203 protein-coding genes, 1 tRNA gene, 1 pseudogene and 1 riboswitch (2 of these 206 only partly in view) are annotated in these 230686 nt (G+C 72.7%); of the genes and pseudogenes, 86 read left to right on the plus strand and 119 right to left on the minus strand.

The genetic code is table 11. The features are described from left to right. Positions 1-503, plus strand: the 3' portion of a protein-coding gene (locus IE217_RS16750) for a lysozyme (protein WP_190178673.1). It extends 337 nt beyond the left edge of the window; the window shows 503 of its 840 coding nt (coding positions 338-840); its start codon lies beyond the left edge, outside the window; its stop codon occupies positions 501-503. A 111-nt stretch (positions 504-614) separates the two neighbouring features. Here the strand turns inward: IE217_RS16750 and lon are convergent, their stop codons facing one another. Then, entirely contained in the window at positions 615-3038 is a 2424-nt protein-coding gene (lon, locus tag IE217_RS16755) for an endopeptidase La (RefSeq protein WP_190178674.1), read from the minus strand. Positions 3039-3233: 195 nt separating this feature from the next. After that, positions 3234-4094 (minus strand): rhomboid-like protein, encoded by an 861-nt coding sequence (locus IE217_RS16760; protein ID WP_190178675.1) that lies wholly within the window; start codon positions 4092-4094, stop codon positions 3234-3236. A 204-nt stretch (positions 4095-4298) separates the two neighbouring features. Here IE217_RS16760 and IE217_RS16765 point away from each other — a divergent pair, with 204 nt between their 5' ends. From IE217_RS16765 to IE217_RS16795, 7 genes are all read left to right on the plus strand, one after another. Further along, positions 4299-4976, plus strand: a complete 678-nt coding sequence (locus IE217_RS16765; protein ID WP_190178676.1) for a spermidine synthase family protein — start codon at positions 4299-4301, stop codon at positions 4974-4976. A gap of 120 nt (positions 4977-5096) precedes the next feature. Further along, positions 5097-5834, plus strand: coding sequence for a response regulator transcription factor (locus tag IE217_RS16770; protein WP_189705355.1), 738 nt, complete (start codon positions 5097-5099; stop codon positions 5832-5834). After that, positions 5831-6937, plus strand: coding sequence for a HAMP domain-containing sensor histidine kinase (locus IE217_RS16775; protein WP_190178677.1), 1107 nt, complete (start codon positions 5831-5833; stop codon positions 6935-6937). Before IE217_RS16770 ends, IE217_RS16775 begins: the two co-directional genes overlap by 4 nt. 281 nt (positions 6938-7218) lie before the next feature. Continuing rightward, positions 7219-11031: a multifunctional oxoglutarate decarboxylase/oxoglutarate dehydrogenase thiamine pyrophosphate-binding subunit/dihydrolipoyllysine-residue succinyltransferase subunit gene (locus IE217_RS16780; protein ID WP_190178678.1), complete on the plus strand. Its 3813-nt coding sequence runs from the start codon at positions 7219-7221 to the stop codon at positions 11029-11031. Positions 11032-11112: 81 nt separating this feature from the next. Beyond that, a complete protein-coding gene (locus IE217_RS16785; protein ID WP_003992906.1) occupies positions 11113-11292 on the plus strand; it encodes a DUF6104 family protein in 180 nt (59 codons plus the stop codon). Positions 11293-11694: 402 nt separating this feature from the next. After that, entirely contained in the window at positions 11695-12591 is an 897-nt protein-coding gene (locus IE217_RS16790) for a DUF4097 family beta strand repeat-containing protein (RefSeq protein ID WP_190178679.1), read from the plus strand. Between the two features lies 1 nt (position 12592). Further along, a complete protein-coding gene (locus IE217_RS16795; protein WP_190178680.1) occupies positions 12593-13648 on the plus strand; it encodes a PadR family transcriptional regulator in 1056 nt (351 codons plus the stop codon). A 29-nt stretch (positions 13649-13677) separates the two neighbouring features. Here the strand turns inward: IE217_RS16795 and IE217_RS16800 are convergent, their stop codons facing one another. The 4 genes from IE217_RS16800 to IE217_RS16815 form a co-directional block, all read right to left on the minus strand. After that, complete coding sequence (locus IE217_RS16800; protein ID WP_190178681.1) at positions 13678-14250, minus strand: Clp protease N-terminal domain-containing protein; 573 nt, start codon at positions 14248-14250, stop codon at positions 13678-13680. Then, on the minus strand, positions 14250-14459 hold the full coding sequence (locus IE217_RS16805; RefSeq protein ID WP_018571396.1) for a helix-turn-helix domain-containing protein: 210 nt from the start codon (positions 14457-14459) through the stop codon (positions 14250-14252). Before IE217_RS16805 ends, IE217_RS16800 begins: the two co-directional genes overlap by 1 nt. Positions 14460-14520: 61 nt before the next feature. Beyond that, positions 14521-15486: a zinc-binding dehydrogenase gene (locus IE217_RS16810; RefSeq protein ID WP_190178682.1), complete on the minus strand. Its 966-nt coding sequence runs from the start codon at positions 15484-15486 to the stop codon at positions 14521-14523. Positions 15487-15648: 162 nt separating this feature from the next. Continuing rightward, positions 15649-16872, minus strand: coding sequence for an NAD(P)-dependent malic enzyme (locus tag IE217_RS16815; RefSeq protein WP_190178683.1), 1224 nt, complete (start codon positions 16870-16872; stop codon positions 15649-15651). A 546-nt stretch (positions 16873-17418) separates the two neighbouring features. Between IE217_RS16815 and IE217_RS16820 the strand changes: the two genes are divergently transcribed. The 3 genes from IE217_RS16820 to IE217_RS16830 are packed head-to-tail and all read left to right on the plus strand — an operon-like array spanning position 17419 to position 20152. After that, positions 17419-18378, plus strand: coding sequence for an ABC transporter substrate-binding protein (locus tag IE217_RS16820; RefSeq protein WP_190178684.1), 960 nt, complete (start codon positions 17419-17421; stop codon positions 18376-18378). Positions 18379-18410: 32 nt separating this feature from the next. Then, positions 18411-19346, plus strand: coding sequence for an amino acid ABC transporter permease (locus tag IE217_RS16825; RefSeq protein WP_190178685.1), 936 nt, complete (start codon positions 18411-18413; stop codon positions 19344-19346). A 53-nt stretch (positions 19347-19399) separates the two neighbouring features. Next, entirely contained in the window at positions 19400-20152 is a 753-nt protein-coding gene (locus IE217_RS16830) for an amino acid ABC transporter ATP-binding protein (protein WP_190178848.1), read from the plus strand. A gap of 107 nt (positions 20153-20259) precedes the next feature. On the opposite strand, the gene IE217_RS16835 is transcribed toward IE217_RS16830, so the two are convergent. Then, positions 20260-21036, minus strand: a complete 777-nt coding sequence (locus tag IE217_RS16835) for a class I SAM-dependent methyltransferase (RefSeq protein ID WP_190178686.1) — start codon at positions 21034-21036, stop codon at positions 20260-20262. A 114-nt stretch (positions 21037-21150) separates the two neighbouring features. Between IE217_RS16835 and IE217_RS16840 the strand changes: the two genes are divergently transcribed. Then, positions 21151-21780, plus strand: coding sequence for a CGNR zinc finger domain-containing protein (locus tag IE217_RS16840; protein ID WP_189705344.1), 630 nt, complete (start codon positions 21151-21153; stop codon positions 21778-21780). Here the strand turns inward: IE217_RS16840 and sodX are convergent. Beyond that, positions 21684-22118 (minus strand): nickel-type superoxide dismutase maturation protease, encoded by a 435-nt coding sequence (gene sodX, locus IE217_RS16845; protein WP_190178849.1) that lies wholly within the window; start codon positions 22116-22118, stop codon positions 21684-21686. The two genes, IE217_RS16840 and sodX, sit on opposite strands and share 97 nt — an antisense overlap. A gap of 145 nt (positions 22119-22263) precedes the next feature. Here sodX and sodN point away from each other — a divergent pair, with 145 nt between their 5' ends. The 4 genes from sodN (at position 22264) to IE217_RS16865 (ending at position 24509) form a co-directional block, all read left to right on the plus strand. Next, positions 22264-22659, plus strand: coding sequence for a superoxide dismutase, Ni (gene sodN, locus IE217_RS16850; protein WP_189705342.1), 396 nt, complete (start codon positions 22264-22266; stop codon positions 22657-22659). Positions 22660-22859: 200 nt separating this feature from the next. After that, positions 22860-23270 carry a helix-turn-helix transcriptional regulator gene (locus tag IE217_RS16855; RefSeq protein ID WP_190178687.1) on the plus strand — a complete coding sequence of 137 codons (411 nt, stop codon included), beginning with the start codon at positions 22860-22862 and terminating at the stop codon, positions 23268-23270. Positions 23271-23279: 9 nt separating this feature from the next. Then, positions 23280-23696: a VOC family protein gene (locus tag IE217_RS16860; protein ID WP_190178688.1), complete on the plus strand. Its 417-nt coding sequence runs from the start codon at positions 23280-23282 to the stop codon at positions 23694-23696. A 42-nt stretch (positions 23697-23738) separates the two neighbouring features. Further along, complete coding sequence (locus IE217_RS16865; RefSeq protein WP_190178689.1) at positions 23739-24509, plus strand: VOC family protein; 771 nt, start codon at positions 23739-23741, stop codon at positions 24507-24509. 353 nt (positions 24510-24862) lie between these two features. Here the strand turns inward: IE217_RS16865 and IE217_RS16870 are convergent, their stop codons facing one another. From IE217_RS16870 to IE217_RS16880, 3 genes are all read right to left on the minus strand, one after another. Beyond that, positions 24863-25522, minus strand: a complete 660-nt coding sequence (locus IE217_RS16870; protein WP_190178690.1) for a GNAT family N-acetyltransferase — start codon at positions 25520-25522, stop codon at positions 24863-24865. A gap of 225 nt (positions 25523-25747) precedes the next feature. Further along, a complete protein-coding gene (locus tag IE217_RS16875; RefSeq protein ID WP_229865348.1) occupies positions 25748-27007 on the minus strand; it encodes a family 2 encapsulin nanocompartment cargo protein polyprenyl transferase in 1260 nt (419 codons plus the stop codon). Positions 27008-27122: 115 nt separating this feature from the next. Continuing rightward, positions 27123-28529, minus strand: a complete 1407-nt coding sequence (locus IE217_RS16880) for a family 2B encapsulin nanocompartment shell protein (RefSeq protein WP_190178691.1) — start codon at positions 28527-28529, stop codon at positions 27123-27125. 408 nt (positions 28530-28937) lie between these two features. Between IE217_RS16880 and IE217_RS16885 the strand changes: the two genes are divergently transcribed. Then, positions 28938-29810: a 1-aminocyclopropane-1-carboxylate deaminase/D-cysteine desulfhydrase gene (locus tag IE217_RS16885; RefSeq protein WP_229865359.1), complete on the plus strand. Its 873-nt coding sequence runs from the start codon at positions 28938-28940 to the stop codon at positions 29808-29810. Here IE217_RS16885 and IE217_RS16890 read toward each other — a convergent pair whose 3' ends face one another. After that, complete coding sequence (locus IE217_RS16890) at positions 29811-31406, minus strand: Na+/H+ antiporter (protein ID WP_190178692.1); 1596 nt, start codon at positions 31404-31406, stop codon at positions 29811-29813. Between the two features lie 97 nt (positions 31407-31503). Here IE217_RS16890 and IE217_RS16895 point away from each other — a divergent pair, with 97 nt between their 5' ends. From IE217_RS16895 to IE217_RS16905, 3 genes are all read left to right on the plus strand, one after another. Next, entirely contained in the window at positions 31504-31764 is a 261-nt protein-coding gene (locus IE217_RS16895) for a UBP-type zinc finger domain-containing protein (protein ID WP_190178693.1), read from the plus strand. Positions 31765-32014: 250 nt separating this feature from the next. Beyond that, entirely contained in the window at positions 32015-32431 is a 417-nt protein-coding gene (locus tag IE217_RS16900) for an ATP-binding protein (protein ID WP_009190566.1), read from the plus strand. A gap of 17 nt (positions 32432-32448) precedes the next feature. Then, positions 32449-33642, plus strand: a complete 1194-nt coding sequence (locus IE217_RS16905; protein WP_190178694.1) for an RNA polymerase sigma factor SigF — start codon at positions 32449-32451, stop codon at positions 33640-33642. Between the two features lie 29 nt (positions 33643-33671). Here IE217_RS16905 and IE217_RS16910 read toward each other — a convergent pair whose 3' ends face one another. Further along, the gene (locus tag IE217_RS16910) at positions 33672-34163 is read right to left on the minus strand and encodes a hypothetical protein (protein ID WP_190178695.1); all 492 of its coding nucleotides are present in this window, start codon (positions 34161-34163) and stop codon (positions 33672-33674) included. Positions 34164-34279: 116 nt separating this feature from the next. On the opposite strand from IE217_RS16910, the gene IE217_RS16915 reads away from it, so the two are divergent. Together IE217_RS16915 and IE217_RS16920 are read left to right on the plus strand one after the other, a co-directional pair. After that, complete coding sequence (locus IE217_RS16915) at positions 34280-35248, plus strand: diacylglycerol/lipid kinase family protein (RefSeq protein WP_190178696.1); 969 nt, start codon at positions 34280-34282, stop codon at positions 35246-35248. Positions 35249-35566: 318 nt separating this feature from the next. After that, a complete protein-coding gene (locus IE217_RS16920) occupies positions 35567-35824 on the plus strand; it encodes a WhiB family transcriptional regulator (RefSeq protein ID WP_040248489.1) in 258 nt (85 codons plus the stop codon). A 141-nt stretch (positions 35825-35965) separates the two neighbouring features. On the opposite strand, the gene IE217_RS16925 is transcribed toward IE217_RS16920, so the two are convergent. Both IE217_RS16925 and IE217_RS16930 read right to left on the minus strand, forming a co-directional pair. Further along, entirely contained in the window at positions 35966-37432 is a 1467-nt protein-coding gene (locus IE217_RS16925; RefSeq protein WP_190178852.1) for a PAS domain-containing sensor histidine kinase, read from the minus strand. A gap of 459 nt (positions 37433-37891) precedes the next feature. Further along, a complete protein-coding gene (locus IE217_RS16930; protein WP_190178697.1) occupies positions 37892-38569 on the minus strand; it encodes a TetR/AcrR family transcriptional regulator in 678 nt (225 codons plus the stop codon). A 215-nt stretch (positions 38570-38784) separates the two neighbouring features. On the opposite strand from IE217_RS16930, the gene nagB reads away from it, so the two are divergent. Beyond that, the gene (gene nagB / locus IE217_RS16935; RefSeq protein WP_190178698.1) at positions 38785-39570 is read left to right on the plus strand and encodes a glucosamine-6-phosphate deaminase; all 786 of its coding nucleotides are present in this window, start codon (positions 38785-38787) and stop codon (positions 39568-39570) included. A 75-nt stretch (positions 39571-39645) separates the two neighbouring features. Here nagB and IE217_RS16940 read toward each other — a convergent pair whose 3' ends face one another. The 4 genes from IE217_RS16940 to IE217_RS16955 form a co-directional block, all read right to left on the minus strand. After that, positions 39646-41175 carry a glycoside hydrolase family 3 protein gene (locus IE217_RS16940; protein WP_190178699.1) on the minus strand — a complete coding sequence of 510 codons (1530 nt, stop codon included), beginning with the start codon at positions 41173-41175 and terminating at the stop codon, positions 39646-39648. Positions 41176-41184: 9 nt separating this feature from the next. Next, positions 41185-42027, minus strand: coding sequence for a carbohydrate ABC transporter permease (locus tag IE217_RS16945; protein WP_190178700.1), 843 nt, complete (start codon positions 42025-42027; stop codon positions 41185-41187). Further along, positions 42024-43013 carry a carbohydrate ABC transporter permease gene (locus IE217_RS16950; RefSeq protein WP_190178701.1) on the minus strand — a complete coding sequence of 330 codons (990 nt, stop codon included), beginning with the start codon at positions 43011-43013 and terminating at the stop codon, positions 42024-42026. The genes IE217_RS16945 and IE217_RS16950 overlap by 4 nt, the downstream gene beginning before the upstream one ends. A 131-nt stretch (positions 43014-43144) precedes the next feature. Continuing rightward, complete coding sequence (locus IE217_RS16955) at positions 43145-44425, minus strand: extracellular solute-binding protein (protein WP_190178702.1); 1281 nt, start codon at positions 44423-44425, stop codon at positions 43145-43147. 467 nt (positions 44426-44892) lie between these two features. Here IE217_RS16955 and IE217_RS16960 point away from each other — a divergent pair, with 467 nt between their 5' ends. The 6 genes from IE217_RS16960 to IE217_RS16985 all read left to right on the plus strand — a co-directional run bounded on the left by IE217_RS16960 (position 44893) and on the right by IE217_RS16985 (position 51986). Then, positions 44893-45657: a GntR family transcriptional regulator gene (locus IE217_RS16960; RefSeq protein ID WP_190178703.1), complete on the plus strand. Its 765-nt coding sequence runs from the start codon at positions 44893-44895 to the stop codon at positions 45655-45657. Between the two features lie 118 nt (positions 45658-45775). Continuing rightward, the gene (locus IE217_RS16965) at positions 45776-46051 is read left to right on the plus strand and encodes a DUF3311 domain-containing protein (RefSeq protein ID WP_190178704.1); all 276 of its coding nucleotides are present in this window, start codon (positions 45776-45778) and stop codon (positions 46049-46051) included. Continuing rightward, the gene (gene mctP / locus IE217_RS16970; RefSeq protein ID WP_190178705.1) at positions 46048-47676 is read left to right on the plus strand and encodes a monocarboxylate uptake permease MctP; all 1629 of its coding nucleotides are present in this window, start codon (positions 46048-46050) and stop codon (positions 47674-47676) included. The genes IE217_RS16965 and mctP overlap by 4 nt, the downstream gene beginning before the upstream one ends. A gap of 73 nt (positions 47677-47749) precedes the next feature. After that, a complete protein-coding gene (locus IE217_RS16975) occupies positions 47750-48256 on the plus strand; it encodes a GNAT family N-acetyltransferase (protein ID WP_190178706.1) in 507 nt (168 codons plus the stop codon). Between the two features lie 76 nt (positions 48257-48332). After that, positions 48333-48500, plus strand: a riboswitch (cobalamin riboswitch). A 124-nt stretch (positions 48501-48624) separates the two neighbouring features. Then, entirely contained in the window at positions 48625-50973 is a 2349-nt protein-coding gene (locus IE217_RS16980; protein WP_190178707.1) for a ribonucleoside-diphosphate reductase subunit alpha, read from the plus strand. A 56-nt stretch (positions 50974-51029) separates the two neighbouring features. Continuing rightward, positions 51030-51986 carry a ribonucleotide-diphosphate reductase subunit beta gene (locus IE217_RS16985; protein ID WP_229865360.1) on the plus strand — a complete coding sequence of 319 codons (957 nt, stop codon included), beginning with the start codon at positions 51030-51032 and terminating at the stop codon, positions 51984-51986. On the opposite strand, the gene IE217_RS16990 is transcribed toward IE217_RS16985, so the two are convergent. After that, positions 51899-52114 carry a hypothetical protein gene (locus tag IE217_RS16990; RefSeq protein ID WP_190178708.1) on the minus strand — a complete coding sequence of 72 codons (216 nt, stop codon included), beginning with the start codon at positions 52112-52114 and terminating at the stop codon, positions 51899-51901. The genes IE217_RS16985 and IE217_RS16990 overlap by 88 nt on opposite strands. 93 nt (positions 52115-52207) lie before the next feature. On the opposite strand from IE217_RS16990, the gene IE217_RS16995 reads away from it, so the two are divergent. Beyond that, entirely contained in the window at positions 52208-53173 is a 966-nt protein-coding gene (locus IE217_RS16995) for a GlxA family transcriptional regulator (RefSeq protein ID WP_190178709.1), read from the plus strand. 100 nt (positions 53174-53273) lie between these two features. On the opposite strand, the gene IE217_RS17000 is transcribed toward IE217_RS16995, so the two are convergent. From IE217_RS17000 to IE217_RS17045, 10 genes are all read right to left on the minus strand, one after another. Then, positions 53274-54674 carry a bifunctional albaflavenone monooxygenase/terpene synthase gene (locus IE217_RS17000; RefSeq protein WP_190178710.1) on the minus strand — a complete coding sequence of 467 codons (1401 nt, stop codon included), beginning with the start codon at positions 54672-54674 and terminating at the stop codon, positions 53274-53276. After that, on the minus strand, positions 54671-55750 hold the full coding sequence (cyc1, locus tag IE217_RS17005; protein ID WP_190178711.1) for an epi-isozizaene synthase: 1080 nt from the start codon (positions 55748-55750) through the stop codon (positions 54671-54673). Before cyc1 ends, IE217_RS17000 begins: the two co-directional genes overlap by 4 nt. Positions 55751-56019: 269 nt before the next feature. Further along, positions 56020-56670, minus strand: a complete 651-nt coding sequence (gene def, locus IE217_RS17010; protein WP_190178712.1) for a peptide deformylase — start codon at positions 56668-56670, stop codon at positions 56020-56022. A 59-nt stretch (positions 56671-56729) separates the two neighbouring features. After that, positions 56730-57710: a tetratricopeptide repeat protein gene (locus IE217_RS17015; protein WP_190178713.1), complete on the minus strand. Its 981-nt coding sequence runs from the start codon at positions 57708-57710 to the stop codon at positions 56730-56732. A 105-nt stretch (positions 57711-57815) separates the two neighbouring features. Next, a complete protein-coding gene (locus IE217_RS17020; protein WP_190178854.1) occupies positions 57816-59027 on the minus strand; it encodes an HD-GYP domain-containing protein in 1212 nt (403 codons plus the stop codon). 41 nt (positions 59028-59068) lie between these two features. Then, positions 59069-60559, minus strand: a complete 1491-nt coding sequence (locus IE217_RS17025; protein ID WP_229865350.1) for an HD-GYP domain-containing protein — start codon at positions 60557-60559, stop codon at positions 59069-59071. Between the two features lie 115 nt (positions 60560-60674). Beyond that, the gene (gene rsrA / locus IE217_RS17030; RefSeq protein ID WP_190178714.1) at positions 60675-60986 is read right to left on the minus strand and encodes a mycothiol system anti-sigma-R factor; all 312 of its coding nucleotides are present in this window, start codon (positions 60984-60986) and stop codon (positions 60675-60677) included. After that, positions 60983-61672 carry an RNA polymerase sigma factor SigR gene (sigR, locus tag IE217_RS17035; RefSeq protein WP_190178715.1) on the minus strand — a complete coding sequence of 230 codons (690 nt, stop codon included), beginning with the start codon at positions 61670-61672 and terminating at the stop codon, positions 60983-60985. Before sigR ends, rsrA begins: the two co-directional genes overlap by 4 nt. 264 nt (positions 61673-61936) lie before the next feature. Further along, positions 61937-62608 carry an alpha/beta hydrolase family protein gene (locus IE217_RS17040; protein WP_190178855.1) on the minus strand — a complete coding sequence of 224 codons (672 nt, stop codon included), beginning with the start codon at positions 62606-62608 and terminating at the stop codon, positions 61937-61939. A gap of 64 nt (positions 62609-62672) precedes the next feature. After that, entirely contained in the window at positions 62673-63488 is an 816-nt protein-coding gene (locus IE217_RS17045; protein WP_190178716.1) for an SOS response-associated peptidase, read from the minus strand. A gap of 50 nt (positions 63489-63538) precedes the next feature. On the opposite strand from IE217_RS17045, the gene IE217_RS17050 reads away from it, so the two are divergent. The 4 genes from IE217_RS17050 (at position 63539) to IE217_RS17065 (ending at position 67129) form a co-directional block, all read left to right on the plus strand. Next, positions 63539-64261, plus strand: a complete 723-nt coding sequence (locus tag IE217_RS17050) for a M50 family metallopeptidase (protein ID WP_190178717.1) — start codon at positions 63539-63541, stop codon at positions 64259-64261. A 54-nt stretch (positions 64262-64315) separates the two neighbouring features. Then, positions 64316-65647, plus strand: coding sequence for a 3-phosphoshikimate 1-carboxyvinyltransferase (gene aroA, locus IE217_RS17055; RefSeq protein WP_190178718.1), 1332 nt, complete (start codon positions 64316-64318; stop codon positions 65645-65647). A gap of 18 nt (positions 65648-65665) precedes the next feature. Next, a complete protein-coding gene (gene rsgA, locus IE217_RS17060) occupies positions 65666-66676 on the plus strand; it encodes a ribosome small subunit-dependent GTPase A (RefSeq protein ID WP_190178719.1) in 1011 nt (336 codons plus the stop codon). Between the two features lie 129 nt (positions 66677-66805). Next, positions 66806-67129, plus strand: a complete 324-nt coding sequence (locus IE217_RS17065) for a DMT family transporter (RefSeq protein ID WP_190178720.1) — start codon at positions 66806-66808, stop codon at positions 67127-67129. Between the two features lie 52 nt (positions 67130-67181). On the opposite strand, the gene IE217_RS17070 is transcribed toward IE217_RS17065, so the two are convergent. Beyond that, entirely contained in the window at positions 67182-67907 is a 726-nt protein-coding gene (locus IE217_RS17070) for a TetR/AcrR family transcriptional regulator (RefSeq protein ID WP_373298048.1), read from the minus strand. Between the two features lie 192 nt (positions 67908-68099). Here IE217_RS17070 and hisN point away from each other — a divergent pair, with 192 nt between their 5' ends. Together hisN and IE217_RS17080 are read left to right on the plus strand one after the other, a co-directional pair. Next, the gene (gene hisN / locus IE217_RS17075) at positions 68100-68900 is read left to right on the plus strand and encodes a histidinol-phosphatase (protein ID WP_190178722.1); all 801 of its coding nucleotides are present in this window, start codon (positions 68100-68102) and stop codon (positions 68898-68900) included. A gap of 148 nt (positions 68901-69048) precedes the next feature. Beyond that, the gene (locus IE217_RS17080) at positions 69049-69450 is read left to right on the plus strand and encodes a CBS domain-containing protein (protein ID WP_189705303.1); all 402 of its coding nucleotides are present in this window, start codon (positions 69049-69051) and stop codon (positions 69448-69450) included. A gap of 74 nt (positions 69451-69524) precedes the next feature. Here the strand turns inward: IE217_RS17080 and IE217_RS17085 are convergent, their stop codons facing one another. Next, positions 69525-70976 (minus strand): catalase, encoded by a 1452-nt coding sequence (locus tag IE217_RS17085; RefSeq protein WP_190178723.1) that lies wholly within the window; start codon positions 70974-70976, stop codon positions 69525-69527. A gap of 143 nt (positions 70977-71119) precedes the next feature. Between IE217_RS17085 and IE217_RS17090 the strand changes: the two genes are divergently transcribed. Then, complete coding sequence (locus IE217_RS17090; RefSeq protein WP_190178724.1) at positions 71120-71539, plus strand: Fur family transcriptional regulator; 420 nt, start codon at positions 71120-71122, stop codon at positions 71537-71539. Between the two features lie 131 nt (positions 71540-71670). On the opposite strand, the gene IE217_RS17095 is transcribed toward IE217_RS17090, so the two are convergent. From IE217_RS17095 to IE217_RS17105, 3 genes are all read right to left on the minus strand, one after another. Then, a tRNA-Met gene (locus IE217_RS17095) sits at positions 71671-71744 on the minus strand. A 318-nt stretch (positions 71745-72062) separates the two neighbouring features. After that, on the minus strand, positions 72063-73913 hold the full coding sequence (locus IE217_RS17100) for a tetratricopeptide repeat protein (protein WP_190178725.1): 1851 nt from the start codon (positions 73911-73913) through the stop codon (positions 72063-72065). A gap of 246 nt (positions 73914-74159) precedes the next feature. Then, complete coding sequence (locus tag IE217_RS17105) at positions 74160-77057, minus strand: UPF0182 family membrane protein (protein WP_190178856.1); 2898 nt, start codon at positions 77055-77057, stop codon at positions 74160-74162. A gap of 175 nt (positions 77058-77232) precedes the next feature. Here IE217_RS17105 and IE217_RS17110 point away from each other — a divergent pair, with 175 nt between their 5' ends. Then, positions 77233-77775 (plus strand): PPA1309 family protein, encoded by a 543-nt coding sequence (locus IE217_RS17110; protein WP_190178726.1) that lies wholly within the window; start codon positions 77233-77235, stop codon positions 77773-77775. A gap of 169 nt (positions 77776-77944) precedes the next feature. On the opposite strand, the gene IE217_RS17115 is transcribed toward IE217_RS17110, so the two are convergent. The 4 genes from IE217_RS17115 to IE217_RS17125 all read right to left on the minus strand — a co-directional run bounded on the left by IE217_RS17115 (position 77945) and on the right by IE217_RS17125 (position 81147). Then, on the minus strand, positions 77945-79042 hold the full coding sequence (locus IE217_RS17115) for a YlbL family protein (RefSeq protein WP_190178727.1): 1098 nt from the start codon (positions 79040-79042) through the stop codon (positions 77945-77947). A 72-nt stretch (positions 79043-79114) separates the two neighbouring features. Further along, positions 79115-79246, minus strand: a complete 132-nt coding sequence (locus tag IE217_RS35110) for a hypothetical protein (RefSeq protein ID WP_268249151.1) — start codon at positions 79244-79246, stop codon at positions 79115-79117. A gap of 156 nt (positions 79247-79402) precedes the next feature. Next, entirely contained in the window at positions 79403-79864 is a 462-nt protein-coding gene (locus tag IE217_RS17120) for a molybdenum cofactor biosynthesis protein MoaE (protein ID WP_190178728.1), read from the minus strand. A 170-nt stretch (positions 79865-80034) separates the two neighbouring features. After that, positions 80035-81147 carry an SDR family oxidoreductase gene (locus tag IE217_RS17125; RefSeq protein ID WP_190178729.1) on the minus strand — a complete coding sequence of 371 codons (1113 nt, stop codon included), beginning with the start codon at positions 81145-81147 and terminating at the stop codon, positions 80035-80037. Between the two features lie 191 nt (positions 81148-81338). Between IE217_RS17125 and IE217_RS17130 the strand changes: the two genes are divergently transcribed. Continuing rightward, complete coding sequence (locus tag IE217_RS17130) at positions 81339-82796, plus strand: zinc-dependent metalloprotease (protein ID WP_190178730.1); 1458 nt, start codon at positions 81339-81341, stop codon at positions 82794-82796. After that, positions 82793-83314 carry an NUDIX hydrolase gene (locus IE217_RS17135; RefSeq protein ID WP_190178731.1) on the plus strand — a complete coding sequence of 174 codons (522 nt, stop codon included), beginning with the start codon at positions 82793-82795 and terminating at the stop codon, positions 83312-83314. Before IE217_RS17130 ends, IE217_RS17135 begins: the two co-directional genes overlap by 4 nt. 83 nt (positions 83315-83397) lie before the next feature. Here IE217_RS17135 and IE217_RS17140 read toward each other — a convergent pair whose 3' ends face one another. The 4 genes from IE217_RS17140 to IE217_RS17155 all read right to left on the minus strand — a co-directional run bounded on the left by IE217_RS17140 (position 83398) and on the right by IE217_RS17155 (position 87287). Then, the gene (locus IE217_RS17140) at positions 83398-84153 is read right to left on the minus strand and encodes an AIM24 family protein (protein ID WP_190178732.1); all 756 of its coding nucleotides are present in this window, start codon (positions 84151-84153) and stop codon (positions 83398-83400) included. Positions 84154-84170: 17 nt separating this feature from the next. Next, entirely contained in the window at positions 84171-84851 is a 681-nt protein-coding gene (locus IE217_RS17145) for an AIM24 family protein (RefSeq protein ID WP_190178733.1), read from the minus strand. A 12-nt stretch (positions 84852-84863) separates the two neighbouring features. After that, positions 84864-86549: a TerD family protein gene (locus IE217_RS17150; protein ID WP_190178734.1), complete on the minus strand. Its 1686-nt coding sequence runs from the start codon at positions 86547-86549 to the stop codon at positions 84864-84866. Positions 86550-86690: 141 nt separating this feature from the next. Next, positions 86691-87287: a M48 metallopeptidase family protein gene (locus IE217_RS17155; RefSeq protein ID WP_190178735.1), complete on the minus strand. Its 597-nt coding sequence runs from the start codon at positions 87285-87287 to the stop codon at positions 86691-86693. 255 nt (positions 87288-87542) lie between these two features. On the opposite strand from IE217_RS17155, the gene IE217_RS17160 reads away from it, so the two are divergent. Then, positions 87543-88772, plus strand: coding sequence for a TOMM precursor leader peptide-binding protein (locus IE217_RS17160; RefSeq protein WP_190178736.1), 1230 nt, complete (start codon positions 87543-87545; stop codon positions 88770-88772). Beyond that, on the plus strand, positions 88765-90147 hold the full coding sequence (locus IE217_RS17165) for an ABC1 kinase family protein (RefSeq protein WP_190178737.1): 1383 nt from the start codon (positions 88765-88767) through the stop codon (positions 90145-90147). The genes IE217_RS17160 and IE217_RS17165 overlap by 8 nt, the downstream gene beginning before the upstream one ends. Positions 90148-90181: 34 nt before the next feature. On the opposite strand, the gene IE217_RS17170 is transcribed toward IE217_RS17165, so the two are convergent. The 5 genes from IE217_RS17170 to IE217_RS17190 all read right to left on the minus strand — a co-directional run bounded on the left by IE217_RS17170 (position 90182) and on the right by IE217_RS17190 (position 94096). Next, positions 90182-90391 (minus strand): hypothetical protein, encoded by a 210-nt coding sequence (locus IE217_RS17170; protein ID WP_190178869.1) that lies wholly within the window; start codon positions 90389-90391, stop codon positions 90182-90184. Between the two features lie 148 nt (positions 90392-90539). Further along, positions 90540-90863 carry a putative WhiB-interacting protein gene (locus IE217_RS17175; RefSeq protein ID WP_190178738.1) on the minus strand — a complete coding sequence of 108 codons (324 nt, stop codon included), beginning with the start codon at positions 90861-90863 and terminating at the stop codon, positions 90540-90542. After that, positions 90860-91228, minus strand: coding sequence for a WhiB family transcriptional regulator (locus tag IE217_RS17180; protein ID WP_189705287.1), 369 nt, complete (start codon positions 91226-91228; stop codon positions 90860-90862). Before IE217_RS17180 ends, IE217_RS17175 begins: the two co-directional genes overlap by 4 nt. Before the next feature lie 173 nt (positions 91229-91401). Next, the gene (locus IE217_RS17185) at positions 91402-91725 is read right to left on the minus strand and encodes a hypothetical protein (RefSeq protein WP_190178739.1); all 324 of its coding nucleotides are present in this window, start codon (positions 91723-91725) and stop codon (positions 91402-91404) included. Positions 91726-91891: 166 nt separating this feature from the next. Next, positions 91892-94096: an ATP-dependent DNA helicase UvrD2 gene (locus IE217_RS17190; protein WP_190178740.1), complete on the minus strand. Its 2205-nt coding sequence runs from the start codon at positions 94094-94096 to the stop codon at positions 91892-91894. 184 nt (positions 94097-94280) lie between these two features. Between IE217_RS17190 and IE217_RS17195 the strand changes: the two genes are divergently transcribed. Then, positions 94281-94523, plus strand: a complete 243-nt coding sequence (locus IE217_RS17195; RefSeq protein WP_190178741.1) for a mycoredoxin — start codon at positions 94281-94283, stop codon at positions 94521-94523. 113 nt (positions 94524-94636) lie between these two features. Here IE217_RS17195 and nudC read toward each other — a convergent pair whose 3' ends face one another. From nudC to IE217_RS17220, 5 genes are all read right to left on the minus strand, one after another. After that, entirely contained in the window at positions 94637-95581 is a 945-nt protein-coding gene (gene nudC / locus IE217_RS17200) for an NAD(+) diphosphatase (RefSeq protein ID WP_190178742.1), read from the minus strand. 154 nt (positions 95582-95735) lie between these two features. After that, complete coding sequence (locus IE217_RS17205; RefSeq protein WP_190178743.1) at positions 95736-97139, minus strand: dipeptidase; 1404 nt, start codon at positions 97137-97139, stop codon at positions 95736-95738. A 10-nt stretch (positions 97140-97149) separates the two neighbouring features. Next, on the minus strand, positions 97150-100698 hold the full coding sequence (locus IE217_RS17210) for an ATP-dependent DNA helicase (RefSeq protein ID WP_190178744.1): 3549 nt from the start codon (positions 100696-100698) through the stop codon (positions 97150-97152). A 240-nt stretch (positions 100699-100938) separates the two neighbouring features. Beyond that, entirely contained in the window at positions 100939-104415 is a 3477-nt protein-coding gene (locus IE217_RS17215; protein WP_190178745.1) for an ATP-dependent helicase, read from the minus strand. Between the two features lie 344 nt (positions 104416-104759). Beyond that, positions 104760-105146 carry an MGMT family protein gene (locus IE217_RS17220; protein WP_190178746.1) on the minus strand — a complete coding sequence of 129 codons (387 nt, stop codon included), beginning with the start codon at positions 105144-105146 and terminating at the stop codon, positions 104760-104762. 185 nt (positions 105147-105331) lie between these two features. Between IE217_RS17220 and IE217_RS17225 the strand changes: the two genes are divergently transcribed. From IE217_RS17225 to IE217_RS17235, 3 genes are all read left to right on the plus strand, one after another. Further along, positions 105332-108100, plus strand: coding sequence for a lysylphosphatidylglycerol synthase domain-containing protein (locus IE217_RS17225; protein WP_190178747.1), 2769 nt, complete (start codon positions 105332-105334; stop codon positions 108098-108100). A 90-nt stretch (positions 108101-108190) separates the two neighbouring features. Continuing rightward, a complete protein-coding gene (locus IE217_RS17230; RefSeq protein WP_190178748.1) occupies positions 108191-109744 on the plus strand; it encodes an alpha/beta hydrolase in 1554 nt (517 codons plus the stop codon). 167 nt (positions 109745-109911) lie between these two features. Then, positions 109912-111465: an alpha/beta fold hydrolase gene (locus tag IE217_RS17235; protein WP_190178749.1), complete on the plus strand. Its 1554-nt coding sequence runs from the start codon at positions 109912-109914 to the stop codon at positions 111463-111465. A gap of 71 nt (positions 111466-111536) precedes the next feature. Here the strand turns inward: IE217_RS17235 and moeZ are convergent, their stop codons facing one another. The 7 genes from moeZ to IE217_RS17270 form a co-directional block, all read right to left on the minus strand. Continuing rightward, complete coding sequence (gene moeZ / locus IE217_RS17240) at positions 111537-112715, minus strand: adenylyltransferase/sulfurtransferase MoeZ (RefSeq protein WP_190178750.1); 1179 nt, start codon at positions 112713-112715, stop codon at positions 111537-111539. A 63-nt stretch (positions 112716-112778) separates the two neighbouring features. Further along, positions 112779-113528 carry a spherulation-specific family 4 protein gene (locus tag IE217_RS17245; protein WP_190178751.1) on the minus strand — a complete coding sequence of 250 codons (750 nt, stop codon included), beginning with the start codon at positions 113526-113528 and terminating at the stop codon, positions 112779-112781. Continuing rightward, positions 113516-114478, minus strand: a complete 963-nt coding sequence (locus IE217_RS17250) for an NAD-dependent epimerase/dehydratase family protein (protein ID WP_190178752.1) — start codon at positions 114476-114478, stop codon at positions 113516-113518. Before IE217_RS17250 ends, IE217_RS17245 begins: the two co-directional genes overlap by 13 nt. 306 nt (positions 114479-114784) lie before the next feature. Then, complete coding sequence (locus IE217_RS17255; protein ID WP_229865352.1) at positions 114785-115927, minus strand: hypothetical protein; 1143 nt, start codon at positions 115925-115927, stop codon at positions 114785-114787. Then, entirely contained in the window at positions 115924-117711 is a 1788-nt protein-coding gene (locus IE217_RS17260; RefSeq protein ID WP_190178753.1) for a DUF3492 domain-containing protein, read from the minus strand. Before IE217_RS17260 ends, IE217_RS17255 begins: the two co-directional genes overlap by 4 nt. Positions 117712-118011: 300 nt before the next feature. After that, complete coding sequence (locus IE217_RS17265) at positions 118012-119646, minus strand: DUF3152 domain-containing protein (protein WP_190178754.1); 1635 nt, start codon at positions 119644-119646, stop codon at positions 118012-118014. Between the two features lie 8 nt (positions 119647-119654). Beyond that, positions 119655-120689 carry an alpha/beta fold hydrolase gene (locus IE217_RS17270; RefSeq protein WP_190178755.1) on the minus strand — a complete coding sequence of 345 codons (1035 nt, stop codon included), beginning with the start codon at positions 120687-120689 and terminating at the stop codon, positions 119655-119657. A gap of 165 nt (positions 120690-120854) precedes the next feature. On the opposite strand from IE217_RS17270, the gene IE217_RS17275 reads away from it, so the two are divergent. The 4 genes from IE217_RS17275 to IE217_RS17290 all read left to right on the plus strand — a co-directional run bounded on the left by IE217_RS17275 (position 120855) and on the right by IE217_RS17290 (position 122751). Then, positions 120855-121073, plus strand: coding sequence for an Rv3202a family protein (locus IE217_RS17275; RefSeq protein WP_190178756.1), 219 nt, complete (start codon positions 120855-120857; stop codon positions 121071-121073). Positions 121074-121279: 206 nt separating this feature from the next. After that, positions 121280-121924 carry a TetR/AcrR family transcriptional regulator gene (locus tag IE217_RS17280; protein WP_190178757.1) on the plus strand — a complete coding sequence of 215 codons (645 nt, stop codon included), beginning with the start codon at positions 121280-121282 and terminating at the stop codon, positions 121922-121924. A gap of 152 nt (positions 121925-122076) precedes the next feature. Beyond that, entirely contained in the window at positions 122077-122304 is a 228-nt protein-coding gene (locus IE217_RS17285; RefSeq protein WP_189705270.1) for a DUF3107 domain-containing protein, read from the plus strand. Between the two features lie 177 nt (positions 122305-122481). Then, a complete protein-coding gene (locus IE217_RS17290; RefSeq protein WP_190178758.1) occupies positions 122482-122751 on the plus strand; it encodes a hypothetical protein in 270 nt (89 codons plus the stop codon). Positions 122752-123302: 551 nt separating this feature from the next. On the opposite strand, the gene IE217_RS17295 is transcribed toward IE217_RS17290, so the two are convergent. After that, positions 123303-124049: a ferritin-like fold-containing protein gene (locus IE217_RS17295; protein ID WP_190178759.1), complete on the minus strand. Its 747-nt coding sequence runs from the start codon at positions 124047-124049 to the stop codon at positions 123303-123305. 527 nt (positions 124050-124576) lie between these two features. Between IE217_RS17295 and IE217_RS17300 the strand changes: the two genes are divergently transcribed. Both IE217_RS17300 and IE217_RS17305 read left to right on the plus strand, forming a co-directional pair. Continuing rightward, positions 124577-127087, plus strand: a complete 2511-nt coding sequence (locus tag IE217_RS17300) for a DEAD/DEAH box helicase (protein WP_190178760.1) — start codon at positions 124577-124579, stop codon at positions 127085-127087. 166 nt (positions 127088-127253) lie between these two features. Continuing rightward, a complete protein-coding gene (locus IE217_RS17305; protein WP_190178761.1) occupies positions 127254-128144 on the plus strand; it encodes an alpha/beta fold hydrolase in 891 nt (296 codons plus the stop codon). 39 nt (positions 128145-128183) lie between these two features. Here IE217_RS17305 and IE217_RS17310 read toward each other — a convergent pair whose 3' ends face one another. Further along, on the minus strand, positions 128184-129089 hold the full coding sequence (locus IE217_RS17310) for an NYN domain-containing protein (protein ID WP_190178858.1): 906 nt from the start codon (positions 129087-129089) through the stop codon (positions 128184-128186). Positions 129090-129312: 223 nt separating this feature from the next. Between IE217_RS17310 and IE217_RS17315 the strand changes: the two genes are divergently transcribed. Beyond that, positions 129313-129465: a DUF8834 family protein gene (locus IE217_RS17315; RefSeq protein WP_018571269.1), complete on the plus strand. Its 153-nt coding sequence runs from the start codon at positions 129313-129315 to the stop codon at positions 129463-129465. 98 nt (positions 129466-129563) lie between these two features. Here the strand turns inward: IE217_RS17315 and IE217_RS17320 are convergent, their stop codons facing one another. From IE217_RS17320 to IE217_RS17330, 3 genes are all read right to left on the minus strand, one after another. Next, positions 129564-130169, minus strand: a complete 606-nt coding sequence (locus IE217_RS17320) for a MarC family protein (RefSeq protein WP_190178762.1) — start codon at positions 130167-130169, stop codon at positions 129564-129566. 56 nt (positions 130170-130225) lie between these two features. Next, positions 130226-131083, minus strand: a complete 858-nt coding sequence (locus IE217_RS17325) for a PHP domain-containing protein (protein ID WP_190178763.1) — start codon at positions 131081-131083, stop codon at positions 130226-130228. Positions 131084-131325: 242 nt separating this feature from the next. Then, the gene (locus IE217_RS17330; protein WP_190178764.1) at positions 131326-131967 is read right to left on the minus strand and encodes a DUF6758 family protein; all 642 of its coding nucleotides are present in this window, start codon (positions 131965-131967) and stop codon (positions 131326-131328) included. 154 nt (positions 131968-132121) lie between these two features. Between IE217_RS17330 and IE217_RS17335 the strand changes: the two genes are divergently transcribed. Then, positions 132122-133351 carry an MFS transporter gene (locus IE217_RS17335; RefSeq protein ID WP_190178765.1) on the plus strand — a complete coding sequence of 410 codons (1230 nt, stop codon included), beginning with the start codon at positions 132122-132124 and terminating at the stop codon, positions 133349-133351. Positions 133352-133381: 30 nt separating this feature from the next. On the opposite strand, the gene IE217_RS17340 is transcribed toward IE217_RS17335, so the two are convergent. Beyond that, entirely contained in the window at positions 133382-133966 is a 585-nt protein-coding gene (locus tag IE217_RS17340; RefSeq protein ID WP_190178766.1) for a suppressor of fused domain protein, read from the minus strand. 570 nt (positions 133967-134536) lie between these two features. Between IE217_RS17340 and IE217_RS17345 the strand changes: the two genes are divergently transcribed. Next, positions 134537-135652 (plus strand): magnesium and cobalt transport protein CorA, encoded by a 1116-nt coding sequence (locus IE217_RS17345; RefSeq protein ID WP_190178767.1) that lies wholly within the window; start codon positions 134537-134539, stop codon positions 135650-135652. Between the two features lie 43 nt (positions 135653-135695). Further along, positions 135696-136208, plus strand: coding sequence for a hypothetical protein (locus IE217_RS17350; RefSeq protein ID WP_190178768.1), 513 nt, complete (start codon positions 135696-135698; stop codon positions 136206-136208). Between the two features lie 460 nt (positions 136209-136668). On the opposite strand, the gene IE217_RS17355 is transcribed toward IE217_RS17350, so the two are convergent. Further along, positions 136669-137415: a hypothetical protein gene (locus tag IE217_RS17355; protein WP_190178769.1), complete on the minus strand. Its 747-nt coding sequence runs from the start codon at positions 137413-137415 to the stop codon at positions 136669-136671. Positions 137416-137674: 259 nt separating this feature from the next. Here IE217_RS17355 and IE217_RS17360 point away from each other — a divergent pair, with 259 nt between their 5' ends. The 3 genes from IE217_RS17360 to IE217_RS17370 are packed head-to-tail and all read left to right on the plus strand — an operon-like array spanning position 137675 to position 140841. Next, positions 137675-139081, plus strand: a complete 1407-nt coding sequence (locus tag IE217_RS17360) for a magnesium transporter MgtE N-terminal domain-containing protein (protein WP_190178770.1) — start codon at positions 137675-137677, stop codon at positions 139079-139081. Then, positions 139071-139664 (plus strand): DUF1003 domain-containing protein, encoded by a 594-nt coding sequence (locus IE217_RS17365; protein WP_190178771.1) that lies wholly within the window; start codon positions 139071-139073, stop codon positions 139662-139664. The genes IE217_RS17360 and IE217_RS17365 overlap by 11 nt, the downstream gene beginning before the upstream one ends. Before the next feature lie 43 nt (positions 139665-139707). Next, positions 139708-140841: an Mrp/NBP35 family ATP-binding protein gene (locus tag IE217_RS17370; protein ID WP_190178772.1), complete on the plus strand. Its 1134-nt coding sequence runs from the start codon at positions 139708-139710 to the stop codon at positions 140839-140841. Positions 140842-140936: 95 nt separating this feature from the next. On the opposite strand, the gene IE217_RS17375 is transcribed toward IE217_RS17370, so the two are convergent. The 5 genes from IE217_RS17375 to sigE all read right to left on the minus strand — a co-directional run bounded on the left by IE217_RS17375 (position 140937) and on the right by sigE (position 146940). Then, positions 140937-141611 carry a hypothetical protein gene (locus IE217_RS17375; protein WP_190178773.1) on the minus strand — a complete coding sequence of 225 codons (675 nt, stop codon included), beginning with the start codon at positions 141609-141611 and terminating at the stop codon, positions 140937-140939. Between the two features lie 294 nt (positions 141612-141905). Beyond that, the gene (locus IE217_RS17380; RefSeq protein ID WP_190178774.1) at positions 141906-142340 is read right to left on the minus strand and encodes a sec-independent translocase; all 435 of its coding nucleotides are present in this window, start codon (positions 142338-142340) and stop codon (positions 141906-141908) included. Between the two features lie 241 nt (positions 142341-142581). After that, positions 142582-144240: a trypsin-like peptidase domain-containing protein gene (locus tag IE217_RS17385; protein ID WP_229865353.1), complete on the minus strand. Its 1659-nt coding sequence runs from the start codon at positions 144238-144240 to the stop codon at positions 142582-142584. Positions 144241-145252: 1012 nt separating this feature from the next. Beyond that, positions 145253-146242: an anti-sigma factor family protein gene (locus IE217_RS17390; RefSeq protein ID WP_190178775.1), complete on the minus strand. Its 990-nt coding sequence runs from the start codon at positions 146240-146242 to the stop codon at positions 145253-145255. Next, positions 146239-146940 carry an RNA polymerase sigma factor SigE gene (gene sigE / locus IE217_RS17395; RefSeq protein WP_190178860.1) on the minus strand — a complete coding sequence of 234 codons (702 nt, stop codon included), beginning with the start codon at positions 146938-146940 and terminating at the stop codon, positions 146239-146241. The genes IE217_RS17390 and sigE overlap by 4 nt, the downstream gene beginning before the upstream one ends. A 192-nt stretch (positions 146941-147132) precedes the next feature. On the opposite strand from sigE, the gene IE217_RS17400 reads away from it, so the two are divergent. Then, on the plus strand, positions 147133-147873 hold the full coding sequence (locus IE217_RS17400; RefSeq protein ID WP_308432731.1) for an O-methyltransferase: 741 nt from the start codon (positions 147133-147135) through the stop codon (positions 147871-147873). A gap of 78 nt (positions 147874-147951) precedes the next feature. On the opposite strand, the gene IE217_RS17405 is transcribed toward IE217_RS17400, so the two are convergent. Beyond that, positions 147952-148119 (minus strand): DUF3117 domain-containing protein, encoded by a 168-nt coding sequence (locus IE217_RS17405; RefSeq protein WP_003966491.1) that lies wholly within the window; start codon positions 148117-148119, stop codon positions 147952-147954. Between the two features lie 390 nt (positions 148120-148509). Here IE217_RS17405 and chcB point away from each other — a divergent pair, with 390 nt between their 5' ends. Then, a complete protein-coding gene (gene chcB, locus IE217_RS17410) occupies positions 148510-149313 on the plus strand; it encodes a 2-cyclohexenylcarbonyl CoA isomerase (protein ID WP_190178776.1) in 804 nt (267 codons plus the stop codon). Between the two features lie 18 nt (positions 149314-149331). On the opposite strand, the gene IE217_RS17415 is transcribed toward chcB, so the two are convergent. Further along, a complete protein-coding gene (locus tag IE217_RS17415; protein WP_190178862.1) occupies positions 149332-149940 on the minus strand; it encodes a DNA-3-methyladenine glycosylase I in 609 nt (202 codons plus the stop codon). 83 nt (positions 149941-150023) lie between these two features. Next, positions 150024-150380, minus strand: a complete 357-nt coding sequence (locus tag IE217_RS17420) for a DivIVA domain-containing protein (protein WP_190178777.1) — start codon at positions 150378-150380, stop codon at positions 150024-150026. 126 nt (positions 150381-150506) lie between these two features. Between IE217_RS17420 and folP the strand changes: the two genes are divergently transcribed. Next, entirely contained in the window at positions 150507-151367 is an 861-nt protein-coding gene (gene folP, locus IE217_RS17425; RefSeq protein ID WP_190178778.1) for a dihydropteroate synthase, read from the plus strand. An 18-nt stretch (positions 151368-151385) separates the two neighbouring features. On the opposite strand, the gene IE217_RS17430 is transcribed toward folP, so the two are convergent. Together IE217_RS17430 and dapE are read right to left on the minus strand one after the other, a co-directional pair. After that, positions 151386-152144 (minus strand): LOG family protein, encoded by a 759-nt coding sequence (locus IE217_RS17430; protein ID WP_190178779.1) that lies wholly within the window; start codon positions 152142-152144, stop codon positions 151386-151388. A gap of 117 nt (positions 152145-152261) precedes the next feature. Further along, complete coding sequence (gene dapE / locus IE217_RS17435) at positions 152262-153341, minus strand: succinyl-diaminopimelate desuccinylase (RefSeq protein ID WP_190178780.1); 1080 nt, start codon at positions 153339-153341, stop codon at positions 152262-152264. Positions 153342-153435: 94 nt separating this feature from the next. Here dapE and IE217_RS17440 point away from each other — a divergent pair, with 94 nt between their 5' ends. Further along, positions 153436-154452: a VldE C-terminal domain-containing protein gene (locus IE217_RS17440; RefSeq protein WP_190178781.1), complete on the plus strand. Its 1017-nt coding sequence runs from the start codon at positions 153436-153438 to the stop codon at positions 154450-154452. Between the two features lie 316 nt (positions 154453-154768). Further along, the gene (locus tag IE217_RS17445; RefSeq protein WP_190178782.1) at positions 154769-155206 is read left to right on the plus strand and encodes an ATP-binding protein; all 438 of its coding nucleotides are present in this window, start codon (positions 154769-154771) and stop codon (positions 155204-155206) included. Positions 155207-155291: 85 nt separating this feature from the next. Here IE217_RS17445 and IE217_RS17450 read toward each other — a convergent pair whose 3' ends face one another. Continuing rightward, positions 155292-156383 carry a bifunctional succinyldiaminopimelate transaminase/glutamate-prephenate aminotransferase gene (locus tag IE217_RS17450; protein WP_190178783.1) on the minus strand — a complete coding sequence of 364 codons (1092 nt, stop codon included), beginning with the start codon at positions 156381-156383 and terminating at the stop codon, positions 155292-155294. A 125-nt stretch (positions 156384-156508) separates the two neighbouring features. After that, positions 156509-156829, minus strand: a complete 321-nt coding sequence (fdxA, locus tag IE217_RS17455) for a ferredoxin (RefSeq protein WP_189705242.1) — start codon at positions 156827-156829, stop codon at positions 156509-156511. Between the two features lie 141 nt (positions 156830-156970). On the opposite strand from fdxA, the gene IE217_RS17460 reads away from it, so the two are divergent. Together IE217_RS17460 and IE217_RS17465 are read left to right on the plus strand one after the other, a co-directional pair. Next, positions 156971-158092, plus strand: a complete 1122-nt coding sequence (locus IE217_RS17460) for a GNAT family N-acetyltransferase (protein ID WP_190178863.1) — start codon at positions 156971-156973, stop codon at positions 158090-158092. A gap of 30 nt (positions 158093-158122) precedes the next feature. Further along, positions 158123-158974, plus strand: coding sequence for a transglutaminase family protein (locus tag IE217_RS17465; RefSeq protein ID WP_190178784.1), 852 nt, complete (start codon positions 158123-158125; stop codon positions 158972-158974). A 34-nt stretch (positions 158975-159008) separates the two neighbouring features. On the opposite strand, the gene IE217_RS17470 is transcribed toward IE217_RS17465, so the two are convergent. The 9 genes and pseudogenes from IE217_RS17470 to IE217_RS17510 form a co-directional block, all read right to left on the minus strand. Further along, positions 159009-159623 carry a response regulator transcription factor gene (locus IE217_RS17470; RefSeq protein WP_190178785.1) on the minus strand — a complete coding sequence of 205 codons (615 nt, stop codon included), beginning with the start codon at positions 159621-159623 and terminating at the stop codon, positions 159009-159011. Between the two features lie 257 nt (positions 159624-159880). Next, a complete protein-coding gene (locus IE217_RS17475; RefSeq protein WP_190178864.1) occupies positions 159881-161170 on the minus strand; it encodes a sensor histidine kinase in 1290 nt (429 codons plus the stop codon). Between the two features lie 5 nt (positions 161171-161175). Continuing rightward, positions 161176-161916: an ABC transporter permease gene (locus IE217_RS17480; RefSeq protein WP_190178786.1), complete on the minus strand. Its 741-nt coding sequence runs from the start codon at positions 161914-161916 to the stop codon at positions 161176-161178. After that, entirely contained in the window at positions 161913-162842 is a 930-nt protein-coding gene (locus IE217_RS17485; protein ID WP_190178787.1) for an ABC transporter ATP-binding protein, read from the minus strand. The genes IE217_RS17480 and IE217_RS17485 overlap by 4 nt, the downstream gene beginning before the upstream one ends. A gap of 166 nt (positions 162843-163008) precedes the next feature. Beyond that, positions 163009-165258 (minus strand): hypothetical protein, encoded by a 2250-nt coding sequence (locus tag IE217_RS17490; protein ID WP_190178788.1) that lies wholly within the window; start codon positions 165256-165258, stop codon positions 163009-163011. Between the two features lie 159 nt (positions 165259-165417). Beyond that, positions 165418-165810, minus strand: coding sequence for a DUF6113 family protein (locus IE217_RS17495; protein ID WP_190178865.1), 393 nt, complete (start codon positions 165808-165810; stop codon positions 165418-165420). A gap of 26 nt (positions 165811-165836) precedes the next feature. Further along, positions 165837-166739, minus strand: coding sequence for an N-acetyl-1-D-myo-inositol-2-amino-2-deoxy-alpha-D-glucopyranoside deacetylase (mshB, locus tag IE217_RS17500; RefSeq protein WP_190178789.1), 903 nt, complete (start codon positions 166737-166739; stop codon positions 165837-165839). Between the two features lie 9 nt (positions 166740-166748). Then, positions 166749-167332, minus strand: a pseudogene (locus IE217_RS17505) (hypothetical protein). A 70-nt stretch (positions 167333-167402) separates the two neighbouring features. Then, positions 167403-167765: an ATP-binding protein gene (locus IE217_RS17510; RefSeq protein WP_190178866.1), complete on the minus strand. Its 363-nt coding sequence runs from the start codon at positions 167763-167765 to the stop codon at positions 167403-167405. Positions 167766-167949: 184 nt separating this feature from the next. On the opposite strand from IE217_RS17510, the gene IE217_RS17515 reads away from it, so the two are divergent. Both IE217_RS17515 and IE217_RS17520 read left to right on the plus strand, forming a co-directional pair. Beyond that, positions 167950-168825: a helix-turn-helix domain-containing protein gene (locus IE217_RS17515; RefSeq protein WP_190178790.1), complete on the plus strand. Its 876-nt coding sequence runs from the start codon at positions 167950-167952 to the stop codon at positions 168823-168825. Continuing rightward, positions 168822-169076 carry a DUF397 domain-containing protein gene (locus IE217_RS17520; protein WP_190178791.1) on the plus strand — a complete coding sequence of 85 codons (255 nt, stop codon included), beginning with the start codon at positions 168822-168824 and terminating at the stop codon, positions 169074-169076. The genes IE217_RS17515 and IE217_RS17520 overlap by 4 nt, the downstream gene beginning before the upstream one ends. Positions 169077-169091: 15 nt before the next feature. On the opposite strand, the gene IE217_RS17525 is transcribed toward IE217_RS17520, so the two are convergent. Beyond that, positions 169092-169286 (minus strand): hypothetical protein, encoded by a 195-nt coding sequence (locus IE217_RS17525; protein ID WP_190178792.1) that lies wholly within the window; start codon positions 169284-169286, stop codon positions 169092-169094. A gap of 184 nt (positions 169287-169470) precedes the next feature. Here IE217_RS17525 and IE217_RS17530 point away from each other — a divergent pair, with 184 nt between their 5' ends. Beyond that, positions 169471-171582 (plus strand): S9 family peptidase, encoded by a 2112-nt coding sequence (locus IE217_RS17530; RefSeq protein WP_190178793.1) that lies wholly within the window; start codon positions 169471-169473, stop codon positions 171580-171582. 122 nt (positions 171583-171704) lie between these two features. On the opposite strand, the gene IE217_RS17535 is transcribed toward IE217_RS17530, so the two are convergent. From IE217_RS17535 to IE217_RS17590, 12 genes are all read right to left on the minus strand, one after another. Next, entirely contained in the window at positions 171705-172754 is a 1050-nt protein-coding gene (locus IE217_RS17535) for an ABC transporter ATP-binding protein (RefSeq protein WP_190178794.1), read from the minus strand. Beyond that, entirely contained in the window at positions 172747-173721 is a 975-nt protein-coding gene (locus tag IE217_RS17540; protein WP_190178795.1) for an ABC transporter ATP-binding protein, read from the minus strand. Before IE217_RS17540 ends, IE217_RS17535 begins: the two co-directional genes overlap by 8 nt. 8 nt (positions 173722-173729) lie before the next feature. Continuing rightward, a complete protein-coding gene (locus IE217_RS17545; RefSeq protein ID WP_190178796.1) occupies positions 173730-174761 on the minus strand; it encodes an ABC transporter permease in 1032 nt (343 codons plus the stop codon). Next, entirely contained in the window at positions 174754-175677 is a 924-nt protein-coding gene (locus tag IE217_RS17550) for an ABC transporter permease (RefSeq protein ID WP_190178797.1), read from the minus strand. Before IE217_RS17550 ends, IE217_RS17545 begins: the two co-directional genes overlap by 8 nt. A 6-nt stretch (positions 175678-175683) precedes the next feature. Continuing rightward, positions 175684-177315, minus strand: a complete 1632-nt coding sequence (locus tag IE217_RS17555) for a peptide ABC transporter substrate-binding protein (RefSeq protein ID WP_190178798.1) — start codon at positions 177313-177315, stop codon at positions 175684-175686. A gap of 219 nt (positions 177316-177534) precedes the next feature. Beyond that, positions 177535-178683 (minus strand): ABC transporter ATP-binding protein, encoded by a 1149-nt coding sequence (locus tag IE217_RS17560; protein ID WP_190178799.1) that lies wholly within the window; start codon positions 178681-178683, stop codon positions 177535-177537. Further along, complete coding sequence (locus IE217_RS17565; RefSeq protein WP_190178800.1) at positions 178676-179737, minus strand: ABC transporter ATP-binding protein; 1062 nt, start codon at positions 179735-179737, stop codon at positions 178676-178678. The genes IE217_RS17560 and IE217_RS17565 overlap by 8 nt, the downstream gene beginning before the upstream one ends. Positions 179738-179748: 11 nt before the next feature. After that, the gene (locus IE217_RS17570; protein ID WP_190178801.1) at positions 179749-180687 is read right to left on the minus strand and encodes an ABC transporter permease; all 939 of its coding nucleotides are present in this window, start codon (positions 180685-180687) and stop codon (positions 179749-179751) included. Beyond that, positions 180680-181606: an ABC transporter permease gene (locus IE217_RS17575; protein ID WP_190178802.1), complete on the minus strand. Its 927-nt coding sequence runs from the start codon at positions 181604-181606 to the stop codon at positions 180680-180682. Before IE217_RS17575 ends, IE217_RS17570 begins: the two co-directional genes overlap by 8 nt. Positions 181607-181758: 152 nt before the next feature. Further along, a complete protein-coding gene (locus IE217_RS17580) occupies positions 181759-183381 on the minus strand; it encodes a peptide ABC transporter substrate-binding protein (protein ID WP_190178803.1) in 1623 nt (540 codons plus the stop codon). A gap of 603 nt (positions 183382-183984) precedes the next feature. Beyond that, entirely contained in the window at positions 183985-185892 is a 1908-nt protein-coding gene (gene typA, locus IE217_RS17585; protein ID WP_190178804.1) for a translational GTPase TypA, read from the minus strand. Between the two features lie 179 nt (positions 185893-186071). Beyond that, positions 186072-188318: an ABC transporter family substrate-binding protein gene (locus IE217_RS17590; RefSeq protein WP_190178805.1), complete on the minus strand. Its 2247-nt coding sequence runs from the start codon at positions 188316-188318 to the stop codon at positions 186072-186074. 405 nt (positions 188319-188723) lie between these two features. Between IE217_RS17590 and IE217_RS17595 the strand changes: the two genes are divergently transcribed. Genes IE217_RS17595 through IE217_RS17610 form a run of 4 tightly spaced genes read left to right on the plus strand, consistent with a single transcriptional unit; the run spans position 188724 to position 192607 of the window. Continuing rightward, a complete protein-coding gene (locus tag IE217_RS17595; protein ID WP_190178806.1) occupies positions 188724-189011 on the plus strand; it encodes an Rv0250c family protein in 288 nt (95 codons plus the stop codon). Positions 189012-189035: 24 nt separating this feature from the next. After that, positions 189036-189872, plus strand: a complete 837-nt coding sequence (gene sdhC, locus IE217_RS17600) for a succinate dehydrogenase subunit SdhC (protein ID WP_190178807.1) — start codon at positions 189036-189038, stop codon at positions 189870-189872. 24 nt (positions 189873-189896) lie between these two features. Then, a complete protein-coding gene (locus tag IE217_RS17605) occupies positions 189897-191840 on the plus strand; it encodes a fumarate reductase/succinate dehydrogenase flavoprotein subunit (protein ID WP_190178808.1) in 1944 nt (647 codons plus the stop codon). Beyond that, positions 191837-192607 carry a succinate dehydrogenase/fumarate reductase iron-sulfur subunit gene (locus IE217_RS17610; protein WP_190178809.1) on the plus strand — a complete coding sequence of 257 codons (771 nt, stop codon included), beginning with the start codon at positions 191837-191839 and terminating at the stop codon, positions 192605-192607. Before IE217_RS17605 ends, IE217_RS17610 begins: the two co-directional genes overlap by 4 nt. A gap of 26 nt (positions 192608-192633) precedes the next feature. Here IE217_RS17610 and IE217_RS17615 read toward each other — a convergent pair whose 3' ends face one another. The 6 genes from IE217_RS17615 to IE217_RS17640 form a co-directional block, all read right to left on the minus strand. Continuing rightward, positions 192634-193749: a glycoside hydrolase family 18 protein gene (locus IE217_RS17615; protein WP_229865355.1), complete on the minus strand. Its 1116-nt coding sequence runs from the start codon at positions 193747-193749 to the stop codon at positions 192634-192636. 65 nt (positions 193750-193814) lie between these two features. Continuing rightward, on the minus strand, positions 193815-196427 hold the full coding sequence (locus IE217_RS17620; protein WP_190178810.1) for a SpoIIE family protein phosphatase: 2613 nt from the start codon (positions 196425-196427) through the stop codon (positions 193815-193817). A gap of 291 nt (positions 196428-196718) precedes the next feature. Further along, positions 196719-197147 (minus strand): ATP-binding protein, encoded by a 429-nt coding sequence (locus IE217_RS17625; RefSeq protein WP_190178811.1) that lies wholly within the window; start codon positions 197145-197147, stop codon positions 196719-196721. 252 nt (positions 197148-197399) lie between these two features. Beyond that, complete coding sequence (locus tag IE217_RS17630; RefSeq protein ID WP_190178812.1) at positions 197400-197828, minus strand: (deoxy)nucleoside triphosphate pyrophosphohydrolase; 429 nt, start codon at positions 197826-197828, stop codon at positions 197400-197402. 10 nt (positions 197829-197838) lie between these two features. Further along, positions 197839-198045, minus strand: coding sequence for an SPOR domain-containing protein (locus tag IE217_RS17635; protein ID WP_190178813.1), 207 nt, complete (start codon positions 198043-198045; stop codon positions 197839-197841). Between the two features lie 339 nt (positions 198046-198384). After that, entirely contained in the window at positions 198385-199137 is a 753-nt protein-coding gene (locus IE217_RS17640) for a GntR family transcriptional regulator (protein WP_190178814.1), read from the minus strand. A gap of 207 nt (positions 199138-199344) precedes the next feature. Between IE217_RS17640 and IE217_RS17645 the strand changes: the two genes are divergently transcribed. After that, positions 199345-200451 carry a pyridoxal-phosphate dependent enzyme gene (locus IE217_RS17645; RefSeq protein ID WP_190178815.1) on the plus strand — a complete coding sequence of 369 codons (1107 nt, stop codon included), beginning with the start codon at positions 199345-199347 and terminating at the stop codon, positions 200449-200451. 35 nt (positions 200452-200486) lie between these two features. Here the strand turns inward: IE217_RS17645 and IE217_RS17650 are convergent, their stop codons facing one another. From IE217_RS17650 to IE217_RS17665, 4 genes are all read right to left on the minus strand, one after another. Further along, positions 200487-201995 carry a peptide MFS transporter gene (locus IE217_RS17650; RefSeq protein ID WP_190178816.1) on the minus strand — a complete coding sequence of 503 codons (1509 nt, stop codon included), beginning with the start codon at positions 201993-201995 and terminating at the stop codon, positions 200487-200489. A 441-nt stretch (positions 201996-202436) separates the two neighbouring features. Further along, on the minus strand, positions 202437-204617 hold the full coding sequence (locus tag IE217_RS17655) for an MMPL family transporter (RefSeq protein ID WP_190178817.1): 2181 nt from the start codon (positions 204615-204617) through the stop codon (positions 202437-202439). 214 nt (positions 204618-204831) lie between these two features. Then, positions 204832-205317 carry a MarR family winged helix-turn-helix transcriptional regulator gene (locus tag IE217_RS17660; protein WP_190178818.1) on the minus strand — a complete coding sequence of 162 codons (486 nt, stop codon included), beginning with the start codon at positions 205315-205317 and terminating at the stop codon, positions 204832-204834. Positions 205318-205397: 80 nt separating this feature from the next. Next, a complete protein-coding gene (locus IE217_RS17665; RefSeq protein ID WP_190178819.1) occupies positions 205398-205895 on the minus strand; it encodes an SgcJ/EcaC family oxidoreductase in 498 nt (165 codons plus the stop codon). Positions 205896-206178: 283 nt separating this feature from the next. Here IE217_RS17665 and IE217_RS17670 point away from each other — a divergent pair, with 283 nt between their 5' ends. Continuing rightward, positions 206179-207147, plus strand: coding sequence for a methyltransferase (locus IE217_RS17670; protein WP_229865356.1), 969 nt, complete (start codon positions 206179-206181; stop codon positions 207145-207147). Beyond that, positions 207144-208733, plus strand: a complete 1590-nt coding sequence (locus IE217_RS17675) for an FAD-dependent oxidoreductase (RefSeq protein ID WP_190178821.1) — start codon at positions 207144-207146, stop codon at positions 208731-208733. The genes IE217_RS17670 and IE217_RS17675 overlap by 4 nt, the downstream gene beginning before the upstream one ends. Positions 208734-208798: 65 nt before the next feature. On the opposite strand, the gene IE217_RS17680 is transcribed toward IE217_RS17675, so the two are convergent. From IE217_RS17680 to IE217_RS17695, 4 genes are all read right to left on the minus strand, one after another. Beyond that, complete coding sequence (locus IE217_RS17680) at positions 208799-210397, minus strand: hypothetical protein (RefSeq protein WP_190178822.1); 1599 nt, start codon at positions 210395-210397, stop codon at positions 208799-208801. 155 nt (positions 210398-210552) lie between these two features. Then, the gene (locus IE217_RS17685) at positions 210553-211362 is read right to left on the minus strand and encodes a hypothetical protein (protein WP_190178823.1); all 810 of its coding nucleotides are present in this window, start codon (positions 211360-211362) and stop codon (positions 210553-210555) included. A gap of 29 nt (positions 211363-211391) precedes the next feature. Beyond that, entirely contained in the window at positions 211392-212819 is a 1428-nt protein-coding gene (locus tag IE217_RS17690; RefSeq protein WP_190178824.1) for a TolB-like translocation protein, read from the minus strand. 206 nt (positions 212820-213025) lie between these two features. Continuing rightward, positions 213026-213514 carry a hypothetical protein gene (locus IE217_RS17695; RefSeq protein WP_190178825.1) on the minus strand — a complete coding sequence of 163 codons (489 nt, stop codon included), beginning with the start codon at positions 213512-213514 and terminating at the stop codon, positions 213026-213028. Positions 213515-213610: 96 nt separating this feature from the next. Between IE217_RS17695 and IE217_RS17700 the strand changes: the two genes are divergently transcribed. After that, the gene (locus tag IE217_RS17700) at positions 213611-214135 is read left to right on the plus strand and encodes a MarR family winged helix-turn-helix transcriptional regulator (RefSeq protein WP_190178826.1); all 525 of its coding nucleotides are present in this window, start codon (positions 213611-213613) and stop codon (positions 214133-214135) included. Here the strand turns inward: IE217_RS17700 and IE217_RS17705 are convergent. Both IE217_RS17705 and IE217_RS17710 read right to left on the minus strand, forming a co-directional pair. Next, positions 214110-215333, minus strand: a complete 1224-nt coding sequence (locus IE217_RS17705; RefSeq protein WP_229865357.1) for a cytochrome P450 — start codon at positions 215331-215333, stop codon at positions 214110-214112. The two genes, IE217_RS17700 and IE217_RS17705, sit on opposite strands and share 26 nt — an antisense overlap. 23 nt (positions 215334-215356) lie before the next feature. After that, a complete protein-coding gene (locus tag IE217_RS17710) occupies positions 215357-216826 on the minus strand; it encodes a multicopper oxidase family protein (RefSeq protein WP_190178827.1) in 1470 nt (489 codons plus the stop codon). Positions 216827-217793: 967 nt separating this feature from the next. Here IE217_RS17710 and IE217_RS17715 point away from each other — a divergent pair. The 5 genes from IE217_RS17715 to IE217_RS17735 all read left to right on the plus strand — a co-directional run bounded on the left by IE217_RS17715 (position 217794) and on the right by IE217_RS17735 (position 225291). Then, positions 217794-218732: a hypothetical protein gene (locus tag IE217_RS17715; protein WP_190178828.1), complete on the plus strand. Its 939-nt coding sequence runs from the start codon at positions 217794-217796 to the stop codon at positions 218730-218732. Positions 218733-218878: 146 nt separating this feature from the next. Then, a complete protein-coding gene (locus IE217_RS17720) occupies positions 218879-219337 on the plus strand; it encodes a cobalamin B12-binding domain-containing protein (protein WP_190178829.1) in 459 nt (152 codons plus the stop codon). Further along, positions 219334-222708, plus strand: a complete 3375-nt coding sequence (locus tag IE217_RS17725) for an FAD/NAD(P)-binding protein (protein ID WP_190178830.1) — start codon at positions 219334-219336, stop codon at positions 222706-222708. The genes IE217_RS17720 and IE217_RS17725 overlap by 4 nt, the downstream gene beginning before the upstream one ends. Continuing rightward, positions 222708-224858 carry an acetate--CoA ligase gene (locus IE217_RS17730; protein WP_190178831.1) on the plus strand — a complete coding sequence of 717 codons (2151 nt, stop codon included), beginning with the start codon at positions 222708-222710 and terminating at the stop codon, positions 224856-224858. The genes IE217_RS17725 and IE217_RS17730 overlap by 1 nt, the downstream gene beginning before the upstream one ends. 4 nt (positions 224859-224862) lie before the next feature. Then, a complete protein-coding gene (locus IE217_RS17735) occupies positions 224863-225291 on the plus strand; it encodes a cupin domain-containing protein (protein WP_190178832.1) in 429 nt (142 codons plus the stop codon). 73 nt (positions 225292-225364) lie between these two features. Here IE217_RS17735 and IE217_RS17740 read toward each other — a convergent pair whose 3' ends face one another. Then, positions 225365-225694, minus strand: coding sequence for an antibiotic biosynthesis monooxygenase family protein (locus IE217_RS17740; RefSeq protein WP_190178833.1), 330 nt, complete (start codon positions 225692-225694; stop codon positions 225365-225367). A gap of 55 nt (positions 225695-225749) precedes the next feature. Then, the gene (locus IE217_RS17745) at positions 225750-226436 is read right to left on the minus strand and encodes an N-acyl homoserine lactonase family protein (protein WP_190178834.1); all 687 of its coding nucleotides are present in this window, start codon (positions 226434-226436) and stop codon (positions 225750-225752) included. Positions 226437-226567: 131 nt separating this feature from the next. Here IE217_RS17745 and IE217_RS17750 point away from each other — a divergent pair, with 131 nt between their 5' ends. From IE217_RS17750 to IE217_RS17765, 4 genes are all read left to right on the plus strand, one after another. Continuing rightward, on the plus strand, positions 226568-228361 hold the full coding sequence (locus tag IE217_RS17750) for an MFS transporter (protein ID WP_190178835.1): 1794 nt from the start codon (positions 226568-226570) through the stop codon (positions 228359-228361). Positions 228362-228469: 108 nt separating this feature from the next. Continuing rightward, the gene (metK, locus tag IE217_RS17755; protein ID WP_190178836.1) at positions 228470-229687 is read left to right on the plus strand and encodes a methionine adenosyltransferase; all 1218 of its coding nucleotides are present in this window, start codon (positions 228470-228472) and stop codon (positions 229685-229687) included. A gap of 1 nt (position 229688) precedes the next feature. After that, positions 229689-230675: a carbohydrate kinase family protein gene (locus IE217_RS17760; protein WP_190178837.1), complete on the plus strand. Its 987-nt coding sequence runs from the start codon at positions 229689-229691 to the stop codon at positions 230673-230675. Then, positions 230672-230686 carry part of the coding region annotated (locus IE217_RS17765) for a homocysteine S-methyltransferase family protein (protein ID WP_190178838.1) on the plus strand (this coding region is incomplete at its 3' end). 1098 nt of the annotated region lie beyond the right edge of the window, so 15 of the 1113 annotated nt are shown. The genes IE217_RS17760 and IE217_RS17765, both read left to right, overlap by 4 nt.

The following is a 230686-nucleotide window of genomic DNA, read 5'->3' on the forward strand; positions in this document are numbered from 1 at the left end:
ACTTCGCGCAGCAGTACAACGGCTCCTACAACGTCGGCGTGATCCGCGGCGCCTACCACTTCGCGACCCCGGACACCACCAGCGGAGCCACCCAGGCGAACTACTTCGTCGACCACGGCGGCGGCTGGTCCCGCGACGGCAAGACCCTCCCGGGCGCCCTCGACATCGAGTGGAACCCCTACGGCGCCGCCTGCTACGGCAAGTCCGCGAGCGGCATGGTCAGCTGGATCGCGGACTTCCTGAACACCTACAAGGCCCGCACCGGCCGTGACGCCGTCATCTACACCGCCACCAGCTGGTGGACCCAGTGCACGGGCAACTACGGCGGCTTCGCGGCCAACAACCCGCTGTGGATAGCCCGCTACGCCTCCGACCCGGGCACGCTGCCGGCCGGCTGGGGCTACTACACGATGTGGCAGTACACCTCGTCCGGCCCGACGGTCGGGGACCACGACAAGTTCAACGGCGCCCTCGACCGCGTCCAGGCGCTGGCCAACGGCTGAGCCCCGCACTCCCCGGCGCACACGGTGAAGGCCCGGGCCTCCCTCACGGGACCCGGGCCTTCCCTCTCCGGCCACGTCCTCCCCCAGTGCTCAACGCCTGGGAGGTGCCCCCTACGCCGCGACCGGAACCTCCGGCTCCACGCCCTCCGCCACGGGCGCCAGGGCCAGCTCCAGGACCTCGCGGACGTCGGTGACGGCGTGGACGTCCAGCTTGTCCAGCACCTCGGCCGGGACGTCGTCCAGGTCGGGCTCGTTGCGCTTGGGGATGATCACGGTGGTCACCCCGGCGCGCTGGGCGGCGAGCAGCTTCTGCTTCACGCCGCCGATCGGCAGCACGCGGCCGGTCAGCGAGACCTCGCCGGTCATCGCCACGTCCGTGCGCACCAGGCGGCCCGAGAGCAGCGAGGCGAGCGCCGTGGTCATCGTGATGCCCGCGCTCGGGCCGTCCTTCGGCACCGCGCCCGCCGGGAAGTGGATGTGCACGCCCCGGTCCTTCAGGTCGCCCACGGGCAGTCCCAGTTCGGCGCCGTGGCCGCGCAGGAAGCTCAGCGCGATCTGCGCCGACTCCTTCATCACGTCACCCAGCTGACCGGTCAGGGTCAGCCCCGCCCCGCCCGTCTCCGGGTCGGCCAGGGACGCCTCGACGAAGAGGACGTCGCCGCCGGCGCCGGTGACCGCGAGCCCGGTCGCCACACCGGGCACGGCCGTGCGGCGCTCCGCCGGGTCCTGGGCGGACTCGGGCACGTGGTGCGGCCGGCCGATCAGGGCGCGCAGGCCGTCCGCGGTGACGGTGAACGGCAGCTCCCGCTCGCCCAGTTCGTGCTGGGCCGCCACCTTGCGCAGCAGCCGCGCGACGGACCGCTCCAGGGTGCGCACGCCCGCCTCGCGCGTGTACTCGCCCGCGAGCCTGCGCAGCGCTCCCTCCTCGATCGTCACCTCGTCCTTGCTCAGACCGGCCCGCTCCAGCTGGCGCGGGAGCAGGTGGTCGCGGGCGATGACGACCTTCTCGTCCTCGGTGTAACCGTCGAGCCGCACGATCTCCATACGGTCGGCGAGGGCCTCAGGGATTGCCTCCAGCACGTTGGCGGTGGCCAGGAAGACCACGTCCGACAGGTCGAGCTCGACCTCCAGGTAGTGGTCCCGGAAGGTGTGGTTCTGCGCCGGGTCCAGGACCTCGAGCAGGGCCGCGGCCGGGTCGCCGCGGAAGTCGGAGCCCACCTTGTCGATCTCGTCCAGCAGGACCACCGGGTTCATGGACCCGGCCTCCTTGATGGCGCGCACGATCCGTCCGGGCAGCGCGCCGACGTACGTGCGCCGGTGGCCGCGCACCTCGGCCTCGTCGCGGACGCCGCCGAGGGCGACGCGGACGAACTTGCGGCCCATCGCGTGGGCGACGGACTCCCCGAGGCTGGTCTTTCCGACGCCGGGGGGTCCCACGAGGGCCAGCACGGCGCCGCCGCGACGGCCGCCGATGACGCCGAGGCCGCGGTCGACGCGCCGCTTGCGCACGGCCAGGTACTCGGTGATGCGCTCCTTCACGTCCTGCAGGCCCGCGTGCTCGGCGTCCAGGACCGCCTTGGCGCCCTGGATGTCGTAGGCGTCCTCGGTCCGCTCGTTCCACGGCATCTCCAGGACCGTGTCGAGCCAGGTGCGGATCCAGGAGCCCTCGGGCGAGGCGTCGGAGGCGCGCTCCAGCTTGTCGACCTCCTTGAGCGCGGCCTCGCGGACCTTCTCGGGCAGGCCGGCGGCCTCGACGCGGGCGCGGTAGTCGTCGGACTCCTCGCCCTCGCTCTCGCCGTTCAGCTCGCGCAGCTCCTTGCGCACCGCTTCGAGCTGGCGGCGCAGCAGGAACTCCCGCTGCTGCTTGTCGACGCCCTCCTGGACGTCCTTGGCGATGGTCTCGGCCACGTCCTGCTCGGCGAGGTGGTCGCGCAGCTGCTGGGTGGCGAGCTTCAGGCGGGCCACCGGGTCGGCGCTCTCCAGCAGCTCGACCTTCTGCTCGGTGGTCAGGAAGGGCGAGTAGCCGGAGTTGTCGGCGAGCGCGGAGACGTCGTCGATGGCCTGCACGCGGTCCACGACCTGCCAGGCGCCGCGCTTGCGCAGCCAGGCGGTGGCGAGGGCCTTGTACTCCTTGACCAGTTCGGCCACCTGGCCGGGCAGCGGGTCGGGGACGCTCTCGTCGATCCGCGTGCCCTCGACCCACAGCGCGGCGCCGGGGCCGGTGGTGCCCGCGCCGATCCGTACCCGGCCGCGGCCGCGGATCAGGGCGCCGGGGTCGCCGTCGGCCAGCCGGCCGACCTGTTCGACGGTGCCCAGCACGCCCGTCCTGGCGTACGTCCCCTCGATGCGCGGTACCAGCAGCACCCTGGGCTTGCCCGGCTCCGACCGTGCGGCGGCCTGGGCGGCCTCGACCGCGGCGCGCACCTCGGAGTCGCTCAGGTCCAGCGGTACCACCATCCCGGGCAGCACGACCTCGTCGTCGAGCGGCAGCACGGGCAGGACGAGCGGTGTGAACGCCGTGGACTCAGCAGCCATGATCTCCCCTTCGGCAGTCAAGTTGAGCTATGCCGACTCAATGCCCGGGGCGGCCTGGAATGTTCCCGGCGCGGCGTTCGCCCACAGCGATCAGCGGACCGGCGGCCGGGGACCTGCGGATCGAGGGAGGTCGGCGACCCGAAGTCATCGACCCGCGAGGCAGCCCCCGAGGGAGTCAGCGCCCCGCGAGGGAGGTCAGCGACCCGCCAGGGAGGCCCGCAGTCGTGGTGAGCGCCGCAGCCACGGCCAGGCCGCCATGCCCAGCCCCACGGAGATGAGGTGGCCGCAACTCGTCATGGGGTCGACGAAGGTGAGCAGGTCCTCGAGGATCGTGGCCACGAACAGCGTCAGCATCGGCCAGCGCACCCACGGGCCGAGCAGCCCGGCCAGGGCGCCGACGCTCGCGGCGACGCCGAAGCTGATGCCGTAGTCGAGGCGGTGCAGCGAACTGTCCGGCAGGCCCCCGGCCAGCACCCCGAGGGCGACCGGGATCTCGGTGGCCAGCGTGGCCAGCACGTGCCCGGCCAGGAACACCCCGGCCGTCCGCGACGCGCCCGTGCGCCGCTCCAGCGCGGTGAGCACCAGCAGGAAGCACAGCGCGTACGGCGACATGACCCCGCCCGCGATCCACAGCGCGCTCGCCGGCAGCACCAGCGCCGGCACCCGCACCAGGTGGGCCACGTCCGTGCTGGAGTGGCGGTACAGGGCGTCCATGAGGTGCGGATCGGCGTACCGCGCGATCAGCGAGGTGACGGCGAGCAGGGCCGCGTACCAGAAGGTGAACGGCGTACTGGCGGGGCCGGGCAGCAGTCGCCAGGGGTGCAGCGCCCACGGCCACTGAGCGGCGCGGACCGGGCCGGCGGCACGCACCGGCGCGAGAGGCACCCGCCCCGCCGCCTCCACGCAGAGGCCGCGCGGGGCCGCGGCGGACTCGCCGCGCGGGCGCTGCTGCGGCATCCCGTCCAGCAGGCGTCCCACGTCCCCGGGCGGCGGCGGAAGGGGCGCGTCCGGGGGCGCCGGCAACGCCCCGGCCTCGGCCGTCGCAGTCCGTTCCACCGTGGGGAGCTCCTTCCGTCGCAACCCACCCTTCGGGTCACGGACGCCTCGTGTCTATGACCGACGCCACCGCGCGGCCGATTCTCAGGAAGCTATTAAGTTCCTCATGCAAGATCCTCATCGATGATCCTCGCAGATTGTCGTACCGCCGCTGTCACCCGTAATTCACGTGGCCTTGCAGGCGCGTTGGGGCAGGATGACCCCATGACCACGTCGTACGGCACCCCGGTCGTGCTGGACCGCCGCGAGGGTCCGCACGGCGAGGTCGTGCTGCGCCGGCACGGCCCGCTGCTGCAGATCATCGCCAACGGCTGCTTCCTGATGGACACCTCCGACGGGCGTTCCGAGCGCCTCCTCGTCGACGCCGCGCTCGCCGCACTGGACGGCAGGCCCCGCCCGGACGTGCTGATCGGCGGCCTCGGCGTCGGCTTCTCGCTCGCGCACGCCGCGGCCGACCCGCGCTGGGGGCGGATCACGGTCGTCGAGCGGGAGCGCGCGATCGTCGGCTGGCACCGCGACGGCCCGCTCGCCCACCTGACCGCGTCCGCGCTCGCCGACCCGCGCACCGAGATCGTCGAGAGTGACCTGGTCGACTACGTCAATGAGACATCCGCCACGTTCGACGCGCTCTGCCTCGACATCGACAACGGCCCAGGCTGGACGGTCACCGAGGGCAACGCGGGACTGTACGCTCCGGCCGGACTGGCAAGCTGCGCAAGGGTGTTGAGGCCCAAAGGAGTGCTCGCCGTGTGGTCGGCCGAGCCGTCTCCGGAATTCGAGGGAACCTTGCGGAATGTCGGGTTCCAGCAGGTGCGCACCGAAGAGATCCCCGTTGCCCGGGGCGTTCCGGACGTCGTGCACATCGGCGTCCGACCTGGATAGCAAAGCCGCGGTGACTCCCCGTACGCTGCATCCCTGACGCCGATCATTCAAGCGTCAATCGCAACCAGCGCAGTCAAGGGATCACCCCACGGATTCCGGAAAGCAACTCAGGGGCGGGCGATGGAGCAGACACACACCGCGCACAACGGCACGACGGCCACCCCGGGCGCCCAGCGCCGGGTCCTGGTGGTCGAGGACGACCAGACCATCATGGACGCCATCGCCACCCGCCTGCGGGCGGAGGGATTCCTCGTGCAGACCGCGGGCGACGGGCCGGCCGCCGTGGACACCGCCGAGGCCTGGCAGCCCGATCTGCTGATCCTCGACATCATGCTGCCCGGCTTCGACGGGCTGGAGGTCTGCCGCCGCGTGCAGGCCGCCCGGCCGGTGCCGGTGCTGATGCTCACCGCGCGCGACGACGAGACCGACATGCTGGTCGGGCTGGGCGTCGGCGCCGACGACTACATGACCAAGCCCTTCTCGATGCGGGAGCTGGCGGCGCGGGTGCACGTGCTGCTGCGCCGCGTGGAGCGGGCGGCGATCGCCGCGGCCACCCCGCGCAGCGGCATCCTGCGCCTGGGCGAGCTGGAGATCGACCACGCGCAGCGCAGGGTGCGGGTGCGCAGCGAGGACGTCCACCTCACGCCGACGGAGTTCGACCTGCTGGTGTGCCTGGCGAACACCCCGCGCGCGGTGCTCTCGCGCGAGCAGCTGCTGGCCGAGGTCTGGGACTGGGCGGACGCCTCCGGCACCCGGACCGTGGACAGCCACATCAAGGCGCTGCGCCGGAAGATCGGCGCCGAGCGGATCCGCACGGTGCACGGCGTGGGTTACGCGCTGGAGACGCCCACCCCATGAGCGGCGGGCCGGCCGCGCGGAGGGACCCCGGCGAACGCCTGGGCGGCGTACGCCCGTTCTCGATCAAGACCAAGCTGGGCGCGCTGGTCGTCATCTCGGTGCTGATCACCACGGGCCTGTCGATGATCGCGGTGCACACCAAGACCGAGCTCCGCTTCATCATGGTCTTCTCGATGATCGCCACGCTTCTCATTACGCAGTTCGTGGCGCATTCGCTCACCTCGCCGCTGGACGAGATGAACGCCGTGGCCCGGTCCATCTCGCACGGCGACTACACGCGCCGGGTGCGGGAGAACCGCCGGGACGAACTGGGCGCGCTGGCCCAGACGATCAACCGCATGGCCGACGAGCTCGCCGCGCAGGACCGCCAGCGCAAGGAGCTGGTGGCGAACGTCTCGCACGAGCTGCGCACGCCCATCGCGGGCCTGCGCGCGGTGCTGGAGAACATCGTGGACGGGGTCACCGAGGCCGACCCCGAGACCATGCGCACGGCCCTGAAGCAGACCGAGCGCCTTGGCCGGCTGGTCGAGACGCTGCTGGACCTCTCCCGCCTGGACAACGGCGTCGTACCGCTCAAGACGCGGCGCTTCGAGGTGTGGCCGTATCTGTCGGGCGTGCTGAAGGAGGCGAACATGGTCGCCTCGGTGCGCGCCGGCATCGCCTCCGGGTCGGGCAGCCACACCCGTACCGACGTCCACCTCCACCTCGACGTCTCACCGCCGGAGCTGACCGCGCACGCGGACCCCGAGCGCATCCACCAGGTCGTCGCCAACCTGATCGACAACGCCGTCAAGCACAGCCCGCCACACGGGCGCGTGACGGTGAAGGCGCGGCGCGGGCCGCAGCCGGACTCGCTTGAGCTGGAGGTCCTCGACGAGGGGCCCGGCATCCCGCGCTCGGAGTGGCACCGCGTCTTCGAGCGCTTCAACCGGGGCGCGGTGAGCCGCCCGCACGGTCCGGGCAGCGACGGCGGCACGGGACTGGGGCTGGCGATCGCGCGCTGGGCGGTGGACCTGCACGGCGGCCGGATCGGCGTGGCCGAATCCGAGCGTGGCTGCCGGATCCTCGTCACCCTTCCAGGGCCTCGCTCCGCACCAAGTTGACGTAAAGTTCGATCCGGAACCACAAGATCCACGATCACCGGCGCCGCCGGGCCCGTGTGATCAGGCAGGGGCCTGCACCTCCGGGGGGTCAGGCCCGGGCCCAGCATTCCCATCAACCGGTGAACCACGGTTGTTTCCCGCCATTTCAAGCCCCGAAACACAGCTTTTCATGTGACTTACGCGACGAAGGACGGGCCCGACCTGACCTTCACGGTCTTGGAGGCGTAGCCTTTATTCCCGCTGTCCATCACCTTGTGAAGCGGAAGAGGGCGGTTGCCGCCGTGTCGCCACAGTCCCCCAGTAACGCATCGAGCATCTCGACCGACGCAGACCAAGCCGGGAAGAACCCCGCGGCCGCGTTCGGACCCAACGAGTGGCTCGTCGACGAGATCTATCAGCAGTACCTCCAGGACCCGAACTCGGTAGACCGCGCCTGGTGGGACTTCTTCGCCGACTACAAGCCGGGGGCCGCCGCCACCACGGCTGCGGCGGGCACTGCGGCCGCGGGGGCCGCAGGGACCACCACGGCCCCGTCGGCGCCCGCCCAGGCCACGCCCGCGGCCCCGGCCGCGCAGGCCCAGGCCGCGCCCGCTCCGGCGAAGCCCGCCGCGGCTGCTCCGGCGCCCGCCAAGCCGGCCCCGCAGGCCGCTGCTCCTGCCGCGCCCGCCGCCGCGAAGCCGGCCGCCGCCGCGAAGGCGAAGGCCGCGCCCGCCGCCGAGGCGCCCGAGGGCCCCGAGTTCGTGACGCTGCGCGGCCCGTCCGCCGCGGTCGCCAAGAACATGAACGCCTCCCTGGAGCTGCCCACGGCCACGTCCGTGCGCGCGGTCCCGGTGAAGCTGCTGTTCGACAACCGCATCGTCATCAACAACCACCTCAAGCGGGCCCGGGGCGGGAAGATCTCCTTCACGCACCTGATCGGCTTCGCGATGGTGCAGGCCATCAAGGCCATGCCGTCGATGAACTGGTCGTTCGGCGAGAAGGACGGCAAGCCGACGCTGGTCAAGCCGGCCCACGTCAACCTCGGCCTGGCCATCGACCTGGTGAAGCCCAACGGCGACCGCCAGCTGGTCGTCGCGGCCATCAAGAAGGCCGAGACGCTGAACTTCTTCGAGTTCTGGCAGGCCTACGAGGACATCGTCCGCCGCGCCCGCGACGGCAAGCTGACGATGGACGACTTCACCGGCGTCACCGTCTCCCTCACCAACCCCGGCGGCCTCGGCACCGTCCACTCCGTGCCGCGCCTGATGCCCGGCCAGTCGGTGATCATGGGCGTCGGCTCCATGGACTACCCGGCGGAGTTCCAGGGCACCTCCCAGGACACCCTGAACAAGCTCGGCATCTCCAAGGTCATGACGCTCACGTCGACCTACGACCACCGGGTGATCCAGGGCGCCGCCTCCGGCGAGTTCCTGCGCCAGGTGGCCAGCCTCCTGCTCGGCGAGAACGGCTTCTACGACGAGATCTTCGAGGCCCTGCGCATCCCCTACGAGCCGGTCCGCTGGCTCAAGGACATCGACGCCTCCCACGACGACGACGTCACCAAGGCCGCGCGCGTCTTCGAGCTGATCCACTCCTACCGGGTGCGCGGCCACGTCATGGCCGACACCGACCCGCTGGAGTACCGCCAGCGCAAGCACCCCGACCTGGACATCGTCGAGCACGGCCTCACCCTGTGGGACCTGGAGCGCGAGTTCGCCGTCGGCGGCTTCGCCGGCAAGTCGATGATGAAGCTGCGCGACATCCTCGGCGTGCTGCGCGACTCCTACTGCCGCACCACCGGCATCGAGTACATGCACATCCAGGACCCCAAGCAGCGCAAGTGGATCCAGGACCGCGTGGAGCGCCCGCACTCCAAGCCGGAGCGCGAGGAGCAGCTGCGCATCCTGCGCCGGCTGAACGCGGCGGAGGCCTTCGAGACCTTCCTGCAGACCAAGTACGTCGGCCAGAAGCGCTTCTCCCTGGAGGGCGGCGAGTCCGTCATCCCGCTGCTCGACGCGGTGCTGGACTCGGCCGCCGAGTCCCGCCTGGACGAGGTCGTCATCGGCATGGCCCACCGCGGCCGCCTCAACGTGCTCGCCAACATCGTCGGCAAGTCCTACGCGCAGATCTTCCGCGAGTTCGAGGGCAACCTCGACCCGAAGTCGATGCACGGCTCCGGCGACGTGAAGTACCACCTGGGCGCCGAGGGCACCTTCACCGGCCTGGACGGCGAGCAGATCAAGGTCTCGCTGGCCGCGAACCCCTCCCACCTGGAGACGGTCGACCCGGTCATCGAGGGCATCGCCCGCGCCAAGCAGGACATCATCAACAAGGGCGGCACGGACTTCACCGTCCTGCCGGTGGCGATCCACGGCGACGCGGCCTTCGCGGGCCAGGGCGTGGTGGCCGAGACCCTGAACATGTCGCAGCTGCGCGGCTACCGCACCGGCGGCACGGTCCACATCGTCATCAACAACCAGGTCGGCTTCACCGCCGCCCCGGAGTCCTCGCGCTCGTCGATGTACGCCACCGACGTGGCGCGGATGATCGAGGCCCCGATCTTCCACGTGAACGGCGACGACCCGGAGGCCGTGGTCCGCGTCGCGCGGCTGGCCTTCGAGTTCCGCCAGGCGTTCAACAAGGACGTGGTGATCGACCTCATCTGCTACCGCCGCCGCGGTCACAACGAGTCGGACAACCCGGCCTTCACCCAGCCGCTGATGTACGACCTGATCGACAAGAAGCGCTCGGTGCGCAAGCTCTACACCGAGTCCCTGATCGGTCGCGGCGACATCACCCTGGAAGAGGCCGAGCAGGCGCTGCAGGACTACCAGGGCCAGCTGGAGAAGGTCTTCACCGAGGTCCGCGAGGCCACCTCGCAGCCGGCCACCCCGCAGTCCCCGGACCCGCAGGCGGGCTTCCCGGTCGAGGTCAGCACCGCGATCTCCGCCGAGGTCGTCAAGCGCATCGCCGAGTCGCAGGTCAACATCCCCGAGCACTTCACCGTCCACCCGCGTCTGCTGCCGCAGCTGCAGCGCCGGGCGGCGATGGTCGAGGACGGCACCATCGACTGGGGCATGGGCGAGACCCTCGCGATCGGCTCGCTGCTGCTCGAGGGCGTCCCGGTCCGGCTCTCCGGCCAGGACTCCCGCCGCGGCACCTTCGGCCAGCGCCACGCGGTGCTGATCGACCGCGAGACCGGCGAGGACTACACCCCGCTGCTGTACCTGTCCGACGACCAGGCCCGCTACAACGTCTACGACTCGCTGCTCTCCGAGTACGCGGTGATGGGATTCGAGTACGGCTACTCGCTCACCCGCCCCGACGCGCTGGTGATGTGGGAGGCGCAGTTCGGCGACTTCGCCAACGGCGCCCAGTCGGTCATCGACGAGTACATCTCGGCCGCCGAGCAGAAGTGGGGCCAGACCTCCGGCGTCACGCTGCTGCTGCCGCACGGCTACGAGGGCCAGGGCCCGGACCACTCCTCGGCCCGCATCGAGCGCTACCTCCAGCTGTGCGCGCAGAACAACATGACGGTCGCGATGCCGACCCTGCCGTCGAACTACTTCCACCTCCTGCGGTGGCAGGTGCACAACCCGCACCACAAGCCGCTGGTCGTCTTCACCCCGAAGTCGATGCTGCGCCTGAAGGCCGCGGCCTCGAAGACGGAGGAGTTCACCACCGGCAAGTTCCGGCCGGTCATCGGCGACGCGTCGGTCGACCCGAGCGCGGTGCGCAAGGTCGTCTTCTGCTCCGGCAAGGTCTACTACGACCTCGAGGCCGAGCGCCGCAAGCGCGGCGTGACGGACACGGCGATCATCCGCATCGAGCGCCTGTACCCGCTGCCGGGCGCCGAGCTCCAGGCGGAGATCAAGAAGTACCCGAACGCCGAGAAGTACCTGTGGACGCAGGAGGAGCCGGCGAACCAGGGTGCCTGGCCGTTCATCGCGCTCAACCTGATCGACCACCTGGACCTGGCGGTCGGCGCGGACGTGCCGGCGGGCGAGCGCCTGCGCCGCATCTCGCGTCCGCACAGCTCCTCCCCGGCCGTCGGCTCCGCCAAGCGCCACCAGGCGGAGCAGGAACAGCTCGTGCGCGAGGTGTTCGAGGCGTAGGGGCGCCAGTGCCTCGCGGCCGGGCCGCACCTCCTTCCAGGGGGTGCGGCCCGGCCGTTTTCACGCGCCTATCCTTGAGCCATGTACTTCACCGACCGAGGCATCGAAGAACTGGAGAAGCGGCGCGGCGAGGAGGAGGTCACCTTCGAGTGGCTGGCCGAGCAGCTGCGCACGTTCGTCGACCTGAACCCGGACTTCGAGGTCCCGGTCGAGCGGCTGGCGACCTGGCTGGCACGGCTGGACGACGAGGACGACGAGTAGCAGGGCCGGTCGCGACCGGCAGCCGGGCCGGTGGCAGCCGGGCCGGTGCCGGGCATCGCACCACGGGCGCCCTCGAGCGCCACTGCGGGCGCCCCTTGGGGGCGCCCTCCGTGTTTCCGGGCGCGGGCGCTTTTCGGGTTCGCGGGCGCGGGGTGCCGGGTGCCTTTCGGGGGCGCGGGGGCCGGGCGCTCTCCGTGTTGCCGGGCGCCGGGCGCCTGCGGACTCGCGGGCGCCGGATGCCGCGCCTGTTCACCCTGACGGGTGCCTTGACTTTCGATGGCCGCGATATATCGTGTTTCACGTAAGACGCGATATGGCGCGTCGACGTGTCGCGTCGTGCCGTTCCGTTCCGTCTCCGGTGCCGCCCCGCGCGCGGTCCGGTCGCCTCAGGAGGTCAGCACCATGTCCGAGTGGTCCGTGGGCGAGCCCGGCAAGCTCACCTTCGACGAGCCCGTGACCGAGCTCAACGTCCGCATCGTCAACGGAACGGTGAACGTGGTGGGCACCGACGAGAGTTCCGCCCGTCTGGAGGTCACCGAGATCGAGGGGCCGCCCCTGGTGGTCACCCAGCAGGGCGGCACCCTGACGGTGGCCTACGAGGACCTGCCCTGGAAGGGGTTCCTCAAGTGGCTGGACCGCAAGGGCTGGCGGCGCAGTGCCGTGGTGTCCCTGGCCGTGCCGGCCGCCACCCGCGTCGAGGTCGGCGTGGTCGGCGCCACCGCCGTGGTCTCGGGGATCGACGGACGTACCGAGGTCAAGGGGGTCACCGGCGACACCACGCTGGTGGGCCTGACCGGCCCGGTCCGCGCGGACACCGTGTCGGGCAACGTGGAGGCGCAGGCGCTCTCCGGTGACCTGCGGTTCAACTCCGTCTCCGGGGACCTGACGGTGGTCGAGGGCGCCGGTTCCTCGGTCAAGGCGGACTCGGTGAGCGGCTCGATGATCGTCGACCTCGACCCGGCGGGGCGCCCCACCGACGTCAGCCTGACCAACGTCTCCGGGGAGATCGCCATCCGGCTGCCCCACCCGGCGGACGCGCAGGTGGAGGCCAACACCGCCAGCGGCTCGGTGTCCAACGCCTTCGAGGACCTCCGGGTCACCGGCCAGTGGGGCGCCAAGCGCATCACCGGCCGGCTCGGCGCGGGCAACGGCAAGCTGAAGGCGACCACCGTCTCCGGCTCGATCGCCCTGCTGCGCCGTCCCCCGGTGGAGGACGGCCCGTGGGAGGAGCGGCCACGCCCCGCGGGCGGAACCAGCGACGACCCGACCGACGGCACGACCGACAAGAAGGTGCTCTGACATGCCCCCCGTCTTCGCCCACGGACGCCTCCGCCTCTACCTGCTCAAGCTGCTCGACGAGGCCCCGCGCCACGGCTACGAGGTGATCCGCCTCCTGGAGGAGCGCTTCCAGGGGCTGTACGCGCCGTCGGCGGGCACCGTCTACCCCCGGCTGGCCAAGCTGGAGGCCGAGGGCCTGGTCACGCACACCACCGAGGGCGGCCGGAAGGTGTACGCCATCACGGACGCCGGCCGCGCCGAGCTCGCCGACCGCAGCGGCGAACTGGCCGACCTGGAGCTGGAGATCCGCGAGTCGGTCGCCGAGCTCGCCGCCGAGATCCGGGCCGACGTGCGCGGGGCGGCGGGCGACCTGCGCCGCGAGATGCGCGCGGCCGCCACCGAGGCCCGCAACGGCCCGGGCGCCGGCCGCACGGCCCGAGGCGCCGGGGAGTACGCCGACTTCACCGACAAGGAGGCCTGGCAGGCCGCCAAGGAGGAGATGCGGCGCGCCAAGCAGGAGTGGAAGGAGCAGGCGAGGCGGGCCAAGGACGAGAGCCGCCGCGCCCGCGAGGAGGCCCAGCGGGCCCGGCGCCAGGCCAAGGAGGCGCAGGATCGGGCCCGGGAGCAGGCGCAGGAGGAGTTGCAGCGCATCGCCAGGCGGGTGCAGGAGCAGGTGCAGGACCACTTCGCGCGGGGCGACTGGCCCACGGGGATGCGCGAGGGCCTGACCGAACTGGCCAAGGAGATGGGCGACTTCGGCAAGGACTTCGGGAAGGAGTTCGGCCGGGACCTCGGCTTCGGGCGCCCGGCGGCCGGCACCGCCGCGGGCAAGAGCCGGCCCGAGTACTCCACGACCCCGGAGGACTTCCCCGCCGCCTACGAACCCGCCTGGGCGCACGAGGACCCGACCGGCGATCCGGCCCGTGACCTGGACCGGCTGCTGGACCGCTTCCGGGACGACATCCGCGACGCGGCCCGCGACCACGGCGTCACCGCGGAACAGCTGCGGGAGACCCGCCGCCATCTGTCGACGGCGGCGGCCCACATCGCGGTGGTGCTGCGGCGGCCCAAGGTCTGAGGGCCGGCCCGGCCGTCGTGCGCCTCACCTCACCCGGCCGCGCGCGCCTCTCCCCCGCCGTACAGGACGCGGTTCAGCGTCTCGTACGTCACCCCGTGATCGGCGAGGACCTCGGCCGGCACGCCGGGGCGGGAGGCGAGGGCGAGCAGGAGGTGCTCGTCGCCGATGTGCCGGTCCCGGTGGCCGAGGGCCACGCGCAACGACTGGGTGAGCAGGTCCTTGGCGCCGCGGCTGAACGGCCGCCTGCCGGACCAGTGCCGGCCGGGGGCGGGCCGCCTTGCCGCCAACGCGCCCTCGCCGTGCGTCTCTTCGACGCGTGAGACCACCGCCGACAGGTCGATGCCGAGTCCGGAGAGCGCCTCGGCGTCGGCCCGGGAGAGCCCGCCCTGTCGGCGCGCCCGCTCCAGGTCCCGTACGACGGCCTGCCGCCGGGCCGGGGTGAGGCCGAGCGCCGCCAGGGCGAACGAACCCCGGCTGCCCTCGCGGTCGAACAGGGCGAGCAGGACGTGGGACTCCTCGACCCGTTCCGCACCCGCCCGTTCGGCGTGCCCCACCGCGCCCTCGACCACGGCGCGGGCGTCCTTGGTGAACCGTTCGAACATCACTGCCTCCCGTACTTCTTGTGCACGGCCTGCCTGCTGACGCCGAGTTCGGCGGCGATCTCCTGCCACGACCAGCCCTGGTTGCGCGCGCTGCGCACCTGCACCGCCTCCAGCTGCTCCAGCAGCCGGCGCAGCGCGGCGACGGCCCGCAGGCCGACCCGGGGGTCCCGGTCGCCCGCGCGCTCGGCGAGATCCGTTGCTTCGGTCATGGTGTCAACGTACGTTGACATACAGGCAGGCGTCAACCTTGGTTGACGTAAGGCGTGGTGGTCAGTCGTTGGTCAGTACGATCTTGCCGAACTGGTCGCCCGCCTCGAGCCGTTCGAAGCCCTCGCGGGCCCGGTCGAGCGGAAGCACCTCGTCGATCACGGGACGCACACCGGTGGCCGCGCAGAAGGACAGCAGGTCCTCCAGTTCGTCCTTGGTGCCCATGGTGGAGCCGACGACCTTCAGCTCCAGGAAGAAGATCCGGGTCAGCTCGGCGTGCGAGGGACGGTCGCCGCTCGTGGCGCCGGAGATGACGATCGTGCCGCCCGGCCGCAGCGACTTCACCGAGTGCGACCAGGTGGCCGCGCCCACGGTCTCGATCACGGCGTCCACCCGCTGCGGCAGCCGGGCCCCCGACTCCAGCGCCTCCACCGCGCCGAGCTCCAGCGCCCGCTTGCGCTTGGCCTCGTCCCTGCTGGTGGCGAAGACCTTCAGCCCGGCCGCCTTGCCGAGCACGATGGCCGCCGTGGCGACACCGCCGCCGGCGCCCTGCACGAGGACGGAGTCGCCGGGCCGCACCCCGGCGTTGGTGAAGAGCATCCGGTAGGCCGTGAGCCAGGCCGTGGGCAGGCAGGCGGCCTCGGTGAAGGAGAGCTCCTTCGGCTTGGGCAGGATGTTCCAGGTGGGCACGGAGACCTGCTCGGCGAAGGTGCCCTGGTAGTGCTCGGTGAGGATGGAGCGGGGCTCACGGGGGCCGACCCCGTGTCCGCTCTGGCCGATCACGGAGTGCAGGACGACCTCGTTGCCGTCCTCGTCGACGCCCGCGGCGTCGCAGCCGAGGATCATCGGCAGCTTGTCCTCGGACAGGCCGACACCCTTGAGCGACCACAGGTCGTGGTGGTTGAGTGAGGCGGCCCTGACGTTGACGGTGCTCCAGCCGGGGCGGGCCTCGGGGGCCGGGCGCTCCCCCGACTCCAGACCGTTCAACGGCCGGTCGCGGTCGATTCGGGCGGCGTAGACAGCGAACATGACCTTGACGATAGGCGCGCGTCCCCGCGGAGGGAACCAGCCCCCTCTGTGACACACACCCTCTTGCCAATCCCCCGCGCCATGGGCCGGTCCCACGGCCCACCCGCCCCCGGGCACGCGTACGGCCCCGCCCGTGAGCCGGGCGGGGCCGTACGCGGTGGGTCAGCGGCGGGCGACGCCCTCCGCCCGGGCGGCCGCCGCCACCGCGGCGGTCACCGCCGGGGCGACCCGCTCGTCGAACGGCGAGGGGATCACGTAGTCCGGGGCGAGGTCGTCACCGACCACGCCCGCCAGCGCCTCGGCGGCCGCGATCTTCATGCCCTCGGTGATCCGGGAGGCCCGCACCTGGAGCGCGCCCGCGAAGATGCCGGGGAACGCCAGGACGTTGTTGATCTGGTTCGGGAAGTCCGACCGGCCGGTGGCGACGACCGACGCGTACTTGCGCGCGACGTCGGGGTGCACCTCCGGGTCGGGGTTGGCCATGGCGAACACGAAGGCCCCCTCGGCCATCGACGCCACGGCGGACTCCGCGACCGTACCGCCGGAGACGCCGATGAAGACGTCGGCGCCGGCCAGCGCGTCCTCCAGCGAGCCGGTGACGCCCGCCTTGTTGGTGAACTGCGCCAGCTCCCGCTTGACCGGCGTGAGGTCCTCGCGGTCGGCGGACACCACGCCCTTGCGGTCGGCGACCGCCACATCGCCGATGCCGGCCTCGACCAGCATCTTGGCGATGGCGACACCGGCCGCGCCGGCGCCCGAGATCACGGCCCGCAGCTCACCGAGCGCGCGCCCGCTCAGCCGCGCCGCGTTGCGCAGCGCCGCCAGCGTCACGACCGCCGTGCCGTGCTGGTCGTCGTGGAAGACCGGGATGTCCAGCCGCTCCTGCAGCCGGCGCTCGATCTCGAAGCACCGGGGCGCCGAGATGTCCTCCAGGTTCACTCCGCCGAAGGACGGCGCGAGCCGCACCACGGTCTCGACGATCTCGTCGACGCCGGTGCAGTCCAGCGCGATCGGCACCGCGTCCACGCCGCCGAACTGCTTGAAGAGGATGGCCTTGCCTTCCATCACCGGAAGGGAGGCCTCGGGGCCGATGTCCCCGAGCCCGAGCACGGCCGTGCCGTCGGTCACGACGGCGACCACGGACGACTTCCACGTGTAGTCGTGGACCAGTTCCGGCTGCTCGGCGATGGCGGTGCACACCCGCGCGACGCCGGGCGTGTACGCCAGGGACAGGTCGTCCTTGTCGCGGACGGGCACGGTGGCCTGCACGGCCATCTTGCCGCCGCGGTGCAGCGCGAAAGCCGGATCGAAGGAATCGAGCGGCTCTGCCCCGCCGTCCCGTTCCGTACTGCCGTCGCTGCGAGGATTGACGATCTCCGCTGCCACTTGGTTTTACCCCTTAATTGTTCATGGATTGAGGGTGGCCACTCCTGGTGAGGGGTGGGCGGGACCGCGCACGCCCCAGTAGGTGATGCTTCGGGCGCATACGCGACGGGCGCGCCGCACACGCGCCCTGAGCCCCGGATGAGGGGTGTAAAGAACCTTCTTACCGGACGGACGGCGTCGGGGACGAGTCCATAACGCCAAGGTCACATGACGGCGAGCCGACACTTGGCCCAATATGGGGACAAGCTCTCGCCGAATGCTCGACACGGCCTGGAGCCGCCCAAACACCCTGTTCCACCGTCCGCATCCCGAGATGGGCCGAAGATCTTCCGGCCGGGAGGAGGCTTTCCCGTAGATGGTCCGGCCCTCGTGGGCCGGTTCCGAGCGGCTGGGGGATCACCCGTTATCCGATTTTGACATGGCGATTCCCCTGAATGGCGCAACCCGAATGGCAAGATGCGTCAATCACACGAGGTCGCGACACCCGAAGGTGTGTGTTCTCGTCGACCCATCGGCATCTCCACCCATCCGCCGGAGGAACCCACCATGACCGCAGGCTCCACCCGTCGTACGACCGCCGCGCACTCCCGTCTTGCCGCGGTCGGTGCGATCGCGGTCGCAGGCGCCCTGATTCTCACCGGCTGCGGTGACCAGACCAAGAACAAGAACAACTCGTCCGGCAGCTCGTCCGCCGCCTCCGCGCCGCTCGCCGGCAAGCTCCCGGCCTCGATCCGCGACAAGGGCGTCATCCGGGTCGGCTCGGACATCTCCTACGCGCCGGTCGAGTTCAAGGACAACTCGGGCAACGTCGTCGGCCTCGACCCCGACCTGGCGGCCGCCATGGGCAAGCAGCTCGGCGTGAAGTTCGACTTCCAGAACGGAACGTTCGACGCCCTGCTCACCGGCCTCCGCTCCAACCGCTACGACATCGCCATGTCCGCGATGACGGACAACAAGAACCGCCAGGAGGGCGTCGACCCGACCACGGGCAAGAAGGTCGGCGAGGGCGTCGACTTCGTCGACTACCTCACCGCCGGTGTCTCCATCTACACCCGCAAGGGTGACACCAAGGGCATCACCTCCTGGTCCGACCTGTGCGGCAAGAAGGTCGCCGTGGAGCGCGGAACCGTCTCCGAGGACCTCGCCAAGGCCGAGGCGAAGAAGTGCCCGAGCGGCAAGACGCTCTCCATCCAGGCCTTCGACGACAACCAGCAGGCCGAGACCCGCCTGCGCTCGGGCGGCGCGGACGCGGTGTCCGCCGACTTCCCGGTCGCCGCGTACGCGGTCAAGACCTCCGGCGGCGGCAAGGACTTCCAGATCGTCGGCGGCCAGGTCGAGGCGGCCCCGTACGGCATCGCGGTCGCCAAGTCGAACACGCAGCTGCGCGACGCCCTCCAGGCCGCGCTCAACGCGGTCATCAAGAGCGGCGAGTACGAGAAGATCCTCCAGAAGTGGGGCGCCCAGGACGGCGCCGTCAAGGAGTCGGTCATCAACGGCGGCAAGTGACCGCGCCGAGCGGCCACTGAAAGGCAACACCCGTGACTGCTGACATCGACAAGACGGCGGGGCCGACGAGCACGCCCCCGTCCGGCCCGGATGCCATCAAGGCCATCCCGGTCCGGCACTACGGACGCTACGTCTCCGCCGTCATCGCCATCGCGATCCTGGTGGCGATCATCTACGCGTTCGGCCAGGGCAAGATCAACTGGCATGCGGTGCCGAGCTACTTCTTCGACGACCGCATCATCAGGGGCGTCGGCAAGACCCTCCTGCTGACGGTCCTGTCGATGCTGATCGGCATCGTCGGCGGCATCGTCCTGGCGGTGATGCGCCTGTCGAAGAACCCGGTGACCTCGTCCATCTCGTGGTTCTACATCTGGTTCTTCCGCGGCACCCCGGTCCTGGTCCAGCTGTTCCTGTGGTTCAACCTCGGCCTGGTGTTCGAGTACATCGACCTCGGTCCGATCTACAAGGACTACTGGTCGGACTTCATGACCCCGCTGCTGACGGCGCTGCTCGGCCTCGGCCTGAACGAGGCCGCGTACATGGCGGAGATCTGCCGCGCCGGCCTCCTCGCGGTCGACGAGGGCCAGACCGAGGCGGCCCACGCGCTGGGCATGAGCCACGGCCGGACCCTGCGGCGGATCATCATCCCGCAGGCCATGCGGGTGATCGTGCCGCCGACCGGCAACGAGGTCATCAACATGCTGAAGACGACCTCGCTCGTGGCGGCCGTCCAGTATCCGGAGCTGTTCCGCTACGCCCAGGACATCGGCCAGGTCTCCGGCGCCCCGGTGGAGATGTACTTCCTCGCCGCCGCCTGGTACCTGATCATGACCTCCGTGCTGAGCGTGGGCCAGTACTACATCGAGCGGTACTACGCCCGCGGCTCCAGCCGCAGCCTGCCGCCGACGCCGTGGCAGAAGGTCAGGGCACATCTGACGACCTTCTCCAGCAGGAAGGTGACGGCATGACCGACAAGCTCGAGAAGAACGACGCCACCACCCCGCGCGACGCCTCCGCCGCGATGGTCAAGGCCGAGGGCGTGCACAAGTCCTTCGGCCAGGTGGAGGTCCTCAAGGGCATCGACCTGGAGGTCAGGCCCGGCGAGGTGTTCTGCCTCATCGGCCCCTCCGGCTCCGGCAAGTCGACCTTCCTCAGGTGCATCAACCACCTGGAGAAGATCAACGCCGGCCGGCTGTACGTCGACGGCGAACTCGTCGGCTACCGGCAGCAGGGCGACAAGCTCTACGAGCTGCGCGACCGCGAGGTCGCGATGAAGCGCCGGGACATCGGCATGGTCTTCCAGCGCTTCAACCTGTTCCCGCACATGACCGCGCTGGAGAACGTCGTCGAGGCGCCGGTGCAGGTCAAGGGCCTGAACAAGGGCCAGGCCAAGGAGCGGGCGATGCAGCTCCTGGAGCGCGTGGGCCTCGCCGACCGCGCCGGGCACTACCCCTCGCAGCTCTCCGGCGGCCAGCAGCAGCGCGTGGCGATCGCCCGCGCGCTGGCGATGGACCCCAAGCTGATGCTGTTCGACGAGCCGACGTCGGCGCTGGACCCGGAGCTGGTCGGTGACGTCCTCGACGTCATGCGCGACCTCGCCGAGTCCGGCATGACGATGGTCGTCGTGACCCACGAGATGGGCTTCGCCCGCGAGGTGGGCGACAGCCTGGTCTTCATGGACGAGGGCGTGGTGGTCGAGTCGGGCCACCCGCGCGAGGTGCTGACCAACCCGCAGCACGAGCGCACCCAGTCCTTCCTGTCCAAGGTGCTCTAGGGCGAAGGCGCCGCGGGCGGTACGCCCGAAGGGGGCGGTACGGATCGATCCGTACCGCCCCTTCGCCGTACGGTGTGCCGATGCCGTACCGCCCCCTGGCCGTGCCGTCACTTCACCGCGAGCAGCAGTGTGTCCGAGGGCGAGCACCAGACGGGGCGGGCCTCGGCGAACCCCTTCTCGCGCAGCACGCGCGCGTGCCACGCGGCGGAGGGCATGTCGCCGTCGGCGTGCTCGCCGTAGATCTCGAAGCGGCGGGCGGTCGGGCCGGCGAGCACCGGGTCCCCGGCGGCCAGCTGCCACCACTGGCTCCAGTCCAGGGCGCCCCCGCGCGTGGCCTCGTCCATGCGCGCGTGCCGCTGGGCGCGCTCGGCCGCGTTGATCCGGGGCGTGCTCTCGTCGATCATGTGGTCCGCGTTCATGAAGACACCGCCGTCGCGGACGAGTTCCGCGACCGATCCGTAGAGGACCGCGAGGGGTTCGCTGTGCAGCCAGTGCAGGGCCGTGGCGGTCAGGACGGCGTCGTAGGAGTCGTAGGGCAGTTCCGCCCGCCAGCCGGGGTCCTTCAGGTCGGCCGTCACGAAGGAGACCCGCTCGTCGCCCTCGAAGGTGCCGCGCGCGATGGCGAGCAGCGCGGGGTCGAGGTCGACGCCGGTGCTGGTGGCCTCGGGGAAGCGGGCGAGCAGCCGGGCGGTGATGGAGCCGGTGCCGCAGGCGAGGTCGAGGACGCGCGGCGCGGTGCCGACCAGTGCCTCCACCATGTCCAGCATGATGCGGAAGCGGTCCTCGCGGTCGGGCATGTACCACTCCTGCTGCCGGTCCCAGCTCTCCTGCCAGGCCCGCCAGTCGGCCCCCGTCGCGGTGATGTCCATGCTCGTGTCCGTCATCGCTGCCCTCCCTGAACGCCGGTCACGCGACCACCGTCGCGTAATACCCTGTAAGCACGACCGGCTGTTACCGACCGCCTCCATGACCATAGAGCGCCGCCGTAAGGACTACAAGTGGAACTGGCCTATTACTCGGATTACGCCGTACGTCTCGTCAACAGCGAGGAGCCGGCCCGGGGCAAGGACGCGCTGACCTCGGTCGAGGCGGTGCGCGACCTGTTCGGCGCCAACGCCTCGGCGGCCCGCCGCGCCACCGACGCCGACGTGACCCGCTTCCGTTCGGTACGCGCCCGGCTGCGCTCGGTCTTCGAGGCGGCCGACGCCGGCGACGAGACGCTGGCGGTGGACCTGCTGAACTCCCTGCTGCTGGAGTTCCCGGTGAGCCCGCAGATCTCCGGGCACGACCACCGCGACGAGGACGGCCGCCCGCTGTGGCACATGCACCTGGCCGACCACCCGTCCAACGCCACCGCGGGCTACGCGGCGATCGCCGCCATGGGCCTGGCCTTCCACCTGACGGAGTACGGCGTCGACCGGCTCGGCCTGTGCGAGGCGGCCCCCTGCCGCAACGCCTACCTCGACACCTCGACCAACCGCTCGCGCCGCTACTGCTCGGACCGCTGCGCGACCCGCGCCAACGTGGCCGCCTACCGGGCCCGCAAGCGCCTGGAGGCCGACCGGTCGGTGAACACGGGCCTGGCCGCGGACAGCGCCCAGCGCAGCAGCGCCAGCGGCGAGCGCTGAGCGGGCTTGCGCGGCCGGTAGCGGAACCACACCTTGCCCAGGACCAGGTCCTCGGGCACGGTCCCGTAGTCGGTGCTGTCGCCGCCCGCGTAGGCGTTGTCCCCGAGCACCCACCAGCCGCCCTCGCGCAGCTCCGCCGCGCGCTTGACGACCAGCAGGTCCTGCTGGAAGGGGTGCCGCAGGACCATCACGTCACCGGGCCGGATCCGGGCGCCGTACTGCACCAGGAGCCGGTCCCCGTGGTACAGCGTGGGCACCATGGACGGCCCGGTCACCTCGGCCAGCCCGAAGGGCAGCACCGCGCCCCTGCGCTCGGTCTCCTGCGACAGCTCCGGCATCCCCGGCACCTCCCCGGTCCGTTCCTCCACCAGTCTCAGTCTGACCCCGGACTTTTGTCCTAAGCCCTAGGGGGCACTCGCGAAAACACGCCTTGCAGGGAGTAATGTCCCACCTGAGAAGACGATCACGAGGAAGGAATGCTCCATGCTTTCCCGCCTGTTTGCCCCCAAGGTCAAGGTCAGCGCGCACTGCGACCTTCCCTGCGGTGTGTACGACCCGGCCCAGGCCCGCATCGAGGCGGAGTCGGTGAAGGCCATCCAGGAGAAGATGGCCGGAAACGACGACCCGCACTTCCAGGCGCGGGCCACCGTCATCAAGGAGCAGCGTGCCGAGCTGGCGAAGCACCACGTCTCCGTGCTGTGGAGCGACTACTTCAAGCCCCCGCACTTCGAGAAGTACCCGGAGCTGCACCAGCTGGTCAACGACACGCTGAAGGCCCTCTCCGCCGCCAAGGCCTCCACCGACCCGGCGACGGGCCAGAAGGCGCTGGACCACATCGCCCAGATCGACAAGATCTTCTGGGAGACCAAGAAGGCCTGACACCGGCTTTCCCCGGCGCACCCGGCACGCAGGCCCCCGAGCACGGCGGCCCTCGCGTGCCGGGTGCGTGCTTTCCGGTTCTGGTCAGCCCTCCTTCAACGTTGCTGGCCCAACCGGCCGTTCCCGTCCGGGAGTCCTACCGGCCACCGTGCCGGTGACGGCGCCGTCCACCGGACCGGTGTCCGTGTCATGCTGTGCGGATGACCCCCGAAGACCTGGTGCGGCTGCGGCGGGCCCGTGACCGGATGAACCGCGAGTACGCCGAGCCGCTCGACATGGCCTCACTCGCACGGGACGCGCTGATGTCGCCGGGGCACTTCCAGCGCAGCTTCCGGGCCGCCTTCGGCGAGACGCCCTACAGCTACCTCATGACGCGTCGTATCGAGCGCGCGAAGGCCCTGCTCAGGCGGGGCGACCTCAGCGTCACGGAGGTGTGCGTGGCGGTGGGCTGCACCTCGCTCGGCTCGTTCAGCTCGCGCTTCACCGAGCTGGTCGGGCAGACGCCGAGCGCCTACCGGGCGCGGTCTCACGAGGACGGCGCGGTGATCCCGGCGTGCGTGGCGCGGACCTTCACGCGCCCGAGGCGCGCGGGGCGGCCGCTCGCGCCCTAACGTGTGGGCATGGACCTCAAACTCCACCAGTGCTTCATCGCCGTCGACGACCACGACAAGGCGCTCACCTTCTACCGGGACGTCCTCGGGCTGGAAGTCCGCAACGACGTCGGGTTCGAGGGCATGCGGTGGGTGACCGTGGGGTCACCGCTCCAGCCGGACGTGGAGATCGTGCTGGAGCCGCCCGCCGCCAACCCCGACGCCTCCCCCGCCGACAAGGAGGCCATGGCCCAGCTGCTGGCCAAGGGCATGCTGCGCGGTGTCATCTTCTCCACCCCCGACTGCGACGCCCTCTTCTCCCGGGTCGAGGAGTACGGCGCCGATGTCGTCCAGGAGCCGATGGACCAGCCGTACGGAGTGCGCGACTGCGCCTTCCGCGACCCGGCCGGGAACCTGCTGCGCTTCATGGAGCGCCCCCGGGACTGAAAGCCGCCCGGGCGGGGGACTTCAGCGCCCTACGATCACGCCATGAGCATCCGCTGGACGTACGTCTTCGCCGACCGGCCCGCCGCGCGGTTCGCCCGCGCCCGGGAGTTCTGGACCGCCGTCACGGGCACCCGGGCGTCCGAACCACGCGGCGAGCACGGCGAGTTCGTCACCCTGCTGCCGTCCGGGGACGCGGCGGGCGCCGGCCCCGACCCGTGCGTGAAGCTCCAGGCCGTCGCCTCCGAGAAGGCGGGCGCCCACCTGGACCTCGCCGTCGACGACGTGGACGGGTTCGTGGCGTCGGCGGTGCGGACGGGTGCCGAGGTGCACGCCGGGCACGACGGCTGGGCCGTACTCCGTTCGCCCGCCGGGCAGTTGTTCTGCGCGGTGCCCTGGCACGGTGAGTCCGCGCGCCCGCCCGTCGTCCGGGGCAGCCGCCTGGACCAGGTATGCCTCGACGTCCCGCCCTCGGCCCACGACGCCGAGGTCGCCTTCTGGACACGGCTGCTGGACGGCTGGGAGTCACGCCCCGGCTCCCTCCCGGAGTTCCACGTCATCACGCCGCCGCCCGGACTGCCCGTCCGCGTCCTGGTCCAGCGCCTGAACGAGGAACGGCCCGCCTCCGCCCACCTGGACCTGGCCTGCGCGGACATCCCCGCGACGCGCGCCCGCCACGAGGAACTCGGCGCCGTCCATGTCGCCGACCACCCCCACTGGACGGTGCTGCGCGACCCGGCGGGCGCCCTGTACTGCCTGACGGCACGCGACCCGCAGACGGGCGGCCTGCCCCCGAAGACCGGGAACGCGGGCTAACCGTCCCCGAGCGTCCGCGCGGACGAGGCCCCCGCGTCCGGACCCCGCACCGGTGGTCCGCCGGGACCCGGCGCCGGTGCCTGGCTTGGCGCCGGTCTCGGCGTCGGTGTCGGGTCCGGACTCGGTGTCGCGCTTGGGTCCGTGTCCGGGTTCGGCGTCGCGTCCGGAGTCCGTCTCGGCTCCTCGGGCCGGTCGGCCGCCGCGGCGGTGTCCGGCCCGCAGCGCGGGTTCCGGCACGGTCCGGGCTCCCATACGGGGACCCAGGCGCCCAGCGTCTTGCGCCGCCGGACCACTGTCTCCACCGGCTGCCCGCAGACGGGGCACCGGTGTTCCTGGCCCTCCATGCCTCCAGGCTAGGCCGAGCGCGGCTGCGCCGCTTCCCGCGAGCGGGGCTCCCGCCACATCGGCCACATCCGGGGGCCGCCGTCCGGGAGGTCGAGCGTGGCTCCCGTGAAGGCGAAGCCGAGGCGCTCGTACAGCTTGGTGCTGCGGGCGCTGCTGGCCTCCAGATACGCGGGCAGGCCCGCACGGTCGCACCGCCGCAGGGCGTGCTCGATGAGCGCGCTGCCCAGACCGTCGCCCTGCCGGTCCGGCGTCACGCCGATCATCCACAGGTACTCGTGGGCACGGCCGGCGGGGTGCGCCTCGGCCATCAGCCGGGCTATCTCCTCCACCCGCTCGTTCGCGGGATCCACGGCCTCGCGCAGTCGCACGGCCTCGTCGGTCCCGTCGTCCTCCTTCCCGTCGTCGCCTTCGTCGCCTTCTTGTTCCTGGTCACCGGCGGGCACCGGCAGCCACAGCGCGCACGCCGCGCCGTCCACCGTGACGTCGATCCGTCCGTCGGCCAGCACGATGTCGGTGAACGCGGCCATCAGCCGATGGTGGGTCGCACGGCGGTACTCCTCACCCGGGAAGACCCAGCCGCTCACCGGGTCGTCCTGGAATGCCTCGTCCAGCAGCCGCACGACCAGCTCCCGGTCGCCCGGTCCTGCGGCCCGGATTCCCACGCCCATCAATGCCCCTCCGCCTCAACCGACCGCCCCCGTACGGGTGTTGAGCCTACTGGGTGGCCGCGCGGACCGGGTGGGGTGGCAGGCCCCGCACACCGTGGGGCAGTGCGGGACCCGCCGAACCGGTGCCCCGGCGGCCGTACGGGGTCAGGAGCCGTACGGGCCCGGTGACTCCGGGGTCCAGAGTCCTCAAGAGCCGGTCACGCTCGGCGGTGCCGGGCCGTGGTCTCAGGCCGTGCGCCGGGTGACGAACTCCGCCAGCGCCAGCAGTCCGTCCGCGGCCCGGGGGTCCGGGATGGCCCGGGACAGGTCGTGCAGGGCCCGGGACATGCGGTCGGCCGCCTGGGTCTGCGCCCAGTCGCGTCCCCCGGCCCGCTCCACGGCCAGCGCGGCGCGGTCCTCGTCTCCTTCCTGGTGGGGCCGGGCGTACAGCTCGGCGAGTTCCGTCGCGGCCGGTGTGCCGGAGGTCAGCGCGGCGACCACCGGCAGGGACTTCTTGCGGGCGGCGAGGTCGGCGCCGGCCGGCTTGCCGGTACGGCCGGGGTCGCCCCATATGCCGATCACGTCGTCGATGAGCTGGAAGGCCAGCCCGGCCTGCCGGCCGAACGCGTCCAGCGCCTCGACCTCCTCCTCCCCCGCCCCCGCGTACAGCGCGCCGATGGCGCAGGCGCAGCCGAGCAGCGCCCCGGTCTTGGCCTCGGCCATGGCGAGCACCTCGGCGAGGGTGACCTCGTCGGGGGCGCGGGCCTCCAGGGCGGTGTCCGCCTGCTGTCCCGCGCACAGCTCCACGACGCAGGCGGCGAGCCGGGCGGCGGCCGCCCGGGACGCCGGGTGCGGGTCCCCGGCCAGCAGCCCGAGGGCGAGTGCCTGGAGGGCGTCCCCGGCGAGGATGGCCTCGGCGTCCCCGAACACCGTCCACGCGGTGGGCCGGTGCCGGCGGGTGGCGTCCCGGTCCATCACGTCGTCGTGCAGCAGCGTGAAGTTGTGGACCAGTTCCACCGCCGCGGCCGCCCGGGCCGCCGCCGCCCTGGCCTCCGGCCCGCCGAGTGCGGCGGCCGCGGTCAGGACCAGCGCCGGGCGGATCGCCTTGCCCGCGTTCCCCGCGGCGGGGGTGCCGTCCGGGTGTTCCCAGCCGAAGTGGTAGCGGGCGATCCGCCGCATGGACGCGGGCAGTGAGGTGACCGCCGCCCGCAGTTCGGGCTCGACGGCGGCCCTGGACCGCCCGAGGATCACCGCGGCGTCCTGCCCTTCGGCCACCCCCTCGCCCGCTCTCTCGGCCGTCCCTCCGGCCGCTCCTGCGGCTGCCCGCCCGGCCGTGCCTTCGACCGTGCGCCCGGCGGTCCCCTCCGCCGTCCCCCCGGCGCCACCGCCGTCGTCCCCGAGCGGGCGCCGGGGCAGCGGCGCGACGGGCACTGGTCCCCGCCCCGTACCGGCCTGCCGCTGCACATCGGGCGGGTGTTGCGTCGTCTCCGTCATGATCTCGGCCATCCGATCCCCCTCGGGCAGTCCCCGGGCGCCGGCGGCGACGCCACCGCGTCCGGGCGCGTACCCCCCGGGTGTACCCGGCCGGGCCGGCCGGGACACCGTGCTGCAGCGAGCGACGTCAGCGCCACCGGCCGACCTCGATGTTCTCCAGGACACCGAGCGCGTCGGGCACCAGCACCGCCGCGGAGAAGTAGGCGGTGACGAGGTACTTGATGATCGCCTGCTCGTTGATGCCCATGAAGCGCACGGACAGGCTCGGCTCGATCTCGTCCGGGATGCCCTTCGCGCGCAGTCCGATGACTCCCTGGTCCTCCTCTCCGGTACGCAACGCGATGATCGAGCTGGTCCGGGCCTCCGTCACCGGGATCTTGTTGCACGGGAAGAGCGGCACTCCCCGCCAGGTGGGGATGCGGTTGCCGCCCATGTCGATGGTCTCCGGGACCAGTCCCCGCTTGTTGAGCTCACGGCCGAACGCGGCGATCGCGCGCGGATGGGCGAGGAACAGCCTGGTGCCGCGGCGCCGGCTGAGCAGCTCGTCCATGTCGTCGGGGCTCGGCACTCCGTCGTGCGGCTGGATCCGCTGGTCGTACTCGCAGTTGTGCAGCAGTCCGAAGTCCCGGTTGTTGATCAGCTCGTGCTCCTGGCGCTCCTTCAGCGCCTCGACGGTGAGCCGCAGCTGCTGCTCGGTCTGGTTCATCGGCTGGTTGTAGAGGTCCGCCACGCGCGAGTGGATGCGCAGGACGGTCTGGGCGATGCTCAGCTCGTACTCACGGGGCCTCGCCTCGTAGTCGACGAAGGTGTGCGGGATGTCCGGCTCGCCGCTGTGGCCCGCGGCGAGGTCCACCGCCTTCTCGCCGAACTTGTTGGTGCGCTGCTCGGGGATGGAGCGCTGCCGCTGGAGGTGGGCGCGCAGGGACTCGGCGCGCTCAGCGACCTGCTCGAAGTCGTGACGGGACAGGATGAGCACGGTGCACGCGGTGTCCGCGCGGGCCGTGTACTCCCAGATGGCGTCCGGGTCGAGGAGCGCGTGCTCGCCGAAGTACGCCCCGTCGGCGAGGAAGCCGAGCACCTGGTCGTCGCCGTAGGGACCGGTGCCGACCTTCTCGACCCGGCCGTGGGCGAGCAGGTACACCTCCTCCGCCTGGTTGCCGAAGGCGGCGATCACCTGGCCGGCGCCGATCTCGCGCTGCCGGCAGCGCTGGGCGATCTCGGAGAGCACTCCGTCGTCCTCGTAGCCCCGCAGGGCGGGCAGTTCGCCGAGTTCCGCGGGGATGACCTCGACGCGGTCGCCGGTCTTCACGAACGTGATGCGGCCGTCGCCGACCGCGTAGGTCAGCCGCCGGTTCACCCGGTACGTGCCGCCCTGCACGTCGACCCAGGGCAGCATGCGCAGCAGCCAGCGCGAGCTGATCTCCTGCATCTGGGGAACGGACTTGGTCGTGGTGGCCAGGTTCCGCGCGGCCGCGGTGCCGAGGCTCTGCTGCGGCCGGCCCTGCTCCGTGCGGACCTCTTCGCCTACCGACATAGAGATTTGCCCTCCCGTTTCATGCCCGGCCGGATCGGCGCCGGGCATCGATTGCACGCACCAGCGTTCCATCACGCACCGTGCTCGTACCATTACACGAAAGAGCGGGAATGGATCATCGTGGCCCCGGGCACACATGGGGACCACGATCGCGACCGGCGGGACAATGGCCCGGTGACCAGCTCCGCAGCCCCCGGCCCGGCCGGCTCCGCTCCGACGGCGACCGGGCACCCCGTCCCCGGCCTCACGTCCGGTTCCGACCCCGGCTCCGGCATCACATCCGGTGCCGGCTCCGGCATCACGTCCGGTTCCAGTCCCGGCTCCGCGGACCATTTCCCCGCCCCCGGCTCCGCGCCCGATCCCTCCACCCCCGGCTCCGCGTCCGCTCCCGCCGCCCTCTCCCCCCTTCTGCCGTCCCCCGTCCAGGAGCTGGACGACGAGCGGTTCGCCCGGCGCGGGCTGCGGCTGCTGCTCAAGCGGGACGACCTGATCCACCCGGAGCTGATCGGCAACAAGTGGCGCAAACTCGCACCGAACCTCGAGGCCGCGGCCGGACGGACGGTGCTCACCTTCGGCGGCGCCTACTCCAACCACCTGCGCGCCACGGCCGCCGCGGGCCGCCTGCTCGGCCTGCCCACCATCGGCGTGGTCCGCGGCCACGAGCTCGCCGGCCGGCCGCTCAACCCCTCCCTGGCCCGGTGCGAGGCGGACGGGATGCGGCTGTGCTTCGTGGACCGCGCGACATATCGCCGCAAGGGCGAGCCGGAGACGCTCGCGGCACTGCTGCGCGCGGCCGGGGCCGAGGACGCGTACGTCGTGCCCGAGGGCGGCAGCAACACCCTCGCGGTGCGCGGCTGCACCGCCCTCGGCGAGGAGACCGGCGAGCAGGCGGACGTCGTCGCCCTGGCCTGCGGCACCGGCGGCACCCTCGCCGGGCTGGCCGCCGGTCTGGCCCCGGGCAGGCGCGCCCTCGGCATACCGGTCCTCAAGGGCGGGTTCCTGACCGCCGGCATAGAGCGGCTGCAGGAAGAGGCCTTCGGCGCCCGCCGCGGCACCTGGTGGCTCGACGACCGCTTCCACTTCGGCGGCTACGCCCGCACCAGCCCGGAACTGCACGCCTTCGCCGAGGACTTCACCGACCGCCACGGCGTTCCCGTCGAGCGCCTGTACGTCGCCAAGCTGCTGTACGCGCTCGTCGCCCTGGCCGGCGAGCGCGCCTTCCCGCGCGGGACGACGATCGCCGCGGTGATCACGGGCCGCCCCTTCCCCGAGCCCGTCTGATCAGGCGGCCTCGCGGTAGGCGGCCGCCTCCTCCAGGTCCAGCCTGCGCAGCAGGGTGCGGAGCATCTCGTCGTCGATGTAGCGGCCGTCCCTCAGCCGTACGAAGACCGAGCGCTCGACGCCGATCATCTCCCGGGACAGCCGGCGGTAGGTGTCGTCGACCGACTCGCCGGTGACGGGGTTGGTCTGGCCCAGGCGTTCCCAGACGGCGTTGCGGCGGCGTTCCAGCACCGCGCGGAGCCGCTCGGCGAGCGGTTCGGGCAGTGTGTTGCGCTCGTCGGTGAGCAGTTCCTCCAGGCGCCGCTCGGCGGCCCGTGACGCCTGTGCCTGGGCGTTCGCCTCGGCGAGCGTGACGGCCTGGGCGTCCCGGCCCGGGAACTTCAGCACACGGATCAGCGGGGGCAGGGTGAGTCCCTGGACGACCAGCGTCCCGATGACGGTCGTGAAGGTCAGGAAGAGCAGCAGGTTGCGCTGCGGGAAGGGGGCGCCGTCGTGCGTGGTGACCGGGATGGAGAAGGCGATGGCCAGTGACACCACGCCCCGCATCCCGGCCCACGCGGTGACCATCGCACCCCTCCAGGTGGGGCTCTCCTCGCGCTCCCGGACGCCCCGGAACAGCAGCCGCGGCAGGAAGGCGGACGGGTACACCCACACGAACCGGACGGCGACGACCGCCAGGAAGACGGCGATCGCGTACCAGGCGGCCGCGGCGCCCTGGTTCCGCCCGAGCCCCTTGAGCACGAACTGCAGCTGCAGCCCGATGAGGGCGAACACCGAGGACTCCAGCACGAACGCCACCATCTTCCACACGGCCTCCTCCTGCAGCCGGGTGGCGAAGTCGACCTCCCACGCGCGGTGTCCGAGGTAGAGGGCGACCGTGACGACCGCGAGGACACCGGAGGCGTGCAGCTGCTCGGCGACGCCGTAGGCGACGAAGGGGATCAGCAGGGAGAGCGTGTTCTGCAGCAGCGCCTCGTGCAGGTGGGTGCGCAGCCAGTGGATCGGCGCCATGAGCACCAGCCCGATCCCGACGCCGCCGACCGCCGCGACCAGGAACTCGCGCACCCCTCCCGCCCAGGTCGCCCCCTCGCCGACCGCCGCGGCCAGGGCCACCTTGAAGGCGGTGATCGCGGTGGCGTCGTTGAGCAGGGACTCCCCCTGGAGGATGGTGGTGATGCGCGAGGGCAGACCGACCCGGCGGGCGACCGCCGTGGCCGCGACCGCGTCCGGCGGCGCCACCACCGCGCCCAGCACCAGGGCCGCCGTGAGCGGCAGCCCTGGGACGATCAGATAGGCGACCCAGCCGACCGCGACGGTCGCGAAGAGCACGTAGCCGACCGAGAGCAGCGCCACCGGCCGCAGCTGCGCGCGCAGGTCCAGGTAGGAGCTGTCGACGGCCGAGGTGTAGAGCAGCGGGGGCAGCAGCAGGGGCAGGACCACTCCGGGGTCGAGGGTGTAGTCGGGCACGCCGGGGAGGTAGGAGACGGCCAGCCCGGCGGCGACCAGCAGGAGAGGCGCCGGCACCGGGGTGCGCCGGGCGGCCCCCGCCACCGCCGCACTGCCCGCCACCAGCAACAGCAGCGGCATCACGTCCATGGTCCTCGCCCACCCATCGTCTCTCGACCGGCCATCGTTTCCCGCCCGCCCGCTTTTTCCACGCGGCCACCCGCGAGCCCGTCGTAACCTGGCAATCATGAAACAGTGCATGCACGCAGGCGCGCTGCCGCGTCCGGAGCCCGGACCCCAGAGCGAGACGTGCCTGGAGTGCCTGGCGGAGGGCACGAACCCGGTGCAGCTCCGCCTGTGTCTCACCTGTGGCCACGTCGCATGCTGCGACTCCTCCCCGAGTCAGCACGCGACCAAGCACCACAAGGACACCGGCCACCCGGTGATGCAGACCTTCGAGCCCGGTGAGGACTGGCGTTGGTGCTTCGTGGATCACGTACTCGTGTGACCGGCGCCGGGGACGGTTCGACCGTCTGACGTCTGGGTACGTCAACCCGGCGCGCGCTGTTCCCATTTGGGCCCGCAGAACCTCTAGCCACGGAGCGTATCCGCAGCTTTACTATGAGTGACGGCAAGGGTCGGGGTCCCGGGACAGGAATGCCGAGAGCGCGGTAGCGTCACCGCTGAACCACGTAGGGCGTTACCCCCGAGGGGCGACCCTCGGCCCTGAGAATGCTTGTACCACCTTGGAGGTGAGGGTGTCCCAGATCGCAGGCGAGCCCGCGGCGAACCAGGACTTCGTGGAGGTCCGGCTGCCGGCTGCGGGTGCCTACCTGTCGGTGCTGCGGACGGCCACGGCCGGCCTCGCGGCCCGTTTGGACTTCACCCTCGACGAGATCGAGGACCTGCGCATCGCGGTCGACGAGGCCTGCGCGATCCTGCTCCAGCAGGCCGTGCCGGGCTCGGTGCTCAGCTGCGTCTTCCGGCTCGTCGACGACTCGCTCGAGGTCACCGTGTCGGCCCCGACCACCGACGGTCACGCGCCTTCCCGCGACACGTTCGCCTGGACCGTGCTGTCGGCCCTCGCGGGCAAGGTCTCCTCCGCCGTGGACGAGGACAAGACCGTTTCGATCAGTCTCTACAAACAGCGCGGCGCGGGACCCGGGCCGGCGTGAGGAACGGGGACGGGCCGGTGCGGGACGAAGAGCGCGGCACACGGGAGCTGCCGGCCGAGCGCGGGACGGCGTCCCGCGCGGACGGGGCCGCGAGCCCGGGCGAGGGCGGCCCGGGAGGCCCGGCCGCGTCCGGGCGCGCGGCGGGCGGCATCGACGGGATCCCCGAGCAGGCGAGGCCCCATCCGGAGGACGGGCCGCTCAGCCACGTCCCGCCGGACCAGGGGCCGCCGGAGCAGGACGACGCCGTGCAGGTCACGCCTCCACCGGCGCGGAGCGAGGGCTCCGCCGGCCAGGGGGGCCCTCCCACTCGCGGGCCGAGGGTGGGGGAGGAGGCGAGGACTCGGGGAAGGGCAACGGGCGGGACGATGAGCGAGCACGAGCGGAACTCCGAGGACGACGCGCACTCCGTGCCGAACACGCACAGCGCGCCGAACGCGCACGGTGCGCACGGCGCGCCGCACGACCGCAGCGGCGCACGCGCGATGTTCGTCGAACTGCGCGCGCTGAAGGAGGGCAGCCCGCAGTACGCGGAGCTGCGCAACCAGCTGGTCCGCATGCACCTGCCGCTCGTCGAGCACCTCGCGCGCCGCTTCCGCAACCGCGGCGAGCCGCTGGACGACCTGACCCAGGTCGCCACCATCGGCCTGATCAAGTCGGTGGACCGGTTCGACCCGGACCGCGGGGTCGAGTTCTCGACGTACGCGACCCCGACGGTCGTCGGTGAGATCAAGCGGCACTTCCGGGACAAGGGCTGGGCGGTGCGCGTGCCGCGCCGGCTGCAGGAGCTGCGGCTCGCGCTCACCACGGCGACCGCCGAGCTGTCCCAGCTGCACGGCCGCTCCCCCACGGTGCACGAGCTCGCCGAGAAGCTCGCCATCTCCGAGGAGGAGGTCCTGGAGGGCCTGGAGTCGGCCAACGCCTACTCCACGCTGTCCCTGGACGTCCCCGACACCGACGACGAGTCCCCGGCGGTCGCCGACACCCTGGGCGCCGAGGACGAGGCGCTGGAGGGCGTGGAGTACCGCGAGTCGCTCAAGCCGCTGCTGGAGGACCTCCCGCCGCGCGAGAAGCGCATCCTGCTGCTGCGTTTCTTCGGCAACATGACCCAGTCGCAGATCGCGCAGGAGGTCGGCATCTCCCAGATGCACGTCTCCCGGCTGCTGGCCCGCACCCTGGCCCAGCTGCGGGAGAAGCTCCTGGTGGAGGAGTAGCCGGAAACGGGCGGGCAGGGGTCGTACGGCTACTGCCGCTCGGTCTCCCGGGCGCGGCCCGGTCCCTTGATGCCGAGGGCCCGGGTCGTCGCCGGGTTCACCAGCAGGACCAGCCCCGCCACGGCCACCACCGCGAGCGCGACGCCGGCCCAGACGGCCACGCTGTCGGCCTGGAGCAGGCTGTAGGCGACGGGAAGCGCCATGATCTGCGTGATGACCGCGGGGCCGCGGCTCCAGCCGCGCCGCAGCAGCAGCCCGCGCGCGGCCAGCAGCGGCAGCAGCGCGAGCACCAGGACGGTGATCCCTCCGGTGACGGCCTGCTGCCGGTCACCGCCGTCACGCGTCACGCCGAGGACGAGCATCCAGACCCCGCCGGCGACCAGGGCGAGCCCCTCCAGCGCGGACAGCACGGCCGCGTACGTCAGGCGGCGCGGGCGCGGTCCGGCGGGGCCCGTGTCCGTGTCGGCGTCCGCGGCGGTGGCGGCCGTGGTCTCGGGGGTGGGGTTCTGCTTGCTGCTCACCCCAGAAGGGTAGCCCTCGGGGAGCCCGGGGCCGTGTCCAGGCTCACGCCCGTGGCTCTTACCGGATCCCTACCTCGCTATGGGCCGAGTACCGCCCAGTAGGTACGCTGCACCCCATGCGTGCACTTCTCGTGGTCAATCCGGCGGCTACCACCACAAGCGCACGTACGCGTGACGTCCTGATCCACGCGCTCGCCAGCGAGATGAAGCTGGAGGCGATCACCACCGAGTACCGCGGCCACGCCCGCGACCTGGGCAGGCAGGCCGCGGACAGCGACGACGTCGGCCTGGTGGTGGCCCTGGGCGGCGACGGCACCGTCAACGAGGTCGTCAACGGCCTGCTGCACCGCGGCCCGGACCCCGAGCGGCTGCCCCGCCTCGCCGTGGTCCCCGGCGGCTCCACCAATGTCTTCGCCCGCGCCCTGGGTCTGCCCAACGACGCCGTCGAGGCCACCGGCGCGATCCTCGACGCGCTGCGCGACGGCAGCGAGCGCACGGTCGGCCTGGGCCTCGCCTGCGGCACCCCGGGCTCCGAGGACGCGGCGGTCCCCGAGCGCTGGTTCACCTTCAATGCCGGGCTCGGTTTCGACGCGGGCGTGGTCGGCCGGGTGGAGCAGCAGCGCGAGCGCGGCAAGAAGTCCACGCACGCCCTCTACGTACGGCAGGTGATCCGCCAGTTCCTCGGCGAGCCGAGCCGCCGGCACGGGGCGATCACACTGGAGCGGCCCGGCGAGGACCCGGTCGCCGATCTGGTGGTGGCCATAGTGTCGAACACCTCGCCGTGGACGTATCTCGGCAATCGCCCGATGTACACGTCGCCTAAGGCCTCGTTCGACACGGGGCTCGACGTACTCGGTCTCAGCCGCCTGTCCACGGCCGCGGTTGCCCGGTATGGCACCCAGTTGCTCACTTCGTCCCCGGAGCGCGGCCCCCAGGGCAGGCATGCCGTTTCACTCCACGACCTGAGCGGCTTCACCTTGCATTCGAAGGTCCCGCTCCCCCTCCAGATGGACGGTGACCACCTGGGGCTGCGTACGAGCGTGACGTTCACAGGCGTACGCCGTGCACTGCGTGTGATTGTGTGAGCGGAACGGGCCAAAGTCCTTTCACTCGAACGTTTAGGCCAGGATCCACCCCATGGAAGTACGGCTGTGACCTAGTCGACACCGAGGAATCAAAAAAAACTTTTCGGAAGGGGTTGTATCCGCCGCTGAGGTTTGCGAGTCTCTACGTGGCGATCGGGACGGCCCACCACACGGGCTCGTGAGATCACCGAAACCCCTCTTCAACTCACAGGACCACGTCAGGGAACCTGACGGTAGGCCCTTCCCTTGTTGAGGGATTCGTGAAAGCGTTCACATTCACAAGCAAGCTGAATGTAATACCAAGGAGAGGTAGCAGCCATGGACTGGCGTCACAACGCCGTTTGCCGCGAGGAAGACCCCGAGCTCTTCTTCCCCATCGGCAACACCGGTCCTGCGCTGCTGCAGATCGAGGAAGCCAAGGCCGTCTGCCGTCGCTGCCCGGTTGTGGAGCAGTGCCTGCAGTGGGCGCTCGAGTCCGGTCAGGACTCCGGCGTCTGGGGTGGTCTCAGCGAGGACGAGCGCCGCGCGATGAAGCGCCGCGCCGCCCGCAACCGGGCCCGTCAGGCCTCCGCCTGACCACAGCCATCCCGCTGACAGCCTGAGCTTGGCGGCGCGTACAGCGAGTACGCATCTCCCGCCCCCGAGCCGCAGCGCGCAGTATCAACGAGCGACTAGCCCCGGACCGCCAACGGTCCGGGGCTCTTTGCCGTGCCGCGGCTACTTGTTCGCCCGTACCGGAATGTCGAGGATCACGCGCGTGCCGCGCCCGGGCGCCGGGACCATGTCGAAGCTGCCGCCCAACTCCCCCTCCACCAGGGTGCGGACGATCTGCAGGCCCAGGTTGCCGGAGCGGTGCGGGTCGAAGCCGTCGGGCAGGCCGACGCCGTCGTCCTGGACGGTGACGAGCAGACGCGCCTCGCGCGAGCTGCCGCCGCGCACCGCGGAGACCTCCACGGCGCCCGTGTCGCCCTCACGGAAGCCGTGTTCGAGGGCGTTCTGAAGGATCTCGGTGAGCACCATGGACAGCGGGGTGGCGACCTCGGCGTCCAGGATGCCGAAGCGGCCGCTGCGCCGGCCGGTCACCTTGCCCGGGGAGATCTCGGCGACCATCGCGAGCACCCGGTCGGCGATCTCGTCGAACTCCACCCGCTCATCCAGGTTCTGAGACAGCGTCTCATGCACGATGGCGATCGAGCCGACCCGCCGCACCGCCTCCTCCAGCGCCTCCCGGCCGCGTTCCGATTCGATGCGCCGGGCCTGGAGCCGGAGCAGCGCGGCCACCGTCTGGAGGTTGTTCTTGACCCGGTGGTGGATCTCCCGGATCGTCGCGTCCTTGGTGATCAATTCCCGCTCGCGGCGGCGCAGTTCGGTGACGTCCCGGAGCAGGACCAGTGAACCGATGCGGGTGCCCTTGGGTTTGAGGGGGATGGCCCGGAACTGGATGACCCCGTCGTGCGCCTCGATCTCGAACTCGCGCGGGGCCCAGCCGCTGGCCAGCTTCACCAGGGCCTCGTCCACCGGGCCCTTGGTCGGGGCGAGTTCTGCGGTGGTCCGGCCGAGGTGGTGGCCGACGAGATCGGCGGCGAGACCGAGGCGGTGGTAGGCCGACAGCGCGTTCGGGGAGGCGTACTGCACGATGCCGTCCACGTCCAGCCGGATCAGTCCGTCGCCGACGCGCGGCGAGGCGTCCATGTCGACCTGCTGGTCCGGGAAGGGGAAGGAGCCCGCCGCGATCATCTGCGCCAGGTCCGAAGCGCTCTGGAGGTACGTCAGCTCCAGCCGGCTCGGGGTGCGCACGGTCAGCAGGTTGGTGTTGCGCGCGATGACTCCGAGCACCCGCCCTTCGCGCCGCACCGGGATGGACTCGACGCGGACCGGGACCTCCTCGCGCCACTCCGGGTCGCCCTCGCGCACGATGCGGCCCTCGTCGAGCGCGGCGTCCAGCATGGGCCGGCGGCCGCGCGGGACGAGGTGGCCGACCATATCGTCCTGGTAGGAGGTCGGGCCGGTGTTGGGCCGCATCTGGGCGACCGAGACGTACCGGGTGCCGTCGCGGGTGGGGACCCACAGGACCAGGTCGGCGAAGGAGAGGTCGGAGAGCAGCTGCCACTCCGAGACCAGCAGGTGGAGCCACTCGAGGTCGGAGTCGTCGAGTGCGGTGTGCTGGCGTACGAGTTCGTTCATGGAGGGCACGTCTGCGAGCGTACCTGGGCTTTTGGCCGGCGTTCGAACAGCCGGGGAGGGTCCCGTGCGCGGAGGGCGGGGCGCGGAGGCCGGAGCGGGGCGGGCCCCGAAGACACCCGCGGGCCGCGGCGCCTGAGAGGGACCCTCAACCCTCCCGGCACCGCAGCCCGGAGCAGAATCGGCCGTGGGGTGTGCGGTCCCGGTCGGCCGAAGGTCGAGGAGCCGGTGCGGTCAGGGCAGAGAGCCCCGGTTCCTCGGTCCGCCTTCCTGTGCGGGGAAGGCGGAGGTCATGTGTGCGGACGTCGTGCGCGGACTCGGCGTGCGTTGCGCCGTTCGAGGCTACTTCCAGCATTGTGGACTAGACCACTTCGGGCTGTCCATGAGCGGGAAGTCGTTCGTTGTCGTTTCTTCACCGACCCCGGCCGGTCCGGCGTCCACCCGCAGCCTAGCCCGCCCGGATCAGCCACGGGGCCAGATGGCCATGGCAATTTCCGCCAGTGCCTCCAGTTCCCCGCGGCTCGCGCCGTCGCGCGCCTGCTGCGACATCCCCTGGATCAGGGCGCCGACGTACCGGGCGAGCGCGCCGGTGTCGGTGTCCGCGGGCAGCTCCCCCGCCGCGACACCCTGTTCCATACGGCTCCGGAAGGCGGCGATGTCGGCTTCGCGCCGCTCGCGCAGGAGCTCCTCGACCTCGGGGCTGGTGCAGTTGGTCGCGGCGTGCAGGACGAGGCACCCGTGCGGGTGACCGGGAGCCGTGTACGTGACGGCGGCCTCCCGCAGCAGCCGCTCCACGGCGGCGCGGGCCGTGGGCTCCTCGGCCAGGGCGCGGGGTGCGAAGGAGCGGTGGCGCTCGTCGTAGACCCGCACGGCCTCGGTGAAGAGCGCCTGCTTGTCACCGAAGGCGGCGTACAGGCTCGGGGCGCCGATACCCATGGCGCGGGTGAGGTCGGAGACGGAGGTGGCCTCGTACCCGTGCTCCCAGAAGGCGAGGACCGCCTTCTCGAGCGCGGTGGCGCGGTCGAAGGAACGGGGGCGCCCCCGGCGCCGGGAGGCACGCTCGGCCGACTCGGCCGGCGCACCCCGCTCGACCCGTTCCACCGCCCTGACCTGCGGGTTCGTCTGCTCGATTCGCTCCATGGGGTGATTCTATAGCGGGCACTAGAGAAATGTCGGCGGGCTGTTGTACGGTCTTTCTGTAGCGATCGATAGACAAATGGCGGAGGAGGAGCGGACATGGGCTCGCGGACCACCCCTCGACAGGGGCCGATTCTGTTAGATTGGTCTAAACCACATCACCCCTCGTTCCCGGGTGCGGTCCCCTCCCCGGTACCCCTCAGATCGGCAGGCCCAGCGTGGAAGTTGTCATCGTTCCGGACGCCAGAGCGGGCGGCGAGCTCATCGCCGAGGCCATGGCACGACTGCTGCGACGCAAGCCCGACGCGCTGCTCGGCGTGGCCACGGGCTCGACACCCCTTCCCGTCTACGAGGCCCTGGCGGCCAAGGTGGCATCAGGCGCCGTGGACACCTCACGGGCGCGGATCGCCCAGCTCGACGAGTACGTGGGGCTGCCCGCCGACCACCCGGAGTCCTACCGCTCCGTGCTGCGGCGCGAGGTGCTGGAGCCGCTCGGGATCAAGATGGACGCCTTCCTCGGGCCCGACGGCACCGCACAGGACGTGCAGGCGGCCTGCGAGGCCTATGACCGGGCGCTGGCCGGCGCGGGCGGAGTGGACCTCCAGCTGCTCGGGATCGGCACCGACGGGCACATCGGGTTCAACGAGCCGTGCTCCTCGCTCGCCTCCCGCACACGGATCAAGACGCTGACCGAGCAGACCCGCGTGGACAACGCCCGCTTCTTCGACGGCGACGTCGAGCAGGTGCCGCACCACGTCATCACCCAGGGCATCGGCACCATCCTGGAGGCCCGCCACCTGGTGCTGCTGGCCACGGGCGAGGGCAAGGCCGACGCGGTCGCCGCGACCGTCGAGGGACCGGTCGCCGCCGTCTGCCCGGCATCCGCGCTCCAGCTCCACCCGCACGCCACCGTCGTGGTCGACGAGCCCGCCGCCGCCAAGCTGAAGCTGGCCGGCTACTTCCGCCACACCTACGCCAACAAGCCGGACTGGCAGGGCATATAGCCCCGGGGTCGCCGCGCCCGCAGAAGGTGCCGGCCACCCCGAGGCGGGGTGAGCGGCACCTTCGCCGTATCCGGGCTAGGCGGTCGGGATCCCGGTGCCCGCGATGGCCTCCGCAGCCGCGCGGCCGCAGACCCGGGCGGCGCCGTGGGTGGCGATGTGGAGGGCGCCCCGGGGGGAGGCCTGGGGGACGCCCATCTCGACCACGATCGTGTCGGGGCGGGCGGCCAGCAGGGCGTCGAGGGCGGCGGCCATCCAGGGGTGCCGGTGCTCGTCGCGCACCACGGCGACCACGCGGCGGTCGCCGGCCGCCCCGAGGATCTCGCGACCGGCGTCGTCACCGGCGAAGGTCCCCGTCAGCGTGCCGGGCAGCAGGTGGGCGAGCTCCGCCGCCACGCCCCAGGGCGTCTCGTCACCGACGGCGATGTTGGCGACCGGGGTGAGCGCGGCGACGTAGGGCGGTGCGGTGAGCGGGGTGAACGGGATGAACGTCTCGCCGGGCGTGACCCTCAGGGCGCGGCGGGCCGCTCGCAGGCCGACCTCCTCGTCGCCGGCGCCGGGCCGGTGCGAGGCGGCGGCCGCCGTCCAGCGGGCGAGCGCGCGCACCCGCCCGGCCGCGTCCGCGAGCCGCTCCTCGGGCAGTTCACCGGCGCGGACGGCCTCGACCAGGGCGTCGCGCAGCCGGCGGACCGTCTCCTCGTCGGCGAGGCCGCCGCCCACGCAGATCGCGTCGGCGCCGGCCGCGACGGCGAGGACGCTGCCCCGCTCGATGCCGTAGGTGCCGGCGACGGCCCGCATCTCCATGCCGTCGGTGACGATCAGGCCGTCGTACCCCATCTCACCGCGAAGGAGGTCGGTCAGCACCCAGTTGGACAACGTTGCCGGACGGTCCGGATCCAGGGCCGGGACCAGGATGTGGGCGCTCATCACGGCCTTGGTGCCGGCCTCGATCGCCGCGCGGAAGGGTGCCAGTTCGCGCTCGTGGAGGACGGAGGCGTCCACGTCGATGCGGGGCAGGGCGTGGTGGGAGTCGACGGCGGTGTCGCCGTGGCCGGGGAAGTGCTTGGTGCAGGCGGCGACGCCGGCGGACTGCAGGCCGGTGACGTAGGCGGCGGTGTGCCGGGCGGCCAGGGCGGTGCCGGCGCCGAAGGAGCGGACGCCGATGACCGGGTTGGCGGGATTGGAGTTGACGTCGGCGGAGGGGGCCCAGTTGAAGTTCACCCCGCACTCGGCGAGGCGCCGGCCGAGTTCGCGGGCGACGGCGCGCGTCAGGTGCACGTCGTCCACCGCGCCGAGGGCGTGGTTGCCGGGGAAGCTGGAGCCGGTGCGCACCTCCAGACGGGTGACGTCGCCGCCCTCCTCGTCGATGGCGACCAGGACGTCCTCGCGTTCGGCGCGCAACTGGGCGGTCAGTTCGGAGAGTTGTTCACGGGAGGTGATGTTGCGGCCGAAGAGGCCGACCGAGGCGAGGCCCTCGCCGAGCCGGCGCAGCAGCCAGTCGGGAGCCTTGGTGCCGGTGAAGCCGGGCTGGAGGACGGTGAGCGCGTCACGCGTCAGACTGTCGTTCTCCGAGTTGGACGCAGTGGTTCCGCTGGCGAATGTCGTCATCGGGTGGCGTTATCCCTTCACGGCGCCCGCGGTCAGGCCCGCGGCCATCTTGCGCTGGACGATGAGGAACAGGACGACGATCGGCACGGCCATCATCGTGGCTCCGGCCATCATCGGGGCGTACTCGGTGCCGTGCTTGGTGGTGAAGTTGCCGAGCCAGACGGTCGCGGTCTGGTGCTCCTGGCTCAGCAGCATCAGGGCGTAGATGTACTCGTTCCAGGCCTGGATGAAACCGTAGACCGAGGTGGCGACCATGCCGGGGGCGAGCAGCGGGAAGACCACCCGGATGAAGGCGCCGGTGCGGGAGCAGCCGTCGACCATGGCCGCCTCCTCCAGTTCCCGGGGGATGTTGACGATGAATCCGCGCAGGGTCCACACCGTGAAGGGGAGGATGAACGTGAGGTAGGTGATGATGAGGCCGGTCAGCTTGTCGTACTGCTTCAGGTCGTTGAGCAGCAGGAAGACCGGGATGATCATGGCGACCAGCGGCACCATCTGGACCGCCAGGATGCCCACGATCACGACCTTGCGGCCGCGGAAGGCGAAGCGGGAGATGGCGAGCGCGGCCAGCATGCCGACGACCATGCCGATCACCACGACAGACAGGGACACCACGAGGCTGCGGCCGACCGGGCCCCAGAAGTCGGAGATGTCCAGGGCGCGGCGGAAGTTGTCCAGGGTGACGCCGGTGGGCAGCAGGCTCGGGTCCGGGTCGATGGCGTCCTTGGCCGGCTTGAACGCCGTGTTGAGCATCCAGTAGAGGGGGAAGCCGGCGATGACGAAGACGAGGAGGCCGAGCAGGTTCCAGCCGAGCCTGGACCTGCGCCGTCCGGCCGTCGCGGTGGCGCTCATTCGACCTCTCCGATCTTCAGCATCTGGCGCATGTAGACGGCGACCACGCCCAGCAGCAGCAACACGGTGATCAGGGCGATCGCCGAGCCCTGCGCGTAGTCGTTGACCACGAAGGCGCGGTCGTAGGAGTAGGTGTTGAGGACCTGGAACTCCGCCTCCGGGTGGCCGCCGCGCATGACGAACACCTGGGGGAAGACGCCCATGTCCCAGATCACCGACAGGGTCGTGAGCATCACGATGATGGGCTTGAGGACCGGGAGGGTGACATAGCGGAAGACGCCCCAGGCGCCCGCGCCGTCCAGGCGCGCGGCCTCCTCCAGTTCCCTGGGGACCTGGGTCAGGCCGGCGCTGAGGGTGATGACCACGAAGGGCACGGCGCCCCAGACCACCAGGAGCATGATCACGGCCAGGCCCTCGGGGCCGCTGGCGAACCAGTTGTGCCCGATCATGTGCACGCCGGGCAGCTTGCTGAGGAGCGCGTTGAAAACGCCGTAGTCGGAGTCGAAGAGCCACTTGAAGACGGTGGTGGCCACGATGACGGGCATGCCCCAGCTCGCCACCAGCACGATGTTGATCAGGGTCTTCACCCAGCCGGAGACCCGCTGCTGGAGCAGCGCGATCGCCATGCCGATGACCATGGTGAACACCACGGAGCCGACCGCGAACACCACCGTGCGCAGGACGACCGCCCAGAACTCGCCGTCGGTCAGCACCTGGGTGAAGTTGGTGAGTCCGACCCAGTCGGCCGACTGGAAGCCCCACAGCTGCGGCTGGCCGAACTTCTGGAAGGACAGGGTGACCAGCCGGACCAGCGGATAGGCCATGACCAGGGCCAGGATGAGCAGGCAGGGCGCGAGCAGCAGCCACGGGGTCGCCGCCTGGCCCGAGGTGGCCCGCCGTCGGCCGGACCGTGCCGCCGCGGGCGGTGGGGGTGCCTGCCGCGGCGGCGGCACCTTGGCGGGGGTGGTGGTGTCTGCGGCACTCATCGCGCGCTCCTCAGCGGTCCCTCAAAGGGTCGTACGAAGGCGAAGCCCCCGTACGGCCGTGCGCGGACGCGGGTCCGCGCACGGCCGTACGGGAGGCAGGGCCCTGCCGGCGGCAGAGCCCTGCGCTCGGGTCACTTGGTGTTGATGACCTTGTCGATCGCGGCGTCCGCCTCCTTGGCGGCGGCCTCTACCGACTTCTTGCCGGTGCCGATGTTCTGCAGCATGGTCTGCAGCACCTGGGCCTTCTCGACCTGGCCCCAGCCGGGGGCCATCGGGACGAACCAGTTGGACTCGGCCGCGGTGGCGGGGACGACCGTGGCGGGGTCGTTCTTCAGGGTCGCGAGGTCGGTCTTGTTGTTGGGCAGGTTGCCCTTGGCCATCAGGCCCTTCTGGCCGGAGGGGCCGGTGAAGGCGTTGATCCACTCGGCGGCCAGCGCCTGCGCCTTGGACTTCACCGGGACGGCGAGGTCGGAACCGCCGAGGAAGACCGGCATGTTCTTGCCGGACGGGCCGGGCATCACGAAGTTCTCGAGGTTGTCCTTGAGCTTGCCCGTCTTGTCGTTCTTCGGGTCGGCCGCGGTGGCGCCCTCCCAGGCGGCGGCGAACATCATCGCCGACTTGCCCTGGCCGTAGACGATGTACCGGTCGGACTCGTCCTTGGTCTTGTCACCGTGCATGTACTGGTCGATGACGTTCTTGAACTCGTTCAGGCCCTTGAGGGACTCCGGCGAGGAGAGGTTGGCCTTCCACTGGCCGCCCTCCTCCTTGGCGATGGAGCCGCCCGCGTCGTAGACGAAGGACATGCCGGCGTACCAGTCGCGCGTGGGCTGGTACCAGGCGCTGAACTTGTCGCCCTGCTTCTTCTGCACCTTGTCCAGGTCGGCGGTGAGCTCCTGGTAGGTCTTCGGCACGGACTTGACGCCGGCCGCGGCCATCACGTCCTTGCGCCAGGTGGCCACACGGCCGCCCGCGTAGTACGGCACGCCGTAGGTCTTGCCCTCGTAGGTCACCGAGGTCTTCAGACCGTCGAGCCAGGCCGAGGAGTTGTCGAACTTGGCCGGGTCGACCGGGGCGAAGGCTCCCTTGACCATGTAGCCCAGCATCTCGCTGTTGCCCATCTCGACCACGTCGGGGACCTTGTCGGTGGCGAGCACCGCGTCGAGCTTGGTGTTCTTGTCGGGCCAGCCGTAGTACTCGTGCTTGATCTTCAGGCCCGGGTGGTTCTTCACGACGGCCGCGTCGGCGGCCTTCACCAGCTCGGGCCAGTTGTTCTGCGCGTCCACGGTGAGCCAGACGGTCAGCTCCTTGGCGTCCGCGCCCTTGTCCGACCCCCCGCCGTTGTCACTACCGCATGCCGCGATGGAGACCATCATGCCCGCGACACCGATCGCGGCTGCCAGCTTGCGCTTCACGCCACCCTCCTCAGGGATGCCACAAAACCCCCCTGCCTCCCCGTGGCTCGAAGCGTCAACGCATACCGCCCGTGGGGCCGGGACCTGGACCAATGGTGTAGACCAGTACGGGGAGCTTGGCCCAGACCAATAGGGCTGTCAAGGGTGCTCAAGCGCGCTCTCGACGTCCGTTATGGGACCGCGATATGCAGGGACCTTTCATTGCTCAACCGGCCAAACGGACGCGCGGGTTCCGTCGGGGCGCGCACTGGACCACCGGCGCCCACTCCCCCACGCGCGCCCGCTCGCGCGCGTGGACCACTCCCTTCGCCCGGGAGATGGACTAGACCAACCACGGTCACGACGGTATACAGAGGAGATCACGGAGCGTGCGGGTGAGGACCCGGCGCACGAAGCCGTGCCACGATGTGAGCCGTGGCCGATGGGGATGTCGGTCGCTTCGGCACCTGGAGCCGGGAAGGCAGAGCATGAGCACCGACGTCAGCAGTGCGGAGAACGAGGGTGGGGCGACCGTCCGTACCGCGCGCGTGCCCAAGTACTACCGCCTGAAGAAGCACCTGCTCGACATGACGCAGACGCAGGCGCCGGGCACACCGGTGCCGCCCGAGCGGACGCTGGCGGCCGAGTTCGACACCTCGCGCACCACCGTGCGCCAGGCACTTCAGGAACTGGTCGTCGAGGGCCGGCTGGAACGCATCCAGGGCAAGGGCACCTTCGTCGCCAAGCCCAAGGTCTCCCAGGCGCTGCAACTGACCTCCTACACCGAGGACATGCGCGCCCAGGGCCTGGAGCCGACCTCGCAGCTGCTCGACATCGGCTACATCACCGCCGACGACCGGCTCGCCGAACTGCTCGACATCACGGCCGGCTCACGCGTGCTGCGCATCGAGCGGCTGCGCATGGCCAACGGCGAGCCGATGGCCATCGAGACCACGCACCTGTCGGCCAAGCGCTTCCCGGCGCTGCGCCGTTCGCTCGTGAAGTACACCTCGCTCTACACCGCCCTGGCCGAGGTCTACGACGTCCACCTCGCCGAGGCCGAGGAGACCATCGAGACCTCGCTCGCCACCCCGCGCGAGGCGGCACTGCTCGGCACCGACGTGGGGCTGCCGATGCTGCTGCTGTCCCGGCACTCCCTGGACCGGGAGGGCAATCCGGTGGAATGGGTGCGTTCCGTCTACCGGGGCGACCGCTACAAGTTCGTGGCGCGCCTGAAGCGGCCCGCCGACTGAGGCGGCCGCCGCCCTCCCGCACGAGAAGGTATGCGGACAAGGGGTTCCGTTCCCTCGGCACCGTGACCTAGATTGCCTGCGCGTTACACCGGTGATCAGCGAGGGGACGGAGCACCACATGTCAGATGCCCCAGAAGCAGAAGTCGGCGGAGGGACGGTGACACCCCTGCGGGTGGCCATCGGGATCTGCCTCGTCGCACCGTTCGTGGCGATGCTGTGGGTCGGTTCGTACGCCAAGACCGATCCCGCGTTCCTCGGCATCCCGTTCTTCTACTGGTACCAGATGCTGTGGGTGATCGTCTCCACGGCGCTGACGATGACCGCCTACAAGCTGTGGCAGCGTGACCAGCGCGGCCGCGCCGCCCGGAGCGCGAACGGGGGCGAGGCGAAGTGAAGACCGGTGTCAACGGCGTCGCGCTCGGCGTCTGCATCTTCTTCTTCCTGCTCGTCACCGTCATGGGCTTCCTGGCCGCCCGCTGGCGCAGGCCCGACAACGAGCACAGCCTGGACGAATGGGGCCTGGGCGGACGGTCGTTCGGCACCTGGATCACGTGGTTCCTGCTCGGCGGCGACCTCTACACGGCGTACACCTTCGTGGCGGTGCCGGCGGCGATCTACGCGACCGGCGCGGCCGGCTTCTTCGCGGTGCCGTACACGATCCTGGTGTACCCGCTGATCTTCACCTTCCTGCCCCGGCTGTGGTCGGTCTCGCACCGGCACGGATACGTGACGACCTCGGACTTCGTGCGCGGCCGGTTCGGCTCCAAGGGCCTGTCGCTGGCGGTGGCGCTCACCGGCATCCTCGCGACCATGCCGTACATCGCGCTGCAACTCGTCGGCATCCAGGCGGTGCTGGACGTGATGGGCGTCGGCGGCGGCGACAGCACCAACTGGTTCGTGAAGGACCTGCCGCTGCTGATCGCCTTCGGCGTGCTGGCGGCGTACACCTACTCCTCGGGGCTGCGGGCGCCCGCGCTGATCGCGTTCGTGAAGGACGCGCTCATCTACATCGTCATCGCGGTCGCGATCATCTACATCCCGATCAAGCTGGGTGGCTTCGACGACATCTTCGCCAAGGCGACCGCGGCCTTCGGCCAGACCAACCCGGCCACCGGCAAGCCGCGCGGCGCACTCGTGCCCGCGGAGGCGGGCCAGTGGACGTACGCGACGCTCGCCCTCGGCTCCGCGCTCGCGCTCTTCATGTACCCGCACTCGATCACCGCGACGCTGTCCTCGCGCAGCCGTGAGGTGATCCGCCGCAACACCACCATCCTGCCGCTGTACTCGCTGATGCTGGGCCTGCTGGCGCTGCTCGGCTTCATGGCGATCGCGGCCGGTGTGAAGGTGACCAACGGTCAGCTGGCCATCCCGCAGCTGTTCGAGGACATGTTCCCGAGCTGGTTCGCGGGCGTGGCCTTCGCGGCGATCGGCATCGGCGCGCTGGTTCCGGCGGCGATCATGTCGATCGCCGCCGCCAACCTGTTCACCCGCAACATCTACAAGGACTTCATCAAGCCCGGCGCCACGGCCAAGGAGGAGACCCGGGTCTCCAAGATCGTGTCGCTGCTGGTGAAGGTGGGCGCGCTGGTCTTCGTCCTGACCATGGACAAGACGGTCGCCATCAACTTCCAGCTGCTGGGCGGCATCTGGATCCTGCAGACCTTCCCGGCCCTGGTGGGCGGCCTGTTCACCCGCTGGTTCCACCGCTGGGCGCTGCTGGCCGGCTGGGCGGTCGGCATGGTCTACGGCACGGTCGCCGCCTACGGGGTCGCCTCGCCCACGCAGAAGCACTTCGGCGGCTCGGCCAAGGAGATCCCGGGCATCGGCGAGATCGGCTACATCGGCATGACGGCGTTCGTGCTGAACCTGGCCGTCGCGGTCGTCCTCACCTTCGCGCTCAAGGCGCTCAAGGCGCCCGAGGGCGTGGACGAGACCCGCCCCGAGGACTACACGGCGGACGCGGGCGACCCCGGCGTCCAGGTCGAACTGCCGCCGGCCACGGCGGGCAGCGCGCACTGATCCGACGCACCGTGAGCGGGCCGCCGGGGAAATCCGGCGGCCCGCTGTCGTACCCGTCCGGCACACTCGGCTCATGGACATCGTGATCCGGCCGGCGGAGCCCGGCGAGTACGCGGCTCTGGGCGAGATCACCGCCCAGGCCTATCTCCGGGACGGTCTGCTCGACTTCGGGGAGAGCGACGCCTACCTCGGCGAGCTGCGGGACGTGGCGAAGCGGGCGGCCGCCGCCGAGGTGCTGGTCGCCGTGGCGGAGGGCCGAGTGATGGGCGGAGTGACGTTCGTGCCCCGCGGCGGCCCCATGGCCGACATATCCGGACCGGGCGAGGCGGAGATACGGATGCTCGCGGTCGCGCACGCGGCCCGCGGACGGGGCGCCGGCGAGGCCCTGGTGCGCGCCTGCCTGGAGCGCGCGCGGGCGGTCGAGGGCTGCGTCCGCGTGGTGCTGTCCTCCCAGCGGACCATGCGCGCGGCCCATCGCATCTACGAGCGCCTGGGCTTCGTGCGCACCCCCGAGCGCGACTGGAACCCGCTTCCGGAGCTCGGCGACCTGCTGCTGATCACCTATGAGCTGACGCTCTGACACTTTCCGCGGTCCGTACGGCGCGCCACGAGCGGCACAACATATGGGGGTGGTCGACTCTCCCGGCACAAGATGTATGCTCATGCTCGCTGTCGCCGCAGGGGAATCCGGTGTGAATCCGGAACTGTCCCGCAACGGTGTACGTGTGCGTGTTCATCGGCGTTCGTCGCCTTCATCGCGTTCGTCCGCGTGTTGAGCCCGCACTCGCGTCAGTCCGAGGACCTGCCGACAGTGCGCCCGGCCGTCCGGCCGGGTGCCCAGACGTCCGGGCCTCGCGGAATGGGCCGGTGGACGCGGCGCCGTAGTGCGCGCGTGTGCCGCCCCCTGCCCTCGGCGAGGTTCCCGTGCCGAGCGAGGGAGAGCCCCACGTGACCATCGCGCCAGCCGATCCGGCCCCAGCGACTTCGGTGGACGACGGTCCGGGAGCCGCGCTGCTGCGGACCCTGACCGAACTGACCGCCGACCTCCCCGACACCGACCCCGGCCGGGTCGCCGCCGCCGCGCTGCGCGGCCGGTCGGCGCACGCCGACGAGGCGGAGCTGCGGGAACTGGCCACCGAGGCGGCCGCCGGACTCATCTCCGAGGACCCCGCCTACTCCCGGCTGGCCGCCAGGCTCCTGACCCTCGCCATCCGCGCCGAGGCCGCCTCCCAGGGCGTCACCTCCTTCACCGCGTCCATCGAGGCCGGACACCGCGAGGGCCTGATCGCCGACCGGACCGCCGAGTTCGTACGCCTGCACGGCGCGCGTCTGGACGCCCTGGCCGACCCGGCCGCCGACGACCGCTTCGGCTACTTCGGACTGCGCACCCTGCACAGCCGCTACCTGCTGCGCCACCCGCTCACCCGGAAGGTGATCGAGACGCCGCAGCACTTCCTGCTGCGCGTCGCGGCCGGTCTCGCGAAGGACGGCACCTCCGGCGCGGCGGACGAAGTGGCCGCGCTGTACGGGCTGATGAGCCGCCTGGACTACCTGCCCTCCTCCCCCACCCTGTTCAACTCCGGCACCCGGCACCCCCAGATGTCGTCCTGCTACCTGCTCGACTCCCCCAGGGACGAGCTGGACAGCATCTACGAGCGCTACCACCAGGTCGCCCGGCTGTCCAAGCACGCCGGCGGCATCGGCATCGCCTACTCCCGCGTCCGCTCCCGGGGTTCGCTGATCCGCGGCACCAACGGGCACTCAGGCGGCATCGTGCCGTTCCTGAAGACGCTGGACGCCTCGGTGGCCGCCGTGAACCAGGGCGGCCGGCGCAAGGGCGCGGCCGCGGTCTACCTGGAGACCTGGCACTCGGACATCGAGGAGTTCCTGGAGCTGCGCGACAACACCGGCGAGGACGCCCGGCGCACCCACAACCTGAACCTCGCGCACTGGGTCCCGGACGAGTTCATGCGCCGGGTGAACGCCGACGGCCAGTGGTCGCTGTTCTCCCCGGCGGACGTGCCGGAGCTCACCGACCTGTGGGGCGAGGAGTTCGACGCCGCCTACCGCCGGGCCGAGGCGGCCGGGCTCGCGCGCCGGACGCTGCCGGCCCGGGAGCTGTACGGCCGGATGATGCGCACCCTGGCGCAGACCGGCAACGGCTGGATGACCTTCAAGGACGCCGCCAACCGCACCGCCAATCAGACCGCCGAGCCGGGTCACGTCATCCACTCCTCGAATCTGTGCACGGAGATCCTGGAGGTCACCGACGACGGGGAGACGGCGGTCTGCAACCTCGGCTCGGTCAACCTGGGGGCGTTCGTGACCGACGGCGGCATCGACTGGGAGCGGCTGGACGAGACGGTCCGTACCGCCGTGACCTTCCTCGACCGCGTCGTCGACGTCAACTTCTACCCGACCGGGCAGGCGGGCCGCTCCAACGCCCGCTGGCGTCCGGTGGGCCTCGGCGCGATGGGCCTGCAGGACGTGTTCTTCAAGCTGCGCCTGCCCTTCGACTCCCCCGAGGCGAGACAGCTGTCCACCCGCCTCGCGGAGCGGATCATGCTGGCCGCCTACGAGACCTCCGCCGACCTCGCCGACCGGGACGGCCCGCTGCCCGCCTGGGAGAAGACCCGTGCCGCGCGGGGCGTGCTGCACCCCGACCACTACGACGTCGGGTTCACCTGGCCGGAGCGCTGGGCGGCCCTGCGCGAGCGGATCGCCGCGGTCGGCATGCGCAACTCCCTGCTGCTGGCCATCGCGCCGACCGCCACCATCGCGTCCATCGCGGGCGCGTACGAGTGCATCGAGCCGCAGGTCTCGAACCTGTTCAAGCGCGAGACGCTGTCCGGGGAGTTCCTCCAGGTCAACTCCTACCTGGTGGCGGAGCTGAAGCGGCTCGGCGTGTGGGACGCCCGCACCCGTGAGGCGCTGCGCGAGGCGAACGGGTCGGTGCGGGACTTCGCGTGGATCCCCGAGGACGTGCGGCGGCTGTACCGCACGGCGTGGGAGATCCCGCAGCGTGCCCTGATCGACATGGCCGCGGCCCGCACCCCGTTCCTGGACCAGGCGCAGTCCCTGAACCTGTTCATGGAGACGCCGACCATCGGCAAGCTCTCCTCGATGTACGCCTACGCCTGGAAGTCCGGGCTGAAGACGACGTACTACCTGCGCTCCCGCCCGGCGACGAGGATCGCCCGCGCGGCCCGCGCCACCGTCCCCGTACAGCAGCCGGCCGACCCCGAAGCGGTCGCCTGCTCCCTTGAGAACCCCGAGTCCTGCGAGGCCTGCCAGTGACGACCACCCGGAACGCCAACCTGCTCGACCCGGGCTTCGAGCTGACCCTGCGCCCCATGCGCTACCCCGACTTCTACGAGCGCTACCGGGACGCCATCAAGAACACCTGGACGGTGGAGGAGGTCGACCTCCACTCCGACGTCGCCGACCTCGCCAGGCTGAGCCCCGGCGAGCAGCACCTGATCGGCCGGCTGGTCGCGTTCTTCGCGACGGGCGACTCGATCGTGGCCAACAACCTGGTGCTGACGCTCTACAAGCACATCAACTCACCCGAGGCACGGCTGTACCTGAGCCGGCAGCTGTTCGAGGAGGCCGTGCACGTCCAGTTCTACCTGACGCTGCTGGACACCTATCTGCCCGATCCCGGCGACCGGGCGGCCGCGTTCGCGGCGGTGGAGAACATCCCCTCCATCCGCGAGAAGGCGGAGTTCTGCTTCCGGTGGATGGACTCGGTGGAGGGGCTGGAGCGGCTGGAGACGAAGGCCGACCGCCGGCGCTTCCTGCTCAACCTCATCTGCTTCGCCGCGTGCATCGAGGGCCTGTTCTTCTACGGCGCCTTCGCCTACGTCTACTGGTTCCGCGGCCGGGGCCTGCTGCACGGGCTGGCCACCGGCACCAACTGGGTGTTCCGCGACGAGACGATGCACATGTCGTTCGCCTTCGACGTGGTGGACACCGTGCGCAAGGAGGAGCCGGACCTCTTCGACGAGGAGCTCGGCCGGCAGGTGACCGGCATGCTGAGGGAGGCCGTCGAGGCCGAGCTGCAGTTCGCGCGCGACCTGTGCGGCGACGGCCTCCCGGGGATGAACACCGACTCCATGCGGCAGTACCTGGAGTGCGTCGCCGACCAGCGTCTGACGCGGCTCGGCTTCGCCCCGGTGTACGGCTCGGAGAACCCGTTCTCCTTCATGGAGCTTCAGGGCGTTCAGGAGCTGACCAACTTCTTCGAGCGGCGTCCCTCGGCGTACCAGGTGGCGGTGGAGGGCACCGTGGACCTGGACGAGGACTTCTGAGCGTTCTCGATCTGGCGGTCGATGCGCCGGTCGCGCACGATGCCGATCACCGAGGGCAGGACCATCAGGACCAGCAGTCCGAAGGTCGCGAGCATTCCTATCAGGGCCTGGATCTGGTTCGTGTTCATGCACACCACTCTCGCGCCGGATGCTCCTTACCGTGAGTGGCAGGACTGCCGTAAAGCTTCAAATTCCTGCCACTCCTCGGGCAGACTGGAGGCATGCTGAAGAACGTGGCCGCCGTCCTGCTGGACGGAGTGCATCCCTTCGAACTCGGTGTCGTCTGCGAGGTCTTCGGTATCGACCGCAGCGACGACGCACTGCCGGTGTACGACTTCGCGGTGGTCTCCGCCGAGGGCCCGGCGCTGGGCACGCACGTGGGCGGGCTCAGCGTGAGCACGCCGTACGGGCTCGACCGGCTCCAGGAGGCCGACCTGATCGCCGTGCCGGCCGGGAACGACTTCCCCAGCCGCCGCTACCCGCCCGGGCTGCTGGCGGAGCTGCGGCGGGCCGTGGACCGGGGCGCGCGGGTGCTGAGCGTGTGCTCCGGGGTGTTCGTGCTCGGGGCCGCGGGGCTGCTGGACGGGCGGCGCTGCGCGGTGCACTGGCACCACGCGGCCGAGCTGGCCCGGCAGTACCCGCGCGCGGTGGTCGAGCCGGACGTGCTCTACGTGGACGAGGACCCGGTGATCACCTCGGCGGGCACGGCCGCGGGCATCGACGCCTGCCTCCACATCGTGCGCAAGGAGCAGGGCCCCGAGGTCGCCAACAAGATCGCCCGGCGGATGGTGGTGCCGCCGCACCGGGACGGCGGGCAGGCGCAGTACATCGAGCGGCCGCTGCCCAAGTCCCGCTGCGACACGGTGGGCGAGGTGCTGGCCTGGATGGAGCAGCACCTCGACGAGGAGGTGACCGTGGAGCAGCTCGCCGCCCGGGCGCACATGTCGCCGCGGACCTTCGCCCGCCGCTTCCAGCAGGAGACGGGCACGACTCCGTACCGCTGGATCCTGCGCCAGCGCGTGCTGCTGGCGCAGGATCTGCTGGAGGCGACGGACGAGACGATGGACTCCATCGCGGACCGGGCCGGCTTCGGCACGGCGGCCGCGCTGCGGCACCAGTTCGTCCGGGCGCTGGGCACCACGCCCAACGCCTACCGGCGCGCGTTCCGGGGCCCGGAGGCCGCCTGACCGCGCGCCGCCGGACCCCGTCACCGCTCGGCGCCGGCGCTCACCGCTCGGCGCCGGCGCTCACCGCTCGGCGCCGGCGCTCGGCGTCCGCCGCCCGCGATCAGCGCGCGAGCGGCCGCACCAGCAGGTTGTGCGGACGGAGCGTGATGCCCACCCTGACCGCGTCGTTGGACCCGGGCGCCTGCTCCAGCCGGAACCTGGTCGCCACCGCGGCGGTGACCAGGGAGAGCTGGGCCATCGAGAAGTGGTCGCTGGGGCACTTGCGGTTGCCCACACTGAACGGGCTCATGGCGTATTTCGGTACGTCCTTGGACCGTTCCGGAAGCCACCGGTCGGGGTCGAACTCGAGGTGGTCCGGGTACGACCGCGGATCGCGCTGGATTGCGTACGGACTGTAGATGATGTCCGCCCCGGCCGGAATGCGATAGCCACCGAGTTCGGTGTCGGCGACCGCCCGCCGCGTCAGAATCCATACGGCGGGCCGCAGACGCATCGTCTCCACGATGACATTGTTGGTGTGGGTGAGCCTGCGGACGTCGTCGAATCCGACCGGTCGACCATTGGTCACAGAATCGACCTCGGCGCGGATGCGGTCAGCGTGTTCGGGATGCGCGGCAAGTGCCTGAAGCAACCACATCACCGTGGAGGCGATGGTTTCGCTCCCGGGGGTGAGTATCGCGACCACCTGGTCGTGGATCTCCTGCTCCCCGATGGGCTCGCCATTTTCGTCCTTCGCCTCCAGCAATGCCGTCAGCAAATCGTCCGGCTTTTGACCGGATGCGCGGCGCTCGGCGACGATCTCGTCGACCAGGAGGTGCAAATCGGCCAGCGCCCGGTTGAATTCCCTGTTGCCCGGCAGGGGCAGCCGGTACAGGGGCCCGAGCGGGACCACCATCCGCCGGTACATGCCGCGGAAGACGGTGGCGAGCGCGGCGCACAGCCGCTCGGCCCGCTCGTCCATGTACTGCCCGCGCAGCAGGCAGCGGGCCGCGATGCGCACCGCGATCCGGAACGACTCCGCGGTGCAGTCGACGACCTCCCCCGAGCTCCAGCGCGCGGTCAGCGCGTGCGCCTCCTCCTCCATGATCGGGCCGTAGGCGGGTATGGCGTCGAGCCGGAAGGCGGGCTGGATGGTGCGGCGCTGGCGCCGGTGCAGCGCGCCGTTGGCCGTGGCCACGCCCTGCTTGCCGAGCAGGCCCTCCAGGGACTCCCACAGGGGTCCGGAGATGATGTAGTCGGGGCTGAGGGCCACCGCGCCGGTGAGGGTGGGCGCGGTGACGGCGTAGACCGTCTTGGGGCCGAGCCTGAGGCGGACGACGTCGCCGTGGTCGCGCAGCCCGGACATGAAGCCCAGCGGGTCGCGGACCAGCTTCAGGCCGTGTCCGAGGAAGGGGACCGCGCCGCCGGCGACGGGCGGTTCGAGGAGCTGCCCGGCGGGCGGCTCGTCCGGCGCGGCGGCCGGTTCCGGGCGGCTTTCGGGTTGCACCGACTCGACGGTCATTTCTCACCTGCCGCTTCGTTGTTGACGTACGGGGGCGTGGACCGGTCGTCCCAGCTGTCGACCATGTACCGGCCCGATTCGTGGTGGAACCAGTAGACGGAACTGAACCAGTTCCGCATATTGCCGACACAGGCCCGCACCGCGGCACCGAGTTCCTTCCCCCGCACCGTGCCGTCCGCGAGACGGTCCGCGAGACGTAACGCCTCGTTTTCCGCGTCGAGGAAATCCGATATGCATTCCTCGATGCGCCGCCGCATTTCCGTGACGGCCTCCTCGAGGGTCAGTCCCTCGTGTTTCACGAGACTGATCCCGAGATTGTGCACCTCGTCGCCCGCGATTTCCTTGGGCAGCGAGCACAGGTCGTTGTACCAGGCGGCGAATTCCTGGCTGAGCAGTGCGGGGCGCCGGTACGCGGGGTGTTTCCGCACGGCGTCCGGGAGTTCGCATTCCGCGCTCGGCTCCAGCAGGTCGGTCCAGATCCAGTGCGCGAAGGTGAGCCGGCGCAGCGCCAGGTATTCACCGACCGTGGGCACGACGCCCTCGGTGCGGTTGTGGAACTCCTGGTCGTACGCCTCGATCACCGCGTGGAAGTGCCGCGCGAACCGGGCGTTCCAGTCCGGCGACAGGAACGAGTACAGGCGCAGCACGCTGTCCGCGAAGGCGGCGACCAGGGCGTCCTGGTGGTGCAGATGGTCCTGGGGGGAGTCCAGGGCCGTGTGCAGCGCCTGCCGCAGCCGCCGCCAGGCGGCGGGCCTGCCGTGGACGATGTCGCGGTCGTGGCGGTCGTCCCAGACGAAGAACCACGCGCTGTAGTCGGCTATCGCCTGGAGCACCTCGTCGGGTGCGCCGAGGTAGTAGCCCGCCATGAGGTCGGTGTAGCACAGGCCGTCGGCATATTCCTCCACCTTGTCCGCGGGCATGAGCCGTTTTTCCAGCAGCCAGCAGCGCGTCTTCTCCTGGAGTTCTGGCCAATAGGCATGGAGTTGCCTGGGAAACGCGGCCTCGATCACCGGGAGAGCAAGCGATGGTGGGACTGCGACCGCTGTCGATGTGGTGCTGTGTGGGAAAGCTGGCACGAACAAACCCCTCTCAGCCGCCAGTTGTGCGTCCGCCCCCTTCGTCGTGCCGGGCGCACGCCGTCGCTCATCCCCGCACTCCCATTCAGCACCACAACTGACCGGTCTGGGAACGGATTTGCTTCACTCACCACCCCTGGATGCCGAGAATATCCCCTTGTGTGTCTGAATATGAATCGACGGGGCGTACAAGGGATCGATTGTGTGGCGCACACATGAACGCGCCCGGCCGGGCGAGTCCGGTCGGGCGCGTGGTGCGAGCGAGAGGGTCAGTCGTTGGCGACGACGGGGTAGCGCGGCTCGTTCTCGGCCATCTGCCGCAGCGCGTCCTTGCGTTCACGCTTGGAGAGCCGGTCGATGTAGAGGTAGCCGTAGAGGTGGTCGGTCTCGTGCTGGAGGCAGCGGGCGAAGTAGCCGGTGCCGCGCACCTTGACCGGGTTGCCCTTCTCGTCCTGCCCGGTGACCTCGGCGTAGTCGGGACGGGCGAGCGGCGCGTAGGCGGTCGGCACCGACAGGCAGCCCTCGTTGCTGTCGTCCAGGCGGCGCCGGTCGGCGGGCAGCTCGACCAGCTTGGGGTTGCAGATCACACCGACGTGCCGGACGCCCTCGTCGTCGGGGCAGTCGTAGACGAAGACCTTCAGGTCCACGCCGATCTGGTTGGCGGCCAGGCCCACGCCCTCGGCGGTGCGCTGGCTGGCGAACATGTCCGCGACCAGCTGCGCCAGTTCCTCGCCGAACTCGGTGACGTCCTTGCACTCCTTGTGCAGCACGGGGTTCCCGACGACCGTGATCGGCCGGGAGGTGCCGCGCTCGCGCCAGGCCGTCTCGCGCTCCTCGCAGTCCTCCGTGTCGACGACGTAGCCCTCCTCGTCGACGGGGAGCACGCCCGGGTGCTGCTGATCCGTGTCCTGCTGCGCCATGACCGACCTGTGCCTGCCTTCCTGGAACGAGTGTTGCCGATAAAGAGTACGGGCAGTGCTCAGCAGACCTCTTCCAGGTCCCGCCAGTCCCGCGAGTCCGGGCTGTCGGCGACCCAGCCGTCCAGCAGCCCGCGCACCAGCGAGGCGGGCGCGGCCACCCCGCACTCGCGCTCCGGCACCCACAGCTGCCCGTCGGTGCGGTGACCGAGCGGCCCCGGGTGCCCCGGCTCGCTGTGGTCGTGCGGGTCGAGGTGCGTGCCGTCGCCCTCGTCGGAGGGCATCCGGGACTCCGAGCAGGTACGGCACAGCAGCCGTACGGAGGACGACCAGTCCTCGGCGGCGAACCCGGCGTCGGCGGCGAGCTGCTCCAGCGCGTCGCGGTCGGCCTCGGTCGCCGCCTCCAGCAGCACCACCCAGGTGGGCACGGGCGAGGGCGCCCACAGCTCGATCTCGTCGAAGACGGGGTAGGTGTGGCCCGCGGCGGTGGTCCGCTCCCCGTGGGGCACCCCGTCGTGCAGCACGACCTCGCCCCAGCGCCGCCCGGAGGACGGCAGCGGGATGGACAGCACCTCCATGCGGGCCGGGTCCAGGCGCCGGCCCCACACCACCTCGGCCTCGCCCTCCGGCGACAGGCGCACGGCCGCGCTGCCCAGCTCCATGCCGGTCGGCTCCCCGGCGGCGGCCATGCCCCCGGGCACCTTCAGGCCGTAGGCCTGCCAGGCCCGCCGGGCCAGCGGCCAGTCCTGCAGCGCGGTGGCGGCGATGCCGACGTTCCACCAGTCGGGCGCGCCGGTCTCCCTCTCCAGCAGGGCCACGGCCCGCAGGCCCGCCGTCCTGGCCTGCTCCCAGTCGTGCCGGAACTTGTGCAGCAGGGCGAGGTTGAACCAGGACTCCGAAAGCCAGGGCTCCAGATCGGCGGCGCGTGTCAGGAGCGCGCCCGCGTCCTCGTACCGGCCGTCACCGATCAGGGTGAACGCACGGTCGGTGGCCTGCCGCCAGGAGGCGGAGGGCCGATGCCGTCCCTTGCCGAAGATCCTCACGATTCCCGCCTGCCAGTTCCGTTCAGTGGGCTGGCTTATGCCCCCGGACACCCTCTCCTTCGCATCCAACCACGTGCGGCTGGAAGGTCGCTCATTACCCATGGGTTACCCCAGCGGGGGCCGGGTCAGACAGTCGCGCGAGAGCACCCGCGCCAGGGACTCCACCACCTCGGGGGCGTAGTCGCCCGCGGTGGCCAGGCGCAGTTCCTCCAGTGCCTTGAGGGGGCCGCCGGGTCCGGCGTCGCGCGCCTTCTCCTCGTAGGCGTTGACGGCCCGCACGATCCGCGCGGGCAGCGGCTGCTCCCGGCAGGGGTCGGCCTGCCGCTCCACCACCACGGCGATCCGGGCGTCGACCCCGGTCTGCCGTACGACGGCGCCCCCGAGCAGGGCGATGCGCCGCTGCTCCTCGGCGGGCAGGCAGGCCGTCGCGCCCGCGGGCACCGGGTCGACGAGGCTGAGCTGCCCGATGTCGTGCATGAGCGCCGCGTGCTCCAGCACGGTCAGCTCCGGGCCCGACAGGCCCAGGTCGCTGCCCACGGCACGGCTGAGCGCGGCGACGCGCCGGGCGTGCCCGGCCGGGGTGCAGCCCGCCACCTCGGTGGCCCTGGCGAGCGAGGCGATGGTCTGCCGGTAGGTGGCCCGCACGGCCGCGTACCGCCGGCAGGAGAGCTGGGCGAGCAGCAGGGGCAGCGAGAACACGGGCAGCGCCCACAGGCCCACGACGGCGACCGCGAGCGCCATCACCGCGCCGGTGGCGCACACCGCCGAGCCGATGCCGAGCAGTCCCCGCAGTTCCTCGCGCAGCAGCGGGCCGAAGGGCCACCGGGTGCGGCAGTGGCCGGCCGCGGCGGCGAGCACGGCGCCGCACAGCGCGGTGAGCGCCAGCAGCGCGAGCAGCAGCAGCGCGTAGGCCGGTCCGCTCCAGTCCTCGAACACCCCTTGCCCGTAGAGCGGTTGGAAGCAGACGGCGGCGAAGGCGACGGTGAGGATCCGCCGCGCCAGGTGGTCCGAGGTGGGCCCGCGTCCGCGCGCGATGTGCGGCACGCTGCCGAGCAGGCCGGCGGCCAGCACGACCGCGACGACCTGGAAGGCGCCGTGGTGGGTGGGCCGCCCGGCGTCCTCGCCCAGCAGGGCGTACGACAGCGCGCCGGCGGCCCCGAGCGGTGCGGCCTCGCGGACGTCCGGCCCGCTCCACCGGGCGAGCTCGCCCACCAGCACGAGCAGCCCGAAGGCGAGGGCGGCCCCGCGTTCCTCCAGACCGCCCCAGAGGGTCACGCCCAGCGAGAACAGCGCGACCAGGAGGGCGGCCGCGCGCATCAGCACCAGGGGCAGGAGCGGGCACCACCGTTGCGGCCGTCTCACCGGCGCACGTCCCGGGGTCCGGGGGTGGCGGGGACCGCCGGGTCGGGCGCGGGCGCGGTCCCGGACGCGGGCGCGGGCGCGGGCGCGGTCCCGGACGCGGGCGCGGGCGCGGGCGCGGTCCCGGACGCGGACGCGGGCGCGGACGCGGGCGGCGGTTCGACGGCCTGGGCCGCCGGATCGACGGCCTGGGCCGCCGGATCGACGGCCTGGGCCGCCGGATCGACGGCCTGGGCCGCCGGTTCGTCGGCCGTGACGGCCGGGTGCCAGCCGTGGCGGTCGAGGGCGCGCGTGAGCGCGGTGACCATCCGCGGGTCGAACTGGGCGCCCGCGCAGCGCTCCAGCTCCTCCAGCGCGGCCCCGACCGGGCGGCCCCGCCGGTAGGAACGGGTGGAGGTCATCGCGTCGAAGGCGTCGGCGACGGCCACCACGCGCGCGCACTCGGGGATCTGCCCGCCCGTCAGCCCGTAGGGGTATCCGCTGCCGTCCAGCCGCTCGTGGTGGTGCAGGATCGCCGCGCGGGCCTCCCCGAGGAAGGAGATGCCGCGGACCATCTCGTGCCCGTACTCGGGGTGCAGCTCGATGACCCGGCGCTCCTCGGGGGTCAGCGGGCCGTCCTTGCGCAGCAGCCGGGTGGGGACGCCCAGTTTGCCCACGTCGTGCAGGATCCCCGCGAAGCGGAGCACCTCCACGCGCTCGTCGTCCATGCCGAGCTCGCGGGCGATCATCATCGAGGCGTGCCCGACCCGTTCGCTGTGCCCGCGCGTGTAGCCGTCCTTGATGTCGACGGCCTGGACCAGCGCGCGGATGGTCGCCTGGTGAGCGGCCCGCTCGCGGTGGTACTGCGCGTACGCCCACCAGGACACGCACATGGGCAGCAGCACCAGCAGCGCGGCGACCGGCCCGTAGGGGCTGCGCCAGAGGACGGCCATCATCAGGCCGGCCAGGCCGTGCACCGCGATCGGCGCGAGGGAGCGGGCGAAGGTGCCCTGCCAGGCGCGGCGCACGGGCACCTGTTCGGCCAGGGCGAGGATGCCGCCGTCCAGCGCGGTGAGCACCAGGCAGAACACGGCCACGGCGGCCGCGGCGGGCACGAGGGCGTAGGGGAAGTCGGAGCCGACGACGGCGTCGCGGCCGCCCAGCGACCAGTGCGTGCGGGCGGCTGCCCACACGGCGAGGGCGAGCTGGGCGGCCCGCCAGACGCGGCGCAGCGTCTCGGGGCGCTGCCCGGCCGGGGTCAGCAGGGCGCCCGGCAGCGGGACGAGCGCGGCGGCGGGCGGCGGAAGCAGGAAGGCGGCGGCGAGCAGCACGGGGTAGAAGGGCCCCGCGAGGCTGTGCCGGGCGAACTGCTTGCAGGCCGCGTAGACCGCGGCGAGCAGGGCGAGCGCCCACCAGGGCGTGTGCGTCAGCGGCAGCGGCAGCAGACAGAGCAGGACGCACAGGACGACACAGGCGACGTACGCACGGGCCTGCGGCGCAACCGCCTCCATGCCGCCCTCCCCCGGTCATGCCAGTCCACTACGGGAGCCTAGGACGGCCGGGGGGCGCTCCGCGGGCCGATAACCCGCGGATTAGCACGTACGAGTGACGTGGGTCGGGCGTGTGTCAGGACTCCCGGGGGGTCACCGGGGCCGCGGTCACGTCGCGCTCGGGGACGGTACCGCCGGAGCGGATCAGCTCGATCCGGCCCATCACCTTGGCGCGCAGGTCCGCGGGGACGTCGTCATGCCCGCAGCACCGCTTGACCAGCTTCTTCACGGCCTGCTCGAGGCCGTACTTCTCGAGGCACGGCGAGCACTCCTCGAAGTGGTGCTCGAACTTGGTGCGATCGACTTCCGGCATCTCACTGTCGAGGAACTCGTACAGGTGGTCGAGTACCTCACCGCAGTCCGTCTCGTGCGGCTCTCCGCAGCTCATGAGCCCGAGCCTTTCGCTTCGTCCGACTCTCCGGCGCCCGCCGGGACCAGCCCGCGCTCGCGGGCGTAGTCCTCGAGCATGCCGCGCAGTTGCCGGCGGCCCCGGTGCAGCCGGGACATCACCGTGCCGATGGGTGTCCCCATGATGTCCGCGATCTCCTTGTACGCAAAGCCCTCGACGTCCGCGAGATACACGGCGATGCGGAACTCCTCGGGGATCGCCTGGAGCGCTTCCTTCACGTCCGAGTCGGGCAGGTGGTCGAGCGCCTGCGACTCGGCGGAGCGCAGACCCGTCGACATGTGCGACTCGGCGCGGGCGAGCTGCCAGTCCTCGATCTCCTCCGCGGCGCTGCGCTGGGGCTCGCGCTGCTTCTTGCGGTAGGAGTTGATGAAGGTGTTGGTGAGGATCCGGTACAGCCACGCCTTGAGGTTGGTGCCCTCGCGGAACTGGTGGAAGGACGCGTACGCCTTGGCGTAGGTCTCCTGCACCAGGTCCTCGGCGTCGGCCGGGTTGCGCGTCATGCGCAGCGCGGCCGAGTACATCTGGTCGAGGAATTCGAGCGCGTCCCGCTCGAAGCGCGCGCTGCGCTCGACGGTCGACTCCGCGGACGCGTCCGCGCCCCGGCCCTCGGGCTGCTCCGCCACGCCGTTGTCGGTCCCTGCGTCGGTACCGGGAACCGGACCCACCTCCTCAAGCGATGTCGTGAGGCCGAGTGAAGCCCCACTCGAATCGGAGGATAGACGACGATCCGGTCCGCCCGCCGCCCGAATAGGGGCGGTCTTCGCCGCGTGCAGCACCGTCCAGTCCAGGTCGGTGCGGGCACTGCGGCGCGGGCAGAAGGTCGAACCCATGCGGCGGACTTCCTCTCCTACGGCGTCGGTGCCGGGGTCCGGCACTCTCGACGGCCACAACAGCGGCGGGGCACCGGGCATTCCCGGCCCCGGCGCACGTCACACGAGTGACGTGGTCCACCGTGCCACCGCGTCCGTGAGCAGCCGCATGGCCTCCTCCTCGGTGATCCCCGCCCGCTTGGGCACCCCGAAGCCGTGGTCGCCGTGGGGGATCTCGGCCATCTCGTAGGTGCCCGGCGGGAACTCCTCCGGCCTGCCGAACGGGTCGTTGCCGCCCTGCACGACGAGCGTGGGCACACCGGCGTCCAGCAGCTCCCCGGCGCGGGACTTCCCGGGCCTGCCCGGCGGGTGCAGCGGGAAGCTCAGGGCGAGCACGGCGCGGGCGCCCAGCTCCGCCGCCGTACGGCAGGCGACGCGCGCGCCGGCGCTGCGGCCGCCGGAGATCACCGGCAGCCCTCGTCCGGCGATCACGGGCCAGACGCCGCGCCAGCCGGTGTCCAGCGTCTTCGGCGCGGGCGCGACCTTCCTGCCGGCCACCCGCCAGGGCTGCTCGACGAGGGCCACGCTCACACCGTGCGCGGGCAGGACGCGCGCGAGGGCCCTCAGGTCGCGGGCCTCGATGCCGCCGCCGGCGCCGTGGCCGGCGGCCAGCACCAGGCGTGCCTTCTTCGCCGGGTGCCAGGTGATCCGGGCGGTCCCGGCCTCCGTCTCGGCGGTCTCGGTGTCGACGGTCCCGGTCTCGGTCTCGGTCTCGGTTTCGACGGTGCCGATGTCGGCGGTCCCGGTCACGACGGGCTCGGTTCCGGCGGTCCGGTTGTCAGTGGTGTCGGTCACGCTAGAAAAGTGTGCCCTCCTCGGGCGCCGGAAGCTCCTTGAGCAGTTCGGGTCCGTTGTTGCGGACGTTGCTCACGGCGGTGGAGACGGGGTAGGCGCGCATCAGCCCGGGCGGCGGGGGTGCCAGCAGCTCGCGCAGGCCGTCCGCGTCCGTGCGGGACGGGTCCAGCCAGGCGTCCCAGCGGTCGGGGGTGAGCATCAGCGGCATCCTGGGGTGGATGTCGGCCAGGGAGCGCGGCCCGTCGGCCGGGGCGACGGCCAGCGGGGTCCGCTCCGCCTCCGTGGTGATCACCGAGCAGGTCGCCCACCAGGCCCGCGGGTGGTCGTCGGGCAGCGTGCGGTCCCGCCAGAACTCGTACAGCCCCGCCATCGCGAACACCGACCCGTCCGCCGGCGTGACGAAGTACGGCTGCTTGCGCGGGCGCTTGCGCCGCCCCTCCACCTCCAGCTCCCGCTCCTGGGTGCCGGTGACCCACTCGTAGTAGCCGTCGGCGGGCACGGTGCAGCGCCGGGCGGCGAAGGCGCGGCGGTAGGAGGGCTTCTCGTGCACGGTCTCCGCGCGCGCGTTGATCATCCGGGCGGCGCCCTCGGGCGTCTTGGACCAGGAGGGGACCAGCCCCCACCTCAGCCTGCGCAGCTGGCGAACCGGGCGGTCGTCGCCGGCGTCCTTCAGGGGGCGGTCGAGGACGACGTGGACCTCCTTGGTGGGGGCCACGTTGTAGTCGGGTTCCAGAGTCTCCTCGGGCTCCCACTTCTCGACTTCAAAAATTCCCGCGAGATCCTCGGGTCCGCGACTCGCTGCATACCGTCCGCACATACGTGCAACACTGCCAGACTCCGCACGAGCACAGGGAGCCACCGGGAAACATGGCCAGCACCGCCGCCACCGCGCTGCCCGATCTCTGGGACCGTCTGATCGGCACCCAGCCCGACCCCAGCCTCTGGGTGGTGGTCGCCACCGCCCTCGCCGCGCTCGCGGTGGTCGTCCCGCACACCCTGTGGCGCCTCTCGCGCAACGCGATCACCATCGCCCACGAGGGCGGGCACGGCCTGGTGGCGCTGCTGAGCGGGCGCACGCTGACCGGGATACGCCTGCACTCCGACACCAGCGGCCTGACGGTGAGCCGCGGCAAGCCGTACGGCGTCGGCATGATCCTCACCGCGGCCGCCGGCTACACCGCTCCCCCGCTGCTCGGCCTCGGCGGCGCGGCCCTGCTCGCGGCCGGGCACATCACCCTGCTGCTGTGGGCGGCCACGGCGCTGCTGGTGGCGATGCTGGTGATGATCCGCAACGCCTACGGGGCGCTCACCGTGGTCCTCACCGGCGGCACCTTCCTGCTGGTGTCGTGGCTGGCCGGTCCCCAGGTGCAGGCGGCCTTCGCGTACGCGGTGGTGTGGTTCCTGCTGCTCGGCGGGGTGCGCCCGGCCTTCGAGCTCCAGGCCAAGCGGTCGCGCGGCGGCGCCGGGGACTCGGACGCGGACCAGTTGTCACGGCTCACCCACGTACCGGCCGGGCTGTGGCTGTTCCTGTTCCACGCGGTGTCGCTGTGCTCGCTGATGGGCGGGGGACGCTGGCTTCTCGGCCTGTGATCACCGCGCCGCCGCACGACGGCCGGTGCCACCGCCTCCTTATACAGTGGGCCCATGGCCCCGAACCACGCACACACCGCCCTCTGGCCCGCCCCGCACGCGAGCGGAGCCGTCGACGCGACGGTCCACGTGCCCGGGTCCAAGTCGGTCACCAACCGCGCCCTGGTGCTCGCCGCCCTCGCCTCCGAGCCGGGCTGGCTGCGGCGTCCGCTGCGCTCGCGCGACACGCTGCTGATGGCGGGCGCGCTGCGTGCGATGGGCGTCGGCATCGAGGAGACGGTGTCCTCGGCGTCCGGCGCGGGCGCCTCCGGGGAGGCCTGGCGGGTGATCCCGGCGGGGCTGCACGGCCCGGCCACGGTGGACGTGGGCAACGCGGGCACGGTGATGCGCTTCCTGCCGCCCGTCGCCGCGCTGGCCGACGGCCCGGTCCGCTTCGACGGCGACCCGCGTTCCTACGAGCGTCCCCTGCACGGCGTCATCGACGCGCTGCGGGTGCTCGGGGCCCGGATCGACGACGACGGGCGCGGCGCGCTGCCGCTGACCGTGCACGGCAGCGGCGCCCTGGACGGCGGCCCGGTGGAGATCGACGCCTCCTCCTCGTCCCAGTTCGTCAGCGCGCTGCTGCTCTCCGGACCGCGCTTCAACCAGGGCGTCGAGGTGCGGCACGTGGGCACCGCGCTGCCGTCGATGCCCCACATCCGGATGACCGTGGACATGCTGCGCGCGGTGGGCGCGCAGGTGGACACCCCCGAGTCCGGCGGCGAGCCGAACGTCTGGCGGGTCACGCCGGGCGCGCTGCTCGGCCGGGACCTGACCGTGGAACCGGACCTGTCCAACGCCCAGCCCTTCCTGGCGGCTGCCCTGGTCACCGGCGGCAAGGTCGTGATCCCCGACTGGCCGTCCCGGACGACCCAGCCGGGTGACCGGCTGCGGCAGATCTTCACCGAGATGGGTGGTTCCTGCGAACTGACCGAGTACGGCCTGGTCTTCACCGGCTCGGGCTCGGTGCACGGCATCGACGTCGATCTGGGCGAGGTCGGCGAGCTGACCCCGGGCATCGCGGCGGTCGCCGCGCTCGCGGACTCGCCCTCGACCCTGCGGGGCGTGGCCCATCTGCGGCTGCACGAGACGGACCGGCTGGCCGCGCTGACCAAGGAGATCAACGAGCTCGGCGGCGATGTGACCGAGACGGGCGACGGCCTGCACATCCGCCCGCGCCGGCTGCACGGCGGCATCTTCCACACCTACGAGGACCACCGGATGGCGACGGCCGGCGCGATCATCGGTCTGGCCGTCGAGGGCGTGCAGATCGAGAACGTGGCGACGACGGCGAAGACCCTGCCGGACTTCCCCGAGCTGTGGACCGGGATGCTCGGGGCGGCGTAGAGGCGCGGGGACCAGGTCATGCGCCGCTACGGCAAGCACACCGACGAGGACGACATCCGCTCCCGGCCCAACCGCCGGGGCAACCGGCCGCGTACGCACATCCGCCCCAAGCACGAGGACGCCGCCGAGGGCATGGTCCTCACCGTGGACCGGGGGCGGCTGACCTGTCTGGTCGACGGCCGCACGGTGCTCGCGATGAAGGCCCGTGAACTGGGCCGCAAGGCCGCCGTGGTGGGCGACCGGGTGGCCCTGGTGGGCGATCTGTCGGGGAAGAAGGACACCCTCGCCCGCATCGTCCGCATCGAGGAGCGCGCCTCGGTGCTGCGCCGCACGGCGGACGACGACGACCCCTACGAGCGCGTGGTCGTGGCCAACGCCGACCAGCTGGCCATCGTCACCGCGCTCGCCGACCCCGAGCCGCGGCCCCGCCTGATCGACCGCTGCCTGGTGGCGGCGTACGACGGGGGGCTCTCGCCGCTGCTGGTGATGACCAAGTCGGACCTCGCCCCGCCGGACCAACTCCTCGATCTGTACGGGGCGTTGGACATCCCCTACGTCGTCACCAGCCGTGCGGAACTGGAGGCCGGCGACGCGGCCGACCGGGTGCGCGAGCATCTCGACGGCCGTGTGACGGCGTTCGTGGGCCATTCGGGCGTCGGCAAGACCACGCTGGTCAACGCGCTGGTGCCGGAGGAGCTGCGGCGGGTGACCGGGCATGTGAACGCGGTGACGGGCCGCGGCCGGCACACCACCACCTCGGCGCTCGCGCTGCCGCTGTCCGGCGCGGGCGGCTGGGTCGTGGACACGCCGGGCGTACGGTCGTTCGGCTTGGCGCACATCGACCCGTCCCGTGTCATCCACGCCTTCCCCGACCTGGAGCCGGGCACCGAGGGCTGCCCGCGCGCGTGCAGTCACGACGAGCCGGACTGCGCGCTGGACGAGTGGGTGGCCGAGGGCCACGCGGACCCGGCCCGGCTGTACTCGCTGCGGCGGCTGCTGGCCACGCGGGAGCGCACGGAGGGCGACTGACCTCCGCGTTGTTTGTCGGGGCCCGCGCCTGGCAAGTGCATAATCGCACGGGGCCGGTTCCGAGCCGGTCCGGGTCTGCCCAGGCATGACGAAGCGGTCACGGGACGCGGACGCAGGTGAGGAGCGCACATGGCGTGGCTGCTGGTCATAGTGGCCGGGTTGCTGGAGACCGGCTTCGCCGTGTGCCTGAAGCTGTCCCACGGTTTCACCCGGCTGTGGCCGACCATCGCCTTCTGCTGCTTCGCGCTCGGCAGCTTCGGTCTGCTCACCCTGTCCCTGCGCAAGCTCGACGTCGGGCCGGCGTACGCGGTGTGGACGGGCATCGGGGCGGCGGGCACCGCGATCTACGGCATGGTCTTCCTCGGCGACCTGGTGTCCACGCTGAAGATCGTCTCGATCAGCTTCGTCATCATCGGCGTGATCGGCCTCCAGTTGTCAGGATCCACGCACTGACGTCGGCGCGATCCGCGCACTGTCGCGGGCGCGCCACCAACTCCGGGGCCGCTCAGACGGGTTGACGGTGCAGTGTGGCGCGGACCAGTTCGGCGACGCCGCCCTCACCGGGCGGGGCCGCGACACAGGACAGGGCGAGACGGACGATCAGCTCGCAGGTGCGGGCCAATTCGGCGGTGTCCGGCCTGGACGCGCCCGGGGCGGCGCCCGGCCCGGTGTCCGGCCTCGGCGCGCCCGGGATGATGTCCGCTCTTAGGGCACCCGGGCCGGTGTCAGGCCTGACGGCACCCGGGGCGGTGTCCGGCCTGGGCGCGCCCGGTGCCGACAGTGCGGCCACGGCGCGGTCGCGGACGGCGGCGACGAAGTCGCCCGGCGACGGCGGCGGCCCGTCCGCCCGGCGCTGCGCCGGGACGGCGGAGGAGGAGGGCACCGCGGACAGCGTGGGCGCGGGCAGCCGCTCGCTCCAGCAGCCGGTGAGCATGGCCTTCACCAGCGCGTTCTCCCGGGCCGCCGAGGCGGTCCACTCCGCTGCGGCGGTCAGCCGCTCGCGCGCGTCGGCGGGCAGGGCGAGCGCGCGCTCGACGCCGGCGAGATAGCCGTCCGCCTCGCGGCGGACCAGCGCCCGGGCCAGGCCCTCCTTGCTGCCGAACTCGTTGTAGAGCGTCTGCCGGGAGACCCCGGCCGCCGCGGCCACGTCCACCATCCGCACGGCGGACCACGGCCGGCGCGCCAGCGCCGTGTAGGCGGCGTCCAGCAGGGATTCCCGCGCTGCAGGCATCATCGCCTCCCGGGGGCGAGCGACTCTGCGCCCAGATTTGACGCGCCCGCAGGCACTGTCAAGGGTGTGCGGAGGCACCCGGTCCCCCTCGGCCACACCCGCGCGCCCTGCCCCTCGCGCCCGAGGGGCCTTCCGTACGGCCGCCGCGCCCCCTGTGGCCCGATGCGGCCCGCGCCGGATACGGTTCGTTACATGCCGGACTACCTCGACGATCTGCGCCTGGCCCACGTCCTCGCGGACGCTGCCGACGCCGCGACCATGGACCGCTTCAAGGCCCTCGACCTCAAGGTCGAGACCAAGCCGGACATGACCCCGGTCAGCGAAGCGGACAAGGCGGCGGAGGAACTCATCCGCGGCCAGTTGCAGCGCGCCCGCCCGCGTGACGCGGTGCTCGGCGAGGAGTACGGCATCGAGGGCACCGGCCCGCGCCGCTGGGTGATCGACCCGATCGACGGCACCAAGAACTACGTCCGGGGCGTGCCCGTGTGGGCCACGCTGATCTCCCTGACGGAGGCGGGCGAGGGCGGCTACCAGCCGGTGGTGGGCGTCGTCTCGGCCCCGGCGCTCGGGCGGCGCTGGTGGGCCGCGCGGGGCCACGGCGCGTTCACCGGCCGCAGCCTGACCAAGGCGGGCCGGCTGCGGGTGTCCCGGGTGTCGAAGCTCGCCGACGCCTCCTTCGCGTACTCCTCGCTGAGCGGCTGGGAGGAGCAGGGCCGGCTGAACGGCTTCCTGGACCTCACGCGGGAGGTGTGGCGCACGCGCGCGTACGGCGACTTCTGGCCGTACATGATGGTGGCCGAGGGCTCGGTCGACTTCTGCGCCGAACCCGAGCTGTCGCTGTGGGACATGGCCGCCAACGCCGTCATCGTGACCGAGGCGGGCGGCACCTTCACGGGTCTGGACGGCCGGCCCGGCCCGCACAGCGGGAACGCGGCCGCCTCCAACGGGCTGCTGCACGACGAGTTGCTGGGGTATCTCAACCAGCGCCACTGAGAAACGGGAGACGCCTGCGCACGCCCCCAACCGGCCGCGCGCGCCCTCTTGTTGACCCCCGCTTTACCTGCGACTCTGAGAGTCCCCCCACTTGTGAGCTTGTGAATCCGGCCACGAGCCGGGTTCCTCGAGGAGGTGGCTCCATCCCATGCTCGTCCGCGACGCCATGAGCACGGTGGTCCTCACCATCGGCCCCGCCCACACCCTCCGCCAGGCAGCAGCCCTGATGTCCGCGCGCCGCATCGGCGCCGCCGTGGTCCACGACCCCGACGCCGGCGGCATCGGCATCCTCACCGAGCGCGACATCCTCAACTCCGTGGGCCTGGGCCAGAGCCCGGACACGGAGCACGCCCATGCCCACACCACCACCGACGTCGTCTTCGCCGCCCCGTCCTGGACCCTGGAGGAGGCGGCCCGCGCGATGACCCACGGCGGCTTCCGCCACCTCATCGTCCTCGACGGCGGCGAGGTCGCGGGCATCGTCTCCGTCCGCGACATCATCCGCTGCTGGACGCCGGCCCCGCGGCGGGCGGAGCAGGTGTCCGTCTGAGCGGACGCGAGCGGGCCGGGCCCCCTCGGGGACCCGGCCCGCTGCCCGCGGCAAGCGGTCCAGTTGCCGGAAGGTCAGCCGCGCAGGGCCTGCACGGCGGCCTCCAGCCGCTTGCCGAAGTCGCCGTCCGCGCGACGGAAGTTGCCGATGGCGCGCTCGGCGATGTCCTCGCGCGAGACCTGGGAGATGGCGCCCGCCAGGTTGCCGATCAGGCGGTCCTTCTCCTCCTCCGTCATCAGCCGGTAGAGGTTGCCGGCCTGGACGAAGTCGTCGTCCTCGGCGTGCACCGGCGCCTCGTGCTCGCCGGTGACTCCCGAGACCGCGACCGGCTGCCACAGCGGACGGTCCGTCTGGAAGGGGCCGCCGAAGCTGTTCGGCTCGTAGTTCTTCGCGCCCTTGTGGCGGCCGTCGTAGAGGTGGCCGTCACGGGCGTGGGTGCGCGCCTCGGTGGCGTGCGGCCGGTTGACCGGCAGGTGGTCGGCGTTGACGCCGACGCGGTAGCGGTGCGCGTCGCCGTAGGCGAACAGGCGGCCCTGGAGCATCTTGTCCGGGGACGGCCCGATGCCGGGCACGAAGTGCGCCGGGGAGAAGATCGACTGCTCGACCTCGGCGAAGACGTTCTCCGGGTTGCGGTTGAGCTCCAGCCTGCCGAACTCGACCAGCGGGTAGTCGGCGTGCGGCCACACCTTGGTCAGGTCGAACGGGTTGAAGCGGTACGTCGCCGCCTCGGCCGCCGGCATGATCTGCGCGTAGACCGTCCAGGACGGGAAGTCGCCGCGTTCGATCGACTCGCGCAGGTCGCGCTGGTGGGAGTCGGGGTCCTCACCGGCGAGCCGGTTGGCCTCCTCCTGGGTGAGGCACTTGATCCCCTGGTCGGTCTTGAAGTGGTACTTGACCCAGAAGACCTCGCCGGCCTCGTTGTTCCACTGGTAGGTGTGCGAGCCGAAGCCGTCCATGTGGCGGTACGACGCCGGGATGCCGCGGTCGCCGAACAGCCAGGTCACCTGGTGCGTGGACTCCGGGGACAGGCTCCAGAAGTCCCAGACGTTGTCCGGCTCGGTGGAACCGGTGTAGGGGTCGCGCTTCTGGGTGTGGATGAAGTCGGGGAACTTGATGGCGTCCTTGATGAAGAACACCGGGGTGTTGTTGCCGACGAGGTCGTAGTTGCCCTCCTCGGTGTAGAACTTCAGCGCGAACCCGCGCGGGTCGCGTACCGCGTCCGCCGCGCCCAGGTTGCCCGCCACGGTCGAGAAGCGCAGGAAGGTCTCCGTCTGCTTGCCGACCTCGGAGAGGAACTTGGCCCGGGTGTACTTCGTCACGTCGGCCGTGACCGTGAAGGTGCCGTAGGCCCCGGCGCCGCGGGCGTGCACCACGCGCTCCGGGATGCGCTCCCGGTTGAAGTGCGCGAGTTTCTCGAGCAGGAGCTGGTCCTGGACGAGCACCGGGCCGCCGGCCCCCGCGGTCTCGCTGTTCTGGTTGTCGGCCACCGGAGCACCGGCCTCCGTCGTGAGCGGTCCGTGGGTCACGTCGCCTCCTGCGCCACTTCTGTGCGTTCCTGTTCCTTGGTCAAAGCCAGTGTCGATCCTATATTGGACATTGTCCAAGTCAAGTCGGGCTCCAAAGTCACACCTGTTCGGAAACTGTTCCTCTTGCTGTTAAGGTGGTCGGTATGAGCGACCTTCTGGAACGGCTGCGCGGACGCGGATGGCGGATGACCGCGCAGCGGCGAGTCGTGGCCGAGGTCCTGGACGGCGAGCACGTCCACCTGACGGCGGACGAGGTCCACGCCCGGGCCGTCGTCAAGCTGCCCGAGATCTCCCGGGCGACCGTCTACAACACGCTGGGCGAGCTCGTGACGCTCGGTGAGGTGATCGAGGTCACCACCGACAAGCGCGCCAAGCGGTACGACCCGAACGCGCACCAGCCGCACCACCACCTGGTCTGCGCCGGCTGCGGCGCGATCCGCGACGTGCACCCGAGCGGCAACCCGCTCGCCGACCTCCCGGACACCGAGCGCTTCGGCTTCACGGTCTCGGACGTCGAGGTGACGTACCGCGGCCTGTGCCCGGACTGCGCTGCGGCGGCGTAACGGAAGCCCTTCCCGCGGGCAGTCGCCCCGGCACCACCACGGTGGACGCCGGGGCGTTCTCATTTCCGTGGGCACGGGTGCAAACACCGAGGGCCGGAATCCTTGATCGGATTCCGGCCCTCGGCCTTCAGTAGCGGGGACAGGATTTGAACCTGCGACCTCTGGGTTATGAGCCCAGCGAGCTACCGAGCTGCTCCACCCCGCGTCGATGAATAGAACACTACGTGACCGATGGTGAAAGAAGCAAATCCCTTTCGGCGAGCCACCGGGGAAGCCCACGCCCGCCCGGCGTCACGCGGATCCCCCCGGTCCCGGAGACCTGCCGCACACCCCGCACCCTCGACGCGCCCGAACACCACACCGATGCCGCCCCACCGCGAGCGGCGGAGGAACCCGTGCGCCCGAAGGCTCACAGGTCACGTCCGCCACTTCTCCCACAACACGGCCCAGCGCCACGGCGCGGTCGCCGCCAGGGGGCACGAACCCGCGCGAGCGGCGGCTCGCCGGGCCGAGGGACCGGCGGTCAGGCCGAGAGTTCCTCGCGCAGGGCGTCCCGGAGGCGGGCCGCGCGTTCCGCTACCTCGGCCGGGCCGAGGGTCGCGGCGCGGTCGGCCCAGCGCTGGCCCTCCGCGAGTTCGCCCCGACGCGCGTACACGAGGGCCAGCCGCAGCGCCGCCCGCCCGTGCCCCGCGTCGGCGGCCCGGGTCCACCACACGGCGGCCTCGGGCTCGCTGCCCTCGCGGGCGAGCAGCAGCCCGAGGTTGAAGGCGCCGTTGCGCGAACCGGCCTCGGCGGCCGCGCGGTACCACCGGGCCGCCTCGACCACGTCACCCCGGGCCGCGGCCAGCATGCCGACCCTCACCTGGGCGCGACGGTGCCCCTGGGTGGCGGCCCGCTCGTACCACTCCTCGCACTCGGTCTTCTCGTGGACCGCCGACTCCCCGAGCTCGTGCTCGGGCGGCGGCGGGCGGCGCGCGTCCAGCACGGTCGCCAGCCGGTAGGCGGCCTCCGCGCTGCCGCCGCCGGCCGCGCACCGCAGATGCCGCTCGGCCTCCGGCTCGTCCCCTGCCCGCAGCCGGGCGATGCCCACCTGGAGCGCGGCCTCGGTATGCCCGGCGGCCGCCGCCCGCTCGTACCACCGCAGGGCCTCGGCCTCCATGTCGCGCCCGGCGTAGAGGATGCCCAGGTTGAACGCGGCGTCCACGCTCCCGGCCTCGGCCGCCTTGGAGAACCACGGTTCGGCGCCCGTGGTGTCGCCGCCCTGGAGGAGCAGGATGGCCAGCGCGTTCGCCGCCTCCCGGTGCCCGGCGTAGGCCGCGCGCCGGTACCACTGCTCGGCCTGCGGGGTACGGCCCTGCTCGGCGCAGAGCAGCCCGAGGTTGTACGCGCCGTTGACGTCGCCGGCGTCCATCGCCGCCCGGTACCAGCGCTCGGCGGTCTGCGTCTCGCCGCGCTCGGCGTGCAGCGCGCCCAGCGCGTTGGCGGCGTTGCCGTCGCCGTCCTGCGCGGCCCGCAGCCACCACACGGCCGCGCTCTCGGTGTCGCCGGCGTCGCGCAGCAGGAACCCGAGCGCGCAGGCGGCCCGCGCCTCGCCGTCCTTGGCCGAGGTCAGGTACCAGCGGCCGGCCTCCTTGAGCTCGCCCCGCTTCTCCAGGATCGCGCCGAGGTGCAGCGCGGCCCGGCGGTGGCCGCGCGCGGCGGCCTGCCGGTACCACTGCTCGGCCTCCTCCGCCGCGCCGGCAGCGTTGTCGCCGTCGTGGTCCTGCGCGGCGCGCCGGTCAAGCGCCCGCGCCAGCCGGTACGCCGCCTCCCGGTGCCCCCGCTCGGCGGCGACCCGCATCCAGCGCTCCGCCGCGGCGTCCGCCCGGTGCTCCAGCAGATCGGCGAGCGCGTAGGCGCCGAGCACGTGGCCCTGCTCGGCGGACTGGCGCAGCCAGTACTCGGCCGCCGGCTCGTCGCCGCGCTCGCGGTGGTGCCGGCCGAGCGCGTGCGCGGCCGCGGCGGAACCGGCGACCGCGGCGATGCGCCACCATCCGGCGGCCTCCTCGGCGTACCCGCGCTGGTGGAGGAGGACGCCCAGGTTGTTGGCCGCGGCCCGGTCACCGGCCGCGGTGGCGGCGCGCAGGTGGGGTTCGGCTCCGTCGAGATCGCCGCGGCGCAGCAGCATGGCCCCGAGGACGCTCATGGCCCCGACGTCACCGGCCTCGGCGTCGAGCCGGCGGCGGGCCTCCTCGGCCACCTCGTCGGCGGCCGTCCCGGCCTCGTCCCGGCCCTCGCCGCCGAGCACCTCCGGCCCGCTCGGCTCCTCGGGATCGGAAGCCTGCACAAATCGCCCTGTCTCGAACAGAGTTACCTTGTCCCCCATAACGTCCATCGTCGCACCACCCGCAACCCGGGTACACCTGGTATACCGCAGCCAGTGAGGTCACTTCAGCGTTTTGTCGACATGCCCACAGAGAGACAAGTCAAACACAGACGGCCCAACTCTCCACGGCGGCAGGGCCGTCGCGCGCCCGAAGCACATGAGTTCGCACACCAGGAAGGCCCGGATCCGTGAGGGGATCCGGGCCTTCGGTCTACGCGACCGGGCGACGTGGGCCGCAGGGCGGCCGGTTGACGGTCAGCCCCCGCCGCCCCCGTTCTTGCCGGTGGACTTGGAGGCCTTGGCCTGCGCTTCCTCGGCCCGCTTCAGCGCGTCCTGGAGGTCCTTCTGCGCCTTGCCGTACGCCTGCCAGTCGATCTGGGGCCCCTTGAGGGCGGCCTGGCTGTCGTCGAAGGCCTTCTGGGCGTCCTTCAGGGCCTGTTGCACCGTCGGGTTGCCCGACGCCGGCGGGTTCGTGTTACCGGTCTGGGGCGGCGGTTGCGCGCCCGAGGTGCCGAACACCTTGTCCAGGGCCTGGTCGAGGGTGTCCTCGAACGCGGTGGCGCCGCCGTAGGTCACCAGCACCTTGCGCAGCAAGGGGTACTTGAGCTGCCCGCCGCGCACGTAGACCGGTTCGACGTACAGCAGTCCGCCGTCGAGCGGGACGGTCAGCAGGTTGCCGTACTCGATCTCGGAGTCGCCGCCTCTGATGAGCCGGACGAACTCGGCGATGTTCTGCTGGGAGTTGGAGTTGAACTGGCTCTGCACCTGTTTGGGGCCGCCGACCGTGGTGCTCGTCGGCAGCTTCAGGATCCTGATCTGCCCGTAGTCGGGCGTGCCCGCCTGCGAGTCGACCGCCATGAACGCGCTGAGGTTGTCCCGGCCGTTGGGCGTGAACGTCGTCGTCAGGGAGAACGCCTGGGAGCCCTGGTCGGGCATCTTCATGGTCAGGTAGTACGGCGGCACCGCGTTGCCCGACTTGTTGGTCGGGTCGTCCGGCACCTGCCACACCTCGCTGCCGCTGAGGAAGGTCTGCGCGTCCTGCACGTGGTAGCGGGTGAGCAGCTCGCGCTGGACCTTGAACAGGTCCTGCGGGTAGCGCAGGTGGTCCATCAGGTCCTGCGAGATGTCCGCCTTGGGCTTCACCGTGCCCGGGAAGGCCTTCATCCAGGTCTTGAGCACCGGGTCCTGGGTGTCCCACTGGTACAGCTTGACCTCGCCGGTGTAGGCGTCGACCGTCGCCTTGACCGAGTTGCGGATGTAGTTGACCTGGTTCTGCTGGGCCACCACCGCGCGCGAGTCGTTGCCCGCGGTCAGGGAGTCGGCCGTGGTGTCACCGAGGGTCGTACGGGAGGCGTACGGGTATCCGTTCGTCGTCGTGTAGGCGTCGACGATCCACTGGATGTGGCCGTCCACCACCGCCGGGTAGGCGTCGCCGTCGATGGTCAGCCAGGGGGCGACGGCCTCGACGCGCTCCTTGGGCGTGCGGTTGTACAGGATCCGCGAGCCCTCGCCGATCGCGCCCGAGTAGAGGATCTGCGGCTCGCCGAACGCCACCGCGTACGCCGCCCGGTTGACCGGGCTGGAGAGGCTGACGCCGCTCTTCTCCCGGTAACTGGTGGTCTTCTCGCCGTCGTTGTCGGAGTAGTCGATCTCCTTCTGGGGACCGCCGACGATCGAGTACGTGGTGGTCTTCTCGCCGTAGTAGATCCGCTGCTCGTACGTCGGGAGTTCGCCGGAGGACGGCAGGTCCGACTCGGTGAAGACGGGCTGGCCGTTGCCGTCCGCCTCGGTGCCCTTGGCCGCGACGACGCCGTAACCGTGCGTGTACCGGAAGTGGTTGTTGATCCAGTTCTTCTTCGGGATGCCGTCCAGGTTCAGCTCGCGCAGACCGATGACGGTGTCCTGGACCTTGCCGTTCTTGCTGTAGCGGTCCACGTCCAGATTGTTCGGGAACGTGTAGTAGTTCCGGATCTGCTGGAGTTGCTGGAAGGTCGGCGAGACGATGTTGGGGTCGAGTATGCGGATGCTCGCGGTCTTGTCGACGTCGTCGCGCAGGGTCGACTTGTCCTTGGCCGAGCCGGTGCCCGCGTACTCCGTCACCTTGGCGTCGTCGATGCCGTACGCCTCACGCGTCGCCTTGATGTTCTTGGCGACGTACGGCGCCTCCTTCGCCTGCTCGTTGGGCTGGACCTGGAACTTCTGCACGATCGCCGGGTAGAGCCCGCCGATGAGGATCGCGGAGAGCACCATCAGGCCGAAGCCGATCACGGGGAGCTGCCAGGTGCGCCGCCACAGGGTGGCGAAGAACAGCAGCGCGCAGATGACCGCGATGCAGAACAGGATGGTCTTGGCGGGCAGGTAGGCGTTGGCGTCGACGTAGCGCAGACCGGTCCAGTTGCCCGTCGCCCGGAAGTCGCTGGACTTCACCGCCAGTCCGTACCGGTCCAGCCAGTAGGCGACCGCCTTCAGCGCGACGAACACGCCCAGCAGCACCGACAGGTGGCCGGTCGCGGCGGCCGTGGCGCGCGCGCCGGGGCTGGTGACGCGCAGGCCGCCGTACAGGTAGTGGGTGAGCGCGGCGGCGATCAGCGACAGGACCGTCGCGGCGAAGCCGAAGCCCAGCAGGAACCGGTACCAGGGCAGGTCGAAGGCGTAGAAGGAGACGTCCAGGTGGAACTGGGGGTCGCTCTGGTGGAACGGCACGCCGTTGACCCACATCAGCCATGTGCGCCACTGGCCGGCGGCCGAGGCGCCCGCGATCAGGCCCACCACCGCGGTGATCCCGCACAGCAGCCACTTCTTGTACGGCGCGATGCCCATGCGGTAGCGGTCCAGGCTCTGCTGCTCCACGGACATCGCGCTCAGCGGCGGCCGCATCCGGTGCGCCAGCCAGACGTTGAAGCCGACCGCGGCCGCCATCAGCAGGCCGAAGACGAAGAACAGCCCGACCCTGGTCCACAGTGTGGTGGTGAACACGGACGAGTAGTGCACCGAGCGGTACCACAGCCAGTCCGTCCAGAACCCCGCGAACATCGAGAACGCCATGCCGAGGACGGCGAGGACGCCCAGTGTCATCAGCAGGGTCCTGGCACGCCGGGACGGGCGGCCCACTCTGATCCGCGGCCCCGTGGGGCCTCCGCCGCGGTCCGGCATCTGGAAAGCCAAGGTGCGCACCTCGAAGTTCGCTGTTGGTTCGCTGTCGTTGCGTCAGGCCCGGTGTCCGCGGACCGAACGGTGGGCCCGCGTGATCGAGGGCCCACACCTATGCAACTTACTCACCGTTTACTCGGTTCCCGATTCCGCCCAGGAACGAGGCAGGATTGTGACCATGTCCAACACTCCCATGGCAGCGAACCCGCTCACCCGGGCCGTGCTCGAGATCGACGAGTACGCCTCCGGCCTCGGCTGGGACCAGCCCGCCCGCCTTTTCGCCCTCGTAGACACCACGCGGCTGCGGGCCCAGGAGCCCGCCCTCGCGGACCAGCTCGGCCTGGCGGACGAGCAGGAGACCTCCGGTCTCACCCCCATCGAGCAGGACGAGATCCCCGCTGACCGGCCGCTCGACGAGTTCCTCGCCACGATCGCCTGGCCCGACGCGGTGACCGGGTGCGCGCTGACCGTGGAGCGCCTGATGCTGCCCCCGTCCGCCGAGGCGCAGGTCCCGCAGGGTCTCGACGAGACGAAGCTCACGCAGTGGGTGGCGGAGCACCCCGAGCGCCAGGAGGTGCGCATGACGGTCGCGGTCCTGCGTGACGGCGCGCGGGAGTCCGCCCTGCGCCTGCGCGAGAAGGACTCCGCCACGGAGGTCCTCACCGGCGCCGACCTGGTGCCGGGGCTGGCGGAGGCACTTGCGGCCACCTTCGAGGACTGAGGCGCCGACCGGAGGCTGACGACCCGGGGGCCGGCGGCCGGCGGCCGGCTTCGGTGCGGGGCCGCCGGGGGTGACCTGGGGCTGCCCTGGGGGCGCGCTCGACTGCGAGTGCGCCCCGGCCAGCTTCCCCGCTCCCCCGTCTTCTTCCCCGCTCCCCCGTCTTCTTCTCTCAGCCCTTGGTGGTGCACTTCGGCAGGGCGGCGGTGTCGCCGGTGCGGATGTCCTTGAGGGCGTTCAGGGCGTCGCCGATGGTGTTGACCTTGACCAGGGTCAGCCCTGAGGGGGTGTCCTTCGCGGCGGCCGCGCAGTTGTCCGCGGGCGTCAGGAAGTACTGCGCGCCCTTGTCGCGGGCGCCGACCGTCTTCATCTCGACGCCGCCGATCGGGCCGACCTTGCCCTGGTCGTCGATCGTGCCGGTGCCGGCCACGAACTTCCCGCCGGTCAGGCTGCCCGGGGTGAGCTTGTCGTAGATGCCGAGGGCGAACATCAGGCCCGCGCTGGGCCCGCCGACGTCGGCGAGCTTGATGTCGATGGTGAACGGGAAGGTGTGGTCGGTCCCGGCGGAGATTCCCACGATCGCGCGCTTGGCGCCGGTGTCGTCGGACTCGGCGGTCGTGATGGTGACGTCCTTCGTGGCCGTCGCCTGCTTGTGCGCCTTCTCGGCCGCGGCCTGGTCCTTGGCGGGCACGATCGTGAAGACGACGTCCTGTCCCGGCTTGTGCTTGGTGACCAGCTTGGCGACGTCCGAGGGCTGCTTGACCGCCGTGCCGTCGACGGCCTTGATCACGTCGCCGGCGTGCAGCCGGCCCTGGGCCGGGGTGCCCTTGACGACGGTGGAGACGATCACCCACGACTTGACCGGGACGCCGAGTTCCTTCAGGGCCGCGACCTTGGCGCTCTCCTGGGACTGGCTGAACTCCTCCGCGTTCTCCTGGGTGGACTGCTCCTCCGTCTTGCCGTCCGGGTAGAGCGTGTCGTGCGGGACGACCCGGTCGTCGTGCGCCAGCCAGCCGTAGACGGCCTCCACCAGGTTCATCCGGTAGTCGGCGCTGGTGACCCGGACGGTGGTCATGTTGAGGTGGCCGTCCGCCGGGTAGGTCTTGTGCCCGGAGATCTGCAGCACCGGCTCGCCGTCGTGGTCACCGAGGGTGTTGACCGTGGGTCCCGGGGACATCTCCGAGTACGGCACGGGGAGGAAGACTCCCGCGCACAGGAGCGCGATCAGCATCAGGGTGGAGGCGAGCATCGTCGCGGTGCGGCGTGGCATGACTCGACAGTACGGGACGGGTGTGTCGGCGCACCGTCAGGGCCGCCGTCCGCCCCGCACGACGGGCTTCGGTCAGGTGCCGGAGGTGGACCGCTCCATGGCCTCGCGGAACCGGGCGTACCCGTCCAGCTCGGGGCCGTCGGAGCGCGCCTTGCGGGTCCGGTTCGCCCAGCTCCCCCACAGTCCGGCGCCTATCGCAGCCATCAACGGAATCAGCAACCAGGCGAGCGCCGCCATGCTGACCTCCCAACCCCAATTGAGCGACCGCAACTGACTGATCAGCAGATTAACCATCCGCACTGACAACGCTCACGGCAGGGGGCCGGTTACGCAACCCGGGGTACGGCACAGGGGTTCGGCTCAGCAGGCGCCGACCCACTCCTCGGTACCGTCGGAGAACTTCTGGTGCTTCCAGATCGGCACCTCGTGCTTGAGGTCGTCGATGAGTTTGCGGCAGGCCTCGAAGGCCTCGCCCCGGTGCGGGCACGACACGCCGACGACGACGGCGAGGTCCCCGACCCTCAGACCGCCCACCCGGTGCACGGCCGCGAGCGCCCGCACGGGGTACTCGGCGGCGACCTTCTCGGCGATCCGCCGCATCTCGGCCTCCGCCGTGGGGTGGCAGGAGTAGCCGAGCTCGTCGACGTCGGCGCCGCCGTCGTGGTTGCGCACGGTGCCCACGAAGAGCGCGGTCCCGCCGGCCGCGTCGTCCCCGACGGCCCGGAAGACCTCGTCCAGGGAGAGCGGCGTCTCCCTGATGCCGATCAGCTTGATGGGGTCGTCGGCGGCGCGCTCGCCGGGGTGGTCAGTGGTGGGTGCCATGGCTCAATCGTGCCGCACGCGCGCGACCACGGGAAATGCCCCCGTCGTCCGGCACGCGCGCGTGGCCGTTGTGGTGTCCTACGAGTGCGGTGCCCCGGGAGGCCCCGTCGCGCCCGTGCCCGCGCGGGACGCACGGCGGCGAGCAGGACCGCCCGCGCGTGCGCCCCGGCTCAGATCCGGCGACGGGCCTTGCGGGCCCGTCGTACGACCGCCGCGGCGCCCAGGAGGGCGACCGTCGCGCCGGCCGCTCCCGCCGCCGTGGCGTCCTTGCGCCCGAGCCGCCGTCCGGCCACCGTGTGACGCCCGGAGACCTCCTCCAGGAGCTCCGCGAGGACCTCCTCGTTGGTCCACTTGGGACGCCACCCGGCGTCGTGCAGCCGGCTGCCGCTGACCACCCAGGGGTACATCGTGTAGGCGAGGTCGCCCGCAGGTGACGGCGTGAGCCCGATGCGGTGCAGCCGTGCCGCCGCGCCCAGCGCGACCGCCGACGGCAGCTCCATGCGCCTGATCCCGCTGAGCTCCTCGACCTCCTCCTGCTCCAGCCACCCGTCGCACCCGACGGCCAGCTCCCCCTCAGCCTTCTCCAGCACGGCGTACTCCAGCGCCCCGCACAGGTCGTCGACGTGGCAGAACTGCCACGCGGGGCGCGATCCGGCCACGACGAGCAGGCGCGGCGACTCGAAGTACCTGGTCAGCGCGGTGTCGGTGCCGCCGACCAGCACGGCAGGGCGCACCACGGTGACGTTGAGCCCGGGATGCGCGCGGGGGGCCCGGCGCGCGAGGCGCTCGATCTCCAGCAGGTCGCCGACGCCCGTCGCCTCCGCGGTCGCCCGCAGCTCCGCGTCCTCCGACAGCGGCAGTTCGTTGTCCGGCAGCGCGCCGTACACCATCGCGGAGGTGCACAGCACGACCCGGTGCACCCCGGCCGCGGCCGCGGCGGTCAGCACGGTCTGCGTCCCCCGGACGTTGTAGGCCGTACGGGCGGCGGGGTCGGTCTCCAGGTCGAGGTCGAGCGCGAGGTGCACGACGACGTCCGCCCCGCGCAGCTTCTCGGCGATCGCCGGGTCCCGTACGTCGAGGATGTGCCACTGCGCCGCCGCGCACTCCCCGCGCCGCTCGTCGATGGCGATGACCTGCTTGATCTCGCCGGACGCGGCCAGCCGCCCGGTGAGCAGGGCGCCGACGCCGCTCGCGGCTCCGGTGACCGCGACGACGGGCCCGCGCACGGCGGGGGAGCTTCGAGGGTTTCGCGCTGCGCGAACCTGTGGATCTGGGGAACTCACCGGGCGTCTCCAGCGGTTGTCTTCCATACGGGCGCGAATGACGCGTACGTACCAGGTGGCTCCATCCTGCCGCAGGCGTCGTGTCGGCGAAGCACCGAGGCCCGAACCGCCCGCGGTGTCTACGCTGGGTGGTGTTGTCGGGCAGCCGCGCCGCCGGAGAGAACCGGTGGCCTTACCAGCCGAGGAACCCCGTGAGTGACACCCCATTCGGATTCGGCCTTCCGCCGGAGGAGCCGGACGACGGCGACGAGGGCAAGAAGAAGGACCAGCAGAGCGGTGGTGGGCAGGGACCGGCCAACCCGTTCGGTTTCGGGCCTGGGGCCGGAGGCCTTGGCGGGCCCGGCGCCGACAATCCGCTCGCTGCCATGTTCGGTTCGCTGAACCCCACCGACCTGGGCGCCGCCTTCCAGCAGCTGGGCCAGATGCTCTCCTACGAGGGCGGCCCGGTGAACTGGGACATGGCCAAGCAGATCGCCCGCCAGACGGTGTCCCAGGGCACCTCCGACGGCACCAAGGACGCCAGCGTCGGCCCCGCCGAGCGCAACGCGGTCCAGGAGGCCGTACGCCTGGCCGACCTGTGGCTCGACGACGTGACGTCGCTGCCGTCCGGCGCCGCCTCCGCGGTGGCGTGGTCCCGCGCGGAGTGGGTCGAGGCGACCCTGCCGGCCTGGCAGGAGCTCGTCGACCCGGTCGCCGAGCGCGTGGGCACCGCCATGGGCGACGTGCTGCCCGAGGAGATGCAGGCCATGGCCGGCCCGCTGATCGGCATGATGCGCTCGATGGGCGGCGCCATGTTCGGCACCCAGATCGGGCAGGCCGTGGGCGTGCTGGCCGGCGAGGTCGTCGGCTCCACCGACATCGGCCTGCCGCTCGGCCCGGCCGGCCGGGCCGCGCTGCTGCCGGTGAACATCGAGGCGTTCGGCAAGGACCTGGGCGTGCCCCAGGAGGAGGTGCGGCTGTACCTCGCGCTGCGCGAGGCCGCCCACCAGCGCCTGTTCGCGCACGTGCCGTGGCTGCGCTCGCACCTGTTCGGCGCGGTCGACGGGTACGCGCGCGGGATCAAGGTCGACACCGCCAAGCTGGAGGACGTGGTCGGCCAGTTCGACCCGCAGAATCCCGAGCAGCTGCAGGACGCCCTCCAGCAGGGCATGTTCCAGCCGGAGGACACCCCGGAGCAGAAGGCCGCCCTGGCCCGTCTGGAGACCGCTCTGGCGCTCGTGGAGGGCTGGGTGGACGCGGTGGTGCACGCGGCCGCCAAGCCGCGCCTGTCGTCCGCGGACGCGCTGCGCGAGACGCTGCGCCGGCGCCGTGCCTCCGGCGGCCCCGCCGAGCAGACGTTCGCCACGCTGATCGGCCTGGAGCTGCGCCCGCGCCGCCTGCGCGACGCCTCCCGGCTGTGGGCCTCGCTGACCGACGCGCGTGGGATCGAGGGCCGCGACGGTCTGTGGGCCCACCCGGACATGCTGCCGACGGCCGCCGACCTGGACGACCCGGACGGCTTCGTGCACCGCGAGCAGCTGGACTTCTCCGAGCTGGACAGGATGCTCGGCGAGGCGGCCGGCGGCGCCGGGAAGCCCGACCTGCACAAGAAGGACCCGGCGCAGGACGGCGACCACAAGGACGACGGCAAGGGCGACGGCGAGGAGTGAGCCTTCACGACGACGCGGTCCTCGTACTGAAGGGGTACGGGGACCAGGACGAGCTGCGCCAGGCCTATCTGGACCACCTGTCCGCGCACCCGGACGGCATGTGGAAGGCGTGCCACGCCGGCCACCTCACCGCGAGCGCCCTGGTGATCGACCCCGAGCGCGGCCGGGTGCTGCTGACGCTGCACCGCAAGCTGCGGATGTGGCTCCAGATGGGCGGCCACTGCGAGCCGGGCGACGCCACCGTCGCGGCGGCCGCGCTGCGGGAGGCCACGGAGGAGTCCGGCATCGCCGGGCTCGCGCTGCTGCCCGGCGGACCGGTCCGGCTGGACCGGCATCCGATCCCGGCGCCGTGCCACTGGCACCTCGACGTGCAGTACGCCGTGCTCGCCCCGCCCGGCGCGGTCCACGAGATCAGCGACGAGTCCCTGGACCTGCGCTGGTTCGCCTACGACGAGGTCGCCGGCGTCGCGGACGACTCCGTCGTACGGCTGCTGGAGGCCACCCGGGCCAGGCTCTGAACGCGGCCGTGCACGAAAGATGGCCGTGCACGAAGGGTGCGGGTAAGGGGTGACCGCCCTGGCGGTCACCCCTTACCCCGTGCTCAGCTCCAGACGTTGCCCTGGTTCTGCCCGCGCGCGCCCTGCTGGCCCATGCCGAACTGGGCGGCCAGCCCCTGCCCGATCACGGCGTTCTGGGGCGGCAGCAGCTCGCTGGGCTGGACGAGCGCGTAGCCGCTGCCCATGAAGCTGAGCTCCCAGCCCTCGCCGGTGTTGCCGCGCCGCCGCCACACCCCCGAGGAGTGCGTCTGGGCCTGCATCTGCACCCGCAGCCCGGTGGACCAGGCGACGATGGCGTCGGCGTCGCAGTTGACGTACTTGTCGGGCGTGACCTGCATGAGCAGCGGGGCGCCCGAGGTCATCAGGGCGACCTTTCCGCGGCCGGTGATGTTCAGCTGGTACTTCCCGGAGCCGGAGATGCCGTACATGCTGTCGACGGCGATGACCTCGTGGTGCAGCGAGGAGTCCATCGCCAGCACGTAGGCGCTGTCGACGGTCAGGCCGTCCTGCTCCACGTCCATGAGGTGCACGTACTGGGCGAGGTTGGCGAGGTAGACCGTGCCCTGCCCGTGGCAGCGCATCAGGTCCAGGCCCTCGCCCGTGTAGGCACGCGCGCGTGCCTGTCCGTGGCCCTGGTACTCCGCGTCGAACTCCATCAGGCCCTGGTAGGCGACCATCGTGCCCTTGCGGGCGAGGATGTCGTCGTGGCCCTCCAGGGTGACGCGCAGCATCTGCTTGTTCTGCAGGCTCCAGCGCTCCTGGGTCTGGGCGTCGTTGAAGGCGAAAAGCGGGCTCTGCATGATGTACTGACTCCCCCTCAGCCCCGGAACCGGAGGCGGTCGGTGCTGTCCTCGCTGGGCTGGACGACGACGATGCCCGTGCCGGAGAACGCCATCTGGTACGCCTCGCCGCTGCCCCGGCCGATCAGGGACTGCGCCTTGAAGCTGCGCTTGCCCTTCACCTTCAGGTTCGGCGACCAGGCGACGAGCGCGTCGGGGTCGACGTAGGTCTCGTCCTCGCCGCCGCCGCAGTCGACGACGATCGGCTCGCCCCGGGAGGTGAGCGCGACCCAGCCCTGTCCCGAGATCTTGGTGTTCCACAGGCCCTGTCCGGCGAACTTGGCCAGGCCCTTGACCCGTTCGACGCCCCACTGGAGGTTCGCGTCGAAGGCCAGCAGGTTGGTGGCGTTGACGGAGATCGCGTCGCCGCCCAGGTTGATGACGACGACGTTGGCCCCGTAGTCGGCGAGATAGAGCAGGCCGTCGCCGGAGCACTTCATCAGCGGTGCGCCCTCGCCGGTGATCCAGTCGCGGGCGATCTGGCGCACGGCGGGCGGGTTGGGCTCGTACTGGATGAATCCCTCGTAGGCGACCATCGACCCCACGCGCGCGAGGAGGTCGTTTCCGGTCTGCATGGCGACCTTCAGCATGTGGCTGCCGTGGTTCTCCATGCGGGCGGTGACGGGTGCCGGGGCGTAGCCCGCGAGCGGCTGGTTCATGACGGGCTCCCCTTAGACCTCGTAGGGCTGGACGACGACGAAGTTGCCGGGTGCGGCGCGGAACTGCAGGTTGACGCCCTCGCCGGTGTCCCCGGGGTAGGCGTTGCGGCGCATGCGCACCTGGCTGGAGACGATGACCTGCGCGGCGGCCGACCAGGCGACGACCGCGTTGGAGTCGACGAACGTCGTAGGCGTGACGGGCAGTACGACGGGCGTGCCGTGCGTCTTGACGACGATGGTGCCGGTGCCCTGGAACTGCATGGTGAACAGGGCGCCGCCGGGGATGCCGTGTCCCTCGATGCGGCGGACCTCGTACTGGAGGCTCTCGTCGAAGGCGAGGACGTTCTCGGCGGAGACGCAGATCGCGTCGCCCTGGAGCTCGACCGGGTGCAGGTGGGCGGCGCTCTCGGCGAAGAACACCTGTCCCTGGCCGGTGCAGCGCATCAGCTGCATCTCCTGGCCGGTGGCGTTGCCGACGATCCGGCCGACGAAGCCGGCGCCCTTGTAGCTGAAGTCGACCTTGCCCTGGTAGAGCACCATGCTGCCCTGCCGGGCGAGCACGGGCTGTCCGCCCACGCCCAGGTCGGCGCGGACCAGCTTGCCGTTCTGCAGCGTCCAGCGCTGGCCGGTGGGCGTCTCCTTGAACTTGCTGAGCGCCGCGGCCACGCCGGTGCCCTGGGGCGCGCCCTGGGGGACGCCCTGCGGGACGCCGCCGTACGGCGCGGGCGGAACCTGGCCCGGAACCTGGCCGTAGGGCTGCTGGCCGTAGCCGGGGGGCGGGGGCGGGGCGTGAGGAGCGGGCGGCTGTCCGTAGCCGGGAGGTGGCGGCGCGGTCGGGGCCGGGGGCTGGTGGCCGTAGGGCTGGTGCTGTCCGGGCTGTCCGTAGGGCGCCGGGGCCGGGGCGGGCGGCGGGACCGTGCCGCCCGGCGGGGTCATGGGCGCGATGATCGTCGGCGCCGCGTGCACGGAGGGCGCGGGGGCCGCGGGCGGGGGCGGCGGGGTGGCCGCGGGCGGCGCGAACCCCTGGTGGGCGGGCTGCGGCGCGGGCGGGGGCGTGGGAGCGGACGGCGCGGGCGGGGCCGAGGGGGCGCCGAAGGCGGGCGGGGCAAAGCCGGGCGCGCCGCCGGTCTGCGGCTGCTGCGGGGCCGGGGCGGGTTCGGGGGTGTCCTCCTCGAGGACCTCGCCGCCGAAGTTCTTCAGCAGCGCCTCGAGGCCGCCGTCGAAGCCCTGGCCGACGGCCGCGAACCGCCACACGTCCTTGAGGTAGAAGTCGCCCAGCATGACGGCCCGTTCGGTGGTGAACTCCGAGCCGCTGAACGAGTACCGGGCCACCTCTTCCCCACCCGCCACGATGCGCAGGTATCCGGGGTTGATCCGGGACATCTGCCCGTCGCCGTCGATCGTCGCCGTGAAGGACAGCTTCTGGACGGTGGGCGGGATGCGGTCCAGCGTCACCCGGAAGGACTCCGTGTCGCCGGCCTGGGCCCCCAGCAGCTGGATGGCCTCCTCGGGGGACTTCGGCTGGTTGAAGAAGATGAAGTACCGGTCGTCCGAGAGCCGTTCGTCGGCATCCAGGCCGAAGCAGCTGATGTCGAAGGTCAGTCCGGGGGCGGAGATCTGCACGCCGACGTACAGATCCGTGCCCGCGGTCAGGTCACTGATCCTGGCCTTGTGGCCGCGTTGGAATTCCCTGGGCATGCGTAACGACCGTCCCCCGTCCCGAGTGCGAGTGCGTCGCGCCAGGCTAACCGCAAACTCCGACACCGGACGAAGTCGGTACGAAGCCGGTACACAATCCCTGTCGGGCCGCACCGGACGACGGCGGGCGGCGCGATCGGCTCACTCGGCGCGGGCCCCGGGCAGTTGGGGCAGGCGGGCCGCCGCGACGACCCCCTCCAGGTAGCCCCTGGCCCGTTCGGTGCGCGGATAGGCCTCGAGGAGCCGCCAGAAGTCGGGGCCGTGGCCGGGCACGAGCAGGTGCGCGAGTTCGTGGAGGAGGACGTAGTCGACGACGTACTCGGGCATGCCCTGGAGCCGGTGCGAGAGGCGGATGCTGCCCTCCGCCGGCGTGCACGACCCCCAGCGGGTGTTCTGGTTGGTGACCCAGCGGACCGAGGCGGGCCGGGCCCTGCCGTCGAAGTACTGCGCCGACAGCCGCCGGGCGCGCTCGGCCAGCTCGCCGTCACCGATGGTCCGCCTGTTCTCCTGGGCGGCCAGCTTGTCCAGCATGACGGTGACCCAGCGCCGCTCCTCCGCCTCGGACATGCGGGCGGGGATCAGCACGATGGTGCGGTCGCCTTCGCGGTAGGCGGAGACGGTCCTGCGGCGGCGGGCGCTCCTGCGGACCTCGATCGCGCTCGCCGTCAAGCCGCTCGGCGGCGGGCTCGTCTTGCTGCGCTGTGGCGTTCCGGCGCTGTGCAGTGGGTCGGCGGACACGCCCCGACGTTACCGGGTGCACCCAGGAGAAGTCCCGGGTCCGGGACGGTTCCGTACCGATCCCCCACCGGGCGTTTGCTTCGTACGACCGATTATTACGACGAGTACGACGATCATCCACCGCCTGTGGACAACTTTCCGCACCGGCCGGCCGGGCCGTGCATTCTGGCACTCGACGGCGGAGCGACGACCGGCTCCACCGGCACATGAGGACGCTCTGCGACCTTCCGACTCTCTACGGCTACGGGGGCCCGTATGCATCCGATGGTGAAGAGCGCGCTCCGGCGCGCCTGGCGCGACCGCAGCACCGTGCAGTTCGGGATGACCCCCGCGCACGCACTGACCGTGGGCCCGATGGACACGGCGACGGGCCACTTCCTGGAACTGCTCAACGGCACGCGCGGCCTGCCCCTGCTCCGGCAGGAGGGGCACCGCATGGACCTCCCGGAGGGCCACGTCGACCGGCTCGTGCGGGGGCTCGCCCGCGCGGGGCTGCTGGACGACGCGCGGGGAGGCGGGGATGCGGCCTCAGCCCTGCGCGAGAAGCGGGAGGTCATGGACCGGCTGGCCCCCGATCTCGCCTCGCTCTCGCTGGTCGCGCGCGGACCGGGCGAGGCGATCGGGCGGCTGGCCGCCCGGCGCGAGCTGCGGGTGCGGGTCCGCGGCGCCGGCCGGGTGGGCGCGGTGCTGGCCGCGCTGCTGTCGGGCGCGGGCGTCGGTGAGGTCGAGGTGCTCGACGGCGGCCGCGTCGAGCCGTGGGACGTCGCTCCGGGCGGGCTGCCCGCCGAGGCGGTCGGCGAGCGCAGGGACGCGGCGGCACGGCGCGCGGTGCGGCGGGCCGCCCCGGACCGTCCGGTGCGCGGTGGGCCGGGCCCGGAGCCGTCCGGGGCCGGGGACCCGGGGTTCGCGCTGGTGGTCCTGGCCCCGCGGGACGACCTCGCCGTGCACGCGCCCGACCCGTCCGCGACCGCCGGCCTCGTAGAGTCGGGGACCCCGCACCTGTACGCGGGTGTGGTGGAGGGCACCGGCGTAGTGGGCCCGCTCGTGCTTCCGGGCGCCACGGGCTGCGCCGGCTGTCTGGACCGCGACCGCGGCGAGGGGGACGCGGCCTGGCCCCGGCTGGTGGCGCAGTGGCGCTCGGGGAGACAGCGCGCCGTGCGCCCCTGCGACCTGGCGCTCGCCACGACCGTCGCCGCACTGGCGGCCGCGCACGCCCTGGCCTTCCTGGACGGCGGGCTGCCGTCCAGCGCGGACGCCCGCTGGGAGGTGTCCGTGCCCGGGCTGGACTGGCGCTCGCGCCCGGTGCGGCCGCATCCCGCGTGCCCGTGCGGGGCGGCGAAGGAGGGCTCGCGGGAAGGCGTGGGCAAACACACCTCCGAGGAAGCGGGCCCACGCGGGACAATGGCGGTGCAACGGCCGTCGTCCACGCCCTGCCGCCAGGCAGACGCGGAGCGGCTTGCTGGGACTTGGAGGGCGCATGTCTGATCTTCCCCGGAAGGCGGTCACCCGGACCGCCAAGCTCGCCGCGCTCCCGCTCGGCTTCGCCGGGAGAGCGACCTGGGGACTCGGCAAGAGGATCGTCGGGGAATCGGCGGAGCTCGTCGGCCGCGAGCTGCAGCAACGCACGGCCGAGCAGCTGTTCAAGGTGCTGGGCGAGCTCAAGGGCGGGGCGATGAAGTTCGGGCAGGCGCTGTCCGTCTTCGAGTCGGCGCTGCCCGAGGAGGTGGCCGGGCCCTACCGGGCCGCGCTCACCAAGCTCCAGGAGGCGGCGCCGCCGATGCCGACCCGCACCGTGCACGCGGTGCTGGAGGAGCGGCTCGGTGCCGACTGGCGCGAGCTCTTCGTGGAGTTCGAGGACAAGCCCTCCGCCGCGGCCTCGATCGGACAGGTCCACCGCGCGGTCTGGCACGACGGCCGCGAGGTGGCGGTCAAGGTCCAGTACCCCGGAGCCGGCGAGGCCCTGCTGTCCGATCTGAGCCAGTTGAGCCGGTTCGCCCGGCTGCTGGGTCCGCTGATCCCGGGCATGGACATCAAGCCCCTGATCGCCGAGCTCAGGGACCGCGTCTCCGAGGAACTCGACTACGGCCTCGAGGCCCAGGCCCAGTCCGCACACGCGACGGAGTTCGCGGACGACCCCGACGTCGTGGTCCCGGCCGTGGTGCACCAGCGCGAGCAGGTGCTGGTCACCGAGTGGATCGACGGCGTCCCGCTGTCGGAGGTGATCGCGGACGGCACCCCGCAGCAGCGCGACCGCGCCGGCCAGCTCCTCGCCCGCTTCCTGTTCTCCGGTCCGGCCCGCACCGGCCTGCTGCACGCCGACCCGCACCCGGGCAACTTCCGTCTCCTGCCCGGCGGTCCGGACGGCGAGGAGGACTGGCGGCTCGGCGTGCTGGACTTCGGCACGGTCGACCGCCTGCCCGGTGGTCTGCCCGCCCCGATCGGCGAGTCCCTGCGCATGACGCTGGACGGGGAGGCGGAAGCGGTCTACGAACTGCTGTGCGCGGAGGGCTTCGTCAAGGAGTCGATCGACCTGGACCCCGACGCGGTCCTCGACTATCTGCTGCCGATCATCGAACCGGCCCAGGTGGAGGAGTTCACCTTCACCCGCGGCTGGATGCGCAGCCAGGCGGCCCGCATCGCCGACCCCCGCTCCCCCGCCTACCAGCTGGGCAAGCGGCTCAACCTGCCACCGTCGTACCTGCTGATTCACCGCGTCACCCTCAGCACGATCGGTGTGCTGTGCCAGCTCGGGGCCACGGTGCGGTTGAGGGAGGAGCTGGAGGAGTGGCTCCCCGGGTTCGTGCCGGACCTGGAGAGCGAGGAGCCGGAAGAGCCTGAGGAGTCGGTCGCCGAGGCCTGAGCCGCGCGGGCCCGGTGCGGGAGGAGGGCCGGGTCTACCACCAGGCGGAGTCGAGCCGGCCCTCGATGGCGCGGAGGTTCTCCCGGGAGCAGGCGTCGCAGAAGTAGCGGCGGACGCCGTTCTCCACGGAACACGTCCACGTGGGCGGCGGGCCCTCGGCCCGGTTGCCGCAGCGCGCGCACACCGCGGACGGGCGCTGCCGCGTGCAGTCGTCGTGGTCGTGGCCGCCGGTGGGACTCGTCACGAGGCGACGGTACCGCCGCCCGGTGGAGCGGGCCCAGCAACGCACCGTGGGGGCCGGCCCGCTCGTCACGGACCGGCCCCCACGAGGACGGTTGTGCCCGCCGCGTGTCTCCCGGTGAGGGGAGAACACCGCCGGGCGGTGCGGCCGGTTACTGCATGACCGCCATGGCGAGGGCGCGGCGGGCGCGGCGCGAGGCGCGCTCGGCGCGGCGCTGCATCCGGCGGGCGGCGATCAGGCGCACGGCCTGACGTTGCTCCTCCGCCTCGCGCAGGCGCTCGTGCATATGCGCACGGGCCAGGGCTTCTGGGATGAGTTGCATCTCTCGGGTCCTGTTCTGACGCGAGTCGTTCGCGCCGGTGGTGGTGACGTCTTCGGTCGCGGAGCCTGCGGGCTCGCTGGTGGACGGCTTCATCGGGGCCTGCTTCTCGGGGTCGTGCGTGAGGGGGCGGTCGATCGTTCCTGCGGTGTTCATGCCGTGACCGGGTTCTTGCGCGGGCGGCCACGCGGCCGCTTCCGGGCGACGACAACACCCTGGACGAACAGCTCGCCACCCCAGACGCCCCAGGGCTCACGCCGCTCCTTGGCGCCGGCGAGGCAGGCCTCGATCAGCGGGCAGGTGCGGCAGAGGGACTTGGCGTACTCCACGTCCGCCGGCGACTCGGCGAAGAAGACCTCCGGGTCGTAGGAGCGGCACGGGACGGGCACGCCGAGGTTCTCGATGGCGTCGTCGAGCGCGGTGAGCGCGGTGAGCGGGATCAAGGCGGGGTCCTCCGTGAGACCGGGCTTGGGGATCGTGTCGGAAGGCGGTACGGACGGGGCGTGCGCTTCGAGTTGCACGGTTCGTCTTCCTCGTCTGGTCGGTCCGGCCGGGTGGGCCGGGTGTCGGCTGGGTACCGGGTCTTTTCTTGTCCCGAGGCCCCTTCGCTCCGTTCTCCCGCTCAGGGAAAACAGAAGGGCCGCGGATCCCGGGTGGGGTTCCGCGGCCCTGAAGGCGCCGGCCTGATCGGCGATCAGGCTGGATCACTCCAGGGTTCTGGCCCACGGAAGGCCCACATCAGGTGGTGCTGCGTCGTCTGCTTCCGGTTTCCGGCACCGGCCGCCGCAAAGGCATAGGCCTGCGCCTGTGCCTCTACCGCTGCTGCCAGTGCCTTGGTCGGTCGCTCATCGCGCTCACGGACGGGAAGACCCGCGGGAGCCACGAGGGACGCCGGACGCACGGCACGAATGCCGGACAGACCGGTGCCCTGACCGAAGACGCCGAGCATGCACAGGGAGACGACCGAGCGATCGGTCATTTTGGCGGTGCTGACAAAGCTGCTCTTCATGCTGATCACTTCAATCGCCTCCTCTCGGCGTCCAAGGGGACCGGTGGTGAGCCGGCCCGTACGGATATGTAAGTACAGCACGGAATCAGGGCCTCAGGAAGGCCGCTGTTCCCGTGACCAAGAACCTATGGGGACTGACGGGGCGTACGCAAACTATTTTTTCGACGAGTTGGCATCAGTCCGCGCCCTCTTCCTCCCCGGGGCGCCCACCTGCGCAGATGGCCAGGACATCGGCCCCGTAGCGGTTGAGCTTGCGCGTCCCCACGCCGGGGATCCGCGCGAGCTCCCGGTCGTCGTCCGGGGACGCCTCGGCGATCGCCATCAGCGTCTTGTCGGTGAAGACGCAGAACGCCGGCTGCCCGCTGAGCCGCGCCTGTTCCGCCCGCCACTCGCGCAGCCGCTCGTAGAGCCCCTCGTCCATGTCGGAGGGGCAGTCCTCGCAGCGCATCAGTTTCATCTCGCCGGCGTCGGTGAGCGTGCGCCCGCAGACCCGGCAGCGGGCCGGCACCCGCCGGGTACGCCGGGGCGCCGAGCCCACGCCGGCCGCCGGGGCGGTGAAGCCGCGCTCGACTCCCCCGGCGCCGGCCGCCTGCGCGCGGGCGGCGAGCGCGGCGGAGCCGGGCCGCAGCCCGTCCAGGAAGCGGCTGGGGCGTCTGCTGGGGCGGCCGCCGGGCGAGCGGGACAGCGACCAGGAGACGTACAGCTGCTCGCGGGCGCGGGTGACGCCGACGTAGAGCAGGCGGCGCTCCTCCTCGATCTGCTCGTCGGTCCTGGCGTAGGTGATCGGGATCATGCCCTCGGCGACGCCGACCAGGAAGACGGCGTCCCACTCCAGTCCCTTGGCGGAGTGCAGGGAGGCGAGGGTGACGCCCTGGACCGTGGGGGCGTGCTGGGCGCCGGCGCGCTCGTCCAGCTCGGCCACCAGGTCCCCCAGGGTGGCGCCGGGGCGGGCGGCGGCGAAGTCCTGGGCGAGGCTCACCAGGGCGGCGAGCGACTCCCAGCGCTCCCGGACGGCGCCCGAGCCGGCCGGGGGCTGCGAGGTCCAGCCCTCGCCGGAAAGGACGGCCCGCACCTGGGAGGGCAGGTCGACGGCGTCGTCCAGCAGGGAGTCGTTGCCGCCGAAGCGGGCGGCGGCCCGCAGGGCGATGCCCGCCTTGCGCACCTCCGGACGGTCGAAGAAGCGCTCGGCGCCGCGGAGCTGGTAGGGCACACCGGCGTCCGCGAGGGCCTGCTCGTAGGTCTCGGACTGGGCGTTCGTCCGGAACAGGACCGCGATGGCGCTCGCCGGGACACCGGAGGCGATGAGGTCGTGGATGCGGCGGGCGGCGCCCTCGGCCTCGGCGGGCTCGTCGGTGTACTCGGTGTAGACGGGCTCCGGGCCGGGGGCGCGCTGGGAGACCAGTTCCAGCCGGTGGTCGGCGGCCCGGCCGCTCGCCTGGGCGAGCAGTCCGTTGGCGAGGTGGACGACCTGCGGGGTGGAGCGGTAGTCGCGGACCAGCTTGACGACGGTGGCGCCGGGATGGCGGGCACGGAAGTCGAGCAGGTGATCGGGGGTTGCTCCCGTGAAGGAGTAGATCGTCTGGCTGGCGTCGCCCACCACGCACAGGCTGTCCCGCTCCCCCAGCCACAGCTCCAGCAGGCGCTGCTGGAGCGGGCTGACGTCCTGGTACTCGTCCACCACGAAGTGCTGGTACTGGGCGCGGACCTGCTCGGCGATGTCCTGACGGCTCTGCAGGATGCCGACCGTCAGCAGCAGCACGTCCTCGAAGTCGATGACCGAGCGGTCCCGCTTGAGGTCCTCGTAGACGGAGTACAGCTGGGCGATCTCGGCCGGGTCGCGCGGGGACTCGCGGCCGGCCTTCGCGGCTGCGAGCGCGTAGTCGGCGGGCACGGTCTGGGTGACCTTGGACCACTCGATCTCCGCGGTGACGTCCCGCAGCTCGCCCCGGTCGAGGTGGATGCGGCAGGCGGCGGCCGCGTCGGCGACCAGCTGGATCTTGCGGTCGACCAGCCGGGGCAGGCTGCCACCGACCGCTTTCGGCCAGAAGTACTGGAGCTGGCGCAGCGCGGCCGAGTGGAAGGTGCGGGCCTGCACGCCCGGCGCGCCGAGCTGGCGCAGCCGCCCGCGCATCTCGCCGGCCGCGCGGTTGGTGAAGGTGACGGCGAGCACGCTGGAGGGCTGGAGGATGCCCGCGCGCACCCCGTAGGCGATGCGGTGGGTGATCGCCCTCGTCTTGCCGGTGCCGGCTCCGGCCAGCACGCACACCGGACCGCGCAGGGAGGTGGCCACCTCGCGCTGCTCGGGGTCGAGCCCCTCGAGCACCGCGTCGGCAGAGTCCGGGACCTGCGAGAAGAGCGGGGAGTGCGTTGCTGCTGTCACACCGCCATGCTGCCAGGTCGGCGGAGACGGGTGAGCCGGTTGTCCACAGGCAGGGCCCTGCGGTCGTACTAATGCGGCAGGCGTCACGCCGGACCGGATACCCCCCGAGGGAATGCCGGGCCGGTCGCGTACGTTCCTCACGAGCGAGGATCCGTCCCCGACCCGCCGAAGGAGCGCGAGAGACATGCCGGGCACTGTGACGATGTACAGCACCACGTGGTGCGGCTACTGCCGCCGGCTCAAGAGCCAGATGGACCGCGAGGGCATCGCGTACACCGAGATCAACATCGAGCAGGACCCGGAGTCCGCGACCTTCGTGGAGAAGGCGAACAACGGCAACCAGACCGTCCCGACCGTGCTCTTCGAGGACGGCTCCACGCTCACCAACCCGTCGCTGGCGCAGGTCAAGCAGAAGATCGGCGCCTGACACCGGCCACCCGCCGACCCGCCGGACCAGACAGTGAGAAGGCGGCTTCCGAGATCACCTCGGAAGCCGCCTTCTCGCTGTCTGCGCCTTTGCCCTGCGCGACCGCGGAACCCTCAGACGAAGCTCCGCGTCGGCAGCGGCTGGCCGTACCAGAGCTCGATGAGCCGGGCCGCGATCGAGATGCCGTACGGAGGGAGCACCTCGCCGGACTCGAAGGCCGCGCCCAGTTCCTGGCGGGAGAACCAGCGGGCCTCGTGGATCTCGTCGCCGTCCACGTCGATGTCGGTCGAGGTGGCGTGGGCCATGAAGCCCAGCATGAGGCTGGACGGGAACGGCCAGGGCTGGCTGGCGACGTACTCGACCTGGCCGACGGCGATGCCGACCTCCTCGTGGACCTCCCGGCGCACCGACTGCTCGATGGACTCGCCGGGCTCGACGAAGCCGGCGAGCGTGGAGAAGCGGCCCTCGGGCCAGTGCACCTGGCGGCCGAGGAGGATGCGGTCCTCGTCGTCGGTCACCGCCATGATCACCGCGGGGTCGGTGCGCGGGTAGTGCTCGGCGCCGCAGGCCGGGCAGCGGCGGATGTGGCCGGCGGCGGCGATCACGGTGCGCTCGCCGCAGCGGGAGCAGAAGCGGTGCAGGCGCTGCCAGTTCTCCAGGGCCACCGCGTGCACCATCAGGCCGGCGTCGCGGGGCGACAGCAGCAGGCCCGCCTCGCGCAGGCCCGCCGGGCGGGCGGACTGGTCCATGCGGCCGGGCAGGGAGTCCTTCTGGAGCGCGAAGTAGCTGACGCCTTCGGCGTCCGTGCCCAGGAAGTAGCGGTGCGCCTCGGTCAGGGGCGCCTCGAAGGACGGGGTCATGACGAGTTCGGTACGGCCGTCGGCCGTCTCGTCGATGAGCACCTGGCCGCCGGAGACCACGAAGCAGCGGGTGGTGGGGTGGCTCCAAGCCGCGGCGAGCCAGGCCTCGTCGAGCCGGTGGTGGGCGGCGCGGTCGATGCCGCTGGGCGCGGTGAGTGAGACGGGCCGGTCGGCGGTGTGGTCGGTCCAGGTGGTCACGGGTGCTTCCAACTCCCCCGGTGCAACGGTTGTTTCGGCGGCGGTTCGGTGGGACGGGCGTCAGGCGGCGACCGGGTCCGGCGGGGCGTGGAGGTGCGGGACGGCCCTTCCAGTGTGCCCCGCGCGGGTGCCGGTCCCGGACGGCGGCCGTGTCTCAGGGCGCATCGGGCCAGTGCTCGGCGAGGTCGCCCCACAGATGCGCGCTGGTCTCGACGCCCTTGAGGAGGAGGTCCAGCTCGACCTTCTCGTTCGGCGCGTGCCAGCCGTCGGAGGGGACGGAGATGCCCAGGAAGAGGACGGGTGCGTCGAGGACCTCCTGGAGGTCGGCGGCCGGTCCCGAGCCGCCCTCGCGCGTGAAGCGGACGGTGGTGCCGAAGGCGCGGCCCATGGCGCGGACCACGGATTGCAGGGCCGGGTGGTCCAGTGGGGTCAGGCAGGGGCGGGTGGCCGCGCCGAAGGCGATCTCGCAGCGGATGCCGGCGGGCGCCTGCTCGGCGGCCCAGGCGCGGACGGCCTTCTCGACGTGGTCGGGGTCCTGGCCGGCGACCAGGCGGAAGGAGAGCTTCACCATCGCCGTGGAGGGGATGATCGTCTTGCTTCCGGGGCCCTGGTAGCCGCCGCCGATGCCGTTGACCTCGGCGGTGGGGCGGGCCCAGACGCGCTCGAGGGTGGTGTGGCCGGCCTCGCCGTGGGCAGCGTGCGACTTGGCGGTGCGCAGCCACTGCTCCTCGTCGAAGGGCAGCTCGGCGAAGAGTTCGCGCTCGCGGTCGGTGAGTTCGACGACGCCGTCGTAGAAGCCGGGGATCGCCACGCGCGCGTGCTCGTCGTGCAGGGCGGCGACGAGGCGGGCGGCGGCCGTTGCCGGGTTGGGCACGGCGCCGCCGAAGGAGCCGGAGTGGATGTCCTGGTCGGGCCCGTACAGACGGATCTCGCACTCGGCGAGGCCCCGCATGCCGGTGCACACGGTGGGGGTGTCCCGCGACCACATGCCGGTGTCGGACACGATCACCGCGTCGGCCGCCAGGCGCCCGGCGCGGCTCTCGACCAGCGCCCTGAAGTGCGGGGAGCCGGACTCCTCCTCGCCCTCGATCAGCAGCTTGAGGTTGACGGCCGGGCTGGTGCGGCCGGTGGCGGCGAGGTGGGCGCGGACGCCGAGTGTGTGGAAGAACACCTGCCCCTTGTCGTCGGCGGCCCCGCGCGCGTACAGCCGGCCCTCGCGGACGACCGGCTCGAAGGGGTCGCTGTCCCAGCCGTCCTCGAGGGCGGCGGGCTGGACGTCGTGATGGCCGTAGACCAGGACGGTGGGGGCGCCGGGGTCGTCGGAGGGCCACTCGGCGAACACGGCCGGGGCTCCGGGGGTCTGCCAGACCTCGGCGGTGGTGAAGCCGGTCTCCTTCAGCTTGGCGGCGAGCCAGTCGGCGCTGCGCCGTACGTCGGGCGCGTGGTCGGGCTGGGCCGACACGGAGGGGATGCGCAGCCACTCGGCGAGGTCGTCGAGGAAGGCGGTGCGGTGCTGCTCGATGTACGTGCGGACGACGCTGTCCGGGGTCTGGCTCATGCTCCCGAGCCTAGCGGCACTCGGTGCCAGCCTGTTCGGGCGGTTCGTCACACCGCGGGCCGGCCTGCGGACCCTGGAGCAGCAGCCGCTCCAGCTCCGCCCGGCCGGGCAGGTCGCGCGGGCGTACGACCTCGCCGGTGCGCACGAACACGAACGCGGCCGTGACGCGCTCCGGGGGCACGCCCTGCTGCTCCGCCCAGGCCAGCCGGTACACGGCGAGCTGGAGCGGGTCGGCGGTGTGCGCGCTGCCGGTCTTCCAGTCCACGATCTCGTACACCGCCCCGTCGCCCTCGCCGTCACGGTAGACGGCGTCGATGCGGCCGCGCACGACCCGTCCGGCGATCTCCAGCTGGAAGGGCGCCTCGACGCGGTGGGGGGTGCGGTGGGCGTACTCGGTGCGCTCGAAGGCGTCCTTGAGGGTCTCCAGGTCGCGTTCGTCGGCGATCTCGGCGTCGGTGCCGGGCAGTTCCCCGGGCTCCAGCATGGGCAAGGTGAGCTCCTCGAAGCGGGTCTCCACCCAGGCGTGGAAGCGGGTACCGCGGCGCGCGGCAGGCTGCGGAGGGCGCGGCATGGGGCGCGCGAGTTCCCGTGCGAAGCCGTCCGGGTCCGCGGCCAGGTGCAGCAGCTGCGAGGCGGTCAGGGTCACGGGGAGGGGGACCTCGGTGACGCCCTGCCGGGCGCGGCGCAGCTCGCCCGCGAGCACGTCCAGGTCGCGGTCCCAGGAGGCGACGGTACGGGCCTCCTCAGGGGTGAGCGGCTCGGGCTCGGCCGCGGGCACGGGTGGCCGGGCGGTGGGAGGCTCCGGTGGAGCCGCCTGGTGCGGGACCGTGGGGCGGTCGGCCGTCCACTGGTCCCAGTCCCCGGTGTCCTCGTCGTGCTCCTTGTGCTCGCCGCCCTCGTACGCCGCAGGCTCGTCGAAGTCGTCGTGGTCCTCGTAGTCCCCGTAGTCGTCGTGGTCGTCGCCCTCGTCGTACTCGGGTGGCGCGGGCCAGTCCGGGTCGTCGTGGGTGTCCGGGTCGTGGGCGGGCCGCGGCCGGTCTTCCGCGCGGGTCGTCAGGGCCAGGTCCTCCAAGTGGGCCAGGACGGTCGCGGCCGCGGCGCGACGGCGGGCCAGGGCGGCCTCGTCCAGGGGCAGGGGCCAGGCCTGGTCGGCGGTGGCCCGGCGCAGGGCGGGATTCTCCTCGCCCTCCTCCGGTTCGTCCGCCCAGGCCTCGATCTCGCCGTGCCCGGCCGCGCAGTGGTCGTGGAGGGCCTGGAGGAAGGCGGAGGGGCCGCGGGGCCTCTTCTGGCTCGGGCCCCACCAGTGGCCGGAGCCTAGGAGCAGGGAGCGCGGGCGGGTGAAGGTGACGTAGCCGAGGCGGAGCTCCTCGGTGTGCTGGTGGTCCTTCATGGCCTCGTGGAAGGCTTTCAGTCCCCGCGCGTCCCAGGCGTCGACGGCGGGGAGGGTGCCCGCGTCGCCGCGCAGCGCGTGCGGGAGCACCTTGGCCTGGGCGGTCCACTTCTCGCGGCCCTGCCCGCTGGGGAAGGTGCCGGTGACCAGGCCGGGGACGGCGACGACGTCCCACTCCAGGCCCTTGGACTTGTGCGCGGTGAGCACCTTGACGGTGTTCTCGCCGCCGGGCAGGGCGTTGTCGAGGCCCTTCTCGTACTGGACGGCGGTGCGCAGGAAGCCGAGGAAGGCCAGCAGGGTCGCCTCGCTCTCGTTGGCGGCGAAGGAGGCGGCGACGTCGAGGAAGTTGGACAGCGTCTCGCGGCGGCGGGCGGCCAGGGCGTGCGGGGAGGCCGAGAGCTCGACCTCCAGGCCGGTGACGGCGAGGACGCGGTGCAGTACGTCCATCAGCGGATCGGACAAGGAGCGGCGCAGGTCGCGCAGCTCGGCGGCGAGCCGGGCGAACCGCACGCGCGCGTCGGCCGAGAACGGCAGCCCGTCGTCGTCCCCCTCCGCGTCCAGCGGTGTCTCCAGGAAGGTGTCGAGGGCGTCCGCGAGCGAGATCACTTCGGCCGGGTCCACGCCCTCGACGGCCTCCGCGAGCCGGCGGTCGGGGTCGTCGCCGGCGTCCACGCGCGCGTGCGCGACGAGCCGCCTGGCCCTGCGGCCGAGCAGTGCGAGGTCGCGCGGGCCGATGCGCCAGCGCGGGCCGGTCAGCAGCCGTACCAGCGAGGCGTTGGCGCCGGGGTCCTGGAGCACCTCGCAGACGGCGACGAGGTCGGCGACCTCGGGCAGGTGCAGCAGTCCGGACAGGCCCACGACCTCCACGGGCACGTCCCGCGCGACCAGGGCGCCCTGGATCTCGGCGAAGTCGGTCGCCGTACGGCACAAAACGGCGATCTCGCCGGGCGCCTTGCCGGTCGCCACGAGGTGGGCGATCGAGTCGGCGATCCACTCGATCTCCTCGGCGTGCGTGGGCAGCAGCGCGCAGCGCACCACGCCGTCGCGTTCGGCGCCGGGGGCGGGGCGCAGGGCCTCCACGCCCGCGTGCATCGCGCGCAGGGGCTCGGCGAGGCCGTTGGCGAGGTCGAGGAGGCGGCCGCCGCTGCGGCGGTTCTCGCTGAGCGCCTGGCGGGTGGCGGGGCGGCCGTCGGCCCGCGCGAAGTGCTCGGGGAAGTCGTCCAGGTTGGCCACGGACGCGCCGCGCCAGCCGTAGATCGCCTGGCAGGGGTCGCCCACCGCGGTCACCGGGTGGCCCGTGCCGCCACCGAAGAGGCCGGAGAGCAGGACGCGCTGGGCGACCGAGGTGTCCTGGTACTCGTCGAGGAGGACCACCCGGAACTCCTCGCGCAGGATCCGGCCGGCCTCGGGGAGCTGGGCGAGCCGGGCGGCCAGGGCGATCTGGTCGCCGAAGTCGAGCAGGTCGCGCTCGCGCTTGGCTGCTCGGTAGCGGACCACCAGCTCGGCCAGCTCCCGGCGGGCGGCGGCGGCCTCGGGCACCTTGCGCAGGTCGGCGTTGGTGAGCTTGGCGCCCCGGAGGGTGAGCAGCAGTTCCGCGTCCCACGCGCGCAGCTTCTCGGGGCGCACGAGGTGCTCGGAGAGCTCGGCGTCCAGGGCGAGGAGGTCGCTCACCAGGTCCGGGAAGGAACGGGTCAGCGCCGGGTAGGGGCCGGGCGCCTCGCGGAGCACCCGCGCGGCGAGCTGGTAGCGGCCGGCGTCGGCGAGGAGACGGGCGGTGGGTTCGAGTCCGATGCGCAGGCCGTGGTCGGTCAGCAGGCGGCCGGCGAAGGCGTGGTAGGTGGAGATGACCGGTTCGCCCGGAGGGTTGTCCGGGTCGATGGCATCGGGGTCGGTGATGCCCGCCCTGACCAGGGCCTTGCGGACGCGCTCGGCGAGCTCGCCGGCGGCCTTGTTGGTGAAGGTCAGCCCGAGGACCTGCTCGGGGGCCACCTGCCCGGTCCCGACGAGCCACACCACCCGGGCCGCCATCACGGTCGTCTTGCCGGACCCGGCGCCGGCCACGATCACCTGCGGGGCCGGCGGCGCGGTGATGCAGGCCGTCTGCTCCGGGGTGAAGGGGATCCCGAGGAGCTCCTTGAGCTGCTCGGGATCGGTGATACGGGCGGGCACGTCGAAGAGGCTAGCGGCGGGCACTGACAACCGGTGCCGGACGACCCCGGGGTGACGGCGTCGACGCAGGTCGGCGCGGGTGGTGCGGTCGGTCACACAGGGCACGCGCGTCCGGGCGGCCCGCCCCGGCCACGCCTCCGCTCACTCTTCGTGGCCACTCACTTCACGCGTCCGCTCACCCCGCGTCGGCTCACTCGACGTGTCTGCTCACCCCACGCGTCGGCTCATTCCACGCGCCGCTCACTCGACCACGTGCCGCCCCTCGGGCCGCGCGCTGCACGAGGCCCGGAAGGAGCAGTGCGCGCAGTGCTGCCCGGCGGTCGGGGTGAACCGTTCGTCGAGGACCTTCCCGGCGGCGGTGGCCAGCAGGTCGCCGACCCACTCGCCCTCCAGCGGCTCCTGGGCCTGGACCTTCGGCAGGCTCTCGCCGCCGTCCCGTCTGGCCGCGCCCTGGCGCAGCTGGACGAGTTCCGCGCCGCCCGGCTCGGGGCGCGTCCCGTCGAAGGCCTCGTCGACGGCGCCTTCACGGACGGCGAGCTGGTACACGGCGAGCTGGGGATGGCGGGCGACGTCCGCGCCGGTCGGCGCCTGCTTGCCGGTCTTGAAGTCCACGACGTAGGCGCGGCCCTCCCCGTCCGCCTCCACGCGGTCCATGGAGCCGCGGATGCGCACCTGGTACTCCCCGGCCGCCAGGGTCACGTCGAAGTCGTGCTCGCTGGCCACCGGTGTGCGCCCGGCGCGGTCCAGGACGTGCCACTGCAGGAAGCGTTCGAGCGCCACGCGCGCGTTCTCCTTCTCCTGCGCCGACTTCCACGGCGCGTCGAAGGCGAGCGCGTTCCACACGGTCTCCAGGCGTTCCATGAGGACGTCGAGGTCGGCGGGGGTACGTCCCGAGGCGACTTCGTCGGCCAGTACGTGCACGACGTTGCCGAAGCCCTGGGCGGCGGTCGCGGGCGCGTCGGCCTTGACCTCGCGGCCGAGGAACCATTGCAGCGCGCAGGTGTTGGCGAGCTGGTCGAGGGCGCTGCCGGACAGCGCCACGGGCTGGTCGCGGTCGCGCAGCGGCACCTTGCTCTCGGTCGGGTCGGCCATGCCCCACCAGCGGTACGGGTGCGCGGAGGGCACCAGGGGGCGTCCCTCGTCGTCGGCGAGCGCCGCCAGCCGTGCCAGCCGGTGCGCGGCCGCCTGCCGCAGGGCGTCGGACACGCGCGGGTCGACGGTCGTGGCGCGCAGCTCGGCGACCAGCGCGGCGACGGACAGCGGGCGGCGGGGGCGGCCGGTGACGTCACGGGGCTGGACACCGAGTTCGGTGAGGAAGCGGGAGGGCTGGTCGCCGTCGTCGGCGGGGGCCTTCACCGCGGTCACCACCAGGCGTTCACGCGCGCGCGTGGCGGCCACGTAGAACAGGCGGCGCTCCTCGGTCAGCAGCGCGCCGGGGGTCAGCGGTTCGGCGAGTCCGTCCCGGCCGATCCGGTCGGCCTCCAGCAGGGAGCCGCGGCGGCGCAGGTCGGGCCACAGTCCCTCCTGGACGCCCGCGACGACCACCACGCGCCATTGCAGGCCCTTGGAGCGGTGCGCCGTCATCAGCCGTACGGCGTCGGGGCGCACGGCGCGCCGAGTCAGGGTGTCGGCGGCGATGTCCTCGGCCTCGATCTGCTCCAGGAAGTTGAGGGCGCCCCGGCCTCCGGTGCGCTCCTCCGCGCGGGCGGCGGTCGCGAACAGCGCGCACACCGCGTCCAGGTCACGGTCGGCGTTACGTCCGGCGGCGCCGCCGCGCCGGGCCGCCCGCTCCAGGCGCGCCGGCCAGGGGGTGCCCTCCCACAGGTCCCACAGCGCCTCCTCGGCCGTGCCGCCGCCCGCGAGGCGCTCCCTGGCCTTCCTCAGGAGGGCGCCGAGGCGCTGGGCGCCCCGCGCGTACGTGGGGTCGTGCACGGCCAGGCGCTCGGGCTCCGCGAGCGCCCGCGCGAGCAACTCGTCCGAGGGGGCGGGCAGCGGGTTGCCCGCGGCGCGTTCCTCCTCGCGCAGGGCGCGGCCAAGGCGGCGCAGATCGGCGGCGTCCATGCCGGCCAGGGGCGACGCGAGGAGGGTGAGTGCCGTCGCGGTGTCGAGCCAGCAGGCCTCGTCCTGCGGCTCGGGCGGCGTCTCATCCCCGACCTCGTCCCGCGGCTCCTCGCCCGCTTCCCCGCCGGGCTCCTCGCCAGCCTCCCGGCCCGGCTCCGGCTCCGGCTCCCCGCCGGGCGCCGCGTCCGGCATTCCGCCGGTCTCCTCACCCGGCCCCAGGCCGGACCCCGCCTCCGCCGCCCCCTCCCCTCCCTGCCGAGCCGCCTCCGCCGTGGCCACCGCGCGCAGGGCCGTCAGCAGCGGAGCCACCGCCGGTTCGTGCCGCAGGGGCAGGTCGTCGCCGTCGACGTCCAGGGGCACGCCCGCGGCCGTCAGGGCGCGGCGGAGCGGCGGGATGGTGCGGGCGCCGGCGCGCACCAGCACGGCCATCTCGCGCCACGGGACGCCGTCCTCCAGGTGCGCGCGGCGCAGGATGTCGGCGATGTTGTCCACCTCGGTGCCCGGTGTCGGGTACGTGTAGACCTCGACGCGGCCGCCCTCCCGCTGCGCGGTCAGTTCCCGGTGGGCGCGCACCTTGTCGGCGGGCAGGCGCGTGAGCGGCATGCGCCGGGCCAGCAGCCGGGTCGCCGCCAGCAGCTCGGCACCCGAGCGGCGGGAGGTGCGCAGCACCTCGACGGGCGCCGGGCGGCCGTCCGCGCGGGGGAACGTCTGAGGGAACCGCAGGATGCCGTTCACGTCGGCGCCCCGGAACGCGTAGATCGACTGGTCGGGGTCGCCGAAGGCGAGCAGTGTGCGCCCGCCTCCGGCGAGGGCGCGCAGCAGCCGGACCTGGGCCGGGTCGGTGTCCTGGTACTCGTCGACGTACACGGCGTCGTACTGGGCGGCGAGCCGTTGCGCGACCTCGGGGCGGCGGGCGAGGAGCACCGCGCGGTGGACGAGTTCGGCGTAGTCGAGCACGCCCTGGAGGTCGAGGACGTCGAGGTACTCGGCGAGGAAGGTGGCCGCCGCCTGCCAGTCGGGGCGGCCGATGCGCCGCGCGAAGGCGGCCAGCGAGTCGGGACCGAGGCCCAGTTCCCGACTGCGGGCGAGGACCGCGCGGACCTCGTCGGCGAAGCCTCGCGTGGTCAGGCAGGCGCGCAGCTCGTCCGGCCAGCGCACGTGCGCGAGGCCGAGCCGTTCGAGGTCGAGCTGGCCGGCGAGAAGCTCGCGGACGGTCACGTCCTGCTCGGGGCCGGACAGCAGGCGCAGCGGTTCCACGAACAGACCGCTGTCCTGGTGGGCGCGGACCAGGGCGTAGCAGAAGGAGTGGAACGTGGTCGCGCGCGGGGCGCGGGCCGCGCCGGTGCGCAGGGCCATCCGGTCGCGCAGTTCGACGGCGGCCTTGCGGCTGAACGTCAGCACGAGGACGCGCTCGGGGTCCCCGCCGCGGGCGATACGCGCGGCCACGGACTCCACCAGCGTGGTGGTCTTGCCGGTGCCCGGACCTGCGAGGACGAGCAGCGGGCCGGACTCGTGGTCAACCACGGAGCGCTGTACGGCGTCCAGACGAGGGGGATCGGGTCGGGACGGTGGAGTACGGACCAGTCGGAAAGCGCCACGGTCCCCCTGCCGCACCCGGGGGTGCGGCAGGTGCCTGGTGGAGGAAGAGGAGCTCACGTGGTTCGCCGGTCCTGGTGGGTGTGCTGGGGTCTGTCATGGCCGGCGCGGGGCGCCGTCGTCGAAGGGGCGGGCCGCCGGACGGTGAGGACGGTGGCCGAGAGGTGAGGGGGACGCGTGCAGCCGACGCTACGCCGACGCGGAGTGCGGGAGCGGGCCTTCTTCCGCTTTCTGCCGTGCTCCGTGGGCGCACCGTCGTGCTCCGTGGGCGCACCGTCGTGCTCCGTGGACGCAGGCGTCACCCCTGTCCCTCTACTCACGAACGTACGGCATGCCGCGGACGTGCCCCGGTTCGCCCGTACGGGCCACGGGCTCCCCTCAGCCCCGCCGGATGGCGGAAGCTGTCAGGTGTGACCCTGCGCACGTTCGCCGCCGTCCCACCGGGCGCGCCTCATGTCGAGGCGCGGCAGGTGGCCCTCGGCCGCTCTGCCGGCCTCCCTCAGGGGGGTGCCCTCGGTGCGGTAGCGGGTGAGCGCGCGCAGTTCGTGGCCCGGGAGCAGGACCCCGTCGGCGCGCACCACCCGCCACCAGGGCACGGCCCCGCCGTACAGGGACATGACCCGGCCGACCTGGCGCGGGCCTCCCTCGGCGAGCCACTCGGCCACGTCGCCGTACGTCATGACGCGACCCGGCGGGATCAGTTCGGCGACCTCGAGGACCCGCTCGGCGTACTCCGGCAGCGCGTCGGCGGGCTCCGCGCGGCCGTCGTCCGGAAGGCTCACTTCGCTCATCCGCCCCATCCTGCCCCACCCCACCGACAGTGCGACCCGCGCGTGACGGAGCGCGGTCTCGCCCCGGGGCGGCGCTTCGGGCAGACTGTGCGCCCCCGCATATGCACCCTGATGCCCCTGTGTGTCGGTGGGGCATGCCACCATCGTGCGGGCAGTGACCGGTGATACGAGACCAAGAAGAGACCATGAGGCAGCAGGGAGTGCACCCCGACGGCGCGGAGGGCACCTCTGGGGTTTCTTCGCGCCCCGGCACCGACGGCGCCGACGAGAAGGACGGCAAGGCCCCTGAGCCGGAGGGGAAGCCGGGCGAGGGCACCGATGTGACGCACATCGACGAGGTGGAGGGCGACGAGCCGCTGCTCCCCGCGCGCGTGCACCGCCCCTCCGACCTGATGCGGCTGCTGGTGGGCTTGCTCGCCATCGGCGTGCTGCTGGCCATCGCCGCGTTCGCGCACGGCACCACCTCGGGCCTCGAACAGGACATCAACAAGGGCACCGGTCAGGCGCCCGACCTGCTCATCAAGATCGCCGGGCTGGCCTCGAGCATCGCGATCCTGCTGGTGCCGGTCGCCTTCGCGATCGAGCGGCTGATCAAGCGGGACGGGCTGCGGATCGCCGACGGCGTGCTCGCGGCGGTCCTCGCGCACGGGGTGACGCTCGCCACCGACCTGTGGGTCGCCAAGGGGGCCCCGCACTCCATCCAGGAGGCGCTCACCCAGCCCTCCCCCGGCGACATCCACGCGCTGACCGACCCCGTGCACGGCTACCTCGCCCCGGTGATCGCGTACATGACGGCCGTCGGCATGTCGCGCAGACCGCGGTGGCGCGCGGTGCTGTGGATCGTGCTGATGCTCGACGCCTTCTCGATGCTGGTGACGGGCTACACGACGCCGTTCTCGATCATCCTGACGGTGCTGATCGGCTGGACCATCGCCTACGGCACCCTGTACGCGGTCGGCTCGCCGAACGTGCGTCCCACGGGACGGACGCTGATGGCCGGCCTGCGGACCGTGGGCTTCCGCCCCGTGAGCGCGGCCCGCGAGGAGGCGGCGGAGACCGCGGACACCGCCGACCGGGGCCGGCGCTACTTCGTGACCCTGGAGGACGGCCCGCCGCTGGACGTCACGGTGGTCGACCGCGAACAGCAGGCGCAGGGCTTCTTCTACCGGGTGTGGCGCAACCTCACCCTGCGTGGTTTCGCCACCCGCAGCAGCCTCCAGTCGCTGCGCCAGGCCCTGGAGCAGGAGGCCCTCCTGGCCTACGCGGCCATCGCCGCCGGCGCCAACGCGCCCAAGCTGATCGCGACCTCCGAACTAGGCCCCGACGCCGTGATGCTCGTCTACGAGCACACCGGCGGGCGCACCCTGGACTCGCTGGCGGACGAGGAGATCACCGACGAGTTGCTGCGCCACACCTGGCAGCAGGTGCGCGCGCTGCAGTCGCGGCGCATCGCGCACCGCAGGCTGGCGGGCGACGCGATTCTGGTGGATCGTTCCCGCAGGGTGATCCTCACCGATCTGCGCGGCGGTGAGATCGCCGCGGGCGACCTGCTGCTGCGGATGGACATCGCCCAGCTGGTGACGACGCTCGGTCTCAGGGTGGGCGCCGAGCGCGCCGTGGAGTCCGCGCTGGAGGTCCTCGGGCCCGACGCGGTCGCCGACTGCCTGCCCATGCTCCAGCCCATCGCGCTGACGCGGTCCACCCGCGCGACCCTGCGCCGGCTGGCCCGGGAGCGGGCCCAGCGGGAGCGCGAGGCGGTCCTGGAGGCGTCCCGGCAGGACAAGCACGCCCGTCTGGAGCAGGCGGCAGCGGAGACCACCGGCTCGACCGCCCTGGCGCGACTCGAGCGGCCCGAAAAGCCGGACAAGAAGGACAAGAAGACGGAGCGGGCCGAGGCGCGCGCGGAGAAGCGGGCCATCGACGAGGCCGTGGAGGAGGCCCGCGAGGAGGACCTGCTCACCCAGATCCGCCACCAGGTGCTGCGCATCCGGCCGCAGGCCCCGGTCGAGCCGGCCCGGCTGGAGCGGGTGCGGCCGCGCACGCTGATCAGTTTCATCGCGGGCGCGATCGGCGCGTACTACCTGCTGACCCAGCTCACCCACATCGAGTTCGGCACGCTCTTCGCCCACGCGCAGTGGGGCTGGGTGGTGGCCGCGGTGCTGTTCTCGGCGCTCAGCTACGTGGCCGCGGCCATGGCGCTGCTGGGGTTCGTGCCGGAGCGGGTGCCGTTCGTGCGGACCGTGGGAGCGCAGGTCGCGGGGTCGTTCGTGAAGATCGTCGCGCCGGCCGCGGTGGGCGGTGTGGCGCTGAACACCCGCTTCCTGCAGCGCGCGGGCGTGCGGCCGGGGCTCGCGGTGGCCAGTGTCGGCGCCTCGCAGTTGTTCGGGCTCGGCTGCCACATCCTGATGCTGCTGTCCTTCGGCTATCTGACCGGTACCGAGAAGACGCCGTCGCTCTCGCCCTCCCGCACCGTCATCGCGGGTCTGCTGACGGTCGCGGTGCTCGTGCTGGTGGTCACCTCGGTGCCGTTCATGCGCAAGTTCGTCGTCACGCGCGTGCGCTCGCTCTTCGCGGGCGTCGTGCCGCGCATGCTCGACGTGTTGCAGCGGCCGCAGAAGCTCGTCACCGGCATCGGCGGCATGCTCCTGCTGACCTTCTGCTTCGTGATGTGCCTGGATGCCTCGATCCGGGCCTTCGGCGACCAGTCGACCTCCCTGAGCATCGCCAGCGTCGCGGTCGTCTTCCTCGCGGGCAACGCGCTCGGTTCGGCCGCGCCCACCCCGGGCGGGGTCGGTGCGGTCGAGGCGACCCTCACCGTGGGCCTGATCGCCGTGGGGCTGCCCAAGGAGGTGGCCGCGCCCGCGGTGCTCATGTTCCGGCTGCTGACCCTGTGGCTGCCGGTGCTGCCGGGCTGGCTGGCCTTCAACCACCTGACGCGCAAGGGCTCGCTGTAAGGAGCCCGGGGGTTCGCGCGGGCGGGCTCCCGGTACTCCGGTCGGCCCGCGTCCCGCGCGGGAGACCGCACGCGGCGTGAGGATGGACGTATGCACAACCGCCGCGGGCTGCGTGCCGCCTCCCTGACCGCAACCGCCGCCCTGCTGTCCGCCGTTCTGGCCGGCTGCGGCGGGGGCGGGGGCGGAAGCGCCAAGGGCGGGGATCTGGCGGCTCAGAAGCTGGACTGGAAGGGCTGTCCGCCCCCATCGGCCTCGGAGGGCGGCGGAGACGCGCCGTCGCCGCTGCCGGGCGGCGGCACCTGGCAGTGCGCGACCATGCGGGCCCCGCTGGACTGGAACAAGCCCAAGGGCGACACCATCGGCATCGCGCTGATCAGGGCGAAGGCGAGCGGGCCCGGCACGCGCATCGGTTCGCTGATCTTCAACTTCGGCGGCCCGGGCGGCTCCGGGGTCAGCACGCTGCCCGCGGTCGGCCAGGACTACGCCAAACTCCGCACCCGCTACGACCTGGTGAGCTTCGACCCGCGCGGGGTGGGCCGCAGCGCCGGCGTGCTCTGCGAGAGCGACGCACAGCTCGACCAATACTTCCAGCAGGACGCGACGCCCGACGACAGCGCCGAGCGCGGCGCGTTCCTGAACAACACCAAGCAGTTCAACACGGCGTGCGAGAAGAACTCCGCGAAGATCCTCCCGCACGTGCGCACCACCGACGCCGCCCGCGACATGGACCTCATGCGCCAGGTCCTCGGCGACAGGAAACTCCACTACTTCGGGATCTCCTACGGCACCGAACTGGGCGGCGTCTACGCCCACCTGTTCCCCCGGAACGTGGGCCGGGCCGTCCTGGACGCGGTCGTCGACCCCACGCAGAACCCGGAGCAGGCCTCGCTCGGCCAGGCCAAGGGCTTCCAGCTCGCCCTCGACAACTACGCCCGCGACTGCGTCTCGAAGAGCACCAAGTGCCCCGTCGGCGACAGCGTGCAGGACGTCGAGAACCGCATCGCGAAGCTGCTGAAGGACCTGGACAGCAAGCCGATCCCGGGTGTCTTCCCGCGCCGGCTGACCCAGACGGCCGCCACCAACGGCATCGCGCAGGCCCTGTACTCCAAGGAGCTGTGGCAGCCGCTGACCGAGGGACTGCAGCAGGCCTACGCCGGTGACGGCAGGATCCTCATGCTGCTGTCCGACGCGATGAACGGCCGCAGCGAGAACGGCGAGTACAGCAACATCGGCGCCGCGAACGTCGCCATCAACTGCTCGGACGAGAAACAGCGCTACGACACGGCGTACGTGCAGCAGAAGCTGCCCGAGTTCCGCGCCGCCTCGCCGCTGTTCGGGGACTTCCTGGCCTGGGGCATGCTCAGCTGCACCGACTGGGCCGTGCCGGGCGCGGCGGACCACCCCGACGTCTACGCACGCGGCGCCGCGCCGGTCCTGGTCGTGGGCAACACCGGCGACCCGGCGACGCCGTACGAGGGCGCGAAGAAGATGGTGGACGCACTGGGCCCGGGCGTCGCCGTGGAGCTCACGTACAAGGGCCAGGGGCACGGGGCGTACGACAGCAAGAACCCGTGCGTGCAGAACGCGGTGAACGGCTATCTGCTCGACGGAAAGGTGCCCCCGACCGGAACGGTCTGCACGTAGCCGGGACCGGTTCACCCAGCCGTCAGCGGTCCGCCACTCACCTCGCCCCGGCAGGCAAACCCGCAGGTCAAAGCGTTATCCACAGGCCGGTACCGGTGGGCCTCGTTCCGCCTACGATGGCCCCATCGCTTTCCGCGGCCGATCCGCGGAGCAGTGAGGGGGAAGCCATGTCGCGGGTGACGCAGTGGGCGGCCGCGGCCGCCGCCGCGGTGCTGCTGGCCGGGTGCAGCGGGGGATCGTCCGGCGGGACCGGTGCCGAGGGGAAGGGCCGGACCGATCCCTCGGCCACGGCCTCGTCGACGTCGAAGGGCACGGCCTCCTCGGACCTGCCCGCCTCTCTCACCTCGCAGCGCCTGGCGTGGGGCCACTGCAGGACCACTTCCACGTCCGCAGCGCCGGGCGGCGACTGGCAGTGCGCGCGGATCAAGGTGCCCCTGGACTGGTCGCGGCCGGGCGGCGAGACCATCGGCCTCTCCCTCATCCGGGCCAGGGCCACGGGCGAGCACGCGGGATCGCTCCTGTTCAACTTCGGCGGCCCCGGTGCCTCCGGCGTGGCCACGATGCCGTCGTACGCCGCCGTGGCCGGCGACCTACGACAGCACTACGACCTGGTGAGCTGGGACCCGCGCGGGGTCGCCGGGAGCGAGGGCGTGCGCTGCCGCAGCGACCGCCGCATCCAGGCCGCCGAATCCGTCGACGCCACCCCCGACACCCCGGCCGAGGAGCGCGCCTACCTCCAGGACGCCGTCGACTTCGGCAAGGGCTGCGCCAAGGCCGCAGGCAAACTGCTGGCACACGTCTCGACGACCGACACCGCCCGGGACATGGACCTCATCCGCCAGGTCCTCGGCGACACGCGCATGCACTACTTCGGCATCTCCTACGGCACCGAACTCGGCGGCGTCTACGCCCATCTGTTCCCCGGACACGTGGGGCGGATGGTCCTGGACGCGGTCGTCGACCCGACCGCCGACTCGGTCGGCCACGCGCTGAACCAGACCAGGGGTTTCCAGCGAGCGCTGGACGACTACCTGAAGTCCACCGGACAAGACCCCGCGCAGGGCTCGAGGAGAATCGCCGCCCTGCTCAAGCGCATCGACGCCAAGCCGCTCTCCACCGTCTCGGGCCGCAGGCTGTCGCAGACGCTGGCGCTCACCGGCATCGTGCTGCCGCTCTACAGCAAGGACAACTGGCCCACGCTGACCGGCGCGCTGGACGCCGCGGAGAAGGGGGACGGCAGCGGCCTGCTGTCGCTGGCCGACGCCTACAACGACCGTGACGCCTCGGGCCACTACGGCACGACGACCCACTCCCAACGGGTCATATCGTGCCTGGACGACAAGCAGCGGCCGACGCCGGAACAGACCAGGCGGCTGCTGCCCGAGTTCGAGAAGGTCTCGCCCGTGTTCGGCGACTTCATGGGCTGGGACACGGCCGGCTGGTGCCACGACTGGCCGGTCGCCGGACAGTACGACCACCCGCTGGTCGGCGCGGCGGGCGCGGCGCCGATCCTCGTGGTCGGCAACACCGGGGACCCGGCGACACCCTACGAGGGCGCCCGGAAGATGGCGGACGGACTCGGCAGGGGGGTCGGTGTGGAGCTCACCTGGAAGGGGGAGGGCCACGGCGCGTACGGCAGCGGCAGCGACTGCGTGGACTCGACGGTGAACGCCTATCTGCTCAACGGCACGGTGCCCAAGGACGGCAAGGTCTGCTCATGACGACGGCGGGGGCCCCGTGCACCCGCGGTGCGCGAGACCCCCGCCGTCGGGGAGTCGTGACGAGCCCTGGCTCAGTAGACCGGCTTCTCGGGCTCGATCTGGTTGACCCAGCCGATGACGCCGCCGCCGACGTGCACGGCGTCGGAGAAGCCCGCGGACTTCAGCACGGCGAGGACTTCCGCACTGCGGACACCCGTCTTGCAGTGCAAGACGATCTTCTTGTCCTGCGGGAGGCTCTCCAGGGCGGTGCCCATGAGGAACTCGTTCTTCGGGACCAGCCGGGCGCCCGGGATGGAGACGATCTCGTACTCGTTCGGCTCGCGGACGTCGATGATCTCGATGTTCTCGCCGTCGTCGATCCACTCCTTGAGCTGCTTGGGAGTGATCGTCGAGTCGGCGGCCGCCGCCTGGGCCTCCTCGGAGACGACGCCGCAGAAGGCCTCGTAGTCGATGAGCTCGGTGACGGTCGGGTTCTCGCCGCAGACCGCGCAGTTGGGGTCCTTGCGGACCTTGACCTGGCGGTACTGCATTTCCAGGGCGTCGTAGATCATCAGGCGGCCGACCAGCGGCTCGCCGATGCCGGCCAGCAGCTTGATGGCCTCGTTGACCTGGATGGAGCCGATGGACGCGCACAGCACGCCGAGCACGCCGCCCTCGGCGCAGGAGGGAACCATGCCGGGGGGCGGGGGCTCCGGGTAGAGGCAGCGGTAGCAGGGGCCGTGCTCGGACCAGAAGACGGACGCCTGGCCGTCGAAGCGGTAGATCGAGCCCCACACGTACGGCTTGTTCAGCAGCACGCACGCGTCGTTGACCAGGTAGCGGGTCGCGAAGTTGTCCGTGCCGTCGACGATCAGGTCGTACTGACTGAAGATGTCCATCACGTTGTCGGCCTCGAGCCGCTCCTCGTGAAGGATCACGTTCACGTACGGGTTGATGCCCTTGACGGTGTCACGGGCCGACTCGGCCTTGGAGCGGCCGATGTCGGCCTGGCTGTGGATGACCTGGCGCTGCAGGTTCGACTCGTCGACCTCGTCGAACTCCACGATGCCGAGCGTGCCCACACCGGCCGCGGCCATGTACATCAGCGCCGGCGAACCCAGGCCGCCGGCGCCCACACACAGCACCTTGGCGTTCTTCAGCCGCTTCTGCCCGTCCATCCCCACATCGGGGATGATCAGGTGGCGGGAGTACCTGCGGACCTCGTCTACGGTGAGCTCGGGGGCCGGCTCGACCAGGGGTGGCAGCGACACGGGGACTCCGTTGGTCGGTCTATCACTACGGTTGTTCTCTCCGTAACACTGCCACGGCCTTCTTCATTCCGAGACACCCGTTCCGATGCGCGAGACGATGTCGTCCCAGTAGCCGGGCAGGGCCTCCCAGGGGTCCGCACTGCCGCCGCGATCGGTGCGGTCGGTGAACCAGATCGTCGCCGCGCCCTGCCAGCGGGCGATGCGCAGCGCCTCGTCCAGGTGCCCGCGCGGGACACCGTGCACGAAGTGGCAGAAACGCTCGGGCGGGTGGTCGGCGGTCCACTCCGCGACCTGCGACCAGCGGTAGTCGCGCCACGGACCGCGGAAGGTCACCAGCTGGTCGGCGGTCTCCGCGTAGCCCGGGTGCGGGTGGGTGCCGTGGCCGAGCACGATGTGGGCATCCTCACGCAGCGCACGCAGAGCGCCGACCGTACGGCGGACCTGGGGCAGCGTGGCGCGGTCGGCCGGGCAGTGCTCCAGCAGGAAGCCGTCGACCTGGTACCACTCGAGGTACCGGTGGGCCTCGGCGATCACTTCGGCGAAGGGACGCGTGCCGTACGCGGTGTCCAGGTGGCCGAGGACGCGCACGCCGGCGTTGCGCAGCCGCCCGGCCGCGTCCAGGCAGTGCGGGTCGGGCTGGACACCCGGGCCGCCGGCGACGTCGAGGACGACCCAGTGCAAGGGCGGCCCGGTGCGGGCCAGCGCGTCCCACTCGGCGGCGGCCAGCAACGGGTGGGCGCAGCCGGGGACGCCGAGGCCGGTGCGGACGCCGGTGCTGGAGGTGCCCGCCCTGGTGCTGATCAGATGCGGCATGCCGCCTCCATCCAGATGTCGGCGAGGGACTCCTCGAGGTTGATCCTGGGCCGCCAGCCGAGCCGGTCGCGTGCGGTGCGCACATCGGCCTGCTGCCAGCTGCCGCACCCGTCGGGGTACGGGTACGCGACGGGGGCCGGGTGGTCCGGGTCGCTGCGGGGGTGGCCGATGGCGGGCCTGAGGTGGCCGCCGGGCGGGCCGTCGAGTTCGTGGAGGGTGCCTCCGTATCCGGCGACACGGGCGAGCGTGGCGGCGGCGTCGCGGAGCCGGACGGCGCGGCCGGAGCCGATGTTGATGACGCCCTGCGCGGCGGACAGGGAGGCGGCGTGGACGGCGCGGGCCACGTCGCGGACGTCGACGAAGTCGCGCTGGGCGCCCAGCCCGCCGAGTTTGAGTTCGCCGTCGCCGGACTGCATGGCGCGGCGCATGGCCTCGGCGAGCCGGCCGAGCGGTGAGCCCGCCGGGGTGCCGGGCCCGGCGGGTGAGAAGACGCGCAGCACCACGGCGTCCAGGCCGGAGCCGAGGACGAGTTCGGTGGCGGCGAGCTTGCTGACGCCGTACGGGCCGCCGGGTCGGGGCACCGCGTCCTCGGCCGTGGAGGAGCCGGGCTGGCTCGGTCCGTACTCGGAGCTGCAGCCGATCTGCACCAGGCGGGCGCCGCAGCCGCTGCGGCGCAGGGCCTCGCAGACGGTGGCGACGGCGACGGTGTTGTGCCGGGTGAGCTCGCGGGCCCCGCCGCGGGTGGCGCCGGCGCAGTTGACGACGACTCCGGGGTGGACCGCGTCCAGGAAACGGGTGAGCGCGCCGGGGCTGCCCGTGGCGAGGTCGAAGCGGACGTCGGCGTCGTCGCCGCGGCCGAGCGCGGTGAGCTGGACGGCCGGGTCGGCGAGCAGACGGTCGGCCACGAAACGGCCGAGGTATCCGCCGGCTCCGATCAGCAGAACCCTCATCGGGCGGCTCCCGGGGTGTGCGCTCCGGTGGCTCCGGATGCTCCGGACGCTCCGGATCGGGCGGTGGTCATCTGGTGTTCTCCTTCAAGGGGGTGGTGCGGCCGGCTCCGGCGGTGCGGCCGGGGTCTCCGGCCGGCGCGGCGACACGGGGTGCGCCTGCCGCTCGGGCCGGGTGAGGGGCGCGTACGGGGGGCCGTGGGGTGGCCTTGGGTGTGCCGGCTCCGGCGGCCGACGCTCGCCGGTGGCGGCGGGGCGTGCGGTGGGAGACGCGAGGGTGCGGGGGGTGCGAGGGGGTCCCTGGGCCGGTCACTGCTGCTCCTCCGGTCGCGCGTGCGCCGAGGCCCTGGTCAGCGTGCGGTTGGCGTGGGCCAGGAGGGCCAGGGCCGCGGCCGCGCAGGCCAGTGCCTGCACGGCGCCCGGGCCGCGGGCGGTCACGAGGGTGTCGACCGGACCGGCGAGGGGGCCGCAGCCCGGCAGGCGGCCGGCGAGGACGGTGGCCTGGGCCAGGGCCTCGACGGCCGCGGCGGCGCCGAGGGCGACGGCCGGGGCGTGGGTGAAGCCGTGCGTGACGAGGAGGCGGGCGAGCAGCAGGAGGGCGCCGAGTGCCAGGGCCTGGGCGTAGCCGGCGGGTTCGTGCAGGACCGCGGCACAGGCGGCGAGCAGCGCGGTGAGCGCGCACAGGAACAGGCCGAACGCTCCGAGCAGCAGGGGGCGTACGACGGCGGTGAACTCCTCCAGACCGCGGCTGGTGGCGAGCCTGCGCCGGGCGCGGGCGGTGAAGAGGTGGGCGGTCCAGGCCGCCGGGGCGCAGGCGAGGGCGAGCGCGAGGAAGGGGGCGGTGGTGAGGGGCCAGGCGCCGGCCCGGGTGCCGTCGGGCAGTCCGTCGGGCCCGCCCGCGACGGTGGCCGCGAGCAGGCCGTCGCCGAGGAGGGCGTAGGCGAGCAGCCAGTACGTGGCGGCGCGGGTTCCGGGCGCGGAGGTGCCGGGCGGGGTGTGCCCGGGTGTGCTCAGCGGGCCGTGACGCAGGGCGGCGCGTGCGCCGAGGGCCACGGCGAGGACGCCGGCCGCGGCCACCGCCAGGCGGGTGCGGCCGCCGGTGAGGTGCAGTCCGGCCACGGCAGCCGCGCACAGGGCTCCGGGCAGCAGGCTCAGCAGCACCTGGTCCGGGGCCAGGCGGGGGGCTCCGGTCCTCTCCGGGTGCGGGGTTACGGCGTCGTCGTGGGAGGAGCGGGCGTACATCTCCTCGGCGAGGGAGAAGACGTCGCGGTGGCGGAAGCGGGCGGCGGTGCGGTCGGTGACGCCGTGCGCCTCCAGTCCCGCCGCGATCTCCATCGGATCGACGGCCCGCCGGCACAGCTCGCGGTGGTGGTGCATCAGCGTCTTCACCGGGTCGGCGGCGCCGCGCCGGGGCGCGACGGCGGAGCGGCCGTGGTCCGCCAGATCGCTCATCGGGTGGCCTCCGGGGCACGTGCGGGGACGGCGGTCCTGGCCGGGGCGGCGACCGCAGGGCCGGGCGTCCGGGCGGGGGCGGCGGGGGCGGTCCAGTGGCCGGGCACGTGTGCCTCGGCAGGGGTGGCGAACGGAAGGGGTTCTCCGCTGCCGTCGAGAAGGACGCGCCGCACCGGGCAGTGCGAGACGATCTCGAGGTAAATGCCGTGAAACGCCGCGATGTTCTGCTCGACGGTGAACAGTTCGAGCGCGCGGGCGCGGGCGGCGGCACCCAGGCGCGCGCGGCGCTCCGGGTCGCGCAGCAGCGCCACACAGGCGTCCGCGAGCGCCCTCGGGTTGCGGGGCGGCACCACCAGGCCGGTGCCGCCGATGACCTCCACGACCGCGCCGACGTCGGTGGAGACCGTGGCGCGGCCGCAGAACATGGCCTCGACGAGGCTGACGGGTAAGCCCTCGACGACGCTCGACAGCACGACCACGGCGCCCGAGGCGTAGGCGTCCGCGAGGGTCGGGGCCTCCGGGCCGCCGAGTTCCTCGAAGGACACCGGGTTGTCGCCGACGGTGTGCGGGCCGTCGGCCTCGTCGGGGAAGAGCTGGGCGGCCAGGGCTCGGCAGTGCCCCAGGTAGGCCGCCGCGTCGGGGCCGGCCGCCGTGCCGAAGATCCGCAGCCGGGCGCCGGGCTCCTGCCCGCGGACCTCGGCGAAGGCGTGGAGAAGGGACACGAGATCCTTGGCGGGCTCGATCCGGCCGACCCAGACCAAGGTGGCGGGGTCGGCGGCCTCGGGCGACTCGCCGGCCTCGGCGAAGGGCGCCGCGTCCATGCCCGGGTGCACGGTGCGCAGCCTGGCGCGGTCGGCGCCGCACCGTTCCTGCCAGCGGCGGGCGTGCGCGTTGCCGTGGGTGACGACGGCGGCGCGCCGGTAGACCTCGGCGGCGAGGGCGCGGTGGAAGGCGGCGAGCAGGGACCGTACCGCCGGGGCTGTGGTCTCGGCGCCGGTGGCGAGGTAGTGCGCGCGCAGGTGCACGCCGTACTCGGTGACGAGGAGGGGGACGCCGCAGAAGTGGCGGGCGAGCAGTCCGGGCAGGGCCGCCGTGCCGCCGCCCGCCGTGTGGCAGAGGTCGGCTGCGCCGAGGCCGTCGTCCTCGTACCAGTCGAGGGAAAGGGGGCGCAGGGCGCGTTCCAGGTGGGCGGCGACCGCGAGCAGATCGGGCACGCGCGCCTCGCGTGCCGCACTCGGTGCGCCGGGCGCACGACAGGCGCGTTCCAGCGCGCGGACGGCGCTCTCCGAGCGGAGCGCGCCGGCCAGGCCGCCCTCGTCGCGGGCGAGTTCCGCGAGCCCGTACAGCGCGCTGGCGAAACGGTCCGCCTGATCATCCGTACCGCCCGCACGGTCGTCGTGCGCGCCGGAGTCGCCGAGGTCCCGGAGGTCTGCGAGGCCGCTGGGGTCTGCGAGGCCGGCGGGGTGGCCGGGGCCGCGGGGGTCGTCGCGGTCCGCCGTGCACACCACGGCCGCCAGTTCGCCGTAGCACTCGGCGAAGCGGCGGCGCGCACGGCGGCCGTGCACCACTCCGTCGTCCTCGGCCGTCCACAGGGGTGCGGTGCGGACCCGGCCGACCTGGGGCGGGAGCGGGACCCACCCCCCGTCCTCCTGACGCCGGCTGCGGCTGAGCGCGTACAGGTCGAACTGGTGCTGCTCGAGCCCGCGCACGAGCCGTTCGCACCAGGGCCCGGCGTCACCGCTCACGTACGGATAGCCACCTTCCGTCACCAATCCGATGCGCACGCGTGCACCCCCGATCTCCTCCTGTCCGGAGAGCCGCCGTGGTGTCGGCGGCTCACAGCGGGACGAAGGTATGCGGACATGGCGGTGGTGCGACGGACGGTTGTCCGTCGCACCACCAAAAGGGGTGAACGGTCGTAACTTTCCCGTGCGGCCCGCGTTTCGTCGCGCTAGGACATCAATCGGACACGCATCGTCACGCCGTGGCCACCGGCGCCGCCGGGGGCGGCCAGGAGTTGCCGGGCGCGGCCTCCACGGAGATGTTCGTGGAGGCACATGCCGAGGCGATCCTGGAGTCGCCCGTCAGCTCCCGGGATAGGGCCAGGGGTTGGGCAGACAGTGGATCCCGTCGTGGTCGAGGAACTTGGTCTGCTGCTGCATCACCGGCGCCAGCTGGCCGTTCTTCTCGCAGTTGACGTGGCCGTGGCCCAGGCGGTGGCCCACCTCGTGGTTGATCAGCATCTGCCGGTAGGCGAACATCTTGTCGCCGTAGGTCTTCGAGCCCTGCGCCCAGCGGTAGGCGTTGATCATGACGCGTTCCGTGGCGGCCGAGTCGCAGGAGACGTTGTCCTCGGTGGTGTCCAGGCCGGACTTGGCGCACCAGGTGGCGGTGGTGCCGGGGCTGGCGAGCGTGATCACGAAGTCGGCCTTGCCCGAGGGGACGCGCTCGAAGGTGCGCGCGCCGCCGTGGGCCCAGCTGCGGTCGTCGTTGAGGGTCTTCTGCACGGCGTCGGCGAAGAGCCGGCCGTCGAGTTCAAGGCCCTGCTCCACGTCGACGCGGTAGGTGAACTTCTGCCCCTTGCCGGGCGCCTTGGCGGCCCCCGGGACCGTCTCGAATTTCCCCGGGCCCTTGAGGGTGGGGCTCAGCGGATACTTGGCGTTCATCTGCTGGTCGTACGTCAGCGGTGTCGCGCTCGGCGCCGGTGAGGGGGACGGGTCCGCTCCGTCCGCGCCGGCGAAGGCCCGGAGGTCGCCGCCCTGGTCGGTGGCGGCCTGCGTGCGGGCGTCGGCGCCGGTCCGGCCGTCGGCGACCTGTCCGGCGACCACGACCGCGAGCACGGTCGTGACCGCGGCGGCCGCGATGCCCGTGAAGGCGCGGCCCTTGGCGCCCTTGCCCGGCGCGGGGGCGCCGGCGGGCGGCGCGGCGCCGTCACCGGCCTCCGTCTCCGCCGTCTCCGGGCCGCGCTCGGCGGGGGGCGCGGACACGTCCACGGCGCGCGCGGTGCCGCGCGGCCGGGGCATGAAGACGTCGTCGTCCTCGCCGTCCTCGTCGTCCCGGTCGAAGGCGTCGAGGTAGTCCGGGCGCGGGCCCTCCGGGGGCGCCTGCCGCTGCCGCGGGAAGGGAACCCCGGGCCGCAACGGGGTCGCGGCCCCGGCGAAGTTGCCACCCTGCCCGGGCACGCCGACTCCCCCGCCGGCACCGAGCCGCCCCCAGCCGCCCCCGGCTTCCCACTGCTCGGGATGCCCACCCCGCGCACGGGGGATGCCGTGAGCCGGGGTGCCGTCGGGCAGCCGCGGCATGCCGTGCGCGGGCGTGCCGTCAGGGAAGCGCGGGACGCCACCGGCAGGGGTCCCGCCGTCGTAACGCGGGATACCCCGCGCGGGAGTGCCATCGGGCAAACGCGGCATGCCATGAGCCGGGGTGCCGTCGGGCAGCCGCGGGACGCCGTGGGCCGGGGTGCCGTCCGGGAGGCGGGGGGTGCCGTGGGGTGGGGTCGTGCGGGACGGCTGAGGGCGGGCTGGGGGCACCGTGCCCGCGGTGTCCCAGTTCTCGCCGCGGGGGCGCTCCGCGCCCTGGGTCGCGACCCGCGCGCCCCGGCCGTCCGGGTCGCTGCCGTCCGGGTCGCGGTCGTCCCGGCCGCGCTCGCGGCTGCCTCGTCCTGCGGTTGTGTCCGCGGTGCCCTTGGGTACCGGCCCGCGGCGGCTGTGGCGTCCCACCTCGCCCCTCAGCCTCCCGTGCCCGCGCCGGACGTGTCGCCGCCGGTGTCGGCGGGAGCACGACCGCCCTTCGCTCTCACCGTGTCCAACTCTCCCGCCTCCACCAGCAGTTCACGAAACGCCGTGGCCACCGTACCGGGATACTCCATCATCGCCACATGGCCCGCGTCCGGCAGGGTCACGAGGCGGGAGTCGCGGAAGCGCCGGGCGGCCCGCTGGGCCATGCGGAACCCGACGAGCTGGTCGCGGCCGCCGTAGACGAGGAGCGTGGGCGCGAGCACGCGCTCGGCCTGGCGCCACAGCCCCTGCTGGCCGCCCAGCGTGTACGCGTTCACCAGCCCGCGCGCGGAGCGCGCCATCGCGTCCCAGAAGTACGGCAGCTGGAGCCGCCGTTCCATCTCCTGCACGGCGTTGCGGAAGCCTTCCGGCGAAACCCGCGCGGGATCGCCGTAGCACAGGGCCATGACCCCGCGGACCCGCTGCTCGGCGGTCCACTCCCGGGTGAGCCGGGTGAACAGCGCGGCCACGCCGGGCACCGCGAGCAGCCCGGTCGGCACGGCGGTGCGCTGCACGCGCAGCTCCGGCAGGGCGGGCGAGACGAGGGTGAGCGTGCGGACGAGGTCGGGCCGCAGCGCGGCGACGCGCGTGGACACCGCGCCGCCCAGCGAGTTGCCCAGCAGGTGGACGGGCCCGCGGCCGGCGGAGTCCAGGTAGCGGATCACCGCGCGCGCGTGCCCGGTGATGGAGTAGTTGCCGTCGTCCGGCGGCGGCGAGTCGCCGAAGCCGGGCAGGTCGACCGCCTCGCCGTCCACGACGTCGTCGAGCAGCGCCATGAGCGCCGACCAGTTCTGGGACGAGCCGCCCAGCCCGTGCACGTAGAGCGCGGACGGCAGGCCCTCCCGCGCGGGCGGCCTGGAGCGCACCGAGAGCGTGATCCCCGGCAGTTCGACCGACCGCAGCCGCTCGCCTTCCTCGACCCTGATGGGCGCCACCCTGGGAAGTACGTTGGCGGGCGGCACGGAGGGCAGCTCGGTCGAAGACATGCGGCAATGTTACGAGACGATCACGTAGTGGTTCGTGTGTCCGCCGTCACACGAATCGCATGGCGTCCACTTCGGGTGTCTCCTACGCTCTTACAGAGGGCACCCGCATGTGGACCCTGCCTCTCCAAGGGAATCCAGGGACATCCGTAGGAAGGGAGCCCAGCGATGGCATTCGACCCCACCGATCCCGAGACGTTCGCGGACGAGGAGGAGGTCACGGAGATCGACGTCGAGGCCCCGGAGAACGACGCCGTGGAGCAGCACGCGGAGATCGCCCCGGAGGACGACGAACCCGTGACGGACGCGGACAAGGACCGCGCGAACGAGGCCGACCTCATCGAGCAGGCCCGGGTCGTCTCGCTCGACGAGGACGACTACCGGTGAGGGGCCCGGCGGCGCGTGGAGGGGACCGCGGCTGAGCAGGAGCGAAGCCTGGCTATGTCCGGCTTGCAGGGGTTCGAAACCGTCTGCGCCGGTTTCGCCGCCGTCCGGTCCGTGAAATTCTGCGCTCGCACCGCGCACAGCACGGTTACCGAAAAGTACGATGGCGGCGCGGCGCACACCGCATGTGGACGACATTGGGAGGCGGCGTGACAGCCATCGAGCAGACAGAGGCGGCACGCCCGCGAGGCACGCGCCTGCCGCGCCGTGCCCGACGGAACCAGTTGCTGGGCGCCGCCCAGGAAGTCTTCGTGGCGCAGGGCTACCACGCGGCGGCGATGGACGACATCGCCGAGCGCGCCGGGGTCAGCAAGCCCGTGCTCTACCAGCACTTCCCGGGCAAGCTCGACCTCTACCTGGCGCTGCTGGACCAGCACTGCGAGGCGCTCATCCAGTCCGTGCGGGGCGCGCTCGCCTCGACGACGGACAACAAGCAGCGCGTGCGGGCCACGATGGACGCCTACTTCGCCTATGTGGAGGACGACGGCGGGGCCTTCCGGCTGGTCTTCGAGTCGGACCTGACGAACGAGCCCGCGGTGCGCGAGCGCGTCGACAAGGTCACCAACGAGTGCGCCGAGGCGATCTGCGACGTCATCGCCGAGGACACGGGGCTGTCCCGCGCGGAGTCGATGCTGCTCGCCTCGGGGCTGGGCGGACTCGCGCAGGTGGTGGCCCGGTCCTGGCTGCACAGCGACCGCAGTGTGCCGCGCGACCAGGCGGTGCAGCTGCTGACCTCGCTCGCGTGGCGGGGCATCGCCGGCTTCCCGCTGCACGGCACGGAGCAGCAGCACTGAGCGGTGCGGGCCGGGCGGGGAGGGTTTGTTCCCGCCGGGTGTTCGCTCCTGGCGTTCTTCGGCGGAGCGTGTTCGTCCCCTCACCGGGCTAATGTTTGCTGGGTACGGCGCGGCAGGCCGCGCACTTCACTGACCGTCGGAGGGACATAGCCGTGGAGGTCAAGATCGGCGTGCAGCACGCGCCCCGCGAGATCGTTCTGGAGAGCGGTCAGAGTGCCGAGGAGGTCGAGCGGGCGGTGGCCGAGGCGCTGGCCGGGAAGTCGCAGCTGCTGACCCTCGTCGACGAGCACGGACGCAAGGTGCTGGTGCCGGCCGAGCGTCTCGCCTACGTCGAGCTCGGCGAGCCGGCGCCGCGCAAGGTGGGCTTCGGCGCGCTGTAGTCACGCGGCACGCGGACCGGAGAGTGGGCGAGGGCCCGGCGGCATGACCGCCGGGCCCTCGTGTTTTCCCGCACGGGCGGTTCACAAACAGCCTCTGGGAAGGGTTGTGTTCCGCAGGTCAGGGGTATGACGGGCTACGACCGTGAGCACCGGCCGGCCGTCTGGGAGGGACCCGTGATGATCTTGGAAGCGTTCGGCTCCGCTGTGCTCGGTGTCCTGCTCGCGTGGGCGGCGCTGCACCGTCTCTCGCACCGGCTGCCGGCGCGGCCGCTGGTGCTGTCCACCGGCGTGGCGGGCGCGCTGTTCGGTGACTTCGTCACCCACAGTGCGCTCGGGTCCGGCAGCGCGCTGCCGGGTCTGCTCGGCGCCGCGGTGGTCTCGGCCGCCTCGCTTTCCCTGCTGCTTCGCCCCGCGGGAAGACTGCGCCGACGATCGGCCCCGGCCTGACCCGTCGCCCCCACCGGACGCCGTGAGCCCACGGCCCCGTGAGGGCGCCCACGCCCCGCCCCGCGCGGCCCCGGAAGCCCGAACGTCCTCGGCCGCCCAGCCGCGGGACTGTCCCGGGAAGCCGGCGGGCACAACCACCGGCGGACACAACCACGCTGACCGCGCTCCCGCCGCCTCTCGCCCTCCCGCCGAGGCCTTCCGCGCCGACGAGGGCTGAAGCCACGCGGGACGGAGCCCACGCCGGGCGGGGCCACGCAGGACGGAGCCACGCAGGACGGAGCCACGCAGGACGGAGGGCAGGCCACCAAGAGCCCAGCCCGGGCCCCGCGTCAGCCCCGCCCATGCCCGCGTCAGCCCGCCCAGGCCCGCGTCAGCCCCGACCCGCCCGGACGAGGGCGCGCCATGGCGGAGCCATGGCAACCGACGACGCCGTGAGGCGCGCGCGGTGCCAGGCCCGACGAGCCCGGCGCCCGCAGCGCGCGGTGCAGGCCCGGCGCCCGCAGCGCGCGATGCCAGGCCCCGCGAGCCCGCCGCCCGCGCCCGTAGTTGGGCTACGCCGCCAAGCCCAAGGCGGCCATTCGCTTCGTGTGGGCCTCCGTGATCCGGGAGAACATCCGGCCGACCTCGGCGAGGTCGAAGCCGTCGGCGACGCCGCCGACGAGCATCGTGGACAGGGCGTCGCGGTCGGCCACGACCCGCTGGGACTGGGACAGCGCCTCGCCCATCAGCCGCCGCGCCCACAGCGCGAGCCGCCCGCCCACGCGCGGGTCCCGCTCGATCGCCGCGCGGACCTTCTCCACCGCGAAACCGGCGTGCCCCGTGTCGTCGAGGACGGCCAGGACCAGCTCGCGCGTGTCGGAGTCCAGCCGGGCGGCGACCTCCCGGTAGAAGTCGCTGGCGATCGAGTCGCCGACGTAGGCCTTGACGAGCCCCTCCAGCCAGTCCGAGGGCGCCGTCTGCCGGTGGAAGCCGTCGAGCGCGGCCACGAACGGCTCCATCGCCAGGGTCGGCTCCTCGCCGACCTCCGCGAGCCGGTCCCGCAGCCGCTCGAAGTGGTGGAACTCGGCCGACGCCATCTTCGCCAGCTCGGCCTTGTCCGCGAGGGTGGGCGCCAGCTTGGCGTCCTCCGCGAGCCGCTCGAACGCCGCCAGCTCCCCGTACGCGAGCGCGCCGAGCAGGTCCACGACCGCGGCGCGGTACTGCGGGTCGGCGGCGGCCGTCGCCCAGCCCTGGGCGGCGATGCCGGTGGGTCCGGCGGGTGCGGCGGAGTCGTTGTCAGACTTGTCAGAGCTCGTCATGGAGCGCACAATAGCCCGCCTGCCACGCCCGCGAAGGACCTGGTCAGTCAGTGTGACGACGACTACGTGACCAAATCGGCCATCGCGTGTGCGTGATTCCGGGGTATGGTGGTAATGCGCCTGCTGAGTACGCCGACGTTACGTGACGTACGCCGACAGGCCGCACGCATGAGGATGCCCGGTCGGTGGCCCGATCGGCTCCGACCCGACAGCCCTCCCTGACCGTACGGCACTGTGCGTACGACGATCGGAGGGACACCCTCAGCGGTACGAGCGCTGGGCCTGTCCCGCGGACAGACCCTAGAGCGTCGGCAGAGGTCCCGTGCCATACGGCCGGCCCGAGCGGTTAGCCCGCACGGCCGCCGACGTCCCCGGCACGGTCAGACACGACCCCCGCGCTCGCCTCGTGCCGCGCACACAGAAGAGGCAGCACCCTGACTACTACGTTCCGAGACCTCGGGATCCTCCCCGAGACCGCCGAGGCCCTGGAAGCCGTCGGCATCACCACTCCCTTCCCCATCCAGGAGATGACGCTCCCCGTGGCCCTCACGGGTACGGACGTCATCGGCCAGGCCAAGACCGGCACGGGCAAGACCCTCGGCTTCGGCCTCCCGCTCCTCGAGCGCGTGACCGTCCCCGCCGACGTGGAGGCCGGCCGCGCCGCCCCCGAGGCCCTCACCGACGCCCCGCAGGCCCTCGTCGTCGTCCCCACGCGCGAGCTGTGCGTCCAGGTCACCAACGACCTCCTGACCGCCGGCAAGGTGCGCAACGTGCGCGTCCTGTCCATCTACGGCGGCCGCGCCTACGAGCCCCAGGTCGAGGCCCTGAAGAAGGGTGTCGACGTCGTCGTCGGCACCCCGGGCCGCCTGCTGGACCTCGCCGGGCAGAAGAAGCTGAACCTCAAGCACGTCAAGTGCCTGGTCCTCGACGAGGCCGACGAGATGCTCGACCTGGGCTTCCTGCCCGACGTCGAGAAGATCATCGACATGCTGCCGGCGAAGCGGCAGACCATGCTGTTCTCGGCCACCATGCCGGGCGCGGTCATCGGCCTCGCCCGCCGCTACATGTCGCAGCCCACGCACATCCGCGCCACCGCGCCGGACGACGAGGGCGTGACGGTGGCGAACATCAAGCAGTTCGTCTACCGCGCGCACTCCATGGACAAGCCGGAGATGGTCGCCCGCATACTGCAGGCCGACGGCCGCGGACTCGCCATGATCTTCTGCCGCACCAAGCGCACGGCCGCCGACATCGCCGAGCAGCTCCAGCGCCGCGGCTTCGCCTCCGGCTCGGTCCACGGCGACCTCGGCCAGGGCGCCCGCGAGCAGGCGCTGCGCGCCTTCCGCAACGGCAAGGTGGACGTGCTCGTCTGCACCGACGTGGCCGCCCGCGGCATCGACGTCGAGGGCGTCACCCACGTCATCAACTACCAGTCCCCCGAGGAAGAGAAGACGTACCTGCACCGCATCGGCCGTACCGGCCGCGCGGGCGCCAAGGGCACGGCGATCACGCTCGTCGACTGGGACGACATCCCGCGCTGGCAGCTGATCAACAAGGCGCTGGAGCTGGACTTCAACGACCCGCCGGAGACGTACTCCACCTCTCCGCACCTGTTTGCCGAGCTGGGCATCCCGGAGGGCACCAAGGGCGTCCTGCCGCGCTCGGAGCGCACCCGCGCCGGGCTGGACGCGGAGGAGCTCGAGGACCTCGGCGAGACCGGCGGCCGCGGTGCGCGCGGACGCGGTGGCCGTGGCGGCCGCGGCGAGGCCCGCCCGGCGGAGCGCGACCGCGACCTCGAGCGCCCGGCGCGCACCCCGCGCCGCAGGCGCCGTACGCGCGGCGGGACCCCGCTGGACCCGGCCGCGGACAGCGCATCCGGTACGGCGCAGTCCGGTACTGCCGTGCCCGGTACGGAGTCTGACGGTCCGTCGGCCGGTTCGCCGGTCTCGGATGAGTCCGGCAGCCGTACCCCGCGCCGCCGTCGGCGGATGCGGAGCGGTGTTCCGGCGCAGCCGGTGACGGGCGCCGAGGCGGCCGCGCCGTCCGCGTCCGACGACAACCGTCTGCCTGAGCAGGCCGCCGATGCCGCGGTGATCACGGCCGAGGGCCCCGCCCTCGACGCCGCCGAGGCTTTGGTGGAGGCCCCGGCCCAGCCGCGCCGCCGTACCCGCAAGTCCGCCGCCGCGACGGCCGTGGACACCGCTGACGGGACGGCCGCCGCGGAGGAGCCCGAAGCCAAGCCCCGCCGGCGCACCCGCAAGACGGCGCAGGCCGCCGCCCCGGAGACCGAGGCCGCCCCCGCGGCCGAGGACGCCGAGGCCGAGCCGCGCCGCCGTACGCGCAAGGTGGCCGCCAAGGCCGCCGAGGTCACGGAGGCCGTCGCCCCCGAGATCCCGGCGCAGGCCGCCGAGGCGCAGGACGGCGCCGCCGCGGCGGTGGCCGACTCCGTCGAGGCCGTCGAGAGCAAGCCCCGCCGCCGTACGCGCAAGACGGCCGAACCGGCCGAGGCGCCCGCGACCGCCGAGGGCGCGGAGAGCAAGCCGCGCCGCACCCGCAAGGCGGCCGCGACCGCCACGGTGGACGCTCCGGAGGAGGCCGAGGCCAAGCCCCGCCGCACCCGGAAGACCGCGGCCACCGCCGAGGCCGCTGCCGAGACGGCCGTCGACACGGCCGAGGGCGCGGCGACCGTCGCGACCAAGCCGCGCCGCACCCGCAAGGCGGCGACGACTGCGCCCGAGGTCACCGAGGCCGCTGCGGAGCCGGAGGCCGAGGCCAAGCCCCGCCGCCGTACCCGCAAGGCGACCGCCGAGACCGCCGTCGACACGGCCGAGGGCGCGACCGCCGACACGGCCGAGGCCGCCGAGGCCAAGCCCCGCAGGCGCACCCGCAAGGCCGCCGCCACGGAGCCGGTCGCCCCGGAGATCCCGGCGCAGGCCACCGCCGAGCCGGAGGCCGAGGCCAAGCCGCGCCGCCGCACCCGCAAGGCGACGGCCAAGGCCACCGAGGCGGCGCAGACGGCACAGTCGGCGGAAGCCTGATCCCTGCCCGACCCGGTACGACCCGACGGCCCGGCCCACCTCACGTGGGACCGGGCCGTCGGTCGTTCACGCCCCCGCCCGTACCGGCGCCCCCGCCCCGGCCGGCCCCGGCCAATCGCCGACGCCCGCCGCGCCATCGGCCCCCGGGGACCGATAATCTCGGCGTATGAGCAGGCCGCCCACCTTCGTTCCGCCGCGCGGGGCCCGTGCGTACCGGCTGTCCACCGCCCGGGGTGAGTTCGCCGTGGTCGACGCGCCCGCCGCGCCCGGTGCGCGGGCGCGCGGCACCGCCTTGCTGCTGCCCGGGTTCACGGGGAGCAAGGAGGACTTCAACCCGCTGCACGAGCCGCTCGCGGCGCGCGGGTACCGGACCGTGGCCGTGGACGGGCGGGGGCAGTTCGAGTCGGACGGGCCCGAGCACGACGAGTCGGCCTACGCCCAGGAGGAACTCGCCCGTGACGTGCTCGCGCAGGCGGAGGCGCTGGGCACCCCGCTGCATCTGCTCGGGCACTCGCTCGGCGGCCAGATCGCCCGTGCGGCCGTGCTGCTCGACCACTCGCCCTTCGTCTCGCTCACCCTCATGGCCTCGGGGCCGGCGCAGATCTCCGTGTCGCAGCAGCAGCGCGTGAAGCTGCTGCGGGAGGCGCTCGGGGTGATGTCGATGGCCCAGGTCTGGGACGCCATGCAGGCGATGGACGCGCCCGAGGAGACCGACACCGGCGCGGAACTGGACCCCGGCCTCGACGACCGCGACGACCTGCGCCGCCGCTGGCTGGGCAACAAGCCGGCGCAACTACTCGCCACCGGACGTCAGTTGTGCACCGAGCCGGACCGGGTGGCCGAACTCGCCGCCCTGCCGCTGCCGTTCCACGTGCTGTCGGGCGCGCTGGACGACACCTGGCCGGTCTCGCTGCTGGACGGGATGGCCGAGCGGCTGGGCGCGCACCGCACGATCGTCCAGGGCGCCGAGCACTCCCCCAACTGCGACCAGCCCCTCGCCACGGCCGACGCCCTGGCCGCCTTCTGGGACACGGTCCCGGAGCAGACCTGCGAGTAGACGTACGAGCAGACGCACGAGTAGACGTACGGGCAGCCGTCAGTACTGCGCCCGCACGTGCTCCCAGAAGCCGTCCCTGAGGGCCCGGCGCAGGTCGGCCTGGCCGCGCAGCGAGTACTGGAGCAGGCCCTCGGCCTCGACGAGGAGGTCCTGGTCGACCGAGCCCGGCAGGTAGGGGTGGCCGGGGAGGAGCTCCATGAGGGCGTCCCGGCCGCGTGCGGCGAGCCACTTGGCGGCGATCTGGGCGCCCACGAAGCGGACGTCGTCGCGGGTGGGCCGGGTGCCGCCGGCCGCGTCGTAGGCGGCGGCGGTGCGCCGGGAGACGTAGGGCTTGAAGAAGTCGAGGTCGAGGGTGCGCTGGCTGTCGACCTCCCACAGCAGCGGCTCGGCCTGGTTGCGGCCCTCGGGCGCCTCGATGCCCCACAGGTGGACCCGGGCGCCGTACCCCTGGGCGGCCTCCACGGCCGAGACCAGGTCCTCGTCGCCGCCGAGCAGGGCCGCGTCGCTGATGGCGCGGTGCCGGGCCAGTGACTCCAGGTCCGTGCGGATCAGTGAATCGACGCCCTTCTGCTGGTTGTTGGCGTTGAGGTTGCCCAGGCGCACCTTGACGTCGGGCAGTTCGGCGATCGACTGCTGCTCGGCGGTGTGGATGCGGCGGCGGGCGCCGTCGTACCAGTAGACGCGCAGCAGCCGGCTGTCGGCGAAGATGGTGCGGGCGCGGTCGATGAGCGCGTCGATGAGGCCCTCGGCGTCCAGGTCGAAGGCGCGGCGGTCCTCCGTGCCCGCCACCAGACGTCCCGCGGCCGCGTAGAGGTAGCCCGCGTCGACGAAGATCGCATGGGTCGAGGGCGTCTTGGCCACCTCGGCGAGCATGCGCTGCAGCAGCTCGTTCGTGCGGTCGATGCGGGCGGCGAGCGCCGGGAGGTCGTCGTTCATCGCTTCCATTGTCCCGGCGGTCACGCTGCGAACACAACCGGTCCCGGTCGGTCGTTCCATGAACCTCTACCGGTCAGTAGTTAGACGTTCGAAAATTTTCTTTAGCGTAGGGAATGTTTGTAACACGCAGCTCGTTAAATACGTAGGGAACACCGGGCACCGCCGCCCCGTGCGCCGCCATCCATCTCAAGTAATTCTCCGCAGGAGGATGACCAGACGAAGGGAGAAGCCCTTGCGCTTCGAGATCATGCGACTCGACGAGGTCGACGGCACCACCGTGGACAGCACCGTCGTGGACGCCGCCTCCGTCAACCGGATCGTTCAGCAGGCCGCAGCGATCGGCCAGCGGCTCTGGATCCGCCCGGCCGATACCCCGGCCTCGTAGGGCGGACCGCTTCAGACGTTTCGGAGCCCCCGTACGGCAGCGATGCCGCACGGGGGCTCGGTGCGTACGCGGTCGTATACGCATGCCGCACGTACGCGCTATGCCGCGTTGATCACCTGCATGACCCCGTTGATGATCTGCTGCACGGCGATCGCGGAGAGCATCATGCCCGCGAGCCGTGTCACCAGGACGACCCCGCCGTCCTTGATGACCCGGATGATCAGCAGCGAGTAGCGCATGACCAGCCACAGCACCACGTGGATGGCGAGGATGGCCGACCACACCGAGACCTGGGTGGCCACGCTGCCGGCCTTCTGCACGGCGAGGATGACGGACACGATCGCACCCGGCCCGGCCAGCAGGGGCATGCCCAGCGGGACCAGGGCGACGTTGACGTCCTTGGTCTGCTTGGGCTCGTCGGTCTTGCCGGTGAGCAGGTCCAGCGCGATCAGCAGCAGGAGCAGCCCGCCGGCGATCATCAGCGCCGGCACCGAGACGTGCAGGTAGTTCAGGATCTGGTGGCCGAGCACGCCGAACACGGCGATGACGCCGCCGGCCACGCAGACGGCCTGGAGGGCCATCCGCCGCTGCACCTTGCCGGGCCGTCCGGCGGTCAGCGCGAGGAAGATCGGGGTGATCCCGGGGGGATCCATGATGACAAAAAGGGTCAGGAAGAGAGAGCCGAAGACGGCAGCGTCGAACATGGGTGAACATGCCTTGCGGGTGCGTGGGTGAAAGGGGGACGGCGGAGGGGCGCGGTTCAGGCCCCGCCGGCTCCCGGCACCGGGAACGCCCCGGTGGCGCGCCGTGTGATCTCCCCGTAGACCTCGGGGTCGGTGGTGAACTCGCCGAGCGAGACGGTCTTGCGGCTGCCGTGGTAGTCGCTGGAGCCGGTGACCAGCAGTCCCAGCTCCCCGGCGAGGCCGCGCAGATAGGCCCGGGCGTCGGCGTCGTGGTCCATGTGGTCGACCTCGATGCCGTCCAGTCCGGCGGCCGCCATCTCGGCGATACGGGACTCCGGCACCGTACGGCCCCGCTTGGCGGCCGCCGGATGGGCGAAGACGCAGACCCCGCCCGCGCCCTTGACCAGCCGGATCGCCTCGAACGGGTCCGTCTCGTGCTTGGGCACGTAGGCCCGGCCGCCGTCGGCCAGCCACTGCTCGGTGAAGGCGTCGTTCACGGTCGGCACCACGCCGAGCTCGACGAGCGCGGAGGCGACGTGCGGCCGGCCGACCGAGCCGTCGCCCGCGATCCGCGCCACCTGCTCCCAGGTGACCGGCACGCCCAGCTCGTTGAGCCTGGCGACCATTCCCTTGGCGCGCGGTACGCGGTCGTCGCGGACCAGCTCGCGCTCGGCGAGCAGGTCGGGCTCGTCGGGGTCGAAGAGGTACGCCAGCATGTGCATGCTGATGCCGTCGATGCGGCAGGAGAGCTCGGCGCCGGTGACGAGGGTGAGCCCCGCGGGCAGCGCGGCGATCGCCTCGGCGTGGCCGCGGGTGGTGTCGTGGTCGGTCAGCGCGACCGCGTCCAGACCGGCCGCGGCGGCGGCGCGCACCAGCTCGGCCGGGGTGTCCGTGCCGTCGGAAGCGGTGGAGTGGGTGTGCAGATCGATGCGCACGACACGACTCCAGGCGGGACGGGACGGAAGGGACGCTTAAGGATAACGGTCCCCGAGGAGTGTCCTGTCACAACCGGAGCCGCCCTGCACCCCCTACAGCGCCCCTTCGCGCGCCTTACGCACACCTACGCGCCCCACGCGCGCGCCCGCGCCCCCACAACTCACGCCCCGCGCCGCCGCAACTCACTCCCGCACCCGGAACACCGGATGCCGCGCCCTGCGGCCCCTGCGGCCGAGGCTCCCTACGGCCGCAGCAGCCGTGGCGACAGCGCGCCGCACGGGACCAGTTCGACCTCCGCGCCCGCCTCGCGCAGATCCGCCAGCACCAGTTCGTCGTACATCAGCAGGCCGGACTGCTCGGGCCAGACCACCGCCCACAGCCACAGCCCGCGCGCCTCCCCCGCGAAGACCGCGCGGTCGGACGGTGCGCCGGAGACGTGCCAGAGCGGGGTGGGGCGGCCGCCTGCCAGGACCTTGGCGTCCGGGGGCTTCTCCACGTTCAGGCAGGAGCCGGGGTCGGGGCCGTCGATGCCGGCGTAGCGCGCGCCGAGGCCCACGCCGAGCTCCTCGGCAACCAGGATCAGCTCGCCCACGCCGCCGAGCGGTCCGGGTCCCGAGCACGCCACGGCGGTGGCACGGCCGCCGCTGCGCTCGTCCCCGGCGTAGGTCACACCGGTGAACAGCCAGCCGACGGGCAGCGGCCACGGCATCCACACCGGCACCTGGGTGCGGTGCACCACGACACCGAGGGCCTCGACGCTGGGCGGGATCACGGGCTGCAGCGGAAACACCGTCCCGTGCGCGTCGCACTGCCAGGAGTCGCTGAAGAGTCCGGGAGCCCTGACCCGGCCACCGCACTTCGGGCAACTGGGTTCGCCCCTCATAGGGCCCCACGGTCCTACCCCGGCCGCGCCGCGTCAAGGACGATCACCCGTCCGGAGGGAAGACCCGGCCGCCCCGGAACTAGATGCAATTTGCACTAATTAGCAGAGCTAACTTACTATGTGCATAAGCCAACTATCACGGATGGGAGAACGCATGGCCGCGGACCCCTTCGACGCGGGAGCGGGCAGCATCCTGCGGCAGCCGAAGGCTGTCTGGGCGACGGCCGGCGCGTCCGTCGTCGCCTTCATGGGCATCGGACTCGTCGATCCGATCCTGCCCTCCATCGCCCAGGGCCTGAGCGCCACCCCCAGCCAGGTCTCCCTGCTCTTCACCTCCTACTTCCTGATCACCGCCTTCGCGATGCTGGTGACCGGCTTCGTCTCCAGCCGCGTCGGCGGCCGCAAGACGCTGCTGCTCGGCCTCGCCTTCGTCGTGGTCTTCGCCGGACTCGCCGGCACCTCCGGCTCGGTCGGCGAACTCGTCGGCTTCCGGGCCGGCTGGGGTCTGGGCAACGCCCTGTTCGTCTCCACCGCGCTCGCCGTCATCGTCGGCGCGGCGGCCGGGGGCAGCGCGGCGGCCATCCTGCTCTACGAGTCCGCGCTCGGACTCGGCATGGCGTGCGGCCCGCTGCTGGGCGCGCTACTGGGCAACGCCAGCTGGCGCTACCCGTTCTTCGGCACCGCGTTCCTGATGGCCGTCGGCTTCCTGTGCATCACGGTCTTCCTCAAGGAGCAGCCCAGGCCCGCCCGCAAGACCTCGCTGCTCGACCCCGTCAGGGCGCTGGGCCACGGCGGGCTCGCCTCGGCGGCCGTCTCGGCGTTCTTCTACAACTACACGTTCTTCACCGTGCTGGCCTTCACGCCGTTCGTGCTGAACATGACGCCGTACAAGTCGGGGGCGGTGTTCTTCGCCTGGGGTGTGCTGCTCGCGGTGTTCTCGGTGATCGTGGCCCCGCGCCTGCAGCAGCGGTTCGGCTCGCTGAAGGTGCTCGGCGGCTCGCTGGTGCTGCTCGCGGCCGACGTCGTGGTCCTCGGCTACGGCGACCACACCACCGCCGTGGTCTGCACGATCCTGTCCGGCGCGTTCATCGGCGTGAACAACACCGTCTACACCGAGCTCGCCCTCGGCGTGTCGGACGCGCCGCGCCCGGTGGCGAGCGCGGGCTACAACTTCGTGCGCTGGTTCGCGGCGGCCGCCGCGCCCTACTTCGCGCCGAAGATCGAGGAGTGGACCGACCTCCACGTCCCGTTCGTGGTCGCGGGCGGCACCGCGGTGGCGGGCGCGCTGGTGGTCCTCCTGCGGCGCGACGCGCTCACGCACGAGGCGGAGGAGCTGGAGCCCCGGCACGCGGCCGAGGACGGGGTCACCGTCTTCGCCAACTGACCCCTCCTGCCAGGCGGTTGGTGAGCTTGCTCACTCGAGCGGGACGGACTTGCGGGCCGGGTCGCGCAGGTCCGTCCCGCTCGCCAGCCAGCGCTCCTGGAGGGCCTGGGCGCCGTGCACCCGCTTCCAGGCCGCCTCGTTCGGCGTCATCGGCAGCAGCGGCAGGAACCGTACGGGATCGAGGGGCGCGTCCAGCTCCAGGTCCTCGACCAGCCCGCCCGGCTCGGCCACCAGGACCGAGGTGAAGGGCGCGCCCGGCCACAGCGGCTCGCCCACGTCCAGCGAGGCGCCCGGCGCCACGACCACGCCCTCGACCTGCGGGGACGCACCCAGCACGGCGAGCGGGCGCAGCACCTTGTCGGTGTCGGCGAGCCCGGACCTGACCGACAGCACCAGCTCGGCACGCGGCCCCTTGACGGGGTCGGCGAGCACGGCGGTGGGGTCGCTCATGGGCTGGGCGGACATGCCGAGCGTGGCGTACCGCACGATGTCCCCCTCCTGGAAGCGCAGCACCTCGATACGGTCCGTGCCGAGGAAGGTGACGGCCGCGCGCGCGTCCGGCTCGCCCAGCGCGGAGCGCAGCCGGGCCTCGACCAGGGGAAGAACATCTACCATGCGGCGAGCATAGAACTCGTCAGCAGCGGGCAAAGCGGCGCCTTGACACGCGGCCGGCTGGTACTCTGAGCCGGCGGTATCGGGGCAGCATGCAGAAGCATCGCGTATCGAGTCCCGACACCCGATGAGACGTCCCCCAGCGGGGATTGGACCGTCCCTCACCAGGGACCGGCCGGAGGAGGTGGGGCTGTCATGGATCGAAGTCGACCGTGCAGTACCACCCGCTCTTCCGGCCTCTGATGCGGCTGTTTCCGGATCCGGCTGTTCGCCCACCTCTCGCGTTCGTACGCGTTCACTCGCGTCAGCGACTTCGTGTCATGGTGTCGCGGCCGTCGTGTCGTGCGCGTCACTCGGAAGAGCACTTCGTTTCGTCTGCTTGACCCGTCCGACCTGATCTTCCTGATCTGTCCGGTCCGACCTGCGACGAATCACGCCACCGCGACGGTGCGGTGCTCCCCGCTTTGTGGACGTGCCAAACATCCGAAGTCAGGACGTCCTCATTCCGGGCAGTTCCAGCCGCCTCCGGCGGCGGTTCCTCGTCGCTCGTCGCTCGCCGCGAAGGAGCCTGCCATGTCGATGATCCGCGACCTGCGTGCCGTGGTCCGCCCGTCCCGTCCCGCGCAGCGCAAGGACGGCGGCACCTACGACACCACGCGCGACCCGGCCACGCCCTCCGCGGTCGTCGACTGCGCCGTCTACCGCGACGGGGCCCGGCTCGACACCCGGCAGCCGCTCACCCCGCAGGAGGCGATGCGGCAGGTGCGGCGCGACGGGGGCTTCGTGTGGATCGGGCTGCACGAGCCGACGGAGTCCGAGTTCGCCGGGATCGCGCGGGAGTTCGGGCTGCACCCGCTGGCCGTGGAGGACGCCGTCCAGGCGCACCAGCGGCCCAAGCTGGAGCGCTACGACGACTCGCTGTTCACCGTGTTCAAGACGATCCACTATGTCGACCACGACCGGCTCACCGCGACCAGCGAGGTGGTGGAGACCGGCGAGGTGATGTGCTTCACCGGGCGGGACTTCTTCATCACCGTCCGGCACGGCGGGCAGGGCTCGCTGCGGGCGCTGCGGCACCGGCTCCAGGACGACCCCGAGCTGCTGGCCAAGGGGCCCTCGGCCGTGCTGCACGCGATCGCCGACCACGTGGTCGACGGGTACATCGCGGTCGCGGACGCGCTCCAGGACGACGTCGACGACGTCGAGACGGAGGTGTTCTCGCCGGGGCGCGGCGGCACCGCGCGCGGCACCGACGCCGGCCGGATCTACCAACTCAAGCGCGAGGTCATGGAGTTCAAGCGGGCCGTGTCGCCGCTGCTGCGGCCGATGCAGTTGCTGAGCGAGCGGCCGATGCGGCTGGTCGACCCGGACATCCAGAAGTACTTCCGCGACGTGGCCGACCACCTCGTGCGCGTGCAGGAGCAGGTCATCGGCTTCGACGAGCTGCTCAACTCCATCCTCCAGGCCAACCTTGCCCAGGCGTCGGTGGCGCAGAACGAGGACATGCGGAAGATCACCGCCTGGGCCGCGATCATCGCCGTACCGACGATGGTGTGCGGGGTGTACGGCATGAACTTCAAGTACATGCCCGAGCTGCACTGGCGGTACGGCTACCCGGTGATCATGGGGATCACCGTGGCGATCTGTCTGGGCATCCACCGCACGCTGAAGCGGAACGGATGGCTGTGAGCGCGCCGGTCACGGGGTTCGGGGGCCTCGTTAGGCTGCTGCCATGACAAGAGCGACGCTCGACCGGGCCCTCGTCGAGGAGGCCACGAAGAAGTCCGGCCTCATCTGGGTGGCCGCATCCGGCGCCCCGTCCCGTGCCCTGTGGCACGTCTGGCACGAGGGCGCGGCCTGCGTGGTCGGCGACGGGCCCGGCGAGCAGCCGCTGCCGGGGCTGGCCGACGGGGCGGCGGCCGAGGTCACCGTGCGCAGCAAGGACAAGGGCGGCCGGCTGGTCACCTGGTCGGCGAGGGCCGTGGAGCTCGCTCCCGAGTCCGAGGCCTGGCAGGCGGCGGTGGCCGAACTGAAGGGCAAGCGGCTCAACGCGCCCGACGCCGAGACCATGCCGGACCGCTGGGCCCGCGAGTGCCGGGTCCTCCGCCTGGAACCCACCGGCCCCCTCACCCCCCTCCCCGACGACTCCCAGTCCCACCCCCCACTCCCCACCCCAGCCACCACCCGCCACCCCGTCCCAGCAGCCCTGCCCCGCCTGCTGACGAAGGGACGCAAACGCAAGTAGCGCCCCACCGGGCGGCGCGGCCTTGCCGGGCAGCGACCCGGACGCATTTTGGCGAGCTGCCCACAGGGCGGTCGCCCCGCCGAGCAGTCCGGCCCGGACGAGCAGGGCCCCGCCGGCAGGCGCCCCCGCCGGACAGTGCGGCCTTGCCGGGCCGACGCCCGCGCGAAATCTGACCGCGAGGCGGTCGCCCTGCCGGACGGTACGGCCCGACAGGCAGGCACCCCGCCAGGCGGTGCGCCCCGAACAGACAGGCCCCCCTGCGAGCAGGCGCCCCCGCCGAGCCGATGGCCCGGAGCGGACGCCGTCGGGGCCGGAGGGGTGGCCTGGGAGGCGGGCGCCCGCCCCGACGGGTGGTGCCGTCGGGAACGGGGCGCCCCCGCCGGGTGGTCCCCCCTCGGGCCGCTCCGGACCGTCTCGGGGGCCCCGCCCCGCCCCCGCTCCGGGCCGGTCCGGGGCCGGGCTACGACGTCGGGAGTTGTCTGCCGTAGTCGACCGTGTCGTTCTTCTGGGGTTCGGTGAGGGGGAAGTCCTTGTTCCAGTCGGAGAAGGTCAGGGTGCCGGCCCCGCCGGCGCGGACCAGGCGGAGGGGGTAGGGGGTGCCCTCGAGGCAGACGTCCAGGGTGCCGCCGGAGCCCTTGTCGCCGGTGACGCGGATGGTGCGCAGGCCGGACTGCTCGTGGTGGCCGTCGGTGGCCAGCGTGCCGTGCAGGGTCAGCAGCCCTTCGAGGAGGACGTTCTTGTCGGTGAAGCCGCTGAACCGCTTGTACGCGGGGTCGCCCTGCGGCACCTTCACGTACTTGCCGTCGAGCTTGCCCGCGGCCCCCGAGTCCTTGCCGTCGCCGTCGGCGTGGTTCCAGAACTCGGCGTTCGCCTTCAGGTACAGCTGCTTGCCCACCCGCAGCAGCCCGAAGGTCACCCCCTGGGAGGTGACCGAGCCGGTGCCGCCGTCGGACTTCAGCCGCATGTCGAGCCGGTACGTACGCCCGTTGCTGACCACGTTCCCCGCCAGGTGCACCGCGGCCGCGGAGTCCGCCGCGGTCCGGGTCCGGCTCTGGATCCTGTCGGGCGGCAGTTTGCCCACCCCGTTGGTGCCCGCGTCCGGATCGTCCCCGGAGCATCCCGTCAGCCCCGCCCCGGCGACCACCACTGCGCACAGCGCGCTGGTCAGCGCGGCCCGGCGGGAACGGCCCTGGGGAATCGCAGTCACAGGTCAGGGTGCCTTTCTGAGGGGTGTCCTTCGGCGGCGTACGGCAGCGTACCGGTGCCCCGTAGGGTGAGCGGAGCCGGATCGTCGGACCCCTCACCAGGGCGTATCCGAACGGGACGGGCTAGCCTGAAGCCCACCTGAGCGGGCAATTGGGAAAAGAAACCCACCCCATCCAACACGCAACCCGTACCACACAGAACACAGCCACGCGCACAGCACGCCACGCGCAGAAACCTAGCCACGCAAAGGAGGCGCAGCCATGGCAGCGGGCGCCCCCCGGATCTTCGTCTCGCACCTCGCCGGAGTCGCCGTCTTCGATCCGACGGGCGACCAGGTGGGGCGGGTCAGAGATCTGGTCGTCATGCTGCGCGTCGGGCGACGGCCGCCCCGCCTGCTCGGACTGGTCGTCGAACTGTCCACCCGGCGCCGCATCTTCCTGCCCATGACCCGGGTCACGAGCATCGAGTCCGGCCAGGTCATCAGCACCGGCGTGCTCAACGTCCGGCGCTTCGAGCAGCGTCCCACCGAACGGCTGGTCTTCGGCGAACTGCTCGACCGGCGGGTGACGCTGGTGGAGACGGGCGAGGAGGTCACCGTCCTGGACCTGTCGGTTCAGCAGCTGCCGGCCCGCCGGGACTGGGAGATCGACCGCGTCTTCGTGCGCAAGGGTCGCAAGGGCGGCGCCTTCCGGCGCAATCGGGGCGAGGCGCTGACGGTGGAGTGGTCCGCGGTGACCGGCTTCTCCCTGGAGGAGCACGGGCAGGGCGCGGAGAACCTGCTCGCCACCTTCGAGCAGCTGCGCCCCGCCGACCTCGCCAACGTCCTGCACCACCTCTCCCCCAAGCGGCGCGCCGAGGTGGCCGCCGCCCTCGACGACGACCGGCTCGCGGACGTCCTGGAGGAGCTCCCCGAGGACGACCAGATCGAGATCCTCGGCAAGCTGAAGAGCGAGCGCGCGGCCGACGTCCTTGAGGCGATGGACCCCGACGACGCGGCCGACCTGCTCGCCGAACTGCCCGAGGAGGAGCAGGAGCGGCTGCTGGGCCTGATGCAGCCCGCCGACGCGGCCGACATGCGCCGCCTGATGTCGTACGAGGAGCACACCGCGGGCGGTCTGATGACGACCGAGCCGATCGTCCTGCGCCCGGACGCGACCGTCGCCGACGCCCTGGCCCGGGTCCGCAACCGCGACCTGTCCCCCGCGCTGGCCGCGCAGGTCTACGTGTGCCGGCCGCCCGACGAGACCCCGACCGGCAAGTACCTGGGCACGGTGCACTTCCAGCGCCTGCTGCGCGAGCCGCCGTACACCCTGGTCAGCTCGGTCCTCGACGACGACCTGCAACCGCTGGACCCCGAGGCCACGCTGCCCGTCATCGCCGGGTTCTTCGCCACGTACGACATGGTGGCGGCGCCCGTGGTCGACGAGGCGGGCTCGCTGCTGGGCGCGGTGACGGTGGACGACGTCCTGGACCACATGCTGCCGGACGACTGGCGGGAGACGGAGTTCCACCTGGAGGACGACGGGACGGGCGGCGACGGAACGGGCGGCCGCGGCAAGAGCGGCGACGGAGCGGGCGGCCGCGGGACGGGCGGGGGGACGGGTGCCGGACGGGACCGGGGCGCGCAGGACGCGGCGGACGAGGGGGCGGCCACCCATGGCACCTGAGCGCGAGACGACCCGGGAGCGGCACCCGGCGGGGGCCACGGCCGCCGGCCGGCCGCGCACCCGGCTGGACCAGCCGCGGCCGCCCCGGCGCAGGCTGCTGCCCGAGTGGGACCCGGAGGCCTTCGGTCGGCTCTCCGAGCGCATCGCCCGCTTCCTGGGCACCGGCCGGTTCATCGTCTGGATGACGATCGTGATCATCGTGTGGGTGCTGTGGAACGTGGCCGCGCCCCGCCCGCTGAGGTTCGACGAGTACCCGTTCATCTTCCTGACGCTGGCCCTGTCCCTCCAGGCCTCCTACGCCGCCCCGCTGATCCTGCTGGCGCAGAACCGGCAGGACGACCGGGACCGGGTCAACCTCGAACAGGACCGCAAGCAGAACGAGCGGTCCATCGCAGACACCGAGTACCTCACCCGCGAGATCGCCGCGCTGCGCATGGGCCTCGGCGAGGTCGCCACCCGCGACTGGATCCGCTCCGAGCTGCAGGACCTGGTGAAGGAGCTGGAGGAGAGGGTGGACGGGCATCATCGGTCCGGGGTATTCCCGGCGGAACACCCGCGCGGACGTGACATGGACGACCACTGACGGGGGTCCCGGGCCGGGAGCGGAGCGCCGTACCATCGTTTCCATGGCTACGGAAGACGCGGTGCGCGAGGCGCTGGCGACGGTTGACGACCCCGAGATCCACCGGCCCATCACCGAACTCGGCATGGTCAAATCGGTGGAGATCGGTGCGGACGGGGCGGTCGCGGTCACCGTGTACCTGACGGTCTCCGGCTGCCCGATGCGCGAGACGATCACGCAGCGGGTGACCGAGGCGGTCTCGCGTGTCGAGGGCGTCACCCGTGTCGACGTCTCGCTCGACGTGATGAGCGACGAGCAGCGCAAGGAGCTGGCCAGTGCCCTGCGCGGCGGCCAGGCCGAGCGCGAGGTCCCCTTCGCCAAGCCGGGCAACCTCACCCGGGTCTACGCGGTCGCCTCCGGCAAGGGCGGCGTCGGCAAGTCCTCGGTCACGGTGAACCTGGCGGCGGCCATGGCGGCCGACGGCCTGAAGGTGGGCGTGGTCGACGCCGACATCTACGGCCACAGCGTGCCGCGCATGCTGGGCGCGGACGGCCGTCCGACCCAGGTCGAGAACATGATCATGCCGCCGTCGGCGAACGGCGTGAAGGTCATCTCCATCGGCATGTTCACCCCGGGCAACGCCCCCGTCGTCTGGCGCGGCCCGATGCTGCACCGCGCGCTCCAGCAGTTCCTCGCGGACGTCTACTGGGGCGACCTGGACGTGCTGCTGCTCGACCTGCCGCCGGGCACCGGCGACATCGCGATCTCCGTGGCCCAGCTGGTCCCGAACGCCGAGATCCTGGTCGTGACGACGCCTCAGCAGGCCGCGGCCGAGGTGGCCGAGCGGGCCGGCTCCATCGCCGTGCAGACCCACCAGAAGATCGTCGGCGTGGTCGAGAACATGTCGGGCCTGCCCTGCCCGCACTGCGGCGAGATGGTCGACGTGTTCGGCACGGGCGGCGGCCAGCTGGTCGCCGACGGCCTGACCCGCACCACCGGCGCCACGGTCCCGGTCCTCGGCTCCATCCCGATCGACGTCCGGCTGCGCGAGGGCGGCGACGAGGGCAAGCCGGTCGTCCTGACCGACCCGGACTCCCCGGCGGGCTCCGCGCTGCGCGCCATCGCGGGCAAGCTGGGCGGCCGCCAGCGGGGGCTTTCGGGCCTGTCGCTGGGGCTCACCCCGAAGAACAAGTTCTAGTACGGGACCGGGTTCCGGTTCCACCGGGTTCCGGTTCCGGTACGTGGCCGGAGGGCGCCGTCTCGCGGAGGCGGCGCCCTTCGCGCACGCGGTGGTCAGCCGGCGTAGGCGGTGATGTCCTTGATCATCGCGAAGCCCAGACCGTACGCGCTCATGCCCCTGCCGTACGCGCCCACGTGGACGCCCTGCGCGGTCGACCCGGCCAGCACCCAGCCGAACTCGGACTCCCGGTAGTGGAAGGGCGTGGGCACGCCGTCCACCGGCAGGGACAGGGACGACCAGGCCGGCCCGGAGAGGTCGTCGGCGAGCACCCACGCCGTCTCGGTCTGCTGCTCCAGCCAGTCGTCCCGCAGGGCGTGGTCCATCTGCCCCGGCCAGGTGAACGACAGCAGCCCCACCCCGGCGAGCCAGGCCGCCGAGGACACCGAGGTGGCCTCCAGCAGGCCGGTGCCGTCCGCGCTGCGCCGCACCGGGTTGGCCGCGACGGTCACCACGACCGCGAACTTCTCCCTGGGTTCGTCCGGTGACCCGGACACGAACTCGTTGCGTACGGAGGGCTCGTCGCCGTGCCCGGTCGAACCGTGTTCCACGGAACCGTCGGCAGAGGTGCCGACCTGCATCAGCCAGCGCGGTCCTGTGAAGGCCTCGTCGAGGCCGTACCACGGGAAGGGCGCCAGCAGGTAGCCGTCGACCGTGCGCCGGGCGGAGGGGAAACGCGCTCCGCCCTCCGCGGCCGGCGCCTGCGCGACCGCCCTACTTGTCGTCTCCATGTGCCCGGACGCCTCCTCGCTCTAGTCGGACCGGGCGGCCCGCCCCCCTTCGGGCGTACTCGTCCGGTCCGCACAACAACTCGGCAGCATATCGACCCGGCTTCGGCAGACCGGGAAAGCTCCCGGCGCGTGGGTCGCGCCTGCGGCCGGTTCGGGCCTGTTCACGGCCGGTGGGAGCGGTGCGCGGTATGAAACGCGTCACGTCCCGGCCGCGGCGGGTCGGGACGTGAGGGGCGACGGGCGACGGGGCCTCGGGAGGCGTGCGTCAGGTCGCGTGCGTCAGGTTCGCGTGCGTCAGGTGGCGTCCGCGTCGAAGGGCGGGGGGCCGCCCGGGTCCTCGGGCTTCTTGGTCATGTCGATCCGGCCGCCCTGGGAGGACGACGAGGAGCCCGGCGAGGGGTCGGTGTCGCGGGCGTGCACCGCGTCCGTGACCTCGGCCATCTCCTTCTTCAGGTCGAAGCCGTTACGGATCTCCTTCAGCCCCAGTTCGTCGTTCTCCATCTGCTTGCGGATGAACGTCTTGGGGTTGAGGTCCTCGAACTCGAAGTCCTTGAACTCCGGGCCGAGTTCCTGGCGGATGTCCTGCTTGGCGCTCTCCGAGAACTCCCGGATCTTCCGGATCGTACGGGTCACGTCCTGGATGACCTTCGGGAGCTTGTCCGGACCGAACACGAGCACCGCAATGACGATGATCGTCACCAGCTCGAGCGGTCCTATGTCATTGAACACCTGAAGCTCCTTGCGATGTCCTCGGTCCTCGGCCCTCGGTGGTCCGGTCTGTGCGGGGCTGTCCGTGGTCCGGGCCGGATCCACGGTACCCGGCCCGGGTGTCCGACCGGTACCGTCCCGCGCGGGCGGGGCGCGTGTACACGTCGGTTTTCCGGCTTGTTTGCCTTACGGGGCCGTTCCGTTGCTCCCCGCGAGGCCCTGACCGGCTCCGGCCCGCTGTGAGGTTGGCGTCAGTGGCCGGTCAGTCGCCACCGGAGGAACCGAGCACGAGCGAGACCGTGCGCTCCTTTCCGTCGCGGCGGACGGTGAGCTCCAGACGGTCGCCGGGGCGGTGGGCGCGCGTCTTGACGATCAGCTCCTCGCCCGAGTGGACGCGCTGTCCGTCCACCGCGGTGATCACGTCGCCTGCCTTGATGCCGGCGTGGGCGCCCGGGCCGCCGGGGGTGACCGGGGCGCCGCCGTCGCGGCCCTTGGCGCCGACCTTGGCGCCGTCGCCGGTGTAGTTCATGTCGAGGGTCACGCCGATCACCGGGTGGCTGGCCTTGCCCTTGTTGATGAGCTCCTCGGCGACGCGCCTGGCCTGGTTGACGGGGATGGCGAAGCCCAGGCCGATGGAGCCGGCCTGACCGGACTGCACGTCCGAGCCGGTGTCGGCGGAGCGGATGGCGGAGTTGATGCCGACCACTCGGCCCTTGGAGTCCAGCAGCGGGCCGCCGGAGTTGCCGGGGTTGATCGGGGCGTCGGTCTGGAGGGCGTCGACGTACGAGACGTCGCTGCCGTCGCCCTTCTGGCCGCCCGCGGTGATCGGGCGCTCCTTGGCGCTGATGATGCCGGAGGTGACCGTGTTGGCCAGGTCGAAGGGGGCGCCGATGGCGACGACCGGGTCGCCGACCTGCACGTTGTCGGAGTTGCCGAGGGGAATGGGGGTGAGGCCGCGCACGCCGCTCACCTGGACGACGGCGAGGTCGTAGCCGGTGTCGCGGCCGATGATGCGGGCCTTGGCGGTCTGGCCGCCGCTGAACGTGACGGATATGTCGCCGCCGGAGGCGGCGTTCTCCACCACGTGGTTGTTGGTGAGGATGTGACCGAGGCGGTCGAGCACGAAGCCGGTGCCGGTGCCCTGCTCGTCGGAGCCGGTCACGTGCAGCGTGACCACGCTGGGCAGGGCGCGGGCGGCTATCCCGGCCACGCTGTCCGGAGCGCGGCCGGCGGGCTCCTTCCCCGCCTGCGGCAACTGGACGGCGCCGACACCGCCGTTGCGCTCTATGTACGCGCCGAGCAGTCCACCGAGCCCGCCGGAGACGAGCGCGAGCGCGAGGGCCCCGCCGATGATCATCCGCCGCAGCCGGGTGCGCCGCGCCGGTGCGCCACTGTGCAGCAGCGGCGCGGGCAACGGCGTGGCCGCCCAGGGGTCGTACCGCTGCCAGGGCCCGGCCGGGGGGCCGGGTATGGAGGCCGAGGGCAGGGCGCTCGCCGGGCCGGGGGCGGCCGGGCCCGGCATGGAGGCGGCCGCGGGCGTCACCGACGGCACGCCGGTCGCCGGGTGCGCCGTGTGCCCCGGGGGCACCGCGCCCGTGGCGGACGCCACCGCCGGATGCTGCACGGGAGGTGCCGACGCCCAGGGCCCCGGTTCCCCGTAGGGCGGGGTCCCGTACGGATCGGGCTCATGCAGCGGCTCGGCCCGCCCGCTACCGTCCCCCACCGGGACCTCGCCGGAAGCCGCCACCGATGCTGCGGCGGGTGCCTCGCGGGAAACCACCACCGACCCTACGGCGGGTGCCTCGCCGGAAGCCGCCACCGACCCTACGGCCGGGACCTCGCCGGAAACCACAGCAGCCCATGCGTCCGAGGCCTCGCCGGAGGCAGACCCGGCCGCCGGAATCTCCCCCGGCGCGGGCATTGGAGCCGGGGCATCGCCGGAAACCGCAGCAGATCCTGCGGCCGCGGCCTCACCAGAAGCAGGCACGTCGGCCACGGACTCCCCCGAACCGGGCGCATCCGCCAGGCCCCCGCCCGGCGCAGGCACGGCCGCCGGGGCGTCGCCCTGGTGGGCCGTGGGCATCTTGGAGTCGCCCCCGGTCGCCGGGTGCGGCTTGGCGAGCTCAAAGTCACCACCGGCGTCACCCTCCGAGCGGGTCGCGCGGTCACCGCTGGTGCCGCCCTCCGGGCCACTCACGTCGTCGCCCTTCGCGCTCCCCACCGAGCCGGTCACGGAGTCACCCCCGGTGCCGCCCACCGGACCGCCCACGGAGTCACCCCCGCCGCCGCCCACCGGACCACTCACAGAGTCACCCTCAGTGCCGCCCACCAGGCCACTCACGGAGTCATCCCCAGCGCCGCCCACTGGACCACTCACAGAGTCGCCCTCGGCGCCGCCCACCGGACCGCTCACAGAGTCACCCTCGGCGCCGCCAACCGCACCGCTCACAGAGTCACCCTCGGCATCGCCCACCGCACCGCTCACCGAGTCACCCCCGGCGTCGCCGTCCAGGCCGGTCGTCAGTGCGTCCTCCAGGGGCTCGCCGTCGGTCTCGGTCGGCGCCGGTGCCTGCCGGGGCGGGGCGTCGGCCGGGGTGGGGGCGGCCGGGTCCGTCCCGAGGGACGCGGGCGTCGTCCGCGGCCGCTCCAGCTCGTAGTCGCCCTCCGTGACGGCGGCCGCCGGCTCGGCCACAGGGCCGACGGGCGCCGGCCCCTCATCCTGCGCAGGGACGGGCCGGGGCCTGGTCCACCACCTGGTGCGGGTGGACTTCGTGGGCTTCCCCTCGTTCATGTTCTCCCCACAGCGGGCCTCGGCACGGCTCGTCGGGCGGCCGTGCGTCGTCGACTCCGCGCCCATACCGGTGTCATGGGCGCGACCACCTGGATTCAACCAGGTTCACGGGCCGCCGCGCAGAGGCCGGGCGTCGCGCCGGTCAGTGCGCCGTGCGCGAGGACGCGGGCGGCACCGGGCCCGGCACGGGCGCCGAGAGCAGCCCGGGGGCTCTGAGCCCCGAGTCGGTGGTCCAGGAGGTCAGGGAGATCGGCGGAGTGGTGTTGAGCGGACGTATCAACGGGGACATGACGGCCGCACCCGCGACCAGCGGTGTGGTCACCGCGTGCAGCACGTCCTGCGCCTGCCCGGCCGCGAGCGACTGGGCCCCGGGAAGCAGGGGCGCGGACAGCGAGGTCGGCGCGGCGGGCGCCCCGGACGACCGCCGGCCCTGCGCGAGCAGCGGTCCGGAGGACTGCCTGCGCCGCGCGGTCTCGGTACCCGTGGCCGCGCCGGTGCCCGCGGTGCGCGCCGGGGTCACATTGCTGCCGGAGCCGCCGCGGGCCTCCGCGGCCGTGTCACTGGGCGCACCGGTGGTGACCCCGGCCAGGGCCACCGCGGCCAGCGACACCGCACCGGCGGCCACGAACGCGAACCGCAGCCCGCGCGAGGCCGGCCGGTCGGTGTCGGGGCGGCCCACGTGGTGGATGCGGAAGCCGGGGCCGGGTTCGGGGACGTCGGCGGGGTGGGGCCGGGCCGGGACGTAGCCGAACTCGAACTGCTCGCCCCGCCCGCCGCGTCTGGCGCCGAAGGTGCCGGAGAACGGGGAGGACCCGGACCGTCCGGTGAGGCCGCCGGGAAGGCGACCGCCGCCGAAAGGTGAGCCGCCGTCGGGGTCATCGCCCCCGGGCAGCCCCTGAAGGCGGGCCAGGAAGCTTTCGGAGGGGGGCGGAGGGGCCGCCTCCGCGAAGACGTTCTTCAGGCGGCGCTGGGCGTCGACCTCCGCCCTGCACTTGGGGCAGGTCGCCACGTGCGCCAGGACGCGCTCACGCGTGTCATGACCGAGCTCGCCGTCCACCAGGGCCGAGAGCCGGTCTCCGAGATGCTGTTCCGCGAGGCCGCTCACGGCCGGGTCGGGTCGTGATCCACTCACGCGGTCGCGCCCCCTCCCCCCAGCACGGGGACCCGCGGCACGAAGCTGCGGCGCTCCGCCCTGGCCTCGGGCGAGCGGTGCGCGAGGGCCTTGCGCAGCTGCGAGCGGCCGCGGTGGATGCGGGAGCGGACCGTGCCGAGCTTGACGCCGAGGGTGGCGGCGATCTCCTCGTAGGACAGGCCCTCGATGTCGCAGAGCACGACGGCCGCGCGGAACTCCGGCGCGAGGGTGTCGAGGGCCTGCTGGACGTCCGCGTCGAAGTGCGCGTCGTTGAAGAGCTGCTGCGGGGTGGGCTCCTTGCTGGCGAGGCGCTCGGCCGCGTCGTCGCCGAGCGCGTCGAAGCGGATGCGCTGCTTGCGGCGGACCATGTCCAGGAAGAGGTTGGTGGTGATGCGGTGCAGCCAGCCCTCGAAGGTGCCCGGCGTGTACGTCGACAGGGAGCGGAAGACGCGGACGAAGACCTCCTGGGTGAGGTCCTCGGCGTCGTGCTGGTTGCCGGTGAGGCGGTAGGCGAGGCGGTAGACGCGGCCGCTGTGCGTGCTGACGATCTCCTCCCAGGTGGGCGGAGTCCACGCCTGCCCGTCCGCGTCGGTGGAGAAGGTCGCGGTCTGGGTGAAGCCTTCGGCGTGGCTCGGGTCAGCAGCGGTGTCGTTCACGGATTTCGGCCTGCCCGCCGATCCGAGGAAGCGCCGCAGCACTCCGCCCCGGTCCGCAGGCGCGGCCGCACCTCCCCTGTCGGCTCTGGTGGTGTCCAGTGGAGCCCCTACCATAGCCACCTCGCCCGTTAGCTCCGGATAAGCGGTTTTACGAGAATTTGACATGCGCTGCCACGGCTCATCCGGCTGCGTCAGCACTTGCTCCGGGTCCCGATCCATCCCATACCCCCCGCCATGTCCCCCGGCACTGCCTCATCCCTTTCAACGACCGGTCCCATCTGCGGGTTCCCGGGCCCAACGGATACAGTCACGCCCAGGCATCCGCGGGGACAGGAGAGGGTCATTACCGGCAACCGGCAGACGAGCTGGGCGTTCGCCGACGCCTATGTCGCCGAGGACGAAGCGCTGCGCTGGGCCCGCGACCGGGCCCGTGAAGCGGGCCTGCCCTCGGTGTCGCCCGGCGCGGGCGCCGCGCTGCGGCTGCTGGCCGCCACCGTGGACGCCAAGGCCGTCGCGGAGATCGGCACCGGCACCGGCGTCTCCGGCATCCATCTGCTGCACGGCATGCGCCCCGACGGGGTGCTGACCACCGTGGACCCCGAGCCCGAGCACCAGCAGTTCGCCCGCCAGGCCTTCCGCGCGGCCGGCTTCGCCGCCAACCGGGCCCGGTTCATCCCGGGCCGCGCCCTGGACGTGCTGCCCCGGCTCGCGGACGCCGGGTACGACCTCGTCTTCTGCGACGGCGACCGGCAGGAGTTCCTCGACTACCTCGCTGAATCGTTGCGCCTGCTGCGTCCGGGAGGCCTGGTCGTCTTCGAGGGCGTGTTCGCGCACGGGCGGACGGTGGACTCCGGACCGCAGCCGACGGAGGTCCTCAGGCTGAGGGAGCTGCTGCGCACGGTGCGCGAGAGCCAGGAGCTGGTGCCGTCCCTGCTGCCGGTGGGCGATGGCCTGCTGTGCGCGGTCAAGCGGTGACCACCACCGCCTGGAAAACCACCGCCCCGGCACCGAGTGCGATGCCGGGGCAGCGATAAGAGTATGGTCGCTTGCGCGTCAGCCGACGACCTTCTTGAGGGCGTCGCCGAGCGCGTCGGCCTCGTCAGGGGTCAGCTCGACGACGAGTCGACCGCCGCCTTCGAGCGGAACGCGCATGACGATGCCCCGCCCCTCCTTGGTCACCTCGAGCGGGCCATCACCCGTCCGCGGCTTCATGGCCGCCATGCTCGTTCCCCTTCCTGAAACCCAGCTCATCGTCAAAGCCGACGGCCCACCGAAGGGCACGCGCGCGGATCCATGCCCAGGACGGCCCAGGACACGCGACACCGGCATCGAACACATTGCTTCCCAGCCATTATCCCGCATCTCAGGACCCGATGACCAACATCAGTCGGCATCGCTTGGGCAACGCGCGCGAGCAAAACCACTCAATTCGGGGATGTGACTGCGATACTGCGCGCCCGCCCGGACATCCGCCGCCGGGCGGTCCGCCGGAATTCTTTGACGCAGGTCACACGTCCGCTCCGCGCTCCGGCCGGTGATCTCCGTCATGCTGTCCTCGGACGAAGGACGTACTGAGCGGTACGTCAGGGCCCACACCGGAGGGGATGACCCATGGCCGACACCGTGCTCTACGAGGTGAGCGACGGACTGGCGACGATCACGCTGAACCGCCCCGAGGCGATGAACGCGCTGAACGTGGCGACCAAGGTCGCGCTCCGGGACGCGGTCGAGTCCGCGGCCGCCGACGCCGCCGTACGGGCGATCCTGCTCACCGCGGCCGGGGACCGGGCGTTCTGCGTGGGCCAGGACCTCAAGGAGCACATCGGCCTGCTCGCGGCCGACCGGGAGACCGGGTCGGGGCAGACCATGAGCACCGTGCGGGAGCACTACAACCCGATCGTGCGGGCGCTGGCCGGCGCGGCGAAGCCGGTGGTGGCCGCGGTGAACGGGGTCGCCGCGGGGGCGGGCTTCGGCTTCGCGCTCGCCGCCGACTACCGCATCGTCGCGGACACGGCCGCCTTCAACACCTCCTTCGCGGGCGTGGCGCTCACCGCCGACTCCGGCATGTCCTGGACCCTGCCGCGTGTCGTGGGCCCCGGCCGGGCCGCCGACCTGATGCTCTTCCCGCGCACGATCAGCGCCCAGGACGCCCATGAGCTGGGCATCGCCAACCGGGTCGTGCCGGCCGCGGAACTGCGCGTCGAGGCCGAGAAGGTGGCGCGCTCGCTGGCCGAGGGCCCGACGGTGGCGTACGCGGCGCTCAAGGAGGCGATGGCCTACGGGCTCGTCCACTCGCTGGAGGAGACGCTGGAGAAGGAGGACGAGCTCCAGACCCGCGCGGGGCGCTCCGAGGACCACTCCATCGCCGTACAGGCCTTCGTGAACAAGGAGAAGCCGAAGTACCTGGGCCGCTGACCGCACGGCCGGGGCCGGTCAGGGGCGGCGGGCCACGCAGTCCGCGAGGTGGTCGTCGACCAGGCCGCAGGCCTGCATCAGGGCGTACGCCGTGGTCGGGCCGACGAAGCGCAGGCCGCGCTTCTTCAGCGCCTTGGACAGCGCGGTGGACTCGGGGGTGACCGCCGGGACGTCGGAGAGGGTCCTCGGGGCCGCGCGCCCGGCCGGGTCGGGGGCGTGCGACCAGATGAGCGCGTCCAGCTCGCCGGGGGACCACTCGGCGAGCACGCGCGCGTTGGCGAGGGTCGCGTCGATCTTGGCGCGGTTGCGGATGATGCCGGTGTCGGCGAGCAGGCGCTCGCGGTCGGCCCCGGTGAACTCCGCGACCGCGGCGATCTCGAAGCCGGCGAAGGCGGCGCGGAAGCCGGGGCGGCGGCGCAGGATGGTGATCCAGGACAGGCCGGACTGGAAGGCCTCCAGGCTGAGCCGTTCGTAGAGCGCGTCGTCGCCGTGGACCGGGCGGCCCCACTCCTCGTCGTGGTAGGTCACGTACTCGGCGGCGGACAGGGCCCACGGGCAGCGCGGCGCTCCGTCCGGCCCCGCGACCGCGGCACCGCGCGGCCCCGCGGCCTCACCCGCCGGACCCACCGAGCCCCCGCCCACCGAGCCCCCGCCCGCCGGACCCGCCGCGGTCTCGCCGGCCGCGTCGTCGGTCGCCGTGCCGTGCGCCGTCACTGCTGGTCCTCCGGTTGCGGCTTGGACAGGCGGACGTGGGCCGCGGCGGCCTGGGCGCCGGCCAGGGCGGACTCCAGGTCGGCGATGCGCGCGTCGCGCTCGGCGAGCTCGGCGCCCAGGCGGCCGAGCGCGTCGTCCACGTCCGCCATCCGGTAGCCGCGTGCGGCGAGCGGGAAGCGCAGGCTCTCCACGTCGGCGCGGCCCACCGGGCGGTCCGGCGGCAGCGGGTCGTGCAGCCGCTCGGGCGCCGCCTCCGGCAGCGGTCCGGTGCCCTCGCCGCCGCCGACCACCGCGAGGGTCACCGCGGCGACCACGACGGCGAGCGCGACGACCAGGAACAGGAACATAACCATCGCTGAGGTCCCCACGGAGTTTCGGAGTCTGTCGGATGTGTCAGGGTCCGATCGTGCCATGCGAGGCTGACAGTTAGGGTCGCAGACGGCCGAAGACCAGGACGTACCAGGAGAGGTCGACAGGGGATGCTCAGGCTGGGCAGGCGTGAATTCGACACGCACGAGCCGGTGATCATGGCGATCGTGAACCGGACCCCGGACTCCTTCTACGACCAGGGGGCGACGTTCCGCGACGAACCGGCCCTCGCGCGCGTGGAGCAGGCGATCGCCGAGGGAGCCGCGATCGTCGACATCGGCGGGGTCAAGGCGGGGCCCGGCGAGGCGGTGTCGCCCGAGGAGGAGGCGCGGCGCACGGTCGGCTTCGTGGCCGAGGTGCGGCGGCGGTTCCCGGACGTCGTCATCAGCGTGGACACCTGGCGGGCCGACGTCGGCGAGGCGGTCTGCGAGGCGGGCGCCGACCTGCTGAACGACGCGTGGGGCGGGGTCGACCCGCGGCTCGCCGAGGTCGCGGCGCGGTACCGGGCCGGGCTGGTGTGCACCCACGCGGGCGGCGCCGAACCGCGGACCCGGCCGCACCGGGTGACGTACCACGACGTCATGGCCGACATCCTGAAGGTGACCGTAGGACTGGCCGAGCGGGCGGTCGCCCTCGGCGTGCCGCGGGAGTCGGTGCTGATCGACCCCGGGCACGACTTCGGGAAGAACACCCGGCACAGCCTGGAGGCCACGCGGCGGCTGGACGAGATGGTCGCCACGGGGTGGCCCGTGCTCGTCTCGCTGTCCAACAAGGACTTCGTGGGCGAGACGCTGGACAGGCCGGTGAAGGAGCGGGTGGTGGGCACGCTGGCCACCACGGCCGTGTCGGCGTGGCTGGGGGCGCAGGTGTACCGGGTGCACGAGGTCGCCGAGACCCGGCAGGTGGTGGACATGGTGGCGGCCATCGCCGGGCACCGCGGCCCGGCCGTGGCCCGGCGCGGCCTGGCGTAGGGCGCCGGGCCGCACGCCCTACTTGCCCGCCTCCTTGGACATCAGGGCCACCGCCTCCTCCACGTCGTCGGTGACGTGGAACAGGGTGAGGTCCGCCTGGGCGGCCTTGCCCTGGGCGATCAGGGTGTTCTCCAGCCAGTCGACGAGGCCGCCCCAGTACGCGGTGCCGAACAGGACGATCGGGAACTGGGTGACCTTCTGGGTCTGGACGAGGGTCAGGGCCTCGAAGAGCTCGTCGAGGGTGCCGAGGCCGCCGGGCAGGACCACGAAGCCCTGGGCGTACTTGACGAACATCATCTTGCGGACGAAGAAGTACCGGAAGTTCAGCCCGATGTCGACGTAGGGGTTCAGGCCCTGCTCGAAGGGCAGCTCGATGCCCAGGCCCACCGAGGTGCCGCCGGCCTCGCAGGCGCCCTTGTTGGCCGCCTCCATCGCGCCCGGGCCGCCGCCGGTGATCACCGCGAAGCCCGCCTCGACCAGGCCGCGGCCGAGCCGCACCCCGGCCTCGTACTCCGGTGAGTCCACCGCCGTGCGGGCGGAGCCGAAGACGCTGATCGCGGGAGGCAGCTCGGCCAGGGTGCCGAAGCCCTCGATGAACTCCGACTGGATGCGCAGGACCCGCCAGGGGTCGGTGTGCACCCAGTCGGTGGGAGCGCGCTCGTCCAGCAGGCGCTGGTCGGTGGTGCTGGCCTGCACCTGGCCCCGCCGCCGGAGGACCGGTCCCAGGCGCTGCTCCTCCGGTGGCCGCTTCTTGCCCTCCGGGTTGCCTGTAGGCATGTGCGCTCCCTCCGCTTGCGGTCGTTCCACCTCAGCGTAGATCTACGCGGGTTACGAGCGGGGGACCTCGGCATTTCCTGCGGGCAGCGGCAGGTCAGCGGGGTTCCGCCCGGCGGCTCAGGCGGTCAGCCAGGCCCGCAGGCGCTCCTCGCCCGCGAGGATCTTGGCGGTCTCGACCCGTTCGTCCCGCTTGTGCGCCAAGTGGGGGTTTCCGGGACCGTAGTTGACGGCCGGGACGCCCAGCGCGGAGAAGCGGGAGACGTCCGTCCAGCCGTACTTGGGCAGCGGGGTGCCGCCGACCGCCTCGATGAAGGCGAGCGCGGCGGGGTGGTTCAGGCCGGGCAGCGCGCCGCCGCTGTGGTCGTCGATCACGAACTCCTCCACCCCGCAGTCCGCGAAGACCTCGCGGACGTGGGCGACCGCCTCCTCCTCGGTGCGGTCGGGGGCGTAGCGGAAGTTGACGGTGACCACGCACTCGTCGGGGATGACGTTGCCCGCCACTCCGCCCGAGATGCCGACCGCGTTGAGGCCCTCGCGGTACTCCAGGCCGTCGATGACCGGGTGACGCGGCTTGTACTCCGCGAGGCGGGCGAGGATCGGCGCGGCGGCATGGATGGCGTTGGAGCCCATCCAGCCGCGCGCGGAGTGCGCCCGCTCACCCTTCGTCTTCAGCAGCACGCGCAGGGTGCCCTGGCAGCCGCCCTCGACGTTGCCGTCGGAGGGTTCGAGGAGGATCGCGAAGTCGCCCGTCAGCCAGTCCGGATGGGCCTTGGCGACGTGCCCCAGGCCGTTGAGGTCGGCGGTGACCTCCTCGTTGTCGTAGAAGACGAAGGTCAGGTCGCGGTTGGGGGCCGGGACGGTGGCCGCGATGCGCAGCTGCACGGCCACGCCGGACTTCATGTCACAGGTGCCGCAGCCCCAGAGCACCCCGTCCCCGTCCAGCCGGGAGGGGACGTTCCCCGCGATCGGGACCGTGTCGATGTGGCCGGCGAGGATCACGCGCTCGGGGCGGCCGAGGTTCGTTCGCGCGACGACGTTGTTGCCGAACCGGTCGACAGTCAGGTGAGGCAGGGCGCGCAGCGCCGTCTCGATCGCGTCGGCGAGCGGCTTCTCCGTGCCGCTCTCGGAGGGGAAGTCGACGAGCCGCGCGGTCAGCCGCGCTGCGTCCAGCGTGAGGTCAAGCGGGGTATCGGCCATGACGACGACCCTAACTTGCCGAACCCATCGGCCGCCGCTGCGCATTGTCCACACCCGGCTCGGCCGTCCCACCGGCCTCCGCTACCTTGTACGCGTGTCAGAGCCGTCCCCCACTTCCAGGCGTGGTGGCCGCCTCCTTCGGATGGGGGCGGCCCTCGTGGTCCTGCTGGCGCTCGCCGGCTACCTCACGGTGCAGTACCTCACGGGCGGCACCGGGGGCCCGGGCTGCGAGGTCGTCTCCGGCAAGGGCGACGGCGCCTCGTACGAGTTCACACCGGAGCAGGCGGTGAACGCGGCGACGATCGCCGCCGTGGGCACCGGGCGCAACATGCCCGAGCGCGCCGTGACGATCGCGCTGGCGACCGCCCTCCAGGAGTCCGGCCTGCGCAACATCGAGCACGGCGACCGGGACTCGCTCGGCCTGTTCCAGCAGCGGCCCTCGCAGGGCTGGGGCACGCCGAAGGAGATCATGGACCCGGCGTACGCGGCCGGGAAGTTCTACGAGCACCTGGCCAAGGTCCCCGGATACACGCGGCTGCCGCTGACCGTGGCCGCCCAGCGCGTGCAGCGCAGCGGCTTCCCGCAGGCCTACGCCAAGCACGAGCCGGACGCGGTCCTGCTCTCCGCCGCGCTCACCGGGCACTCGGCCGCCACGCTGACCTGCCGGGGCCGCCCGGGCGCCACCCGGACCACCGGCCCGGACGCGGTGCGGGCCGCGCTGGTACGGGACTTCGGGCGGGACGTGATGCAGGAGGCCGGCGCGGAGGTCCGGGACGACGGCTCGTCCACGGCGCCCGCGCCGAGCGGCCCGCCCGCGTCCGGCTCGGCCTCCGCCCCGACCTCCGCGTCCGGCTCGGACGGGCGGACGGTGACGATCCCCGTGCGGGCCGGGTCCGGGAGCGCCGCCGGGGGCGGGGCGCGGGAGCGGGGCTGGCAACTGGCGCACTGGGCGGTGGCCAACGCCTCGGCGCTGCACATCGAGCGGGTGGCGTACGCGGGGCGTGAGTGGAGCTCCGGCATCACCGACAGCCGGTGGCACACGACGGACGCTCAGGGCGCGGGCGGCGCCGAGCGGGACTCCGGCTCGGTGCGGATCACCACGGAACGCTAGTACGGGCCCTCACTCGCCCGGGTTGTGCGCGCACCGCCGGCGCGGTGGCGCGGACGGGTTTTCGCACGCTCGCCCCCGTGGCCGTCAAAGCCCTTGGGAGCAAAGGGCCGTAAGGATTCGGCAGACAGTCGGACCGGGCGGCTTTTGCCCGCTTTCATCCGCAGCCGATAATGCGACGCATTACCGACTCTTTACCTTGGTGCGCCGCAACCTTCGACGATCTCGGGCGGTAGTCACTGCGTCCGAGGCCCACCCGGTCGGCCGACCAACCGCCGGGCGGGGCAAGGCACTTCAGTCAACCCGTCGAAGGAGCAACATGTCCCTCCCCCTGACCCGCCGGATCGCCCGTGCCGCGCTGATCGTCGCTGCGGGAGCGGCCGCCGGGGCCGGTGCGGCCGGCTCCGCCAGCGCCGCCCCCGCGCTGCCGGCCACCCCGAACCTCGGCGGCCTGACCGCCCTGGACGGTGCGCACGCCGGCAGCACCGTGGACGGCGCGGCGCAGCACGTCACCGGGGTCGCGGGCGACACCGGCGGCAAGGCGCTCAGGCAGGCGGTGCCGGCCGCGGGCAAGGCCGGCGGCAACCTGGTGCGGAAGACGGCGCCGGTCGCGCAGAAGGCGGCGGGCGACGCGGCCGGGTCGGCCGGGGGCGTGCTCGGCGACACCGCGAGGACCGCGACCCAGGGCGGCCTGCCGACCCAGGCGCTGCCGGCGCAGGGCCTGCCGGTCCAGGGCGGGCTGCCGCTGGGCGGCTGAGCGGCCCGGCGAACGGTGAAGGGGCCCGGAGGAGGATCCTCCGGGCCCCTTCACCATGCCCTGGCCAACAGGCGTACGGCACCGGTCACAGGCGCCGTACCGCCGCCGCCACCCGCTCGTCGGTCGCCGTGAGGGCCACGCGGACGAACTCGCCGCCGGCGGGGCCGTAGAAGTCGCCGGGGGCGACCAGGATGCCGCGCTCGGCGAGGCGGGCCACAGTGTCCCAGCAGGACTCCCCGCGCGTCGCCCAGAGGTACAGGCTGGCCTCGCTGTGCTCGATGCGGAAGCCGTGGGCGAGCAGGGCCTCGCGCAGCGCGGTGCGGCGGGCCGCGTAGCGCTCGCGCTGCTCGCGGACGTGCGTGTCGTCGCCGAGGGCCGCCACGACGGCCGCCTGGGTGGGCGCGGAGGTCATCATGCCGCCGTGCTTGCGGATCTCCAGCAGCGGGCCGAGGACGGCCGGGTCGCCGGCGAGGAAGGCGGCGCGATAGCCGGCCAGGTTGGAGCGCTTGGACAGGGAGTGGACGGCGACGACGCCCTCGTACGAGCCGCCGTTGACGTCCGGGTGGAGGACGGAGACCGGGTCGGCCTCCCAGCCCAGCTCGATGTAGCACTCGTCGGAGAAGACCAGGACGCCGTGCTCGCGCGCCCAGGCGACGATCCGGGTCAGCTCCTGCTTGCCGAGCACCTTGCCGGTGGGGTTGGACGGGGAGTTCAGCCAGAGCAGCTTCAGGCCGGCCGGGTCCAGCTCGGTCGGGTCGTCGTAGACCTCGTAGGCGGCGCGGGCCAGGCGGGCGCCGACCTCGTAGGTCGGGTAGGCCAGGTGCGGGAAGGCGACCCGGTCGCCGGGGCCGAGGCCGAGCTGGCTGGGGAGCCAGGCGACGAGTTCCTTGGAGCCGACGACCGGCAGGACGTGCCGGTGGGTGACGCCGCGCGCGCCGAGCCGGCGCTCGGTCCAGCCGGTGATCGCGTCGCGCAGCTCGGGCGTGCCCCAGACGGTCGGGTAGCCCGGCGAGTCCGCCGCCGCGACCAGCGCCTTCTGGATCAGCTCGGGAACCGGGTCGACCGGCGTGCCGACGGACAGGTCGACGATGCCGTCGGGGTGGGCGGCGGCCGTCTTCTTGTACGGCTCCAGCTTGTCCCAGGGGAAGACGGGGAGCCGGTCGGAGACTGCGGACACGGGAATCAGGCTCTCTTTCGGTTGCGGAGAACGCCCCGGTGAAACGCCTCGGTCCCGTACGGCGGCGGGAGCGCTCGGGGCGATCAGGCCGTACGGGACCGGGGCGGCGCCAAGGCGGGCCGCTCTTACTGGTTCTGCGGCGGCAGCGCGGCGATGACGGGGTGGTCGCGCTCGATCAGCCCCAGCTTGCTGGCGCCGCCGGGAGAGCCGAGCTCGTCGAAGAACTCGACGTTCGCCTTGTAGTAGTCCTTCCACTCCTCCGGAGTGTCGTCCTCGTAGAAGATCGCCTCGACCGGGCAGACCGGCTCACAGGCTCCGCAGTCGACGCATTCGTCCGGGTGGATGTACAAGGACCGCTGGCCCTCGTAGATGCAGTCGACCGGGCACTCCTCGATGCACGCCTTGTCCTTGACGTCGACACAAGGCTGCGCGATGACGTAGGTCACGCTGTCGTTCCTCCTCGATAGGGCGCTGGCGGAGCCTCCACAGGCCCCGCCGCCTGGCGCGCGGGAGCGCGGCGTAGTCGATGCCCGCCCCTAGTATCTCCGTTCCGGGGCACGATCCGAACAGGAGGGGTGGACCGACCTGTGGAAATCTCGGCGGCCGGACGCCTGAAGGTCCGTATCACCGCTGCTGACGTGGGCAAACGAGTCTCCGTACGGCGCTTGGGCGAACCTGGAGCGGCGGGTGAGAAGTTCACCGACACGGTCGGTGTTCTCACATCATGGAACGACGGTGTGCTGCTGATCACACGCAAGAGCGGCGAGACCGTCCGCATCGCGGAATCGTCGCTGGTCGCGGGCAAGGTCGTTCCCGCCCGCCACCCGGCCACCGCCCCTCAAGGAGGCGCTCCGCGCCACGTGACGACTGCGCCGGCCCGGCGGCGGGGTCCGGCGGCGACGTACGCGGAACTCGCGCGTGTCGCCGCGCGGGCGTGGCGTCCGGTGGAGAGCGAGCGGCTCGGGGAGTGGGAGCTGCGGGCGGCCTCCGGGTTCACCCGGCGGGCCAACTCGGTGCTGCCGCTCGGCGACCCCGGCCTCCCGCTCGACGAGGCGCTGGCCGCCGTACGGCGCTGGTACGGCGAGCGCGGTCTGCCCGCGTACGTCCAGACCGCCACCGGCGCCGAGGGCACGCAGGAGACGCTGTGCGCGGAGCTGGAACGGCGGGGCTGGGTGCGCGAGGTGACGGCGGAGCTGTGGACCGGGGCGCTCGCGCCGGTCGCCGACCTGGCCGGGGGCTCCGGCGGGCCCGAAGGCCCGGGCGACCCTGCGGAGGGCGCGGTCGTGCTGTCCCGTACGGCCGACGAGGCGTGGCTCGCGCGCTACCGGCGCAAGGGGCTGAGCGAGGTGGCCCTGGAGGTGCTGGGCAGCGGGCCCTCGGTGTGGTTCGCGACCGTGCCCGGTGAGGGCGGGGACGCGCCGGCCGCGATCGGGCGGTGCGTCGTCGACGGGCGCTGGGCGTCCTTCGCGGCGGTGGAGGTGGACCCGGCACGGCGGCGCCGGGGACTGGCGACCGCCGTGATGGCCGCGCTCGCCCGTCAGGCGCTCGCGGAGGGCGCGTCGGCCGCCTGGCTCCAGGTGGAGACCGACAACGCCGGGGCGCGGGCCCTGTACGCCCGGATGGGCTTCTCGGCCCACCACGCCTACCACCACTACCGCGCGCCGGATCCGGTGACGGAATCCGGAACCTCCCCCACCGCGGGGCGGTAGGCGATCGCCGTGGACGGGCACGAGCCTGCTATGCGCCCCCTTCGTCCGCCCTCGCCCGAACGGTCCGCCGACGTGCGCCGGCGCTTCGCCGAGGAGGCGCGCGCGGAGCGGCCGGACGTGACCGCGCTGTGCCTGCTGGTGGGCGCGGCGGCCGACGGGGCGCTGGACGAGGCGGGCATGGACGCGTCGGAGGTGGAGCTGGACCGGCTCGCGGGGCAGGTGCCGTACCGGCCCGGCGGGCCGCGCGCCTGGGCGCAGGCGCTGTGCGAGCTGCTCGGCGAGCGGCACGGCTTCTGCGGCTCGGCCGCGGACTACCAGCGCCTGGAGTCCTCGTTGCTGCACGAGGTGCTGCGGCGGCGGCGCGGGCTGCCGATCCTGCTGTCGGTGGTGTGGCTGGAGGTGGCCCGGCGGGCGGGGGCGCCGGTGTACGGGGTCGCGTTGCCCGGGCACTTCGTGGTCGGGTTCGGCGCGGCCGGGGAGCAGGTGCTCGCGGACCCGTTCGGCGGGGGCCGGGTGCTCACCGGGGCCGACGCGGAACTGCTGGTCGTCGGCGCGACGGGGACCCCGCTGCACCCGTCGATGCTGACGCCGGCCGCGCCACTGGAGATCGTCTCGCGGATCCTGAACAACATCCGCGCGTGGGCCGCCGTACGGCCCGAGCGCTCCGACGTGGGCCTGTGGGCGGTCGACCTGTCCCTCCAACTCCCCTCGCACCCGGCGCGCCTGCGCTACGAGCGCGCCCAGCTCCTGGTGCAGCGAGGCGACTTCGTCGCCGGAGCGGAGGAACTGGAGGCGTACGCGGACGTGGTGGGCGCGGTGGACCAGCCGACGGCGGAGCGGGTACGACAGCAGGCGCACTCGGCGCGGGCGATGCTCAACTGATCACGCGCACGCGCCGCGAGCACGCCACCGCGTCCTACAGCCAGCCCTTCTCCCGCGCCGTGCGCACCGCTTCCGTCCTGTTGCGGACCGCGAGCTTCTGGATGGCCGTGGAGAGGTAGTTGCGGACCGTGCCCTGGGAGAGGTGGAGGGCGGCGGCGAGTTCGGCGTTGGTGGCACCGTCGGCGGCGGCGCGCAGGACCTCGCGCTCGCGGTCGGTGAGCGGGTTGGCGCCCTCGGCGAGGGCCGCGGCGGCCAGCGTGGGGTCGATGACCCGCTCGCCGGCCAGCACCTTGCGCACCGCCTCGGCGAGCTGGGCGGCGGGCGCGTCCTTGACCAGGAACGCGTCGGCGCCCGCCTCCATGGCGCTGCGCAGATAGCCGGGCCGGCCGAAGGTGGTGAGCACCACCACCTTGAGGGCGGGCAGCTCGCGGTGCAGCACCGCGGCCGCCTCGATGCCGGTGCAGCCCGGCATCTCGATGTCGAGCAGCGCCACGTCCACGTCGTGGGCCCGGGCCGCCGCCACGACCTCGTCGCCGCGCGAGACCTGCGCGACGACCTCGATGTCGGCCTCCAGGCCGAGCAGGGCGGCCAGCGCCTCGCGGACCATCGACTGGTCCTCGGCGAGGAGGACCTTGATCGTGCGGCTCATGCGGGGATCCTAGGGCCTGTCCGGAGTTCCCCGTCCTCCGCCCTGGGGGCGGCCGCTGCGGCGGCCGGTGCGTGCCCCCGGCCCGCCGCGCCGCCCGTCATGTGGCGGAGCCGTCCGTCCGGTGGCTCCGTGCGCCGAGGGTGCGCGCCGGGCGCCGGGGCGCGGGCGGGACACTCCCGGCAGGCTCCGTGTCTCCCGTCCGGGCGGGGTGGACGCTGCGGCGGCCGGTGCGTGCCCCCGGCCCGCCGCGCCGCCCGTCATGTGGCGGAGCCGTCCGTCCGGTGGCTCCGTGCGCCGAGGGTGCGCGCCGGGCGCCGGGGCGCGGGCGGGACACTCCCGGCAGGCTCCGTGTCTCCCGTCCGGGCGAGCGGCGCGCGGGCGACCAGGCGGAAGCCGTGCCTGACGCGGCCCGCCTCGAGCCGGCCGCCCGCCTTCTCCAGGCGCTCGGTCAGGCCGGTGAGGCCGTTGCCGGGGCCCTTGGCCGGCCCGGCGGCGGCGCCCGAGCCGTTGTCCTCCACGGAGAGTTCGAGGAACGCCCCGTCCAGGGTCTGGCGGCGCACCACGTCCACCGTGCAGCGGCTCGCGCCGCTGTGCCGTACGACGTTGGTGACCGCCTCGCGCAGCGCCCAGGCGAGGGCGCTCTCGCTCTCCTCGGGCACCCCGGTGAGGTCGGGCTCGGCGGGGACGGCGGCCACGACCTCGGCGGCGGTCAGCGCCACCCGGGCGCCCGCCAGCTCGGCGGACAGCCGGGGCCTGCGGTAGCCGGTGACGGCCTCGCGGACGTCCACCAGGGCCTGCCGGCTGACCTGCTCGATGTCGGCGACCTGCTGGGCGGCCTTGTCGGGGTGGGCCGGCAGCATCCGGCCGGCCAGCTCGCTCTTGAGCGTGATCAGCGACAGCGAGTGGCCGAGCAGGTCGTGCAGGTCACGGGCGAGGCGCAGCCGCTCCTCGTTGGCGGCGAGCTGGGCGACGGTCGCCCGGGCCTGGCGCAACTCGACGGTGGTGCGCACCAGTTGCCGTACGCCGGTCATGGCGAAGCCGATCAGCACCACGAGGAGCAGCAGTTGCCCGGTGTCCTTCTCGCCCAGGTACCAGCCGGTGAGCACCATGGCGGCGCCGGTCAGCGGGATCGTCCAGTAGGCCGCGCGCAGCGGGAGGGCGGCCCCGCAGGAGACCGAGACGTACACGAACAGGCCGGTCCAGTGCGCGCCGAGGGTCAGGCACAGGACCACGGCCAGGACGAACAGTCCGGCGATCAGCGCGCCGACGTACCGCGTCCGCACGGGCCGGCCGAGCGGGCGGCCCATGTTGCGGAAGACGACCGCGAGGTAGACCGCGACGAAGGCGGCCAGGCCCACCGCGCCGGCCGCGGTCCCGGCCGGGGTGTGCCGGCCGGAGGCCAGGTCCTTGACCGGCGAGCTGAGGAACACCAGCCAGATGCCGATCCACACGCTCTTGCGGAGTGCCTCGCGGGCGTTGCGCGGGGACTCCCCCAGCCGCACCGCCCGCTCCGCACGAGCCTCTTCCCGCACCCGGTCCTCCGTCATGACGCTCACGCCTTCAGCGTGTCCTTCCGGTACAGCCAGGCCGCGCCGCCCGCGAACAGGGCGAAGAACACGACCAGGAGGGCGATGTCCCTGCCGTGCGGCGCCTGGCTCTGTTCGATCGCCTGCCCCAGTGCAGCGTACGCGTGCGTGGGCAGCCACTCGGCGATGTCCTGGAGCCACCGCGGGAAGCTGGTCGCGGGCATCCACAGGCCGCCGAGCATCGACAGGCCGAAGTAGACGATCATGGTGATCGGGCGGACCGCGTCCCCGGTGGCGAGGTAGCCGATGGCCACGCCGAGCGCCGCGAAGACCAGGCTTCCGGCCCAGATGGCGCCGGTGAGCGCGAGCCACTGCCAGGCGTCCAGGCGTACGTGCTTGACGGCCGCGGCTACGGCGAAGACGACGACGATGGACGGCAGGCTCACCACGGCCGCGCTCGCCGTCTTGGCGAGGACGTAGCCGCGCCCGGGCAGCGGGGTCAGCCGCAACTGGCGCACCCAGCCGCTCTCGCGCTCCTTGGCGATGCGCTCGCTGTTGCCCATGAGCACGGCGGTCAGCGCGCCGAAGGACGCCATGGAGACCATCATGTACGTCGGCAGGGTCAGGCCGCTGCCGCCGACCTCGGTGGTGCCGTCGGCCTTGCCCGCGATGATCAGGAACAGGATCGAGGGGTAGAGCACCGAGAAGAACAGGAACTTGCGGTTGCGCAGGGCGCGGGCGAGTTCGAGCTTGATCAGGCTGTTCACGACTGCTTGGCCTCCTCGGCCTCGGTGATGGCGACGAACGCCTGCTCGAGCCCGAGCCCGGCGACTTCGAGGTTGCGGGGGTAGACGCCGAGCCCGTACAGGGCGTGCACGGTCGCGTCGGCGTCGGAGGACTGGATGCGCACGGTCTGGCCCGAGACGTCGACCGCGGTCAGGAAGGGCAGGCCGTTCAGGGCGGTCTCGTCGATCACGCCCTCGAGGTCGAAGGAGATCCGGCGGGCGCCCGCCTTGGCCTTGATCTCGGCGGCGGTGCCGTCGGCCAGCAGCCGGCCCCGGTGCAGGACGAGCACGCGGTCGGCGATGGCGTCGGCCTCCTCCAGGTAGTGCGTGGCGAAGAGGACCGTACGGCCCTGGTCGGCCTGTTCGCGCATGGTGGCCCAGAAGGCCTGGCGGGCGGAGACGTCCATGCCGGTGGTCGGCTCGTCGAGGACGATCAGGTCGCTGTCGCCGGCGGTGGCGAGCGCGAAGCGGACGCGCTGGGCCTGGCCGCCGGAGAGCTTGTTGACCTTGCGGTCGGCGATCTGGGAGATGCCGGCCCGGGCCATCACGTCGGCGGCCTTGTACCGCCTGGGGTGCAGATCGCAGGCGAGCCGCACCAGTTCGGCGACGGTGACCTCCTCCATCAGCCCGCCGCTCTGGAGCATCGCGCCCACGCGTCCGGCGACGATCGCCTCGCGCGGGCTGGTGCCGAAGACGCTGACGGTGCCGCTGTCGGCGTGCTTGAGGCCGAGCAGCAGGTCGAGGGTGGTCGACTTGCCGGCGCCGTTGGGGCCGAGCAGGGCCACGGTCTCGCCCGGGTGCAGGGCGAGGGTCAGGCCGTCCACGGCCCGTACGTCGCCGTAGGCCTTGGTCACCTGGTCGAACCCCACCACCGTGGCCGTGGCGGCGGTCTCCGCTGTCGTTGTCATGTCACCCATGCTGGCCGCGGGGGCCGGTCGGGCGGCAGTGTCGGCGGTCCTGACTGCCGCATGACAGATGTCATGCGGGCGGGGTGACCCGGCGGGTGACATGACGCGACGGCACCCGGTGCGCGCCGCGCCGGGTGCCGTCCCCTCGTCCGCCTGGCGGGGTCGCCTAGTTGGGGTTGGTCTTGATGACGCCGACGCGGTTGCCGGTGCTCATCAGGGCCGGGCGCAGGGCCTGGATGACGTCCGTGACGTTGACGGGCGTCTTCTGGCCGTTGCCGCGGGCGATCAGCACGCCGTCGAACGCGCCGCCGTACAGCTGCTGGAGCACGGTCTGGTCGTAGGAGTCCACGAGCTTGCCGTCGACCGCCTTGACGCGCAGGAACTTCCACAGCGACTTCCGCGGGCTGAAGGAGACCTGGTGCGCGGCGTCGGTGCGGACCGTCACCAGGCCCGACATGGCCGGCTCGGCGAACTTCTTCATCATCCGGTCGACCTCGGCGTTGGAGACCGTCGGCTGCCTGGTGGTGGTGGCCAGCGGGACCGCGGAGGGCCTGCCGGTCTCGACCTGGGTGCGGTACGCCTGCTCGACCGCCTTGGTGGAGGCGCCGGCGTCGATGCCCTTGCCCGCCTTGCCGTACACGGCGACGGCCTTGCCCGGCTCGAACTTGATGGTGCCGTCGGTGAGCGAACCGGCCCCCCCTGCCGCGTTCTGAAGGGCGACCTGGAGCTTCTCCTCGTCCACGGGCATGACGGGCTGGACCACGCGGTGGTTGCCGAAGAGCGAGCCGATGACCGAGACCGGGTTGTAGTCGCTGGTCGCGGCCGCGCTGGCGGTGGCCTGGGTGTCGAACTGGAGCCCCGCCTGGTCGGGCTTGAGGGTGACGGTGCGGCCGGCGACGGACAGCTTCAGCGGCTGGCCGACCCGGCCGCCGAAGGCGTCGTCGAGCTTCTTCACGGCGTCGTCGCGGGTGCCGCCGCCGATGTCGACGCCGAGCACGGTGGTGCCCTTGGGCACGTCGGAGTGGTTCATCAGCAGCCCGGCGCCGTAGGCGACACCGGCGACGAGGACCACGCCGCCGCCGAGCAGGGCCAGTTTGCTGCGGCCCTTCTTCTTGGGGGCGGGCTTGGCCGGCTTGGGGGCGCTGCCGGTGGGGCTGCCGGCGCCCGGCTCGGGCAGCTTCGGGGGCGTGTACCCGCGCGGGCCGTCGCCGCCCGGGCCCTGGCCGAAGGGCGGGTTGGAGCCCGGGGGGATGACCGGGATGCCGCTGGTGACGGTCTGTCCGGAGACGTTGTCCGGACGGCCGCCGTAGCCGGGGGCGCCGGGCTCGGGGGCCGGCTGCTGCGGGGTGAGGATCGCGGTGTCGTCGCTCAGGCCGGCGCCGGGGAAGCCGCCGTGCGTGCCGGGGCCGCCGTCCGGGCCGGTGGGCGGCAGCAGGGGGCTGTCACCGGTGACCGGGCCGCCGGTCGGGCCGGCGGGACCGCCGGGGACACCCGGGACGGAGGGGGTGCCGGGGGTGCCGTAACCGCCCTGCCCGTTGCGGCCGTTCTGACCGTTCTGACGGTTCTGGCCACTGTGACCGTTGCGGCCGTTCTGTCCGGCGTGGCCGCCGTCGGCGAAGTACGGCAGGTCGTCGCGGCTGGGTTCGGCGGGCTCCTGGCGGGAGCGGGAACCGTTCGCGAGCGGGCCAGCGGCCAGCGCCTCGGTCACGTCGAAGGAGCCGGTGCCGCCGCCGTGTCCGGGCGCGACGGGACCGCCGGTGGCTCCGGGCAGCCCGGCGCCGTTGGTGGAGCCGGGGCGGGAGCCGCCGGGCAGGCCCATGGAGCCGACGACGCCGCCGGGACGGCCGCCCGCGCCCGGAGCGCCCGTACCGGAAGCCTTGCCGGAACCGGACGCACCGGACGCACCGGACGCGCCAGGGCCGTTGCCGGGGGCGCCCGAACCGGTGGGCAGTCCGGCGCCGTTGGTGGCGTCGCCGCCCTGCCCGGCCTTGCCCGGCGCGGACTTGCGGGGCGCGAACCAGTCGCTGGTCGCCTTCTCCTCGGCCGGGGCGGCCGGTTCGGCGGCGGACGGCTCGGAGACACCGGCCGGGGCCGCGGCGGAGGCCGACGGCCCGGGGAAGCTTCCGGTGTCCTCGGCGGAGCCCTTGGCGCCGCCGGTGCTCTCGGCGGCCGCTTCGGCGGAGACGGGCTTGCGCACGACCACGGGCGGGATCGGCCGGGAACCGGGGATGTTGATCCGGATCCGGGTCGTCAGCGTGGTCTCGGTCTTGCGTTCCTCCGGCCGGGCGGCCGAACGGCCCGCGTCCGCACCGTCGTCGGACACCGCCGGGATGCCGTACGGCGGCGTACCCGAGGGGTAGGCGGCTCCGCCGCGCCCGTTGGGCCCGGAGGACGGAGTGTCAGTTTCACGACTCAAGGCAGGTTCTCCCGGTTGGCTCCGCCGCCCGTCACGACCTCACTCCTCGGGCAGCTCGGCGGCGCGCACCACCATACTGGCCACTTCTGGCCGGTTTCCCGGGACCGCCGGGGAAATGCTCACCGGACTCGCACCCACACGGTGGGAAGAAGTGGTACGTCACTTGCCAAGTCGGACGTCACGGCCGCCGGGTTGCCGCCCCGAACCCAAAGTGGCGCAGATCACAGCGAGGGCCATGCCGCCGAGCAGGAAGAGGTAGGAGCCGCCGCCCGCGGCGAAGAGGAAGTCCCCTTCCGGGCGGCTGGCGGTGAGCAGCACCACGACGACCATCCAGCCGGCCGCGCCCGCCACGGCGCCGCCACGGCTGCGGGCGGCCCGCGCCCCGCCCAGGAACACCCCGGCCGCGCCCGCGAGGGCGAGCAGCAGCCCGCCGGGGAACCAGGCGGCCTGCACCAGCGCGCCCGCGATGCCGGCGACGGCGCCGAGCAGGAAGAGCCCCAGGTAGGCGGCGGCCCGCCCCGGGCTCGGCGGCCTCAGCGGCTGCGCCAGCATGGAGCCGCCGTCGCGTCCTCGCGTGCTCACAGCGCCCCCTCGTCACCCGTGACACCGGCGAACAGGTCGGTTTCCACGCCTTCGGCGCCGCGGCCGGCCGTCCCCCGCACGAGTTCGTAGTACTCGGTGGTGAAGAGGGGCTGGGCGAGTTCGTTGGAGAGCGCGAAGTACGGTTCGGCGACCACGATCTGGGTGGCGTGGGCGCGCATCGCGGCGGCCTTGGCGGCGGCGTGCGCGGGCGTGCCGTCGATGACGGCGGTGATCCGGTCGTCGCCGACCATTCCGGGTACGTCGTCGACGGCGGCGGACTTGGCGAAGGGCAGGCCGGGCAGCGCGTCGTTCAGCCGCGCGAAGGCGGCCTCGGCGGCGGGGCGCGGCACGCGGTTCCAGTAGACCTTGGCGATCCGCCAGGCCTCGCCGAGGCCGGACCGTACGGCGGGGTCGGCGGCGAGGTCGGCGGCGCGCATGGCGATGCGGTGGGCCTTGATGTGGTCGGGGTGGCCGTAGCCGCCGTTGTCGTCGTAGGTCACGAGGACCTGCGGACGGACCTCGCGGATGACGGCGACGAGGTGGGCGGCGGCCTGGTCCAGGTCGGCCTGCCACAGGCAGTCCGGGTCGTCGTTGTCGGCCAGCCCCATCATCCCGGAGTCCCGGTACCGCCCGGCCCCGCCGAGCAGCCGGAAGTCGCTGACCCCGAGCTCGCCCATCGCGGCGGCGAGCTCCTCGCGCCGGTGCGCGCCGAGCGCGGCCCCGCCCAGGTGCCCCAGCTCGGCCGGGATGACCTCGCCGCGCTCCCCGAGCGTGCAGGTCACGAGGGTCACCTGGGCGCCCTCGGCCGCGTACCGCGCCATGGTCACGCCGTTGTTGATCGACTCGTCGTCCGGATGCGCGTGCACCAGCAGCAGCCGCCGGGGGGCCATTTCCGTCATGGCCCCACCCTACGAGGCCCCGCCCGCCTCTCCGAAGATCTCCTCGGCGGCCTCCAGGGAGACGGCACGGGTGAGCCAGCGCCGCAGCACCTCGAGATCCCGGCAGGAGGTGACCCGCTCGCGGACGACCTCGGACACGTCGAGACCACGCGCCTCCAGCACGAGCAGGACGTCCTCGGCACCCTTCTGCACGAGAGCCTCGGCACGACCTTCGTCCCGGATCTCCTCGGCGATGTACGACTTGTAGAAGGAAAGGTCCACGGCCACCAGGTTCCTCCAGATCTCTGCGGCCCGGCGGTTGCCACTCAGGCCCTGTGCAAGGACAGGTAGTAGGCCCAGCTGGCCGGCTTGTCCTTGTCCTTCCCGCTCTGCGCCTCCACGGCGAGCAGGAAGGACTCGTCCTCACCCGAGTCGAAGCGCATCAGCGTGTCCACGCGACGTTCGACAGGCCGGTATTCGGTCAGGTCGGTCGGCAGAACCGTGACGGCTCTTGGCGCGATGAACGGCAGGCCGAGGACCTTCGAGACGCCGACGAACAGGCCCGGGTACTCCTGGAAGATTCGGTGCATCGCCTCGTGAGACGAGTTGACCATGTGTTTCCCTTTTTCCGGATGATATGTACCAACGAGGGAGAGGTGGCGTCGTCACGGCGCCGGGGCGGCTTCAGAGCCGGAGTTCCGCCCACACCGTCTTGCGTGGGTAGCGGCCCCCTGCCGTTCCCCAGCGGTCGGCCAGCGCCTCCACGAGGAGCAGGCCCCGGCCGGATTCCTCGTCCGGGGAGCCGGGGCGCAGTTCCGGCAAGCGGTCTCCCCTCGTGTCGGTCACCTCGATGCGGAGGGTGCCGGCGACCACGTACAGCGTCAGGCGGAAGCTGCGGCCGGGCAGGCGGCCGTGGGTGGCCGCGTTCGCCGCCAGCTCGGCCACGACCTGGCTCGCCGTCTCGTGCGGGAGCCCCCATCCCCGTAGCTGGTCGGCCGTGAGCAGCCGCGCCAGGCGGGCGCCCCTCGGTGTCGACGAGAGCAGCATGGTGAAGTTCCGGACACCGGTGTCTGGTTGGGCCGCCGTGTCGGCGATTTCCTGATTCACGTCACTCAGAGTGGCGGATGGCGCTTACCGCTTTGAGTGATCAGACGGTTGCGTACGGTGACTGTCCAAGCTTTGTCCGGTGCTGTCCCGGCTGTCGTGACGCACCGGCCACGGAGGGGCGCGCATGTCGGTGGACGGCGAGGCGGTACGACTCAGGGGCGAGGCGGACGAGCCGGGGTGGGAGGTGGATCCCGACGACGACTGGGGCGTCGCCGTCGTCGCCACCGTGGGACGGCAGTTGAAGCTGCGCCGCGAGGCGGCCGGCCTGCGCGCCGCCGACTTCGGCACGGCGGTCGGATACGGCGAGGACCTCGTCTACAAGATCGAGAGCGGCCGCCGCATTCCTCGTCCCGAGTACCTGGACAAGGCGGACGAGGTGCTCGGCGCGGGCGGACTGCTGTCCGCGATGAAGGAGGACGTGAAGAGGGTCCGGTACCCGAAGAAGGTACGGGACTTGGCGAAGATGGAGGCGAAGGCGGTCGAGCTCCAGCTCTACGACCCGCTGAACGTGCATGGGCTTCTGCAGACGCCCGAGTACGCGGGCGCCCTGTTCCGCATGCGGCGGCCCGCTTACGCGGAGGAGGAGGTGGAGCGAGGCGTCGCCGCCCGGGTGGCCAGGAAGGCGATCTTCGACCGCGACCCCGCCCCCGAGCTCAGCTTCCTCCTGGACGAGTGGACGCTTCGGCGGCGGCTCGGCGGGGCAACAGTAGTGCGCCGACAACTCGAACACCTGCTTACGGTGGCGCAGTTGCGGAACGTCGAAATCCAGGTGATGCCGATGGACCGCGAGGAGCACGCCGGAGTGGACGGCGGGATCGAGGTGCTGAAGTTCGAGGACGGCACGGCGGTCGGACGCTCTCCGGGAGTCACCAACGGCCGCCCGGTCACCGAGCCGAGGCTGCTCCGTATCCTGGAGTTGCGCTACGGCATCATCCGGGCCCAGGCCCTGACGCCCCGTGAATCGGCCGCATTCATCGAACAACTGCTGGGGGAAGCATGATCCACGACGCCCGACTGGCATGGTTCAAGAGCAGCTACAGCAGCGGCGCGGAGACGGATTCCTGCCTGGAAGTGGCGCTCGACTGGTTCAAGAGCAGCTACAGCAGCGGCAGTGAAGGTGACTCCTGCGTCGAGACGGCCACGTCTTCCACCACCGTCCACGTCCGTGACTCCAAGCACCTGAACGGCCCCCGGCTCGCGCTCGGGCCGGAGGCTTGGGGGGCGTTCCTGCCGTTCGCCGCCGGAAGGTGAGGCTGAGGCGGAGCCTCAGAACTTGAGGCTCCCGATCATCCCCGCGATGTTGGTCGTGAGTTGGTGGATCGTGGGCGCGACCGTGGACGAGGCGAGGTAGAACCCGAGGAGCATGCAGACGAGCGCGTGGCCGGCCTTGAGGCCGGACTTCTTGACCAGCAGGAAGACGATGATCGCCAGCAGCACCACCGCCGAAATCGAGAGTGCCACGGCGGCTCACCTCCAATGATCCCAGGACGCGGGGGGTCGGGGGTTCGGACGTTGGGGGCAGATAAATCCACACAAGGGGCAGCAGGTTCATACCCACTATGCGCTAGTGATCATAACTTTCCGCACGCGCGCATCGGTCGGCGCACGGCCGCACAAGGGGGCGCATGGCCAATATGGTCATGGCATGACGACCGAGCCTGTCTCCTTCCCCCGACTGCACGCGCGCACCCAGCGGTTCACGCTCGGCGCACCGCGTGCCTTCACGGTGGCGCCCGACGCCTCGCGCGTGGTGTTCCTGCGCTCCGACTCCGGTACCGACCGGGCCAACTCGCTGCGCGTGCTCGATCTGGAGGGCGGTGGGGAGCGTGTGGCGGCGGACCCGCGCGCCCTCCTCGGCGGTGCCGGCGAGCGCCTGTCCCCCGAGGAGCGCGCGCGCCGCGAGCGCAGCCGCGAGGGCGGTGCGGGGATCGTCGCGTACGCCACCGACACGGCGGTGGAGCTGGCCTCTTTCGCCTTGTCGGGGCGGCTTTTCACGGCCGAGTTGCGGGCCGGGACGGCGCGTGAACTGCCCGTCGCGGGACCGGTGATCGACCCGCGTCCGTCCCCGGACGGACGGCACATCGCCTACGTCGCCGGGGGCGCCCTGCGCGTGGTGGGCGCCGAGGGCGAGGGCGACCGGGCGCTCGCCGAACCGGAGTCGGAGAACGTCACGTACGGCCTGGCGGAGTTCGTCGCGGCCGAGGAGATGCACCGCTCACGGGGCTTCTGGTGGGCGCCGGGGGCGGACCGGCTGCTGGTGGCGCGGGCGGACGACACGCCGGTGCGGCGGTGGTGGATCTCCGATCCGGCCCACCCGGTGCGCGAGCCGCAGCGGGTGGCGTACCCGGCGGCCGGCACCCCCAACGCGGACGTACGGCTGTTCGTGATCGGCCTGGACGGGGTGCGCACCGAGGTGTCCTGGGACCGCGCCGGGTATCCGTATCTGGCGCAAGTGCACTGGTCAGCGGCGGGTGCGCCGCTGCTGCTCGTACAGGCGCGCGACCAGCGCAGTCAGCTGTATCTGGCGGTGGACCCGGACACCGGGGCCACCCGGATGGTGCACGCCGACGAAGATCCAGTTTGGCTTGATCTTTTCGCCGGGGTGCCGTGCTGGTCGCCCTCCGGGCAGTTGGTGCGGATCGCCGACGAGGGCGGGGCGCGGGTCCTCGCGGTGGGTGAACGGCCGCTGACGGGACCGCAGTTGCACGTGCGCGCCGTGCTGGACGTGTCGGACGACGACGTGCTGGTCTCCGCCTCGGCGGGCGAGGAGGCCGCGGAGCCGGAGACCGGCGAGGTGCACGTCTACCGGGTGAACGAGCTCGGCATGGAGCGCGTGAGCGAGGAACCGGGCGTGCACTCGGCGGTGCGTGCCGGGGGCGTGACCGTGCTGGTGTCCGCGACGCTCGACCGGCCGGGCGCCCAAGTGCGGGTGCTGCGCGGCGGAAAGCAGGTGGCCAGCGTCCCGTCGTACGCCGAAAATCCTGGTCTGTCCCCCCGCGTGACCCTCACCCAGGGGGGCGCACGCCGAATTCCGTGCGCCGTGCTTATGCCTACGGACTACCCCGGTGACACTCCCCTGCCGGTGCTCATGGACCCCTACGGTGGCCCGCACGGCCAGCGGGTGGTCGCCGCGCACAACGCGCACCTGACGTCCCAGTGGTTCGCCGACCAGGGCTTCGCGGTGATCGTGGCCGACGGGCGGGGCACGCCGGGCCGCTCCCCCGCCTGGGAGAAGGCGATCCACCACGACTTCACCGTCACCCTCGACGACCAGATCGAAGCCCTGCAGGACCTCGCGAAGACCTACCCGCTCGACCTCGGCAGGGTGGCGATCCGCGGCTGGTCCTACGGCGGTTACCTCGCCGCGCTGGCGGTGCTGCGCCGCCCCGACGTCTTCCACGCGGCCGTCGCGGGCGCCCCGGTCACCGACTGGCGGCTCTACGACACCCACTACACCGAGCGGTACCTGGGCGACCCGGCCGCCGACCCGCAGGCGTACGCGGGCAGTTCCCTGGTCACCGACGACGGCCTGGTCGATCCCGCCGGGCCGCACCGGCCGCTGATGATCGTGCACGGCCTGGCCGACGACAACGTGGTGGTCGCGCACAGCCTGCGGCTGTCCTCCGCGCTGCTCGCGGCCGGCCGCCCGCACGAGGTGCTGCCGCTGTCCGGGGTGACCCACATGACCCCGCAGGAGCAGGTCGCCGAGAACCTGCTGCTGCTCCAGGTGGACTTCCTGCGGCGGGCACTGCCCTGACGGTGAGGATCCACCGCGTTAACACGCGGGCAACTCCGCGGAAGCGGCGCCGATATGCGCACGCGCCAGGCTGAACGGCGTGCGGCCGTGCGGGTGCCGTGGGCGGGCCGGGGTGCACCACGTCACCCCGGCCCGTTGCCGTGCTCCTCGGCCGGTACGACCCGCAGTTCCTCGGCGAAGAGGCACGCCGAGTCGTGCACCGCCGGTCCGGTGGCGTACCGGAACTCCGCCGGGACCGCCAGCGCCGGCACCTCCAGCGCGCACCTCTCGCGCGCCTTGAAGCAGCGGGTCCGGAAGCGGCAGCCGGAAGGGATGTCCGCCGGGGACGGCACGTCGCCCGAGAGGATGATCCGCTCGCGGCGCTCCCGGGCGTCCGGGTCGGGCACGGGGACCGCCGACAGCAGCGCCTGGGTGTAGGGGTGCGTGGGATGGTCGTAGATCTCCGTGTCGGTGCCGGTCTCGACGATCCGCCCCAGGTACATCACCGCGACCCGGTCGGAGATGTGCCGCACGATGGACAGGTCGTGCGCGATGAAGACGTAGCTCAGCTCGAACTCCGCCTGGAGCCGGTCCATCAGGTTGATCACCTGGGCCTGGACCGACACGTCCAGGGCCGACACCGGCTCGTCGGCCACGATGATCTCCGGGCGCAGCGCGAGGCCCCGCGCGATGCCGATGCGCTGGCGCTGGCCGCCGGAGAACTGGTGCGGGTAGCGGTTGACGTACTCCGGGTCGAGCCCGACCACGTCCAGCAGCTCCCGCACCCGGCGCCGACGGTCGCCCTTGGGCGCCGCCTCCGGGTGGATCTCGTACGGCTCCCCGACGATGTCGCCCACCGTCATGCGGGGGTTGAGGGAGGTGTACGGGTCCTGGAAGACCATCTGGATGTTGCGGCGCACCGCCTTGAGCGCCTTGCCGGACAGCTTGGTGATGTCCTCGCCCCGGTAGCGGATCGCGCCCGCCGTGGGCCGCTCCAGGTGGCACAGCAGCTTGGCCACCGTGGACTTGCCGCAGCCGGACTCGCCGACGATGCCCAGGGTCTCGCCCCGGCCGAGCGTGAAGTCGACCCCGTCGACGGCCTTGACCGATCCGATCTGCTTCCTGAACAGGACGCCCCGGGTGAGCGGGTAGTGCTTGACGAGCCCCTCGACCTCCAGGACCGGCTCAGCCATCCAGGCACTCCCTCCAGAAGTGGCAGGCGGAGCCGCGCCGTTGGTCCACCTCGTACAGCGGCGGCGGGTCCGTGCGGCACACGTCCCGGGCCATGGGGCAGCGCGGGTGGAAGGCGCAGCCCGGCGGGATGCGGGTCAGGCTGGGCGGCAGGCCCTTGATGGCGTAGAGCTCGCGGCCCTTGAGATCCAGGCGCGGGATGGAGTCGAGCAGCCCGCGCGTGTAGGGGTGGGCAGGCGCCTTGTAGAGGTCGTGGACGGGCGCGGACTCCACGATCCGGCCCGCGTACATCACCGCGATCCTGTCGGCGACGTCCGCGACCACACCCAGGTCGTGGGTGATGAGGACGAGCCCCATACGGTACTCGCGCCGCAACTCCGCGAGCAGGTCCATCACCTGCGCCTGGACGGTGACGTCGAGGGCCGTGGTCGGCTCGTCCGCGATGACGAGGGCCGGCTCCAGGGCCAGCGCCATGGCGATCATGATGCGCTGGCGCATGCCGCCGGAGAACTGGTGGGGATAGTCCCGCACCCGCTGGGCGGCGGCCGGGATGCGTACCCGGTCCATCAGCTCCACGGCCCTGGCCCGGGCGTCCTTGCGGGACGTCCCGCGGTGCACCACGAACATCTCGGCGAGCTGGTCGCCCACGGTGAGCACGGGGTTGAGGGCGGACAGCGCGTCCTGGAAGATCATCGCCATCTCCGCGCCCCGGATCCGCCGCCGCTCGTCCTCCTTGAGCTTCAGCAGGTCTTGGCCGCGGAAGAGGATCTCGCCGCCGGTGATCCGGCCGGGCGGCATGTCGAGGATGCCCATGACCGCCTGCGCGGTGACCGACTTGCCGGAGCCCGACTCCCCGAGCACGGCCAGCGTCTCGCCGGCGTCGACCTGGTAGGTGACTCCGTTGACGGCGTGGGCGACCCCCTCCCGGGTGCGGAACTCCACGCGCAGGTCGCGGACTTCGAGCAGCATGGGCGTCCTCACCTCAGCTTGGGGTCGAGGGCGTCGCGCACCGCGTCGCCGAGCATGATGAACGCCAGCACCGTGATCGCCAGCGCCCCGGCCGGCCACAGCAGGGCGTGCGGGGCGTTGCGGATGTAGGGCGAGGCGGCGGAGATGTCGATGCCCCAGGACACGCTGGGCGGCTTCAGGCCGACGCCGAGGTAGGACAGGGTCGCCTCCAGCGCGATGTACGTGCCGAGCGCGATGGTGGCGACGACGATCACCGGGGCCACGGCGTTGGGCGCGATGTGCCTGAGCAGGATGCGGGAGTTGGAGGCGCCGAGGGCGCGCGCCGCCTGCACGTAGTCGTGCTGCTTGGCGGTGATGACCGAGCCGCGCGCGATGCGGGAGATCTGCGGCCAGCCGAGCAGCACGATGAACCCGACGACCGGCCACACGGTGTTGCTGGTGACCACGGACAGCAGCACCAGACCGCCGAGGACGACGGGGATGGCGAAGAAGATGTCGGTGATCCGGGACAGGAACCCGTCCCACGTCCCGCCGAAGAACCCGGCGAGCCCGCCGAGCACGGAGCCGAGGAGCGCCACCCCGAGCGTGGCGCACACGCCGACCGTGACGGAGGCGCGGGCGCCGTAGACGGTACGGGTGTAGACGTCGCAGCCCTGCCCGTCGAAGCCGAAGGGGTGTCCCGGTGCCGGGCCGTCCTGGGCCCTGGCCAGGTCGCAGGTCAGCGGATTGCCCGAGGCGATCAGGGAGGGCCATGCGGCGATGACGACGAGGAAGAGGATCACCAGCGCGGAGACGAGGAAGACGGGGTTGCGGCGCAGGTCGCGCCAGGCGTCGGACCACAGGCTGCGCGGCCGCCCGGCGGCGGGGCCCGCGCCCTCCGCGTCCTCGCGGCCGCCCGGCCCCTCGGGCCCGCCGGGCCCCTCAGGGCCGCCGGGGGCGCGCTCCAGGGTCGTCGCCTCGCTCGCCGCGAGGTCCATCGCGCCGCCCATGCCCGTCCCGGCGACGGCGCCCTCGCTGTCGTGCGGCGGCTGCTCAGGCATAGCGGATCCTCGGGTCGAGTACGGCGTAGAGCAGGTCCACGAGCAGGTTGGCGACCAGGAACACCAGGACCAGGACGGTGACGAAGCCGACCACGGTCTGGGTGTTCTGGCGCAGGATGCCCTGGTAGAGCTGGTAGCCGACGCCGTGGATGTTGAAGATGCGCTCGGTGACGATGGCGCCGCCCATCAGGGCGCCGATGTCGGTGCCGATGAAGGTGACCACCGGGATGAGCGAGTTGCGCAGCAGGTGCCGGGTGACGACCCGGTGGCGGGGCAGGCCCTTGGCGACGGCGGTGCGGACGTAGTCGGAGCGCCTGTTCTCCGCGATGGAGGTGCGGGTGAGGCGGGTGACGTAGGCGAGGGAGACCGAGGCGAGGACCAGGCCCGGCACGATCAGCTCGCCGAAGGCGGCCGCCGGGGAGACCGAGGGCTTGATCCAGCCCCACTTCACGCCGAACAGCAGCTGGAGCAGCAGGCCGGTGACGAAGGTGGGCACGGAGATGACCACGAGGGTCATGACGAGGACCGAGGTGTCCACGGGCCGGCCGCGCCTGAGGCCGGTCACCACGCCCAGCACGATCCCGATGACGATCTCGAAGAGGACGGCGACGATCGTCAGGCGGATGGTGACGGGGAACGCGCTCGCCATCAGCTCGGTGACGGGCTGGCCGTTGAACGCCGTGCCGAAGTTCCCGGCGAACACGTTGCCCATGTAGGTCGCGTACTGCTGCCACAGCGGCTTGTCGAGGCCGAACTCCCGCTTGAGCTGGGCGGCGGTCGCCGGGTCGCACTGCCGCTCCCCGCACAGTCCGGCGACCGGGTCGCCCATGACGTTGACCATGAGGAAGATCAGCAGGGTGGCGCCGATGAACACCGGGATCATCTGGAGCAGCCGTCTGACGACATAGCGTCCCATGGCGGCTCAGCCGACCCTGATCTCGTCGTAGACGGGGACGCTGAAGGGGTTGAGCGCCACGTCGTGCAGCCGGTCGGTGTAGCCGGCGCTGCCGTTCTGGTACCACAGCGGGATCGCGGCCATGTTGTCCCGTACGACGCCCTCGGCCTGCTGGAAGAGCTGGACCGCCCTGGCCGGGTCGCCCTCGGCGTTGGCCTGGTCGACGAGGTGGTCGAACCGCTTGTCGGACCACTTGCCGTCGTTGGAGGAGGCGTTCGTGTAGTACAGCGGCTGGAGGAAGTCCTGGATGAGCGGGTAGTCCATCTGCCAGCCGGCCCGGAACGGCCCGGACATCTTGTGCTGGGTGATCTGGTTGCGGAAGTCGGCGAAGGTGCCGACCGGATTGCCCACGCACGCCTTGTCGTTGCCGAGGGCGTTGTTGATGGAGTTGCACACGGCGTCCACCCATTGCTTGTGCGAGCCCGTGTCCGCGTTGTACGTGATCCGCACCTGGCCGCCGGGCAGCCCGCCGCCCTCCCGCACCAGCCGGCGGGCCTGGGCCGGGTCGTAGGTGCAGGCCTTGCCGCACAGTCCCGCCTTGTAGCCGCCGTCCGCGCCGAGGACCGGGGAGGTCCAGTCGGTGGCCGGGGTGCGGGTGCCGCGGAAGATGGTGTCGGTGATCTGCTTGCGGTTGATGGCCATGGAGAGGCCGGTGCGGACCTTACGCGCCCCGGGTGTGTTCCACTTCGGGTCGTAGTAGGGGAAGGCGAGGGTCTGGATGATCCCGGCCGGGGTGTTGATGTAACGGCCGTTCAGGTCCGTCCTGACGTTCTTCAGCTGGGTGGCGGGCACGTCGTCGACGAGGTCGAGGTTGCCGGCCAGCACGTCGGTGTAGGCGGTGTTGTTGTCGGTGTAGACCAGCAGGGTCACGCCGTCGTTGCGCGCCTTGTCCGGTCCGGGGTAGCCGTCCCACTTCTTCAGGTTCATCGCCGAGCCCCGGGTGTAGGACTCGATGCGGTACGGCCCGTTGCCGACGGGCTTGGCGATCCAGCCCTCGTGGTCGGTGAAGAAGGTGGAGGGCAGCGGGTCGAAGGCGGCGTAGCCGAGGGTGTCGGGGAAGGTGGAGAACTTCTGGTTGAGCCGTACGGTGAAGGTGCGCGGGCCGGTGACCTTCAGCCCGGAGAGGGTGTCGGCGCTCTGCGCGCCGGTCTCCGGGTGAACCTTGTCGTAGCCCTCGATGTAGCCGAAGAAATAGGCGTTCTTCTGGTTGTTCCTCAGGCTCGCGCCGTAGTTCCAGGCGTCCACGAAGGACTTCGCGGTGACCGGCTCGCCGTTGCTGAACTTCCAGCCGTCCTTGACGGTGATGGTGAAGTCGCGCGAGTCGGTGGTCTCGATGCGCTCGGCGAGCATGTTCTTCGCCTTGCCGGTCCTCGGGTCGTAGCGCTTGAGCCCCCGGAAGACCATGTCGAGCACCTTGCCGCCCTGCACCTCGTTGGTGTTGGCCGGCTCCAGCGGGTTCTGCGGGTCGCCCCAGGACGAGCTGAGCACCGCGCCCGAGCCGCCGCTGCCCGCCCCGCCCCCGCACGCGGCCGCCGCGAGGGCGCCCGCCGTGGCACAGGCGGCCCAGGCGAGGCGCTTGACTGTGCGCACGGTGCGCATGGGTGCCTCCTCGGGAGCCGGCGCGAGGCGTTCGGGCGGGGCGGGCTGCGCGGGCAGACCTGGCGACATATCACCACATCAACCACAAATAGCACGTTCGCCGCACCGGAAGGGGTGAGGGCGCCAGCCGGAAGGGGCACGCGACGGGCCACCGAACGACCGATTCCCGGCCCCTGGAGGGGAGCCGGGAATCGGATGCGTGATGCTGCCTCAGGTGGGCTACGCCGCGTGGACGACGTCCTTCTCCTCGGCGAAGTGGCAGGCCGACTCGTGGGCCGCCGGGGAGTCCGAGGACTTGAAACGCTCCGGGATCGCCAGCAGCGGGGTCTCCTCGGCGCACTTGTCCTGCGCCTTCCAGCAGCGGGTGCGGAAGCGGCAGCCCGAGGGCGGGTTGGCCGGGGAGGGCACGTCGCCGGTGAGGATGATCCGCTCGCGGTGCTCGCGGGCGTCCGGGTCGGGCACCGGTACCGCCGACAGCAGCGCCTGGGTGTACGGGTGCGTCGGGTGCTCGTAGATCTGCTCGTCGGTGCCGATCTCGGCCATGCGGCCGAGGTACATCACGCCCACGCGGTCGGAGATGTGCCGGACGATCGACAGGTCGTGCGCGATGAAGATGTAGGACAGGTTGAACTCGTCCTGCAGCCGCTCCATCAGGTTGATGACCTGCGCCTGGACGGAGACGTCCAGCGCGGAGACCGGCTCGTCGCAGATGATGACCTCGGGGTTGAGCGCGAGGCCGCGGGCGATGCCGATGCGCTGGCGCTGACCGCCGGAGAACTGGTGCGGGTAGCGGTTGATGTACTCCGGGTTCAGACCCACGACGTCCAGGAGCTCCTGCACCCGGCGCCGCCGGTCGCCCTTCGGCGCCACCTCGGGGTGGATGTCGAAGGGCTCCCCGATGATGTCGCCTACCGTCATGCGGGGGTTCAGCGACGTGTACGGGTCCTGGAAGATCATCTGGATGTTGCGGCGCACGGCCTTCAGGGCACGCCCGGACAGCTTGGTGATGTCCTGGCCCTTGTAGAAGATCTCGCCCGCCGTCGCCCGCTCCAGGTTCATCAGGAGCTTGGCCACCGTGGACTTGCCGCAGCCGGACTCGCCCACGATGCCCAGGGTCTCGCCCTGGTACAGGTCGAAGGAGATGCCGTCGACGGCCTTGACCGCGCCGACCTGGCGCTTGATGAGGATGCCCTGCGTCAGCGGGAAGTGCTTGACGAGGTTGCGCACCTGGAGGATCGGCTCGCCCCGCTCGACGGGCTCGTCGAGCGCGGCGACCGCCTGCTCCTCGGACTCCGCCTCGACGACCTGCACGCCGGAGACGTTCGGCGTCGCGTCCGTCGGCTCGCCGGCCTTGGTCGTGTCAGCCATGGATCGTCTCCTTCCAGAAGTGGCACGCGCTGGCGCGGCCCGGCAGTTCCGTCCCGTCCCGCTCGGTCACGGGGACCAGCGGCGGGAGGTCGGTGCGGCAGATGTCCTGCGCCCGCTCGCAGCGCGGGTTGAAGGCGCAACCGCTCGGCACCTTCAGCAGGTTGGGCGGCAGGCCCTTGATCGCGTAGAGGTCCTGGCCCTTGAGGTCCAGGCGCGGGATCGAGTCCAGCAGACCGCGCGTGTAGGGGTGGGCCGGGCGCTTGTAGAGCTCGTGCACCGGCGCGGTCTCCACGATCCGGCCCGCGTACATCACCGCGATCTTGTCGGCGACGTCCGCGACCACACCGAGGTCGTGGGTGATCAGGATCAGGCCCATGCGGTACTCGCGCTGGAGCTCCGCGAGCAGGTCCATCACCTGTGCCTGGACCGTCACGTCGAGGGCCGTGGTCGGCTCGTCGGCGATGATCAGGTCCGGCTCCAGGGCCAGCGCCATGGCGATCATGATGCGCTGGCGCATACCGCCGGAGAACTGGTGCGGGTAGTCGTTCACCCGGGCCGCGGCGGCCGGGATCTTCACCCGGTCCATCAGCTCGATGGCCTTGGCCTTGGCCTCCTTGCGGGACAGCCCCTGGTGGACGCGGAACATCTCACCGAGCTGGAAGCCCACGCTGAGCACGGGGTTGAGCGAGGAGAGCGCGTCCTGGAAGATCATCGCGATGCGGGCGCCGCGCAGCTTGCGCCGCTCCTCGCCCGACATCTTGAGCATGTCCTGGCCGTAGAAGCGGATCTCTCCCTTGGGGATGCTGGCCGGCGGCATGTCCAGGATGCCCATGATCGCCTGCGCGGTCACGGACTTGCCGGAGCCGGACTCGCCGAGCACGGCGAGCGTCTCGCCGGAGTCCACCGAGTAGTTGACGCCGTTGACAGCCCGGACCACACCCTCGCGGGTCTTGAACTCGACGTGCAGATCACGCACTTCGAGCAGTGGGCCGGTCTTGTCTCCGTCGCCGGATCGCGGAGCCGGGACGGCGTCCGTCGGGTCGATGATGGTCACGTACGCCTCCCTCAGCGCATCTTGGGGTCGAAGGCGTCGCGGACCACGTCGCCGAGCATGATGAACGCCAGCACGGTGAGGCTCAGGGCACCGGCCGGGAAGAGCAGCGCGTGCGGCGAGGTCAGGAACCGGTCCTGGGCGTCGCTGATCATCAGGCCCCAGGAGATGTTCGGGGACTGGATGCCGATGCCCAGGTAGGACAGGGCGGCCTCGGCGGAGATGTAGACGCCGAGGTTCATCGTGGTGATGACGATGACCGGGGCGAGCGTGTTCGGCAGGATGTGCCGGAACGCGATCCGCCAGGAGTCGGCGCCGAGCGCACGGGCGGCCATCACGTAGTCGTTGTACTTGTTGGAGATGACCTCGCCGCGCATGATCCGGAAGACCTGCGGCCAGCCGAGGATCGCCATGATGAACGACACGGTCCACACGTCGCCGGTGCGCCAGATCGACATGATCAGCAGACCACCGATGATGATCGGCAGCGCGGAGAACACCTCGGTGATGCGGGACAGCAGCATGTCGACCCAGCCGCCGATCAGGCCGGCCAGCATGCCGAGCAGACCGCCGATCAGGGTCGTGGCGATGGTGGTGACCACGCCCACGACGATGGAGTTGCGGGTGCCGTACACGGTCCGCGTGTAGATGTCGCAGCCCTGCACGTCGAAGCCGAACAGGTGGCCCGAGCCCGGGCCGTTCATGGAGTTCTGCAACTGGCAGAAGCCGTTGGAGAACGGGGAACGGGCGGTGAACAGGCTGGGCGCGATGGCCAGCGCCAGCAGGCACACGATCACGAGGGCCGAGAGGATGAACAGGGGCCGCTTGCGCAGGTCCGCCCACCCGTCCCTGAGCAGGCTCGCCTGCCGGGCCGCCGCCTTCTCCTCGGCCTCCAGCTCCTTGGCGAGCGCCGCCTCGTCGGTGGTGGGCCGCTCTATCGTCTTCTCACTCATAACGGATCCTCGGGTCGAGCACGGCGTACATCAGGTCTACGACGAGGTTGGCGACCAGGTAGATCAGCACCAGGAGGGTCACCAGACCGACGACGACCGGCCGCTCGCGCAGATAGACGGACTGGGCCAGCTGGCCACCGATACCGGGCATGTTGAACACGCGCTCGGTGATGATGGCGCCGCCCATGAGGGCACCGAGGTCGAAGCCCAGGAAGGTCACGACCGGAATCAGGGAGTTGCGCAGGGCGTGCAGGCCGATGACGCGGCGCTGCGGCAGGCCCTTGGCGATCGCGGTGCGCACGTAGTCGGCGCGGATGGACTCGGTCATGCTCGTGCGGACCAGTCGCGCGATGTACGCCATGGAGGTCGAGGCGAGGACGATGGCCGGGAGGATGTAGCTCTGCGGCCAGCCCCGCTCGATGCCGGCGACCGGCGTGATCTTCAGGTTCACACCGAACTCCAGCTGGAGCACGCTGCCGAGCACGAAGACCGGGATGGAGATCAGGACCAGCGTGGAGACGAGCACCACGTTGTCGATGAACTTGCCCCTGCGCAGCGCGGAGAAGAGACCCGCGACGATGCCGATGACGGCCTCGATGGCGAAGGCGGTCAGCCCCAGCCTGAGGGTGACCGGGAACCGCTCGGACACGATGTCGGAGATGGCACGGCCGTTGTAGGTCTCACCGAGGTCACCGGTGAAGACGCCACTGATGTAGTGCCAGTACTGCTGGTAGAGCGGTTCGTTCAGGTGGTAATGGTCGCGGAGGATCGCCGCGATGTTGGGGTCGGCCCGCTTGTCGCCGGCCAGTGCCTGGATCGGGTCGCCGGGCAGAGCGAAGACCAGGCAGAAGATGATGAACGTGACGCCTATCACTACAGGGATCACCTGCAGGAGGCGGCGCACGACGTATCGGCCCATGGGTACTCCAGAGGGGGGTGCGGGACCCGCCCGCGGCCGGGGCGGCAGCACTGTCGGACGGGAGACGGCAGAAGGGGTGAGCAGGGGAAGGCTTGCGCTCCCTCCCCCTGCTCACCCACCTGTCCGCTGTGTCGGGACTACTCAGACCGTGCTCAGCTGAGCTTGACCGTGTCCCACAGGATCTGGTGACCGGCGACCTTCATCGACTTGATCTTGTCGCTGTAGCCGGCGTTCAGCGTGTAGAAGTACACCGGGATGTACGGCATGTCCTTCAGCAGGATGTCGTCGGCCTGCTGGTACGTCTTGACGGCCTCGTCGTGCGTCGCGGCCTGGTCGCCCTTGACCAGGAGCTTCTCGAAGTCCTCGTTGACGTAGCCCGAGTAGTTCGAGCCGTTGGCGATGGCGTCCTTGGAGAACACCGGGCGGAGGTAGTCCTCCATGTCCGGGTAGTCCATGCTCCACGCCATGCGGAACGCGCCCTGGTACTTCTTGGCGTCCAGGTCGTTGAGGATCGTCTGGAACTGCTCGAACGGCTTCGCCGTCACCTTCAGGCCCAGGTTCTGCTGGAGCTGGTTGGCGACCGCCTCGACCCACTCCTTGTGACCGCCGTCGGCGTTGTAGCCGATCTCCAGCTTGTTGCCGGGCAGGCCGCCGCTCTTCTTGTAGAGCTCCTTGGCCTTGGCGACGTTCAGGGTGCAGGCGTCGCCGCAGGCGCCCTTGCGGTAGCCGTCGATGATCGGGCTGATGTAGTCGTCCGCCGGCGTACGGGCGCCGAGGAAGACCTTGTCCGCGATCGTCTTGCGGTCGATGGCCATCGAGATGGACTTGCGCAGGTCCGCGTTCTGGAAGGCCTTGTTGTACTTGATCGGGAAGCCGATGTAACCGACGGCGGAGTCGGCCTCGTCGATGTAGCGGCCGTTCAGGTCCTTGTGGTACGTCGGCAGGCCGGACGTCGGGATGGTCAGCAGGCTGTCGAGGTTGCCGGCGACCAGGTCCTTGTAGGCCGTGTCCACGTTCGAGTAGATCTTGAAGTTGACGCCCTTGACCTCGATCTTCGAGGCGTCCGGGTACTTGTCGTACTTCGTGGTGCTGATCGACTCGTTGTGCTTGAACTTGCCGCTCATCTTGAACGGGCCGTTGCCGATCGGGGCCTCGCCGAAGCCCTTCGGGTCCTTGAAGAAGGCCTTGGGCAGCGGCACGAACGCCGTGAAGGAGAGCTGCGACGGGAAGGCCGAGAACGCGCCGGTCAGGGTGACCTGGAGGGTGTTGTCGTCGACCGCCTTCAGACCGGACATCTTGTCGGTCTTCGGCTTCTTGCCCTCGCCCGGGTTCAGGTCGCTGTAGCCCTGGATGTGGCTGAACAGCGGGTTGGTCTGCTGGGCGTTGCTCTGGTTGGCGCCGTAGTTCCAGGCGTCGATGAAGGACTGGGCCGTCACCTTCTCGCCGTTGTGGAACGTGTAGCCCGGCTTCAGCTTGATCGTCCAGACCTTGTTGTCCTTGGTCTCGATCGACTGAGCCATGGCGTTGACGACCTTGTTGGAGGCGTCGAGCTTGGTCAGACCCGTGAAGAGGGCGTTGATGACCTGGCCGCCCTCGGTCTCGTACGTGTTGGTGGGGACCAGGCTGTTCTGCGGCTCACCGATCTCGACCGACACGACGCCGTTGCCCTTGCCACTGCCCGAGCTGCCGTTGTCACCGCCACCGCCACAGGCCGTCGCACCCAGCGCCACAACCGCGGCTATCGCAACCCACTTGGCGCTCTTGGCACCACGCATGGGGCTCCTCCTCATGAGTCCATTGGTTCACCGCATGGAGGGGCACATGACACATCACCGTCACCGGTGCCTGAAATGGTCAGGTGCCCCCGCGCTCGTGAGTCGGCGCCACCAGCAGCGCGTGACCCGTTTACCCGAGCTCTACGGGCCTAACTATCTGCCATCCGAACCTGACCGAACCACACCTGCAAGGTCTCGGTTCGATCACACCTGGCGCCTACTTCTTCCAAAATCCGGACAAAGGGTTTGGTGAGAGATCCCTGCGAAACGGACTTGTTACACAACTATCGGGGTCGACTGTCCGAATAGCGGACACAGGGCCCGGAAAATCAGTTGCGCGGAACGGCGGAGTGGCTCTAGCGGTGCCGCCTCGACGCCGGAGTGCGGAACGAACCGGTGCGAAGGGTTCGGTAAGCCGCAGAATCCCAGCCACTTTAACAACGCGGCGTGCTCTCGCAGGTGAGAGTGAGGGACCTGACACCTGGTTATAGGGAAAACCCTGTACGGCACTGACGGGGCGAAAGGCCGAGGGGCCCGTCCGGCGGCGTGCCGGACGGGCCCCTCGGGCCGGTCGCCTGGTGCGGCCGGTGGCCGGCCCGTGGCTCAGCCGTGCTTGGCGCGGCTGGCGGCGCGGGCGCGCTCGCGGGCGTCCAGGTTCACCTTGCGGATGCGGACCGCCTCCGGGGTCACCTCGACGCACTCGTCGTCGCGGCAGAACTCCAGCGACTGCTCCAGGGAGAGCTTGCGCGGCGGGACGATCGACTCGGCCACGTCGGCGGTCGAGGACCGCATGTTGGTGAGCTTCTTCTCCTTGGTGATGTTGACGTCCATGTCGTCGGAGCGGGAGTTCTCGCCGACGATCATGCCCTCGTACACCTCGGTGCCCGGCTCGACGAATAGCACGCCGCGCTCCTGGAGGTTGGTCATCGCGAAGGCGGTGACCGCGCCGGCGCGGTCGGCGACCAGGGAGCCGTTGTTACGGGTCTGGAGGGTGCCGAACCAGGGCTCGAAGCCCTCGTGGATGGAGTGGCCGATGCCCGTGCCGCGGGTCTGGGTGAGGAACTCGGTGCGGAAGCCGATCAGGCCGCGGGAGGGCACCACGAACTCCATGCGCACCCAACCAGAGCCGTGGTTGGACATGTTGTCCATGCGGCCCTTGCGCACGCCCATGAGCTGCGTCACGGCGCCCATGTGCTCCTCGGGCACGTCGACGGTCATGCGCTCGACCGGCTCGTAGACCTTGCCGTCGACCTCCTTGGTGACCACCTGGGGCTTGCCCACGGTCAGCTCGTAGCCCTCGCGGCGCATGGTCTCGACGAGGATGGCGAGCGCGAGCTCGCCGCGGCCCTGGACCTCCCAGGCGTCGGGGCGGTCGGTGTCCAGGACGCGCAGCGAGACGTTGCCGATCAGCTCGCGGTCGAGGCGGTCCTTGACCTGGCGGGCGGTGACCTTGCGGTCCTTGACGGCCGCCTTCGCGTCGGCGCCCTTGCCGGTGCCGCCGCGGCCGACCAGCGGGGAGGTGTTGGTGCCGATGGTCATGGAGATCGCCGGCTCGTCCACCGTGATCAGCGGCAGCGCGATCGGGTTCTCGGTGTCGGCCAGGGTCTCGCCGATCATGATGTCCGGGATGCCGGCGACGGCGCAGATGTCACCGGGGCCGGCCTTCTCGGCGGGCTTGCGGGTGAGCGCCTCGGTCATCATCAGCTCGGAGATGCGCACGTTCTGCACGGAGCCGTCGCGCTTGATCCACGCGACCGTCTGGCCCTTGCGCAGCTCGCCCTGCTCCACGCGCAGCAGCGCGATGCGGCCGAGGAAGTTGTCCGCGTCCAGGTTGGTCACGTGCGCCTGGAGCGGGGCCTCCTCGTCGTAGGTGGGGGCCGGGATGTGCTCCAGGATCGTGGAGAAGAACGGCTCCAGGCTGGTGGAGTCGGCCGGGACCGTGCCGTTGTCCGGCTTGGTGAGGGAGGCGATGCCGTCGCGGCCGCAGGCGTAGACGATCGGGAACTCGATCTGCTCCTCGTCGGCGTCCAGGTCGAGGAAGAGGTCGTACGTCTCGTTGACGACCTCGTCGATGCGGGCGTCGGGGCGGTCCGTCTTGTTGATGCACAGGATCACGGGCAGGCGGGCCTGGAGCGCCTTGCGCAGCACGAAGCGGGTCTGCGGGAGCGGGCCCTCGGAGGCGTCCACGAGCAGCACCACGCCGTCGACCATCGACAGACCGCGCTCGACCTCGCCGCCGAAGTCGGCGTGGCCGGGGGTGTCGATGATGTTGATGGTGATCGGGTCCCCGCCGTCCTTGGGGTGGTACTTCACCGCCGTGTTCTTGGCGAGGATCGTGATGCCCTTCTCACGCTCCAGGTCGTTCGAGTCCATCATGCGGTCGTCGACCGAGTCGAGCTGGTGGGCGGCGAAGGCACCGGCCTGCTTCAGCATGCCGTCGACGATGGTCGTCTTGCCGTGGTCGACGTGGGCGACGATGGCGACGTTGCGGATGTCGTGGCGCGTGGCCATATGAAGGCGTACTCCCGGAGTGTGAGGACGGCACGCGCGGACGTCTGTGTCGCGCGGCCCTGCCGGGCTGGACACGCCACGGCCTCACCCCATGGTACGGGTGCGCCGCCCGTGGGGCTTGCGGGGCTGTGTCACCGCAGGTCAGGGGCGCTTGACGGGTGTCTGGGCGGCCCCGGGGGCTACGCGGCCGGGCTGCTCGACGCCTTCAGGTCCTTCTTCAGGTAGCCCATGTCCTCGTAGACCGGCGTGCGGAAGCCGAAGGAGCCGATGTTGGCGAGGTCTTTGCGGACGGCGGTCAGCTGGGGGCGCTGGTAGAGGGGGATCGAGCCGGCCGTGGCCCAGATGCGGGCGTCGGCCTTGCGGATCAGGTCCCGCTCCTCGCCCTGGTCCAGGGTGGCGACGGCCTGGTCGAGGAGCTGGTCGACCTGGTCGGTGCCGACCCGGGTGTAGTTCTGCTGGACGTTCAGGGAGCCGTCGGCGCCGGGGACGGGCTTGGCGTAGATCGGGCGGGCGTCGGTGGCCGGGAAGGCGGAGGAGGGCCAGGAGTACAGGGCGAGGTCGTACTGGCCGGAGGCGATGTGGTCGCGGAAGTAGCTCTCGTCGGAGACCTTGGTGATCTCCGTGGCGATGCCGACCTTGCCGAGCATGGCCGTGATGCGGTCGGCGACCTTGCGCAGGGTGTCCGAGCCGGGGCCGGAGGGCAGCACGAAGCGCAGGGAGAGCGGCTTGCCGTCCTTGGCCAGCGGCCCGGCCTTGGCGCCGGCGCCGGCCGGGGCCGCGGTGCCCTTCGGGGCGTACGCGCCCGGGGCGCCGCCCTGCTTGAGGTGCTCCTGGGCGTAGGGGCGGCCGTCCTGGGCGAGCTGCCGGGCGCCGCCGTCGCCGGCGTGGCCGTCCTCGCTGCCCCGGTGGCCGGGCTGCTGCCGGTTCGCCCGCTGGTCGTCGTGGCCCTTGTTGTCCTCGACGTGGTCGTTGACGCCGACGATGTAGGTGCCGTCGTCGCTCTGCGAGGGGTCGGGCGAGCCGTCGGACGGGTGGCCCTCGGCGCCGGCCGCCTTCTCGCCCTTCTTCTGCGCCGTGACCGGGCCGGGCACCCAGCCGGCGTCGGCCAGCAGGGCGCGGGCCTGGGCCGTGTCCTGGCCGCCGAGGGCGTCGCTGCTGTCGGCGTAGGCGTCCTGGCCGGACAGCGCGAGGTGGCTGCCGACCGGGACGGCGGGCAGGCCGAGCGGCTGGAGGACCACGCGGGCGAGCTCGGCGCGGTTCAGCGCGTGGGCCACGGCGTGCCGCACGCGCTCGTCGGCGAGGGGGCCGTCGGCGCCGTTGAGGGCGAGCTGGGTGTAGGCGGGCTCCAGGGACTTGCGGATCTCGAAGTCGCGCAGGGCCTCCTGCTGCCGCAGGTACGTGGCGAGCGACTTGCGCTGCTTCTTCAGGGCGCGCCGCTCGTGGCGGGCGGCCTCCTCGTCGGAGCCGTGCAGGACGGCCCAGGAGCGCAGCGCCTTGGCGGCGGTGCGGCCGCCGGCCGGGCCCTGGAAGGGGAGGCTGCCCTGGGCGCCGGCGGCCTGCGTGATCCGGTCGGCCTCGGAGGGGTCGACGTCGGCGACGTCCACGGTGCCGTCGGCGAGGGCGGCGGCCCGCTTGTCGCGGGGCACCTCGTGCAGCACGATCTCGGACAGTTTGGCGGTGTGGCCCCACCAGCGCGGGTTGCGGGTGAGGACGACGTCCTTGTCCTTGGTGTCGGTCCTCTGCACGGCGAAGGGGCCCGCGCTGACCTTGAGCTTCTTGCGGGCCCCGTCGTTGAAGGCGTCGGCGGTGCCGGTGACGTCCTTGGGGTAGAGCGGGGAGAACAGCGAGCGCCAGTCGGCGTAGGGCTTGGCGAAGGTGACGCGGACCTCGAGGTCGTTGGCGCCGCGCTCGACCTTCTCGATGCGGTCGTAGCCGGCGTTGCGGGCGGTCCAGTAGGCGGAGTCCTTGCCGGACAGGGCGCGCCACTGGGCGGCGAAGTCCTCGGCGCCGATCTCGCGGCCGTCGCTCCAGACGGCCTGCTGGTTGAGGCGGTAGACGACGACCTGCTTGGGTTCGGTCTCCACCACCCGGGCGGAGTCGAGGTAGTCGGCATCGCGCTGCGGGCGGCCGCTCTCGTCGAGCCGGAACATGGCGGGCAGGACGGCCTGGGCGACGCGGGTGGTGCCGGCGTCGGCGTCCGCCTGGTAGGTGTTCAGCGTCTGGGGCATGGCGTCCACGGCCCAGCGCAGGGTGCCGCCGTCGGCGAGGCGGTCCCGGGGGGCGGCCGCGATGTCCTGTGCGGCCAGCGGCTTGCTGCCCTCGTCGTCGGAGCCGCAGCCGGCCAGGAGGGGCACCGCGAGCGCGCCCGCGGCCAGGAAGGCGACCGAGCGCGTCACCGAGCGCGGTCCGACACCGTCGTACGACATCTGTGCTACCTCCGTGGAGCCGCTCCCGCCGGTGGACACAAGTATGGTTTGTTCACATTTGGCGGTATTTTGGTGCTGATCCGATCTACGCCGATCCACGGCCCACTGAAGAGGAAAGGGTTCGCCGTCCGGGGGCGACACGGCGGCACGGGCCCGCAAGGTCACCCGTCCGGCGCAACGCACGCCCCCGGCGCAGACAGAGCGCGTGCGGGCGCGCGTGTGGGGTGTGCAATCCGCCAATCGCTGCACACGCCTTCCCACCGACACGTGTGACGCGCAACACTCGCAGGCGCATGAACGATGCCGTCCAGGGCAGGCCCTGCCGACGGTTCCCGGCGTCCGCCCGGAGGGCGGCCGGGCGGGAACCCACCGGCGCGGCCCGGCCCGCGGAAGTGAGGTCACGTCATGTCCGTGCACGACGACCTGACGTCGGTACAGCGCGCCGTAGACGACCTGCTGCGGTCGGTGGGCCGGCTGGAGCAGCAACTCGGCGGCGGGCTGGAGGTGCGCCGCGTGCGCACCGACGCCGATCACCTGCGCGAGAGCGTCGCCCTGCTGCGCGCGGCCTCCGAGGGCCCCGCCACCGCTCCGCGCCCCTCGCTCGTCACCATCTCCGACGCCCCCTACGACATCAGCCTGTGGACGGACTCGGACGACGAGGGTCTCGGCGCCCGCGACCGCCACGCCCCCTGACCCGACCCGACCGGAGTCCTTGAGTTGGCCACTGGTACGGAACCTCCCGGAACACAACCCCGTCCGTCCGGCGGCGGCGTCCACTCACCGGCACGCGCCGCCATCGCCGCACCGCACCTGCGGACCGACCGCTGGTGGCTGGCGCCCGCCGCCACCGCGGCCGGCCTGTTCGCCTTCGTCGTGTACTCGACCTGGCGGGCCTTCGCGAACGCGGACTACTACGCGGCCCCCTACGTCTCGCCGTTCTACTCGCCGTGCCTGGCCCAGAACTGCCGGACCATGCACGCGGGCCCGAACGCCGACCTGTTCGGCAGCTGGTGGGCGATCTCCCCGGCGATCATCATCCTGATCTTCCCGCTGGGCTTCCGCCTGACCTGCTATTACTACCGCAAGGCCTACTACCGGGGCTTCTGGGCCTCGCCCCCGGCCTGCGCGGTGGCCGAGCCGCACAAGAAGTACACCGGCGAGACCCGCTTCCCGCTGATCCTGCAGAACGTCCACCGGTACTTCTTCTACGCGGCGATCCTGGTCGCCGGCGTGCTGACCTACGACACGGTGCTGTCCTTCCGCGACCAGCACTACCGCTGGGGCCACATGGGCCTGGGCACCCTGGTCTTCCTGGTCAACATCGCGCTGATCTGGACGTACACGATCTCCTGCCACTCCTGCCGGCACATCGTCGGCGGGCAGCTCAAGCACTTCTCCAAGCACCCCGTGCGCTACCGGGCCTGGCGGTTCGTGGGCCGGCTCAACGCCCACCACATGCTGCTGGCCTGGCTGTCGCTGGCGAGCGTGGCGCTCGCCGACTTCTACGTCTACCTGGTCGCCTCCGGCGTCTTCGACGATCCGCGCTTCTTCTAGAGATCCCAGTGAGGAACTGAACTGATGTCCGTGGTCGACCGGCAGGATTGGGACGTCGTCGTGGTCGGTGCCGGGGGCGCCGGGCTGCGGGCCGCCATCGAGGCGCGCGAGCGCGGGGCGCGCACGGCGGTGATCTGCAAGTCGCTGTTCGGCAAGGCGCACACCGTGATGGCGGAGGGCGGCATCGCGGCCGCCATGGGCAACGCCAACGAGCACGACAACTGGCAGGTCCACTTCCGCGACACCATGCGCGGCGGCAAGTTCCTCAACCAGTGGCGGATGGCCGAGCTGCACGCGCAGGAGGCCCCGCAGCGGGTGTGGGAACTGGAGACCTGGGGCGCGCTGTTCGACCGGACCAGGGACGGCCGGATCTCGCAGCGCAACTTCGGCGGGCACGAGTACCCGCGCCTGGCCCACGTCGGCGACCGCACCGGCCTTGAGCTGATCCGCACCCTCCAGCAGAAGATCGTCTCGCTCCAGCAGGAGGACCACCGCGAGACCGGGGACTACGAGTCCCGGCTGAAGGTCTTCCAGGAGTGCACCGTCACCCGGGTCCTCAAGGACGGCGAGCAGGTGAGCGGGGTCTTCGCCTACGAGCGGGAGTCCGGCCGCTTCTTCGTGCTCCAGGCCCCGGCGGTCGTGATCGCCACCGGGGGCATCGGCAAGTCGTTCAAGGTGACCTCCAACTCCTGGGAGTACACCGGCGACGGCCACGCGCTCGCCCTGCTCGCCGGGGCGCCGCTGGTGAACATGGAGTTCGTGCAGTTCCACCCGACCGGCATGGTCTGGCCGCCGTCGGTGAAGGGCATCCTCGTCACCGAGTCGGTGCGCGGCGACGGCGGGGTGCTGCGCAACTCCGAGGGCAAGCGGTTCATGTTCGACTACGTGCCCGACGTCTTCAAGGAGAAGTACGCCGAGTCGGAGGAGGAGGCGGACCGCTGGTACGAGGACCCGGACAACAACCGGCGTCCCCCCGAACTGCTTCCCCGTGACGAGGTGGCCCGCGCGATCAACTCCGAGGTGAAGGCGGGCCGCGGCTCGCCGCACGGCGGGGTCTTCCTCGACGTGTCCACGCGCATGCCGGCCGAGGTCATCCGGCGCCGGCTGCCGTCCATGTACCACCAGTTCAAGGAGCTGGCGGACGTGGACATCACGGCCGAGTCGATGGAGGTCGGGCCGACCTGCCACTACGTGATGGGCGGGGTCGCGGTCGACTCCGACACGGCGGCGGCGCGCGGCGTGCCCGGGCTGTTCGCGGCCGGCGAGGTGGCCGGCGGCATGCACGGCTCCAACCGGCTGGGCGGCAACTCCCTGTCCGACCTGCTGGTGTTCGGCCGCCGGGCCGGCTGGCACGCGGCCGAGTACGCGCAGGGCCTGGGCCGCTCCCGGCCGCCCGTGGACGACGCCCAGGTCGACACGGCGGCGGCGGAGGCGCTGCGGCCCTTCTCCGCCGAGGAGGCCGGGGCCCGGCAGGAGACGGGCGGCCCGCCCGAGAACCCGTACACCCTCCACCAGCAGCTCCAGCAGACCATGAACGACCTGGTCGGCATCATCCGCCGCGAGGGCGAGATGCAGGAGGCGCTCAGGAAGCTCGCCGAGCTGCGGGTGCGGGCCCGCCGGGCGGGCGTGGAGGGGCACCGGCAGTTCAACCCGGGCTGGCACCTCGCGCTCGACCTGCGCAACATGCTGCTGGTCAGCGAGTGCGTGGCGCGGGCCGCGCTGGAGCGCACCGAGTCGCGCGGCGGGCACACCCGCGAGGACTGCCCCTCGATGGAGCGCGAGTGGCGCCCGGTCAACCTGCTGTGCCGGCTCAGCGACCCCACCGGCGGTCTGGCGGCCACCGACCCGGTCCGCGGCCAGATCACCCTTTCCCGTGAGACTACCGAACCCATCCGCCCGGACCTGCTCGCCCTCTTCGAGAAGGAGGAGCTGGTCAAGTACCTCGCCGAAGAGGAGCTGTACGAGTGAGCAGCTACGAGGCCCGCTTCAAGGTGTGGCGGGGCGACGCGGACGGCGGAGGCCTGAAGGACTTCCGGGTCGAGGTCAACGACGGCGAGGTGGTGCTCGACATCATCCACCGCCTCCAGGCCACCCAGGCGCCCGACCTCGCCGTGCGCTGGAACTGCAAGGCGGGCAAGTGCGGTTCGTGCTCGGCGGAGATCAACGGGCGGCCGCGGCTGATGTGCATGACCCGCATGTCGGTGTTCGCCCCCGAGGAGACGGTCACCGTCACCCCGCTGCGCACCTTCCCGGTGATCCGGGACCTGGTGACGGACGTCGGCTTCAACTACGTCAAGGCGCGCGAGGTCCCGTCCTTCGTACCGCCGGCCGGTCTCGGCCCCGGCGAGTACCGGATGTTCCAGGAGGACGTGGACCGCCCGCAGGAGTTCCGCAAGTGCATCGAGTGCTTCCTGTGCCAGGACGTGTGCCACGTGGTGCGCGACCACGAGGACAACAAGCGGGCGTACGCCGGGCCGCGCTTCCTGATGCGCGTGGCCGAGCTGGACATGCACCCGCTGGACGCGGCCGAGGAGTCGGGCCTGGACCGCAAGGCGTCGGCCCAGGACGACCACGGCCTCGGCTACTGCAACATCACCAAGTGCTGCACGGAGGTCTGTCCCGAGGGCATCAGGATCACGGACAACGCGCTGATCCCGCTGAAGGAACGGGCCGTCGACCGCAAGTACGACCCGCTGGTGTGGCTGGGCTCGAAGATCGGCAGACGGCGGACCTAGGGGCTGACGTCCCGATCACGCGGGGCTCATGACGGGCGGAGCCAGCCCTCCCGGTACGCGCTCCAGTCGGCCTCGGTGGCGGCGAAGTCCACGTAGAGGGCGACGCCGAAGCGGGCGCGGTCGCGGTCGGTGCGGGACAGACCGAGGCGGACCCCGCGGACCGCGGCCGGGACGGTCTCCGCGTGCGCCCGGTGGCCGAAGCGGTTCTCGTGGAAGAAGGGCAGCCCCATCAGCAGGTGGGTGGTGGGCGGGGTGACCTCCAGGGCGAGGGAGGTCTGCTGGGCGACGTAGCCGCCGTACAGGCTCTGGAGCGGCTGCATGGTGTCGTACGACATCACGGCGATCTGGTCGACCCGGCGGGCCACCTGCCCGAAGTAGGCCTGCGACCACCACTTGGGGTGGCCGGCGAGGGTCCCCCACAGGGCGTGGAAGGCGGGGAGCGGGTCGATCTGGTGCGCGGCGACGGACAGCGGGACGTGGTGCGCGCGGGTGAGGGCGTGCAGGTCGTCCAGGAGGTCCAGGTAGTCGGTGTCGCCGGAGTGCAGCGGCTCCAGGTCGAAGTGGGCGCCGTCGAAACCGGCGGCCAGGACCGCGCGGGTGGAGGCCACCACGTTGGCGCGGGTGCGCGCCCGCTCCAGCCGCAGGCCGTCGGGGCTCTCGGTGGCCAGCTTGTCGCCGAGCCACGCCTGCACGCGGACGCCGGGCAGGGCGCGGTGCACCGACGCGACGAGCCAACGGGCTTCGGAGTACGCCGACTCGGGCAGGGTGCCGTCGTGCTCCAGCGGGCCGGCGTGCACGTAGAGGTCGCGGATGCCGGTGCCCTCCAGCCGGCGGGCGAGGGCCTGGACGTCGGCGTCCTTCTTCCGGCCGTCCACCCAGGCGTGGCCCAGCCAGATCGCGTCCTGGTTGCGCGTGTACGTGCCGTCGGCCGCCTCGCCCGTGAAGTTGACCCGCAGGGCGGTCTCGGCGGCCAGCAGGGGCAGGACGAGGACGAGTACCAGGGCGAGGGCGAGGCGCCGGACCAGGCGCAGGCGGCGACCGGGGCCGGAGGGGGCGGTCGCCGGCTCCTCGTGCGCTTGCGTCCGCGTTCCCGCGTCCGTGCCCGCTTCCGCGTCCGCCCCCGGTGGTGCTTCCGAGTCCACGTCCGTTCCCCTCCGCGTCGCCGCCGCTTCGGGGTACGACGATCGACGGCGGCTTGGCGGTTGCGTCAGAACAGGCTCAGCAGCGCCTCCGCCGGGTCCGTGAGGCCGTTCTCCCCGCCGGGGAGCGGGAGTTCGAACCAGACGGTCTTGCCGCGGGGTGTGCGGCGCGAACCCCAGGCGGCGCTGAGGAGGCCGACGAGCTGGAGGCCGCGGCCGCCCTCGTCGGTGTCGCGGGCGCGGCGGCGGCGGGGCTGGACGAGTCCGGAGTCCCACACCTCGCACACCAGGGTGCGGTCGAGCAGAAGGCGGAGTCTTATCTCGCCCTCCCCGTAGCGCAGGGCGTTGGTGACCAGTTCGCTGACGAGGAGTTCGGTGGTGTCGACCAGGGGCTCCATGTTCCAGGCGAGCAGCTGGGAGCGGGCGTACTCGCGGGCGCGGCCGACGCTGCGCGGCTCGCGCGGCAGGGTCCAGTCGCCGACCGAGTCGGCGGGCAGGCCCTGGACGCGGGCCATGAGCAGCGCGATGTCGTCCTCGCCGTGGTGGCTGCCGAGGGTGTTGAGGACGTGGTCGCAGACGTCCTCCAGGGGGCGGCCCGGGTCGGTGAGGGCGCCGACGAAGGCCTGGAGGCCCTCGTCCAGGGGGTGGTCGCGGGACTCGACCAGGCCGTCGGTGTAGAGAGCGAGGAGGGCGCCCTCGGGGAGTTCGACCTCCACCTCCTCGAAGGGCTCGCCGCCGACGCCGAGCGGCATGCCGGGCGGGACGTCGAGCATGAGGGCCGGCTCGCCGGGTTCGACCAGGACGGGCGGGAGGTGGCCGGCATTGGCGAAGGTGCAGCGCCGGGTGACGGAGTCGTAGACGGCGTAGACGCAGGTCGCCAGGTACACCTCGGACAGGTCGGCCTCGCGGGGGCGGCGGGCGGCGCGGGTGGCCTGCTGGACGCCTCCGGGCGCGCCGAGGCCGCGGGCGATCTCGTCGAGCTGGGAGAGGACTTCGGCCGGCTCCAGGTCGAGCAGGGCCAAAGTGCGTACGGCGGTGCGCAGTTCGCCCATGGCGACGGCGGCGCGCAGGCCGCGGCCCATCACGTCGCCGACGACCAGCGCGGTGCGGTGGCCGGGGAGTTCGATGACGTCGAACCAGTCTCCGCCGACCTCGCTGGGCCGGCCGGTGGCCGCGTTGCCGGGCAGGTAGCGGCAGGCGATGTCGAGGCCGGAGGCCTCCGGGTCGCCGGGCGGGAGCAGGGACCGCTGCAGTATCAGCGCGCGTTCGTGCTCGCGGCGGTACAGGCGGGCGTTGTCGATGCAGACGGCGGCGCGCGCGGCGAGTTCCACCGCGAGGCCCCGGTCGCGGTCGCCGAACGGCTCGCTGCCCTTGGCCCGGGCGAACTGCGCGAGTCCTACGACGGTGTCGTGGGCGACCATCGGGACGGCCAGCGTGGACTGCACCAGGCCGCCGTCCTCACCGGGCACGGTCTGCGGGCGGGCGGTGCGCAGGGCGTCCGCGCAGGGCGAGTTGAAGGGGTAGTGGTGGACGGCGCCGAGCTCGACGCGGGTGCCGGCGCCGCTGAAGGGAGCGTCGGAGACGGCGCTGGCGAAGGCGACCCGGCGCAGCTGGGCGCTGCCGTCTGCGAATCCCGGCGGGGTCTCGTCGCCGGCGAGGAGGCCCTGGTAGAGGTCGACCGTGGCGAGGTCGCAGAAGCCGGGGACGACGACGTCGAGGAGTTCGCGGGCGGTGGTCTCCAGGTCGAGGGAGTTGCCGATGCGGGCGCCGGCGTCGTTGAGAAGGGCGAGATTGCGCCGCGCGGCGGCGGCCTCGCGGGCGGCGGCGCGGCGGGCGGTGATGTCGGTGCCGAGCCAGGCGATGCCGATCGGGCGGCCGCTTCCGCTGTGCACGCGGTACAGGTTGATGGACCAGTGGCGGCGCTCGTCGGAGCCGGGCACGAAGCCCGTGACGTGCATGTCCGTGATGGACTCGCCGTTCTCCAGGACCCGGCGCAGGGTCGCCGCGACCCGCTCGGCCTCCGCGCGGGGCAGGTAGTCGTGGACGCCCTTGCCGCGGTGGTCGTCGGGGGCGCCGCCGAAGATGGAGGCGAAGCGCTCGTTGGCGCGGCGGACCCGCAGGTCGGTGTCGATGAGCAGGAAGCCGAAGGGAGATTGCCCGAAAATCGCCTGTGAGGCGGCGAGGTCGGTCTCGATGCGGCGCAGGGTGCGTACGTCGACGACCGTACAGACGGCGGCCTTGTCGCCCTCCGCCGTCCGGGTCGGCATCACGTAGACCTCGGCCAGGCCCTCCTCGCCGCGCCGGCCCTCCTCGTCGTCCGGCGCGCGGAAGGGCACTACGCCCGTCCACTCGCGGCCGTCGAGGATCTCGGCCATCTTGCGCTGGCCGCGCTCGCGCAGATCGGGGTCGACGAAGGCCTCTATCGGGTCCATTCCGACGGCGCGTTCGGCAGGGATGCCGAAGAGCTGCTCGGCGCGCAGGCTCCATTGGTCGACGTGTCCGTCGGGGCCGATGGAGAAGGAGGCGACCTTGATGTAGTCGTACATCGAGCCGGGCGGACTGCTCTGCCACATCCCGTCCGCGGGCGGCGCCGCGTCGGCTCCGTCACCGCTCGCGGACCTGTCCCTCGCGCCCTCCGACGGGTCCTCGGACTCCGTGGACTTCGCTGGTATCTCGCTCACGCGAACCGTCCCCTCCAGCTCACCGCGTCCGGTACCGGTCACCGGGGGCGGCTGCCCGCAGTATCCAGCACTACGGCGCCGCGCAACACGGTGTTCACGATCACAGGACCATCCCGATGCTTTTCGGTCCGGCCTGCGACAACACAACCAGACTTCTAACCAGGCGACACCCGGTCGAATCCCGCCCGGGGACAACGGTTCAGCGATCGGTTCCGGTCGGACGGCGGCGGCCGGCGGCGGCGGCCGTACACAGTGGCCGCCGGTGGTGGGGCGCCCGGCCGCCTGGCCGGGTCATCCGGGGACGGCGAGTTCGAACCAGACCGTCTTGCCGGCCGCGCCGGGGCGGGTGCCCCAGCGGCGGGAGGTGGAGGCGAGCAGTTGCAGACCGCGGCCGCTCTCGTCGTCGGGGCGGGCGGGGCGTTCGCGGGGCGGGTCGGGGAGCGGGTCGGAGACCTCGACGAGCAGGACGTCGGGCAGTCCGGCGGGGCGGACCAGGCGGACGCCGATGGGACCGGTGGCGTGCCGCAGGGAGTTGGTGACGAGTTCGCTCACCAGCAGGGCGGCGGTGTCGCCGACGCTGTCGATGCCCCAGGCGCGCAACTGGGCGCGTACGGCGGCCCGGGCGGTGCGCACGGCGCCCGGGTCCGCGGGGAAGGTCCACTCGGCGCGGTCGCCTTCGGTGTCGATCACGCCGATCACTTCCCAGGCCAGTGAGCCCACCCATGTCCGGTTTCATGGGGTTAATGGGCACATACCCGATATCCGGGGGCGAGTACCGCCCGCCTGAGCCAGTACCGTCCGTGACGGCGCACTGTGGCACGAACGGCGTAGGGAGCGCCAGTCCCGCGCACCCGATGCCTCCGGGCGCTGCGCGGGGGGCTCGGGCGCGGGGGCGCGCGCTGGAGCGAGCGCTGGAGCGAGCGCTGGAGTGCGCGCTGGAGTGCGCGCTGGAGCGCGCGCTCGACGGGGCGTCTACCGGGGGGCGCGGGGAGCGCGGGGTGCGGTGCCGAGGTGGGCGAGGGTTCGGCGTACGGCCGGGACGTCCTGGTCGAGCCAGGGGACGTCCCAGATCTCGTCCGGGGTGAGCCAGCGCAGGGCGTCGTGGTCCTCGAGCGGTTCGGGGGCGGCGGAGCCGGGGCGCAGGCGGGCGGTCCACACGTGGAGTTCGTACGGCGCCCTCAGGGGCCAGGCGCCGGGGACGCGCTCGACGGGTTCGGCGTCCACGCCGAGTTCCTCGCGCAACTCGCGGACGAGGGCGGCCTCGGGGAGCTCGCCGGGCTCCACTTTTCCGCCGGGCAACTCCCAGCGGCCGGCCAACTCCGGTGGCGCGCTGCGGCGGGCGGCGAGCAGCCGGCCGGCGTCGAGCAGGGCGGCGCCCACCACCACGGTCCGTTCGGTCATGCGCGGGAGCCTACGGGACGGGCCGGTCCGCGGTCGGGTCGCCGCCGTTCTGCCCGACGCGCTCGACCCAGTAGAGCTGTTGGTGGCCGCGGTCGTCGAGGCTGTCCGCGATCCTCTGGGCCTCGGCGCGGGTGGCGTACCGGCCCACGCGGTAGCGGTTGCCGTTGTCGTCCCGCCGGACGACGAGCCAGGGAAGAGTGATCGTGCCGTCGTTCATCCCGCCCCACCACTCCTTCCCGCCCCCGGCCGGGCCCCGCCCTCTGAGGAAACCGCAGTCCGCATATGCCCGAGCGTACGCCCAACCTTCACGCAGCGAACACGGATTCTCACAAAGAGGTATGCAACCGGCCAGTACGCAGGGGGCGCGGGAAGCCGAACGCGCCCTCTGTGGGCCTGGATGCGTGAACGGGACGCCCGGCGCCCACCCCCACCCCAACCAGCAGAAACGGCCGAAACTGGACGTCCGGGGCCGACGCCCCCACGTCGGCGGGACCCGTGGCTCCCCCTGGGGGCGCACACGGGCCGTCTTCCCGGTGCGCCGGTCAGAGCGGCGCTGTCACTTCACCGGGAGGTGGTACGAGACCCGGTAACGGTCCGCCGGGATCACCACGTCCGCCGTCTCCACGGGGCGGCCGGAGGCGTAGAAGGTGCGCTGGACCACGAGGACCACGTGGCCGGGGACGCCGCCGAGGGCGAGGAGTTCCTCCGCGAGGCCGGGGCGGGCGCCCACCTCCTCGGTGACGTTGTCCACGATGACGTCGATGGCCCGCATGCGCTCGACCACGCCCATGCCGCCGAGCGGGCCCTCCTCGGGGAGCATCACGGGTGTGCGGCCGGTGACTGCCAGCGGCTCCCAGGAAGTGGAGAGCATCATCGCCTCCCCCGCCTCCCGGAACACGTACTTCGTGCACATCACGCGCTCCCCGGGCTTGATGCCCAGCCGCTCGGCGATCGCACCGCTCGCCTCGGTCTGCCCGCTGCCCGACTCCCAGGTCCCGCGCGCCTCGGCGTCGGCCTGCTCCTGACGGAACGGCGTGGCCCCGCCGGCCGGGCGGAAGCCGGAGCGGGCGACCCGGCGCGGCACGGGACGCTCGCGCACATACGTGCCCGACCCGGAGCGGCCCTCGACCAGCCCCTCGGCCATCAGCACCTTGCGGGCCTCCAGGGCGACGGTGTCCGAGACGCCGTACTCCTCGCGGATCCTGGCCTGGGAGGGCAGGCGGGTGTGGGGTGGCAGCAGCCCGTCGACGATCTTCTTGCGGAGATCACCCGCGACGCGCAGATACGCCGGCTGCTCACCGAAAGTCACTGGCCACTCCCATCAGGTTGTACAGACAGCAACAGCGTGGCAACCGAGGGTTGTACTTGCAAGTGAAGGCCAGAGAATCACCCGATGTGATGACTTCCGTCGGCGGGATGCTTAACCAGGTGCTTCTCGCGGAGCGACACCGCCGCCCGGGGGCACGCCCCGACGCCGTGCCCGGGAACGCCCGGCACCGGCCCTTAACCTGCGGACATGACACCACTGCCGGACCGTTACTGCCCCGTCGACGGCATCCGTATCCCCGGTGACTCGCTCGCCTGGTGCTGTCCGTCCTGCCACGGACCCCTCGACCTCGACTTCGCACCCACCCCTGCGCCGCTGAAGTCCCTCACCGGACGGGTGAACTCCCTGTGGCGGTACGCCGAGACGCTCCCCCTGTCCGCGCCCCGGGTGTCGCTCGGCGAAGGCCGCACCCCGCTGGTGGCGCTGACGGACGAGGTCCAGGCCAAGCTGGACTTCCTGACGCCCACCCTGTCCTTCAAGGACCGCGGCGCGGTCATGCTCGCCGAACTCGCCCTGCGCGCCGGGCCCCGCCGGGTCGTCGCCGACAGCAGCGGCAACGCGGGCACGGCCGTCGCCGCGTACTGCGCCCGCGCCCGGCTGCCCTGCACCGTCTACGTCCCGTTCGGCACCTCCGCGAAGAAGCTGGAGCAGATGGAGGCGCACGGCGCGCGCGTGGAACTGGTCGACGGCGGCCGCGAGGCCGCGGCCACGGCGGCGCGGCGCGCGGCGGACGAGCCGGAGACGTTCTACGCCTCGCACGTCTACAACCCGTACTTCCTGCACGGCACGAAGACCTACGTACACGAGCTGTGGGAGGACCTCGGCGGCCGCCTGCCCGAGGTGCTCGTGCTGCCGGCCGGCAACGGCACGCTGCTGCTGGGCGCGGCCCTGGCGGTCGCCGAGCTGTACGGGGCCGGGCTGCTGGACCGGCGTCCCAGGCTGTGGGCGGTGCAGGCGGCGGCGGTCGCCCCGCTCGCCCACGCCTTCGCCGAGGACGCGGACGACCTCACCGGCACCACCACCGTGTCCCCCACCCACGCCGAGGGCATCGCCGTCGCCCACCCGCCGAGGGCACGTCAGATCCTGCGCGCGGTACGGGAGTCGGGCGGCACCTTCCTGACCGTCACCGAGGACCAGATCCGACACGCCCAGCTGGACCTCGCCTCCCGAGGCCTCTACGTCGAGTCGACGGGCGTGGTCTGCTGGGCGGCGGTCCGCGAGGGCGCCCTCGGCGGCAGATCGGCGGTCGTACCCCTGTGCGGCGCGGGACTGAAGTCGGGACCGGCCCGGGACTGACGTCCGCCCGGACCTTGAGGGGGCGGGCCGGCGCGTCAGACCGTCAGGCGGCCGGTCAGGGGGCGGCGGGCCAGGTGGAGGGTCACGGACGTCACGAGGGCGACCGCGGCCAGGACCAGGAAGTAGGCGGGGCCCGGGACCTGGTCGCCGGAGAGCTTGAGGGCGTTGCCGCCGACGCCGCCGCCGAGGGCGCCGGAGAGCCAGAACAGGGCGACCGTGCGGTTCACGAAGCCGGGCGGGGCGATCGCGGTGGCCGCGCTCATCCCGACCGGTGCGAAGGAGACCTCGCCCACGGCCAGCAGCAGGAAGGCGAGCAGCAGCCACAGCGGCGACACCCGCGACCCGTCCGACGCGCGGGCCGCCGCGCACGCCATCACGGCGTAGGCCGCGGCCGTGGCGCCCATGCCCGCCGCGTACTTGACCGCGGTCGGCATCCGGTCGCCCGCGCGGGTCCACCAGCGGGCCAGCAGCGGCGCGAGCACCAGCACGAACAACGGCACCGCGGCCTGGAACCAACTGGCGGGTACCGTACGGCCGAAGACCTCGCGGTCGGTGGCGTGCCGGGCGAACAGGGCGAAGGCGGAGCCGCCCTGGAGGAACAGCGCCCAGAAGACGGCCGAGGCGAGGAACAGCCAGACGTAGGCGCGGACCCGGACGCGTTCGCCGGGGGCGAGCCGCCGGTCGCGCAGCAGCCGCCAGAAGCACAGCACCGGCGAGACCACGCACAACAGGCCGCCCAGGGCCATGAGGTGGGCGATGCGGAAGGCGCCGAGCGCCGCGTCCGTGCCGTAGCCGAGTACGGCCGCCGCGGTGGCGGCCGACGCGATCCGCAGGACGCGGGCGCGTTCGGCGGGCGTGGCCGGGCGTTCCGGGGCCAGGCCCGCGTCGCCGAGGTGGCGCAGGCCGCGGACGTACTGGAGCAGTCCGGCGCCCATGCCGAGCGCGGCGGCCCCGAAGCCGAGGTGCCAGTTCACGCCCTCGCCGAGCGCGCCCACGACGACCGGGGCGACCAGGGCGCTCACCTGGACGCTCATGTAGAACACCGCGAAGCCGGCGTCGCGGCCCGTGCGGTCCTCGCGGTCGTAGAACTCGCTCAGCAGACCGGCCATGTTGGGCTTGAGCAGGCCGGTGCCGCAGGCGATCAGCAGCAGGCCCGGGTAGAGCGGGCCGGTGACGGGCACCGCCATGGCCAGGTGGCCGAGCGCGATGAGGACACCGCCGTACAGGACGGCCCGCCGCGCGCCGAGCACGCGGTCGCCGAGCCAGCCGCCGGGCACGGAGGCCAGGAACACGGCGGCCATGTAGAGCCCGTACAGCAGCGCCGCGTCCCCGGCGGACATGCCGAGGCCGCCGCGCGCGGTGTCCTGCGTGAGGTAGAGGACGAGGATCGCGGACATCCCGTAGAAGCTGAAGCGCTCCCAGACGTCGGTGGCGAAGAGGGTGACGAACCAGCGGGGACGGCGCGGGGCCTCGGTGGCGGGGGCCGTTACGGCCGGGGTGGGGTCGGTGACTGCTGCGGCGCGAGGTCGGGGCGGGGCGGCCATGGGTCCTCCGTGCGGGGGTCGGGCTGTCGTGGGCCCGACGGTGCTCGCCGCGCTTCGACGACCGCTCGAGGACTCCTCGCGGTGCCGTCCCCGTGGGACTCGCGCGGCGCCCGGCCGGGGGAGTGCCGGGCGCCGCGGGCGGAAGGGAGGCGACCGGAGCGCGGGGCGTCGGGCGGCGTGGGTGACGGCCGCGACGCCGGGCCTGCGGTCCGGCGGGCCGGCCCGCGGGTCCCTCACGCCCGGGGCCGTTCCCTTCACGCCCTCAGCAAACCGTCCCCTCCTCGGAGTTCGCTCGGGGCCCGCTCGCTCCTCGGGCGGGACCGTGGACGAGCCGGGCCCCGGACCCCCGCCGTACGCCCGGGCACGCGGCGGAGCCCGGACTCCCCGTCAGGTGGGGTCCGGGCTCCGCGGTGCGGGGCGGCGGCGCGTGGCCGTGCGCGCTCAGCCGTGGTGTTCCAGGTCGAGCCTGGGCAGGGCCCGGTCCAGGGCCGAGGGGAGCCACCAGGCCCGGCGGCCCATGAGCTGGAGCGCGGCCGGCACGATCAGGCAGCGGATGACGACCGCGTCGACGAAGACGGCCACCGCCATGCCGAAGCCGAACTGCTGGAGCATGCGGTCGCCGCCGAGGATGAAGGCGCCGAAGACCGCGACCATGATGGCGCCCGCGGCGAGGACGACCGAGCCGGTGTGCGCGAGGCCCTCGCGGATCGCCAGGGAGGCGTCCCGGGTGCGGGTCCACTCCTCGCGGATGCGGGAGACCAGGAAGATCTCGTAGTCCATGGAGAGCCCGAAGACGATCGCGAAGATCATGATGGGCAGGTAGGCCTCGATCGGTCCGGGTTCCAGGCCGAACATGCCCTTCTGGAAGACCAGCGTCATGGCGCCCAGCGCGGCCCCGATGCTGAGCAGGTTGAGCAGCGCCGCCTTCAGCGGCACCAGCAGCGAGCGGAACACCATGACCAGGATCAGCAGGGACAGGCCGACGACGATGGCGATGAACAGGGGCATGCGCCGCGAGACGGTGTCGGCGTAGTCGATGACGGCGGTGGTGGAGCCGCCCACGAGGTAGTGGGCGCCGGTCCGGCGGCCGAGTTCGGGCAGTACCCCGTCGCGGAGGGTGTGCACCAGCTCGGTGGTGCGCGCGTCCTGGGGCGAGGTGGACGGGAAGGCGATGACGGTGAACGCCTTGTCGTCCCGTGCCGGGATCGGCGCGGTGGCGGCGGCGATACCGGGGGTGCCGTTCAGCCGCTGGGTGAGGGCGGTGCCGGCCCGGCCGGTGCCCTCGGCGACCACGACGAGCGGGCCGTTGAAGCCGGGGCCGAAGCCGTCGGCGAGCAGGTCGTAGGCCTTGCGGCTGGTGGTCTTCGTCGGGTCGTTGCCCGCGTCGGCGAAACCGAGCCGCAGGTCGAGTGCGGGGGCGGCGAGCGCGCCGAGCGCGGCCACGGCCAGCACCAGCGAGACGAGCGGGCGGCGCTGCACCAGGCCCGCCCAGGCACGCCAGCGGGTCCCGCCCTCGACCGGGCGGCCCTTGGCGGCGCGGCGGGCGGCCTTGGCGGTGAACTGGCGGGCGAACCGCTTGCCGAACAGCGCGAGCAGGGCGGGCAGCAGCGTCAGCGAGGCGATCATGGTGACCAGCACGGTGAGTGCCACGGCGACCGCGGTGCCCTGGAGCGAGCCGAGGCCGAGGGCGACCAGTCCGAGCAGGGCGACGATGACCGTGCAGCCGGCGAAGAACACCGTGCGTCCGGCGAGGTCGAGGGCGCGGCGGCCGGCGTCCTCGGGGGGCGCACCGCGCACCAGCTCGGCCCGGTAGCGGGCGAAGATCAGCAGCGCGTAGTCGATGCCCACGCCGAGGCCGACCAGCATCATGATGTACGGCGTGTAGCTGGCGATGGTGAAGACGTGCGACAGCAGGATGATCACGCCGAGGGTGCTGCTGACCGCGAACACGGCCGTGATGACGGGCAGTCCGGCGGCGATGACGGTGCCGAACATCAGGCCGAGGATCACCAGCGCGGCGAGCATGCCGATGCCCTCGGCCGCCCCGCCCTGCGCCTCGCCGAGCTTGCGCGCCGCGTCGCCGCCGAGCTGGACGTCGAGGCCGTCGGCGCGGGCGGTGCGGGCGGTGTCGTAGACGCGCTGGGTGTCCGCCTTGGCCATGTCCTCGGACTTGCCCCGCAGGACGACGGTGGCGTAGCCGATGGTGCCGTCCCTGGAGACGGCCTGCCGGTCCTGGTAGGGGCTGCGCACCTGGGCGACCTTGGGCAGGTGGGCGACTTTGTCCAGCATCCCGGTGACGGCGGCCCGGGTGGCGGGGTCGTTCAGGCCGTGCCGGTCGTGCAGCACGATCTGGAGGCTGTCGCCGGCCTGGGCGGAGCCGTGCTCCTGCATGGTCTGGAGCGCCCGCTGGGTCTCGGTGCCGGGCAGCGAGAAGTCGTCGCGGTAGGCGTCGCCGAGGGCGGAGGCGCCGGTCCAGACCGCGAGCAGGACGGCGACCCACAGTAAGAGGGCGGTCCAGCGGTGGCGTTGGGCGAATCCCGCGGTGCGTTCGAGGACGGATCGGCGCCTGGGGGGTGGCGGCGTGGTGGGGGTGTCGCTGCGGACCGGGCTAGTGGTCACCATGCTCTCCTTGTCGAGACGGTGCGCCCAGAGGTGCCATGCCGGCATCGGGTGCGGCTCGAGCCGCGGTGGAGCGGGGCGGGGCCGGTGGCCGGAAGGGCGCGGTGGGGCGCCGCGCGGCGGTGGGGTGCGGTGCCGCGCGGTGGGGTGGTGCGGGTGGGTGTCCCGTGGAGTGGTGAACGGCGGTGGGGTGCGGACCAGGGGGTCCGGGCCGCCGTCAGGTACGGGACTGCAGGCGGACGGTCTCCGTGTGGAAGATCTCGTTGCTGCGGTTGGTGACGTCGAGGAGGAGTTCGCGCTGCTCGGTGGTGAGCTCCGACAGGAGCTTGCCGAGTGCCGCGCGGAAGTCGGCGAAGGCGGTGTCGACGCGTTCGGCGAAGGCCTCGGGAACGGTCTCGACGATGACCCGCCGCCGGTCCCCGGCGTCCGGCCTGCGGCGCACGAATCCGGCCTTCTGGAGCCGGTCGACGACCGTGGTGATCGCGCCGCCCCGGCTCAGTCCGGCGCGCTCGGCGAGCCGGCCGGGGGTCATGGGTCCTTCGAGGTCGAGCAGGCTCAGGCAGTTGAAGTCGGTGGCGTTGAGCCCTATCGACTGGGCCACCGCGGCCTGGAAGAGGACCGTCCTGGCCGCCTGCACGCGCAGGGCGGTGGCCAGCGACATGAGCGTGCCCAGGGAGCGGTCCTCTTCGCTGTCCGGTCGCATGGTGGCGCTGCCTTTCTGCCGGTCGGTTCCGGCCAGCGTAACTGCGCGGGCCCTGGCCGGGCGCGGCCCGGTGAGCGGGCTCAGGCGGAGCGCCGGGCGCGGTCGACGCGCAGCCGCACGGCGCGGCTCGCCACCTCGAACAGCGGCCCGCTCGTCGGGAAGGGCTTGATCCGGCTGTTCTGGAAGCCGGTGATCAGCCAGCGCCCGTCCCGCCGCTCGAGGATCAGGGTCTGCCTCGACAGCCGCTTGGGCGTGACTTCCTTCTGCCAGGGGTAGAGCGCGGCGCCGGTGGAGACCACGACCGCGCAGTCCTCGCCGACCTGGCGGACGCTCTCGATCTCGTGGGCGATCAGACGGGTGCCGTAGAGCATCGTGCGGAACATCAGGTCGTGCATGTCCGCGACCTCCTGACGCCCGTTCAGCAGTACGCCGTTGAACTGGACGTAGGTGGCCTCGGGGGCGAACAGCTCGCCGTAGCCGTGGCCGTCGCCGGCGTCCCAGCGGGCGGCGAGGCCGGCGAGCAGGGTGCGGGCGTCGGCGTCGGTGAAGCGGGCGCGGGTCTCGTGGGTGGCGTTCATGACGGCTCCTTCTTCCGGATCCTTCTCGGTTTCAGTGCTTCTCTCTTTGCGTGTATCTCTAATTTAGAGAGAGATGGCGACGGAGTCAACCCCCCGCCGCCACCCGCGTTTGAGCGCCCGTCGAGGCGTCGCCGGGACCATCGGCGCACCGCCCGGCACAGCACCGGCGGCAGCACTCGCCCGACAGCGCACACGGAAGAGGTGCATTGCCATCGACACGCACACGGAGCACACCCAGCAGCCGACGCCCCGGGGGCCGGGCGGGCGCCCGGCGTTCGTCGACGTGTTCACCCCCATCGCCGTCCGCGTGGCGGCCACGCTGCGCATCGCCGACCACATCGAGGCCGGCGCCCGCACCCGGGCCGGGCTGGCCCGGGCGACCTCGGCCGACGAGAGCGCGCTCGGCCGGCTGATGCGCTTCCTCGCCTGCCGGGACGTCTTCACCGAGGACGAACCGGGCGTCTACGGCCTGAGCGACACCTCGCGCCTGCTGCTCGACAACCACCCCTCGCGCATGCGGCACTGGCTCGACCTGGAGGGCGCCAGCGGCCGGATCGACCTGGCCGCCTGCGGCGGGCTGCTGCACGCGGTGCGCACCGGCGCGCCCGGCTACGACGCGGTGTTCGGCACCCCGTTCTGGGACGACCTGGCCGCCCACCCCGAGCTCGCCGAGTCCTTCAACGACCAGATGGCCGCCGTACAGGGACGCCTGGCCCCCGAGGTGGCGCGGGCCCACCCCTGGCACGAGGCCCGCCGCATCGCCGACATAGGCGGCGGCACCGGGACGCTGCTGGAGGCGGTGCTGCGGCAGGCGCCCGACGCGCACGGGGTGCTGGTGGACCTGCCCGGCACGGTCGAGGGCGGCACCGGGCGGTTCGCCGCCGCCGGGCTCGCCGGCCGCACCGAGGTCGTCGCGGGGTCCTTCTTCGACCCGCTGCCCGCGGGCGCCGACGTGTGCCTGCTCAGCCAGATCCTGCACGACTGGGACGACAAGGAGTCGGTGGCGATCCTCGCCCGCTGCGCCGAGGCACTCGCCCCGGGCGGCCGGGTGGCCGTGGTGGAGCGGGTGGTGGCCGAGGACTCGGGCAAGCGGCTCAACACCGAGTACGACCTGCGGATGCTGGTGTTCAACAAGGGCCGCGAGCGCACCCTTGAGGAGTTCACCGCGCTCGCCGCCGAGGCCGGGCTGCGGCCCGCCGGCGTGACGCGGCTGCCCTCCCACCACTGGCTGCTGTTCTGGGAGCGTGCGTGAGCGGCGCCGCGGACACCGACCCGGACGTCCTGGTGGTCGGCGCCGGCCCGGTCGGCCTGTGCACCGCGATCGAACTGGCCCGCAGGGGCGTACGGGTGCGGATCGTGGACCGGCGCGCCGAGCCGCGCCCGGGCACCCGCGCCTGCACGGTGTGGCAGCGCACCCTGGAGGTCTTCGACCTCATGGGCCTCCCGGTCGGCGACTACCTGGACTCCGGCGTCCCCTACACCCACCGCGCCCACCACTTCGCCGGGCTGCCCCCGCTGGTGCGGCCCGCGGACCAGGCGGGCACGCCGTATCCGCGACCGCTGCTGATCGGGCAGCGGGGGACGGAGGAGATGCTCACCCGGCATCTGGCCGGGCTCGGGGTGCGCGTCGAGCGGGGCCTGACCGCCGTGGCCGTCGAGCAGGGCCCGGCGCGCGTGACGGTCACGCTGACCGGGGCGGACGGCGGTGCCCGGACCGTGCGGGCCGGCTGGGTGGTCGGCGCTCAGGGCCCGCACAGCACGGTGCGCGACCAGACCGGGGCAAGCTGGGAGAAGAAGCCCTGCCCCGGCACGCAGTTGCTCCAGATCGACGCCCGCTGGACGGGGCCGCTGCCCGGCGATCCGGCGCACTGCCACCTGTTCCTGAGCGAGGCCGGTTCGCTCGGCACCGCTCCCCTGCCCGACGGGCGGCACCGCTTCTACGCGGGCGTGGCCGATCCCGGCCCGGCGCGCACCGGCGACCCGGACGTGGCCGAGGTGCTCGACGCGGTGCGCCGGGTCAGCGGGGTGCCCGGCCTCGCCTTCCACGACGGCCGGTTCAACTGGCGGGTGCGGCTCTACAACGCGGTGGCCGGCACGTACCGGGTCGGGCGGTGCCTGCTCGCCGGGGACAGCGCGCACACCGTCATGCCGGTGACCGCGCAGGGCATGAACACCGGCCTCCAGGACGCCTTCAACCTCGGCTGGAAGCTGGCGGCGGTGGTGCGGGGCCGGGCGCCGGCGCGGCTGCTGGACAGTTACGAGGCCGAGCGCAGGCCCGTCGCGCTGGCCCTGGCCGAGCGCAACGCCCGTACGTACTGGGGCGGCGTGGGTCCCGTGCCGTCCTTCGAGCGGCTGCGCGCCGGCCTCGCGGACGCCACCGGCACGGCCGCGCACACCGGGCTCACCCTCGCCTACCCGGACAGCCCGCTCAGTGGCGGCGCCGCGCCCGAGGGCGAGGGGCCGGGGCCGGGCGCCCGTGTGCCGGACGCCGTCCTGGGCGCGGGCGCCGGCCACGGGCGGCTGTTCCGGCTGCTGGGGCGGGGCGAGTGGACGCTGCTGGCGCTCCCCGAGGACCCGGTGGACCCGGCGGCGGCCGAACTCGCCGCCAAGGAGGCCGGTGCGGTGGCCCGCCGGGCCGGGATCCCCGTGCACACGGTCACCGCCACCGGACGCGGACCCGCGGCCACGGTCGCCGACCCCTCCGGCGCCGTGCGCGGCGCGCTGGGCGCCGCGTCCGGCGCGCTGCTCCTGGTGCGCCCGGACGGGTACGTCGCCTTCCGGGGCGGCGTGCGTGACGGAGCGGCCCTCGACCGCCATCTGGCCGGTCTGCCGGTGTGAGACGAACGGTGAGACGCCTTCGGGGCCCGTACCGGCGGACGGGCCCCGAAGGCGTGGAGCGGGCGTCAGAAGGAGACCGGGAACAGCGCCCCGTAGTCGCCGGACCGGGCCGCCGTGAGGACGGCGAGGGTGCGCAGCGGGGTGCCGTCGGCGGTACGCGGTCGCGCGGGCGTCTCCGCGCAGAGGTCGCCCTCGCACAGGCCCGCGCGGGTCCAGGCGGTGACGGCGTCGGCCCGGGGGCGTTCGATCCAGGTGCCCATCACCGACGCCTCGAAGGAGAGCGCGGTGCCGCTGCGGTAGAGCGCGGTGCCGGCGCGTACGGCGGCGGCCTCCGCCCGGGCGCGGCGGGCGAGGGCCGGGTCGTGGCACAGGCCGGCGGCGGCCGCGAGCCGGGTCGCGCGCACGATCGACGCGCCGCCGCCCGCCGCCGGCGCCGCGCGCAGGGGTGAGCCGGTGGCGCACACCGTGCGCCGTGCGGCCGGGGAGTCGCCGGCGTCGAGCGCGGTCAGCAGCAGCCGAGCGTCGTCCGCGGCCCGTACGCCGCGCACCGACGGCGCGGGCAGGCCGCGGTCGACCTCGCGGGCGAGCGCGCCGCCCAGTGCCCGCGCCACCAGGCGCAGGTCGACCCGGTCGACCAGTCGCGCGGTGTCGTAGGGCGCGGGCCGCCGCTCGCGGGGCAGCCACACCTCGCGCACCTGGCGGGCGAGCGGGCCGGCGAACTCGGCGCTCCGGCCGGTCCCGCGGGCCAGCGCCAGGGCGGCCGCGGTCGCGCTCAGCGCGGTCTGGCCGGTCTGCCCGGCCGGCCAGCCCGCCCGCGAGTGGGCGCCGGCCGCGGGGACGCGCACGGCCGAACAGCCCAGCCGCAGCGCCCAGTACGTGGCCTGGGGATCCCCCTGCCGGGCGCCGGGGAGGCCGATCCCGCCGTCGGGGAGCACGTGTCCGTCGCAGGCGGCCGCCGGGAAGGCGGGCAGCCGCGCGCCGAGCCGCGGGGCTGCGTCGCGCAGGACGCCCTCCCAGGCGAGCCGGACCGGTTCGACGGGGTAGGCGGACAGGGCGCGTGCGGCCGCCGTCGCCAGCGCGGCGGCGCGGGTGCGGTCGGCGCCGGTCGCGCCGAGCAGGGCGGCGGTCTGGAGCACCGGTACGACCTCGCCGGGTGCGGTGGCGGCCTCGCGGGCCGAAAGCCGCTCCAGGGCAGCGGCGTCGGCCTGACGGACCGGCACGGGCACGGGCAGGCCGAGCCGGGTGAGGACGCGCACCGCGACCGCCGTGCTGCCCGGGTCCGTACGGGCCGCGGAGGGCGCGGTGCGGTAACCGCCGCCCTGGCGCAGGGCCTCCAGCGCCCGCCCCACGTCCGCGCGGTCGGCCGTACCGCCCGCGGTGAGCAGCGCGTCCACCGCCAGGTCGATCTGGGCGACGGGCGGCAGCCCGGAGGAGTCCGACCGCCCCCGCTCGGCGGGACGCGCCCACAGCCGCAGCCGCTCCGGGTCGACGGCGGGGCGGCCGGGGTTCAGGGCCGCCAGGCGCAGGCGCCACGCGGTCTCGTACAGCGAGAACGGTGACCGGTCGGCGGAGGCGGCGCCGTCCACGAACCAGCCGCGCCGTCCGTCCGTCACCCAGGAGTCGCGCAGCAGCTCACGGGCGTCGACGCGGGCGGCGGAACGCACGGCACCACCCCCTGAAGGGGCGGGCGCGGGCGCGCCGCCCGTGCCGGACGGGGCGCAGCCCGCGGTCACCGCCGCCACGACCGCGAGCGCCGGCGCCCAGCGCGCCCGCCGTCCCGCTCCCCCGCGGCCGTTCCCCCTCCGTGCGGGCGCGGACATCAGCTGTAGGCCCGGGCGCGGGTCGTCACGGTGTAGAAGGACGAGCCGAACTGGAAGGTGCCGGTGACGGAGTGGCTGATGCGGAACACGTTGGAGTAGTCGTCCTGGTTGGGCGGGTAGAACGCGACCTGGTCGTAGGCGTGTTCGCTGTACCAGTTGTCCTTGACCGTGGTGGTCCAGCTGGCCTGGGCGTTGCTGCCGGTGCTCCTGACCGTGGCGCCCTGGGGAGCGCCGACCACCCAGAAGGGGGCGCCGACCGAGCCGACGTCCCAGGTGTCGGTGTGCTCGATGCTGTCGGCGTCGAAGGGCCGCTCGCCGAGCCAGGACACGTCGGAGGAGGTGTCGGTGAAGATGGCGTAGTACTCCATGAACGGCACCTTGACGTAGCTCGCCCCGGCCGCCGAGAGCGTGCCCTGGCCGCCGGGCACCGCGGCCTTGCGGGTCTTCGCGGAGTCCAGCCACTGGTCGCGGACCGGGAAGCCGGTCTGGTCGCCGTGGCCTCCTCCCCCGCCGGTCGCGGTGGGCGTCGGCGTCGGCGTGGGCGTGCCGGTCTGCCGCTCCTTCTCGCGCCGCTGCTCGTGCACCGCGTCGACCAGCGCCCGCTTGTCCCGCACCGAGGAGTCGGCGGTGAGCACCTTGCCGTGGGCGTCCTCCTCGACCACGACGGTGCCGGGCACGGTGGCCGCGGCGGCCGTGGAACCGGTGGCGCCGCGCGTGACGCCCAGGGCGAACCCGCCCAGGGTCAGGGCCGCGGTCACGGTGAGCGCCACCGTGCGCCGGGACGGGCCGTGGCCGGCTGTGATCCCCATGATGTGCTTCCCTCTCTGCGTGCTGGTGTTCACGGCTTCTCGCGGTGCAGGAAGATGTCCGGCTGCCCGTTGGTGTCCCCGGGCACGAGGTTGGTGGCGTACGAGGTGAACACCACCGCTTGGGCGTGCTGGTCGGCGTCGGGGAAGTAGCTGGCCGCGTCGGCCTGCTGCCCGTCCGAGCCCACGCTGACCCGGCGCAGCGCGCCGCCGGGCAGGTCGGCGACGAAGATGTCGCGTACGCCGTTGGTGTCGCCGTCCACCAGGTTGGGGCCCGAGGACGACATCGGGATGTGCCGGCCGTCGCCGGTGATGCTCGCCCAGAACGTGCCGCCGGGCGCGGGCACCCCGTCGGCGCCCTTGTCGATCAGCCGCAGCGCGCCGGTGGTCAGGTCCTGGAGGTAGGCGTGGTCCTGGGTGGTGTCCGGGCTGTCGGGGGTGAGGTTGGTGGCGTGCGAGTTCAGTACGACGTAGCGGTTGTCGTCGCTGAGGGTGCCGCCGATGGTGATCTGGTCGGACTGGACCCCGGCGGCCGTGACGCTGAGCCGGGTGGTGCGGCCGGTGGCGGTGTCGTGCAGGAACTCGTCGACCTTCTTGTTGGTGTCGCCCTCGACGAGGTCGGTGGCGTTGGAGAAGAAGGTGACGTAGCGGCCGTCGGCGCTGATCTGGGTGCCGTCGCTGGCCGCGTTGCCGGGGGTGCCGTCGCTGGCCGCGCTGGTGCGCACGACGGTGCCGGTGACCATGTCGCGGACCACCGTGTCCCAGGTTCCCGAGGGCTTTCCGCCGGTCACCAGGTTGTCGGCGGCGGTGGCGAAGGCGACGTAGCGGCCGTCGGCCGAGAGCGTCGGGCGCATGCTGTCGCCGTTGCCGGGGGTGCCGTCCCCGGCCGCCGAGACCAGCGCGGTCTCGCCGGTGCGCAGGTCGGTGCGGTAGATGTGGGAGCGGCCGTCGCGCACCCCGCGCACCAGGTCGGTGGAGTCGGCGGAGTAGACCGCGTAGTGGCCGTCGGCGCTGATGACCGGGTCGATGCCGGTGCAGCCGTTGGACTCGCGGCCGTCGTAGCCGCGGTCCACGCGGACCGTCCTGCCGCGCGCCACGTCGCGCAGGAAGACGTCGGTGCAGCCGTTGCGGTCGCCGGGGACCAGGTTGTCGGCGTGCGAGGTGAAGACGACCAGGCGGCCGTCGGCGCTGATGGAGGCCCGCTCACTGGGCCCGTCGGCCGGTTCGCCGCCCATGCCGACGCTGATCAGTACCGTCTCGCCGTCGGTGGCGTGCGCCCTGGGCGCGTGCGCCCTGGTGGCGGGCGTACCGGTGGCGGGTGCGGGTGCGGCTGCGGGCCTGGCGGTGGCGGGCGCCCCGGCGGCCGGGCCCGGTGCGGCGGCCACCGCCACGAGTGCGAGCGCGCCGCCCAGCAGCGCCCCGCGGGCGCCCCGGGCGCGGCCCCTACGGTCCGTTCTCATACTGCCCTCCTCGTGCCGCGCGCCGGGCGGCGCACGGTCGCCGAGAGGGTCACACCCGCTGCTCGCGCCCGGCTGCAATGCACCTCGAACCGGCCAACTGGCGGGAATCGGGCGGAGCTTCGGCTGCGGACACGGCACAGCCACCCGGGCGGCGGGGGAAGGTTGCGCCGGGTGGCTGTGGATCCGGGGGCGGCCAGGCCCGTCGGCTACTTCGCGGCCGCCGGGGCCGGAGCCGGGGCGCCGACCTGGGCGGCCAGGGCCGTGAGGACGGAGGTGAGGACCTTCTCCAGGCGGGACTCGACGCCGAGTTCGGCCAGCTTGCGGCCCAGCAGACCGGAGTTGGGGACGACGTTGTGGACGCTGAGGACCACCCGGCTCGCCGCGCCCTCGGGCTCCACCGTGTACGTGCCGCCGAACCAGGTCTGCACGCCGACCGAGCGCGCCCCGCGGTCCACGGTCAGCTCCAGGTAGTCCTCCCCCGAGCCGCCGAATCGGCCGGTGAACTTCTCCGGGCCGCCCTCGAGGGTCACCGCCCCCGGCTCCCTGGTGTGGTCGCCGGCCAGCACCAGCGCGTTGCCGTCCACGCCGGCCGGGCCCGGGCGCACGGCCAGCAGCGCTTCGGCGACCTGCTCGGCGGGCGCCTCGACGACGCCCTCGACGCGCCACTTGGCCCGCTCTCCCGCGGAAGTGTTCATCTCTGCCCCCTACGGCTAGTCTAATTCCATGATTGGGAATTCTCGTTGGATCGGAAATCTCGATTCATCGAAATACTTTCCTCCTGGAGGTGGGCCATGTCAACCCGAACCGGCCGCGACCGCGCACGCGGCGGGACCCGCGAGCGCGCGGAACTGATCGCGGCGATCGAGGACGCGGTGCGCGACAACGGCGGCCGCGGGCAGTTGCTGCACCAGGCGATCGCCGAGCGGTTCGGCCTGAACCCGACCGACCTGAAGTGCGTGGACCTGGCCCGCACCGAGCCGAGGCTGACGGCCGGCCGGCTCGCGGAGATCACCGGTCTGAGCACGTCCGCGACCACCGCCGTCCTCGACCGCATGGAGAAGGCCGGGTTCATCGAGCGGGTCCGCGACCCCGCCGACCGGCGCCGGGTCGTCGTGGTCTCCACGGGCCGCCGCGAGCAGGAGCTGAACACCGCCTTCGCCCCGCTCAGGGACGCGATGACGGCCGTACTGGAGTCGTACGACGACGAGCAGCTCGCCCTGATCGCCGGGTTCGTGGGGCGCCTGAACGACCTGCTGCGGGACATGACGGCACAGCCCGGCGGCGGGCCGCTCACCACGCCACCGGAAGGGCGCTGACGCCCCGGATCATCCCGGTACCCCACGTCAGCTCCTCCTCGGCGACCGCGAGCCGCAGCCCGGGGAACCGGCGCAGCAGCGCGGAGAACGCGACCTGGAGCTCCACCCGGGCCAACGGGGCGCCCAGGCAGCGGTGGATGCCGTGCCCGAAGGCGATGTGCCGGGCGCCCTCGCGGGTCAGGTCGAGCCGGTCGGCGTCCGGGAAGGCGGCCCGGTCGCGGTTGGCGGACGCCGTGGAGGGGATGACGGCCTCACCCGGCCGCACCACCGTGGTGCCGATCTTCAGCTCCTCGGTGGCGATCCGGATGGTGCCGCCGCTGACCGGGCCGGGCGTCCAGCGCAGCAGTTCCTCCACGGCCCCGGCCGGGAACTGCCCCGCCCCGCGCAGCGGTTCGAGCTGGCCGGGGTGGCGCAGCAGCGCGAGGACGGAGTTGGCCAGGGAGTTGGCCACCGTGTGGTACCCGGCCGTGATGAGCGTGGCGGCGACCGTCACCAGTTCGGCGGGGCGCAGCCGGTCCTCGTCGCGGGCCGCGATGAGGGAGCCCAGCAGGTCGTCGCCGGGGGTCTGCTGCTTCTCGGCGATCAGGTGGCGCAGGTAGTCCGCAAGCCGCTGCCGGGCGCCGGTGACCGCGCCGGCCGCGTGCGGGGCGAGGGAGAGCGCCGTGTCCGTCCACTCCTTGAAGGACTCCCGGTCCCGCTCGGGCACGCCGAGCAGTTCGCAGATGGTGATGATGGGCAGCGGTCTGGTCAGGTGCTCCACCAGGTCGGCGGGCGGCCCGAGTTCGGCCATGTGGTCGAGCAGGCGTTCGGCGGTGCGCTCGATGCGGGGCCGCAGCAGCTCGGCCCGCCGCCCGGTGAAGGCCGGCGCCAGCAGGCGGCGCAGCCGGGTGTGGTCGGGCGGGTCCATCGCCATGATGGAGTCCGGCTCGGGGCGCGCGGGGCCGAGCCTCGGGGCGCCCGGCCGGGTGGCGGCGGCCCGGCTGAGCCGCGGGTCGTTGAGCACGGACCGTACGTCCTCGTACCGGGTCACGAGCCAGGCCCGGTCACCGGTGGGCAGTTCGGCACGGGCCACCGGGCAGGTCCCGCGCAGCCGGCCCCACTGCGGTGGCGGCTCGAACAACTCGGCCTGCTCGAACGGGAAGCGCAGGTCCTCGCCCGGCTGGTCACCGGACACGGCGTCTTGGGTGTCGTCGGACAAGACGGTCCTCCACAGGGCTTCGGTCAGGCGCGGCGGGCCGTTCGGTCGACGACTTCCATCTGGCCCATCATCCCCATGGTCATGTGGCCGAGCAGATGGCAGTGGTACATGAACTTGCCCGTGTAGTCCGTGAACTTGAGCTTGAAGCGCACGCTCTTGCCGGGCATCACGGTGACGGTGTCCTTCCAGCCCGCCTCGCCCGGCGCGGGGGCCGCTCCGTCCCGGTCCACGATCTGGAAGTGCTCCAGGTGGGTGTGCATGGAGTGGGGGATGCCGAACTTGGTGTCGGTGTTGTGGACCGTCCAGATCTCCGTGTTGCCGAGCCGGGGCCGTATGTCCACGCGCTCGGGGTCGAAGGGCTTGCCGTTGATGAGGTGCGCGCCCGTCGCCGCGTCGAAGGACATGACGAAGGTGCGCTCCACGGTGGGGGTGCCCACGTCGGCGACCGGGCGCAGCCGGTCGGGCACGCTGGAGCGGTCCTCGGCGGTGCGGACCACGTCGAAACGCATCACCTCGGGGGCCTCGCCCCGGTAGGCGATCCGGTTGGCGAGCACCAGTTTGGTGCCGACCGGGTAGCGGGAGAAGTCGATGACCACTTCCTGGCGTTCGGCCGGCCAGATCTCCAGCGCGCGGGTGGCGTACGGCGCCGGGAGCAGGCCGCCGTCGGAGGCGATGTGGGTCATCTCGTCGCCCTCGCCGAGCTGGAGCAGGAAGGCGCGCTCGTTGCTGGTGTTGGTCAGGCGGATGCGGTACTTGCGGGCGGCGACCTCGAAGTACGGGCGGGGGCGGCCGTTGACCAGCACGGTCGGCCGGTTCATGAAGCCCCCCATGTCGTACACCAGGGAGCCGTCCGCGGCGAACTTGGCGTCCCTGAGGTACAGCGGCACGTCGTAGCGGCCCTTGGGCAGCGGCAGCCGCCGCTCGAAGTCGTCGGTGAGCAGGTAGCCGGCGACCGCGCCGAAGTAGACGTTCTCGGCGTGCGCGTGCAGGGAGTGGTCGTGCAGCCACATGCTGGACGCCTGCTGGTCGTTGGGGTAGTAGAAGACGCGGCCGGCGCCGGTGAGCAGCTCGTCGTCGGGGTGGCCGTCGTCGTGGGCCGGGACGTGGCCGCCGTGCAGGTGCATGGCGAAGGGCACGCCGAGGCCGTTGGTCTGCTGGATCACCACCGGGCGGCCGCGGGTCGCCCTGATCACGGGGACGGGCTCGCCGTTGAACAGCCGCATCCGGGTGGTGGTGCCGGGGACCACGGCGACGTCCGTCTCGCGCGGGCTGAGCCGGTAGACGTCGTAGCCCATGCCGTGCCGCCCGCCTCCCGCGCCGGCGCCGAGCGGGCGCAGCACGCGGGCCTGGCGCAGCGGTACGGCGAAGGGCTCGTCCGGGTTGCCCGGACCGCCGCCCGTGGTGTCGGCCATGGCCACCGCCCCCGCACCGGAGACGGCCGCCAGCAGACCGGTGGCGGCGCTCGCCCTGATCAGTTGCCTGCGAGTCAGCACGTGCTCTCTCCTTGTCGGTGGCGGCGGAGGTGCCCACATTCAGCCGGACGCGGCTAGGCGCGCACTTGAGCGGCGGTACATCCCTCCCCTTCGGGGCGGCCGGGGTCGCGGCCGTCTTGGCCGGCCCAGCGGTCGCGGCCGCCATGGCGGGCCTCGGCCGGACCGGCGGACACAGCCGTTACGGCGGGCCTTGGCGGGACCGGGGTCGCGGCCGTCACGGCGGGTCTGGGCGGGCCCGGCGGTCGCGGCACGCCTGGCGGTCGCGGCCGTCTTGGCGGGTCTCGGCCGGACCGGCGGTCGCAGCCGTTACGGCGGCCCTTGGCGGGCGCGGCGGTCGCGGCCGCCATGGCGGACCTCGGCTGGACCCGCGGTCACAGCCGTTACGGCGGGTCTGGGCGGGCCCGGGGTCGCGGCCGTCACGGCGGGCGTTGGCGGGCCTGGGGTCGCGGCCGTCACGGCGGGTCTGGGCGGTCACGGCGGTCGCGGCGGTCGCGGCACGCCTGGCGGTCGGGCCGTCTTGGCGGGTCTCGGCCGGCCCGGCGGACAGCCGCCATGGCGGGCCTCGGCCGGACCGGCGGACACAGCCGTTACGGCGGGCCTTGGCGGGACCGGCGGCCACAGCCGTCACGGCGGGCCTCGGCAGGCCCGGGGGCGCGGCCGGCTGGCGGGTCTCGGCCGGCTCGGCGGTCACAGCCGTGGTGGCGGGCCTTGGCGGCCGCCGCGGTCGCGGCCGTCTTGGCGGGCCTCGGCGGGCCCGGGGGCGTGGCCGGCTGGCGGGTCCTGGCGGGTCTCGGCCGGCCCGGCGGTCACCACCGTAGGGCGGGCCCGGGGGCCCGGGGGTCACCGCCGGGGTCGGTCGGGGTGGGGTTCTCGACGCGCCCTGAAGCCGGTCTTGAGGCGGGCTACGGAGCATCCGGGGCCAGGCCCTGTCGGCCTGGGGACCTGAATTCCGAGGAGGGACCGCCGGATGGACGCGAAGTCGAGTGTGGGGCGCCGGGTCGGGCGCAGAGGGGTGCTGTTCGGGCTGGCGGGCGGCGCGGTGGCGCTGGTGCCGCACGCCGCCGCGGCCCAGCCGGCCGCGCGGGGCGGCCCCTTCGGCCGCGGGGCGGAGCCGGTCCTGGAGGCGGTGGCCGCGCCGGACGGGCTGTCGCTGAGCAGCGGCACGGTGCCCGCCGGGACGGTCACCCTGCGGGCCACCACGCCGGACCCGTCGCTCCAGCACCCGCTCGGGCTGCTCCGGCTGAAGCCGGGCGTGGGCATCGAGCAGTTCCTGGCCCACTACCAGCAGGCGGCCACCGCGCAGGACCCCGCCCAGCGCCGGGCGGGCCTCCAGCTCATCGACACCGAGGCCTGGTACTACGGCGGCCCCGCCGTCACGGCGGCCGGCGGCGCCCTGGAGGCCACCTGGATCCTCGCCCCGGGCACCTACCACCTGCTCGACTACACCACGGTCGACCCCGCCCACCCCGAGCGGGTGCGCACGCTCACCGTGACGGGCACCCGCCCCCAGGGCCGCCCCCGCAGCACACCGCACGTCATCGCGCCCTACGACGACGGCGACCAGGGCCGCTACCTCACGGACGGCACGCTGCCCGCGAAGGGCGCCTTCCAGGTCGTCAACCAGACCGGGCAGCTCAACGAGGTGATGTTCCTGCGGACCGCCCCGGACGCCACGGAGGCGGACGTCACCGCCTGCATGGAGGCCCTGCGCAAGGGCGAGAAGCCGCCCGTCTACCCGTTCACCGGCGTGCCCACGGGCCTGACCCCGCTTCAGCCCGGCGCGTCCGCGGTGTTCGCGCACGACCTCCAGCCCGGCCGCTACCTCCTCACCTCCTTCATCAGCAACCGCCAGACCCTGGTCAAGCGCGCCTTCGAGGGCATGTGGCACCTGGTCACCCTGCGCTGAAACGGCGGCGGGCCGCCACCCGCCGCCCGGTCCCGCCGGCCAGTCAGCCGCTCAGCCGGTGCAACGCCGGCCGGCCCAATGCCAGCCGGTCCCGAGCCAGTCGGTCCAACGCCAGTCGGTCCAACGCGAGAGAGAGTTGAATCCCTATGAGGACGGTGGCCCAACGAGACGGGGGGCGGCGGCGCGTCCTGCTGTCCACGGTCTCCTCGGACGCCCACACCTGGAACCTGGTCTTCCTGCGGATGCTGCTGGAGGAGATGGGCCACGAGGTCGTCGGTCTCGGGCCGTGCGTGCCCGACCGGCTGCTCCTCGACACCGTGCGCCGGACGCGGCCCGACCTGCTGGTGATCAGCACCGTCAACGGTCACGGCCGGCTCGACGGGGCCCGGGTGATCCGCGCCCTGCGCGCCGACCCGGTGGTCCGGGACGTACCGGCCGTCATCGGCGGCAAGCTGGGCGTCGACGGCGACGAGGGCGCGGCGGCCGCCCGCGCGCTGGTCGACGCCGGCTTCGACGCGGTGTTCACCGACACCGCCGACACCGCGCTGATCGGCCGGATCCTCGGGGCGCTGCCGCAGCGGGCGCCGGAGGGCAGGACGGTATGACAGGGCAGAGCCCGCCCGGACCGCGTCCCGCCCGGCCGGACGCGGTCCGGCGTCCCGCCCCCGCCGACCTGGGCGAGGCGGTGGCGCGGGCGGCGCGGGAGGGGCTGCTCGTCGTACAGCCGCGGATGGGGATGGCGGCCCCGGAGGCGATGGCCGCGGGCCTGCGCGCGGTCTGCTCGCTGCCGCACCCCACGGTCGGCACGCTCACCCTCGACAGCTACACCCGGGTCGGCGACCACGGTCTCGCGCGGGCCGCGCTGGCCGCGGGCGAACCCCTCAACGGCTTCCCGCTCGTGGCGCACGGGCCGCACACCACCGCGCGGGTCGCGGCGGCGGCGGGCGAGCGGCCGGTGCAGGTGCGGCACGGCTCCGCGCTGCCGCGGGACATCTTCCGCACCATGGTCGCGGCGGGGCTGTCCGCGAGCGAGGGCGGCCCGGTGTCGTACTGCCTGCCCTACGGCCGTACCCCGCTGGCCGAGTCGGTGGCCAACTGGCGTGCGGCGACCGCCGAGTTCGCCGGGCTCAGCGCGGAGCGCGGGCTGCGCGCCCATCTGGAGACCTTCGGCGGCTGCCTGCTCGGGCAGCTGTGCCCGCCCTCGCTGCTGGTGGCGGTCAGCCTGCTGGAGGCGCTGTTCTTCGCGCAGCAGGGCGTCACCAGCGTGTCCCTGAGCTACGCGCAGCAGACCGACGCGCGCCAGGACGTGGAGGCGCTGGCCGCGCTGCGGATGCTCGCCGACGAGTGGCTGCCGCCGGGCGTCGACCGGCACCTGGTGCTCTACACGTACATGGGCGTCTTCCCCGGCAGTCCGCGGGGCGCGCAACTGCTGATGGACCGCAGCGCGGAACTAGCGGTGCGCGGCGGGGCGCAGCGGCTGATCGTGAAGACGCCCGTCGAGGCGGTGCGCCTGCCGACCGTCGAGGAGAACGTCGCCGCGCTGCGGTCGGCGGCCCGCGCGGCCCGGCGCCGGACGCGCGGGGACGGCCCGGTCCCGTACGTCAGCGAGGTGGATCCGGGCGAGGTGCTGGCCGAGGCGCGGGCGCTGGTCGAGGCCACGATGGAGCTGCACGCGGACGTGGGCGCCGCGCTGACCCGCGCGTTCGCCGCGGGCCTGCTGGACGTGCCGTTCTGCCTGCACGAGGACAACCGGGGGCTGACCCAGGCGGCCGTGGACGGCGAGGGCCGGCTCAGGTGGACGCGGACCGGGCGGCTGCCGCTGCCCCGCCGCACGGTGCCGCGTCCCGCCCCGGTCACCGCCGCGCGGCTGCTGCAGATGCTGCGCTACACCGCCGACCGGCACGACCTGCTCGCGCTGGAGGCGGCCGACGACCCCGACTGGGCCGGGCTGTCGGGCTCCGGCCCGGCCGCGCGGCCGCCCGGGGCCGGGCGGCAGGAGCCGTACCGGATCGCGGTGGTGGGCACCGGGCCGCGCGGCCTGTCGGTGCTGGAGCGGCTGGCGGCCCGGCTGGCCGAGCGGTCCGCGCCGCGCCCCGTGGAGGTCTACGCGATCGACGCGCACGAGGTCGGTCCGGGACGTGTCTGGCGCACCGGGCAGCCGCGCTGGTCGATGATGAACACCGTCTGCGGCGAGGTCACCATCTACTCCGGACCGCCCGACGGCGGGCCGGCCCGCGCCGGCGCCGGGCCCTCGCTGTACGAGTGGTGGCGCGACACCGACCCGGAGGCGGCGGCCCCGGACGTGTGCGCGCCGCGCGCGGTGTACGGGCAGTACCTCGCGCACGCCCTGGACCGGATCGAGCGGACCGTGCCGGACGAGGTGCTGCGGCTGCACCGGCTGCGCCGGACCGTGCGGACGCTCGCCCGCGAGGACGGGCACTACGTGCTGGCCCTCGACGACGGGCGCCGGCTGTGCGCCGACCGCGTCGTCCTGACCACCGGCCATCCGCTGCCCCGGCTCACGCGGGACCAGCAGGAGCTCGCGTCCTTCGCCGAGCAGCGCCCTCGTCTGACGTACGTGCGGGGCGACTCGGCGATCGACATGCCGCTCGACGGCATCGCGCCGGACAGCGTGGTCGGCGTCATCGGCCTCGGCCTGTCCTTCTACGACGTGGTCGCCGCCCTCACCACCGGGCGCGGCGGCCGGTTCGTGCCGGCCGCCGGCGGCGCGCTGCGCTACGAGGCGAGCGGGCGTGAGCCGCTGCTGGTCGCCGGGGCGCGCAGCGGCGTTCCTCTGCGCGCCCGCGGCCGCAACCAGAAGGGGCCCCAGCACGTCTACCGGCCACGGCTTTTCACACGGGAGCGGGTACGGGCCCTGCGCCGGCGCGGGCCGCTGGACTTCCGCGCGGACGTGCTGCCCTGGCTGCTCGCGGAGGTGGAGCTGGTGCGCTGCGCGACCGCGCTGCAGCGCGCCTACGGACCGGACATCGCCGAGCGGTTCCGGCACGAGGCCGAGGAGGCGGTGCGGGAGGGGGCCGCCGGTGCCGGTCCGTGGGAAGAGGGGCGCGGGCCGCAGGAGACGGTGTTCGGGGCGGCGGTGCGCTGCGGGCTGCGCGGGCACGGGCCGGTGGATCTGCGGCGCTGGGCGTGGCCGTTCGGGGACCGGGTCTTCTCCGGACCGGAGGCGTACCAGGAGGAGCTGGCCGCGCTGCTGAGGCGGGACGTGGAGCTGGCCGCCGAGGGCAACGCCGAGGGGCCGGTGAAGGCCTGCCTGGACACCATCCGGGACGTGCGGGGTGTGCTGCGCGCGGCGGTGGACTTCTCCGGGCTCGCGCCCCGCTCGCACCGGGAGGACTTCCTCGGCGACTTCGTGCCCATGGTCTCCCGGCTGACCACCGGGCCGCCCCTGGTGCGGCTGCGCCAGCTGCTGGCCCTGCTGGACTGCGGGCTGCTGCGCGTGCAGGGGCCCGACGCGCGCTTCGCCGCCGACCCCGTCTCCGGGCGGTTCCAGGTGCACTCGCCGCGCGTCGCGGGCAGCCGCACCGAGCTGGACGTGCTGGTCGACGCCCGCATCCCCGACCCGGACCTGCGCCGGGCGGACGGCGACCTGGCGGCCCGCCTGCGCGACGAGGGGCTGCTGACGGCGTACGTCAACCGGGGGCCGGACGGGAGCGAGTTCGCCACCGGCGGGGTCGCCGTCACCGGCTCGCCCTTCCATCCGGTGCGCGCGGACGGGCGGCCGGAGAAGGGGGTGTACGTGCTGGGCATCCCCAGCGAGTTCACCCGCTGGTTCACCCAGGTCGGCAGCGGACGCCCGGGCGTGTGGGGCGAGTTCGCCGCCGACGCCGACGCCATCGCCGAGGACGCCCTGCACGGCGCCCACGAGGGCACCCCGGCCACTCCCCTGCCCGGCGTGCTCCTGGGCCCCCGCTGGCACGCGACCCTGTCCGCCCCCGACAAGGAGAGGGACCACTGATGCCCCGGCACCCCGACCCACCGCCACCACCGCCCACCGGCCAACTGCCACCGGGCAACGACGGGCTGCCCACCGGCCCACCGTCACCGCCGGACCCGGGCCCGCTGCACGTCGGCCCGCAGCCACCGGCAGGCGCGGGCCCGCTGCGCACCGACCGGCTGCCGCCGCAGGACGCCCGCCCACGGCAGCCGGGCGACGGCCCTTCGCCCACCGGCCCACCGTCACCGCCGGACCCGGGCCCGCTGCACACCGGCCCGCAGCCACCACCGGGCAACGGCGCACCGCACGTGGACCCGTTGGCGCCGCAAGCCGTCCTCCCGCTGCCGCCGCGCAGCGGCCCGCTGCGCACCGAGCCGCCGTCGGGCTCCCGCGCGTGGGTGCCGCATGCCGGGCCGCCGCGTAGTCGGCAGGCCGCGGGCCCCGCGCCGGCCGATGGCTACCGGGCCGCGCGCTGGACGGCCGCGCACGCGGAGTTCCGTGCGGCGCGGGATCTGTTGCTGCGACACCGTACGGAACCGGAGGCCGCCCGGGCGTTGTTCCGGTGGCCCCGGCCGCAGTTCTTCAACTGGGCGCTGGAGTGGTTCGACGTGGTCGCGGACGGCAACGACGCGCCGGCGCTGGAGCTGGCCCGCCCCGACGGGGACGCCCAGGTGGTGTCGTACCGCGAGCTGTCCCGCCGTTCCGACGCGGTCGCGCTGTGGCTGGCCGGGCTCGGGGTGGCCCGCGGGGACCGGCTGATGGTGGTGCTCGGCACCCGGGTCGAACTGTGGGAGGTGCTGCTGGCCGCGCTGAAGCTGGGCGCGGTCGTGGTGCCCAGCCACCCCGACCCGACCCCGGCCGAGGCGGAGGACCGGTTCCGCCGGGGGCGGCTGACCCACCTGGTGTGCCGGGCCGCCGCGGCCCCGGCCTTCGCCGGCGTCGAGGTGCCGGGGGCGCGGGTCGGGGTGCCCGGCCCGGACGGCGCGGTGCCCTGCGGCTGGGCCGACTACCGGGACAGTACGGACGTCACCGGCGCCTTCGTGCCCGAGGCTCCCACCCCCTCCGGGGACGTGGCGTTCTGCTACTTCACCTCCGGCACCACCTCGGCCCCCAAGCTGGTCGCGCACACCCACCTCAGCTACCCGGCCGGGCACCTGTCGAGCATGTACTGGAACGGCCTGCTGCCCGGCGACCGGCACGTCAACGTCGCCTCGCCCGGCTGGGCCAAGCACTCCTGGAGCAGCCTGTTCGTGCCGTGGAACGCCGAGGCGACGATCGTCGCACTGCCCGAGGGCCCACTGGACGCGCCCCGGCTGCCGTGGCTGCTGCGCGGGCTGCGGGCCACGAGCCTGTGCGCCCCGCCCAGCGCCTGGCAGGCCCTGCGGCCCCACCTGTCCGCCGCGACACCGGAGTTGAGGGAGGCGACCAGCGCCGGTGAGCCCCTGCCCGGCGACCTGGCCGCCGCGGTGCGGGACGCCTGGGGCGTCGAGGTGCGCGACGGGTACGGGCAGACCGAGACGACCGCGCTGGCCGGCACCACCCCGGGCACCTCTCCCCGCCCCGGCTGCCTCGGCCACCCCCTGCCGGGCTACCGCCTCACCCTGCGCGACCCGGAGACCGGCGAACCGTCCGACCGCACGGGCGAGATCTGCGTCGAACTCGGCGGCGGCGACCGCCCGGTCGGGGTGATGGCCGGGTACGCGGACGATCCGCAGCGCACCGAGCGCGCCGTCGGCCGGGGCTGGTACGCGACCGGCGACCTCGGTGAGCGGGACGCCGACGGACGGCTGCGGGTGCTCGGCCGGCGCGACGACGTGTTCAAGTCCCACGGCCACCGGGTCTCCCCGTACGAGGCGGAGGCCGCGCTGCGCAGGCACCCGGCGGTCGGCGAGGTCGCGGTCGTGCCGGTGCCGGACGCCGTGGCCGGCCTGCTGCCGCTCGCCGTGGTGGTCCCGGCCCCCGGCCACGCGCCGGACGCGGAACTCGCCGCCCGCCTGCTCGCCCACGCCGGCCGGGTCCTCTCCCCCGTCGGCCGCCCCGAGCTGCTCCGCTTCGCCCCGCGCCTGCCCCGCACCGCCTCCGGCAAGGTCCAGCGCCGCCTGGTGCGCGACCTGCTGCCGCGGTACGGGACCACGTACGCCCGCCCCAGTGCCGTAGAGGAAGGGACCTGAACCCATGCCGGAAGTCATGCCGGGAGCCCTGCCGGACCGGCCGCGCGCCACGCCGGACGCTCCGCTCGTCGTCGAGGGGCTCGACCGGCCCGGGGAGCTCACGCGGCGGCTGCGGTTCACGCCGCTGACCGCGGACGGCCGGGTCGGCGTCGAGGTCTTCCCGCTCTACACCACCGAGCAGACCGGCCCGGCCGGGCCCGCCGCCTCGCTGGTGCGCTACCACCCGGGCGCGAGCGCCGCGCCGCACCGGCACACCTCCTACGAGATCATCCTCGTCCTGGACGGCGAGCTGATCACCGAGGAGGGTTGGCACCCGAAGAACTCCCTCCTGGTGATGGCCCCCGGCAGCGTGCACGCCCCGCGCACCGAGCGGGGCGCGCTGATGCTGGTGGTGTGGGAGGCCCCGGTGGAGCCCGCCGAGCCGGCCGGGTGAGCCCGGGAACGGCCGGAGGGCCGCCGTCCTCTCGCGGGGACGGCGGCCCTCCGGCCGTCGGCACGGCGACCGGTCACAGGTCCTCGGAGGCGATGCCGTACACCGCGTAGTGGCGTCCTCGTGAGCGGTCCTGGAAGGGGCGCAGGGCCGAGGGGTTGTCCTTGTGGTCGGGCCCGAACTGCCAGGCGCGGTAGGCGTCCAGGCTCTCCCACTCGCCGTGCAGCGCGAACTCGCCGGGCCGGTCCACGTCGCGCAGCAGCTCGCTGCGCAGCAGTCCGGGCACGGCGTCCGGCCGCCGTACCCAGCTGATCTCCCGGTAGGCCCGCTCCAGCGGTTCGGCGCCGTCCTCGGGGGCGCGCAGGTACACGACCACGCGGACGCGTTCGGTGGCGGCGGTGCTCATCGGCGGGTGCCCTTTCTGTCGTGACGGTTTGCTGTGCGAGTGACGGTCGTCGCGGTCAGTCGTAGTACGCGGGCGCGACCCGCAGCGTGCGCCACTGCTCGGCGTCGTGGCCGTGGACGATCAACGCGCCCTCCGCGGCGGCGAGTTCGACCAGCTTGCGGGTGCTCTCGCGCAGTTCCTTCTCGTCCAGGTCGAAGGGCAGCACGGGCCGCCGGGCGGCGTCGAGGGCGGCGCTCATGGGGATGGCGTCCACGGCGAGCAGGACGGGTCCGGTGTGCGGCAGCCGCACCAGCACGGACTGGTGGCCGGGCACGTGCCCGCCGGAGGCCACCAGCTCGATCCCCGGCAGGAGTTCGGTGTCGCCGTCGACGGTGGTGTACTCCAGGCCGGGTACGTCCCACAGCGGCCGGCAGGCCGCGAGCCGCGGCACGGTCCCGGAGCGGGCCAGGTCCAGGTGGGCGCGCTGGATCACGAACTCGGCGCCGGGGAAGGCGGCGTGGCCGCCGACGTGGTCGGGGTCGAGGTGCGAGCACACGACGTGGGTGACGTCCTCGGGGCGCACGTCGAGCCGGGCCAGGCAGGACACCACGTCCTGGCCCTCCTCGACCAGCACCTGCGGGCCGCCGGGCGCGGCCCCGGTGTCGACCAGCACCGTCGCCCCGTCGTCGGCGCGGATCAGATAGCCGGGCACCGGCGCCCCGAGCCCCGGGATGGTGCCCAGCCTCAGCAAGTACAGCCTCATGTCGGCCCGTTCCCTTCCTCCGCGGCCGGATGCCGCTGCCGCGGGCATGGTCGGCGGGCTCGCTCGAGCGTGACTCGACCGGAGGCGATCACACTCGGCGCAAGCGCGCCGTCGGACGACAGGAGAACCCCGTGACGCACGCAGAAGACGAGACGTATGTGGAAGGAGAGGGGGTACCGGACCCCCAGCGGTGGCGCGCAGCCGCCGTGATCCTCGTCGCCATCGCCCTCGATCTGATCGACACCACGATCGTGAACGTGGCGCTTCCGGTGCTGCAGACCGACCTGGAGGCCAGCAAGGCGGCGCTCCAGTGGGTCGCGGCGGCCTACACGCTCACGTTCGCGCTGAGCCTGATCACCGTGGGCCGCGTGGGCGACATGGTGGGCCGCAAGCGGATGATCTCCATCGGCATCCTGGTGTTCGTGGCCGCGTCGCTGCTGTGCGGTGTCGCGCAGAGCACGGAGATGCTCATCGCCTCCCGCGTGCTCCAGGGCTTCGGCGGGGCGATCGTGATGACGCAGGGCCTGTCGGTGTTCCAGGTGAGCTTCCCGCCGAAGGAACGCGCGGCCGTCTTCGGCATGTTCGGCGCCCTGTCGGGCGTCGCCGCGATGCTCGGCCCGGTGCTGGGCGGCGTCCTGGTGGACGCGGACCTGTTCGGCTGGTCGTGGCGGCCGATCTTCCTGGTGAACGTGCCCGTCGGGCTGTTCGCGCTGCTCGGGGTGCAGGCGTTCGTGCGGGAGTCGCGCGCCCCGCACATCAAGCGCCTGGACCTGGTGGGCGTGGCGCTGGTGACGCTGGCGCTGCTGTCGCTGCTCTACCCGCTGGTGCAGGGCCAGGAGGCCGGCTGGCCGGCGTGGACGTTCACCGCGATGGCGTGCTCGGTGCCGCTGTTCGTCGTCTTCGCCCTGTACGAGCGGAAGAAGGCGGCGCGGGACGGCTCCGCGCTGGTGGAGCCGAGCCTGTTCCGCGAACGGTCGTTCGTGGCGGGCCTGCTGGTGATGCTGAGCTTCTTCGCCATCATCGCCGGCCTGTTCTTCCCGTTCACCCTGTACCTCCAGGTGGGCCTCGGCTTCACACCGCTGGCCGCCGGCCTGACCACCGTGCCGTTCTCGTTCGGCGCGATGATCACCTCGTCGTTCTCGGCGGTGCTGGCCATCAAGATGGGCCGCAAGGTGCTGAGCATCGGCATGGTGATCATGGGGGTGGGCATGGTCGCCCTCATCTGGACGATCGGCCACTTCGGCTCGGGCATCAGCGGCTGGGACATGGCTCCCGCGCTCGCCGTGCTCGGCCTGGGCCTCGGCTTCGTGATCTCGCCGGTGGTGGACATCGTGCTCGGCGGGGTCCCGGTGGAGCACGCCGGCTCCGGCTCGGGCGTGCTCAGCACCGCCGACCAGCTCGGCGCGGCGGCGGGCGTCGCCGTCATCGGCGTGCTGTTCTTCAACCTGCTGACCGCGCAGGCCGTGCCGGGCGCCGACGCGACGCTGCCGCACCTGCGCAAGGAGCTGAGCGCGGCGGGCGTGTCGGCCGCGTCCCAGGACAGGATCGTGACCGGTTTCCGGGCCTGCGCGCGGCAGAGCGCCCAGCACGAGGACGCGAAGGCGCCGCCGGAGGTGTGCCGGCACATCGTGCCCGCGGGCGCGGTGCCCACCGGCCGCGAGGAGCAGGTCACCAAGGCGATCGCCGACGCCTCGGTCAAGGCCCGCAAGGAGGGCTACGCCAAGGCCACCGGCCACGTGCTGTGGTACGAGGTCGGCATCATCGCCCTCGGCTTCCTGCTGACCTTCATGCTGCCCAGGCGGGCCCGCAAGCCCGAGTGGGAGGACGACGGCGAGCAGGGCGGCGAGCTGCCGGGCGGCCCCGCCGGTGAGGGTGGCGAGAACGGCACGCCGTCCTCCGAGGCCCAGCCGGCCGGCCAGCCCTGACCGGCGGGCTGTAGGGCCCTTCGAGCCGGTCTGAAGAAGCGGGACGCACCCTTGCCGGGCCACCGAGGCCCGGCCGTGCTCCCGCTTCTTCGTCTTCCTGGAGGGTCCGTGTCCCTGCACCTGTTCACCTCGGAGTCCGTCACCGAGGGCCACCCCGACAAGATCGCGGACCGGATCAGCGACACGATCCTGGACGCCATCCTGCGTGCCGACCCCACCGCGCGCGTGGCCGTGGAGACGCTGATCACCACCGGCCAGGTCCATGTGGCCGGCGAGGTCACCACCTCCGCCTACGCGGACATCCCCACCCTGGTCCGCGAGGCCGTCCTGGAGATCGGCTACGACTCCTCGGCCAAGGGCTTCGACGGCGCCTCCTGCGGGGTGTCCGTCTCCATCGGCGCGCAGTCCCCGGACATCGCCCGCGGTGTCGACGCCGCGTACGAGACCCGGGTCGGCGACGGCGCCGGGCGCGACGCGGACGAGCTGGACCGGCAGGGCGCCGGCGACCAGGGTCTGATGTTCGGCTACGCCACCGACGAGACGCCGACGCTGATGCCGCTGCCGATCTTCCTCGCGCACCGGCTGTCCCGCCGCCTGGCCGAGGTCCGCCGCGACGGCACGCTCCCCTACCTGCGCCCGGACGGGAAGACCCAGGTCACCGTCGAGTACGACGGCGACCGCGCGGTCCGCCTGGACACCGTGGTCGTCTCCACCCAGCACGCGGGCGGCATCGACCTCGCCTCGCTGCTCGTGCCGGACATCACCGAGCACGTCGTGGAGCACGTGCTGAGGGGCCTCGCGGACGACGGCGTGAAGCTGGAGACCGAGGGCCACCGGCTGCTGGTCAACCCCACCGGGCGGTTCGAGATCGGCGGCCCGATGGGCGACGCCGGCCTGACCGGCCGCAAGATCATCATCGACACGTACGGCGGCATGGCCCGCCACGGCGGCGGCGCCTTCTCCGGCAAGGACCCCTCCAAGGTGGACCGGAGCGCCGCGTACGCGATGCGCTGGGTCGCCAAGAACGTCGTCGCGGCCGGTCTCGCCTCCCGCTGCGAGGTGCAGGTCGCGTACGCGATCGGCAAGGCCCAGCCGGTCGGCCTGTTCGTCGAGACCTTCGGCACCGAGACGGTCCCGGTCCAACGCATCGAGCGGGCCGTCACCGAGGTCTTCGACCTGCGCCCGGCCGCGATCGTCCGCGACCTGGACCTGCTGCGCCCCATCTACGCCCGGACCGCCGCCTACGGCCACTTCGGCCGCGAGCTGCCCGAGTTCACCTGGGAGCGCACCGACCGCGCGGACGCCCTGCGTGAGGCGGTGCGTTGAGATGCGTATCGCGGTGACGGGGTCCATCGCCAAGGACCACCTGATGTCCTTCCCGCACCGGTTCGCCGACCGCCTGATCGCCGAGCGGCTGGACCGGATCTCGCTGTCCCTGCTGACCGACGACCTGGAGATACGGTACGGCGGCGTCGCGGCCAACATCGCCTTCGGGCTCGGCTCGCTGGGCCTGGCGCCCCTGCTGGTCGGGGCCGCGGGCGCGGACTTCGACGACCAGGAGGTCTGGCTGAAGGAGCACGGCGTCGACACCGCCGGCGTGCGCATCAGCGACACCCTGCACACCGCGCGCTTCGTGTGCGCGACCGACACCGAGCAGAACCAGATCGGCTTCTTCTACGCCGGCGCCATGGCGGAGGCCCGGGACATCGGCCTGCCCGGGCTGCTGGACCGCACGGGCGGCGCCGACCTCGTGGTCGTCTCCCCCGACGACCCGGACGCCATGGTGCGGCACGCCCGCGAGTGCGCCCGCCTCGGCGTGCCGTTCGTCGCCGACCCCTCGCAGCAGCTGGCCCGCCTGGAGCGGGACCAGGCACGGGCGCTGCTGGACAGCCCCTGCCACCTGTTCACCAACGAGTACGAGGCGCTGCTGATCCAGGAGCGCACCGGCTGGACCGAGCAGCAGGTGCTCGGCCGGGTCGGCTCCTGGATCACCACGCAGGGCGCGGGCGGCTCCCGGATCGCCCGGGTGGGCCGCACCACCACGCACGTCCCGGCGGTCCCGGCGCGCGCCGAGGTCGTCGACCCCACGGGCGCCGGGGACGCCTACCGCGCGGGCTTCCTGGCCGCGCTGGCCTGGGACCTGGACCTCGCGGAGGCGGCCCGGCTGGGCAGCGCGGTCGCCTCGGTGGTCCTGGAGAGCCGGGGCACGCAGACGTACGCCCTGCGCGGCGACGACCTCCTCGACCGGCTCGGCACCGCCTACGGCGCCGGCGCCGTCCGCCGGATCATCCCCCGGCTGGGGGCGCTGTCATGACGCCGGAGGCG

Origin of the sequence: Streptomyces naganishii JCM 4654, assembly GCF_014650575.1 — a bacterium.
GTDB classification, from domain to species: Bacteria; Actinomycetota; Actinomycetes; order Streptomycetales; family Streptomycetaceae; genus Streptomyces; species Streptomyces naganishii.

Coding starts and splice junctions, on each gene's coding strand:
- lon (WP_190178674.1), bottom strand. CDS start 3,038: ATGGCTGCTGAGTCCACGGCGTTCACACCGCTCGTCCTGCCCGTGCTG.
- IE217_RS16765 (WP_190178676.1), top strand. CDS start 4,299: ATGACCACGTCGTACGGCACCCCGGTCGTGCTGGACCGCCGCGAGGGT.
- IE217_RS16770 (WP_189705355.1), top strand. CDS start 5,097: ATGGAGCAGACACACACCGCGCACAACGGCACGACGGCCACCCCGGGC.
- IE217_RS16775 (WP_190178677.1), top strand. CDS start 5,831: ATGAGCGGCGGGCCGGCCGCGCGGAGGGACCCCGGCGAACGCCTGGGC.
- IE217_RS16785 (WP_003992906.1), top strand. CDS start 11,113: ATGTACTTCACCGACCGAGGCATCGAAGAACTGGAGAAGCGGCGCGGC.
- IE217_RS16790 (WP_190178679.1), top strand. CDS start 11,695: ATGTCCGAGTGGTCCGTGGGCGAGCCCGGCAAGCTCACCTTCGACGAG.
- IE217_RS16795 (WP_190178680.1), top strand. CDS start 12,593: ATGCCCCCCGTCTTCGCCCACGGACGCCTCCGCCTCTACCTGCTCAAG.
- IE217_RS16800 (WP_190178681.1), bottom strand. CDS start 14,250: ATGTTCGAACGGTTCACCAAGGACGCCCGCGCCGTGGTCGAGGGCGCG.
- IE217_RS16805 (WP_018571396.1), bottom strand. CDS start 14,459: ATGACCGAAGCAACGGATCTCGCCGAGCGCGCGGGCGACCGGGACCCC.
- IE217_RS16810 (WP_190178682.1), bottom strand. CDS start 15,486: ATGTTCGCTGTCTACGCCGCCCGAATCGACCGCGACCGGCCGTTGAAC.
- IE217_RS16820 (WP_190178684.1), top strand. CDS start 17,419: ATGACCGCAGGCTCCACCCGTCGTACGACCGCCGCGCACTCCCGTCTT.
- IE217_RS16830 (WP_190178848.1), top strand. CDS start 19,400: ATGGTCAAGGCCGAGGGCGTGCACAAGTCCTTCGGCCAGGTGGAGGTC.
- IE217_RS16835 (WP_190178686.1), bottom strand. CDS start 21,036: ATGACGGACACGAGCATGGACATCACCGCGACGGGGGCCGACTGGCGG.
- sodX (WP_190178849.1), bottom strand. CDS start 22,118: ATGCCGGAGCTGTCGCAGGAGACCGAGCGCAGGGGCGCGGTGCTGCCC.
- sodN (WP_189705342.1), top strand. CDS start 22,264: ATGCTTTCCCGCCTGTTTGCCCCCAAGGTCAAGGTCAGCGCGCACTGC.
- IE217_RS16855 (WP_190178687.1), top strand. CDS start 22,860: ATGACCCCCGAAGACCTGGTGCGGCTGCGGCGGGCCCGTGACCGGATG.
- IE217_RS16860 (WP_190178688.1), top strand. CDS start 23,280: ATGGACCTCAAACTCCACCAGTGCTTCATCGCCGTCGACGACCACGAC.
- IE217_RS16865 (WP_190178689.1), top strand. CDS start 23,739: ATGAGCATCCGCTGGACGTACGTCTTCGCCGACCGGCCCGCCGCGCGG.
- IE217_RS16870 (WP_190178690.1), bottom strand. CDS start 25,522: ATGGGCGTGGGAATCCGGGCCGCAGGACCGGGCGACCGGGAGCTGGTC.
- IE217_RS16875 (WP_229865348.1), bottom strand. CDS start 27,007: ATGGCCGAGATCATGACGGAGACGACGCAACACCCGCCCGATGTGCAG.
- IE217_RS16880 (WP_190178691.1), bottom strand. CDS start 28,529: ATGTCGGTAGGCGAAGAGGTCCGCACGGAGCAGGGCCGGCCGCAGCAG.
- IE217_RS16890 (WP_190178692.1), bottom strand. CDS start 31,406: ATGGACGTGATGCCGCTGCTGTTGCTGGTGGCGGGCAGTGCGGCGGTG.
- IE217_RS16895 (WP_190178693.1), top strand. CDS start 31,504: ATGAAACAGTGCATGCACGCAGGCGCGCTGCCGCGTCCGGAGCCCGGA.
- IE217_RS16915 (WP_190178696.1), top strand. CDS start 34,280: ATGCGTGCACTTCTCGTGGTCAATCCGGCGGCTACCACCACAAGCGCA.
- IE217_RS16920 (WP_040248489.1), top strand. CDS start 35,567: ATGGACTGGCGTCACAACGCCGTTTGCCGCGAGGAAGACCCCGAGCTC.
- IE217_RS16925 (WP_190178852.1), bottom strand. CDS start 37,432: ATGAACGAACTCGTACGCCAGCACACCGCACTCGACGACTCCGACCTC.
- IE217_RS16930 (WP_190178697.1), bottom strand. CDS start 38,569: ATGGAGCGAATCGAGCAGACGAACCCGCAGGTCAGGGCGGTGGAACGG.
- IE217_RS16940 (WP_190178699.1), bottom strand. CDS start 41,175: ATGACGACATTCGCCAGCGGAACCACTGCGTCCAACTCGGAGAACGAC.
- IE217_RS16945 (WP_190178700.1), bottom strand. CDS start 42,027: ATGAGCGCCACCGCGACGGCCGGACGGCGCAGGTCCAGGCTCGGCTGG.
- IE217_RS16950 (WP_190178701.1), bottom strand. CDS start 43,013: ATGAGTGCCGCAGACACCACCACCCCCGCCAAGGTGCCGCCGCCGCGG.
- IE217_RS16960 (WP_190178703.1), top strand. CDS start 44,893: ATGAGCACCGACGTCAGCAGTGCGGAGAACGAGGGTGGGGCGACCGTC.
- IE217_RS16965 (WP_190178704.1), top strand. CDS start 45,776: ATGTCAGATGCCCCAGAAGCAGAAGTCGGCGGAGGGACGGTGACACCC.
- IE217_RS16975 (WP_190178706.1), top strand. CDS start 47,750: ATGGACATCGTGATCCGGCCGGCGGAGCCCGGCGAGTACGCGGCTCTG.
- IE217_RS16985 (WP_229865360.1), top strand. CDS start 51,030: ATGCGCTACCCCGACTTCTACGAGCGCTACCGGGACGCCATCAAGAAC.
- IE217_RS16990 (WP_190178708.1), bottom strand. CDS start 52,114: ATGAACACGAACCAGATCCAGGCCCTGATAGGAATGCTCGCGACCTTC.
- IE217_RS16995 (WP_190178709.1), top strand. CDS start 52,208: ATGCTGAAGAACGTGGCCGCCGTCCTGCTGGACGGAGTGCATCCCTTC.
- IE217_RS17000 (WP_190178710.1), bottom strand. CDS start 54,674: ATGACCGTCGAGTCGGTGCAACCCGAAAGCCGCCCGGAACCGGCCGCC.
- def (WP_190178712.1), bottom strand. CDS start 56,670: ATGGCGCAGCAGGACACGGATCAGCAGCACCCGGGCGTGCTCCCCGTC.
- IE217_RS17020 (WP_190178854.1), bottom strand. CDS start 59,027: ATGCGCGCGGCCGCCCTCCTGGTCGCGCTGTTCTCGCTGGGCGTGACC.
- IE217_RS17025 (WP_229865350.1), bottom strand. CDS start 60,559: ATGGAGGCGGTTGCGCCGCAGGCCCGTGCGTACGTCGCCTGTGTCGTC.
- rsrA (WP_190178714.1), bottom strand. CDS start 60,986: ATGAGCTGCGGAGAGCCGCACGAGACGGACTGCGGTGAGGTACTCGAC.
- IE217_RS17045 (WP_190178716.1), bottom strand. CDS start 63,488: ATGTGCGGACGGTATGCAGCGAGTCGCGGACCCGAGGATCTCGCGGGA.
- IE217_RS17050 (WP_190178717.1), top strand. CDS start 63,539: ATGGCCAGCACCGCCGCCACCGCGCTGCCCGATCTCTGGGACCGTCTG.
- aroA (WP_190178718.1), top strand. CDS start 64,316: ATGGCCCCGAACCACGCACACACCGCCCTCTGGCCCGCCCCGCACGCG.
- rsgA (WP_190178719.1), top strand. CDS start 65,666: ATGCGCCGCTACGGCAAGCACACCGACGAGGACGACATCCGCTCCCGG.
- IE217_RS17065 (WP_190178720.1), top strand. CDS start 66,806: ATGGCGTGGCTGCTGGTCATAGTGGCCGGGTTGCTGGAGACCGGCTTC.
- IE217_RS17070 (WP_373298048.1), bottom strand. CDS start 67,907: ATGCCTGCAGCGCGGGAATCCCTGCTGGACGCCGCCTACACGGCGCTG.
- hisN (WP_190178722.1), top strand. CDS start 68,100: ATGCCGGACTACCTCGACGATCTGCGCCTGGCCCACGTCCTCGCGGAC.
- IE217_RS17080 (WP_189705303.1), top strand. CDS start 69,049: ATGCTCGTCCGCGACGCCATGAGCACGGTGGTCCTCACCATCGGCCCC.
- IE217_RS17090 (WP_190178724.1), top strand. CDS start 71,120: ATGAGCGACCTTCTGGAACGGCTGCGCGGACGCGGATGGCGGATGACC.
- IE217_RS17100 (WP_190178725.1), bottom strand. CDS start 73,913: ATGGACGTTATGGGGGACAAGGTAACTCTGTTCGAGACAGGGCGATTT.
- IE217_RS17105 (WP_190178856.1), bottom strand. CDS start 77,057: ATGCCGGACCGCGGCGGAGGCCCCACGGGGCCGCGGATCAGAGTGGGC.
- IE217_RS17110 (WP_190178726.1), top strand. CDS start 77,233: ATGTCCAACACTCCCATGGCAGCGAACCCGCTCACCCGGGCCGTGCTC.
- IE217_RS17115 (WP_190178727.1), bottom strand. CDS start 79,042: ATGCCACGCCGCACCGCGACGATGCTCGCCTCCACCCTGATGCTGATC.
- IE217_RS35110 (WP_268249151.1), bottom strand. CDS start 79,246: ATGGCTGCGATAGGCGCCGGACTGTGGGGGAGCTGGGCGAACCGGACC.
- IE217_RS17120 (WP_190178728.1), bottom strand. CDS start 79,864: ATGGCACCCACCACTGACCACCCCGGCGAGCGCGCCGCCGACGACCCC.
- IE217_RS17140 (WP_190178732.1), bottom strand. CDS start 84,153: ATGCAGAGCCCGCTTTTCGCCTTCAACGACGCCCAGACCCAGGAGCGC.
- IE217_RS17145 (WP_190178733.1), bottom strand. CDS start 84,851: ATGAACCAGCCGCTCGCGGGCTACGCCCCGGCACCCGTCACCGCCCGC.
- IE217_RS17150 (WP_190178734.1), bottom strand. CDS start 86,549: ATGCCCAGGGAATTCCAACGCGGCCACAAGGCCAGGATCAGTGACCTG.
- IE217_RS17160 (WP_190178736.1), top strand. CDS start 87,543: ATGCATCCGATGGTGAAGAGCGCGCTCCGGCGCGCCTGGCGCGACCGC.
- IE217_RS17165 (WP_190178737.1), top strand. CDS start 88,765: ATGTCTGATCTTCCCCGGAAGGCGGTCACCCGGACCGCCAAGCTCGCC.
- IE217_RS17175 (WP_190178738.1), bottom strand. CDS start 90,863: ATGAACACCGCAGGAACGATCGACCGCCCCCTCACGCACGACCCCGAG.
- IE217_RS17195 (WP_190178741.1), top strand. CDS start 94,281: ATGCCGGGCACTGTGACGATGTACAGCACCACGTGGTGCGGCTACTGC.
- IE217_RS17205 (WP_190178743.1), bottom strand. CDS start 97,139: ATGAGCCAGACCCCGGACAGCGTCGTCCGCACGTACATCGAGCAGCAC.
- IE217_RS17220 (WP_190178746.1), bottom strand. CDS start 105,146: ATGAGCGAAGTGAGCCTTCCGGACGACGGCCGCGCGGAGCCCGCCGAC.
- IE217_RS17225 (WP_190178747.1), top strand. CDS start 105,332: ATGAGGCAGCAGGGAGTGCACCCCGACGGCGCGGAGGGCACCTCTGGG.
- IE217_RS17230 (WP_190178748.1), top strand. CDS start 108,191: ATGCACAACCGCCGCGGGCTGCGTGCCGCCTCCCTGACCGCAACCGCC.
- IE217_RS17235 (WP_190178749.1), top strand. CDS start 109,912: ATGTCGCGGGTGACGCAGTGGGCGGCCGCGGCCGCCGCCGCGGTGCTG.
- IE217_RS17245 (WP_190178751.1), bottom strand. CDS start 113,528: ATGCCGCATCTGATCAGCACCAGGGCGGGCACCTCCAGCACCGGCGTC.
- IE217_RS17250 (WP_190178752.1), bottom strand. CDS start 114,478: ATGAGGGTTCTGCTGATCGGAGCCGGCGGATACCTCGGCCGTTTCGTG.
- IE217_RS17255 (WP_229865352.1), bottom strand. CDS start 115,927: ATGAGCGATCTGGCGGACCACGGCCGCTCCGCCGTCGCGCCCCGGCGC.
- IE217_RS17270 (WP_190178755.1), bottom strand. CDS start 120,689: ATGTCTTCGACCGAGCTGCCCTCCGTGCCGCCCGCCAACGTACTTCCC.
- IE217_RS17275 (WP_190178756.1), top strand. CDS start 120,855: ATGGCATTCGACCCCACCGATCCCGAGACGTTCGCGGACGAGGAGGAG.
- IE217_RS17290 (WP_190178758.1), top strand. CDS start 122,482: ATGATCTTGGAAGCGTTCGGCTCCGCTGTGCTCGGTGTCCTGCTCGCG.
- IE217_RS17295 (WP_190178759.1), bottom strand. CDS start 124,049: ATGACGAGCTCTGACAAGTCTGACAACGACTCCGCCGCACCCGCCGGA.
- IE217_RS17300 (WP_190178760.1), top strand. CDS start 124,577: ATGACGCTCCCCGTGGCCCTCACGGGTACGGACGTCATCGGCCAGGCC.
- IE217_RS17305 (WP_190178761.1), top strand. CDS start 127,254: ATGAGCAGGCCGCCCACCTTCGTTCCGCCGCGCGGGGCCCGTGCGTAC.
- IE217_RS17310 (WP_190178858.1), bottom strand. CDS start 129,089: ATGGAAGCGATGAACGACGACCTCCCGGCGCTCGCCGCCCGCATCGAC.
- IE217_RS17320 (WP_190178762.1), bottom strand. CDS start 130,169: ATGTTCGACGCTGCCGTCTTCGGCTCTCTCTTCCTGACCCTTTTTGTC.
- IE217_RS17330 (WP_190178764.1), bottom strand. CDS start 131,967: ATGAGGGGCGAACCCAGTTGCCCGAAGTGCGGTGGCCGGGTCAGGGCT.
- IE217_RS17335 (WP_190178765.1), top strand. CDS start 132,122: ATGGCCGCGGACCCCTTCGACGCGGGAGCGGGCAGCATCCTGCGGCAG.
- IE217_RS17340 (WP_190178766.1), bottom strand. CDS start 133,966: ATGGTAGATGTTCTTCCCCTGGTCGAGGCCCGGCTGCGCTCCGCGCTG.
- IE217_RS17345 (WP_190178767.1), top strand. CDS start 134,537: ATGTCGATGATCCGCGACCTGCGTGCCGTGGTCCGCCCGTCCCGTCCC.
- IE217_RS17350 (WP_190178768.1), top strand. CDS start 135,696: ATGACAAGAGCGACGCTCGACCGGGCCCTCGTCGAGGAGGCCACGAAG.
- IE217_RS17360 (WP_190178770.1), top strand. CDS start 137,675: ATGGCAGCGGGCGCCCCCCGGATCTTCGTCTCGCACCTCGCCGGAGTC.
- IE217_RS17365 (WP_190178771.1), top strand. CDS start 139,071: ATGGCACCTGAGCGCGAGACGACCCGGGAGCGGCACCCGGCGGGGGCC.
- IE217_RS17370 (WP_190178772.1), top strand. CDS start 139,708: ATGGCTACGGAAGACGCGGTGCGCGAGGCGCTGGCGACGGTTGACGAC.
- IE217_RS17375 (WP_190178773.1), bottom strand. CDS start 141,611: ATGGAGACGACAAGTAGGGCGGTCGCGCAGGCGCCGGCCGCGGAGGGC.
- IE217_RS17385 (WP_229865353.1), bottom strand. CDS start 144,240: ATGCCCGCGCCGGGGGAGATTCCGGCGGCCGGGTCTGCCTCCGGCGAG.
- IE217_RS17400 (WP_308432731.1), top strand. CDS start 147,133: ATGTCCCCCGGCACTGCCTCATCCCTTTCAACGACCGGTCCCATCTGC.
- IE217_RS17405 (WP_003966491.1), bottom strand. CDS start 148,119: ATGGCGGCCATGAAGCCGCGGACGGGTGATGGCCCGCTCGAGGTGACC.
- chcB (WP_190178776.1), top strand. CDS start 148,510: ATGGCCGACACCGTGCTCTACGAGGTGAGCGACGGACTGGCGACGATC.
- IE217_RS17420 (WP_190178777.1), bottom strand. CDS start 150,380: ATGGTTATGTTCCTGTTCCTGGTCGTCGCGCTCGCCGTCGTGGTCGCC.
- folP (WP_190178778.1), top strand. CDS start 150,507: ATGCTCAGGCTGGGCAGGCGTGAATTCGACACGCACGAGCCGGTGATC.
- IE217_RS17430 (WP_190178779.1), bottom strand. CDS start 152,144: ATGCCTACAGGCAACCCGGAGGGCAAGAAGCGGCCACCGGAGGAGCAG.
- dapE (WP_190178780.1), bottom strand. CDS start 153,341: ATGGCCGATACCCCGCTTGACCTCACGCTGGACGCAGCGCGGCTGACC.
- IE217_RS17445 (WP_190178782.1), top strand. CDS start 154,769: ATGTCCCTCCCCCTGACCCGCCGGATCGCCCGTGCCGCGCTGATCGTC.
- IE217_RS17465 (WP_190178784.1), top strand. CDS start 158,123: ATGCGCCCCCTTCGTCCGCCCTCGCCCGAACGGTCCGCCGACGTGCGC.
- IE217_RS17470 (WP_190178785.1), bottom strand. CDS start 159,623: ATGAGCCGCACGATCAAGGTCCTCCTCGCCGAGGACCAGTCGATGGTC.
- IE217_RS17475 (WP_190178864.1), bottom strand. CDS start 161,170: ATGACGGAGGACCGGGTGCGGGAAGAGGCTCGTGCGGAGCGGGCGGTG.
- IE217_RS17485 (WP_190178787.1), bottom strand. CDS start 162,842: ATGACAACGACAGCGGAGACCGCCGCCACGGCCACGGTGGTGGGGTTC.
- IE217_RS17495 (WP_190178865.1), bottom strand. CDS start 165,810: ATGCTGGCGCAGCCGCTGAGGCCGCCGAGCCCGGGGCGGGCCGCCGCC.
- mshB (WP_190178789.1), bottom strand. CDS start 166,739: ATGACGGAAATGGCCCCCCGGCGGCTGCTGCTGGTGCACGCGCATCCG.
- IE217_RS17510 (WP_190178866.1), bottom strand. CDS start 167,765: ATGCTGCTCTCGTCGACACCGAGGGGCGCCCGCCTGGCGCGGCTGCTC.
- IE217_RS17515 (WP_190178790.1), top strand. CDS start 167,950: ATGTCGGTGGACGGCGAGGCGGTACGACTCAGGGGCGAGGCGGACGAG.
- IE217_RS17520 (WP_190178791.1), top strand. CDS start 168,822: ATGATCCACGACGCCCGACTGGCATGGTTCAAGAGCAGCTACAGCAGC.
- IE217_RS17530 (WP_190178793.1), top strand. CDS start 169,471: ATGACGACCGAGCCTGTCTCCTTCCCCCGACTGCACGCGCGCACCCAG.
- IE217_RS17535 (WP_190178794.1), bottom strand. CDS start 172,754: ATGGCTGAGCCGGTCCTGGAGGTCGAGGGGCTCGTCAAGCACTACCCG.
- IE217_RS17540 (WP_190178795.1), bottom strand. CDS start 173,721: ATGCTGCTCGAAGTCCGCGACCTGCGCGTGGAGTTCCGCACCCGGGAG.
- IE217_RS17545 (WP_190178796.1), bottom strand. CDS start 174,761: ATGCCTGAGCAGCCGCCGCACGACAGCGAGGGCGCCGTCGCCGGGACG.
- IE217_RS17550 (WP_190178797.1), bottom strand. CDS start 175,677: ATGGGACGCTATGTCGTCAGACGGCTGCTCCAGATGATCCCGGTGTTC.
- IE217_RS17555 (WP_190178798.1), bottom strand. CDS start 177,315: ATGCGCACCGTGCGCACAGTCAAGCGCCTCGCCTGGGCCGCCTGTGCC.
- IE217_RS17560 (WP_190178799.1), bottom strand. CDS start 178,683: ATGGCTGACACGACCAAGGCCGGCGAGCCGACGGACGCGACGCCGAAC.
- IE217_RS17570 (WP_190178801.1), bottom strand. CDS start 180,687: ATGAGTGAGAAGACGATAGAGCGGCCCACCACCGACGAGGCGGCGCTC.
- IE217_RS17575 (WP_190178802.1), bottom strand. CDS start 181,606: ATGGGCCGATACGTCGTGCGCCGCCTCCTGCAGGTGATCCCTGTAGTG.
- IE217_RS17580 (WP_190178803.1), bottom strand. CDS start 183,381: ATGCGTGGTGCCAAGAGCGCCAAGTGGGTTGCGATAGCCGCGGTTGTG.
- typA (WP_190178804.1), bottom strand. CDS start 185,892: ATGGCCACGCGCCACGACATCCGCAACGTCGCCATCGTCGCCCACGTC.
- IE217_RS17590 (WP_190178805.1), bottom strand. CDS start 188,318: ATGTCGTACGACGGTGTCGGACCGCGCTCGGTGACGCGCTCGGTCGCC.
- IE217_RS17595 (WP_190178806.1), top strand. CDS start 188,724: ATGTCCGTGCACGACGACCTGACGTCGGTACAGCGCGCCGTAGACGAC.
- IE217_RS17605 (WP_190178808.1), top strand. CDS start 189,897: ATGTCCGTGGTCGACCGGCAGGATTGGGACGTCGTCGTGGTCGGTGCC.
- IE217_RS17630 (WP_190178812.1), bottom strand. CDS start 197,828: ATGACCGAACGGACCGTGGTGGTGGGCGCCGCCCTGCTCGACGCCGGC.
- IE217_RS17635 (WP_190178813.1), bottom strand. CDS start 198,045: ATGAACGACGGCACGATCACTCTTCCCTGGCTCGTCGTCCGGCGGGAC.
- IE217_RS17645 (WP_190178815.1), top strand. CDS start 199,345: ATGACACCACTGCCGGACCGTTACTGCCCCGTCGACGGCATCCGTATC.
- IE217_RS17650 (WP_190178816.1), bottom strand. CDS start 201,995: ATGGCCGCCCCGCCCCGACCTCGCGCCGCAGCAGTCACCGACCCCACC.
- IE217_RS17655 (WP_190178817.1), bottom strand. CDS start 204,617: ATGGTGACCACTAGCCCGGTCCGCAGCGACACCCCCACCACGCCGCCA.
- IE217_RS17660 (WP_190178818.1), bottom strand. CDS start 205,317: ATGCGACCGGACAGCGAAGAGGACCGCTCCCTGGGCACGCTCATGTCG.
- IE217_RS17665 (WP_190178819.1), bottom strand. CDS start 205,895: ATGAACGCCACCCACGAGACCCGCGCCCGCTTCACCGACGCCGACGCC.
- IE217_RS17685 (WP_190178823.1), bottom strand. CDS start 211,362: ATGGGGATCACAGCCGGCCACGGCCCGTCCCGGCGCACGGTGGCGCTC.
- IE217_RS17690 (WP_190178824.1), bottom strand. CDS start 212,819: ATGAGAACGGACCGTAGGGGCCGCGCCCGGGGCGCCCGCGGGGCGCTG.
- IE217_RS17695 (WP_190178825.1), bottom strand. CDS start 213,514: ATGAACACTTCCGCGGGAGAGCGGGCCAAGTGGCGCGTCGAGGGCGTC.
- IE217_RS17700 (WP_190178826.1), top strand. CDS start 213,611: ATGTCAACCCGAACCGGCCGCGACCGCGCACGCGGCGGGACCCGCGAG.
- IE217_RS17715 (WP_190178828.1), top strand. CDS start 217,794: ATGGACGCGAAGTCGAGTGTGGGGCGCCGGGTCGGGCGCAGAGGGGTG.
- IE217_RS17720 (WP_190178829.1), top strand. CDS start 218,879: ATGAGGACGGTGGCCCAACGAGACGGGGGGCGGCGGCGCGTCCTGCTG.
- IE217_RS17725 (WP_190178830.1), top strand. CDS start 219,334: ATGACAGGGCAGAGCCCGCCCGGACCGCGTCCCGCCCGGCCGGACGCG.
- IE217_RS17730 (WP_190178831.1), top strand. CDS start 222,708: ATGCCCCGGCACCCCGACCCACCGCCACCACCGCCCACCGGCCAACTG.
- IE217_RS17735 (WP_190178832.1), top strand. CDS start 224,863: ATGCCGGAAGTCATGCCGGGAGCCCTGCCGGACCGGCCGCGCGCCACG.
- IE217_RS17740 (WP_190178833.1), bottom strand. CDS start 225,694: ATGAGCACCGCCGCCACCGAACGCGTCCGCGTGGTCGTGTACCTGCGC.
- IE217_RS17745 (WP_190178834.1), bottom strand. CDS start 226,436: ATGAGGCTGTACTTGCTGAGGCTGGGCACCATCCCGGGGCTCGGGGCG.
- IE217_RS17760 (WP_190178837.1), top strand. CDS start 229,689: ATGCGTATCGCGGTGACGGGGTCCATCGCCAAGGACCACCTGATGTCC.